Raw genomic sequence first — 180,116 nt, forward strand, 5'->3', positions numbered from 1 at the left:
ACCGTTGAAGCCGAGTTCCGCAAGGTTCAGTTCGTCGGCGAAGGCATCTATCACCCTCACTGGGTTGTCCTGCCCGATGTAGTCGTCGACGCATTCGGGAAGGAGTGCGATCTGTTTGCGGTCATCGCCTTCAACGAATCGCTTCATGAGTCACCCGGTCTCAATGTGTTGATTCAGTTTAGGCGATAAATGCGTTTTCACACGCCCTCGGCCGCTTTATTGATTATTAAAATCGATGTGCTTCACGAAAACGATTTTGCCGCTATCGTTCTTCACAATGTTGTAGCCGTGCAAACCGTCGCCGTTTTTGTCGAACGAATAACCGCCTTCAACGCCCTTATAGCCCTTGATCTCGTGCAGCGCCTTCGCGATATCGTCGGGCTTCGTGCTGTTCGCATTCTTGATGGCGAGCGCCAGCAGCTTCACGGAGTCGTACGCCCACGCGGAATAGAAATCGGGCTCGACCTTATAGGCCGCGCGATACTTTTGCGCATAGGCCTGCGCTTCCGGGCTCGAATCGGGCGAGAAGTCGGCGATCGAATAGGAACCGTACAGAGCGTCGCTGCCGAGCTTCATCGCGGTTGCCGTCGATACGGACGGCGAGCCGATCCACGCCGCTTTCACGCCGAGCTGACGCAACTGCTTGCCGAAGATCGCGACATCGGTCGAATTCGCGATGTACGTCGCGACGATGTCCGCGCCCGAGTTCTTCACGGCCAGCACGATCGGCGTAAAGTCCTGCGAATTGCTCGTGAAGCCTTGCACGATCACGGGTGTGATGCCCGCCGCTTTGAGCGCTTCAGTCAGATTGTTCTTGCCGCCGTTGCCGAACGCATCGGTCGAATACACGACAGCCCATTTCTTCAGCTTCATCGTGTTCACGCCGTAGTCGGCGATCACTTTTGCCGAATAGCCGTCGTTCGGACGTGCGCGGAAAATCCACGGATTGTTCGCGTGCGTGAGGCCGACGTCGGTGCCGCCCACGAGGATCGGCAGGCGCGCGCGCATCACGGTCGGAGAGATCGCCTGAATCTGCGTGCTGCGAACCGTCGCGATCAGCGCAGACAGATTGCCCGCGCTCGTCAGCTTCGACATCGCGAGGACGGAGCCCGGATTCGTGCTCTGATTGTCCTCGTCACGCAGTTCGAGCTGATGGCCGAGCACGCCGCCCGCCTTGTTGATTTCGTCGAGTGCGAGCTTTGCGCCGTTCGCCTGATAGATGCCCGCTTCGGAGCTTGGCCCGGTACTCTCGGTCATCATGCCGAATGTGATGGGAGCCGCGGCCAGCGCGGGCGACGACGCCAGCGCGAGCGCAGCAGTGGAAGCGGTGGTAGCCATGAGGGCCGCAAACCATGATGAATTTTTTTTCATAACGTGTCTCCAGACGTAGAAGGCCCGGCGCCCGATGCAGCGGTCAAGCCGCGCCGGGTTCCAGGTTGCGCAACATTATTCGTTCGGTGCCGATCGCTTATGCGCGACGAGGTTCATCAGACGCTGATCGCGCCATGCTCCGCGCGCGGGGCGCTGCTCAGCCGGCAATTCGGCAAGACGTTCCTGCTCCAGCTTGCCGATCAGCGCATCGGTCCATGCACGCGGCGTCGCCTGTTTTGCAACGTCGTGGTACAGCGGACCGTAACGCGCGCAGTAATCGCGAATGCCGCCCGGCGCATTCAGGTCGATCGTTTCCATCGGCCCCATGAACGACCAGCGCAGGCCCAGACCGTCCTTCACAGCCTTGTCGATATCGCCGCCGCTCACGTAGCCGTCCTCGACGAGACGAAATGCTTCGGCAAGCAGCGCGCCTTGCAGACGGTTCACGATAAAGCCCTGAATCTCGCGATTGACGACGATCGGCACCTGCCCGGCGCGCGCATAGATCGCTCGCGCCCGTTCAATGACGGCCGGGTCGGTCCACGGCGCGGGCACCAGTTCGACTAGCGGCACGACCGACGGCGGATTGATAGGATGACCAACGAAGCAGCGCTGCCGGCATGCGATCTCCTCAGTGAAGGCCGACGCCGGGATGCCCGACGTCGAACTGGCCAGCAGCGTGCCGGGACCGATCAGCTTGTCGAGCTTCGCGTAGATTTCTTTCTTCGCGTCGACTGTCTCGCGAACGTTTTCCTGCACGAAGTCCGCGCCGCTCACGGCGTCTTCCAGTGAATTGGTCGCGCTCACGCGGGACAGCACGACTTCCGGATCTTCGCCGATCAGCCCCACGGCGTGCTGCTTGACGAGGCTGGCCTTTACCGTGGCGCGCGCGTTCGCCACGGCGTTCGCGTCGATGTCGTACAGCGCCACCGTATGCCCGGCGCGGGCGAAAACCGAGGCCCAGGCGCAACCGATGAGTCCCGCGCCGATGATTGCTATTCTTTCCATCCTTGACTCCCTAATGTTCTCTCACCAGAAATGGGCGAACGTATGTTGAAAAACGGCGCGCGGCCACGGTGTTATCCGGTGGTGGCGGGCGCCTTGCCGCCCAGATAGGCGGCACGCACTTCTTCATTGCCGAGCAGGCTTGCGGGCGTGCCTTCCACGATCACTCGCCCCGTCGAGAGCACGTAGCCGCGATCGGCCACCGACAAGGCCATATTCGCGTTCTGTTCGACGAGCAGCACCGTCGTGCCGCGCTCGCGAATCGAGCGGATCGTTGCGAAGAGTTGCTGCACGATGATCGGCGCGAGGCCGAGCGACGGCTCGTCGAGCATCAGCAGCTTCGGCTTCGACATGAGCCCGCGCGCCACGGCCAGCATTTGCTGCTGACCGCCCGAGAGGCTCCATCCCAGCGCATCGGAGAGGCGTCGCAGATCGGGAAAGATCGCGTACATCTCTTCGACATCGGCTTCGAGCACGCGCCGGCTCACGTGGCCGCGCGGCGACGAGCCGATCATGATGTTTTCCCTGACCGTCAGCCCCGGAAAGATCCGCCGCCCTTCGGGAACATGCGCGATCCCCATGCGTACGATCTTCTCCGCCGACATCCGCTCGATCGCTTTGCCGTTGAAGCGGATCTGTCCACGCGTCGGCGCGACGAGCCCTGACACGTTGCGCAGCGCAGTGCTTTTGCCGGCGCCGTTCGCGCCGAGCAGCGCGACGATCTCGCCCTGTTCGACATGCAACGAAATGCCGTGGAGCGCCTGCACGCGGCCGTAGTGACTTTCGATATGACTCAGCTCAAGCATCGGCATGTGCGTTCTCCCCAAGATAGGCGGCGACCACTTCAGGATGAGACATCACGTCGCCGGGATTGCCTTCGGCGATCTTCTTGCCGAAGTTCAGCACGGTGATCGTGTCGGACACCTGTTCGATCAGACTGATGTCGTGCTCGATGAGGAAGATGGTCATGCCGTGACCCTTCAGGCGCTTGAGCAGTTCGCCGAGATTTTTCTTTTCTGTCAGGTTCAGGCCGGCCGCCGGTTCGTCGAGCAGAAGAAAGCTCGGGTGTCCCGCGAGCGCCCGCGCAATTTCGATAAGCCGCTGATGCCCGTAAGGCAGGTTCTTGACGGTCAAATGCATCTGCTCCGCCATGCCGACAAATTTCAGCGCCGACAACGCGCGTTCGTGCAGTGCGGCACGCGTGTTCGCGATCGGGTTGTTGGCGCGCTGCGCGCCGACCATCACGTTCTCGACCACCGACATCGACGCGAACAGGCGAATGTTCTGGAAGGTGCGGCCGATGCCGAGCCCCGCGCGCTGATGCGGCGACATGTCGGTGATGTCGATGCCGTCGAAGGTCATCCCGCCGCTCGTCGGCTTGTAAATGCCGTTCAGTACGTTCAGCGTGGTGGTCTTGCCCGAGCCGTTCGGTCCGATCAACGTATGCACGGTCCCGCGCGCGACTTCCAGTGAAATGCCGTCCACCGCCTTCACCCCGCCGAAGTGCTTGGCGATGTTCTCGACTTTGAGGATCGGCGCGCAATTGTTGAGCGGGACATCGAGCGCGAGCGGCGCAATGCTGTCGACGTCGATCGACGCGCTCTTCGCTGCGCGCCCGAACCGTCCGCGCACGAGACCCCAGATGCCCGCGGGCAGAAATACCATGATCAGAATCACGGCGAGACCGTACACGGCGAGATAGATGTCTTTCAAGAACCGCAGCCACTCGGGCAGCACGATCAGCAGGCCCGTGCCGAACACGCCGCCGAAAGCGGAATCCGCGCCGCCCAGCAACGTCATCGTGAGAAATTCGATCGAGCGCGCGAAGTTGAAGTTATCCGGGCTGATGTAGGCGAAGCCCGCTGCGTAGAAGGCGCCGCCAATGCCCGCGAGCGCGGCGCTCAGCGTGAACGCCGTCACTTTCACGCGCAGCGTATGGACGCCCATCACCTCGGCCGCAAGCTCGTTCTCGCGCACCGCGCGCATCGCGCGGCCGATGCGCGTGTGCGGCAGCCACCAGACGAAGGCGACGGCAGCGTAGAGAAATACGAGGCACAGCACCAGGTACATCCGGTCGTCGGAGAACTGCAAGCCGAAGATGGACGGACGGCCGATGCCCGCGACGCCGTCCGGACCTTGCGTGACGCCCGACCAGTTGACCATCACGAGATCGAAGATCTGCTGGAAGCTGATCGTGATCATCGCGAGGTAGTGGCCACCGAGCCTCAGCGTCGTCAGGCCGAGCACGAAGCCCGCGACCGTCGCGAGGCCGATGCCGAGCAACAGCGTGACCCAGAAGTTCAGGCCGAGCACCACGGTGCCGAGGCCGACCGCATACGCGCCGAGCCCGAAAAAGGACGCTTGCGCGAGGTTGATCTGCCCGGTGTAGCCGAGCACGACGGTCATGCCGAGCACGGCGATCGCGTATGTCGCCGCCTGCATGAAAATGTTCAGCACGTAAGGCGTAAGCGGGACCACGAAGGGCACGAGCGCGACCGCAAGCGCCACGAAGACCAGCACGGCGGCGCCGGAGCTGAAGCGGCTGCCGCGCGCGACGGGAGCCGGCCGGGTGGAGGCGGATACCTGATTCATGCCTTCTCCGAAATCTTTTCGCCGAAGATGCCTTGCGGGCGCATCAGCAGGAAGAGGAATAGCAACAGGAATGCGAACGCATCCTTGTAGGCGACCGAGATGTATTGCGCGCCGAAGCTCTCGACCACGCCGAGCAGCAGCCCGCCGATGATCGCGCCCGTGATGTCGCCGAAGCCGCCGATGATCGCGGCGGCGAACGCCTTGAGCGCGATGATGGAACCCATGCCGATCGACACGAAAAGGATCGGCGACACGAGCGCGCCCGCGAGACCGCCGAGCACCGCGCTATAGAAAAACGTGAAGGCGATCATGCCCGCGACCGGAATGCCGACGAGCCGCGCCATGTCCTTGTCCTGCGACGTGGCCTGCAACTTCTTGCCGAGCATCGTGCGTTCGAACAGCACATATTGGAACGTGACGGCGAGCGCGGTGAAGCCGAGTATCGCCAGATACTGCGTGTCCATGAAGACGCCGCCCACCTCGATGCCCGGTTTGGCAAAGAGACGGTCCATCGCGCGCGGCTGGGGGCCGAAGATGTACTGCGCGGCGTTCTGCATGAAGATCGACGCGCCCAGCGTGCTGATGATCACAGGCAGAAACGAGCGATGGCGCAGCGGGTAGTAGACCCCGAGCGCGAAAATCACGCCGAACACACCCAGCGCGAGGAGCGCGAGCACGAACGCGAGCCAGTAAGGCAGGCCGCTGCTGAGAAAAGCGACCATCGCGAAGCCGCCGACCATCGCGAAGTCGCCTTGCGCGAAATTGACGACGTTCGTCGCTCTGACAATCAGCACGAAACCGAGTGCGACCAGGGCATAGATCGAACCCAGCGCAAGTCCGGCGAACAACACCTGGACGTTATTGACCACGAGGCTCATCGCACGTCTCCTCCTGTCTTGTTGCCGCCTCTTAAGCAACAACATGTTTAAAAGTTGTTCGGAAATGATATTAACCTGTTCTTAAGCTGTCAACAGAAAAAGAATTGCGTACAATGACTGCACGGTTAACGCATTTGAAAGGGGATGACTGATGACCTCCGCGACCCTTGGCGCCGTGGCGGAAACGGACGGCGAGACCACTGGCACGTTTGACGCCGGCACGCTCGGCGAGCGTGTCGCAGAGAAGCTGCTGGCGAAGATTCGCAACGAAGGGCTCGCGCCCGGCACACGTTTGCCGTCGGAGCATGCGATGGCGCAGCACTTCAGCGTGAGCCGCACGGTGATCCGCGAAGCCATTGCGCTTCTGAAGGCCGACGGACTTCTGATCACGCGTAAAGGCAGCGGCGCATTTGTTTGCCAGACGGCGCTTTCACGCGCGGCAACGGGCGACCCCTTGACTGAACAGTCCGTGCAGTCGCTCCTGAACCTGACAGAAGTCCGGCGCGGTCTTGAAGCGGAAATCGCCGCGCTCGCCGCCGTGCGCCGCACACCGGGGCAACTGGCGGCCATCGAGCATGCACTGCGCGCCGTTGAAGATGCGATGCGCAAGGGCGGCGACGGCGTCGAAGAAGACGTGCGTTTTCACCTGTGCATTGCCGAGGCGACGGGGAATCCTTACTGGGTACGATTCGTCGAGATGTTCACGCAGCAGATCCGACTCGCGGTGAAAGTCACACGCGCCAACGAGGCACGCCGGCTGGACTTCATGAGCCAGGTTAGTGAGGAACACGAAGGAATTGTCGCGGCGATCGCGGCGGGCGATCCAGATCGCGCGCGCGTAGCGGCCGGCGATCATATGCTGTGCGTGGCCGAACGCGTCCGTCTTGCGGATCGCGATTTCTGGTCCGGAAGCGGCGGCGAGCTTGCGAGAGATCTGGTGAGCAGTTTCGGTCGCTGATTGCAGCCGCGGGGTCCGTCACAGAAGCAGTCTCCGCGTTCGCTACATCGAACAGCACAGTCAGGAGGCGATTCATGAAGTGTTCCAACACGCTGTGTTTCAACCAGTTTGAAACACCCGCCAATTCGTTGGGCGAGTGCGCCGCCTGTCACCAGAAGCATGTCGATGCCATTCATTGCGGACAGAACGCCTTTGTGAATTCCATGGTTGCGTGGATGACTGAACTGGAGTCCCGCCACGGCAAGACCATCTTCTATTCCGACGAGTTCAAGGTCGCGGATCGTCGTCCATTCACGATGGGCACGGATCAGCTTGAACAATCGTTTGCCTCGGCGCCCTATCAGAAGGTCACCGATCAGACCCGGCGTGACGTGACGGTGCTCAAGGAGCACCTCAACAGGATGCCCGTGTCGGACGGTTACAACGTCACCTCTTTGCCTAAGGAATTGATCACGCTGCTGAGCTGGAACGGCATGGCCGATGGCTTCGTCGGGGCGAGCAAGAATTTCCATCTGATGGCGTCCGCGAGGCCGTGCGATTCCATACGCAATTTCATACGCGGACGGCTGACGGTTTGTGAGTGCGAAGCGGCAGCACTTGTCGTTTTTCTGAACTCGATTTGCGATCTCGTTGGTGATGCCGTATTCAACGTTATTTTCCGGGACTTGAAGATCATCGGGACTGATCCATCGAGACACAATCAACCCTATATCCGGAAAACCTTGAGGCCCGACGAATCGACTATCCAGGCGGGCGATTGGGTCTACTTTGTTCACTCCCAGGACAGTATGCAAAAGTTTCAGGACACCGCGCAGCGAGCAAAAAAGGGAGGCGCCGCCTCCGGTTGGAACCTCGTGTGCATCGAGTCAGGTGGCGGGGGCGGAAACAAATACCTGGGTTTCGGGATGTCAGACGGCGCCCAGGGCGTTCCGCAAGGCAAGACCCTGAGGGCCATCAGAAACTCGATGATTCTGGATTGCGGCGGAGACCCGGCCGACAAACGTTGGGACATCTATCTGCACTTCACGATCCGGCCAAATTACCCAGGCCTCCAACGAATCATGAAGCAGGAATTGAAGGCTTGAACGATCTGTTCAACTTGCCTTGGCGGTTTCGCGAACCGAAACAGTCCCGTCGGGCGAATTTCCGATTGCGGAGCGTTGCGCCGATAGACTATTTTGCTAGAAGCATGAGCCTGGACATTTTTTGTCTCTTCCGCGCTAGGACCGACGATGTGGACTTGCACCACGTTGAGCCGCCCAATTGGGAAAACCCTTCTCTACGCTGCACTGGCGCTGCTTTGTCCCAATGCCGTGCAGGCGCAGGAAACGCAGTGGATGCAGCCGGCCCAGCCGGCAGACGTCTGGCCGGCATCGCAGCGCGTCCGTCTTGTGATGCAGGAGACCGGCGCCCGCATCGAGCGCGTTGATTTCGTTCTCGATCAGGCGTCCCAACCGCGCACTGACGAGGCACAGAAAAAGCGCAAGGCAGAGCAACGCGCTGCTGCAGCGAGGGCAAAGCGCAACGCGAAGGCTGCTTCCGAAGCCGCGAGTCCGGCGTCTGGCTCGTCACGGCAAGCGGCTCGGGCGCCCACGACAGCGTCGGCGGTGCCGGCCGCTGCTCTCCCAGCAACACCCGCTGCGTCCACGCCCGCCGCGGCCAGGGCGGCAACGGCGCCTGCGCCGTCGGCAGACACGCCGCGCAATCCATCGGTGCCGCAGCAGACACAAGCCAACGCCAGTGCGCAGGTGCACGGCCCTATTGCGGGTGCAAATGCGGCTTCACGCGCGGCTTCAGGCGCGGCTCCAGGCGCGGCTTCAAATGCGGCTCCAGGCGATCAGCGCGCGGCAGGCACGGGACGTCCGCCGAGGCTCACGCGGGATCAATTGCTGGCGCTGGTGCCGGGCTCGACGATGTTGCGAACCAACACGTCGGGCGCGCTCAGACAATGGGTCAATAAACCGGACGGCACGCTGACCGTCTATTGGGGTGGCGGAGGTGTCCGCAACGGCGCGCACAGCGCGAGCGGCAACTGGAACGTCACCGACGAAGGCCGTCTATGCCTGCACATAGACTGGGAGAGTGTTCCCGAAAACTGGTGCCGCTTCATCGAGCGGACAGCCAATGGCGACTACCAGCCCATCGCCGATATCGCCGATGCGAACTGGACACCTCCCGCCGACCAGACCTATTGGCGCCCGTTGACCATTCGTCACTAGCGGAACCGGCGACGCGCCGGGCTTCGGGGAGCGAACAACGTTATCGGGCGTCGTCGACGCATGGCGCCGGATCGCTGACCAGACACGGACATTGCGCGAGCGTTTATCCCGCCGGTTTGATGGCGTCGATGGTGAAGCGCGTGGCGCCGAACGCATCGGGGCAGGCGGATGCGTCCGCTGCACAGCGTGGCTTGCCCGCGAACGGCGAATAGCGAGATGTGCGCCGCGCCGCGGCCTCGCGCTGGGCATTCTCCGTGAAGGTGGCGAACACGGCTCCGGGCTTCAGTCCGGCGTCGGAGAAATCGCGCGGCACCGGCGACACGAGTACCAGAAAACGGTTGGGGCCGGGCGGTTCGCCGGCGAGCATCGGCCAACTTGCGCGCGGCAGCGAGAGCGTCTGCCCGGCTGCGATCGTATTGTTGCTGTCCAGTCCGTTCGGAAACAGCATGAGGTACTGGTTGGCCGGATCGACCATGAACACGTAGACGTAGCCGGCGCGGTTGCTGCTCAGCTTGAACTGCAAATGGTCCTTGCCGATGCGGGCCGTCGTGCTGCGCAGCGTTCCGGTGACGTGGATAGCGGAATCGGCCAGCGTCGCAATGCGGTCGAATTCGCCTCCGGGCGTGAAGGCCGCAAGCGTAGCGGGAAGCGGCGTGACGGGTGCCGGGGGCGCCACGGGTGCCACGGATGGCGATGGGTTCTCGGATGGCGCGACCGCAGCCACCTGGCCCGAGCGCGTCGGCGACTCGGCACCCGAAGGCGATGACTTCGACGCAGATGGCGACGCAGATGGCGACGCAGATGGCGACGTAGTCGCGGCCGGCGAAGACGAACGCGTTGCGACCCAGGCGCCACCGCCCGCAAGCGCGACGATGCAAACGGCGGCGCCGGCGATCAACCCCGTTTTGTTGCGCTCCTTGCCCTCAGCCACCGCGGCCACCGCGGCCACCGCGGCCACCGCGGCCACCGCGCGTGGTGGACGGCGCTCCGTGCTGCCACTTCCGCGCGTGGCCTTGTCGCCGGCGCGAGACGGGTTCTGCCAGGTCGTACCCGACGATGAGCCGCGCGGCCGGCCCGCGCCGGCTGCATCGCCGCCGCTCGCGATGTCCGCGGGATCGGACGTCTCCATCGCAATGCCCAGCTCGCTTGCGAGGGCATGCACGCTCTGCGGCCGGTCTTCCGGACGCACGGCGAGCGCGTGGTCGATCGCGCGCAGAAATTGCGCCGAATAGCGGCCAGCCGCCGCATCGGCGAGCGGCACATAGGTGTCGCTCATCATGCGGCCGACCGAAGGCGGCGGCGTCTTGCCGAGGATGGCGAAATACACCACGGCGGCGAGTGCATAGACGTCGGTCCATGGCCCCTGTTTCAGGGCGGCGACTTCGGCGTATTGCTCGATCGGCGCATAGCCTGGCTTCAGGATGACCGTCAGCGCCTGCGTCATGTCGCCGATCACGCGCCGCGCCGCGCCGAAGTCGAGCAGAAGCGGACGGCCGCCGCCCTTCAGCAACATGATGTTGTCCGGCGCGATATCGCGGTGATAGCACTGCGCTGCATGCAGCGCGGCGAGCGCGTCGATCAACGGCGCGAGCAGGCCGAGCAGCCAGGCTTCGTCGGGCGGCGAGGGCATCAGGCGCAAACCGTCGCGCAGCGTCATCCCCTCGTAGTACGGCATCACCATGTAGGCCGTGCCGTTCGCTTCCCAGAACCGGTACACCTTAACGAGCGAATGATGATCGAAACGCGCGAGCAGGCGCGCTTCGTTGATGAAGCTCTTCAGTCCCGCTCGGAAAGTGTCCTCATGACGCTCCGACTTGACCGACACCTCGGCCGTGCCGACCCGAGACGCCAGCGCGGCCGGAATGTACTCCTTGATCGCGACGTTCCGGCCGAGTTGCGTGTCGTAGGCGAGGTACACGATGCCGAAGCCGCCTTCGCCGATCAGGCTCACAATCTCGAACTCGCCGAGCCGCGTGCCGGCGGGCAGTGCGTGTTGTGCGTGCTGTGCGTTGCCGGCGGGCGTGGCTGGCCGCGTGACGACGGTGCGGTCCGGGTCCACAGCATCGGCGCCGCCTTGCTGAACCTCTGGCGCGGGCTGCCGTTTCACGATCACCGTTTTGTCGTCGGGGCTGCTCATCGGCTTCGGCTCCCTGGAGTATTCGATGACGCCGCACCGCGCACGCAAGCGTCACCGCCACGCGTGAGACGCGTGCATCCTTAAGACGATCAGCGGGTCGATTTTTTAAAAGACGGCACGCGAGCGGGTCGATTTCAATCGGCGCGCCCGCCTGGACATTTAAAATCCGCGTGGCCAGATCGTTTACAGCGATGTAGTCGAACTTCGCACGCAGCCTGCAGGCCGTGTGCGCATTCTGTCCGCCAGCCGTTTTCCATTACCGTCTTGCAGGATGTTCGACGTGAACGAGCGCAAAGGTCTGCTGAGCGGGATGAGGCGTATTGCGCGCCACGCGCTGTGCCATTGCGCGGCGTTCAGCCGGCCTATCGGCGCGACGTCGCGGGCGATGGCGTTTATCGCCGGTTCGGTCATGCTGCTTGCGGCCGGCGCGGCACTTGCGGCGCAGGCGTCCGCTCCCGTGGCGAAGCCAGCCGGCGGCGCTGCGCTCGCGCCCGAATCTCCCGCTTTCCGCCAGGCCGCCGAACGCGAACGGGACGCCGAAACACTCAATACGCTGACTGCGGAAGGACGGCTTCTGCTGTCGCGCGATCGCGTCAAACTGCCTGCCTACGACTATTGCAGCATGGCGGTCGCGGCTGCCGAGCGCGGTGACTTCCGCGATAGCGTCAACGCCGCGGCGCGCGCGCTGGTGGTCGCTGGGCAGACCCATAACGCCGACCTCGCGGCATTGTCCAAGCGCGATCTCGCGATCGCCTACAGCTATGCGGGCGATTTCGATAACGCCGTGCGTTATGCACGAGACGCGCTCGCCTCGACGCCCAACGCGCCCGAACAGGTCTACGCGCCCGCCAGCAAGGTGCTGGGCGACGTCGCCTTGCGCCGCGGCAATCCGCGAGAGGCGCTCGCCGCGTACAACGACGCGCTCACCACCGCGTCGCCGCGCTACAAGCCGCTGATTCTGCTTTCGATGACCAACGCCCAGATCGCGGCAAGCGACACCGCCGCCGCGCGCAAGACTTTTGACGCCGCCGGGCCGCCCGCAACCGCGGATTTAGTGCCGGCGTATCGGCGAATCGAGGGTAATCTTCTGCTCGCCGAAGGCAGGCCCGATGACGCGAAACGCGCCTTTCAGGCGCTGCTCGCGCAAAACGGCGCTTCGAGCGACGCGAGCTACGACGCCTTATGGGCCGACGAAGGAATCGGCCGCGCCAATCTCGCGCTCGGCAACCGGCCGGCGGCGCGCGAGGCGTATCTCGCGGCGGTCGGCGAAGCGGAAAAAATCCGCGCGCGCTTTCATAGCGATGAGTTCAAGACAGGCCTCTTCGGCGACACGCAGACGGTGTTTGAACAGGCTATCGCGTTGACGCTCGAAACCGGCGATTACGAAAGCGCCTGGAATCTGTCCGAACGCAGCCGCGCGCGCGCGTTGCTCGACGTGGTGCGCAATCGCGTCGATGCGGGCGTCGACGACCAGCAATTGAACGGGCAGGTGCCGAGTCTCGCCGCGACGCGCAGGGCGCTCAATCCGGACGAGGCGATCGTCGAGTTTCACAGCCTCGACAAATCGCTGGTTGTCTGGGTCGTGCGCCGCGACGGGCTGATCGGACACACGCTGCCGATCTCGCGCGCGGACATGGACGCCGCCGTCACCGACATGCGCAATGCCATCGTGCGCCGAAGCCCCGCCGCGCTGACCGACGGCGACAAGCTCGACGCAATGCTGATCGCGCCGCTCGGCCTGCGCCCGAACGAGCGGCTCATCATCGTGCCGCATGAGGCGCTGCACTATCTGCCGTTTCAGGCGCTTCACGATGGCGACGGCTTTCTGATCGAACGTCATGCCATCGCGCTCGAACCGTCGGCGAGTGTCGCGGTGCAGCTCGCGCAACGGCAGCAGCGGATCGCGAGCAACCTGGTCGCGTTCGGCAACCCCACGATCACGCCCGCGTTCGCCTTGCCCGGCGCCGAAGCCGAAGTGCAGGGCATTGCGCCGCTCTTCGCGCGCAACGAGGTGTTCCTGCACAGCGCGGCGACGCGCGTGAGCTTTCGCGACAACGCGCCCGCTGGCCGCGTGCTGCACGTCGCGACGCACGCCGAGGCGGACACGCTCGACCCATTGCATTCGAGCATTCTGCTTGCGCCGCCGGGGCAGCCCGCCGATGGCCCGGACATGCTGCTCGCGCGCGACATCTACAACCTGAAGCTCAACGACGTCGCGCTCGTGACCTTGTCCGCGTGCGAAACCGGGCTTGGCCGGATCGCGCGCGGCGACGAAATACTCGGCTTCACGCGCGCGTTTTTCTATGCGGGCGCCACCAGCCTGATCGTGTCGATGTGGCCAGTCGCGGACGAATCGAGCGCGCTGACCATGCGCATGTTCTATGCGCAACTGACCGAAGGGCGCGAAGCCATCGACGCAATGCGGACCGCGCAACTGGCCGTGCTGAAAAATCCGCGTTTCTCGCATCCGTTTTTCTGGGCGCCGTTCGATCTGATGGGGGGCTGGCGCGTGACGGTTTCGCGCTGAATCACGATGACCCGAATCCGACTGATGGCCGCCGCCGTGTCATGCAGCAGCGCCCTGGCGTGGGGGCAAACCTTGCCCAACGCGGGCAGCCTGCTCAACGAGACCCAGCCGCGCGAGACGCGTCCCGTTCCGCCCGGCGGCGCAGCCGCGCTGCCGGCCGTGCCGCCGCCCGCGCCGGCCGGCGTGACGGCGTCCGGGCCGGCCTTCGTGCTCAGGAGCATTTCACTCCAGGGCAACGATACGATTCCTGCCGATCAGTTGCTCGCGCCCGTGCGCGATCAGATCGGCAAGACAATCGGTTTCGCGGACATCGAGACGATCGCCGCGCGGATCACGCGAATCTATCGCGAACGCGGCTATGTGCTCGCGCAGGTGGTGATTCCCCCACAGGACGTCAGCGACGGCAATCTCCAGCTGAGCGTGCTCGAAGGGCGCGTCGGGCGCGTCAACCTGAATGTGGCGGCCGGCACGCCGGTGCGCGAGGCGCTGTTGCGCGAGCGCGTGGCCGCGATTCCTGTCGGCGCACCGCTTCAGCAGCACGACCTCGAGCGCACCATGCTGCTGCTGTCGGATTTGCCGGGCATTGTGGTGTCGTCGGCGATCGAGGCCGGCAGCGAGGTCGGCACAGTCGACCTGTCGATCAACGTTGCGCCCGCCGCACGCTGGAGCTTCGCCGCCACGATGGACAACTACGGCACGCCGTCGAGCGGCACCTGGCGGCTCGGCGCGCTGGCGAGGCTGAATTCGCCGTTCATGATCGGCGACAACCTGGACTTGCGCCTGCTCGGCAGCGAGCGGCTCGACACGGCCTACGGACGCGTCGGTTACGAGGCGCCCGTCGATCCGTACGGCACACGGGTCGGCGTTGCGGTGGCGCGGCTGAACTATGCGCTCGGCAAGGAGTTTTCGACGCTCGACGCGCAAGGCGAAGCCACGGTCGTCGATCTGACCGTGACGCATCCGCTCGTGCGCGCGCGCAACGTCAATCTGCTGGGACGCGCCAATCTGGAGTATCGCGACCTGATCGACAACATTGGCCTCGTTTCGCAGCACACCCATAAGTCGATGATCGAAGGCAGTGTCGGTCTCAGTTTCGAGAGCCGCGACGGCCTGCTCGGCGGCGGATTCAATAGTGCCGACGTGGCCTTGCTGGTCGGCTCGCTCGACTTCAAGTCGGAGGCGGACCGAGCGCTCGACGAATCGTCCTCTGGACGCAATACCGCAGGCACGGAAATGCGCGTGACGTTTTTTGCGAACCGGCTCAATGCATTGACCGACAAGGCGAGCGTTTTCCTGGGCCTATCCGGTCAGTACGCCGCGACGACGCTCGATAACTCGTCGCGTTTCCTGCTGGGCGGGCCGCATGCGGTGCGCGCGTATTCGCCTTCCGAGGCCCTCGTCGACGAAGGCTTCGTCGCGACTTTGGAGGGGCGTTATGCGGTGAGCTCGCGGCTGACTCTGCTCGGTTTTTTCGACTTCGGCGCGGGCCGCTATAACGCGAACTCGCGGCCGGGCGAGGGCGCTAACAGCATCACACGCAGTGGCGTGGGCATCGGCGGTTTCTGGGCCGCTGCGGCGGGATTTTCGCTGCAAGGCACGATTGCCTGGCGCACGACCGGACCCGACACGACCAATAACGATCGCGTGCCACGGTTTTATGTGCAGTTGTCAAAGGCGTTTTGAGCTCGGGACACACAATCGGACTTTCTGTCTTCGGTGCGGCGCGGCTGCCGGACAGGAACGGGCAACAGGAACGGGCAACAGGAACGGGCAACAGGAACGGGCAACAGGAACGGGCAACAGGAACAGGCAACAGGAACAGGCAACAGGAACAGGAACGAGGTCGTTGAATCGTGTGTCGAGCCGGGGTATGTCCGGCGCGGAGGTTCGCCATGAAGAAGCCACGCAGTATGCGATCGATGCGTGCCCTGACCACCGCGATCGCGGTGGCGCTGCTGTTCGCCGCGTCGGGCCCGCCATCGCTGTTTGCGAATCCGACCGGCGCGACGGTGGTGTCCGGTACGGTGAGCGTCAACTCGCCGGCTGCGGGGCAAATGAACATCGGGCAGAAGACGCCCAATGCGATCGTCAACTGGAATTCGTTCTCTATCGGCTCGGGCGAAGCCGTCGTGATCTCGCAGCCGACGGCGAGTTCGGCGCTGCTCAACCGTGTGACCGGCAACGACCCGAGCGTCATCGCCGGGAGGTTGCAGGCGAACGGCAAGGTGTTTCTGGTGAATCCCTCAGGCGTGATATTCGCGCAGGGATCGGTGGTCAATGTGGGGTCGATGATCGCCTCGACACTCAATATCGGCGACGCCGATTTTCTTGCTGGCCATTTCCATTTTGTCGGCGCGTCGCCAGGCCCCGTTGTCAACCAGGGCTCGCTCAGCGCGCAGGACGGCGGCACCATCGCGTTGCTCGGCGGCACGGTCACCAACGCCGGCACCGTGGCCGCGCGGCTCGGCACCGTTACGCTCGGCGCGGGCAGCGATATCACCCTCGATTTTGCCGGCGACGGCTTGACTACGCTCAAGATCAATCAGGGCGTGGCGAACGCGCTGCTCGGCAACACCGGCACGCTGTCGGCGGACGGCGGCGCGGTGGTGATGAGCGCGCAATCGGCCGACGCCCTCGCGGGGACGGTGATCAACCAGCAAGGCATCGTCCGTGCACGGAGTCTGAGCGAGCGCAACGGCCACATCCTGCTGGATGGCGGCGCGAGCGGCGTGACCCAGTTGAGCGGCACGCTCGATGCAACCGGCGGCGCGGGCATGACGGGCGGCCGCGTCGATGCCACGGGCTACAACGTCGCGCTCCTCGACGGCGCGCATGTCGATGCGAGCGGCGCGGCGGGCGGCGGCAAGATTCGTTTGGGCGGTGGCGCGGGCGGCGCGGAGCTGGACATTCGCAATGCGAACGCCGTGTGGATGGCGCCGACGGCCGAGCTTCGCGCGGATGCGCTGGCCAACGGCAACGGCGGCAATGTGATCGCGTACAGCAATACGGTCAGCCGCGTCTATGGCACGCTGTCGGCGAGCGGCGGCGCCCAGGGCGGCGATGGCGGAATGATCGAGACCTCCGGACACTATCTGGACACCACTGGAGTGAAGATCGTCGCCTCAGCGCCCAAAGGCAAGGGCGGCTCGTGGCTGCTCGACCCGCAGAACATCGATATTGTCCAGGCCGCGTCGGGCACCTTGGCCACCGAGACACCCGGCAACAGTACGACGCCCACGATGTTCGCGCCCGCGGGCACGGATAGCCAGCTGGTCAGCTCGCTCATCACCACCGAGCTGAACGCCGGAACTTCCGTCACGATTTCGACGGCCGGCTCAGCGGGCGTCGGCACGCAAGCCGGCGACATTGTCATCATGACGCCCATCACCAAGACGGCGACTGCCGCGAACATCCGCACGACACCCACGCTCACGCTCAGCGCGCTGGGGTCGATTACGGATACCGGGCAAAACATCACCTCGTTTTCAGGCCCGCTCAATGTGGTGCTCCAGGCGAATGTGAACGGGTCCACGGTCGGCGCGGGCACGGTCAATCTCACCAACGTGAGTGTGACCACGGTTGGGGGAAGCTTCTCGATCGCCAACAACGGTCCGGTCGTTCTGAATAACAGCAGCATCGCAACGTTGAACGGGGCTGTTTCGATTTCAGGCGCATCGAACCAGGGAACCGCCGCGCTGATTGACGGCTCCTCGATCACGACGACGAGCGGCAACGTCGCCGTCTCGGGAACGTCGAGCAATGCCGGCACCAATAGCGGTGTGTTCCTCGGTCTGGGCGCCACCGGAAAAACCTCGACCATTGCCACGGGAACGGGCAGCGTGTCGCTCACCGGAAGCGCGACGGGCGGCGTCGCGACCGGCGTCACGATAAGCGACGGTTTCATCACCACTCAGGCGGCCACGTCGTCAAACGGCGAAGGCGGCGTAAGCATCGTGGGAGACGCCACGATAGCGGCGAGTACCCTCACCAGCGCGACCGGCGTGGCCATCAGCAATGGGGCGAAGATCACGACGAACAGCAGCCCGGTATCGGTCCTCGGACGTGCTTCGAATCAGGGCAATGTGGGCGTTTCGATGTCAACCGGCGGTTCCATCGCCACCACGAGCGGCGGCATCAGCCTCAACGGCACGGCGGATGGCGCGAGTTCCATTGGCGTGCATCTGGACGCGGCTTCGCTTTCGACCCAGTCGACCACTGCATCGAGCGGGGCTGTGAATATCGTGGCGTCCAGTTCCGGAACGAACGGTGTCGGCTTTTCGCTATCCGGCGGTTCGTCGATCAGCACCAGCGCGGGCGACGTCGGCATATCGGGCACCGCGTTGACCAATGGCCTGTTCGGCATTGAAATGCTGGGTTCGAGAACAGCCACGCCGACGATTGGAACCACCACCGGCAATGTGAACCTCGTCGGCCGCGCGAGCGGTGCGGAGTCGCTCGGTGCCGGCCTTCTGGACGTGCTGATCGCCACGCGGTCTTCGAATGCCGCGAACGGGGCGATCAACATCCAGGGCAGCACGGCCGGCGATTTCGGTCAGGGGGTCGCGCTGTCCGGCGCCGCGCTTCGCACCGATGCCGGCGCGGTGAATATGGGGGGAAGCGCCGCCGGACAATCCGCCCTTGGCGCTGTGCTGCAAAACGATGCCTCCATTGTCACGGGCAATGGCAACGTTGCCGTGAACGGCTCCGTGTCATCTCAATCTAACGGCGGCGCCGGCGTCGATGTCGACCAGTCGTCGATCACGACGGCGGGCGGCAACATTGCCTTGACGGGAACCAGCACAGGAGCGGTGTCGTCCATCGCTTCAGTGGGTGGTGTCCGTTTTGACAACAGCAGCGGCTCGGAGGGACAGCCTTCGAAGATCACCACGAACACGGGTTTGATATCCGTGTTCGGCAGCGCGACGGGGCCGGCCGCATACGGGATTTTGCTGGCCGACGGCTCCTCCATTCAGTCTGTGAACGGCAATCGCATTGAATTGCGTGGCGCGGTGGCGGGCCCCTCGGGAACCGGAAGCACGACGAATCAGTTCTTCGACTATGGGGTGCTGATCGCGAGCGGCAGCGTTCAGGCGCAAGGCTCCGGTAGCGCCGTCTCGATCACGGGATCGACCAATACCGCCGACGCGGGCCTGGGAATCGGCGCCGTGCCGCTGTCGGCAAACGCCAATCCTGGGCCGGGCGCGGTCAACATCACGGCGGGCAATCAGGGTTCCGTGATTTTGCGTGCGTCCAACGACGGCAGCACCAGCAGCCTGGTCAGCCGGTTTTCGGGCACCAACGGAGCTGCGTCCACCATCAACGCGCCCAACGGCACCCTGGCGCTGGCACCTGCTTCGGTCGACGCATCGAACAATTTCGCCGTTACCCCGCTTGACGCGACCACGATCACCTTATTCGGCACGGGCGGCGGCTTCAATATCGATCCAGCGACATTCCAGACGTTCGCGACGGCCTTCCAGACAATCGTTCTAGGGTCCAGCTCGCACAAGGGCCTCATCACGGTGAACGAGCAATGCCCGACTGGCAGCACGGGCTGCACGCCGGTGCGCCCCAGTTTCGTGACCAGCCTGACGCTGGCGAATCCGGGCGCAGGCAGCCAGGGCATCAGGTTGCCGTTTGGTGTGTCGTTGCCCGGCAAGACGTTGACGCTGGCGTCGGCGGGGCCGGTTACCGATCCGGGCGGCATTCAGGCAGCCGGTCTGCTGCTCGCGGGCCCCGGAACCTTTACGCTGACCGATCCGCAAAACCAGGTCGGTGTGCTGTCGATGGTCGGCGCGGGCAATGTGAACTTCCTGAATTCAGGGAGTTTTGTGATTGGCCCGATCGTCAGCCACACTTTTGATTCCGCAAACAGCATAGTGACGACGATCGACGGCACGAACTCCACGCTGACGGGCAGTCTCGTCGCGCAGTCGGCCACGGGCAACATTGGGCTCGGCGGCGGCGCGGCGTCGCCCGGCGGACCGACCGGCGGAGCCAACACGAATCTGAGCGCCGGCGGATCGATCGACCTCGTCATGGAACAGGGCGTCTTCACCAATGAGGGAAGCGGCACGCTGAGCGCGGGCAACGCATGGCGAACGTGGGCGTTGACGTGGAACGGCGAGACGCGCGGCAACGTAGAGCCCAACACCGCGCAACCCAATTTCTATGGATGCAGGTTCGGCGCCGGTTGCAGCTGGAGCGGCACGGTGCCCGCGACAGGCAACCATTTCGTGTATGTGGACCGGCCCACGGTGACAGTCACCGCGGATGGCAAAACGCGGCCGATCGGCGCGCCCAATCCACCCTTGACCTACACCGTAAGCGGCCTGATCAATCAGGACAGCGCCGCCGCCACGCTCAGCGGCAACGTGAGTTCGGCCGCGACACCGGCTTCGCCCGCCGGACGGTATTCAATCAATCCGGATTTTGTGTCGGGCGTGGGTTATGTGGTGAACAACGTGGCGGGCACGCTGACCGTCGAGCAAGTGGCGCCGGTCGCCCAGAGCGGGTTGCAGACGCTTCTCGGCAACGACGAACGAACCTTTGTCTATGAAAACAACCTGCAAGGCACCAACATCTGCATCGGCTCGAATCAACCGCTCTTCACAACGGCGCCATCGGGCGATGCGCAGGATCTGCTCGCGGTCGAATGGAAGCGCGTGCGCTCGCAGCCGAATCTGAACAGTTGCATGGTGTTGAATGGCCAGCATGGTTGCGGAGATTTTTAGGCGCGTGGACCCCGGCACGTTTAGACCTGCGCCGAAACCGGGGTCGGCTTGAACACCGTCGTTTCGGGATCGCCGCGCACCCATACCGCGACCGCCGTGTAATTGTCGTGATTAACCCTGGCTGTTGCCCGCACCTGGGCGGCCAGTGCGTCAAGCCAGGCAGCGGGCGTGTCGGCGGATGCAAGCGCATCGGCAATGAAATCTTCTTCGGCATATTCCCAGAGGCCATCGGTGCAGACCAGAAAGGCATCGCCATCGAGCACCGGGAACGTGCCGTCCAAACCCGCAATGTCCAGTTGATCCCGGGTGCCTAGCGCGGCATACAGCACGTTACGGCGCGGATGATGACGCATCTCCTGCGCGAGGAGCAACTGCGCGTCCACCATCTCCTGAACCATGCTGTGATCGCGAGTCTGCGCGTGAATCCCGCCTTGGCGAAAACAGTACAGCCGCGTGTCGCCGCAGTGCGCCCATGCGGCGGTCCGGCATTCGCGGTCGATCGCCAGCAGGACAGCGGTCGAGCGCATGTCTTTCTCGTGGCCGCTGCTGCGCGACTGTTCTTCGAGGATGTTCTCGTTGGCATGCACGAGTGCGCTGACAAGCCGCTCGCCCGTCGGCGGCAATTCGGCGACGGTCAGATAGCGCAAATCCGCCAGCACCGAGTCGACGACGATGCGCGAGGCCGTATCGCCGCCGCCGTGTCCGCCGGCGCCGTCCGCGACGACGCAATAGTAGAGCCGCTCGCTTGACCAGTCGCCGAACGAATCTTCATTGCGCGAGCGGCCGCCAGGGTCCGTCAGGCTTGCGGTGACAAGTTGCACCGTTGACCTCTCATGTGCTCTCGGGTTGTCGTCGACTTATTCCCGCGCTTGCGACTGTGCGGACAGAATGCCCAGCACGAGCAGGATCGCAATGCGATTGCCGGGTGTGATGTCGATGCCGAGACGATCCACGATCCATTGGCCGATTTCAGTGCGAGCGAAATCGGCCGGTATGGAGTTCTTTTTCAGCGTGACGCCCAGCTTGCGCGCCCGGTAGTGATACGACGCAATGCCATAACGCGCCGCTACCTGCGACAAGCCGCCTTTCTGGTTCGACAGCCAGCCGAGACTGCCGGCGAGCAGCATGCGGTCCGCGTCGTCGAGCGACTCGATGAAGTGCGACGCGGATTCCCGCACCTCGGCTTCGTGCAAACCGTATTGCATCAGGACTGAGCCGATCGGATCGTGATGGAAGGCGGCTTTCCGGTCGATCTCCAGCATCACCTCGTTTTCATCCAGCGACACGTTGCGTTGATGGCTCGCGCTGCGCAGACAGTCGATGAGATAGCGGCGGAAATACGCGCACACGGCTTGACTGCTCGACGGCGCGCTGTGTAGCGGGAAGCGGGTTGTCGTCTGCGCGGACTCCAGACGAAAAACCTTGAGATAGAGGAACTGCGAGATGAGTTCTTCCTTGTCTTCGCCGAGCGCCTGCAATTCCGACGGATGATAGGCCGTCAACGCCCGGTGCACGATGGTATAGATCGACGCCATTTCGTCGTGGCTCAGACATGTGCGCCGTTGCCACAGATCGGGCAAAGCGCCTTCCATGACGTGGTCGACCGTCGCTGCCGTTCTTTGGACATGTTCCACTTGCCACCCCGCAGTGGTGAGCGCCGCTGGTGCGACGCATTGGCGCTCGCGCCACCGGAAAAATGTGCAATACCGGATATGCATCGCCCGGACGTCAGCGGCGTTAGAACCATTGTCAGTTTATTGAGCCGTTTTATTTAATACAAGATAAAACTGGGTCTCGTAAATGCTAATTGGTGAGTGGTGAGCGGAATCGAGTCGTATTTGCAATGAATTTTATATGAGTTGTTACGTGCTTTTTCGGCCCGACGATTTTTTAAAATTGAAGCGCTTGCTTCGTTTACCAAGGTGTCACGAGATTCGATGCAGACCCCGTCAGACAAGGGTGATGCGGCTGTCCGATAGTAGCTAATATCGTCGTACGTATTGAAATTGTCAGACAATAATGGATGTTGGCGTTTTAACTGGTTAAGGAAAAAAGGGTCTGCAAAGCAGGGATTTTTGTTTTAATTGAATGGCTTGGCTTTTACGCTGCGCGGCTTTAATTTTTCAGGCTGCGTGCTATTCTCATATCGGATTGGTCGGTGAGAAAGTCCGAAGGGCGGTATTGCGCAGGATTACGCATGCGCAAGCAATCGAATTAGAGCGGCATGCATTTTGAAAAGCGCTGATTTGTTGCAGTCGAGGTGACCCGTACCGCACGTTCGCGGTACGCGCGGTACGTAGAGACGACTCATCCAGGACCGATCCGAGCCATGGCCACGCTTGCTGCGGGCGTAATGCTTGCCGAAATTTCGACCGACAATCCTTGCGGGGACGACCTCGAGTACGACCCTGACTTCCTTGAACTGGAACAGGTCGTGCGCGGCAAGCCGGATGTGCAGTACGGCGAAACGTTGGTCGCCGCCACGCCGCCAGACTGGAAAATCGCGGAGGCCTTAGCGCTTGCGTTGCTCGCGAAAAGCCGCGACCTGCGCGTCGCCGCGCACCTGTCTCGCGCGCTGCTGAACCGCAAGGGCTTCAGCGGATTCGCGGAGGGGCTCGCGCTCATCGAAGGCCTGCTGGAACAACGTTGGGATCACGTCTATCCGCAACTCGATGCCGACGACGACAACGACCCGACCGCCCGCGTCAATGCCCTGACGGCCCTCGCCGAACAGTCCGGCTTGCTGCTCGACGTTCGCGACACGCCGCTCGCGTCGTCGCGTGCGAGCGGTGTGGTCACGTTGCGCGGTATCGAATATGCAACCGGCGAAATTCCCCTTCCGGATGATGCAGAACCCCAGTCGCTCAGTTCGATCGACGCGGTGATCGCCGATGCGCACGACGACGCGAGCGCAACGCATACGGCGTTGCGCGACGCGCTGCATAGCGCCATGCGCATCGAAACCGTGTTGACCGAGCGCGTCGGCGCGGCCCGTTCAATCGACCTGTCGCCGCTCGTGCGAATGCTGCGGCGCGCGGCCGATTTCCTCGCCGAGCGCATCGGCAATCTCGACGGCGCGGCGGCATCCACGGATGGGCAGGCGGGTGAGGCAAGCGCCGCGCAAAGCAAGGGCGCGAGTGTGGCCGCCACGCCGATCACCGGCGACATATCCGATCGCCAGGACGTGGTGCGCATGATCGACAGGATCTGTGCTTATTACCAGCGCCACGAACCGTCCAGTCCGGTGCCGATGCTGCTGATGCGCGCGCGCCGTCTGGTCGATAAAAGTTTCATGGAGATCCTGCAGGACCTCGCGCCCGAAGGGATGGGCCAGGCGCGGCAGGTCGGCGGTATCGACAACGAGAACGAGTAAGCAGGCGGGGATGAGCTTTTATCGCGTTTAGCAACGCCGGTTACGCGCCACCGACTCGCGGCCCGTGCGGCGTCAACCAGGGGAATGGACGTGGCCAAGGAAAGCAGCCAGAAGTTCATCGCGCGCAATCGGGCGCCGCGCGTGCAGATCGAGTATGACGTCGAGGTCTATGGTTCGGAGAAGAAGGTCAACCTGCCTTTCGTGATGGGCGTGCTGGCCGATCTTTCCGGGCAGCCGGCCGAGCCCGCGCTGCCGGTTGCGGATCGCAAGTTTCTCGAAATCGACGTCGACAATTTCGACGAACGTCTGAAGTCGATGAAGCCGCGCATCGCCGTGCAGGTGCCGAATGTGTTGGGAGGCGGCGGCAATCTGCCCGTGGACATCACCTTCGAGAGCATGGACGACTTCTCGCCGGCGGCCGTCGCCGGCAAGGTGGAGGCGCTCGCCCAACTGCTCAAGGCCCGCGGCCAGTTGCAGAACCTGCTGACCTACATGGACGGCAAGACCGGCGCGGAAGATCTGATCGCAAAACTGCTGAACGACCCGGCGCTGCTGCAGGCGCTGGCATCCGCACCGAAGCCGCAGGAATGAGCGTGAACCAAAGGGGAGTCTGACCATGGCTGAACCTGGCACCGAAGGACAAGCGCAGCGCGACGAAGCGGCGCTTGGAGAAAGCGATTTTGCGGCCCTGTTGAAACAGGAATTCAAACCGAAGAGCGAGAAGGCCCAGGAAGCCGTCGAGACAGCGGTGCGCACGCTTGCACAGCAGGCGCTCGGCAGCACCCGACTAATTCCGGACGACGTGCTGGCGAGCATCGAGTCGATGATCAAGGCGATCGACGAGACACTCACCCAACAGATCAATGTGATCATTCACACGGAAGAGTTCCAGAAAGTCGAGAGCGCATGGCGCGGCTTGCACTATCTGGTGAACAACACCGAGACGGACGAAACGCTGAAGATCCGCGTGATGAACGTATCGAAGGGCGATCTGTACAGGACGCTCAAGAAATACAAAGGCGTCGCCTGGGATCAGAGTCCGTTCTTCAAGAAGCTCTATGAAGAAGAGTATGGCCAGTTCGGCGGCGAACCGTATGGTGCGCTGGTGGCCGATTATTACTTCGACAACAGCGGGCCGGACGTCGATCTGTTGACGCAGATCGCCAAGATCTCCGCCGCGGCGCACGCGCCGTTTATTGCGGCGGCCGATCCGGCGGTGATGCTGATGGAGTCGTGGCAGGAGCTCGCCAATCCGCGCGATCTCACCAAGATCTTTCAGACGCCCGAGCATGCCGCATGGCGGTCGCTGCGCGAGTCCGAGGATTCGCGCTACGTCGGACTCGCGATGCCGCGCTTCCTCGCGCGCGCGCCGTACGGCGCCAAAACGAATCCCGTCGACGAATTCGATTTCGAGGAAGACACGGCCGGCGCGGACAGCAGCAAGTACACGTGGGCCAACGCCGCGTACGCCATGGCGACGAACATCAACCGGTCCTTCAAGCGGTATGGCTGGTGTTCGCGGATTCGCGGCATCGAGTCAGGCGGCGCCGTCGAGGATCTGCCGGTGCATTCGTTTCCGACCGACGACGGCGGCGTGGACATGAAATGCCCGACCGAAATCGCCATCAGCGACCGCCGCGAAGCCGAGCTGGCGAAGAACGGATTCATGCCGCTCGTGCACAAGAAAAACTCCGATTTCGCCGCCTTCATTGGTGCGCAATCGCTGCACAAGCCGGCGGAATACGAAGATCCGGATGCGACCGCGAATGCGAATCTGGCTGCCCGTCTGCCGTATCTGTTCGCCTGCAGCCGCTTTGCGCATTACCTCAAGTGCATCGTGCGCGACAAGGTCGGCAGCTTCAAGGAGAAGGACGACATGCAGCGCTGGCTGCAAAACTGGATTCTCAATTACGTCGACGGCGATCCGGCGCACTCGTCGGAAGAGGTCAAGGCGCGGCGCCCGCTCGCGGCCGCTGAAGTGGTAATCGAAGAAGTCGAGGGCAATCCGGGCTATTACACGTCGAAGTTTTTCCTGCGCCCGCATTACCAGTTGGAAGGCTTGACCGTCTCGTTGCGGCTCGTGTCGAAGCTTCCGTCCGCGAAGGCGGCATGACGGAAATTCCCGCGCATTGGCACATCACACTGAATGGAGAAGAAAATGGCTGTCGATATTTTTATGAAGCTGGGCGACATCAAGGGCGAGTCGATCGACAAGACGCACGCGGATTGCATCGATGTGCTGTCCTGGAGCTGGGGTGCGAGCCAGTCGGGAACCATGCATCTGGGCACGGGCGGCGGCGCGGGCAAGGTGTCGATCCAGGACATGTCATTCACCAAGTTCACCGACAAGGCGACGGCGCCGATCATCGCTGCCTGCTGCCAGGGCACGCACATCGACAAGGCGCTCATGACCGTGCGAAAGGCCGGTGGCGATAATCCGCTGGAGTACTACAAGATCACCATGGAAGAAGTGATCGTCAGTTCCTATTCGACCGGCGGTTCGGGCGGCGATGACCGTTTCACGGAACATGTGACCTTGAACTTCGGAAAGTTCCACGTCGAATATCAGCCGCAGAACGCGAAGGGCGCGAAGGAGGGCGGCGTGATCGAGCACAAGTGGCACATCGCGAAGAACGCCACCAGCTAGCACACGCACCGCGCCGGGGCCATGGCGCGCCGCTCCCGGCATGACGCGGCGATATCGACTGGACTTGACGGGGCGAACCGGCATGACAGCAGAACAGAGTTTGCGCGAAGGCCACCTTGAAGAAAGCCTGCGGCAGTTGCAGCTTCGGGTTCGCGAGCTGGCCAATGCGGATGCCCATCTCGAAGAGGGCGGCAACGCCGTGCCGCGCCATGGTTGAACTGACTTCCCGCGACCGCCTGCAACCTTCGCTGCTCGACCGGCTCACCGATCTGGAGCCGGAAGCGAAACAGGAGCCGCGCGAGCGGCGCGTCCTGACGATGCGCGCGCTGCGCCAGAGTGTGCAGCGCGATCTCGGCTGGCTGCTGAATGCAAACGGTCTCGCGTCTGTGCACGATCTGTCGGGCTATCCGTATGTGGCGACATCGGTGATCAATTTCGGCTTGCCCGACATCGCCGGAAAAACCGCTTCCGGAGTCGATGCGCTGCAACTCGAACGGCTGGTGCGCGACGCGATCTGGGCGTTCGAGCCGCGCATCCTGCGGGACACCGTGCGGGTCAGTTCCATGCAGGTCGAAGAGACGACCGGGCGGCACAATACCGTGTCGTTTCTGGTGGAAGGCGATTTGTGGGCGCAACCCTATCCGGAGCGGCTTTACTTCAGGACCGAACTGGATCTGGAAGCCGGCGAAATCAGAGTGATCGACCAGGGCGGACCGCGCTGACGTCATGAATCCAGACCTGATCAAATACTACAGTCAGGAACTCCAGCATCTGCGGGAAATGGGCGGCGAGTTCGCGCGCGAGTTTCCGAAGATCGCAGGACGGCTCGGGCTGGAAAACCTGGAGTGCGCGGACCCTTATGTCGAACGTCTGCTCGAGGGGTTCAGTTTTCTTGCGGCGCGCGTGCAACTGAAAATCGACGCGGAATTTCCGCGCTTCACCCAACACCTCGCTGAGCTGGTGTATCCGCATTATCTTGCGCCGACGCCGTCGATGGCCGTCGTGCAAATTCAGCCCGATCTCAACAGTTCCAATCTCGCCGAGGGCGTGCGGATTCCACGTGGCAGCGCGCTGCGCAGCGTGCTCGACAAGGACGGCTCGACTCGCTTCGGCTTTCGGAGCGCGCATGAACTGACGCTCTGGCCGCTCGAAATCGCCGAGGCCAGGTTCTTCACGCATGCCGGCTCGCTCGGCGGTGTGGATGGCGCGCTGCCGCCGGGCATGGCGGGCGCAGAGGCGATCAAGGCCGGCCTCAGGCTGCGCTTGCGCGCGACGGGCGGCCTGAAAATCAACCAGTTGAAACTCGACCAGCTAACGCTGCACCTGCGCGGCGCCGAGGGCTTGCCTACGCGCATTCATGAACGTCTGCTCGGTTCGGCGAGCGGCGTCGTCGTCATGCCGGTCAAACGTCCGCTGGCGTGGCATGTGCAATTGCCGGCCACCGCACTGCGGCCGGTGGGTTTTGCCGAACACGAAGCATTGCTGCCCGTCAGCCGGCAGTCGTTCCAGGGCTACCGCTTATTGCAGGAGTATTTCGCCTTTCCGCAGCGCTTCATGTTCGTGGCGATCGACGGCCTTCAGCCGGCGTTCCGGCGATGCGCCGATACGGAAATAGAAGTCGTCGTGTTGCTCAGTCGCGGCGACCCGCTTCTTGAGCAATCGCTCGACGCCGGCAATTTCGCGCTTCACTGCACGCCCGCGATCAATCTGTTCTCCCGGCGCACCGACCGCATTACGTTGTCGGACGAGCAGTTCGAATATCACGTGATCGCCGATCGCACGCGGCCGATGGACTTCGAGATCTATCAAATAGAGAGCGCGACGGGATATAGCGCGGGCGCAGGCGGCGAGCAGCAGTTCGAGCCGTTCTACCACGCGCGCGATCTCGGCTCGACATATCGTGCCGGCGCCTACTACCAGGTGCGTCGCGAAAAGCGTCTGCCGTCGGCGCGTCAGAACGAGCGCGGAACACGGACCGGTTACCTCGGCAGTGAGATGTTCATCGCATTGGTCGACGCCGCAAATGCGCCGTTTCGCGGCGATCTGCGCCAACTCGGCTTGCAGGTGCTGTGCACCAACCGCGATTTGCCGCTGACCATGCCGATCGGCGTCGGTCCCGCCGATTTCACGCTCGATGTCGAAGCGCCCGTCAGGAGCGTGCGCTGCGTGAGCGGTCCAAGCCGGCCATTGCCTTCCTACGCGCAAGGCGAAGTGGCATGGCGGCTGATCAGTCACCTGTCGCTGAACTATGCGTCTTTGCTCGATAGCGACGCACAGCAAGGCGCGCGCGCCATGCGCGATCTGCTCGGCCTCTACGCTCCCGCCGAGGACATCGCGAGCCAGCGTCTGATCGAAGGCGTGCGCTCGATCGACTCGCGTTCGGTGACGCGGCGTCTGCCGTGCACCGGTCCTATCGTGTTTGGCCGCGGTCTGGAGGTCACGCTGACGCTCGACGATGCCGCGTTCGAAGGTGCCGGCGCGTTCCTGCTCGGCGCTGTGCTCGCGCGTTATTTCACGCAATATGTGTCGATCAACTCGTTCACCGAGACGGTCGTGAAGACGCTGTCGCGCGGCGAAATCATGCGCTGGCCAGCGAGGGTCGGTCAATGCCAGACGCTCTGACACTGCTGCGCCGGTTTCAGGACGAAGTCTATCGCTTCGACTTCTTCCAGGCTGTCCGGCTGCTGGAGAATGCATATCCGGACAAGCCGCGCATGGGCGAATCGCTGCAACCGCGCGACGACGCAATCCGCTTTGTGCAGGAACCCGAACTCGTGTTCCATCCGACCACGCTCGGCGCGTTCACGCCCGCCGGCGAACTGCACGCCGCGCGCCTCGCGGTCAAATTCTTCGGTCTGCTCGGGCCGCATGGGCCGCTGCCCACGCATATCACGGAGTACGTGCGCGACCGCGCGCGCAACGCGAACGATCCCACCTTCGCGCGCTTTCTGGATGTGTTCCATCACCGCATGGTGTCGCTGTTCTACCGCGCGTGGGCCGACGCGCAACCGGCTGTCAATCTCGACCGGCCGAAGCACGATCGCTTTTCCGTGTATGTCGGGAGCCTGTTCGGTATCGGCGAAGCCGCGCTGCGCGAGCGCGACGCGGTGCCCGATTTCGCCAAACTGCATTTCGCCGGTTTGCTGGCCGCGCCGACGCGTCCGGCGGTGGGTCTGAAGCTCGTGCTGGCGCGCTTTTTCAATCTGCCGGTCGAGATCGAACAGTGGGTCGGCCACTGGATGGCGCTGCCCGCGGGTTCGCTGTCGCGCCTCGGCGCACCGGACGGCTCGGCGGCGCTCGGCGTCTCGACGCTGCTTGGCGCGCGCGTGTGGGATTGCCAGCACAAGTTCCGCATTGTCATCGGCCCGCTGAGCCGCGCCGACTATGAGCGCTTCCTGCCGGGTGGCGAAAGCCTCAGCCGTCTCGTCGACTGGGTGCGCAATTACGCGCGCGACGGCATGGACTGGGATATCCGGCTGGTGCTCAGGCAGCAGGACGTGCCGAGGCTTGCGCTCGGGCGTGACGCGCGGCTTGGCTACACGACGTGGACGCTGGGCGGCGCGGCGAGCGGCGATCAGCGTCAATTGGTCCTGCACCCGACCGATACCGCCGGTCGCGCGCGGAGCGCCACACCGAGGGACAGGAAAAATGGCTGAGATCAAACGCGCGGCCTTGTTCGGCAAGCTGAACAAGCTCGGATTCCGCGCGATAGAGAGCGCGAACGTCTTTTGCAAGCTGCGTGGCAATCCTTATATCGAGCTGGCGCACTGGTTTCATCAGATCCTGCAATTGCAGGACTCGGACCTGCACCGCATCGTCAGGCATTACGGGCTCGAACCTTCCGCGCTGGCGCGCGATCTCACCGAGGCGCTCGACCGCTTGCCGCGCGGCGCCACGTCGGTGACCGATATTTCCTCGCAGGTGGAAGAAGCGGTTGAGCGAGGCTGGGTATTCGGCTCGCTGCTGTTTGGCGAAGCACAGGTGCGCACGGGCCATCTGGTGGTCGGCCTGCTGAAGACGCCGTCGTTGCGCAACGGCTTGTACGGCATCTCGCGCCAGTTCGAGCGCGTCAAGCTCGATTCGCTCGTCGACGATTTCGACAGTTTGCTTGGCGCGTCGCCCGAAGCGGCCATGAGCGCGAGCGACGGTTTCCGTACGGCCGGCGCGTCGCCGCAAAACGGTGACGCCGGCGGCCCCGTGCCGCCCGCCGCGATGGGCAACCAGGAAGCCCTGCGGCGCTTCACCACCGACCTCACCGAGCAGGCGCGCAACGGCAAGCTCGATCCGATCGTCGGGCGCGACGAGGAAATTCGCCAGGTGGTCGATATCCTGATGCGCCGCCGCCAGAACAATCCGATCCTGACCGGCGAGGCCGGAGTCGGCAAGACCGCGGTTGTCGAGGGCTTCGCGCAGCGCATCGTGGCGGGCGACGTGCCGCCGTCGCTGCGCGACGTGCAGTTGCGCACGCTCGACGTCGGTTTGCTGCAGGCGGGCGCAAGCATGAAGGGCGAATTCGAGAACCGTTTGCGTCAGGTGATCGAGGAGGTGCAGGCCTCGGAGAAGCCGATCATCCTGTTTATCGACGAGGCGCATACGCTCGTGGGAGCGGGCGGCGCGGCCGGCACCGGCGACGCCGCGAATCTGCTGAAACCGGCCCTCGCGCGCGGCGCATTGCGCACGGTGGCCGCCACCACGTGGGCCGAATACAAGAAGCACATCGAGAAAGACCCGGCGCTCACGCGGCGCTTCCAGGTGGTGCAGGTGCCCGAGCCCGACGAGACGAAAGCGATCCTCATGATGCGCGGCGTCACATCGACGATGGAACGCCATCACAAGGTGCAGGTGCTCGACGAGGCGCTCGAAGCCGCCGTGCGGCTCTCGCATCGCTACATACCGGCGCGCCAGTTGCCGGACAAGGCGGTCAGTCTGCTCGACACGGCCTGCGCGCGCGTGGCGGTCAGCCAGCATGCGACGCCCGCTTCCGTCGACGATTCGCGCAAACGCATCATGGCGCTCGAAACGGAACTGGCGATCATCGGCCGCGAAACGGCGGTCGGCGTCAACACGCGGGAACGTCAGGCGGCGGCGTCGGAGAAGCTTGCCGCCGAACAGACGCGCCTCGCCGAGCTGGAGACGCGCTGGCAGGCGGAAAAGGAACTGGTCACGCGCATTCTCGATCTGCGCGCGCAACTGCGAGGCGAAACCGGCAAGGTCGAAGGCGCCCGCGAGGCGGAGGCGGAGGCGGTTGGCGCGAAGGCGGCGCAAAGCGACACGGCCGCGCCCGAGACGCTGCTCGCTGAACTGCGCGACTTGCAGGCGCAGCTTGCCGGGCATCAGGGCGAAGACCCGCTGATCCTGCCGACCGTCGATCAGCAGGCGGTCGCCTCGGTGGTGCAGGACTGGACCGGCATACCCGTGGGCCGGATGGTGCGCAACGAAATCGAAAACGTGCTGAAGCTCGCGGAGAACCTGAACCGCCGCATCATCGGGCAGGCACACGCGACGGAGATGATCGCGCGGCGCATCCAGACCTCGCGCGCCGGCCTCGACAATCCGAACAAGCCGATCGGCGTGTTCATGCTGGCCGGCACCTCGGGTGTCGGCAAAACCGAGACCGCGCTTGCGCTCGCCGAGGTCCTCTATGGCGGCGAGCAGAACGTCATCACGATCAACATGAGCGAGTACCAGGAAGCGCATACCGTGTCGTCGCTCAAGGGCGCGCCGCCCGGCTATGTCGGCTACGGCGAAGGCGGCGTGCTGACCGAGGCGGTGCGCCGCCGCCCGTACAGCGTGGTGCTGCTCGACGAAGTGGAGAAGGCGCATCCAGACGTGCACGAAATATTCTTCCAGGTGTTCGACAAAGGCTGGATGGAAGACGGCGAGGGCCGCGTGATCGACTTCAGGAACACGCTGATCATCCTGACCACCAATGCCGGCACGGACCTGATTACCAACCTGTGCAAGGACCCCGAGCGGATGCCCGAGCCGCAAGGCATCGCGAAGGCGCTGCGCGAGCCGTTGCTGAAGGTGTTTCCGCCTGCGTTGCTGGGTCGCGTGGTGGTCATCCCTTACTACCCGCTGTCCGACGAGATGCTCGGCGCGATCATCCGTCTGCAACTGGGGCGCATCGAGAAACGCATGCGCGCGTCGCACAAGATCCCGTTCACCTATGACGACGACGTCGTGACGCTGATCGGCAGCCGCTGCACCGAACTCGAAAGCGGCGGGCGCATGATCGACGCGATTCTGACCAACACGCTGCTGCCGCGCATCAGCACGGAATTTCTGACGAGGATGATGAATGGAAGCCCGGTGTCGAAAGTGCAGATCGGGGCGCGCGACGGTGAATTTCTCTACACGTTCGATTGATCGTCAGACGGCGCGCGCGCGTTTTTGGTAATTCGCCTGGTGGATGCCTTCTTATGCCGCAACAAGTCAGCATGGGTGCGACGCTGCAATGTTCGTTCGGCGCCACGCCCTCGTCGCTCGTGGTGTTACCCGTCAATCGCGTGATGGGCGAGGGGCCGCCCGCGGCGAATATCATGGACCACATTCCGCTCGTCAACATCATGCCGTTCGGCGTGTGTGCGTCGCTCGCGAATCCCGCGGTGGCGGCCGCAACCAGCGCCGCGCTCGGCGTGCTCACGCCGATGCCGTGCGTGCCCGCGACCATGACGCCGTGGACGCCCGGCGCGCCGACCGTGCTGCTCGGCAATCAGCCTTCGCTCGACAACGTATCGACCTGCCTGTGCAACTGGGGCGGTGTGGTGACGATCGTCAATCCGGCCACCGTCAAGACGATGATTCCCTGACATGACCACGCGCGATCCTAACCGCCACGTCACCGTCAGTTGCGCACCTGCCGGCGAGGATCTGCTGTTCCTGCACATGAGCGGCACCGAGGAACTGGGACGCCTGAGCGAATGGCGCGTCGATCTTCTGAGCACGCGCAACGACCTGCGGGCCGGCGATCTGCTCGGCCATGACATGTCGATTGCGCTCGCGTTGCCTGCGCACGGCGAGCGCCAGTTCAACGGCATCGTGACGGCGTTCCGGATCGTCGCGCCCGGCGATCGCACGCGTAACCGGATGGCGCGCTACGAGGCGGTGGTGCGCCCGCGGCTATGGTTGCTCACGCGCGCATCGCACAGCCGCTTTTTCCACGAGAAGAGCGTGCTGAACATCGTCACGAGCGTGCTGGAGGACTACAACGTCGACATGAGCAACAAGTGCTCGGCGAGCTACCCGTCGTTGCCGCACTGCGCGCAATACCGCGAGACCGATTTCGGTTTCATCAGCCGGCTGATGGAACACGAGGGCATTTACTACTATTTCGAGCACGGCGCGGGCAAGCACACGCTGGTGCTGACCGATTCGAGCGACGTGCACGCGCCAATCCCTCACTATCCGTCCATTTCCTACGATGCATGGCACGAGCCGGGAACCGACAAGGAATGCATCTACGCCTGGAGTTCGGGCGCGGAATTGCAGACGGGCAAATACGAGGTCAACGACTACGACTTCGAAAAGCCTTCGTCGAGCAATCAGCAGGGCCTGCTTTCGCGCGCGACCCGTGCGGAAGTCTACGACCCGCCGGTGTACACGATGCAGGAGCATCTGAGCGGCCACACCCAGTCGGGCGACGGCGACCGCTATGCGAAAGTCGGCGTGGAGATTCGCGAAGCGCGCAACGACAGCATCTCGGGGCGATCGAGCGCGCGCGGCATCTGGCCGGGCGGCCAGTTCAGGCTCGAAGCTCACGCCTGCGATGCGCAAAATCACGACTATCTGGTCGTCAGCGCGGTGTACGAAATCAATTCGGAAGCCTATATGTCGACGATTCGCCAGGACTCGTCGCTGCCTTTCTTCGATTGCGCGTTCACGGCGCTGCGCAAGGAAAACCACTTCCGCGCCGAGCGCGTGACGCCGCAGCCTGTCGTGGCGGGACCGCAGACGGCGGTGGTGGCCGGTCCGGACGGCGACGAAATCCTCACCGACAAATACGGCCGCATCAAGGTGCAGTTTCATTGGGAACAGTTTGCGCCGCCCGCCGATGCCGACGCCCGCATGAAGCGCTGCTGGGTGCGCGTGTCGCAAGGCTGGGCCGGCAACCGCTGGGGCACGTTCTTTGTGCCGCGGATCGGCCAGGAAGTGATCGTCGAGTTTGTCGAGGGCAATCCGGACCGGCCGCTCGTTACCGGCTGCGTCTACAACGCCGCCACGATGCCGCCCTTCGAACTGCCCGCGAACCAGACGCTGTCGACGCTCAGGAGCAATTCGACGAAGGGCGGCGGCGGCTTCAACGAAATGCGCTTTGACGACAACAAAGGCGAGGAGCAATTGTTTTTCCACGCCGAAAAGGATCACGAAACCTGGGTGAAGAACGACATGCTCGCCAACGTCGGCAACGACCGTCATCTGAAAATCACCGGCAATGAGTTCGTGGCGATTGCCGGCACGCGGCACGACGCCGTGACAGGCGATCAGAACGCGAGCGTCGACGGCAATGCGTCGCTCAAGGTCGCGCAGAAGTTGCAGGAAAAAGTCGGGATGGACTATGCGCTCGATGCAGGCATGAACATCCATATCAAGGCCGGCATGAACGTCGTGATCGAGGCGGGCGCGAGTATCACGCTGAAAGCGGGAGGCGCCTTCGTGGTGGTGGGGCCAGTGAGTGTCGCCGTGTCGGGCACGCCGATCCTGCTCAACTCCGGCGGGTCGGCGGAGTCCGGCAGCGGTTCGTCGCCGGGCGCGCCGAGCGCGCCAAAAGATGCCGATGACGGGACCAAAAAGATCAAGTCATGACCTGATGTCAATCTGACTGGTGGTGAGGAGACAAGTGAGCTATCCGATTCTTTCGCTGCGTGTGGTGCAATTCAACGACGAGGCGGTGGCCGAACCGATCGTGGTCGAGTTCGGGCCGGCTGGCGGCACGATTGGCCGAGCGAGTGACTGCAACCTCGTGCTGCCCGATCCGCAGCGCGCCATTTCGCGCGTTCATGCGCGCGTGGAGTTTCGCGGCGGCGACTATCTGTTGTGCGATCTCGGCAGCAATCCCAGCGTGTTGAACCAGCGCGCGCTGGGTGGCACGCGCGAGGCCCGTCTCGCGGATGGCGATCGCCTGCTGGTCGGCGCGTATCTGCTTGAAGTGTCGATCGGCGAGGCGGCGGCGGGGCTGCGCAGCCTGACGGGCGGACACGATCCGCTGAGCGCGGCGCAGGTTCTCGGCGGTCCATTGCCGGCCGATTCCGAGGCGGACGCGCTGCGAATCGGCGCGCTCGATCCGCTCGGCCAGCCAGGCTTCGGGGCGCAGCAGGGAACCTCCACGCAGCCGCGTTTCACGGGCTCGGAGAGCGATCACGTGTCGCCGGAGCTGCGGGCGTTTCCGGTGTCGCAACCGGCACAGGAGCGTGGCCCGATAGCGCCGCTGGCCCAGGGCATTCCGGCGGACTACGATCCGCTCGCCGACGCGCTGGCGCAATGGGAGACGCCCGCGCAACCGGGCAGCGGGCAGTTTTCGGCGACGCCGCATCATGCGGCGCACGAGATGGCGTCGCCCGCGCCGGCGCCTCAGGGCGGCCCGACCGGCTTGCCCGCCGGGTTGCTCGACACTTGCGCGACGAGCCCGGTCGCGACACCTTTCGACGATCTGTTCCCGGCGACCTCAGCGCCGCCGTCCGCGTCTCTGTCCGCGCCAGCGGTTCCGTCCGCGCCGGTGGTGCCCGTGGTCGTGCCGGTCGTGGCGCCGCAGGCCGCCAGTGCACGGCTTGTCACGCCTGCTGCGGCGTCTGCCCAGTCAGATCCCACGCCGCCCGCTCCGATTGCGCCACCTCAGACATTCGCCACCACGGCGGCCGACAGCCACGAGCACGCCGTGCCGCCGGCCACGCCAGGCACGCAGGCACGCCCGTACGCACGCGCTCCGGAAAGCGGCAACAGCGCGACTTTCCACGCGCTGCTCGCAGGGCTCGGACTCGACGCGTCGCGCGCGCCCAATCTGCCTGAGGCCGAATTTGCGCGGCTTGTCGGCGAAATGCTGCGCGAGTCGCTGCGCGGCACGATGGCTGTGCTGCGCGCACGGTCCATCACCAAACGCGAAGCGCGCCTCGACACCACGATGATCGTCGCGCGCGATAACAACCCGCTCAAATTTTTCCCCGACGTCGACAGCGCGCTGGCGCAGATGCTGACTGGCCGCAGCGCCGGCTATCTGCCGCCGGGAGAAGCGCTCGCGCGCGCCTTCAACGATATCGAGGCACACGAACTCGCCGTGATCGCCGGGATGCGCGCGGCGCTCGCGCACGTGCTCGGTCGCTTCGACCCGGCGCTCATCGAGGGCCGCCTGAAAGAGCCCGGCGCGCTGGAGAAGGTGCTGTCGAACCGCAAGGCGAAGCTGTGGGATCTGTTCGTCGAAGTGCAGGGCGCGGTGACGCGCGAAGCCGATGACGACATCCAGAAGCTCTTCGGCAAGGCGTTCAACGACGCGTACGAAGCGCAGATCGAAGCACTGCATGCGGCCCGCGAGCGCCAGGCGGCGGACCCGGCCGATCCTCACTGATCCATTTTTGAATGAGACAACATGTCCTGGAACAGCAAAGTCATCTGGTCGGAGGGGATGTTTCTCCAGCCTCAGCATCTGCAGCAGCACGACCGCTATCTGCAGAGGCAACTGGAGATGCGCGCCGCCGGCTTGCGCGCGTATGGCTGGGGCTTCTCCGCGCTGGAGATCGACGAGCCATTGCTCAAGCTCGGCAAGCTCTCGCTGCTGTCATGCTCCGGCGTGCTGCCGGACGGCACGCCGTTCGACCTTCCCGTCGACGACGATCTGCCCGAGCCGCTGGATATTCCCGAAGGCACGCGCAACATGCTGGTCCAACTGGCGCTGCCGGTGCGCAGGCCGGGCGTGGCCGAGACCGGCAACGAAGCGGGCGAGGACAACTTCGCGCGGCACCGCGTCGCTGACCTGGACGTCAGCGACAGCAACGATCCGAACGCCGTGAGCGCGCTCATGCAAATCGGCAAGCTGCGCGTGCGCCTCGCGCTCGCGCCCGACGTGGCGAACGCGTACACCGCGCTCGGCGTCGCGCGCGTGCTTGAGCGCTTGCCCGACAACCGCGTCGTGCTCGAAAACGACTACAGCCCGCCGTGTCTCGATTATCGGGTGGCGCACCGGCTCGGCGCGTTCGTCGACGATCTGCTGGGCCTGCTGCATCAGCGCGGCGAGGCATTGGCCGCGCGCCTCGCGCAGCCCACCGTGACGGGCGTCGCCGAGGTGGCGCAATTCCTGTTGCTGCAATTGATCAACGGTCACGAGCCGCTGGTCTCCCATCTCTCGACCATGACCGGCTTGCATCCGGAAGACCTGTACCGGATGGCGGTGCAACTGGCCGGCGAACTTGCCACCTTCAGTCAGGCGTCGAAGCGGCCGCCCGCGTATCCCGTGTACCGCCACGAGTGGCTGCGGGAAACCTTCGCGCCCGTGATCGACGATCTGCGCGCGTCGCTCAGCATGGTCATGGACCCGCACGCGGTGCCGATTCCGCTTGAAGAACGCAAGTTCGGCCTGCGCGTGGCGCTCGTGCCGGACAAGAACCTTTTCGCCGACGCCGCCTTCGTGCTCGCGGTGCGCGCCCAGATGCCGGCGGAGCGCATTCTGACCGGCTTCGCGCCGCAGGTGAAGATCGGACCGATCGAGCGCATTCGCGATCTGGTCAATCTGCAATTGCCGGGCATCGGCCTGCGAGCGTTGCCGGTCGCGCCGCAGCAGTTGCCGTTCCATGCCGGCTTTACCTACTTCGAACTCGATCGCGGCAACGATCTGTGGAAGCAGTTTGCGTCGTCCGCCGGCATGGCCCTCTTTGTCGCCGGCGACTTTCCCGGCTTGACGATGGAGTTCTGGGCCATTCGTCGCTGACGCATTGATTGAAGGTGTTCATCGTGACTCCTGACGAACCGCGCGTGCCGGGCGACGATCCCGGCGCCACGATCCTGATTCCGACACCCGGCCGCGCCCGCGCGGCGTTCATGGCGGCCGCGGCATCGCCCGCGCCGATGCTGGCCGCGAGCCGCGGCCTCAACCCGCTGCTGCGGGCTGCGAACCCGTTGATCGAGCTGGCGCTGCCGCTGCGTCAATTGCCGACTCACCCGAATGTCGACGAACTGCGCAACCAGTTGATCCAGATGATGCGCGGCTTCGAAGTGCAAGGCCGCGCCAACGGCATCGACGACGAGAAGCTCGGCGCATCGCGCTACTGCCTGTGCACCTTTATCGACGAGGCGATCGCCAGCACGCCGTGGGGTGCGGGCTTGTGGGGCAGCCGCAGCCTGCTCGTGACGTTTCACAACGAGGCGTCGGGCGGTGAGCGCTTTTTCCTGATCCTGCAACGACTCGCGCAAAATCCGGCTGCGAACATCGACGTACTCGAACTGATCTATGTGATTCTCGGCCTGGGTTTCGAGGGACGTTACCGTCTGATCGACGGCGGCCGCACACAGCTCGACACGATTCGCGAGCGCCTTGAGCACATGATTCGCGCTCAGCGCGGCGGCGCCGAGCGCGACCTCTCGCCGCACTGGCTGCCGGTCAGATTCGAGCGCAAGCCGCTGCTGCGGCTCGTGCCGTTGTGGGTTGCCGCGGCTGTTGCCTGCATGGGGCTGGTGGTCGTCCACCTCGTGCTCAGCTTCAATCTGAACGACACGTCCGATCGCGTTTTCGAGGCCTTGCATGGCATCAGGGTGGCGCCCGCGCCGGCGCTCGCCTCGAAGCTTGCCGCCGCGCCCAGATTAGCGCCGAAGCTCTCGCAGTTTCTCGCGCCGGAAATTGCCCGCGGTCTCGTGCGCGTCGCCGAACTGCCTGACCGGACGATCGTCACGATCAATGGTGACGGTCTGTTCGCCTCGGGCAGCGCCGAACTCGCGCCGGGGTTCGTGCCGCTCGTTCAGCGTATCGGCGATGCGTTGAAGGAAGTGCCAGGCAATATCGTCGTCGCCGGCCATACGGACAACCAGCGGGTTTTCTCCGCGCGCTTCCCGTCGAACTGGCATCTGTCGCAGGCGCGCGCGGAAGCGGTGCGCGACATGCTGGCCGCCCGCGCGGGCAATGCGGGCCGCTTCAGCGCCGAAGGGCGCGGCGACGCCGAGCCGATCGCGCCGAACGACACGAGCGCGAATCGCGCACGCAATCGCCGTGTCGATATCACGGTGCTGGCGCCGGGAGCGGCGTCATGAAAAGCGTGGCAGCCGATGCGTCGCGCCCGGGAGGTCGCTGCTCATGAAGCTCTTCAACTGGCTGAAACGGCCCATTGTGCTGTCTCTGCTCGGCGTGCTGGCGCTCTCGCTGATCGTCTGGGTGGAAGGGCCGCTCGTCGCGTATGCGGGGCACGAGCCGCTCGAAACGGCCGCGAGCCGCTGGACCGTGATCGTCGTTTTGTTGCTGCTGTGGGCGCTGTACTGGAGCGTGCGCTGGCTGACGATGCGTCTGGCCAACGTCAGATTCACGCGCGTGGCGGCCGAAGGGCCGACCGAACCCGCGCCGGGCAAGAAGGAATCCGAGGCCGACGTCGCCGCCTTGAAGGAGCGTTTCGAAGCCGCCATGGCAACGTTGCGCAAGGCGCGCATCAAGGGCCGCTTCGGCAGTCAGTATGTTTATCAGTTGCCGTGGTACATGTTCGTCGGCGCGCCCGGCACCGGCAAGACCACCGCGCTCGTCAATTCCGGGCTCAAGTTCCCGCTCGCCGACCGGCTCGGCAAGCAGTCGGTGGGCGGCGTGGGCGGCACCCGCCATTGCGACTGGTGGTTCACCGACGACGCCGTGCTGCTCGATACCGCCGGCCGCTTCACGACGCAGGACAGCTTTGCCCCGGCCGATCAGGCGGCGTGGGCCGGCTTCCTGCAACTGCTGCGCAAGTACAGGCCGCGCCGGCCGCTCAATGGCGTGATCGTGGCGATCTCGGCGCGCGATCTGCTGCAATTGCCGGAGACGCAGCGCGCGCAGCAGGCGAACGCCGTGCGCGAACGGCTCAAGGAACTGTACGGCCGGCTTGGCATGCGCTTTCCGGTCTACGTGGTCGTCACCATGTGCGATCTGCTGGCGGGCTTCGCTGAATTTTTCGACGATCTTGGCAGGGACGAGCGCGAACAGGTGTGGGGCGTGACTTTTCCATACAGCGAACAAGGCTCGCCCGATGACTTGCTGGCTGCGTTCCCAGCGGAGTTCGACGCATTGGAGAAGCAGTTGCAGGCGAGAGTGCTGAACCGGATGCAACGTGAAACCGACCCGCGCCGGCGTGCGCTCGTCTACGGCTTCCCGCAACAGTTCGCCGGTCTCGAAGGCGCGCTGAAGACGTTTCTGAACGAGAGCTTCAGCACGTCCCGCTTTGACGACTCCGCTTTGCTGCGCGGCGTGTATTTCACCAGCGGCACTCAGGAGGGCCGGCCTATCGATCGCGCGATGAGCGCGGTGGCTGCCGCGCTGGGGCTGCAACGGCAGGTCGTGTTGCCCGATCCGGCCAGCGGGCGCGCTTATTTCATCACGCGGCTGTTACGCGAAGTGATCTTCGAGGAAGCCGGGCTGGCCGGTGTGAACCCGAAGCTGGAGAGACGCCGCGCGTGGTTCCAGCGTGCGGCGCTGCTCGCGATCGGTGTACTGACGGTGCTGGCGCTGGTGCTGTTCTTCATCAGCTATCAACGCAACCGCGCGTATATCGCCGACGTTCAACAGCATGTCGCCGGGTTGCAGAAACTGGCGCAGACCACGCAGCCCGGCGACAACCCGTTGGCGCTGCTGCCGCTGCTCAATGCCGCGCGGGACATCCCCGGCGGCTATGCGGATCGCGAGACAAACGCGCCGTGGCTGTCGCGGCTCGGCCTGAGTCAGGGCGACAAGCTCGGCCAGGAGGCGCAGACCACCTATCGCCGGTTGCTCAGGCAAACCTTGCTGCCGCTCCTCGTGAGCCGGATGGAAGACGAGTTGCGACGCGGCGACGCGAACAGTCCCGAGTTCCAGTACGAAGTCTTGCGCGCCTACCTGATGCTCGGCGATTCGCTGCATTACGATGCCGACGCCGTGCGCCTATGGGCCGACGTCGACTGGCGGCGCGGCCCGTTGCGCGATGCCAGCGACGATCAGCGTAACGATATCAACGGCCATCTCGCGGCGCTGTTCCAGCCGGCGCGCTTCGATGCATCGCTGCCGCTCGACAAAGACCTCATCGCGCAGGCGCGCGCGACGCTCGCCAGAATGCCGCTGACCCAGCGCCTCTTCAACCGCGTCAAACGCAACCTCGAACAGATGGAGCCGCAGGAGTTCAGCGTCGCCAACGCAGCCGGGCGCAACGCCGCGCTGGTGCTCGTGCGCAGGAGCGGAGCGCCGTTGACGCGCGGCGTGCCGGGCGCTTACACGCGCGCCGGCTACCAGAAATTCGGCCAGTTGCGTGATGACGCGGTGAGCGACATCGCGAAAGACGACTGGGTGCTGGGCCGTGAGGAATCCGTACTGACGCCGACCGGCATCGGGGATCTGAAGCTCGGCATCACGCGTCTTTACTATGACGAGTACATCCGTCAGTGGGATGCCTTGCTGAACGATGTCGATGTCGTGCCGTTCGACGGCATTGAAAAAGGCGCGCGCGTCGCGAACCTGCTCGCGGCGCCCGACTCGCCGCTGCGCTCGCTGATGCTGGCCGCGGCACAGGAAACCACGCTCGGCACGACGAAGACCGGCGCTTCGCTGGCCGGGCAGGGTGTGGCCGCATTGAGCGGCAAGCTGGACGCGGCGAAAAAGCGCCTCGAAAGCGTGCTCGGCAGCCAGCCGGACGACGCGCCTGCGGCGGTCGAACTCAATCCTGTCGACGCGCATTTTCAGGCGCTGCATGATCTCGCCGGTAAAGCCGGCGCGCCAGGGCCGGTTCCGCTGGACGTGCAACTCGCCGCGCTGAAAGATGCAGCCAACTACCTTGAAGCAGCGGATGCGGCGCGCCGTCAGGGCTTGCCGCCGCCTCCCGGCGATGCGCTGAACAAACTCAAACTGAGCGCGCAAGGCGCGCCGCCGCCGCTGGCGACGGTGGCCGCCAACGTCGCCGCGGGCGCGGGCGCGCTGATGGTCGGCGGCGAGCGGGCGCGGCTCAATGCGTTGTGGCAGGCGAATGTTGCGCACTTATGCCGACAGGCGCTCGACGGCCGCTATCCGCTGGTGCGTGCCTCCACGCGCGATGCGGCGCCCGACGATTTCGGCCGACTGCTCGGGCCGGGCGGCCTCATCGACGATTTCTTCCAGAAGAACCTGATGATGCTGGTCGACATGTCGGGACCGCAATGGCGCTGGCGCAATGGTGCCGACAGCCTCGGCATTCCCGTCGACGTGCTGACGCAGTTCCAGCGCGCGGCGCAGATCCGCGACGCGTTTTTCCGCGCGGGCGGGCGCGATGTGTCCGTGCGCTTCGAGATCAAACCGCTCGCCATCGATGCGTCGATTACGCAGTTCACGCTGGATATCGACGGACAGCAACTGGTCGTCAAACCCGGCGTGCCCCAGTCGATGATGTTCCAGTGGCCGAGCGGCAAAGGCACCGGACAGGCCCACGTCGAATTTCTACCGCCAGGCGGCGCCTGGGCGGCGCGCGCTGAGGGTCCGTGGGCGCTGCTGCGGTTGATGGATAGCGCGCATTTGCAACCCACCTCGCAGCCCGACCGCTTCCGCCTGAGTTTTCAGTCGGATGGGCGCAACGCCGAGTTCGAGCTGGCCGCCAGCAGCGTGGTGAACCCGTTTCGCCGCGCCGCGCTCGAGCAATTCCGCTGTCCGGATCGGCTATGAACGAGGCGCTTGTGCAAGCGCCGGGATTTTTCGGCAAGGTGCGCACGCATGGGGACTTTGTGACGCGACGTCTGCCAGCCGGATTCGTGAGGCGTTGGGATGACGTGTTGCAAAAAGGCATGCTGTTCGCGCGACAGGCTTTCGGTGCACAGTGGCTTTCGGTTTATCTGAGCGCGCCACTGTGGTGCTTTGCGTTGCGCGCGGGCGTGTGCGGACAGATGGCGTGGGCCGGGGTGCTGATGCCTGGCGTCGACAGGGTCGGGCGATATTTTCCGTTCACGATTGCGTCGCCGATTCCCGATGACGATCTCATGCAATGGCTCAAAGGCGCCGGGGCGTGGTTCGACTGTGCCGCGAGGTTGGCCCTCTCGACGCTCGACGATGACTTTGTACTCGAGCGGTTTGACGAGGCATTGCAGGAACTCGTGGTTGCCCAGACCGTTGTCGAAGCATGGCCTTGGGGCGTCGTGGCGAGTGACCGGTCGGGGACGACCGAGGCATTCGTCGATGTCCTTTGCGCGCACATGACTCCTCGGCGCAGCGCGTGGTGGAGCAACGGCTCCGACACTACGCCGCCGACACTGCGCATCGCGGCCGGGCTGCCGGACGAACAGTGTTTCGCGAGCTTGCTGGACACGGCGGACGCACACTGGGAGTGGACTGCGCTTCTTTATAGCGGGCATGAAGCGACAGGCTGCGGGCCTCGCGATCCAGGGTGAGCGCATCGCGTGAGTGTTCAAAATGCAGCGGCCTCGCTCGTCTTTGAAGAATGAGGAATCGCGCTCGTTTCCTGTTGACGCCCGCCGACGATGCTTGCGGCGAATGGGGCAGGGCTCTGGTTAGTGAATTCTTCGGAGATTGCCGTATGTCAGTCTTTGCCAGTTGTGCTTTGCTTGCGCGGATCACGCGCGGCATCTGTGTCGCGATGCTGCTCGGCATGACCGTGTGCCGCATTGCCTACGCTGAAGATCCTGTCATGAAGGAACGGGACATCAGCGAGAAGTCGGTGACGAAGGCGCTCATGCCGGACCAGACGGGCGACAACATTGTGACGCGAGGCTTTGTGTTGTCGAACAGACCGCCAGGCGCGGCGCCGAAATCTTCGGCTGCCGCGCGAAAGCCTTCGGCACAGATGCTCATTACGTTCACCACCAATTCGTCGACGCTCACCGACAGCGCGCAGGCAGCGCTCGACAAAGTGGCGCGCGCGCTGCAATCGGACCAGCTGGCGGCGTACCGGTTTCGCGTCGAGGGCCACGCCGATCCGCGCGGCGCGGCGGATGCCAACATGAAGCTCTCCGCAGACCGTGCCGCCGCAGTGGTGCAGTACCTGACACAGAAGGACCGCATTGCGCCCGAGCGTTTGTCATCGGTCGGCAAGGGTTCTACCGAACCGCTGAATCAACGCAATCCGACTGCGCCGGAGAATCGTCGCGTGACGATCGTCACGGTGACGGAATAGCGCGGTTGCGGGATACCGCTTGCTGCGTTGGAAAGATCTCTTCCTGTGGATGCGCAGTGGCGGCTTGTTGAAAGGCGGCCGAGGCGGTTTTTGGCGCGAACCGAACGAGGAGGTATAGATGTCTGGTGATGCTGAAGATGATGATCGGGATGTTCGGCCAATCTCTAACCCTACGGCTCTGGATGGAACTGTCGCGAAGTTGGCGGTGCGCCTGACCAATTTCAAAACCGGCCAGGACAGCCTGATCGGCAACCATAAAATATGGCTGGATGCCCATGTGCCTCGCGTCTTAAGGACGTTGGAACACTCATGGATTGACATTTACGGCTATGCATCGCACCGCGGCACCGTGCATCACTATGACAATCACGGGCTTTCATTCAGGCGATGCGAATCGCTGAAGCATCATATAGAACGCTGGTGTGATGCTTCGATAGTAAAAGTCGAACAGGCAAAAGGGGACTCCGAAAGCACGGGTGGCGTGGACAACAACTCAGGATATTGGCGAGCAACAGAAATGTGGATTTTCGGCTCGCAACCCAAGCGGCGAGAAGATCCCGGTCCATGTACCGGTTATATAGAGAAGCCATTTCAGATCAGGCTGACCTCTTATTCTGAACACTCGAAATGGCCTTCTTCGATACCGGGCGGGAACGTCGGCAAAATGAGCCTCGTAGAGGCCGATTTTGAAATCACTGACAGGAACTCCGGCGATACGGCGATGTTTCACTATGAGGGTGCCGGCCTCGGGTTCAAGGGTCTCGGCAATCCAAAGTGCGATGGCCCGCCCACGCATTTCATCCTGAGAGTTCCGTGCTCGCTTAATGTGAATCTGGGTGATTTCGAGGGTGCGATGTTCGCCGGTTTCTCGGGGAGAACTGCCACGCTGATCTTCCGGGACAACAGGAATTTCTTAAAGAACAGCGTGCTCGTTCACCAGGTTGGCAGTAAAACGTGGGGCACAGTGGAGGTTTCCACTGGAACCAATTTGCACTTTCAGACGTTTCTCCCTACTGACGGCAAATTGCAAAAGAAGTAGCGATCCAGGCATCATCGCGCGTACGACTCACGACTGACCCGTCAACATAAAAAAAGCGTCCCGGCTACGATAGCGACCACCCCCCAGCGGGGTGGTCAGTCACGCTCGCACGTCCGTTGTGCCGCCCAGCCGCTTTAGTGAGTCGCCATCTGCACGACCTTCACAATGACAAGCCCTACTGCGACGAGCAGATAGGTGCGCAGCACGCCCATCCACACGCGCGTCGACAAGCTCAGGTGCTGCGGTGCAGGCAGTTGGTCGAGCGGCGCCATGCGCCACGTGTTGCGCAACGCCTTGAGCGCTCGCTTATCGACTGCCGACGCCTCATTGACGGTAGCCGCGCCGCGCGATTGACGGGAGATTTCGAGAGCGGCGTACACGGACACCGCCAGCCCGCAACCCCCTGCGAGAATCGCGACGATCGTCGCGCCGCTGATGTCCGGATACACGGTGGCGGCCGTCAGGATGATGGAGAGAATCACCAGCACGGCGATCACGGCGCCCGTAAATACATTCAGCTTTCTGGAGTTCACCCACGGTCCCAGCACGGCCTTGTCATTGCAAAGCAGCAGCAAAAACACAGTGGCGCTCGGCAACAGCACGCCGGCCAGCGTCTGCACCGCTTCGGTCAGCAGGCCAAGCGGACTGCCGGGCAACAGCACAAGAGCGGCAGCGAGCGCGACGATGCCGAAATAGACGAGATAGAAGCCCTTTGCATCGAGTACGCCACGGTGCAGCGAATGCTTGACCTTGAAGACATCGCCTATCGCGTAGGCCGTCGAAAGTGAAACGGCGGCAGCGCCGATGATCGACGCGTCGAGAAGCGCCACGGCAAAGATCGTTGCCGACGTCTCGCCGACATACTTGTGCAAGCCGGCGATCACGCCGGCTGCATCGGTGAAGGTGCCGGACTCGGGCTTGCCGTGAAATAGCGCAGCGGTGAAGGCCATCATCGCCACGGCGCCGACGATCACGAACGCGATGCCGATCCACAGGTCCGCCTTTTCGTATTTCATGAAGCGCGGCGTGATGCGCTTGTCGATCACGTAGCTTTGCTGGAAGAACAGTTGCCATGGCGCGACCGTCGTGCCGACGATGCCGATCACGAGCAGCATCACGTCGGAGAGCTTCGAATTTTTCGGCCATGTGGGCATGAAAAAGTCGCGCGCGATGACGCCGGCAGGCGGATGAATCGACACGAGCACCGGGACCGGCAACAGGCTCAACAGGCATAGCACGATCGCGAAGCGTTCGAAGCGGCGGAAGTCGCCCGTGCTGACCGCGGCCATCGTCAGCACGGCGGCGATGCAGACGCCGAGCACCTTCGAGACGCCGAGGAAGTCGAGCGCAAACGTGATGCCGATGAACTCGGTGACGATCGTGAGCGCATTGAGCAGGAAGAGGTCGATGACGCTGAAGGCACCCCAGAACTTGCCGAAGCGTTCGAAGATAAGCCGTGCATGGCCGACGCCGGTCACGGCGCCGAGGCGCAGCACCATTTCCTGATTCACGTAGAGAACGGGGATCAGCAGGGCGAGCGTCCAGAGCAGCGACGTGCCGTAGTTCTGGCCGGCTTGCGTATACGTGCCAAAAGCGCCGGCGTCGTTGTCGCCGACCATGACGATGAGACCGGGGCCAAGAATGGCGAGCAGCGTGCGAATACGTGCCATCCAGTTGCTGCGCGAGGCGGTGTCGTCATGGGCGATCGTGCCGAGGGCGCCTTTGATATCGCCGACGTGCGCGTCGTCGAGCACGGCAGTGCGGCGCTGCGTGAGATCTGCGGGTGTGGTGGACATTTTTATTTGTTCCTTGACGAGGATTCGTGAAATCGGCGATCGGGACGTGGCACTGTGCGCTGCCTGCCAATGTTTAAGCAGTGGACAGGCAGCAGGCCACGCCGGACCTTGTCAGCGGGCGAGCTTTTTGAGCGCCGTCCAGGCGGCGGCGAACACGCCGGCCGACGCGCGCGAGCGGGCGCCGAGCGTCAGCATGTCGTTGTAGTGCGCGCGAGCTTCTTCGACGCGTGGCAGTTGTCCAACAAGCAGAGCGAAGTGCATGGTGATTCCTCCAAACTTGAAACGTGACGCCTTTAATCAGGCCCGTTTTCGTTTCACTTCACGCGAGGCGAAATGCCCGGGCGTGCGGGAGGAACGTATCTGGCCAGATGTCAGGCGAATCGAGCGGCGTTCAGCGAGAACGCACGGTGAGTCGAGCGGGGACGAGGCTCTGGGTCTGGCATCGCGAACTCCTCTGACGTTGCGTCCGGCTGGGAACGGCGGACGTGTTTAACCGCACGCTGCCTCCGCACGGCATGGCGTGCACGGAAACAGCGCGAAAAGGCAGCGCCGCGAGCCAACGGCTCGATGCGCCGTGTCGCGTCGACCAATGCGTGACAACGCACGCGTCAACGACGGCGGCCAATTGAAAATGTGCGCGGGGGAAGAACTGCGGAAGCTACTGTGAAAGCTACTGCGGCGCGCACCGTCTGCCTGCTGGCAGGACGGCGGCTAAGGAAGAATCCAGGCGGGCGTCGTGCCGGTCAGGCAGAAAAACATTTCGAAGGTCGACTACTGCAACTGTCCAAGGCTTTTGCCCCTTTCGTGGAAACACGCGAATTCTAGTGACGGCGCCTGAAAAGAGTCAATGAATTTTTTGGACATTTTTCTTTCGAATCCGTTACTTGTCGTGGATCCGAAACGATTGGATACCTCTTACGTTTCGGAGGCATGCCGTGTGTTGCACCTGTGCCACGCTTGCCAGATCGCGTGCGTTCCTTCCTGAATGCACTCGATCTGACAAGGGCGTGTGCGTTCGGCATCGACCTTCAGGCTGCTAAGCACTACATGGCAATTTCTACTTGCGCGTTCACAGACGGCGCGAATAGAATCCGCCCTGTCTTAAAAACAGGAGAGTCCTTCGTGGACGCAAGCTCTAGCAGTCGATCTTGTCCGCCGGCCTGTGCCGGCACTCGGACTGCAATCGCGCGTTAGCGACGCCGGATTTTCCTTCCCGCCGCTGACTCGGATTGCCGGGTCAGCGCGCTTCTTCAGGACCGTCCAGGCGGCCCGTCTGTAGCTCGCTCCCTTTTTTTGCGTAAGAACGCGGACAGCAGCGCTTGACCTCGCTGCCTGCGCGTCGCTTATCGAACGTTGCCCGGCTTGCCCGGGCTTGACGGGAGTCAACTCATGCATATCGAACGCTTTCTGCGCGTCTCGCGCGCTTACCTGCGTGCGTCGCCGGGCGTCGCACATCGCCTCGAACTCGGCCGGCACGGCCAGCTCTCGCAGCACACAAGCATCCGCACAGGCGACGCAGCGCGACGGCCAATTCCGTCGCGCCACGACATCGCGAAAGCAAATCGCGGGCTGCATTGTGGCCCGGCCGAGCGGGGCGCCGTCGCGAGTGCACATTCACCCAACTGCGGTCCCGCAGCCAGCCGGCACGGAACACTCCTTTGTTGCGCATCGCCTATTCATCAGTTCGTTTATCAGAAGAGAAGAAAAATGATTTCCTTTGGCACGCCCACACACAATGGCAGCGACATCGACACGCTGTGCCTCTCCGGTCCGTCCTCGCGCCTCAAACCGGCCCGCGTCGCCGCAGCGCTCGTAATAGCGCTGGCCAGCAATGCGAGCGCGCCCGCGTACGCACAGTCCGGGTCAGCGACCGCTACAACCATCAGTCAGAACGCCGACCCAGCCGCGAACGCCGACGCAACTCCCACACCGACCGACACTCCCGCCGCGCCGGCCGGTTTCTGGGAGCGCTCCAATCTGCTTGACGACATGGGCGGACTGCGCACGCTGCTGGGCGACCACGGTGTCACTTTCAGCGCTCAGGAGACCAGCGAACTCTACGGTAACTTCTCCGGCGGTATCACGAAGGGCGCTTCGTATAACGGCGCCACGCAATTCGGCCTCAGCGTCGACACCGGCAAGGCGTTCGGCCTGAAGGGCGGTACTTTTTTCGTCGATGCCTTGCAGATCCACGGACACGGCATCACGGCAGCACGCCTGAATTCGCTGCAAGCCGTGAGCGGCGTCGAGGCCGAAGCGACGACGCGTTTGTGGGAACTCTGGTACCAGCAGGCGCTCAGCGATAAATTCGACGTCAGGATCGGCCAGCAGAGCCTCGATCAGGAATTCATCATCAGCCAATACGCCAGCACGTTCGCGAACGCGACATTCGGCTGGCCCGTTCTGGCTGCCACTGCCTCGCTTGCGGGCGGGCCGGCCTATCCGCTGTCGTCGCTCGGCGTGCGCGTGCGGTTCAAGCCCACTGATTCGATCACGATTCTCGGCGGAATCTTCGACGGCAACCCGGCTCCGGGCAACGGAGACCCGCAGCAGTTGAACGCCAACGGTACGCAGTTCAACCTGCACAACGGCGCAATGATCATCGGCGAGATCCAGTACGCGATCCATCCGCCATCGTCAGGCGGTTCCGGTGCGACACAGCCGAACGGGCTCCCCGGCACCTATAAGCTGGGCTTCTGGTACAACAACAACCGTTTCGCGGACCAGCACCTCGACACAAATGGCATCTCGCTCGCGAGTCCGGCGTCGAACGGCGTACCGGCTTCGCATCGCGGTAACTTCAGCATTTACGCCGTCGCGGACCAGATGGTGTGGCGCCCGAGTGCCGACAGTCCTCAATCAATAGGTGTGTTCACACGTGTGATGGGCGCGCCGGGCGAGCGCAACCTGCTCGACTTCAATATCAATGCGGGAGTCGTGCTCAAAGCTCCCTTCAAGGGCCGGGATAACGACTCGGCCGGGCTCGCGCTCAGCTACGCGAACGTTAGTTCGAGCGCAAGCGCGCTCGATCGCGACATTGCGGCCTTCCGCACGCCGGGCTATCCCGTGCGGTCGGCGGAGACGGTGATCGAGGCGACGTACCAATACCAGATCGCGCCGTGGTGGCAGTTGCAGGGCGAACTCCAGTACATCTTCCGTCCGGGCGGCGGCATTCCTGATCCGAACAACCATGGTGCGCGCATCGGCAATGAGACCGTGGCCGGATTGCGGACGGTGGTGACGTTCTGATGGCTTGATGCCCCAGGTGTCCGGGCTTGTCGGTGATTTGGCGATTTGGCGATTTGGCGAACAGGCCCGGAGCGTGATCCGCACGATCACCGAGGTGCTGGGTCTCGACCACCTCGGACTTTTCGGCGCGACTCAGGGCCCGATGACGGACGTGTTCGATCTGAATCAGCCGAAGTGGACGTACAAGGCGATCGCGTCGGGATTACTCGCCAGTACGCAGTTTCCGATTCCCGCCGGCGACATCAGGACGGCGGCGCTCAAACCGACCCATGGTGCGCGCTACGGGGCGTCGGTGACGCTCATTCGGGCAAATCCCGCCGGTTGGTGTCCTGCTCGATGCCGCCCGTGTTCAGGTTTTCGATCTTTTCCATGCGCTGGCGCGCCAGTTCGGGGAGCCGGTTCGTCACGCTAATGACCAGCGCTTCGGCGAGTGCTAGCGCGGGCACGTTGGTCTGCAGCATCGCGAAAGGGCGCCCCAGAATTTGCAGCACGATGTCGGCAATCTCGCCGATCGGCGACAGCCATTCGTCGGTGATGAGCAGAATCCGGGCGCCGAGCCGGTGCGCGGCTTTCGCGAACCGAAGGCTGTCTTTCTGATAGCGGCGAAAATCGAAAATGACGAGGACGTCGTCGCGCCCCATGTCCGCCAGCGCGAGCGAGGCGAGGTTCACATTTGCTTCGACATACTGAACATGTGGCCGCGCGTAGGCCAGCGTGAAGGCAAACAGCGACGCGAGCGGCGCCGTGTAGCGCCCACCGCCGCAAAAAACGCGGATGTCCGGCGTGGCCAGCAGCGTCACGGCCTTGTCGAATGCTGCCGCGTCGAGCCCTTCGATGGTGGTCGCGAGCGACTGGGAGAGCTGCCGGAAAATCCCCGCATGGCTCTCGCGCGTGCCGGAACTGGAATGGAACGCATCCATGCGCGCAAGCGGCGAATTCATCGCGGTGTCGATTTCGCCGTATAGCGCCTGCTGGAACGACGAGTAGTTCGGAAAACCTATCCGGACGACAAAGCGGAAAACCGTCGGATCGCTGACTTCCGCCTGTTTGGCGAAGCTCGCGATGGGCCCGAGTCCCAGGCTCGGATAGCGATCCAGCAGGGCCTGCGCGACCTTTTGTTCCGACGGCGTGAAGGTATCCATCTGGGATAGCAGCAACGCCCTGATGCTCGTGCCCATCGGGCTCTCCAACTTTTCTCGTGATGAAACGGCAGACGTTGCGTCGCGCCGGCGATTCCGCGCATGTTAGCCGATTGCCCGGCGACGAATCGACAACCGTCAAAAATCGGAGCAGAACATCGCGCGACGCGAATCGTCCGTGAGTATATGTAACGAAACATACATGCATCTGGAGTAGGTCGCAAGAAAATTGCTGGAAATTGAGTATTTACCCGATATGGCGGCCTAAAAATACGAATGTTAAGATCGCATCCCCGAATAAATGTATTGTTCATTACATCGAGGCTCGGGCGGCGGCATCCTTGTTCATGCGCGACGACGCATTGCGGGCCTCGTTTTTCCAGGAGGATTTTCATGAGGCGGCTCGTTGTACTCACCCTGTTATCGGCCATGCACGTGTGTGCGTTCGCCGCTTCGGAACCCGCTGTCGAAGCGAAGAACGGCATGGTCGTGTCCTCGCAGCATCTCGCATCGGAAATCGGCATCGCGATCCTGAAGAAAGGCGGCAATGCGGTCGACGCGGCCGTGGCCGTCGGCTACGCGCAGGCGGTGACCAATCCGTGCTGCGGCAATATCGGCGGCGGCGGCTTTATGACGGTTCACCTGGCCGACGGCCGCGACCGCTTCATCAATTTCCGCGAGACCGCGCCGGCCGCGGCGTCGGCAAACATGTATCTCGATGCATCGGGCAATGTCCGCCCGAACGAAAGCCTTTACGGCTATCGCGCCGTCGGGGTGCCGGGTACGGTCGCCGGCCTCGATCTCGCGCAGAGCAAGTACGGCAAGCTCACGCGCAAGCAGGTGATGGCGCCGGCGATCCGGCTCGCGCGCGACGGCTTCGTGCTGACGCGCGCCGATACGGACATCCTCGACACGACCATCGAGCGATTCAAGACGGACCCGGACGCGGCGCGCATTTTCCTGCGGCCCGACGGCACGCCGCTGCAACCGGGCGACCGGCTCGTTCAGAAGGATCTCGCGCGCACGCTGGAGCGTATCTCGGAGCAAGGTCCGGATGCGTTCTATCACGGCGAAATTCCGAAAACCGTTGAGGCGGCTGCGAAGCAAGGCGGCGGTCTGATCACGGCTCATGATTTCGCCTCGTACCACGCGCAGGACATGGCGCCGCTGAAATGCACGTATCGCGGCTATGAGTTCGTGTCGGCGCCGCCTCCGAGTTCAGGCGGCGTGACGATGTGCGAGACGCTGAACATTCTGGAAGGGTATGACATGCGCAAGCTCGGCTACCATTCCGCGTCGGCGGTTCACTACATGACGGAAGCGATGCGGCATTCGTACGAAGACCGCAACACGCTGCTCGGCGATCCGAATTTCATCGACAATCCGGTCGCGAAGCTGACCAGCAAGGAATATGCGGAGGAAATCCGCCAGCGCATCGACGGCAACACGGCAACGGCGTCGGTCGACGTGCAGCCTGGTGTCGGCGTGCACGAGAAGCCGGAAACGACGCACTATTCGATCATCGACCGCGACGGCAACGCTGTCTCGACGACCTATACGGTCAATGGACGCTTCGGCGCCGTGGTCATCGTGCCGGGCACGGGCTTCTTCCTGAACGACGAAATGGACGACTTCACCGTGAAGGTCGGCGCGCAGAACATGTTCGGTCTCGTGCAGGGCACGCGGAACTCGATCGCGCCGGGCAAGCGTCCGCTGTCGTCGATGGCGCCGACCATCGTGAAGAAGGACGGCAAGGTGTTCATGGTGCTCGGCTCGCCGGGCGGCTCGCGCATCATCACGATCACGCTGCAGACGGCCCTGAACGTGATCGACTACGGGATGACGCCGCAAGATGCCGTCGACGCGCCGCGTATCCACCATCAATGGCTGCCCGACGAAGTCGATTATGAAACGTACGGTCTCTCGCCGGACACGCTCGAGATCCTTCATAAAATGGGCTACAAGACGGTCGAGCAGACGCCGTGGGGCGCAGCCGAACTGATCCTCGTCGGTTTGCCCGGCACCGAGGCGGCGAGCCGGCAGAGTTCCGGCAACGACTCCTCGGTTTCCGGCAATGTGCGGATCGGTCTGAACTACGGCTACAACGACCCGCGGCGCCCCGCAGGATCGGCGATCGGCTACTGATCGCCTCGGTATCGCCGCGTTCGGCGTTTGCAACCGGGTTCTTTCGATCACCTGTCATCGGTTGCATTCACGCGGCGATACTTTCTGAATCAGGTCGCTGTTCAACCCGCCGGCGTCCGCGCGATCCGGCGGCCTCGGTCGCGCAAGGCGCCCGAGTTCGCTCCTCAAGCGAAGATTTGATGTCGGTCTCGCGCGATGCCGTGAGACACCGGCGCCGCGATTCATGGCGCTCCACAACCATCGCGTTGACTTTTCCTCACAATAGCCAGCCTTAATATCCATTGAGCCGTGTCCAGGTGTCTCCGATAATTTCCTCACGACAACGGTGCACAGCACCTGTCGAATCCGGCCGCCATCGGTGACACGATCCGCAGCCGTGAAGAGCGGGAGCCGCAAACAACCAGGAGACAACGTGGAGCAGACGAACGGAAACGGCACACGCCGCGTGGCGGTCGTGACGGGCGGTGCAATGGGCATCGGGGCGGACAGTGCCGAGCAGCTCGCGAGACGCGGCTATCGCGTCGTGCTGGCCGACATCAACAAGGACGCCGCCGAAGAGACGGCCGCCGCCCTCAGGCGCGAAGACCTGTCCGTATCGGCTGCGCAGATGGATGTGTCCAGTCCCGAATCGATTGCCGCCGCGTTCGAGACGATCGCGCAGACGCACGAACGCTGCGACGTGCTAGTCAACTGCGCAGGGATCGCGACGCTGGTGCCGTTCATCGACTACCCGCTCGACACCTTCCTTAAAACGATGCAGGTCAACGTCACGGGCACGCTGTTGTGCGCGCAACATGCCGCGCGCCTGATGATCAGGAACCGCTGGGGCCGCATCGTCAATATCGCGTCGGTGGCGGGCATGCGCGCGGTCGGCAAGGGGCGCACTGCGTACGGCACGTCGAAAGGCGCGGTGATCGCGCTGACGCGTCAGATGGCCGTCGAACTGTGCGACTACGGCATCACCGCAAACGCGGTTGCGCCCGGCCCAGTCGATACGCCGATGACGAGAGCGCTGCACAGCGAGCAGTTCCGCGAAGAGTATTCGCGCGCAATTCCGATGAAGCGCTATGGCAAGACATCGGAAATCGCCGCCGCCGTGTGTTATCTGGCATCGGAGGAAGCGGCCTACACGAGCGGCGTCGTGCTGCCCGTGGACGGCGGCTTCTTCGCGTGGGGAGCGGGCGCGGTCTGAGCGCGACGACGCGCCGCGCGACACCGTCGTTGCGGGGCGCGCTCCGTCAGCTTGCTGCGCCAAGCATCAGGATGCGTTGCGCCATCCGCACGTTGGCATAGTCGATCATCTTGCCGTCGACCGATACGGCGCCTTTGCCTTCGGTCGCGGCTTGCCGCATCGCTTCGACAACGCGCATGGCGAACGCGAGTTCGTCCGCCGATGGCGCAAACGCGTCGCGCGTCGCGTCGATTTGTGAGGGGTGAATCACTTGCTTGCCGTCGAAACCGAGTGCCGCTGCCTTCTCTGCCCAAGCTCGCGTGAGCGTCGCGTCGCGGTACGCGCCGCATGGGCCGTCGATCGCGAGCAAGCCGAAGGCGCGCGCGGCGACGAGCACGCGCATCATCGGGTAGGCGAACAGGTCGAGCGGCGTTTCGACGTAACGCGCGCCCGGCGAGATCGACGTATGACGATAGCCGTCCGGCGAGCCGCCGATTTCCGCGCTGCGCGCGCCGATCGATCCCGCGAAATCGCCGACGCCGAGATGCAGCGCCGCGATGCGCGGCGCGCTTTGCGCCAGCGACTCGACCATCACGAGGCCGAGCGCCGTCTCGATCAGCAGATCGAGGTCGAGCGGAGCGCGGCGGGCGGCGCCTTCGGCTTCGTCGATCCAGCGCGCGATGTCCGCGATCTCGGCGGGACGTTCCGATTTGGGCACGAGTATCGAGTCGAGCCGCGCGAGCGGCGCGAGCGTGCGCACTTCGTCTTCGATGAAACGGCTTCCATATGCATTCACCCGCACTAACACCGTCTTGTCGCCCCAGTCCAGGTTGCGCAATGCGCTGCACGCGCATTGCAGCGCCGCGTGCTTCTCCTGCTCGGGCACGGCATCTTCGAGATCGAGAAACACGGCATCCGCAACCGAACGCGCGGCGGATTCCACAAGACGGTTTCGGTGCGCCGGCACGGCGAGCACGGTGCGCGTCAGGCGAGTCGTTGCGCGGTTCATGCGGCGCTCCGTTTGCGGGTGGCGAGTTCGGCCAGCACGCGTTCGGTATGTTCGCCGACCGCGGGCACCGCGTTCATCGCGGGCTCGACGCCGGCGATCGTGATGGCCGGCATGAACATGGTTTGCGTGCCCACGGGCGATTGCACTTCGCGCGTGCGCCTGCGTTCGCGAATTTGCGGATGATCGACGAACTCCTCAATGGAGTTCATGCGCGCGTTGGCGATAGCCGCCGCGTCGAGACGGCGCAGCACCTCGTTGCTTTCCCATTGCGCGAAGCGCTCGACGATCAGCGCTTCGAGCGCGTCGCGATTCGCAAGGCGTTGAGGATTGGTGGCGTAGCGCGCGTCGGCGGCGATCGCTTTGTCGCCAAGCACGATCTCACAGAACGATGCCCATTCGCGCTGGTTCTGAATGCCGAAGAAGATGCTGCGTCCATCGCCCGTTCGGAACGGACCGTACGGCGCGATCGTCGCGTGACGCATGCCGTTGCGCTTGAGCGGCGTGCCGCTGCCTGTCGCGTAGTACGCGGGGTAGCTCATCCACTCCGTCATCGAATCGAACAGCGAGACCTCGAACGCCGTGCCGCGGCCGGTGCGTTCGCGATGATAAAGCGCCATCAGCACGCCGTTGAGCGCGTACATGCCCGTGGCGATATCGGCGATGGCGAGGCCGCATTTCGCGGGCTCGGCTTCGCTGCCGTTGATCGCGAGAAAGCCGGATTCGCATTGCACCAGCAGGTCATACGCTTTCTTGCTGCTGTAGGGGCCGCCGCTGCCGTAGCCGGAGATGTCGCACGCAATGAGGCGCGGAAAACGCGCGACGAGCGACTTCGCGTCGAACCCGAGCCTGGCGGCGGCGCCGGGCGCGAGATTCTGCACGAAGACGTCGGCGGTTTCGAGGAGCGCTTCGAGTGCTGCCGCGCCGTCCGCGCTCTTGATGTCGAGCGCGACGCTTTCCTTCGACCGGTTGGTCCAGACGAACTGGCTCGACATGCCGTTCATCACGTTGTCGTAGTCGCGACAGAAATCGCCGCTGCCCGGTCGTTCGATCTTGATGACGCGCGCGCCCCAGTCGGCGAGATGGCGGGAAGCGAGCGGCGCGGCGATGGCCTGTTCGAGCGACACCACGGTGATGCCCGAAAGCGGAAGCGACATGCGTTGTCTCCTCATGATGCGAGTTACGACGACAGCCAGCGTTGCCGTCTCAGGAAAATGCTAGCGCGTGAAACTCGTCAGGAGGAAATACTGTTTGAAACTATGGGGTATAGGCGTGACTAATAGACCGGTCGTGACAGCCTCTCGGTCAGTTCGCCGCGCTCGCGAAAGCGGGCGCCATCTCCGCGACGATCTGCTGGACACAGTCCTGCACGGCGCGCGATGCGGCGGTTTGCGGCACGGCGTTCAGGCGGCACAGCGCGACGGAGCGCTCGAGCGTCGGATTCACGAGGTAGCGCGTGAGCAGATCCTTTTTGCGGCCGACGTTGAGGAAGCCCGAGAGAATCGTCGCCACTTCGCCGCGACGCGCGAGTTCCAGCATGGTCGGCAACGAATCGACATCGGCGACGACGTTCAGGTCCAGCGCGGCGCTCGCGAAGGCGCGCTCGACGAGCAGCCGCAGACCGTGCGACTTGCCGGGCAGCACGAGCGGCACGCCGGACATCAATTCGAGCGGCACGGACTTCGCGCGCGGATTGCCGACCCAGGATGCGCCGTGCACGCAAAGACGCTCGTGAAAAAGCGGAATGGCCGACACGCCGCGCGTTTCCGTTTCGCGAAACAGCACGGCGAAGTCGAGCCGGCCATTCGCGAGCAATTCGTTCAGATACCCGCTCATGCTTTCGAAGATCTGCAGGTGAATGCCGGGCTGAGCGGCCCGCATCCGTTCGATCAGCGGCACGGCGAGCATCGAGGCGACGCTTGTCGGCAGGCCGATGGCAACTTGCCCCGAGAGACTGTGCTCGCCACGTTTGACATCGCCGCGCATCTGGTCGATCTGCTTGATGATGGACATGGCATGACGATACAGCGTGGTGCCCGCATCGGTGGGCGCGACGCCCGAGTAGCTGCGCAAGAGAAGGGGCACGCCGAGATCGTCTTCCATTTCCGCGATCTGCTGGCTGAGCGACGGCTGGGAAACGGACAGTGCGAGCGCGGCCTTCGAGAGACTGCCTGCATCGACGCAAGCAACGAAATAACGCATCTGCCGGATGTCCATTGCATGTGTCTCCTTGCCGGTCGGCGAGCGGGTATAGGTGTCGATTATATGTTCTATTGCCAATTCGTATTTGTTGCCGATGCATCGATCTCCCTATACTTTTTTTGGCCCAGCTCGTCACGCTTGCCGAGCCTGAGAGCCTATCCGCAAAACTGAACAGGAGACACTGCATGCCATTCGAGGCCCAAACTCTTTTCATCGACGGCGCATGGACGGGCGCCCAATCCGCAGCCGTGCTCGAGGTACGCTCGCCCACTGACGGCGAAGCCTTCGCTGCGATTTCGCGCGGCGCCAAGGCCGACGCCGACCGCGCCGTCGATGCGGCGCGCCGCGCGCTGCAAGGCACGTGGGCCACGATGGCAGGCTTCGAGCGCGGCCGCATCATGGCGAAGCTGTCCGCGCTGATTCTCGCGAACGTGGAAGAGCTGGCGCAGGTCGAGGCGCGCGACACGGGCAAGCCGATCACGCAGGCGCGCACCGACATCCGGGCGACCGCGCGTTACTTCGAGTTCTACGCGGGTGCCGCCGACAAGATACTCGGCGACGTGCTGCCGTTTCTCGATGGCTACCAGGTGACGGTGCAGCGCGAGCCGCGCGGCGTTTGCGGACTGATTATTCCGTGGAATTATCCGGCCTCGATGTTCGGCCGCACGGTTGCGCCCGCGCTCGCCGCGGGCAACACGGTCGTGCTCAAGCCGGCGGAAGACGCGAGCATGAGCTGCGCGCGTCTGACTGCGCTCGCGCATGAGGCGGGTTTGCCGGCGGGCGTGCTCAATCTCGTGACCGGCCTCGGCGAAGAGGCGGGCGCGGCACTTTCGCAGCATCCGGACATCGACTTTCTGTCGTTCACGGGCTCGCCCGAAGTCGGCACGCTGATCCAGACAGCCGCCGCGAGAAACCATGTGCCGTGCGTGCTCGAACTCGGCGGCAAGTCGCCGCAAATCGTGTTCGACGATGCCGACTTCGAACGCGCGGCGCAAACCATTATCGGCGTGATTACGCAAAACGCGGGGCAAACCTGCTCGGCGGGCAGCCGCGTGCTGATCCAGCGCTCGGCATACGAGCGCTTTACCGCGATGCTCAAGGACCGCATGTCGGCCGTGCGAGTCGGCGCGCCCGCGGCCGATCTGCAATGCGGGCCGGTGATCAACCGCACGCAGGCGGAGAAAGTGCAGGGCTTTCTCGATCGCGCGCGCGCCGATGGTATCGAAGTGATCGCGCAAGGCGCGCTTCACGACAGCGCGGTGAAGACCGGTTACTTCGTGCTGCCGACGCTATTCGGTCCCGTGCCGACGACGCACGAACTCGCGCAAGACGAAGTGTTCGGACCCGTGCTCGCGGCCATTCCGTTCGACGACGAAGACGAGGCGATCCGTATCGCCAATGGCACGGCCTATGGTCTCGTCGCCGGGTTGTGGACGGAGAACGGCGCGCGTCAGATGCGAGTCGCGAAAAAGCTGCGCGTGGGGCAGGTGTTCATCAACAACTATGGTGCGGGCGGCGGCATCGAATTGCCGTTTGGCGGCGTGAAGCGCAGCGGCCATGGCCGCGAGAAGGGCCTCGAGGCGTTGAAGGAATACACGGTGGCGAAGACCATCGTGCTGCGTCACGACTGAACGCGCGCCAGCGCGCATCGCGACAACAACCGCATGGACATCATCAGGAGACAGTCCGTATGACGGCAGTACCCGACTATTCCCGCGCCGCAGTGCTACGCGAATTCAAGGCGCCTCTCGCGATCGAGGAAGTTCCCGTGCCGCGCGAAACCGAGCCGAACGCCGCGCTCGTCAAGATCGAAATGTGCTCGATCTGCGGCACGGATGTTCATCTGTGGCAAGGCTCGCTGTCGCTGAAGGTGAATCTGCCCGTCATCATCGGGCATGAGATGGTGGGCCGCGTGATTCGCGCGGGCGCGGGCGTGAGCACCGATTCCGTCGGCACGCCGCTGAAGGTCGGCGATCGCGTCGTCTATACGCACACGTCGTGCGGCGGCTGCTACTTCTGCACGACGGCCCGCAAACCGACGCTGTGCACGAACCGTCGCGCGTACATGTACGAGAACGTCGAGGAATCGCCGTATCTGCTCGGCGGCTTCTCGCAGTATGGCTATATCCTGCCGCAGGCGGGGCGTCTGCGCGTGCCGGACTCGGTGCCGAACGAACTGGCGAGCCTGTCGAGTTGTGCGTTGCGCTCGGTGATGAACGCCTTTTCGCAGATCGGCGAGATCGAGCCGACCGACACCGTGCTGATTCAGGGCGCGGGTCCGCTCGGTCTGCTGGCGACGGCGAATGCGCGCGTGCGCGGCGCGAAGAAGATCATCGTGATCGGTTCGCCGGAGCCGCGCCTGAAGATGGCGGAGCGTTTCGGCGCGGACGTGTGCATTCCCGTCGAAGGCACAACGCCTGCCGAGCGGCTCGACACGGTGCTCTCGCATACGGAAGGACGCGGCGCCGACATCGTGATGGAATTCACCGGCGTGCCCGCCGCATTCGCCGAGGGCCTCGCGCTGGCGCGTAAGGGCGGACGCTATCTGGTGGTCGGCCAGCTTGGCGAGGCGGCCACGTCGATGCAGCCTTCCATGATCGTCAAGAAGAACCTGCAGGTGATCGGTTCATTCTCCGGCGATGCGCGCAGCTACTCGCTTGCGTTGCAATTCCTCGACAGGCACCAGCACGCGTTTCCGTTTCACGAAATGATTTCGGGCCGCTACACGCTCGATCAGGTGAACCTCGCGCTCACGCGCATGAAGAATTTCGAAGAGATCAAGCCGGTCATCACGGTCGATTGACGCACGATGCCGGACCAATCCGGCTAAACATAATGGAGACAAACAGATGGCTATGAATCGTCGCAACTTTCTCGTCACTGGCGCAGGAACGGTGGCGGCCGCGGCCGCATCGGGCATGCTCGGCGCGCCGTGGATTCGCCGCGCGCAGGCGGCGGAGTTCACCTACAAGGTCGGCACCGATCTGCCTGCTTCCCATCCGTTGAACGTGCGCATTCAGGAGGCCGCGGATGCGATCAAAAAGGAAACCGACGGACGCATGGAGATCCGCGTGTTTCCGAACAATCAGCTCGGCGGCGATCCGGACATGTTCGCGCAACTTCGCGCGGGGGCGTTGGAGTTCTTCACGCTCTCGGGCGCGAATGCGCTCTCCGCGCTCGTGCCCAAAACGGCCATCTCCGGTGTCGGCTTCGCATTCAAGGATTACGACCAGGTGTTCTCGGCGCTCGACGGCGAACTCGGCGCGCATCTGCGCGGCCTGATCACGAAGGCAGGTCTCGTCGTGCAGGACAAGGTGTGGGACAACGGCTTCCGGCAGATCACGAGCAGCACGAAGCCGATCCTCACGCCCGCCGATCTGCAGGGAATGAAGATTCGCGTTCCGCCGGGCCGTCTGTGGATTTCGCTGTTCCGCGGATTGTCCGCCGCGCCGACTTCGATCAGCTTCAACGAGGTGTATTCGGCGTTGCAGACCAAGGTCGTGGAAGGTCAGGAAAACGCGCTCGCCGTGGTCGATACGGCGAAGCTTTACGAAGTGCAGAAATACTGCTCGATGACGAGCCATATGTGGGACGGCTTCTGGTTCCTCGGCAATCGCGCGGCATGGGAAAAGCTGCCCGCTAACATCCGCGACAGCGTGTCGAAGAACCTCAATGCGTCGGCGCTGCAACAGCGCAAGGACGTGGCGCAACTGAACGCGTCGCTGCAAAAGACGCTGGAAGGCAAGGGCCTCAAGATCAATTCGCCCGATGTGGCGCCGTTCCGCGAAGCCCTGCGCAAGTCGGGCTTCTACGCGGAACAGAAGCAGTTCTTCGGCGAGGAGGAGTGGGCGCTGCTCGAAAAAGTCACCGGGAAGCTAGCATGAGAACGCACATCGCCGAAGACTTCTCGCAGTCGCCGCACGGCGAGGGCGCGGGCACGATCGCGCTGCGCTCGACGCCGTGGCTCGCGCGCATCGACCGCGTGCTCGGGCTGATCGTCGAGGTGCCGGCCGCGTTGCTCGTGCTCGCGGAAATCGTGCTGCTCTTCAGCGGCGTGTGCGCGCGCTACGTGTTTCACATGCCGCTCGTGTGGGGCGACGAACTCGCGTCGATCCTCTTCCTGTGGCTCGCGATGACGGGCGCCGCGACGGCGCTGCATCGCGGCGCGCACATGCGGATGACGGCTATCGTGAACGGCGCGGGCCGCGAGTGGGGCGTGATATGGGATACGGTCTCGCTCGTGTCGAGCCTGCTGTTCCTCGGCCTGATCGCTGCGCCGGCGTATGCCTACATCCAGCAGCAATGGATGATCGTGACGCCCGCGCTCGAGTTCAACGACGGGCTGCGTGTCGCTGCGATCGTCTACGGCGTTGGCTGCATGTTGTTGATGTGCGTGGTGAAGCTGCTCGCGATCGGCTGGAAGCAGGCGTTGATCGGCGGGGCGGTGTCGGCGGCCGTCGTGGCGGGGCTGCACACGGCCGGACCGGTTCTGCAATCGCTCGGCAACCTGAACCTGCTGATCTTCTTTGTCGGCGTGGTCGGGTTCACGGTGCTGAGCGGCATGCCGATCGCGTTCTCATTCGGGCTGGCCGTTTTCTCGTATCTGTCGCTGTCGACGTTGATGCCGCTGGAAATCGTCGTGAGCCGGATGGACGAGGGCATGTCGCAACTGCTGTTGCTCGCCGTGCCGATGTTCATCTTCCTCGGCTTGCTGATCGAGATGACAGGCATGGCGCGCGCGATGATCGGCTTTCTCGCGTCGCTGCTCGGACATGTGCGCGGCGGACTGTCGTACGTGCTGGTCGGCGCGATGTATCTGATCTCGGGCATCTCGGGATCGAAGGCCGCCGACATGGCTGCCGTCGCGCCCATCCTGTTTCCCGAGATGAAAAAGCGCGGCGAGAAACCCGGCGAGCTGGTCGCGCTGCTGTCGGCGACGGGCGCGCAAACCGAGACCGTGCCGCCCAGCATCGTGCTGATCACCATCGGCTCAGTAACGGGCGTGTCGATTTCGGCGCTCTTCACGGGCGGCCTGCTGCCGGGCTTCGTGCTCGCGCTCGCGCTCTGCACGCTCGTGTGGTGGCGTTCGCGCCGCGCTCAGCCGGTCTCGGCGACGCGCGCGCCGCTGTCGCAGATCGCGAAGACGCTGTTCGTCGCCGTGCCGGCGCTCGCGCTGCCCGTCGTGATCCGCTTCGCGGTGGTCGAAGGCATCGCCACGGCCACGGAAGTCTCGACGGTCGGCATTGTCTACGCGCTGCTTGCCGGGCTACTGATCTATCGACAGTTCGACTGGAAGCGCATTGGACCGATGCTGGTCGAAACGGCTGCGCTGTCGGGCGCGATCCTGATCATCATCGGCACCGCGACGGCCATGGCGTGGGCACTCACGCAGTCCGGCTTTTCGCATAGCCTCGCCGCGTTCATGGAACACCTGCCGGGCGGCGCTGCCGGGTTCATGGTGGTGTCGGTGCTGATGTTCGTGCTGCTGGGCAGCGTGCTCGAAGGCATTCCCGCTATCGTGCTGTTCGGGCCGCTGCTGTTTCCGATCGCGCGCGCGGTGGGCATCCACGAAGTGCAGTATGCGATGGTCGTGATCCTGTCGATGGGACTGGGGCTGTTCTCACCACCATTCGGCGTCGGCTATTACGGCGCGTGTGCCGTCAGCAAGATTCATCCCGACGAAGGCATTCGGCCGATCATCGGCTACATGATCGCGCTGTTTGTCGGCATCATCGTGATCGCCGCCGTACCGTGGATTTCGATCGGGTTTCTGAAAGCGCCATGACGTCGCGCGCTTTATGCGGGCGTGATGCGCAATTGATGTGCAATAGAAAAAGGCGGTGACCGAAAGTCACCGCCTTTTTTTCGATGAAACAGCGGGCGCCTATTGCGTGTTGCCGTCGCGCGCGGTCACGAACAGATTCGCATCGCCCATTTGTCCGCCCTTGAGCGCGACCTGCAATCGATTCAGATACGGCTTGTTCGAAATCACGCGACAGAGGGGCGCGCCGGGCGTCAGACGCGCGTCGATTTCGAGTGCGTCGGGAGCGAGCACCTGAGTCACCTGGCTCGACGTATCGCCGCCCGACAGCACGAGGCGCCGCAAGGGCACGGCTTCGAGCACGGACTTCGCGATGGCGCCCAGGCGCTGTCCCAGCAGACGCCCGCCGCGATGCCGCGCTTCGTCGCGGCTCATGCCGCCTGCCGCGAGCGAATCGAGCATGGCGGCGATGCGCGGATCGCGCGGGCCGCGTGCCGTATGCATCACGACGCTGCGCCCGTCACGAAGCGCGGCGACGGTGCGCTCGACAATGCCTGCAAGCGCCTGCGACCCGCTGCGCTCGTCGAGCAACGCGCGTGCATCGATTGCAATATCGACGAAACCGGCCTCGATCGCCGCGTCGATCTGCGCGGCGGAAAGCGGCGACGCGCTGCCCGACAGCGCAAGGATCTGCGAGACGGGTTCGACGCGATCATACGAAGGCCGCGCGCGAGGCAACTGTCCGCTCTCCTGCCACCATTGCGTCAGCGCATATTCGAGCCCGGACGAGCCGAGCGCGAACAGCGGCCGAAAATGCTGCGCCGTGCGTTCGAGCAGACGCCCGACTTGCGTCAGCTGCGCGCCTGTCGCCGTGTCGAGCAGCAGGGCAGCCGGATTCGCCGCGAGCGCGTGTTGCCAGGCGGCGTCGAGGGTGCTGTTGTCCGCGTCGAAGTTCGGCAGGAAAAAGCCTGTCATCGGCAGAGCGGTTTGCCGCGCGAGATGACGCAGCAAATCTCCTTCGTCCATCGGCGTGACGGGATGCGCGCTCATGATCGGGTGACGGTCGATCCGGTAGATGCGGCCGTCGGTGCCGGAGCGCGCGAACAGGTTGCCGAACACGCAAAAGCGCTGCAAGGCCGGCGTGCCCGCGACGATCGGAATCGTGCCTTGCGTCACATGCGCCCGCGCGATTTCCATGACGCGGCCGATGCTGCCGATCGTCGCCGAACTGTCGAACGTCGAGCAGACCTTGTAATGCAGAATGGGCGCGTGCAACTCGCGCATCGCTGTGAAAATCCCGGGCAGCGCTGCGTCCATTTCGGCGGGCGTCATCGCGCGGCTGTCGCCGGCCACGCCAATCGCGTCGAAGCCGCGATCGCCGAGGCTGGCCAGTTGCGCGCGTGTCGGCGGCTTCAGGAAGAGGGCGCAGCGCAAGCCTGCGAAGGCGAGGACTTCCAGCGCGTCGGTGGAACCGGTGAAGTCGTCGCCGTAAAAGGCGAGGCGCAGCGAAGCTTGCGCGCGCAGCGAAACGTCGTCGCTCATCGTCGTGATCAGATCCCGTTGAAGTGGGACAGCGCGGCGCGCAAGGCGGGACGCGTGCGCGCATAGGTGTCGAGATCGACGCCTTCGACGGCTGCTTCCCACGCCTCGCGCATGCTCGCGACGCCCGCCGCGATACCCTGCGGATGGCCGATGATACCGCCGCCCGCCAGATGCATCAGATCGACGGTGCGAAGCGCGGCGAACATGTCGGGCGCCTGCGAGGCCCATTGCCCCGACGAGAACACGGGCATCAGCGGCGTGACGCCCGCGAACGGCGCGAGGCAGGCGCGCGCCGAATCGAGCACCGATGCGTCGGGCTCCCAGAACTTGCTGCGAATGCCGTTCACGTGCAGATGATCGACACCGGCGAGACGCCACAGCTTCTGATAAGCGGTGAACGAGAAGCCGAGCTGCGGGGAGCGCGTGAGCGCGCCCCAGCCATTGCGATGTCCGTGAATGGGCAATTGCGTGTGCTGACGAAGATGCTCCACGCCCGAAAATCCGACCCAGTTCACGCTCACCATGACGCAGTTGCCGCCGGCTTCGAGCACCTGATCGTGACGCCGCAGCATTTCGTCGATAGTCCCCGAAATGTTGATCGCGTACATCGGCATGCGGCCCAGGCGGTCCGCGTGACGGTGCAGCACGGGCATGACGGCGGCAAGCCGCGCATCGAAGCTTGCGTAAGCGGGGTCCGCGAGCAGCTCGTCGTCCTTGATGAAGTCGATGTCGGCGGCGCACAGATCGTCGACGATCTTCGCGGTCTGATCGGGCAGCAGCCCGATGCTCGGCTTGATGATCGTGCCGATCAGCGGGCGTGCATGCACGCCCGCGGCGCGCCGTGTTCCATCGATGCCGAATCGCGGTCCGGGAAAGCGCTGCGCGTGATCGTCGGGCAACTGGATATCGAGCAGGCGCAAGCCGGTAATCTCGCCGAGTTCGAACAGATTGCCCGCGACAGTGGACAGCAACTGCTGCAGATTCGCGCCGACATTGTCCACGGGAAAGGCGATCTCGATCTCGCCGCGATAGTAGATCTCGGCCGCTTCCTTGCGCTCGACGTAAGCGCTACGCAGCGACGCATCGAGCGCGGGCGGCAGCGAGTCGACCTTGACCACGCGAGCCCGCGCGCGTTCCTTGAGCGCGTCGGTTTCGCCGGGCAGCGCGAGGAAGGTGCCACTCGACTGCTCGCCCGCGATGACCTCGGCGGACTTCGCGATGGGAACCGAACTTTCGACGAAATAGCGCGCCGTGAATTCCGCGCGTGAATGAGTAGAGTTGGGCATGTCGTGGCTCGTTGTTGTGCTGTGCGCTAGCGGAGGAAGCGAAAAATGCAGTGAAGGAGCGTCGCGTCTGCGGCAATGCGCAAATGCGGCGCGCGTCGCGCGTGAAGGCCGCGTGCATCGATTCACGGACTATAAGATTGACCGTCTGAAGCTTCAAACGATATGATTTCAGCGAGCGATGCAAAAAACTCACAATAGGATCGCGCCCTCTGCAGTCTCTCTGTCCAGTCTTTGCGGTATCGCGTTGGCGTATGCAGGTCGCTGCGCGAGCACTCTCTTGCGAGGAAATCTGCGCGTGCCCCGTCCTTCCCTCAATGCATTGCGCGCGTTCGAAGCGACTGCGCGTTTGCGCAGCTTCGGAGACGCTGCGCAAGAGCTTTCCGTCACACACGGCGCGATCAGCCGTCACATCCGCTCACTCGAAGACAACCTCGGCGTGCTGCTGCTCCTGCGCAACGCGCATTCGACCGAGCCGACGCCCGAAGGCGCACGCCTTGCCGACGGATTGTCGCGCGCGTTCAATCTGATCCAGACGAGTGTCGAGCAGGTGAGGCCCGGTCCCCTCACGCTATCGTGTTCCGCGTCGATCATGATGTACTGGCTGTTGCCGAGGCTCGGCAGGCTGCATCGCAAGCATCCGGGGCTGGAAGTCGGCTTCAACACGGGCTATGACGAAGTCGATTTCACGCGCGATAACATCAGCGTCGCGATTCGTCTGAGCACGATCAGGGCGCCGAGGGAAATCGAGCCGCACCCGCTGGTCGACGAATGGGTTGGCCCTGTGTGTGCGCCCGAATATATGCGCGCCACGCGCATGACCGGCGTGGGCGACCTGGAGCGCGCGCGGCTTCTGGCGACCAACACGCGCCCGGCGGCGTGGGACGACTGGTATGCGGCGGCGGGGCATGCGGCGGCGCGCCGGCCGCCCGTCGCCGAGTCGTTCGAGCACTTCTATTTGCAGATTCAGGCCGCGAAATGCGGGCTGGGCGTGGCCAACGTGCCGCGGATGCTGGTGCGCGGCGAACTCGATTCGGGCGCGCTCGTCGCGCCATTCGGCTTCGTGCCCGGACCACGCAAGCTCGTGCTGTGGGTCGCGCCGCATCTCGAAGCGCGGCCGCAGGCCAGCGCGCTCGTCGAATGGCTCAAGGACGAGTTCAATCAGGCCGAAGCCAACGCGCTCTCGTCCTGAGCGACGAACGCGCCATCTGAACCGCGCGTTGCGAACTTACATGGCGGTGCCGCCGTCCGCGTTGTACACGTGTCCCGTTACAAACGACGCCTCCGGCGATGCGAGAAAAGCGATCACGGCGGCGATCTCTTCCGGTTGCGCGCCGCGACCCATCGGCGTGGCGGCATAAATCGTGTCGATGAAGCCAGGCGGCTTGGTCTCGAGCTGCCGACGCACGAAATCGGTCAGCGTGAAGGCGGGCGCGACCGCGTTCACACGGATGCCCGATTTCGCAAACTCTTTCGCTAGCGACTTGGTCATCGCGATGATCGCGCCCTTCGACGTGGCGTAGGCCGCCGTGCCGAGCATGCCGCCGCCTTTCTGCCCGGCAATCGAACTGAGGTTGACGATCGCGCCACGCTTGTGCTCGACCATGCGCGCAATCGCGTGTTGACAGCACAGCCAGGTTCCCGTCGTGTTCACTTCGATCACGCGGCGAAATTCTTCGAGCGTGATGTCGAGGAAGGGCTTCGCGCTCTCCAGACCCGCGCTGTTCACGAGGACATCGAGACGACCCCAGCGGCCAATCACGGTTTCCATCATCGCCTTGACACTCGCTTCGTCGGCGACATCGACTTTGACAGCGATCGCGTCCGCGCCGCGTGCGCGGATCTTTTCCGCGGTCGCGGTCGCGGGCTCTTCACGCAGATCGGCTATCACGACGCGATGGCCACGCTCGGCAAGCAGGATCGCGCTCGCTTCGCCGATGCCGCTCGCCGCGCCGGTGACAATCGCCACAGGTGTTTCATTCGTCATTGTTCTCTGCCCCTTATGGCGCGACGACAACTCGCCGCCGCGGATCACGCGCCCGCCACCCGCGAGCGCCGGGAAAAATATAGTGCACGGGCTGGGCGCACATCAAACGATATGTTTTCCTGGGCAGAAGAGAAAAAGTCACAGCAGGAAATTGAACGCCGCCTCCGCATCGACGGGCAGTCGCTTATCTACGGAAGCTGGGATTGATTCCGCTTCGCCTCCAGCAGATCGATCAGCAATTGATCGCGCTGGCGAAGCATTTCCGCGAACTCGTACGGCATCAGCTCTGCTTCGACGCCTTTCGCAATCGACTCGATGTAGTCGTCGTTCTCGGGATAGGTGCCCAGATCTCTGGCCCATTCACGCTGGGCCGGCCCCAGATGCTGCAACACATGCGTAATTCCGCCCGGACCTCCGGACGCGTGAAGATTGAGAAATGGACCGAGCAGCGCCCAGCGCAAGCCAGGACCATAGGCGATGGCCGTGTCGATGGCCTCCACTGACGCGACCCCGCGCTGCACAAGGCTGATGGCTTCCTGCCAGAGCGCCACCTGCAGCCGGTTCGCAATATGGCCCTTGACTTCCTTGTCGATCCGGATGGGCTTCTTGCCTGTCGCTGCGTAGAACGCCATGGTCCGCGCGACGCTTTCGGCCGATGTCAGGCGACCGCCGCCAACCTCCACCAACGGAATGATGTGTGACGGATTAAACGGATGTCCGAGGACGATTCGTTCCGGATGCCGGGCCGCCGCCTGGATCTCGCTGACCGATAGCCCCGACGACGACGACGCGATGATCGCGTCTGCCTTCGCCGCCGCTTCGATATCCGCTATCAACGTGTGCTTGACGTCGAGACGTTCGGGGCCGCTTTCCTGAATGAAGTCGGCCTGACGTACCGCCGTGGCGACATCGGTTGTGAAGGTCAAATTCCGGCGCGAAGCGCCGTTTGCGAGGCCAAGTCTCTCGAGCGCGGGCCACGCGTTGTCGATCCAGTCGCGCAGCCGCGACTCGGCGCCGTCAGCGGGGTCCGTCGCGGTGACCGCGAAACCCTGCGCGAGGAAATGCGTCGCCCAGCCCGCGCCGATCACGCCCGTTCCGACAATCGCAACGTTGACGGCTGACTCGTTCATGCCTGCGCTTCCATGCAGGCCGCGCGAGTTGCTTCGCCCAAGGGCCGCAGTCCGATGATCTCGCGCGCCTCGGCCGGGGTTGCCGGCTCATAGCCCATTTCGCGGACCAGGCGCACGAGCCGCTCGACCAGTTGCACGTTGGTCGCCAGCTCGCCGTGGCGATAGTACAGATTGTCTTCGAGACCGACGCGCACGTGGCCGCCCAGCAGCAGCGAGTTCATCGCGGCGGGCAACTGCGCCGCGCCGATGGCGCTCACGTTGAAGACGGTGTTGCGCGGCAGGTGATCGACCATGGTCTGCAACAGGCGCGGCGTGTAAGGCAACGCTCCCTGGAACGCATTCGCGCCGATGACGATATTGATGAAGTGCGGCGCGTCATCGAGGCCTTCATTGATGGCGCGCTGCACATCCTGAACGATGTCGGCGAGGCCGAACACTTCCCACTCCGGCTTGATGCCGCGCGCCTTCATCATCTCGGCGATCTGACGGATGCGCGAAGGCGGCGTTGCCACAAGGATTTCCTTGCCGCCGAAGCTCGCGATGACCGTCTGCGCGTCGAGCGTGCACATCTCGACGCCGTCGCCCTGCATGCCTTTCAGGCGTTCTTCCCACTGAATTTCCCACAGGCCGTTGTCGAGTTCGCGCACCATGTCGCCATTGATGCCGCCACCCGTGGAATTGTTCAGGATGATGTCGCACTTCGCGCGAATCAGCCGGTTGATGTGGCTATAGATCGCGGGATCGCAGGTGGCCTCGTCGTCGGGACGCCGTGCATGCACCGCGACCACACTCGCGCCGGCGTTAAAGCAGCGGTAGGTGTCGTCGGCAATCTCCTGGGGCTGCGTCGGCAGGCGCGGGTTCATTCGCTTGTTCGCCATGCCGCCGGTCGGGGCGACGGTCACGATGACTTTGGGTGTGCTCATGCTGGTGTTCTCCAGAAATGAAATTCGTCAGGAATACGATCTGATCAGGGAAGCAGGACTCGGCTAGTGGGCGCTCGGGCCATCGCCCGGACCGACGCGGACCGCGCTCTTCGGCAGGCCCAGCAGTATCATCAGGCCACCGAGAATGACGAGTGCGGTCAAGGCGAAAAGACCCATCTGAATGCTGCCGGTCGCGCCCTTGATCCAGCCGATCAGCGTCGGGCTCACGAAGCCGCCGAGGATGCCGAGCGAGCTGATCACCGCGATGCCGGCAGCCGCGGCATCGCGTCCGAGGTAGGTCGGAGGAATCGACCAGAACAGCGAGCCGCCGCCAAAAATGAAGAACGAGGCGACGCAAAGCAGCGCCATCACCGGAACGACATCGGCGCCAAGACAGGACGTCAAGGCGAGGGCGACGGCACCGAGGGCGAGGGTTCCGCCGACATGCCAGCGACGCTCCTTGAAACGGTCCGAGCTGCGGCTAATGACAAGCACGCCCAACGCACCGAAGACATAGGGCACGGCCGTGTACCAGCCGATCGTCGCGATGGGCGCGATACCGAGACCTTTGATCATGGTCGGCAACCAGAACGTCAGCGTGTAGACGGCGCAGGCGCAGCAGAAATACACGAAGGCGAGCACATAGGTTTTGGGATCGGCGAGCGCGGCGGCGAGCCTGCCATGATGTCCGGCCTTGGCGTCGCCCCGATGGTCGGCTTCGAGAGCGGAGCGCATCAATGCTTTCTCGGCGTCGTCAAGCCACGGCGCGCGAGCCGGCTTGTCCGGCAGCAGTCGATACAGCAAAAGCCCCATCAGGACAGTCGGCAGTCCCTCGACGAGAAAAAGCCACTGCCAGCCGTGCATGCCGCCGAAGCCTTCCATGCCGCTCATGATGGTTCCCGACAGCGGACCGCCGAGGACGCCCGTGATCGGCATGCCGAACAGAAACAGGCCCGTCACGCGACCCCGCCGCTGGCTCGGATACCAATACGTCAGATACAGAATGATGCCGGGAAAGAACCCCGCCTCGAACATGCCGAGCAGCAGCCTGATGCCGTAAAACTGCCACGGTGCCGTGACAAAAGCGGTAGCGGCGGACGCGAGGCCCCACAACACCATGATGCGCAGAAAAGTCAGCCGCGCCCCAATTTTCTCCAGCAGCAGATTGCTGGGCACCTCGAACAGCAGATAGGTGACGAAGAAGATGCCCGCGCCGAGTCCATAGACGGCATCGGAGAAAGCGAGGTCGTGCTTCATCTGCAACTGCGCGTATCCGATATTGATCCGGTCAAGAAACGCGAAGACATACGCGAGCAGCACCATCGGCATGATGCGCCAGGTGACCTTGCGAAAGACGGCGTCTTCCGCCATCTGGCCCGACGGGCTTCCGACGGGCGCGGCTGCGATGGGCACCGAGGGGGCGCGATTCAGATTCATTGCGTGTCTCCGGGTCTTGTATGACACGCATTATTTCGGGTGACCGAACTTAGGACTGTCGCTGGCGCGACAGTTGGAATAGGCGTAAACGCGAAGTGCGGCGAGAGCCCGCGTGCATGCTCGCGGGAAAGGCTTGCGACGTTACCGGGCCAGAGCGGTCAGCCCCGCCAGATCCAGAACGACGATGCCGCCGTATTCGGTGCGCACGAGGCCGGCGTTCTTGAAGCGGGTCATCGCCTTGTTGCAGGTTTGACGCGACACCGCGGCAAGGTTGGCAAGCTCTTCCTGCGACAGCGGCAAATGTCCCGCGCCGCTCGGGTTGGACAACGGCTGCACCATGCCGACGAGTGCGCGGGCGACCAGGCTATCGGTGTCGAGCAGTCCGTGCGCGGCGACGTCCGCCATGAACCAGTGCAGACGCTCGTTCACCTGTAGCAGCAGAAATTCGTTGAAGGAGGGCTGATGCTCGCGAAGCCACGCGAAGGTGGCGCGGGGAATCTGCGCGACGCGGCTATCGCGCAGTGCGATGAGATCGGACTCGCGCGGTGCGTTTCGAATCAGCGTGCCTTCGCCAAACCAGCTGCCGACCGACTGCCCGCCCAGCGTGATGGTTTGTCCGTCGCGCGCGGTGACCGACCATTTGATGAGCCCCTCCAGCATCCCGAACCACATCTGCTGCCGCTCGCCATGATGTCCCAGAGACTGGCCGGCTGCGACGGCGCGCTCGGAGGTGTCAGCGCGCACGCGAGACTTCGCGGGTTCGTCGAGCGCGAGGAACCAGGGCGACTGCGCGAGCAGTTCGTCGACCGACAGCGCGATCGTTGCGACTCTTATTTGCCTGACCATCCCGTTCCCCCGAAGACGCTCCCGCCGCGCCGAACATGAACTGTCGCCGCGCGGACAGTCTGGCGACAGCAAAGCCTGCACAATGTCCGCACTGGGATACTGAGCATAAATCCGTGACTAAAGAAATTGTCTATTTTGTCGAAGTTCAATTTGGCGATTGTGACCCGGCCGGAATTGTCTTCTTCCCAAACTTCTCGCGCTGGATGGACGCCGCCTCGCACGATTATTTTATACAGTGCGGCCTGCCGCCATGGCGCGAGATGAACGAGTTGCGCGATTGTGTCGGTCCGCCGCTGCTGGAATTTCATACGCGCTTCGTCAACGCGGCGACCTACGGCGAACGCCTCGCGATCCATACTCGCGTTGAAGAATGGCGCGGCAAGGTTTTCATCATGAGCCATCGGATCATGCGCGGCGAAATCTTGATCTGCGAAGGCCAGGCGACACGCGCATTGTGCATCAAGCAGGCCGACGGACGGCTGAAGGCCGTCCCGGTCCCCGAGTTCATACGCGCAGCCTGCGACTGAGCGGCGTGCGCGGTTTCAATCAGAAACGAGGACTTCATGATTCCATCGAAAGGCAAGCGCGTGCTGGTGACGGCAGGTGCGGGCGGAATAGGGCGCGCCATCGCGGAAGCATTCGTCGCGGACGGTGCGAGCGTTTTTGTCTGCGATATCGACGAGACAGCGCTGTTGCACATGCAGGCGCAATTGCCCGGCATCAGAACCGCGGTGTGCGACATCGCGGATAGCTCGGCGGTTTCGCAAATGGTCGCGGGCGCGGCGTCCGCGCTCGGCGGTCTCGACGTGCTCGTCAACAATGCAGGCATAGCCGGGCCGACCGCGAGTGTTGCCGAGATGGACGCCGACGCGTGGGAAGCCGTGCTGCGCGTGAATCTCACCGGCACCTTCACCGTGACGCAGCGCGCCATTCCCTTGCTGAAACAATCGGGCTCGGGCGTGATCGTCATCATGTCGTCGCTTGCCGGGCGCTTCGGTTATCCGAATCGAAGTCCTTATTCGACCTCCAAATGGGGGCTCATTGGCTTGACCAAGACGCTCTCGCGTGAACTCGGCGAATTCGGCATCCGGGTCAACGCGATCTTGCCCGGCGCCGTCGAAGGTCCACGCATCCAGCAGGTGTTGTCCGCACGCGCGTCGGCCAGCGGCCGCACGGTGGAGCAGGAAAAAGCGGCGGCGCTCGCCAACCAGTCGATCAAGCGCTTCGTCGATCCGGCCGACATCGCCGCGCTCGCCGTCTTTCTCGCATCCGATGCCGGACGGTCCATATCGGGTCAACTGATTCCCATCGACGGCGACTCGCAAAGCGCATCCTGATCCCAGGGTATACGGCAGAGCCGCGAGAAGTTCTTGGATATAGTTGGTGTACGGAGTATATTCGCTGCCACGGTAGTCGAGACTAAATGGAGGACAACATCATGCAATTTCATCTCAACGGTTTTCGCACGGACGATCCAATGATCGAGCCGGCCGCCGAAGGCGCGCCTCGCATCGACATGCCCGCCGCGGTCGATGTTCTCATCGTCGGAAGCGGGCCGGCGGGACTCGTGCTGGCGGCCCAGTTGTCGCAGTTTCCGTCAATCACAACGCGCATCGTCGAGCGTCGCTCGGGGCCGTTGCTGATGGGACAGGCGGACGGCGTTGCTTGCCGGACTGTCGAGATGTTCCATGCATTCGGGCTCAGCGAGCGTCTGCTGCGTGAAGCGTATTGGGTCAATGAGACCGTTTTCTGGAGACCCGGCGCCAACGACCGTGGTGCGATTAAGCGTACCGGACGTGTTCAGGACACCGAATCAGGTATCTCCGAGTTTCCGCATGTCATTGTGAATCAGGCGCGCGTGCAGGAGTACCTTCTCGATGTAATGCGACGGTCCGCACAACGGATTGAACCCGATTACGATTTCGAGGTCGTCAATGTCAAGCGCGATGATGCCGACGCCTATCCGGTGATCGTCACGTTGCGCCGGACGGATGCGGCGCGGCTCGGTGAGGAAGTCACGGTGCGCGCGCGTTACGTGGTGGGTTGCGACGGCGCCCGCAGCCGCGTGCGCACGGCCATTGGTCAGACGCTGAACGGCGACGCCGCGAACCACGCGTGGGGCGTCATGGATGCGCTGGCCGTGACCGATTTCCCGGACATTCGCCTCAAGGCCGCGATCCAGTCCGCGAGCAAGGGCAACCTGCTGATCATTCCACGCGAAGGCGGCTATCTCGTGCGCTTTTACGTCGATCTCGGCGAAGTCACGCCGGAGAATCGCGACACCATCAAGCAGACCACGGTGGAGCGCATTATCCAGACCGCGCAAGGAATCCTTCATCCTTATTCGCTGGACGTCAAAGAGGTCGCGTGGTTCTCGGTGTATGAAGTCGGGCAACGCCTGACCGATCGCTTCGACGATGCCATCGCGGCCGATGGAGCATTGTGTGAACCACGCGTGTTCATCGCGGGCGATGCCTGTCATACGCACAGCGCGAAAGCGGGGCAAGGTATGAACGTCTCGATGCAGGATGGCTTTAATCTCGGCTGGAAGCTCGGGGCAGTGCTGCAAGGACGCAGCGACGCGAAGCTCCTGCGTACGTATTCGGATGAACGGCAGCCTGTCGCGCAGGAACTCATCGACTTCGACAAGGAGTGGTCCGCGATGATGGCCGCGCCGCCGAAAGACCCCGAGCATCCCGAGGCGGGCGGTGTCGATCCCGCCGAACTTCAGGCGTACTTCGTGCGCGCGGGCCGATATACGGCGGGCGTGGCGACGCGCTATCGTGCGGGTGCGCTGACGGGCGAAGCGACGCACCAGTCGCTCGCGAGCGGCTTCACGATCGGAACGCGCTTTCATTCATCGCCCGTCGTTCGCATCGCCGATGCAAAGCCGATGCACCTCGGTCACGTTGCGCGCGCTGACGGCCGCTGGCGCCTGTACGCTTTCTCGGACATGAGCGGCAAGGCACTCGACGCGCTCTGCGAGCATCTCGCCACGTCGCCGGAATCCGTTCTACGCATGGTTACACCGAGCGATACCGATGCGGATAGTGTCATCGATCTGCGCGCCGTGTTGCACAAGCCGCATCGCGAAGTCCGGCTCGACGATCTGCATGCGTCGTTGCTGCCGCGCAAGGGCCGATACGGCCTGGTCGACTATGAGAAGGCATTTACGAGCGACGCGTCGACTGATATCTTCGACGAGCGCGGCATCGACCGCGAACGGGGCGCGCTCGTCGTGGTCCGTCCGGATCAATACGTGGCACATGTACTGCCGCTCGACGCCTTCGCGGAATTGAATGCGTTCTTGCGGCCCATTTTTCTAACCGATTCCATTTTGCAGAACCGCTAGACAGTGCCGCCGAAAATCGACAACCCTGACGCGCTCTCCAAATTTACTGGCAGCCTGGTGCGCCGCGCTCAACAGCGGCATCTGGCTGTCTGGCAAAGCGAGGTTTCCACGGAGATCACGAGCGTCCAGTACGCGGCGCTCGAAATCCTGCGCAGGACGCCGGGCGTCAACCAGCGCCAGCTTGGCGATGAACTCGACGTGGACCGGTCGACCATCGCCGATCTCGTCGCGCGCATGGTCCGCAATGAATTGATCGAACGTTCCGACGATCCCGTCGACAAGCGCAGCTACGTGCTGTTCCTCACATCGGCCGGCAAGAAGCAGCTTGCGACGTTGCGGCCGCGTGTCGAGGAAGTCGAGCGCATTCTTACCGCGAAGCTGACGCCGGCCGAAGCGCGCGAGTTGCGGCGCCTGTTGTCGGCGCTGTTGCCGACTGGCGAGTAGTGCATTCGCGCATGGTTGAATCCTCGAAGCCGGAAGCGCGCGCCGTACCGGCCTGAAGGCGCAACCGATGTCGCGGCCTCACTCCATGGGCGCGAGGCCGACGGTGTGTGGCCGCGCTCGCTGGAGCAGCTCCACGAGCCGCTGAGCAAGCGGTGAGACGTAGCCGCCGGCACGTAGCACGGCGCCCACACTGCGCGCGAGATCCAGCTCGTTTTCGTCGACGTTCAATGGCGAGATCCCGCGCTGCGCGTTGGCCGTCGCATTGCCCGCGATGCAGAGCATGCGCGAGCCGCGCAACAATTCGAGCAGCGCAGGCACAGCAAAGTCCGTTTCCACCCGCAACGCCGGTTCGGCCAGCCCTTGCCGACGAAAGGCGTCATTCACCTGGCGGCGCAGCGGAATGTTCGAGCCCGGCAGCAGCCACTCCTCGTTGGCCAGATCGCGCAGTTTGAGGCGCGACTTATGGTGCAGCGGATGCGATTCGTCGGCCATGACGTGCAGGCGGTCGCGAAATAGCGGCAGCGTGGCGAAATCCTTGCTCATGTCGGGCGGCTCCGGCGCGACCGCCATATCCAGTTCACCCGCCTTCATTAGCGTAAAGAGATCGTTGGCGAGCCGCCGACGCAGGCGCAGACGCGCTGCGGGCCGCTCGTTCATCAACTGACGGCATGCGCGCAGCACGATCGAATCGGGCACTGTCGGCGAATAGCCCACGCGCAAAATGCCTTGCTCGCCGGTCTGGATCGCGCGCAGTTCCTTGAGCGCGTCATCGTATTCGAGCGCGATGCGTCGCGCGCGCTCGACGAACACCGTACCGCCCGGCGTGAGCGCAACGCCGTTCGGGCTGCGGTGAAAAACAGCGAGTCCCACTTCGCTCTCGATGCGCTTGATGGCCTTGGTCAGCGCGGGCTGGCTCATGCCGAGCGCCTCCGCCGCCTTGCCGATGCTGCCGCAGCGATGGACTTCGAGCAGATAGTCCAGATCGCGTGTCTCCATGCCCATTCCCCTTGGTTATGGGTTTATATCCAATGCTTCATTGCGGTGATGACCGATATCTTACACACTGCTTCGACATTCACTGGAGACCTGAATGAGCTTTCCGTATTTTCTGCGGCGCGCAGCGTCTTTTTGGGGCGATGTGCCGGCCGTGATCCATCGCGATCGCCCGCTGACTTACCGGCAACTGGAAGCGCGCTCGAATCAGCTCGCGCACGCGCTCTGCGCGCTCGGCCTGAAACGCGGCGATCGCGTGGCGGTGCAGTCGCGCAATTGCACGGAGCTTGTGGAGATCGAATGTGCGCTGTACAAGGCCGGTCTCGTGAAGGCGGCGCTCAATCCGCGCTTCACGGCCGCGGAGGCGTCCGGCGTGGCGGAAAACTGCACGCCGCGCGTGCTGATCGCTGGCCGGGGCTACACGGGCTACACGCGCGCGACGCCGGGCTTCGGGAGCGTGGAGACGTTCATCGCCCTGGGAGGCGCGAGTGGTGACGTCGAAGGCTACATCGACTACGAGGTCCTGCTCGCCGAGGCATCCACGCAGGCACTCGAAATCGTCAGTCACGCAGACGATCTCGCGGTGCTGCACTTCTCGTCGGGCTCGACGGGCAAGATCAAGGCCGCGATGCAGAGCTACGGCAACCGCATGGCGTCGCTGCGCAAGCTGCTGATGGGCATGGACACGCAGCCGCGGCCCGGCGACCGGCTCGCGCTCGTCGGGCCGATCACGCATGCTTCGGGCATGCTCATGCAGCCATTCCTCTACTGCGGCGCCACGCTCGTTCTGTTCGACACATTCGAGCCTGCGCAATTTCTCGCCGATCTCGAACGTCAGCGTGTCACGCATGTGTTCATGGTGCCCGCCATGATCAACATGCTGCTGAACGAACCCGCGCTCGCGCGCACCGACTTGAGCGCGCTGAAATCGCTCTCGTATGGAGCTGCGCCGATGGCGCCCGCGCGTATCCAGGAGGCCTGGACGCGTTTCGGCCCGATTCTTTCGCAAGGCTATGGCGCGAGCGAGTCGACATCGGGCGTCACGCGTCTCAGCGTGGCGGATCACGCCTACGCCATCGCGCAGCGGCCCGAGCGTCTCGCGTCGTGCGGACGGCCCATCGGCGAGACCGAAGTGTGCGTGATGGGCGAAGACGGCAGGCCGCTCGCGGCGGGGGAGGTCGGTGAGATTGCGGTGCGCGGCGAAGACGTGTTCAAGGGCTACTGGGGCGAGCCGGAACTGAGCGCCGAAGTGCTCGTGAACGGCTGGTTAATGACAGGCGATCTCGCGCGCACCGATGAAGACGGCTACTTCTACCTCGTCGATCGCAAGAAGGACATGATCATTTCGGGCGGCTTCAACGTCTACCCGACCGAGGTCGAGGCGGTGCTTTACCAGCATCCCGATGTGCTCGAAGCGTGCGTGTTCAGCGTGCCCGACGAGCGCTGGGGCGAAGGCGTGAAGGCGGCTGTGGTGCTCAAGCCGCGGCGCACGGCCAACCAGGACGCGCTGGTCGCGCATTGCCGCGGCCTGCTCGCCGACTACAAGCTGCCGCGCTCGATCAGCTTCGTCACCGAACTCCCGCGCAATGCGAGCGGCAAGATCGCCCGCAAGATCGTGCGCGAACAGTACTGGAAAGACTCGGACCGGCGCATAAACTAAGGAATTCAGATGATGTTCGAACACGTAAGCGACCCCGTATTCGACGCCACGCGCGACAGCATCCGCCGCTTCGTGGCAGACGAACTTTTGCCGATGGAGCGCGAACTCGGCCTCGATTCGGAAAGCGTCTGGCCAAAAGACGTGTTGCGGCGCGTGTGGAAGCGCTCCGCGGAACTAGGCTTCTACTCGGCCTGCCTGCCGGTGCAACTGGGCGGAAAGGGCTTTTCGATCCTGCAGCAATGCGCGTTGAAAGCCGACCTCGCGGCAAGCGGCTGCTCGCTCGCCATTCACGTGCTGGGCGATCTGGGTGGTCCGCCGCGCGTGGGCAACATGCTCAAGTACGCGACGCCCGATCAGTTGCAGCGCTATTTCATGCCGGTGATACGCGGGGAGAAGTCCACTTGCTTCGCGCTGACCGAGCCGCATTCGGGATCGGATGCGCAAAGCATGACGACCACGGCCGTGGCGGAGGGCGGCGATTTCATCGTCACCGGTCACAAGCACTACATCAGCGGGGCGCCATTTGCGGACTTCGCGATCGTCATGTGCGTGACCGACGCTGACACTACGCCGCCCGCCATCAGCGCGGTGCTCGTCGATCTCGACTTGCCGGGTGTGACTGTCGAACAGGAATATGTGCCGATGTCGGGCCAGCATATCGACGCGGATATCCGTTTCGATCATGTGCGCGTGCCGCGCGCCAACCTGTTCGGCGGCGCGGGCAATGGATTCAAGCTTGGTATGTCGCGCATCAACGTGAACCGGCTGCTGCATTGTCCGACGATGCTCGGTCTTGCAACCTCGGTCTACGAGGCATCGCTCGACTATGCGCGCAGCCGACGGCAATTCGGCGGACCCATCGCGCGGTTTCAGGCTATTCAGCACATGCTCGCCGACATGGCGGCGGCGCTGTGGGCCTGCGAAAGCATGATCGCGCAAACCGCCGCGCTGGCCGACGCCGGCGGCGATCTGCGCATGAAAGCCGCGGCGTGCAAGGTGTTCGTCTCCGAGCGCTGCTTCGAGATTGCCGACAAGGCCGTGCAGATTCACGGCAACGTGGGCGTCACGCGCCATCATCCCGTTGAGCAGGCGTTTCGCAAGCTGCGTATGTTCCGCATTTTCACGGGGACGAGCGAGATTCAGCGCAACACGATCGCGCGCGCGATTCTCGATCCCGGCGACCCCCGCGCATAGGCCGCGACTAGCACGGCAACTAGCAGAAGCAAAAAAGAAAAGATCGGAGACAAGGATGTCCGCATACGGCAGCGAATCGCGCAACTATCGGCCAGCACGCGCATGGTCGATTGCCATCATGCTCGCGCTGATGATGATGGTGAATTTTCTCGACAAGGTCGTGTTCGGCATGATTTCCGTGCCGATGATGCACGACCTGGGCCTCACGCCCACGCAGTTCGGGCTGATCGGCGGCAGCCTCAACTGGCTCTTCGCCATCGCGGCCGTGGCGGGCGGCATGCTGGCCGATCGCGTCGCCACGCGCGTCATCTTGCTCTCGATGGCGCTGTCATGGTCGCTGCTGCAATTGCCGATGCTCTTCGCCAGTTCGATGGCGGTCGTGCTCATCGCGCGCGTGCTGCTCGGCGCGGGAGAGGGGCCGGCTTCGCCTGTATCGCTGCACGCGCTCTACAAGTGGTTCCCCGATGAGAAGCGCGGTCTGCCTGCGGCCGTGCTCTACCAGGGCAGCGCGCTCGGGCTCTTCGTGGCGGGACTCGCCATTCCGCTCATCACCGCTCGCTGGGGCTGGCGCGCGAACTTCGCGGTGCTGGCCGCGCTCGGCCTCGTATGGTGCGCGTGCTGGCTCCTGCTTGGCGCCGAAGGCCCGCTCGAACGGCCGCGCGCCGAGCGCGACGCGCGGCGCGTGCCATGGCGCACGCTGCTGGCCGATCGCACCATTGTCGGCAACTTCTGCGGGCATTTCGCGGCCAACTGGGTGCTCGCCACGAGCCTCATCTGGATGCCGCACTACCTTCAGGCGGGCCTTGGTTTCAGCGCGGCGAGTTCGGGGCGGCTATTCGCGCTGTTCGTCGCCATTACCACGCCGATGGGTCTTGGGCTCGCATGGTTCTCGCAGCATCTGCTGTGCGCGGGTGTTTCGTCGCGCAAGGCGCGCGGCGTGTTCATTGCGATCACCCTCGTAATCGCGGGCGTGCTGCGCTTTGCGGTGTACCTGCCCGAACTCGGGCCGCTCGCGAAGGTGCTGATGCTCACGTTGAGCAGCGGCCTCACGTTGGCCATGTATTCGGTCGGCCCCGCCATGCTCAGTGAAGTCGCGCCGGAAGGACAGCGCGGCGCGGTGCTCGCGTTGAGCAACGCCATTGGTTCCCTGGCTGGACTGGCCGCGCCGGTGATCACCGGCGTGCTGATCCAGCATGTGCGCGGGGCAGCGGCCACGGCGCTCGGTTTCGAGCAATCGTGCGTGCTGTGCGGCTTCGTGCTGATCGGCTGCGGCATGCTGTGCGCGCGCTGGCTCGATCCGCAGCGCTCGCGTGAAGCGCTGCGCATGCCGCGTCCGCTGCGTGAAGCGCAAGCCGTTTCATCCTGAGCGCGGCTGCCGCCTCGCAACCGCTTTCCCCGCTTTCCCGCGCGGGCTTTCGAGTTCGCGCTTCTCCCGTTCCATCATCTCATGCACAACACGACCCCCTCATTGGCGCTGACGGATCTTCCCGTGCAGCGCGCGACCGACGCGACTCAGAAAGCCCATCACCGCGCGTTGCAGACGCTGCCTACCGACGACCCTCTCGATGTGGAGGAAGCCCAGCGCGGTTTCATCGGAACCATTCCCGATGCCGAGATTCGCGATGCCTATGGCCGGCTCGTCTGGAGCATGGCCGACTATGCGTTCCTCGACGACGCCACCGCGCCGCCCACGGCTCACCCGGCGTTGTGGAGGCAGGCGCGTCTGAATCGTTTGCACGGACTGTTCGAAGTCACGGCGCGCATTTATCAGGTGCGCGGGTTCGATCTTGCGAACATGACGCTGATCGAAGGCGATACCGGGCTCATCGTGATCGACCCGCTCACGTGCCGCGAGACAGCGCAGGCGGCGCTCGAACTCTACTATGCACACCGCCCGAAACGCCCTGTGCTCGCCGTGATCTACAGTCACAGCCATACCGATCACTTCGGCGGTGTGAAGGGCGTGATCGACGAGGCTCGTGTGCGCGCGGGCGAAGTCGCGGTGATCGCGCCAGCGGGCTTCATGGAAGAGGCCGTGGCGGAAAACGTGTTGGCTGGCACGGCCATGGAGCGGCGCTCGCAATTCCAGTTCGGCCAGACGCTGGCACGCAATGCCTGTTGCCAGATCGACGCGGGACTCGGCAAGACCATGCCGGCGGGCACGGTCACGCTGATCGAACCCACACAACTGATTCATCAGGATGCCGAAACACATATTATTGACGGCGTGGAAATCGTGTTTCAGCTCACGCCCGACAGCGAAGCGCCGGCGGAAATGCACTTTTTCTTTCCGCAACTGCGCGCGCTGAACGTGGCGGAGAACGGGACGCGCACGCTGCACAATCTGTGTCCGCTGCGTGGCGCGCAGGTCCGCAACGCAAAGCTGTGGTCGCGCTACCTCAATCAGGCGCTCGAACGCTATGCGGGTGACGCGGATGTCGTATTCGCACAGCACCACTGGCCCACATGGGGCACGGCGCGCCTCACACGTTTTCTCGAACAGCAACGCGACCTCTACAAGTATCTGCATGACCAGACACTGCGGCTCATGAACCGTGGCTGGAACGCCGCCGAAATCGCCGAGCAGATGACGCTGCCCGACACGCTTGCGGGCCAGTGGCATACGCGCGGCTATTACGGCACGGTGTCCCACAACGTCAAGGCGATCTACCAACGCTATCTGAGCTGGTACGACGGCAACCCCGCGCATTTGCACGCGCTGCCCGACGAGTTGTCCGCGCCGCGTTACGTCGAGTACATGGGCGGCGCGCAGGCGATGCTCGAACGCGCGCGGCGCGACTTCGAGCGCGGCGAATATCGCTGGGTCGCGGAGGTGATGAACCGTCTCGTGTTCGCGCAGCCCGCGCTGCGCGAGGCGCGCGAACTGGGCGCGGCGGCGCTGGAGCAGATGGGTTTTCAGGCGGAATCGGCGACGTGGCGCAACGCGTATCTGCTCGGCGCGCGTGAGTTGCGCGAGGGTCCGGGCGCAGGCGCCGGGCATACGCTGCGCAGTCACGATCTCGTGCGTTCGCTGAGCGACGGCGCGTTCTTCGATTACCTCGCTGTGATGATCGACGGCCTTAAGGCGCAGACACTCGACATCCGCATGGCGTGGCATTTCACCGATCGCAATGCGCGCTATGCGCTGTATTTGAAGCATGGCGCGCTCACCTGGTCCGCCACGCCGCATCGCGACGGACACGATCTGGGGATCGCCATGACGCGCGCCACGCTCGACCGCGTCCTGCTGGGCGAGACGCAGTTCGGCGCCGCCGTTGCGCAAGGCGAAATCGTGCTGGACGGCGCCTCGGCCTTGTTCGGCGCGTTTCTCAGGACGCTGGAAAAGCCCGGCGGGCGCTTTAACGTGGTCGAGCCTTGATGTGGCGGGTAAGTGGCCGACGAGGCATCGCATCCGGCATGCAGCCGGATGCGCCGATCAGAGCGAGGCGCCCGTCGCGCGAATACGGCTTTCAACGTCGGTGACGCCGTCGACCTTGCGCGCGGCATCGAGCGCGAGTGGAATCTGCTCGTTGTAGTTCACTGCGCCGGAGAGGGTGACGCGCCCGTCGCGCGCGGTCACGATGATGCGCGCGGAATTGAGGCCGCGAGTGCGCGCCAGTGCGTTTTCGACGCGGTGCGCAAGTTTGCGGTTCGCGGTTCTGGCAGCCCTGGCGTCGCTTGCGTCGCTGGCGGCGAGGCTCGTTCCGGTCGCCGATGAAGCTGGCGTTGCCGCCGGTTGTGCGTTTGCGTAGCCGCCTGGCACGGCGAGCATCGCCACGGCAGCGATACATGAGATGCGGATGGATAGTTTCATGTTGACATGTGAGTGCGAGGTACGAAAAGGCGGCGCAGGGCGGCCTAGAACCGTGTCATGAGCCCAACGGCCACGCCGGTTGTCGAGTTCGCGCCGGAGCGCATGCCCAGCCCGCCGATATTCAATGCGTCGGTTCGATAGGCGCCGGAAAAACCGTTGTAATCGACTTCCGCGTAAAGCTCGGTGCGTTTCGAGAGGTAGTACTCGGCCATGGCATAGGTCGTCACCTTGTGACCGTTGCCGGCCTTTGCGTTCGCGAGATGACGGGCGTTGTCGAAATAGGCCGCCGCGGTGAATTGCAGCGCGGGGGTGGGTACGACGAGAACGCCAATGCTCGGAATACGATCGCGCCGCGTGGGCGCGCCTTGCGTGGCCGCGCTCACGCTGAAGTCGGCATAACTCATGTAAAGGCGTGCGGGACCGAGTTGCAGCGATCCGCCTGCGTGAAAGGTCCGGGCCCATTGCGTCGCGGCCGCATTCCAGGTCTTCTGATACCCGAAGCCGCCCAACGCCGGGCCCCATTGATACATGGCGGTGGCGGAGACGTTCGTGCCCGAGCGCAAATTGCCGGCCGTGCCGCCCGGCGAGTAGCTGCCGCCAAAGCGGAAGCCACCTGCATGTCCGATGTAGCTGATCGTGTTGTTAAAGCGGGTGTCGTTGGTGAAGTAGTTGAAGAAGTAGAGCGCGTTCGGCTCGATTGCGAGCGACTGGGCCTGACCGCCGGTGGGGTCGACGAGCGTGGCGAAGTATTCGCTTGCGCTGACCTGGCGTCCGAAGGTGAGCCGTCCGAAGTTGCCGGTGAGACCGACGAAAGCCGCCTGCGAAAAGAGCACGCCCGCGTTCTTCAATGCGCCGGTTCCGCTGTTAAAGCCGCTTTCCAGCTTGAAGATCGCCGTGAGCCCGTTGCCGAGATCTTCCCTGCCGTAAAGGCCGAAACGATTCACCGCGAGAATGTTGTTGTTGAATCCGAATGCGCTGCCGCCTTTCTGGTTATTGACCCAGCGCACACCGCCGCCTATGTCGCCGTACAGCGTGACGCTGGATTGCGCATGGTAAAGACAGGGTGACAGGCCGCCCACCAGCGCGGCCAGAACGAACTTTTTCATTTGTCTCCTTCATTTGTTTTTATTTAATCAGGTATCCATATTTATTGCCGATGGCGGAAGCGTGTCGTGTCGGGACGATTGCAAGCGCCTTCACGTAGTGTGGAGCAGCAGGGCGCCATCGGCCATCAAGCGTCGGGAATACAAGCATTCCTTGTGGAAATGTCCGTGTAAACGCGAAGCCGCGCTGATTGTAGCCACGGCATGCCAGACAGCTATGGCCTTATGCCTGGCGCTGACTTGACGCTGCCGCCCGCGTCTTTCATTCTCCTGAGATCGCGTGCTGCCTGGCGCGGGCAATAGAGGGATCACATCGGAGACCGCATGCAGATGAATCGCCCTGTTTCTCGTTCGAATGGCGCGCCACGCGCGCTGCTCGCTTTTATATTCGGCGCGGCCTGTGCTTTTGCGCTCCCGTCGCGCGCGGACGCCCCACACGCAGCGGCAGTCGCAGCGAACGGCGGCGCGTCAGTTGGCGCGCAACCGGAGCACACGCTGCGCTGGAAGCTGCGCAATACACGCATGCTGATCCCGAGCGCGAATCTCGAACGGGCGCGCGAACCGCTCGCGCTGCCCGCCGGCCGGCCACTCGATCCGGACACCATCGCCTTTACCGTCGATGGCACGACGCTCACGCTCAGCGACTATCTGCGCCGCACCCGGACGGATGGTTTTATCGTCGTGCGCGATGGGCGGATCGTGCTGGAGCGTTACTTCGATGGCTTCGGTCCGCATCAGACGCACATGTGGGCGTCCATGACGAAATCCGTGACCGGCCTGCTCGCCGCGCAACTGATCGTCGCGGGTAAGCTTGCGCCGCAAGCGCCGCTCTCGACGTATGTGCCTGAACTCGCCGGCACGCCGTTTGGCAACGCGACGCTTCAGCAAAATCTCGATATGGAAGTCCCCGTGCGCTATCCGGCCGCGTTGCCACCGGACCTTGGGCTCTTTGCAGCGGTCGGCTTCGTGCCGCGCGCGAGCGGCGCGCCCGACAGCATTCATGGCTTTCTCAAAGTGGTACTGCCGTCGCCCGACGAGCGCGCAGGTGAGCGCTGGTACTACCAGAATGGCTCGCCTGAAGCGGTTGCATGGGCGATCCGGCATGTGACGGGCCAATCGTGGAGCGCGCTCGCGTCGCGTGAAATCTGGCGCAAGCTCGCCGATGACGACGCGGACATCGTCGTCGATCGAACCGGCACGGAAATGGCCAGTGGCGGTCTCAACACGACGCTGCGCGACGCCGCGCGCTTTGGTGAACTCGTGCGCCTGAGCGCGGCGGGCGATGACGCGCGCTTTCCTTCGAGCGCCACGCGTCTTGCGCTACAGCCGGCCTCGAATGCCGCGGCCTTCGCCAAGGGCAATCTCGCGCCGGGCCGTCCGGGTTACGGCTATCGCGACTACTGGTATCAGTTGAACGATGGCCACGGTAGCTTCGCGGCGAGCGGGCGCTTCGGCCAGGCGATAGTCGTCGATCCGCGCGCGCGTCTCACGGTCGTGAAGTTTTCATCGTCGCCCGATCAGGCCGCGCGCCCGACAAGCGCAACGGGCGCAGCGATCGAGCACGCGCCGCTCGATACGGCCGACGCGTTGCACCGTGCTGTCCTCGCCATCGCGAAAGCGGCGCAACGCGACGTGCGATAGGCGGCTGAACACGCATCCTTGTTGCTGATTGAGAGCAAGGCTGCCAGGAAGGATTTGCAGGCGACGCCATGCGCAAACCGCAGCGACTTTTGCGCGACGCAGTCTCAGGCCGCCCGATACCATGCAATGCCGTCGTCGTCTTCCTTAACGGTAGCTTTCCCGCGATTCACGAGGTAGTTCAGATGCGCGAGGCTTTCGCCGGTTGCCAGTCCGTAGGTCGATGCGTCCTCTGATGTGATGGCTCGGCTGAACAGTGCGCCGAACGTATCGACGGCCCGTCTTGGCTGCTCCCGCAACGTCGCGTGCAGCCGATCGAGCGCGTGTTGCTGGCTCGCCGCGAGCCGCGCAAGCCGCGCGTGCAAGCCGGTGAACGGTTGGTTGTGCGCCGGCAGTACCAGCACATCGTCGGGGACGCGCCGGCTGAGCGCGTCGAGCGAGGCGATCCATTCCGCGAGCGGATCGGCGTCGGGCTCGCCCGGCAGAACGGAGACGTTGGAAGAGATGCGCGGCAGCACCTGGTCGCCCGACACAAACAGCTTGAGCGACGCGCAGTAGAGGCAGGCATGCTCGGGCGTATGGCCCGCGCCGATGATCACTTCCCACTCGTGAGCGCCGATCGCGATGCGCTCGCCGTCGCGGATGCGCCGGTAGCTCGCGGGCAACCGGGAAAGCAGGCGGCCGAAAGTGCCGAAGCGATTTCGATAGCTTTCGAGCGTCGCGTCGTCCCAGCCGGCGCGACGATAAAACGCGATGGCTTCGTCCGGCGGGGCGTGCCCTGTGTCGCCGGCGAGCACGCGGCATTGGAGATATTCGGTGCGTGTCATCCACAGACGGCGGCCGGATCGGCGAGTGAGCCAGCCGGCCATGCCGACGTGATCGGGATGCAGATGCGTGACGATCACACGCGTGATGCCCTTCGCAAGCGGTCCTGCCAGCAGTGTGCGCCACGTCTCGATGGTGTCCTCGTTGCCGAGCCCGGTGTCGATCAGCGTGTGACCGTCGTGCTCCTCGATGGCCCAGACGTTGATGTGTGTCAGCGAATCCGAGGGCAGCGGGAGGCGCATCCAGCGCACGCCCGGTGCAATTTCGCGCGCTTCGCCGCGCTCCGGCGGCGTGCCGCAGGGATAAGCCAGGCCGTCGCCTGCGTCCCGTTGATTGGCGTCAGTCATCGTTGCTCGTCTCCTTTTGTCGAGTCTTTCGGTGTCGCGCATTTTGCGCGATGTCAATTTTTATCCGCGCTTCCTTATCGCTGTCCCCCGTCATTCAGGTAGGCCCATCCGGCTGCGGGGCATGCCGGGCACGCGTGCCGCCATCTTCACTTTGGCCATGCCGTCGATCGGCAGGCGTAACGCGCGGAAAGTGTTCGCCGCGGCTCACTGTCGTCGTCAGCCGCTGCAATGTCGTGCCGCGGTTTCGTGCCCTGTGCTTTCCAGCGGAAGGGAATCTCATCCGCGCGACGAGGGCGTCAATCCGGCTATGCCGCACGGGACGCGTCGCGGCCAGCCGCGCCGGACGGCCGCCCCCTGCAAGAAAGGGAGGGGAGGAACGTCCCGATGCCTCACTAAGATCAGTTCGCACGAAGTCACCCGGAAGCCGGGCATCAACAGCACGCTGTCGTCGCGAGATGGGGCGTGGTCTGATTCTCGATCCTTACCCCGGTTGCGCGGTTCTGTCCATCCAGACGATCGTGACGGGCAGCACGCCGGCGCAGCGCAAATGCCAGCTGCCGCGGCTCGCTAATGGCCCGAAGCGCTTCGCGCCCGTCTACAGCTAACCGGCGTCGCAAAGCATGCCCGAAGCCGCGGCGCGCGAGGCGGTACACGAAGCGGAACACGAAGCAGAACACGAAGCGGTGGACGGAAAAGTGGCCGCGCGCTCAACCGTCAATCAAGCCAGGAGCGAGACAACATGAAGACCTATGAAACCGTGGCTCACCTGCAACCCCTGTTGGGGGAAGTCGTGGGCTCCAGCGACTGGATCGTCATCGATCAGCAGCGCATCAACACATTCGCGGAAGCGACCGGCGATTTTCAATGGATTCACGTGGACCCCGAACGCGCCGCTGCGGGGCCGTTCGGCGCACCCATCGCGCACGGCTTCCTGACCTTGAGCCTGTTGCCGGTCTTCTCGCAGAGTGCTTTCGCCATCCGCCAGATCAAGCTGGGTGTGAACTATGGCCTGAACAAGGTGCGCTTTCTGAAGCCGGTGCCCGTGGACAGCCGTTTGCGCGCCCATTTCAAGCTGCTCAGCTTCGAGTCTCTCGACAACAAGGGCACGCAGATCATCTACGAAATGACGGTGGAAATGGAAGGCGCGGACAAGCCGGTATGCGTCGCGGAGTCGATCCTGCGCGTGTTCGATTAAGAGAAACGATCAAGCGAATCAATCGAGGAAGAGAATGAGCGAAACATCAACGATGCTCCTGAGCGAGCAGGAAGTCATGATCCGCGACGCGGCTCGCAAGGTGGCGCAGGAAGTCGTCGCCTCGACGGCCGCGCAGCGCGACCGCAATTGCGCGTGGCCCTCCAGCGAACTGAGGGCCGCGGGCGAACTCGGCTTTCTCGGCATGCATGTCCCAGCCGAGTACGGCGGTTCGGCCTTGACCTTTCCCGAATACTGTCTCGCCATCGAAGAGTTCGCCGCTGCGGACGCTGGCTTCGCCACCATCCTGCATGTCCACAACGGCCTCGCCGGGTGTGTGGCCCAGGCCGGCACCGAGGCGCAGAAGCGCAGGTATCTGCCGGACATGGCCTCAGGCAAGACCATCGTGGCGGGCCTGCTGACCGAACCGCAAGCGGGCTCCGATACCGCCGCCTTCCGTACCACGGCGCGCCGCGAGGGCGATCACTATGTGCTGAACGGCAGCAAGCAGTTCATCTCGAACGGCAACGAGGCGGGCGTGGGCATTGCCATCGCGGCCGTGACCGAGACGCCGGAAGGCAGGCTGGGGCCGAGCCTGTTCATCGTCGATCCGCGTGCGCCCGGCTACAACGTCACCCGGGTCGAGGAAAAGCTGGGCCAGCGTTCGGCCCATGTCGCCGCTATCCAGCTCGATAATCACCGCGTGCCCGTGGACAATCTGATCGGCGAGGAAGGCTCCGGCTACAAGCGGGTGATGGGCATGTTGTCCGAAGGCCGCATCGGCATCGCCGCCGTTGCCTGTGGCGTCGCCCGTGCCGCGCTGGAAGCCGCCGTGAAATACGCGAAGGAGCGCGAAGCATATGGCGGCCCGCTCATCAAGCTGCAAGGCGTCGCGTTCGACCTCGCCGACATGGCCACGCAGGTCGAGGTGGCTTACCAGTTCATGTTGCACGCGGCACGCCTGCAGGCGGCCGGGGTCCATTGCGCGAAAGAGGCGTCGATGGCCAAGCTGTTCGCCAGCGAGATCGCGGAAAAGGTGTGCTCGGACGCGATTCAGATCCATGGCGGCTATGGCTATCTGACCGACTTCCCGGTGGAACGCTACTATCGTGACGCACGCGTGACCAAGATCTACGAAGGCACCAGTCACATCCAGAAGGTCATTATTTCGCGTAGCCTCGCGGGCCGCTAAACGGCGAAAGGGATGCAATAGTGTCCGGGCAGCCGCGTGAATCGTGACCGATTGCCTCGGATCGCGCGATAGGGGTTCCCCTCGGGGCAGCTATGCTGCCCCCTGACTCTTTTTTGCGAGCGGCCATCTCGCTCCCGGCGTCTTGTGGTCGTGAGCATGACGCATCGGTTCTGAGCTGAATTCGCCGACGCACTCCTCGTCAGTACAGGCCACAAGGTCTTGCGCCGGTCTTGCGCCGCGACACGCAACGACGCAACGACGCAACGACCTCATCCGCATCGACATCGACAGTTGGTCGGTCACGCGAGTAGAGCGGGCTCGTCAGATTGGCAATGCTAAATATTGTAGGGAAGTAAGTGCACTGATCGGCTGGTACGTCCGACGTTTGCGGTCGCGATCGCCGCCATGAGCCGTCGGCGACGGCCCACAAAGGGATAGTCCCAGGGCAGGCGGGCTTTGACGCCAACGCCTTTCCAGGCGGGGCGTCGGCCCAACTTCCATGCGGATTCTAGCGGCGTCGCCGGCCGTTTCCCCTCCCCCCCTCCTCTTTCTATAGGGGAGGGGCGGCGGATCGCGATGCTAACTTGCTCTTGACTGTGCGGTGTCTTCGGGATGCATGACACGTTCTATTCCTCGTCATGGTGCCGCTTGTCATCCCGCGGGCGCGCGTGATCGATTCCGCGCAAGCGGGACGAATACAGGGGAAGGTAAAGGCGTGGCGTTGCTCTTCAAAAGCGCGCCGCCAATAAAGACAAAGGAGACAAGATGTTGCGCAACAACCAGAAGGCCCTGAGGCAGACGAGCCTGCCGCGCCGCACGGTGCTGGCCAGCCTGATCGCAGCCATGCTGCCGCTCCAGGCTTACGCATTCAAGATCGATACCGGTTCGACCGACTGGGACGTCAACTGGGACAACACCATCAGCTACAACCTGGGCATGCGTGCGAAAGGTATCGATCCGATGATCGGCAATAACCCGAACTTCGACGACGGCGACTACAAATTCCGTCACGCGGGCGACATCGTCACGAACCGGGTGTCGATCCTGTCCGAATTCACCGCCGCCTATCAGGGATACGTGGGTTTCCGCCTGTCGGGCTCTGCGTGGAAAGATTTCGCGTATGGCAGCGGCGACGTCACGAATCCGGGTGTCTATGCACCAGGCGTGACGTATCGCTCGTTGGGGTCCTATCCGAACGGAACCTACGGTTCCTTCACGAACCGCTACTACGTTCAGGGCGCGCAGCTGCTCGATGGATTCGCGTTCTACAACACGCAGGTCGCAGGCCGCGCGGTCTACCTGAAGGCCGGCCAGTTCACCGAATATTGGGGCAACTCGCTGCTCTCGCCGACCCAGGGCATTTCATACGCGCAGAGTGCGACGGACGGCATCAAGGCGCTGACCTCGCCGGGCACCACGACGAAGGAGCTCCTGCTGCCGCGTCCGCAGATCAGCATGACGGCGCAGCTCACGCCCCAGGTGGCCGTGTCGGGCCAGTACGAACTGGGCTGGACCTACAACCGGCTTCCAACCGGCGGGACGTACCTCGAAGCGAACGACGCCGCGGCCCAGGGGCCGTCGTATCTTGTCATTCCCACGCCAAGGTCCGCGGTGCTCGTGCCGCAAGGCAGCACGATCAAGCCGCCCCAGGTCGACAACAATTTCGGGTTGAAAGTCAGCTGGACGCCATCGTTCATGGACGGCGCAATGGGCTTCTATTACCGGCGTCTGGATGAAACCGCGCCGTGGGTGCTCACGAACTGGAAGGGCGGCGCGCCGACCGATTATCACCTCTCCTACAACCGTGGCGTCCAGTTGCTCGGCTACAGCCTCGACACGACGCTGGGCAGCGTCAGCTTCGGCTTTGAAGCCTCGTATCGTCACAACACGGCGCTCGCCACGGCGTTGAGCCCGGCCATTGCGAACCAGACCGAAGGCGCGAAGGGCGACGTGCTGAACCTCGTGACGAATGCCGTCGTGCCACTGTCGAAAACACCGCTGTGGCAGACGGGCACGCTGACGGCGGAACTCGGCTACACGCATTTGCTGTCCGTCACGCAAAACGCTCAGCTCTACAACGGCGTGGGCTACGCGGCATGTCCGAGCAACAACAAGTGGAACGGCTGCTCGACCAAAGACTATGTCGGCGCCGGTCTCGTGTTCCAGCCGCAATGGCTGCAGGTGTTTCCCGGTGTCGATCTGAGCATGCCGACCTCCATCACGGGCGGCCTTTGGGGCACCAACCCGATCAATCCGGGCTCGGGGGGAGGGGCACAGGGCTTCTTCCAGTATTCGATCGGCGTGCAGGCGCTCATCCGGCAGAAGGCGACCCTCACGCTCTCGTATATCGGCTACCACGCCCACGTGAACAAGACTGCGGTGACACCGTCCGGGCTGCCGTATGCCAGCACGGGCAATGGCCTGATCGATCTCAACGACCGTCCGTGGGTGTCGCTCGTCTTCCAGTCCTCGTTCTGAGGCACCAACAACGTTCAGGAGAAAAGCAGATGAAAGTTCTACTTCAAATTGCCGCAGCAGGCCTTGTGACGCTGCATGCCGCGGGAGCGGCAGCCGCCGTATCCGCGGACGAGGCGAAACAGCTGGGCACCACGTTGACCCCGTTCGGCGCTGAAAAGGCGGGTAGCCCCGACGGCGCGATTCCCGAGTACACCGGCGGCTTGACCAGGCCACCCGCGGACTACGTGCCGAACAGCGGCAAGTGGCCCGATCCGTACAAAGGCGAGAAAGCGCTCTTCAGCGTGACCCCGGCGAACATGGGGCAATACGCGGAACAACTGACACCGGGCACGCAAGCTCTTCTGAAGCGATTCGCCGACATGCGCCTGGATGTCTATCCGACGCATCGCTCGGTGTCGTACCCGCAATGGGTGCTCGACAACACGCTGAAAAACGCGACGAGCGCACATCTTGTCGGCAAGGTGCAAGGTGATGGTGTGGCGGGCGCGTTTGGCGGCGTTCCGTTTCCAATTCCGAAGAACGGCTATGAGGTCATGTGGAATGCAATGCTGAGTTATCGGCATGCGGAGTTTTCGGTGACCAATATGGGCGGCCAACTCATCGATTCGTCCGGCGGCCGTACGGAGTTGCCGGTTCTGAACATTACCGAATACCGGCCTTACTACGATCCGAAAAACGCCACCGGAAATTTCACGGGCTCTTATATGCGCGCGTGGATTCAGGCAGTCACGCCGCCCACGCTGGCGGGCACGACTGTGCTCGTTGATTATTCGAGCAACTATGCCGACACCGATCAGGTGAGCTGGGCCTACTTTCCTTCGCAACGGCGCACACGCATGGCGCCGGACTACAAATACGACACACCGTCCTCGAACTATGGCGGCGTGCTCTTCTGGGATGAAGCCAACGTCTTCACGGGCAGAATGGACCGCTTCGACTTCAAGCTGATCGGCAAGAAGGAGATGATCGTTCCGGCTAACAACTATCGCCTGTCGCAACTTCCCGTGGACGAAGTATTCGGCCCGAAGCACGTGAAGCCGGATGCCGTGCGCTGGGAGCGCCATCGCGTCTGGGTAGTGGAGGCCACGTTGAAGGCTGATGCGCGCCATGCGTACTCGAAGCGAACTTTCTACATCGACGAGGACAGCTGGACCTTCGTCGAGACGGACGGCTACGGCCACGACGGCAAGCTGTGGCGCGTGGGCATCGACTACCAGTTTCCGCTCTACGACCGCGGCGGCGTCTTCGCGTTGTCTTACGGCTTCTATGACCTCGAGAAAGGCAACTACTTCGTGACCTTTACCAATGGCGCAAACGGCGCGCCTTTGCTTCGCGTGTCCGACCGCCTGAGCCAACCGAACCTGTTCACGCCCGCGGGCATGGCCGGGACGGGATTGCGTTAAAGCGTAATCCGTCACTTCAGCATGAGGCCACGGTCCTCCCGGCCAAGCGCCGGTGCGGGACCGGCCGGCCCATTCGCATTGCCCGGATCGAGGTACAGGATGTTTCATGACAGATACGCCGCGCGAACCGTGCGCGCAGGGCTCATGGTAATCGTGCTTGCAGCGGCAAGCTGGATTACATGCGCGCAGGAGGCGAAAGAGGCGAATGTGGCCTCACATGCGGGTGCCGCGCCCGCCGGGCAGAAAGATCCATTCGTTGATCCCCTCGACGCACCCGCGCTCGTCTACGCCCGTGCCACTGGGCGGCCCGTGATGGACGTGGCGCGCGCCGGCACGCGCATCGTCGCGGTGGGGATGCGTGGACTCATCATCGTCTCCGACGATGAAGGCAAGTCGTGGCGACAGGTCAACGTGCCGGTGCGCAGCGACCTGCTCGCACTCAGTTTTCCGACCGCGCTGGAGGGTTGGGTTGTCGGGCACGACGGCGTAGTGCTGCACACCGCCGACGGTGGTCTGTCATGGCAGCGGCAGTTCGACGGCCGGATGGCCGCGACGACGCTCGCTTCGTACTATAAGGCGCACATTGCTGCCGGCAATACGGCATTGCAGCCTTTTCTCGACCAGTTGACGCTGAACTACCGGCAGGGTCCGTCGCTGCCGCTGCTGAGCGTATGGTTTCGCGACGTTCAACATGGCTACGCAGTCGGGCCGTTCGGCATGGCGATCGCAACGGAGGACGGCGGCAAGACGTGGCGGCCGATACTCGATCGCTTCGATAACCCGCAGTTTCTGCATCTGAATGCGGTCTTCGGGCAAGGCGACGATATCTATGTGGCCGCGGAGAAGGGCACGGTGTTCCGCCTCGATTCCACAAGCGGAAAATTCATTGCAATCAATACAGGCTATGCGGGCAGCTTCTTCGGCATCACCGGTAACGGGGGGGCGCTCTTTGCCTTCGGTCTGCGCGGCACGATTTACCGCAGCGCGGATCGCGGCATGACCTGGCTGCCATTGCCAGGTCCAATGCGCGGCGCGGTGACGGGCGGTGCGCCGCTCGAATCGCGCGGGGAACTCGTATTCGTCACGGCGGCGGGAGAAGCGGTGCTGTACGACGAACATGGCAGCTCATTCCGGCAAATGAAGACGGGGCCATCATCGGTGTTGACAGCCGTTCTTCCGCTGAAAGCCGGCGAGCTTGCGCTCATGTCGCTCGCCGGCCCTGCTATCGCTTCCACCCGCTAACCATGGCTGCATGCGTAAAGAGAGTATCGGTATGAATTCCAATTCGGAGCACGTCAACCCCAATCCGGTCGTGCAGAAAAGGGAGGACTTCGAGTCGAACTCGGGGGGCTGGCTGGAACGGCTGATTTTCAACAACCGGTTGTGGATCGTCGCCGCGTGCGTGATCGTCACTTTTTTCCTGGGCTTCCAGGCGACAAAGTCGAACGTCAGCGCGAGCTATGAACGAATGATGCCGCAATCGAGCGCGTTCATTCGCAATTACCTCGCCAACGTCGATTCGTTGCGTTCGCTGGGCAACTCGGTGCGCGTGGTCGTCGAAACTCGCAACGGCACGATCTACGACCCGCGCTATCTGAAAGCCCTGCGGAACGTGAACGAGCGAATCTATTTGCTGCCGGGCGTCGACCGCGCGTTTGTGAAGTCATTGTGGATGCCCGTCGTTCGTTGGACCGAAGTGACGGAGAGCGGCTTTCAGGGCGGCCCGGTCATGCCCGACGACTATGACGGTTCCGCCGCGAGCATCGACCGGCTGCGCCAGAACGTGGCGCGGGCGGGCATCATGGGTTCGCTCGTTGCCGACGACCTGCATTCCAGCACGATCTTCGTGCCGTTGCTCGATCACTACGCCGATACGGGCAAACCGCTCGACGCACGCGCGCTGCACGATGCGCTCGAACAGATCCGCCACGACTATGCGCGCGACGGTATCGACATTCACGTGATCGGCTTTGCGCAACTGGTCGGCGACCTGATCCACGGGCTCCTTCAGGTGGCGGTCTATTTTGCCGCCGCGGCATTGATCGCGATGGCCGTGATCTACGGCTATACCCGTTGCGTGCGCAGCACCGTGCTCGTGATCAGCTGTTCGCTGGCCGCGGTCGTGTGGCAGCTCGGCATCGTGCATCTGCTGGGTATCGATCTCGATCCGTATTCGATCCTCGTGCCATTCCTGATCTTCGCGATCGGGGTGTCGCACGGCGCGCAAAAGATGAACGGCATCACGCAGGATATCGGGCGCGGCACCCATCGCTACGTCGCCGCGCGCTATACGTTCCGGCGTCTCTTTCTCGCCGGGCTGACCGCGCTGCTCGCGGATGCGGTCGGCTTCGCCGTCCTCATGCTGATCGACATTCCGGTCATCCGCGGGCTCGCGGTTGCGGCGAGTGTGGGCGTCGCGGTGCTGATCTTCACGAACCTGGTTTTTTTGCCCCTGATGCTCTCGTACACCGGCGTGAGCGCGGCCGCCGCGGCCCGCAGCCTGCGCGCGGAAAAGCACCATCTGCTTGGTGCGCTGCTCGTTCCCTTTACTCGGCGAGGACCCGCTTTCGCGGCCGTGTTGCTCGCGGGGGTGTTATGCGCCGCAGGACTGCTGGTCGGGCAACACCTCAAGATCGGCGATCTCGACCCCGGCGCACCGGAGTTGCGCGCGAACTCACGCTACAACCGCGACAACGCGTATGTGACGAGTCACTACAGGCTCTCGACCGATCAGTTCGCGGTGATCGTCACGACGCCCCCTGGCGGCATCGCCGACTACAAGACGCTGATGGAGATGGACAACCTGGAGCAGGTTCTGCGCGGGCTCGACGGCGTGCAGACCACCGCGTCGGTGAGCGGCGTGAGCCGCCGCATCACCGCGGCCAACTTCGAGGGCAACCCGCGCTGGATGACGATCAGCCGCGATCCCGCTATCGCGTTGGGCGCAGTCAACGACGCTTATGTGGCGAACCCGGAGCTTGTTAACGGCGCGCGCTCGGTTGCGCCCGTGGTGGCGTTCCTGGCCGATCACAAGGCGAAGACGCTGGAGCGCATCGTCAAAGCCGTCGAAGCGTTCGGCGCGCAGCACGACACACGGGATCGTCGCTTTCTGCCGGCAGCCGGCAGCGCGGGGATCGAGGCGGCTACGAACATCGCGGTCGAGCAGGCCAATCGAACGATGCTGGTGCTCGTCTATGCCGCCGTGATTGCGCTGTGCTTCCTGACGTTCAGGAACTGGCGCGCGGTGGTCGTCGCGGTCGTGCCGCTCGTGCTCACGTCGATTCTCTGCGAGGCGCTCATGGTGGCGCTGGGCATCGGCGTCAAGGTCGCTACGCTTCCCGTCACGGCGCTGGGCGTGGGCATCGGCGTGGACTATGCGCTGTATCTGCTCAGCGTTCAGCTGACGCTGCAGCGCCAGGGCGCGTCGCTCGAGACGGCCTATCGCGAGGCCGTGGGTTTCACGGGTAAGGTGATCGCACTAATTGGCGTGACGCTGGCGGTGTCGGTGATCACGTGGGCATGGTCGCCTATCAAGTTTCAGGCCGACATGGGCGTGTTGCTGACGTTCATGTTCATCTGGAACATGATTGGTGCGCTCGTGCTGATCCCCGCGCTGTCTCACTTTTTGCTGCAAGGCGGCACGCGAAGGTCGGTCGCCGGCGCGAGGGACGACCTGGCCGACAAATCGCCGTGCCGCGGCTGAAGCGGCAACCGCGCATGGCGACATTGTTGTACGCGTTGCGCGGCATAGGCTTCGGGCGCTGCTCGCGGCATTTTTGCGCGGCAAGTCCCGTCGATGTATCCGCCCGGCGCAAGTCGGGCGAAAAGTGAATGACCCACACTTGAGGAGTGCCGCGCCCCATGCGCCTTGCCGACTATTTCGATGCCGCCGCGTCACGTGATCCCCACCGAACCGCTTTTATCGACGGGGCCGTGCGTGTCGACTTCGCCGACGCCCAACGCTTCGTCCATGCGGTTGCGCATGCCCTCGCCGCCGAACCATCGCTGGGGGCAGGGTCGCATATCGCGATCTACGCGCCGAACGACTACCGCGTCAGCCTGCTTCAGATCGCCATCAACCGGGCCGACATGGCATGGGTGGCGGTGCACACGCGCAATTCGGTGGAAACGAACGTTCAGGTGCTGGCCTACGCCGATGTCCAGCTCGTGTTCTTCCATAGCGCCTACGAGGGGATCGTCCCGCAACTGAAGGCAGGCCTCGCGCCGGCATGCCGATTCATTTGCATCGACGTGTCCTCGGCTCATGGCAGCGCCCTCGAAAACTGGACCGCGCCGTACGGCACGCCATTCGTCGCCGCGCCCGAGTACCCCGATCACACCGTCCTGCTGCAGCCCACTGGCGGCACCACGGGTCCGTCGAAGGCCGCCGTTCACACGAACCGGTCGGTGGAGATGGGGATCGTCTCCACCTTCGTCAACCTCGACATGGACCGCGAAACGCGCGTGCTCGCCGTGGCACCGCTGACCCATGCGGCCAGCTATCTCACGTTCGCAAGCGCTGCCCGCAGTGGCATGACGGTCGTGCTGCCGGCGTTCGACGTGGCGGCTGTTCTCGCCGCGATCGAGCGCGACCGGATCACGCACCTGTTCGTGCCGCCGACCATCATCTATACCCTTATCGGCGATCCGCGCACGGCTGGGGCCGATCTGTCGTCACTTCGCGCGGTCCTGGTTGGCGGCGCGCCCATTGCCCCGGAGAAAATGCGCGAGGCCATCCGGCAACTGGGTCCGGTGATCTACGAGGTGTTCGCGCAAAGCGAGTGCCTCTGCTGCCTCATCAAGAAGCCCGCTGACTATTTGAGGCCCGACGGCTCGCTCGATGAAGACGCGCTACGGTCGGCGGGACGGCCTGGCCCGTTCGCATGGGTGGAGATCATGGACGAGGCCGGCAATCTTGCGGGTCCGGGCGTGAAGGGCGAGATTGTCGTGAAATCGGCCGGCGTGATGAAAGGCTATTACAGGAATCCTGAGCAAACGGCGGAAGTGTCGAGATTCGGCTGGCATCACACCACCGACGTGGGCGTGCGCGACGAGCGAGGCTTCATCACCGTGATCGATCGCACGCGGGACATGATCGTCAGTGGCGGCTTCAACCTGTTTCCGAGCGAGATCGAGGCGGTGATCAACAGCCATCCCGCAGTGCTGGATTGCGCGGTGGTCGGCGTGCCCGACGAAAAATGGGGCGAGGCCGCGAAGGCCGTGGTGCAGCTCAAGACCGGAAGTGCGCTCTCGGCGGAGGAGGTGACGGCCATGTGCAAGACCGCGCTCGGCAGTCTGAAGACGCCCAAGTCGGTCGAATTCTGGCCCGATCTGCCGCGCAGCGCGGTGGGCAAGGTTCTGAAGCGCGACATCCGCGCGCGCTTCTGGGAAGGTCAGTGGCGCGCCGTCTGACAGGCCCGTGACCGGTAACGCGTGGGAGCACATCATGAAGCCGTGCTCCTTGACCCGCGCAACGTCAGCCATGCCGCGACGTGGGCCGACGGGCCCACGAACCCACGAACCCACGAACCCACGAACCCACGAACGCGAGGGTCATGCATCGCTCACCGGCCGCTCGCTCATTGGACAGCCTCGGCCTCTGGAAACTTCCAGCGGCCGTCAAGCACCTGAGCCCGTGGCTGGTACAGGCGGACCATGTAGTTCCAGCCTGGCGTGATGGGCAGGCAGTTCGCCTGCTGTCCGTCACAGCCGCCGAATTGCACGGACACCGCGCCGTCGGCATCCTTCTTCGCCACCACGTTGTTCAATGTATACGCGCCCTGCGCGTTCGGCTCAAAGAAGCCCTTCGCGTTGTAGACGCTGATCGACCAGAAACCGTTCACCGGCACGTTAGCCACGCGCAGGCGATACTCAGTGGCGCCGTCGTTGCGGCGCGGCTTCACGTTGAGATAGATCGCGTCCTTCTCTGGATTTCCGCCCCACGCGATGGCCGTGCCGATCAGGTGGTGAACGGGCGAAACCGTGCCGGGCATGCCGAAGGCATCGTTCAGGTCCGGGAGCGTGTCGCCCAGCGTGGTGAGCGCGTCGCGAATGCGCTTCTGACCGGTCTTGTCCCAGTCCGGCACCGTGAAGCTTCCCGGTCCGGCCTGCTGCAAGGTGATGCCGTCCTGCAGCGCGCGAATCGCCTGGAGGTCCGCGGGGTCGTGGGCATTAACCAGTGTGCGCACACCGATCATCACGTAGCGCGTGCCGATTTGCTTGCGCGTGAACGTGTAAGGGCCCTTTCCATAGGCAACCGTCATTGCGTAGTGATCCTCATTGATCGCCGTCACGGAGCGGAAACGGCCGCCCGCATCCGGCAGCGCAATGGTCACGGGGCCGGCATCCAGGTCGAACACGCCCGTCGAGTAAACCGTGTCACGATTGGCTCGCACGACGGATTGCCGATCGATCGGCATCAGGTCGCGATAGTGGCGCAGCTTGCCAAAACCGCCCTGATTCACAACCGTGGAGAAATACATGTCGGTCTCGGCGCGCGTGAAGTTGTCGACCGTTACCGCAACCGGAGCGGCTGGCGGCTCCGCCGGCGGGGTCTGCGCCAGGGAAGGAAAGGCTGCTCCGGCCGCGGTCAATAGCAGGGCGCGGCGGACGGTGCGAATGCACAGCTTCATGGTTTCTCCTCTCGTTGACGTATCCGAAGTCCGGGCGATACATGCGGTGCCTTCCTGTGCGTGAGGATGGCATGGCCGAGGTGCCGGAGACGGCAAGCCCGGCGCATCTGAGCAGACACCTGAAAGCCCACGTGGACGGAGCAAGGATAGGCATGGCGGGAACCCGCGCGCCCCTCCCGTGAGGAGAGGCGTCCGGGCGCTCGCCCCACGGTCGATGAGACGCGGACGGAGGTTCGGTCGGTCCGGGTGTGCGCCCTCCCAAAGATGGAGGTGAGGGTGGTCCATGTGGGTGTCTATTGTCGGAGCGCCGGGGTGTCACGCGACCGGCAGCGGATTGTGGGCGCCCCGGTCACTTGCGTGCAAGGAATGGGCTGGTTCGGCGCCATTCCCGGACCGGCCATCGGTGGCGTGATATCGCGCGAAAACTTTGGCTCCAGCGCCGTCTTCATCACGATGTCGCTCCTGATTCCGCAGCGCGGCGGCCGCCATGCTGACCGGGCATGCCATGGCGCCGCTGGATGCTGTCGGCGCCTCGCAGTCGGCATCGGCGTGATAGCGGGATCGTTCAACCACAGGAAAGAATCAATGTCTGACTTGCAAGGCAAGGTAGCCATCGTGACAGGCGGTGCAGCAGGAATCGGCCGCGCCACCGCCCGGTTGTTCGCGCAGGCCGGCGCGCGGGTGGTGGTCGCCGACCGTGCGGAGGCGGCGGCCCAAGCGGTGGTCGCCGAGATCGAACAGGCGGGCGGCGAGGCGCTGTTCCAGCGTGTAGACGTGAGCCGGGAGGAAGACTGCGCGGCGATGGTGGAGGCGGCCGTCGCGCGCTTCGGCCGGCTCGACATCGCCTTCAACAATGCGGGCATTCCGGGCCGTGTTGCCAGGACTGAGGACCAGGGGCTGGCGCACTGGCACCGGATCATCGACGTCAACCTGACCGGCGTCTTCCACTGCATGGTGCATGAGTTGCGCGCCATGAAGGCGCACGGCGGGGCGATCGTCAATACAGCGTCCGTCGCCGGCGTGCGCGGTGCGCCCTACAGTTCGGCGTACGCGGCATCGAAGCATGGTGTCATCGGGCTCACGCGGTCGGCCGCGCGGGAGTATGGCAGGTACGGTATTCGCATTAACGCGATCTGCCCAGGGGTCGTGAAGACGGCGATGGCCGACGAACTGGCCGCCGCGTCACTGCCGGGCAGTTCGGATGCGCTGCTTGCGGCGTCCATTCTGCGCCGGCCGGGCGAGCCGGAGGAAGCAGCCGAGCTGGTGCTGTGGCTGTGCTCGGACAAGGCCTCGTTCGTCGCGGGCGCGAACTACATGGTCGATGGCGGCCTGACGGCCTAGGCCGGGTGTAAGGCGCCGCCGCTGGCCTCGCCAGGGGCGCCCGCTAGCAGGCCCTCGCTCTTTCGAGGCGTTGCCGGGACTGCCGAAAGCGGGCGCGCCCGCCATCGCTCAGGCAGCGCGACGCGGCTCACGCGAATGCCTTTCTGCGCCCACTCGCATGCGAGCGACCGGGTCTGCATCGTTGCACCGCTCACTTGCCGGTGAAGCCCGGCTTGCGCTTTTCCAGCATGGCGTTGATCGCCTCCCGGTGGTCTGCCGTCTTGCTCGCCAGCCATTCGTACGACATGCAGGTATCCATCACGGCGTGCGCGAGCTGCTTGAGGCCGATGTTGGCCGACACCTTGGTCCAGCGGATGGCGTTCGTCGCGCCGTTCGCGAGGCGGTCGGCGAACCGGTTGACGCGCTCGTCCAGCTCGGCGGGCGGCACGGCGTGGTTGATCAGGCCGATGCGGGCGGCTTCGGTGGCGGGAATCGGATCGCCGGTGAGCAGGTATTCCTTGGCGCGGGCGTAGCCGATCAGTTGTGGCCAGATGATGGCGCCGCCGTCGCCGGCCACGAGCCCGACGTTCACGTGCGGATCGGCGAACTTCGCGGTGTCGGCGGCGAAGATCACATCGCAGAAGAGCGCGATGCTGCAGCCGAGGCCGATCGCCGGGCCGTTGACCTTGGCGATGATCGGCTTCTCGCAGTCGAGTTGCGCAAAGACGATCTGCTTGCCTTCGCGCGCCGTGACGCGAAACGCCGCTGGGTCGTCGAAGCCGGCCTTGACGGCCTCCAGATCGCCGCCGGCCGAGAAGGCGCGGCCCGCGCCGGTTAGCACGATCACTTCCGATTCCGGGTCGTTGTTCGCATCGGTGAAGACCCGGGCCAGCTCGGCGTGCAGGCCGCCGTTGACGGCGTTCAACTGCTCCGGGCGGTTCAGGATGATTTCGAGGACGCGGCCGCGCCGGGCGAACGTGATGTGCTGGTATGCGCTGAAGTCCATGGTGTCTCCGTTGTGATGTGCGACGGCCGGACAGGTTCACTGAACCGAGCCGGACCTCACTGCACGATAGTCATCGGCAGATTGGAACGTCCCCTCCCTCCCGGACAGGGTGCGGAGCCGTCGGCCCGGCGCCTGCCGGGCGGCGGGGCAAACAGGAAGCGCATCGCGTCCGCAAGGGGAGGTGAGCGCAAATGCGGCGATGCCTATCGTGACGAGCAGGCAAACACGCCGCATAGAATTTATGGAGGAGAAGACGTGAGTGAATCGGTGTCCTTTGAGGTAAAAGGCCAGGTCGGCTGGATCACCCTCATGCGGCCTGAGGCCCGCAACGCCATCAGCATGCACATGGCGCTCGCCATGGCCGCGCAATTGCGTGACTGGCAGCAGAACGATCAGGTGCGCGTGGTCGCCCTGACGGCAACCGGCCCCGCCTTCTGCGCCGGCGCCGACCTGAAGGCAGGGGGCACGCCGGGACCGGGCGAGCCGGATCTGCTGGACACGCTCGTCGCATTCTTCGACACGCTGCGCGCCTTCCCGAAGCCCACCATCGCCGCCGTCAACGGACTCGCGGTGGCCGGCGGCCTGGAGACGGTGCTGGCCTGCGACTTCGTGATCGCCGCGCAGAGCGCGCGCTTTGGCGATGCCCATTCGAACTTCGGCGTGTTCCCGGGCGGCGGCGGCGCGGCCGTGCTGTCGCGCAAGATTCCACTGAACGTGGCCAAGTATCTGCTGTTCACCGGTGAATCGCTGCCGGCCGCCGACATGAAGCAGTACGGCCTCGTCGTCGAGGTCGTGGCGGACAGCGAACTCGTGGGCCGCGTGCAGGCTATCGGCGACAAGCTGGCCACGAAGAGCCCGCTGGTGCTGCGCAAGATGAAGAAGGTCGCCGACGAGGCCGCCGACAAGCCGCTCGCCGACGCATTGCGCCACGAACTACTGGAGCTGCGCAATCACCAGCGTTCGTACGACATCGCCGAGGGCCTGCGCGCCTTCGCCGAGAAACGCACCCCGGAATTCAAAGGCTGCTGATCACCGTACAGGATCGAGAACATCATGGAAAACATCTACATCGTCGGCGTCGGTATGACACCGTTTGGCCGCCACATCGATAAAACCATCAAGCAGCTGACCGCCCTGGCCGTGGAAGATGCGCTGAAGGACTCCGGCTGCGACCGCAAATGGGTGCAAGCCGCCTTCTATGGCAACTGCACGCAGGGCCACTTCGACGGCCAGCACATGATTCGTGGCCAGGTGGCGTTGTTGCCGATCGGTTTCGATAGCATTCCTATCTTCAACATCGAAGGCGCGTGTGCCTCGTCGATGCGCGCAAAGAAGGAAGCGGATGGTTACGTGCTGTATGGAAAGAAGTCGCTGGTGCTCGGTGCCGTAGGTGCGGATGCCTTCATCGTCTCGGCGCGCGTCGAAGGGGAGGCCGACATCGCGCTGCTGCTGGTCGAGGCCGAACGCGAAGGCCTCGCGCGCGAGGCGCTCCCGCTGCATGACGGCACGTGGATCGAAGATCTGACGTTCGATGCCGTGCGCGTACCGGCGGAAAACCGTCTCGAAGGCGGGCTCGCCGCACTGCGCACCGGGCTTGCGCACGGTATCGTCGCGCTTTGCGCCGATCTGGTCGGTGCGATGGAAAAGACGCTCGCGCTGACGGCGGAATACCTGAAGACTCGAAAGCAGTTCGGCGTGCCCATCGGCACCTTTCAGGCCCTGCAACATCGCATGGCCGACATGGCCGCCGAGATGGAGATCGCGCGCTCGATGCTCCATGCGGCACTGGCGGCAATGGAGAACGACGACGAGGCCGCGCGGCAGCACACGCTGTCGGCGGCGAAGTCGCTGGTTTGCCGCGCGGCGAAATACGTCTGCGGGCAGGGCGTCCAGCTTCACGGCGGCATCGGCATGACGGAAGAGTATGCCGTCGGTCACTACTTCAAGCACGCGATCGTCGCCGATCTGCTGCTGGGCAGTATTGATCGGCACGAAGCGGCATGCGCGGCGGCACTGCAGGCGCAAATCGCCCGAGCATAGTCAGTACAGTAAGGATCACCAATTAATCATCAAATTTTGCCTGGAGAAAGATCATGACGATTCGCTTTGACGGCCGAGTGGCCATTGTGACGGGAGCCGGCAACGGCCTGGGACGTACGCACGCGCTGGAACTCGCACGGCGCGGCGCGAAGCTGGTAATCAACGACTTCGGCGGCAGCCGCGACGGCATGGGCGGCTCGTCCGACGCCGCGCTGGCCGTGGTCGAGGAAATCCGCCGGGCTGGCGGCGAGGCCATCGCGAACGGCGCCAACGTCGCCGACTTCGAGCAGGTGACGGCCATGGCGGCGCAGGCCAAGGCAGAATTCGGCCGCATCGACATTCTGATCAACAATGCCGGCATCCTGCGCGACAAGAGCTTCTCGAAAATGGAGATGGCGGACTTTCGCGCGGTGGTGGACGTGCATTTGATGGGTTCGGTGTACTGCACCAAGGCGGTGTGGGAAATCATGCGCGAGCAGAACTACGGCCGCGTGTTGATGACAACCTCGGCGGCGGGCCTGTTCGGCAACTTCGGTCAGGCCAACTACGGCTCGGCGAAAGTCGGGCTGGTGGGCCTGATGAACATGCTGGGCATCGAGGGCAAGAAGAACGACATCCGCGTGAATACGCTCGCGCCGATGGCGGCCACGCGCATGACCGAAGACATTTTCCCGGCGCATCTGCTCGAGGCGACGGGTCCGGAAACGGTCACGCCGGGCGCGCTGTACCTGGTTAGCGAGCACGCGCCGAACCGAGTGGTGCTGGGCGCGAGCGGTGGAGTGTTCTCGACCATGCGCATGGTGGACACGGCGCCGGTGGCGATCGCCGCGTCGGAACTGTCGCCGGAAGCCGTGGAAGCCCATTTTGCGCAGATCAGCGACTGGAGCACGGCGAACTTCCGCGAGGACGCCAACCAGCAGGTGCATGCCTACGTCACGACGATGCAGGCGGTTCGCGGCTGAGGTCAGCGTTTCACTCAACTGTCGAGTACGCGTTCGAGACGCCACCTTCCGAGGTGGCGTGCGCTCTGGAGGTTACGAAATGGCTTGGAATGGAAGCGGTCCGCTGCAAGGACTGCGCGTCCTGGAGATCGCGGGAATGGGGCCGGCACCGATCTGCGGCATGCTGCTAGCGGACCTGGGCGCCGACGTCGTCGTCGTCGACAAAAAACAGATGGGCCGGGAAGACCTCGACCTCGGCAAGCATGCGATCCAGAACCGCGGCAAGCGCTCGATCGCGGTCGATCTCAAGACGGAAGAGGGCGTTGAAACGGTCCTCGGGCTGGTGGAGCACTGCGACGCGCTGATCGAAGGCATGCGCCCGGGCGTGATGGAGAGAATTGGGCTAGGACCGGATGTGTGCCTCGCGCGCAATCCGAAGCTGGTGTATGGCCGCATGACCGGCTGGGGGCAGCAAGGCCCGTTGTCGCAAGCGGCGGGTCACGATCTGAACTACGTTGCGCTGTCGGGCGCCTTGTGGTGGTCGGGGCAGCCGGGCGAAGCGCCGATGTCGCCGCCAAGCCTGGTGGGCGATATCGGCGGCGGCTCGATGTACCTCGCGGTCGGTCTGCTGGCCGGCATCATGAGCGCGCGCGCGACCGGCAAGGGCCAGGTTATCGACGCCGCCATCGTCGATGGCAGCGCTCACATGCTGAACCTGATGCTGAGCCTGAAGTCTTCCGGGCAGTTCGTCAACGAACGCGGACGCAGCCTGCTGGACGGTCCGCACTGGTATCGAACCTACCGCTGCGCCGACGGCAAGTTCCTGTCGGTCGGCGCGGTCGAGCCGCGCTTCAACAAGCTGCTGCTGGAAAAACTGGGCCTCGCGGACGACCCGCTTCATGCCGCAGCCTACGATCCGTCGCGCTGGCTGGACCTGCATGAGCGTTTTGCAGCGCTCTTCGCCACCCGCACTCGCGACGAGTGGTGCGCGTTGCTGGAAGGCACCGATGCCTGCTTCGCGCCGGTACTGAATCCCGACGAGGCGGCGGCTCATCCGCACATGGCCGCGCGCGGGGTGTACAGCACGGTCGATGGTATTCTGCAAGCCAACCCCGCGCCGCGGTTCTCCGGTACGCCGACAGGCACACCCGGTAGCATTCCACAACGTGGCCAACATACAGGGACGGTATTGCAGGACTGGTGCCACCTGTGACCCGCCGCAACTCTACTGGGCAGCAGCCCGCATAAGACGATCTTCGCCCGACTCGCCTCACCGGTGAAAGAAGACGAAAGGAGACATCAATGATCGACAAGAAGTCCAATACCCTCGTCCACAGCTTCCTGCACTGGGAGCAGACCCAGCCCGATGCCGTCTTCCTCACCGAACCGATGCCGGACGGCCGCGTGATCGACTATACCTGGCGGCAAGCGGGAGACGAGGCGCGCCGCGTGGCGGCCTACCTGCAGTCGCTGAAACTGCCGCCGGGCAGTTCCATTGGCATCGTCGGCAAGAACAGCGCGCACTGGCTTTTCGCAGATCTGGCTATCTGGCTCGCGGGCCATGTCTCGGTGCCGCTCTATCCGACCGCCAGCTCCGACACCGCGAGATACGTGTTCGATCACTGCGAGATCCGCGTGATTTTCGCCGGCAAGCTCGACGGCAAGACCGACGCCTGGAACGAGATCCGCGCGGCCGTGCCTGAGGGCGTGCTGACCATCCACATGCCGATGTCGCCGGCTGCGCCGGGCATGCGGACATGGGAGGACGTCGCCGCCGCGCACGAGCCCCTGCGCGACGTGCACCTGCCCGCGTCCGCCGACATGGCGACCATCATCTATACATCTGGCAGCACGGGCCGGCCGAAGGGCGTGATGCACAGCTTCGGCGGCATGTTCGAGTACGCGACCCGCTCGGGCGAATTCTGCGGATTTACCACGCACGACCGCGTGCTTTCCTATCTGCCGCTCGCGCATACCGCCGAACGCTGCTTTATCGAATGCAACGTGCTGCGCCACGGCTTCCACGTCTTCTTCAACGACAGCCTCGCGACATTCGCGCAAGACCTGGTGCGGGCGCGGCCCACGGCGTTCATCTCGATGCCGCGCCTATGGACCAAGTTCTATCAGATTGTTTGCGCCAAGGTGCCGGCCGGGCAACAGGCGCTGATCCACGAACAGTCGCCCGAAGCCGAGACCCTGAAGAAGCGGCTGCTCGGCATGCTCGGCCTCGACGCCGCGCGTATTGCATTCACCGGATCGGCGCCGCTGCCGTGCGAAATCTCCAACTGGTATCGCACGCTGGGGCTCGAATTGCTGGACGTATACGGCATGACGGAAAACCTGTCGTACTCGCACTACAGCCGGCCGGGCCTCGTGCGCCCCGGCTACTCGGGCCAGGCAATGCCGGGCGTGCAATGCCGCCTGGGCGATAACGGCGAGGTAATGGTCAAGGCGAGCACGATGATGATCGGCTACTACAAGGAGCCCGCGCTGACCGCCGATAGCTTTACGGACGACGGCTTTTTCAAGACCGGCGACCGTGGCGAGCTGGACGAGATCGGACGCCTGAAGATCGTCGGTCGCGTCAAGGAAATATTCAAGACGAGCAAGGGCAAGTACGTTGCGCCCGCGCCAATCGAGAACAAGCTCGGTCATCCGAAGGTGGAGGCCGTCTGCGTGACGGGACACGGCTATCCGCAACCGTTTGCACTTCTGATGCTCGGCGCGGAAGCGAGAAACGATATGCGGGATGCCGGCAAGCGCAGTGTCCTTCAAGGCGAACTCCAGGCCATGCTCGACGACGCGAACGCCACGCTGGAGGCCCACGAGAAACTCGCCTTCGTAGTGGCCGTGAACGATGCATGGACCACGGAGAACGGCCTGCTCACGCCTAGCCTAAAGATTCGCCGCAGTTTCGTCGAGGAGCGCTACGAGCACAAGATGCAGCAGTGGTCGGCACTCGGGCAGACAGTCATCGTGGAATAAGGACCAGGCGCTTCGGCGCTCTCCTTGCACGGGAGAGCGCGGCGGCGCCACTTTGCGACTGGCTCGACGTCTGCTATGCATACGACGTCGCCATACTGGCCGGCTTCGTGGCAGTTGCCTGCTGCGCGCCGCGCTCTACTTGAGAAACCCCCGCTGACGCGCGATGGCAATCGCGTCGTAGCGGCTCGACACCGCCAACTTGGCCAGAATGTTTTTGACGTTCCATTTCACCGTGCCAAAGGTGATGTTGAGCGTCAGCGCGATACGCTTGTTGGACATCGCCTGCGCCATCAGGTCCATGATTTCCAGCTCGCGTGGCGTCAGGGTCGCGCGGGGCAGGTCGGCATCGCGCCGGACCGCAGCCACGGGTGCCGGCAGCGAGCGTTCGGGCGCCACTCTGGCGAACAGTTCGGTGAGATAGCGCTCGGGCGCGGGCGGCAGGTCGAGTTCGTCCTTGAAGCGTTCGAGCAGTTCACCGACATGTTCCCACTCGTCGAGGATCGTGCGGACGAGGCCCAGAGTCGCGGCAGTTTGCAGCGCTTGCGTGAGGCAGCGCTCGACGTCCGCGTCCTCGCCCAAAGTGTCGTGCGCGACGGCGCAAAGCAGGGCCGTCGTGACCTGAGTCCGGCCGCGACCGTATCTCTGCGCGAAGGCATTCACGTCGGAGAGGGCTTCGAGGGCATCGGTGGGTTTGCGATCGAACAGCGCCAGCCGCGCGCGTGCCAGCGCGACGATGGCCAGTATTTCGGCGCGGGAACCCGTGGCGTTCCGGTATTGCGCGCCCAGCGCATTCAGTTTTGCCGCTCGCTCGCCGGCTCGCAGTCGATCGCCCGTGGCAAGAAGAATGGTCAGCTGCTCGGCAACCATGCAGGCTTCGGCACGATCCTGTCCATGAAGGTGGAAGTGGTTCGTCTGATCTTCGAGGAAGGTGAGCGCTGCTTGCGGCGATCCGCCCAGAACATGGAGGCGTGCGCGAGAGAGCGAGGCTCGTATCATGACGTCCGGCATCGAGGCCCGCAGGATGCCAAAGCGATTGGCCAGCGCTTCGAGCGCCTCGGCTGGCCGATCCAGCTCGTAGTCCGCGTCGCAGAGCGTGGCCGCGCAGACATTGGCGGGTATCGACATGCGTCCATAGATAGCCACCGAGCGCGCGAAGACGTCGGAGCCAATGCGCTCGGCTTCCCGGGCATTGCCTTCCGTCAGGTACATCTGCGCGCGAAGACTCTCGAAACCCAGCGCCATGTCGTTGTCGCGGTCTTCGGGCCGCACCGGATTGTCGTCGTAGATATTGCGCGCGTCGTCATAGCGGCCGACGGACATGTAGCTGACCGCGAGCCCCGCGAGGCTGAGGTAATGGAGGGAGCGATTGTCGATCGACACCTTGTACAAGGGTTCGAGCAGGTCGATCACGCGCTGCATGTCGTCGCGCTGCATGGCGACGGTCGAGTCCATGATGGTGAGCTTCGACGAAATGGCGGGATTCTTCGCCGCGTCGGTCCGGCGGATCTCCTCCAGCCACCGTTCCGCCTTGTCGGGCCTGCCGGAGTATGAGTACGTCAGGCAGCCCAGCAGGAACAGCTTGGGATGGGCGAACAGCGTTTCTTGCGGCAGCCGTTCGAGCAATTGCAGCATCGGACTGATGTAGGCCATGCTCCAGGTCGCCGGCGTGGCCTTCTCCATCGCGTTGACCGCATATTCGAGGTCGCCGCCGAGGTTGGCGTGGCGCAAGGCCTCGACCAGGAAGTTGTGCTCGGCGAACCATCGGCTCGCACGCCGGTGTATGCCTTCGACCTTGTCATGGCCTTGCCGCGACAGGCGTTGTGCGAGGAACTCGCCGAACAGCGGGTGAAAACGGTACCAGGGCGAGCCGTCGTCCAGGTCGATGCGGAAGATCAGCAGGTTTTCGTCCTCGGCGCGCTTGATCAGTTCGGCGGCGCGCGGGTCTTGTGTGACATGTTCGGCAAGTTCGGCGTTGAAGCGCCGCAGCACCGAAATGTTCTCCATGAACTCGATCAGGTCGGCCGGCAGATAGGCCACCACGTCTTCGACCAGATAAGTATGGAGATCGGCGGATTTCCACAGCAGCGCCCGCAGCTTGGAGCGCTTCGCGGGATGAATGCGCAGCGTGGTGGCGATGGGTTGCAGGCACGCCGGCCAGCCGCCGGTCAGATCGTGAATCAGATGCACTTCGTCGGCATTCAGCGTCGGCGAACTGAGGTTGAGTTCGAAGAAGTGGCGCGTCTCACCGAGGGTTAAAGGCAGCGTCGTGAAGTCGATTTCCAGCAACTGCCCCTGCATGCGCAGACGGCCCAGGTCGAGTTGCGGCGTCGAACGTGAGGAGAGGGCGATGTGCAGGTTGGCGGGACAGTAATCCAGCAGTTTCTGCATCAGCCGGTACGTGGCGGGTGACTCCGCATGGTGATAGTTGTCGATCAGCAAATAGATTTCCTTGCCGACCGCCTCCGCCGCGGTGGTGACGACCGCAACCGTTGCTTCTATGGATTGGCTGCTGCCGTCCGATTCCAGGTCTCCACTGTCGCAGGAGACGCCGAGCCGCTGCAGGGCAGCAAGCAGATAGGAATGGAAACTGGAGAACTGCTTGTCGTCATGGCTCAGCGAGAGCCAGGCCACGTCGATTCCCGCCTTCATCAGTTCCTGGCGCCATTGCGCGAGCAGGACGGTTTTTCCGAAGCCGGCGCTGCCGGTCACGAGGGCGGCGGTGCAATGCTGGGCTTCACGCAGGCGCGCCAGCAATTCGGTGCGCGGAATGTGGCGCGTATTGATACGCGGCGGCGAGAACTTCGTCGCGACGAGAAGATGATCGGAGCGCATCGCGGACGGTTGCATACTGACCCGGAAAACAAGAGGTGAAGGAAATAATCGGTGTCGCGCAAACTGTCGCGGAGAATTGCCGAATCGGTCGTTTGCGCGCGGACGACGTCGATCATACTGAATCTCCTTTCGCTCGACACCCTGCACTGCAGCACGCGGAAAATCCGTCCGAAGAGAGAGGGGACAGTGCGAATTGTTTCGTATGGGTCGGGCGGCGCGAATATTCTTCGAGGACTACTCACGCACATCGAATGGGGGCGGTTGCGGGTCCTTCAGACAAGGAAAACATCCTTTCCCTGACAGCGGGGAGGCGCTGAGGCAGTGGCCCGCTCCCCGTGACGGAGCGACGGGCGAACCCACGTGTGCGGCGCCGGGATGATGTACCCGGAATGTCGCCTGATTTTCACTTGTCCAGGGTTCGGGCCCGTATCGATGAATCAGTGTCCTTGCTGGAACGGCTTAGCTTCGCGCGCGTCGATCCATTCAATCGCCCATTGGCGCGCGACCTGAATCGCCTCGTCCTGGTTATCGAACCAGGCGAGATTGCGCTCGATGTGCATTTCAGGGTCTATCTCATCGTCAATTGACGCGTGGATCAGTCGCGCGTGCGCGAAGAACTGGCCAAGCGAGAAATCCGGGGTTGCGTCAATGACCCAGCCGCGGTATTCGAATTCCATGATCACCTCCAATACCTGGCTAATCGAGTGTCGAACCGACAACGCATGAGTTCGTCAGTCCGAATTCGTTCATCCTCCTGGGTTCGATTTACTGCCGGCGCCGGCGAGCCGGCGGCCCGTTGTCGTCGGGGGGCAATACTGTTATAGATCCGCACCGGTGCTCCCGTACACCGACAATAAAAAATTGTTTCGATGTGCCATGCACCTGCAAGGGGGCATCCGTCAAACACCGGTTGCTGTCGGAAAAAAAGTCGGGAAAAAGTCGGGGAAAAGTCGGGGAAAAGCCGCGAAAAGGCGGAAAAACCGATGGTCCCTTGCGGGTCGGCAACGTGCAGTCGCGCAGGCATGCCGCAGCGCCGCCGCGGCTCGACATCGCCGCGAGCTACGCAACATCGACACCGGCTGGAAGTGTGTCGAAGGCGGGCTTCCCCGAGAGGCCGCGGTGGTCAGTTCGATCGTGATTGAGGCGCCTGTTGGTCAGCCGGCGTCGTCATTTCTCCAGGGCGGCGCAGCATCTTGTCGACTTCGCCCGCGTGCATCTCTTCGGTATAAATCATCTGACGGGCGAACTCCTCGAGGGCCACGGAGCGGTCCTCGACCAGCGCGAGCAGTTCGCGATAAAGCTCCAGCGCGAGATTTTCGGCTTGCAGCGACTCGCGGAGAATTGAAGAGATATCGAAGGTGTGCGAGTCGAGGAGGGGACCGATCGCAAGCGACGGATAGGCGCCGAGGGTCGTGATCCATTCGCCGGCCTGCTGTGCGTGCAACAGCGATTCATCGGCCTGCTCGCGCAACCACGACCTGATCGGAATGCGTCCGAACCCGAAAACCAGAAACGAATAGTGCGTATATCGAACGACGCCGGCCAGCTCGGATTCGAGAATCCGGTTCAGCACCGCAACAACCTCTTCCTTATCTATCTCTGCCATTTGAAATCTCCTTTTACGTCGCCGCGACAGACGCGGTGTGCGATTCGCCGCCCATATCGCGCCAACGGTTTCGACGGATATTGATTAAATGTAGTCCGACAAGGCGATCGCGCAAGCTGTTAGTTCGGGATTTGCACGGGGCGTGCCGCGAGCTTCGCGGCCGTCTGGCACGTTATTGTGTGCAGTGACCCTCCGCTCGCAGCGCATAATGTGGACATGTTGACCCTTGGCAGAAAGAGGGTTGTATGCGCTGCACAAACTGCGGGTCTGAGAACTCCCCCGGCGCGAAATTCTGCGAGGCATGCCAGGCCATGCTGGCGCGAAGCTGTTCGCGTTGCGGACATGAAGCGGGGCCGGCCGCCCGATTCTGCAGCGAGTGCGGCGCGCCGCTTGCCGAGGCGCCGGCAACGCCATCCCCCGCTCGGCCAGCCGTTGGGGAACCGCCCCCAGCGCCCGTCCATTACACGCCGCACCACCTCGCCGAGCGCATTCGCGCCGAACACGCGGCCATGGAAGCGCGCGGCGAAACCGCTGGCGAGCGCAAGACCGTCACGGCGCTGTTCGCGGACATGGCCGGGTCCACGGCCTTAATCCACGATCTCGACCCGGAAGTGGCGCATCGCCTGATCAAGCCCGTCGTCGCGTTGATGATGGAAGCTGTCCATTACTACGAAGGCTACGTGGCCAAGTCGCTCGGCGACGGCATCCTCGCGCTGTTCGGCGCGCCGATCGCTCACGAAGATCATCCACAGCGCGCGCTCTTCGCGGCATTGCGAATGCAGCAGGCGATGCGCCGGCATGGCGACCGCATTCGTCTGGAGGAAGGCGTTTCGTTGCAGATCCGCGTGGGCGTTCACACGGGCGAAGTCGTCGTGCGCTCCATCCGCACCGACGACCTGCACACCGATTACGATCCGCTAGGCAACACGATTCACATCGCGTCGCGCATCGAGGGAATCGCCGCGCCCACGTCGGTTCTGGTCAGCGAGTCGACCCGCAAGCTCGCCGAAGGCTACTTCGAGTTCAAGGCGCTGGGCGCAACTCAACTAAGGGGCATTCCCGAGCCGCTGTGCGTGTACGAGGTGCTCGGTCCCGGCGCGCTACGCACGCGCCTGCAATTGGCGGCGCACCGTGGTCTTGCGCGGTTCGTCGGCCGTGAGACGGAAATGGAGCACCTGAACCGGGCGCTGGAAGCGATCAGGGCAGGGCATGGACGGGTTGTCGGCGTGGTCGGCGAAGCCGGTGTTGGAAAGTCGCGCCTCTTCCATGAGTTCAAGGAGCGTTCGCGACGCGGCGCACTGGTGTTGGAGACGTTCTCGGTTTCGCATGGCAAGGCGTTTGCCAATCTGCCGCTGATCGAACTCCTCAAGAACTATTTTCAGATTACCGCGCAGGACGACGAGCGGCGCTGCCGGGAAAAGGTCATCGGCAAGGCGCTGACCCTCGAGCGCGATTTCGAGGATCTCGTGCCGTACGTGCTCTATCTGCTCGGCATCGGCGAACCGAATCCGGCGCTCCCGGAGATGGACGCACGGATCAGGCGCGACCGCACGTTCGACGCGATCACGCAACTCCTCGCGCGCGAGAGCCGGGATCAGCCGGTCTATCTGCTGTTCGAAGACCTGCAATGGCTGGACCGCGAGACGGAGGCTTTCCTCGCGTACCTGATCGACCAGGTATCGGACACGCAGATTCTGCTTCTCGTGAACTATCGGCCGGAGTATCAGCCCGCATGGGCGCGCGCGGCGCATTGCAGCCAACTGCGGCTCGAACCGCTGGGCCCGGCCGAGGCTCAGGGACTGCTCACGGCGCTGCTCGGCGACGATCCCACGCTGGCGCCGCTCAAGCAGCTCATTCTGGAGAAAACGGAGGGCAATCCTTTCTTCATCGAGGAAGTGGTCCAGACGCTTGTCGAAGAGCAATCGCTGCTCGGCGATGCCGGCCATTATCGCATCGAGCGGACGCCCGCGACGCTGCATATTCCGACCACCGTGCAAGGCGTGCTGGCTGCCCGGATCGACCGGCTTCCCGTCGAGGAAAAGGAGTTGCTGCAGACGCTCGCGGTAATCGGCCCCGAGTTTCCGTTCAGCCTGATCTGGCGCATTTGCGGCGACGGCGCGGCGCAGGACGACGAACTGCGCCGCCTGCTGGCGCACCTGGAAGCCGCGGAGTTCATCTACGAGCGGCCCGCCTTTCCCGAAGTGGACTATTCGTTCAAGCACGCGCTGACCCAGGAAGTGGCCGGGCATTCGCTGCTCATGGAGCGGCGCACCGCGCTGCATGAGCGCACCGCGCAGGCGATCGAAGCGTTGTTCCCCACGCGCATCGCCGATTACTGTAGCGAACTCGCGCATCACTACAGTCTGAGCGGCAATATTCCGAAGGCTGTCGAGTATCTCCATCGCGCGGCCCAGCAGGCGTTGCGTCATGCCGCTCATCCGGATGCGATGCATCACCTCGGCGCGGCGCTCGCGCTGCTCAAGCGCTTGCCCGACACACCCGCGCGCGCGCAATGGGAACTCACGCTGCTCCTTTCGCTGGGGCCGGCCCTGATGGACGTGCGCGGCTACGGCGCGCCGGAAGTGGGCACGACCTATACGCGCGCGCTGGCGTTGTGCGAGCGGACCGGCGAGACGTCGCAACGCTTCGCGGCGCAACTGGGATTGCGGATTCACCACCTCGTGCGCGCGGAATACGCGAGCGCATACCAACTGGGCATGCAGATGCTCGACACGGCGCGGCGCGCCCAGGACCCCGGCCTGCTCATGGAGGCGCATGGCGCACTGGGCTCGTGCTTTTTCCTGCAAGGCGATCTCGACGCCGCCCGCACGCATGCCGAACAGGCCCTTGCGATCTACGATCCCGAGCAGCATCAGGCGCACGTCTTTGCGCACGGCGTGGACCCCGGCATCCGGGCTCTGAACTTCCTCGTTCTGACGTTGTGGTTTCAGGGATATCCCGAGCAGGCGCGCAAGCGCAGTCACGAGGCGCTTGCGCTCGCGCGAAAGCTGGGCGACGGCGCGTCTCTGGCGTTCAGCCTGACGTATGCCGCGCAGTTGCATCAGTTGCGGCGCGAGTTGTCGCTCGCGCGCGAGCATGCCGAAGCGACCATTACCGTCTCGACCGAGCACGGACTGCCGTATTGGCTCGCATGGGGAATGCTGCTGCAGGGCTGGGCGATGAGCGCGCAAGGAAGCATTCAGGAAGGCATCGAGCAGATGCGCCGCGGACTCGACGCCCAGCGGGCCGCCGGTGGCGAAGATCAGCGACCGTATTTCCTGGCGCTGCTCGCCGACAGCTACTGGCGCGCGGGCGACGGAAAGACCGCTTCCGGACTACTCGACGAGGCCATGTCGATCGTCGAGCAATCCGGCGAGCATTGTTACGAGGCCGAGTTGTACCGGCTCAAGGGAAGCATGCTGCCCGCCGGGTCGAACCACGAGCACGCCGTGCCTTCTCGCGATGACGAAGCCGCCGACTGTTTTCACAAGTCGATCGCACGGGCTCGACGGCAGGGCGCCAGATCGCTGGAATTGCGCGCGATGACCGACCTCGCCCGGCTGTGGCAACGACAAGGCAAGGAGGCGCACGCAAGGCAAGCGCTGTCCGCGCTGTACGGCCGCTTCACGGAAGGCTTCGACACGGCCGATCTGCGGGACGCGAAAGCATTGCTGGATGCGCTCGACGCACACGCTGGCTGAATCGAACATTGACGGATGGCGGCGCGCGGCGCTCAGGCGTGCCGCCTGTTGCCTGTTGCCGCTGGGAAGCCAAGGAGACCGAGCATGACAACCACCCACAGAAGACGTCGCGACGATGAAGCGCCCAAACAGGTCGCGCTGGCTTTGCAGGGCGGCGGGATGCACGGCGCGTTCACCTGGGGCGTGCTCGACCGCCTGCTGGAGGACGGCAGGCTGGCGGTCGAAGGTGTCAGCGCAACCAGCGCCGGCGCGATGAACGCCGCCGTGCTCGCATACGGTCTGCTGAAGGGCGGCGAAGACGGCGCGCGCGAGGCGCTGACGGACTTCTGGCAGGCGGTCGCGCAATCGGCCGAGCGCTACAACCCGCTGCGCTGGGTGCCGTGGCTGAAAGGCACGCACAGCTTCGGGCTCGATCATTCGCCGCTCTATGCATTCGCCGACATGGCGCTGCGCATCTTTTCGCCCTACCAGTTCAATCCGCACAATCTCAATCCGCTGCGCGAGGTGCTCGAAAGCCAGGTCGATTTCGCCGCGCTGCGCAAGCACTGTCCGATCCGCCTGTACCTGTGCGCGACCAACGTCGAGACGGGGAAAATCCGCATCTTCACGGGCGAGGATGTGTGCGCCGACGCGGTGCTTGCATCGGCGTGCGTGCCGACGCTGTTCCAGGCGGTCTCGATCGACGGCGAGTATTACTGGGACGGCGGCTATATGGGCAACCCGGCCATTTATCCGCTGATCTACAACTGCACGACGCGCGACGTCGTGATCGTGCACATCAATCCGCTCGTGCGCCGCGGCGTGCCGATCTCGGCGGCGGAGATTCTCAACCGGATCAGCGAGATCAGCTTCAACTCGTCGCTGATGCGCGAGATGCGGGCGATCGCGTTCGTCACCGATCTGATCCAGCAAGGCAAGATCGATCGCGGCGAGATGAAGGAAATGCTGATCCATTCGATCCGCGCCGACGACGCAATGTGCGCGCTGAGCGTCTCCAGCAAGTACAACGCCGATTGGGGTTTTCTGAGCGAGTTGCGCGACAACGGGCGGCGCGAAACGGATGCATGGCTCGCGCATCACTACAGGTCCATAGGACAGCGCTCGAGTATCGATATTCGCAGAGAGTTTCTTTAGGCATCGCGATCGCAAGGACGCGCGCCGCGCGTAAAGGAGCGAGGATGAACCGGACGCAGGCGCGTTTCGTCGCGTTGTGGTCGCGCAGCGGCGGGGCGCATGCCGGAAACGTCTATGCCGAACTGGCGCGATGCTATGCCGAGCCGGCGCGTCGTTACCATACGCTGCGGCATGTGCGCCGCTGTTTGCGCGATCTCGACCTGGCGCGCGGCTCGATTCCCGATCCGGATGCCGTCGAACTGGCGCTGTGGTGCCATGACGTGATCTATGTGCCTGGCGCGCGCGATAACGAGCAGAACAGCGCGGTCTGGTTCCGTTGCCGGGCCGAGGGCCGCATCGCCGGATGCGAACGCATCTGCGCGATGATTCTCGCGACCACGCACACCGGCGTGCCAGCAGGCCTGGATGCCCGTTTTGCGTGCGACATCGACCTCGCCGTGCTGGGCGCGCCGCGTGGCCGGTTTCGTGAAGACGGCGAGCTGCTGAGGGCGGAGCGCCCCGAGCTCGACGACCGCGCGTACGACCGACACGAACGGGCGATTCTGGGCGGGCTGCTCGCGCGCCCGCGCATCTATCAAACAGATTTTTTCCATGCGCGATGCGAGACGCGAGCGCGCAGCAATGTGACGTGGCGGCTTGGTCTGCGGATGCCGGAATAACGGCCACACGCGCTCGCACTCGCACTCGCACTCACACGGATTATCGGCGTGCCGGCCGGCGAGCATGGGCCGTACGCCAGGATTTGTACTCGCTGCAAATTGCTCGGCTGTTCTCTATAAATAAATGAGAACGAACGCTGTGTTTTTCGCATCGGGCGAAGCCGCAAGCGGCGCGCGTGCGAGCGAACCGTTCAAATCGTGATTGTCCATTGCGGGCAAACATGCATGCCGGTGTTACATCGACTCAACGCTATTCCACGCATTCGCAGCGATGCCTGCTTTCAGCTGCGCATGCGCGGACGTTCTGCTTGATAGTCGACAACTGTCATGCGCGACATCATGCCTTCACAGTGTCTGGCATCACGACCGCCATGGAGGCGCGCTGTGCTTCACTCAACTCTCCCGACCTGCCCGGTCCTGCCTCGCACAAGGTTATGCACCGCCGTGACGACGGCGTGTTTCGCCGGCTTTTCATGTCTTTACATGAGCGCGCTGGCGGCGCCTCGTGCCGGGTCTGCCGCCGCCGCCGCCGCCGCAACCGCGCCCGCGACTGTTCCAGCTACTGTGCCCACCTCTGTGCCCGCGCCTGCGTCGGTAAAAGACAAGCGCGTTGCTTCCGACAGCGCGGGCTTGCTGATCGACTTTCCCGCAATCGTCGAGCGTTATGGGCCGGCTGTCGTGAACATCCGCGCGGCGATAGCCGACAAAACGCCGGCGGGCGCGGTGCCTGCGCCGGCCTCGGGACCACGCGCCGAAGCCATCGACGGCAACGATCCCATCTTCGCTTTCTTCAGGCAGACGGTGCCGCAATCGCAAGACGGCCAGGACAGTTCGCCGCGCGCGATGTCCGGCGTCGGCTCGGGGTTTATCGTGAGCCCGAACGGTCTCATTCTGACCACGGCGCACGTCGTCGATCAATCGGATGACCTCACGGTGCGCCTGACCGACCGCCGCGAATTCAAGGCAACAGTCGTGGCCATCGACGCGCAAACCGACGTCGCCGTGATCCAGATCGACGCGACAAAACTGCCGACCGTCAAGCTCGGCGATTCGGCACGTGTGCGCATCGGCGAGCAAGTGCTGACGATCGGTTCGCCGGACAGTTATCAGAACACCGTGACGGCGGGCATCGTCAGCGCGACCTCGCGCACGCTCGCCGACGGCACCGCATTTCCATTCTTCCAGACGGACGTATCGCTGAACCCAGACAACTCGGGAGGCCCGGTGTTCAATCGCGCAGGCGAGGTGGTCGGCATCGACGTGCAGGTGTATGCGGGTGGTGATCGCATGGAGAGCCTGACGTTCGCCATTCCGATTGACATGGCGAACAAGCTGCGCGCGCAATTGAGAAGCCCGCGAGGACAGCAAGACCAGCAAAGCGTGATTGGCAATGCACGCAGCAATCTCGGCGTCCAGACGCAGGACATCGACACGAAGCTGGCGGGCGCATTCGGCTTGCCGCGCGCGGCAGGCGCACTGGTGATTTCCGTCGAGCCGAACAGCCCCGCGGCGGCGAGCAGGCTGAAATCCGGGGACGTGATCGTGCAACTCGCGGGCAAGCCGATCGACCGCGCCGCCGATCTCGCCGAACAGGACGCGGCGCTACAGCCCGGAACGAAAGTCCCGCTGAAGCTGATCCGCAATCATGTGCAACTGACGGTGATGGTGAACCCCGGCGTGTCCGCGCAAAACGCACGGGCGAAGGCGGGCGCTGACACGGGCTCAGGCGGAGGTTCAAGCGCGGGCTCAAGCGCGGGTTCAAGCGCGGGTTCTGATGCAGGCTCAGTTGGCGCGCTCGATCGCCTCGGCCTGACGATGCATCCGCTGACCGATGACGAGCGACACACCACGGGTCTTGCCGAAGGCCTCATGGTCGATGATGTATCGGGGTCGGCAGGCCCTGCCGGCATCAAGCCGGGCGATGTCGTGTTGTCGCTCAACGGCACGCTGGTCGCGTCGCAGGATGAACTGGCGTCGCTCGCGGCGAAGGCAGGCAAGAAGGCGGCGCTCCTGATCCAGCGCGACCACGCGCGCAGCTTCGTCACCGTGGACCTGAAGTAAGACTCAAGCACGGTATCGACGCCGGGCAATGGAAGCCGAATACTTATCCATCCTTTTCACTGATCCAAATCAATGGAGATATATCAGGCTCAACTGCCATGTAATAAAAATTTCTCGAATAAAGGTTATAAGCGGCGAGTCCGGCAAAAGCCGCACTGACATATAAATGCAATATTCAGATATGAACGAGGCCGTGTTTCCGCGCCATGAATTAGTCTGTTAAATCTGTGGAGAAAGTGCACGGTAGTGCTGAAAGTCCTTTTCCATAAAGGCTTTGTGGACTTTCGGCCGACCGCGCAAGCACTCCGCAATGTCCCGGATATGCATACGTAATAAGCAGACAAAACAAAAACATACTTCGCATATTGCAATTAGAAATGGTGCGGTTATGATGACGTCTCTGTCGGTATTTACCGATGGAGGTTTGAAAGGTAAAGGAAATATTTGCCATAATTCGTTGTTTGGCGGTAATTAATACACCCGGCGCGGACACATACACATTAAATAGAGGAGACGAAATGCTGAGTCCTCATGAATTCGCCACGCTAATGCTCATCAAGGACGCGCCGGATCAGATCGAACTGGGCCGCGCCGAGCTGGACACGCTGCTGGAGCGTCAGCTCATCTCACTGGAACGCCTCGCGGCAGGTCATTCACGTCCTCTGGTCACAAGCCAGGGCGCTTCCATTCTCAAGGCCGTCGCGCGTAGGCGCTAGGACATTGCGGCTCTCACCGCTGCGGCACGCGGCGAGCGCGCCGAAGAAAAATCAGGCGAAGCAGCTTTTGTTGGTCTTGAATGTGTAGTGCCCCTGGCTGTAACGATCTCCGAAGTATTTGCGACGCATGCTGCCCAGCAGGCCTCCTTGCGCTTCGGTTCCATCCATCATCGCCATTCGCTTCGCGACATCCGGTCGAAGGCTTCGTGCGGTGAATGAATTCTGAGGAATTTCAACAATGGCTTTAGTGAGTCCCGAGCAATTCGCCGTGTCCCAGAAAGCAGCTCTCGACGCGTTTTTCGGATTGACCGGCAAGGTCTTCGAAGGCGTCGAAAAGCTGGTTGCGCTGAACCTTCAGGTCGTCAGGTCCACGCTGGCGGAGTCGCAGGAAAACCTGGCGAAGTCGCCCGGCACGATGGACCCTCAGGAGTGGTTCGTGCCGCAGGCCGCTTTCACCACGGCTTTCGCCGAGAAATCGCTGTCATACAGCCGTCAGTTGTTCGACATCGCCTCGACCACGCAGGCGGAGGTCGCACAACTCGCGCAGACTCAGTACGAGCGGTATAACGCGCGTGTGCAGGAATTCATCGACGAAGCGGCGAGAAGTGCGCCTGCCGGCTCCGAAGCGGCGATCGCCGCGTGGAAGTCCGCGATCAGCGCCACCACCACGCTGTGCGAATCGTTGCAGAAGACGGGTCAGCAGGCCGTGCAGATGGCCGGGACCAATCTCGAAGCCGTCACGGCCTCGGCGTCGCAAGCCTCCAAACGCGGTGCGGCCGGATCGGCTGCCGTCGCCGCGGGCGCGAAGCAATAAGACGGACGCGGGCAGCGATGCCCGCGCTATCTGCTGCAATGGTTATAGGTAGGATTCCTTTATTTGTTGCCGAAGGCGGCGCGGCGCCAGATCGGGCGCGCCGCCGATGTTTGCGAGGACGATTCGATGGCAAAGCAGATCGCGGTAGTGACGGGTGGCATGGGTGGACTGGGCGAGGCGATCAGCATCAAGTTGCATGACGCCGGTTATGCGGTCGTGGTCACCTGTTCGCCCGGCAACACCGGCGCGAACGAGTGGCTCGCGCGCATGGAAGCCGAGGGACGACAGTTTCGCGCGTATGCGGTCGACGTCGCCGACTACGACTCGTGCGAACACTGCATGGGCCAGATCAAAGCGGAAGTCGGGCCGGTCGACATCCTGATCAATAACGCCGGCATCACGCGCGACGCCAGCTTCAAAAAACTGGACAAGGTCAATTGGGACGCCGTGATCCGGACCAACCTCGATTCGGTGTTCAACATGACGAAGCCGGCATGCGACGGCATGGTCGAGCGCGGCTTTGGCCGCATCATTAACGTGTCGTCGATCATCGGCTGCAAGGGCGGCTTCGGCCAGACCAACTATGCGGCGGCCAAGGCCGGCATGCATGGTTTCACGAAATCGCTGGCACTCGAAGTGGCCAAAAAAGGCGTCACTGTCAACACGATCTCGCCCGGCTACATCGCGACGAAGATGGTGATGGCGGTGCCGGAGGACATCCGCGAGACGAAGATCATTCCGCAGATTCCGGTCGGCCGGCTCGGACGGCCCGACGAAGTGGCCGCGCTCGTGCTCTACCTATGCTCGCGCGAGGCGGGTTTCGTGACCGGCGCGAACATCGCGATCAACGGAGGGCAGCACCTGCAGTGAGCGTGCAGTGAGCCGAGGAGTTTCAGCCATGGAGGTTCCCATGATCGAAGCAGTGGCAATCGTCGCAGGTTCGTTCGTGCTGGTGACGGCAACAGCGTTCGTCGCCGCTCACTATCGCCAGGAGCAAATGCGCAGAAAGATGCTCCGGCGGCTGATCGCGTCGCTATCTTGAGCGGCTGCGCTCGTTGGCCAGCAATCGCGCAAGCGGCTCGGGCAGGCCCTGGTTCGGCTTGACCGGCGGACGAGCGAAACTGCCTTTCGTCGCCTTGCGGGGGCTGAGCCGGATCAGCCCCTCAAGCTGCGTGATCGCGCTCGACACACCATCCACAACCGGCACCGGCAATTCGCCGCGGATCTCGCGAGCGAGCCCCGCGAGCGGAGCGCCGGCGATAATCACGACGTCGGCGCCGTCTTCGTCGACCACCTGGTTGCACAGTGTCTTCAGTCTTGCCGCGTAATCCTGTTGCACGCTGCCGATATCGCGCAACGGTTCATCGAGCGCGCGGATGCTGGCGAGCCGGCTCGCCAGATGACTGCGTTCGACCGTCTCGCGATACCACGCCTTGATTCGCGGCGAGATGGCGATGATCGAGAAGCGCTGCCCGAGCGTCGCGGCGCTCACGAGGGAGGACTCGGTCAGCCCGACCGCCGGCACGTCGAGCAGTTCCTTGATGCCTTGCAGGCCCGGATCGCCGAACGCCGCGACCACGACGCCATCGTAGGTGCCGTGGCGTTCGGCCGCCACGCACGCGCTCGCGTAGCCGCCGACCAGCGCCTCGAAGCGGGTCTCGATGTAGGCCACGCCGAACGGCGCGGTCGCGACCTCGATCTCGGTGCCGGGCGAAGCGCTGCGCTGCGCCTCGGCCTGAATCAGCGTCGACACGCTCTCGGAGATATTGGGGTTGATCACCAGGATTTTCATGCTGCGCTCCGATCTCAAAGGTCGACGTACTGCGGTTTGCCGGCGGCGAGAAAGCGGCCCCGGCCTTGTTCCGGTTCGAGATAGCGGCCGCCCTCGACCAGCAGTTCGCCGCGCGACAGACAATGCTTCGGCCAGCCCTGAAGAATGCGGCCCTCGTACGGCGTGTAATCGACGTTGTGGTGCAGCGCCTGGTTGGCGATCGTGACGTGCGCGAGCGGATCCCACAGCACGATGTCGGCGTCGGCGCCGACGGCGATCGTGCCTTTGCGCGGATAAAGGCCGTACAGCTTCGCGGGATTCAGCGACGTCAGTTCGACGAACTTGTGCAGTGACAGCTTGCCGCGGCTCACGCCATCGAACAGCAGCGCGAGCCGGGTCTCGATGCCGGGAATGCCGTTCGGAATGTGCTCGAACGAAACCTCCTGGCCGCCGGGCTTCTTGCCCTGCGGATCGTCGTAGGAGAAGGGCGCGTGGTCGGACGAGAACACGCTGAATACACCACGCTTGAGCGCGCTCCAGACGGCCTTCTGGCTCGACGAGTCGCGCGGCGGCGGACTGCAAACGCATTGGGCGCCGTGGTATCCGTCCTCATGGCCGAGATCTTCGGCGGTCAGATACAGATATTGCGGGCAGGTCTCGGCATAGATGTTCAGGCCGCGCTGCTGCGCCCATTCGATCTGCTCGATCGCGTCCTGACCCGACACATGAACGATCAGGATCGGCACGTCGACGAGTTCGGAGAAGGCAATCGCACGGTGCGTCGCCTCCCGCTCGACCACCGCGGGGCGAGATACCGCGTGATACTTCGGCGCATGCTTGCCGGCTTCGGTGAGCTTGTCGGTCAGCCACGCGATGCAGTCGGAATTCTCGGCATGCACCATGACGAGTGCCTGATTGCGGCGCGCGACATCCATCACCTCCAGAATTTCGCGGTCGCTGAGCTTGAGATCGTCGTAAGTCATGTAGATCTTGAACGACGTATAGCCGGCCGCGATCAGTTCCGGCAACTCGCGCTCCAGCACCTCGGGCGTCGGATCGGAGACGATCAGGTGGAACGCGTAGTCGGTGACGGCGCGGCCGTCGGCGCGGCGGTGATAGTCGTCCACCGCGGCCTTGAGCGACTGCCCCTTGGCCTGCGCGGCAAACGGGATCACGGTTGTGGTGCCGCCGCACACGGCGGCGCGCGTGCCGCTCAGGAAGTCATCCGCCATCTTCAGCCCATCAGGCATGGGCTGATCGAGATGGCAGTGAGCGTCGATGCCGCCGGGCAACGCCAGCAGGCCGGTGGCGTCGATCTCGCGCCGGCCTTGGTCCAGATCGCGGCCCAGCGCGACGACGATGCCGTCCTTCACGCCAATATCGCAGTTAAAGCGCTCGGACGCGGTGACCACGTCGGCGTTACGGATTACCAGGTCGTACAGGGTTGTCATGGCCGCTCTCTTATACAACGTCGGAAAACAGCCGGCCCCAACCCGCGAGCCGGGTCGTGTCGTAGCCGGCGAGCTTCAGCGACTTCCACACTACGGTCGAGATCGTGTCGTAGAGCGGGATGCCGTGCTGCTGCTCCACTTCCGGGGCCAGATGCGCGGCGCGCAGATTGGTGCAGAACGTGACGATCGCTTCCGGGCGCTGCATGGCGACTTCGCGGATCTGGGCGCGCAGCGTGTCTTCGGTGACTTCGGAAAACTCGAAGTTCACCTTCAGGCCGAGGTGGTTTTCGCACGCGCAGTCGATCCCGCTGTCGCGATAGTTGGCGACGATTTTCTGCTGAACCTCCTTGAGGTAAGGACTGACCAGAGCGAATTTCTTCACGCCGGTCTTTTCCAGAATCTCGTTGAGTGCCAGCACCGACGTGGTGGCGGGAATCCCGGTCGCCTCCTCGATCTCGCGGCACAGACGGCGGTCGGTGTCGAAGCCGAGCCAACCGGACGAGGTGCCATTCCATGCGATCACATCGACGTTGGCGTCGGCCAGCAGCCTCGCGGCCTGAATAATGTGGCTTGTGTCGAACTGGCCGAGCGCCGTCTCGGAGAGCGAGATTTCCGTGACCTTGAAGCGCGAGAAATGGGCACTGACGCCGGGCAACTGCGCCTCCATCGCGCTCGTGATGGGTTCGAGCGCGGTGTTGGACGAAGGAGTCAGCATGCCGAGCAGAAAGCGTTTGCTCATGATGAATTCAGCAATGAGTTGTTAAGGGTGAAAAACGCGGGGAGACGTGCCCGGCTCAGACCGGCAGTTTGCGTTCGTAGTCGATAAGCGTCGAACAGATGAAGAGTCCCACGCCCGCCGCCGCGAAAAACATCAGCGCGAGAAAGTAGGAGCCAGTGGTCTGCACGATCAGGCCGACGATGATCGGCACGAGAATCCCGCCGATATTGCCGCCGAGGTTCATCAGACCGCCGAGAAAGCCGATCTTGTTGCGCGTGCCGAGGATGGACGGCAGGCACCAGTACAGACCGCACCAGCGCAGGAAGAACAGGGTGGAGGCGAGCAGCACCACGACCGCCACTGCATTACCGACATAGGCCACGGAGAAGATCGACACGGTGGCCGCCACGGCGGCGATGCCGAACAGTGTGCGCATCACGCGGTTCGGCGAGCCGCCGGCCGCCTTCCACTTGTCGGCAATCCATCCGCCGACCAGCTCGCCGACGAAACCGCTGAAGAAGATCGCGAAGCTCGCGCCGCCCATCTGCTGGATGTTGAAGCCGTGGACCTTGTTCAGATAGTTCGGCATCCAGGTGAGCAAGCCGTAGAACACCGAGTTGAAACACATCCAGCCGAAGAACATGCCCCACACCGAGCGGTAGCGGAAAAAATCCAGGCTGCGTCCGCTCGCATCAACCGGCTCGCTGCGGTGTTCCTCTTCCAGGGCGGCTTCGAGATACTCCGCTTCTGCGTCGTTGACGGCCGGATGCTCGCGCGGATTGTTACGGATGTAGTACCAGGCAACAAGCCGGCAAGCATGGTGCCGACACCGGCTACCACGAACGAGGTGCGCCACGATCCGAACTCGCTGATCAGACCCGAGATGATCACCGCGCCGAGTGCCGCGCCCAAGGGCGCGCCGCCATCGAGCAGCGTGGCGCCGCGGCCGCGTTCGTGCCGGGTCATCCACATGGCGTTGAGCTTGCCGCCCGCCGGATAGATCGGTGCTTCGGCCAGACCCAGTCCGAGACGGGTGAGAATCAGCGCAGTCGCCGTCGAGCAGGCAGCGGCGATGCCCTGGAAGAAGCCCCAGAACAACGTGGCGCACGCGATCACGATGCGCGGCTTGAAGCGGTCGGCCAGCATGCCCCCTGGAATCTGCATGAACGCGTAGGTCCAGAAGAACGAGCTGAGAATCAGTCCCTGCACGGCCGGGGCAATATGGAATTCCTTTGCGATCAGCGGCATGGCCACGGACAGCGAAGCCCGGTCCACATAGTTGATCGAAATCAGCATCAACATGATCAGAAAGATTTTCCAGCGTACGCCGGTCCTGACCTCGGCCTGCACGGCCGCATTTACGGTTCGCATCGTTGTCTCCTCCGTTCGCCGGATCATGGCTTCGGGTTTCATGTCTGTGACCGGGACCGCTCCCGGCCTCGGTGCGCTGTCTGCGCGAAAGCAGTATATGATGCCTAATTATGAATTACAAGCGCCGTAGAGTGATGATTTTGCAGCGTTTTTATTTTTATGGATCATCGCAAAATTCTGTACGACAATTAAGCAAAGATTGAAGAGGCAACAGGGAAGCAGAGGCACATGGACATGAAGTCAATACCGGCTGAGGCACGCAAGCGCATCAGCCTGCGCGGCACGGGTATGTATGCGGCAATCGCGGAGCGGTTGCGCGAGATGATTCTCGAAGGTGAATTGGCGCCCGGCGAACATATCGACGAGAAAGCGTTGTGCGAACAGTTCGACATTTCCCGAACGCCGCTACGCGAGGCGCTCAAGACGCTGGTGACGGAGGGCCATGTGACTCACCGCCAGCACATGGGCTTTCAGGTCGCGCCGATCGACCAGGACGAGATTGCTTCCATCTTCGAGGTGCTGCATGGGCTCGAGGAAACCGCCGGCCGGCTGGCCGTGCAGCGTATCGACGACAAGCAGATGAAGGTATTGCTGGAGCGCCATCGCACCATGGAGACCTATCACCGCGAGGGCAAGCGCACGGCCTACTACCGAGCGAACCAGAAGGTGCATCAGCAGATCGTCGATGTCGCCGGGAATCCCGTGCTCTCCGATCTGTACGCATCGTTGATGAGCAAGATCCACCGCGCGCGCGGTGCGGCCAATGCCGACGTGCTGCGCTGGGCCGAGTCTCTCGGCGAACACAGCGACATACTGAGCGCGCTCTCCAGACGCGACGGCGCGAGCCTCGCGCGCTTGCTGCGGGAACATTCCGAGCACACGGCCGCGGAAGTGATGAAAGTGCTGAAGGCCGCGAGCGGCGCTTAGCGCGGGCCGGCGAACGTGCGCCGGCTGGTGCGTCGCCCGGAGTGGGACGACGCGCCTCACGCCTCCGACACGCCGACCTCGTCAGCCGCTCAGAATGTTTCCCAATCGACCGCGGTAGCCGGCGCGTCAATGCTTGTTTGCTCGCGTGCTGTCGACATCACCGGCTTGACGGGCGCTTGCAATACCGGCTTTGCGCGGGACAAAGTTCCGGCGGCGGGCGCTACCTTTTTTGTCGGAACCGGCGTCGCGCGTGCTTTCGCCGTTGTCGGTCTTTGGGCCTGCATCGCGGGCGGTGCTCCTGCCACGGAGAACATCGAAACGGCCGCTTTCAGATTGCCGGCCTGTTCCTCAAGCGACTGAGCCGCAGCGGCGGCTTCCTCGACCAACGCGGCGTTTTGCTGCGTGACTTCGTCCATCTGGACGACGGCGCGATTCACCTGCTCGATACCCGTGCTTTGCTCTTCGGACGCCGCCGCAATCTGGTTGACGAGGGTCGAGACGTCCCTGATCGACTGCTTGACTTCGCCCATCGTCGCGCCGACTTCATTGGCACGTTTAGCGCCATCGGCAACCTTGTGCACAGACTCTTCGATCAACTCCTTGATTTCCTTCGCGGCGGACGACGAGCGCTGCGCCAGCGTGCGAACCTCGCCTGCAACCACCGCGAAGCCGCGCCCCTGATCGCCCGCGCGCGCTGCTTCCACCGCCGCGTTCAACGCCAGAATGTTGGTCTGAAACGCGATGCCTTCGATGAGCGTTGTGATTTCCGAGATCTTCGCCGAGCCGTCGCTGATGTCGCCGATCGCCGCCACCATCCCCTGAACGGCATCATGGCCCTTGCCGACGACCTGGCTCGCGCGTTCCGCAAGCTCATTGGCGTGACGCGCGCTGTCGGCGTTATGGCGAACCGTGTGAGTCAGCTCCGTCATGCTGGATGCGGTCTCTTCAAGCGACGCCGCCTGCTCTTCGGTGCGCGCCGACAGGTCGATATGTCCCGCGGCGATTTCGCTGGTGGCCCTTTTGATCGAATCAGCCGACAGCACGATATCGTTGACGGTTTGTGCAAGATCGCCCCGCATCGAACTCAGTGAAAACAGCAAGCTGGATGTGTCGTCGCTCCTGGTTTGCACCGGGGTCAGAAGATCGCCCGTCGCGATGCGGCTGCATACATCCTTCGCATAATCGGGATCGCCGCCAAGGTTGCGCAGAACCTGACGGATGATGAACGCCATGAACGTGGTTAGCAGCGCGCCGATCACGATAACCGCCCCCAGCGAACGGATGAGCGTTGCGCGGAAGGCGTCGTCGATATCGTCCAGGTACGCGCCGGTATAGACGTGCCAGTCCCAGCCGGGAAGCACGTTCGACACGGTCATTTTTCGCTCCGGGACAGTCTGGCCGGGCTTGGGCCACTTGTAGTAGGACACGTGCGTGCCGTCGGTGTCGGACTTCACGATGTTGACGATAATGCGATTTCCGTCAACGTCGGCAAGCTCGCTCACGTTGGTATTTTCGAGCGACGGTTTCGTCGGCAGCAGCAGTTGCACGATATTGGACGAGACGATCGAAACATATCCGCTCGCGCCGTACCTGAAATCTCGCAGGGCAGCAATCGCCGCGCGTTTAGCTTCGTCGTCAGTCAGTTTTCCCGCAGCTGCCGCGTGTTGAAAGTGCTCCGCGATGCTCATTGCGGCCTGGTCCTGCTCCGCAAGCGCTTGCTGACGCGCGCTCAGCATTCCCTGACGTTCCGTCCACGCATTCAAAGCGGCGAGAAGCGTAAGAGCGATCCAGACGAACGCCACGGTCAGCCACAGCTTGCGGCTCATCGAAATTTTTCCCATCATTACCTGTTGATTTCCAAACGGATGTAAGTCGACGGGCAAGGACGGCCCGCCGAGATAGGGAACTTATCGGCCGCGTTGGCGGAATCTGAAGTGCGCGCTTACAACTTTGTTTTTATGCGCTAAAAAGGGACGTTACAGTCCAGCGCGAATCCCCTTCAAGAGTCTTCGCAAGCGTCGAGTCTAGATCAAGGCATCGCAGACGATCACGCTGGGCGTGCAGAAGCGAGTGCAGATCAATCGCTGAAGGAGTGCCATGAGTGATATGAAGCCGATGATCGACATGCGCGATGTCTCGAAGTGGTACGGCGCGGTGCAGGTCCTGGAGAGCTGCACGCTGTCGATTGCGAAGGGCGATGTGGTCGTCGTATGCGGGCCTTCGGGGTCAGGCAAGTCGGCGCTGATCAAGACCATCAATGCGCTTGAACCCATCCAGAAAGGCGATATCCATATCGATGGCACGCACGTCAATTCGCCACGGACGAACCTGCCGAAGTTGCGCGGCCGCGTCGGTATGGTCTTTCAGCATTTCGAACTGTTCCCGCATCTGAGCGTCACCGACAATCTCACGCTCGCTCACTAGCCTTCAGCCGACAAGAGTTCAGCCGACAAGAGCTGCCAGCCTGTACCCACTAGTCAGAAGTCTTTTCGCGCACCGCGTTGTGCAGGTGAAGCTTCATGAAGTCGGCGGCGGCTTCCCGCTGTCCGGACAGGAGCAAGTCGATCAACGTCACGTGCTCCCGGCAGCGGCGCTCCGCCTGATCCCGGTCGACTGCATTGCGGTATTCCATCAGCCTGCGTAACCGGTCCAGCCGACGCAATCCATCGAGAATAAACACGTTGCCGGAGCACGAAGCGATGGTCTCGTGCAAACGGCTGTTCGCGTCGAACAGGGCCGCCGGCGATGCAGTCCTCGCGCCGCCGTTCGCAAGCACGTCCTGTTCGGTGCGGCAACGTAGCAACGCTTCGCGGTCGAGCTGGAAGGTCGGCTCAAGAATCCCGGCCGCTTCGATCAGCAGGCGATACCGGTATCCCTGGCGATAGGTCTCGGAAGAGGTCAGAACCGACTGGAATTGCCAGCCATGTCCGGGCCGGCGTTCGATCCACCCTTCCTGCACCATGCGCCGCAATACCGCGTTGAGTTGAGCGCGTGTCATGCCGTACCGCCGCATCAATTCGTTCTCCGTGACGCGGTCTTCCAGTCTGCCCTCAAGCCGGTCTTCAGCAATGGCCAGATAGGTCTGCTCTGTTTCGCCGGCGATCTCCGCGCCGGTTGCTTCGGCCTCGGGGACGGGCTCGACACCTTCCGCGACTGCATAACCTCCGTCCGGATGCGCTGCGACGACAGCCTGGGCGGCCAGACGCTTCAGCGCCTCGCGCACCGGCGAGCGCGAGACGTTGAACCGCTCGGCGAGCGTGCGCTCCGGCAATCGGGTACCCGGAGCAATACCGGACTGGGTGATGTGCTGATGGATATTCGACGCGAGCACGTCGGGAAGGGCGCGGGCCATAACAATTCGATCGATGGAGCTTGAGGGCGATCGTACCACAATCCCTTCATGGACTTTCATGGCGCTATAAAACCATCATCATCTGATGGCTGTGCGCCATGCAGGCCGGCTGCATCGCCGTTTTATCGGTGATTTGAGACAGACATCTGAGGTCCATCACTGAATAGTCGTTTACCCTTGATGGACTTTTGAAACCACAAAAAGCCATTTACATGGTTTATCGCAAGCATAAAATACCAACTCACCCAGCATTCCCCCGAAGGAGTCTCATGTATCGCAGGAACCTTCTCGGTGCGAGCCTTGCAGCAGTGGGCGGCCTCGCGTTGTCGTGCGCGTCGGGTGCCGTCGCGGGCACGCTCGGCAGTTCGCCGGTTGCCGGTCCACTGGATAGCCCGAGCGCCCCGAACGCCGCGCTGCCCCCCGGAAGCTGCGATTGTCACGTCCACATTTTCGACGCCGAGCGTTATCCCTTCGCGGCCCAGCGCTCGTACACGCCGGGCCGCGCACGGGTATCCGACCTGCTCGAGTTCGAAGGGCGCCTTGGATTCGACCGGGTAGTGGTGGTGCAACCGAGCGTCTATGGCACCGATAACGCCGCCATGCTGGCTGCCCTGCGGGAACTTGGAACGGCTCGGGCGCGAGGCGTCGCCGTCATCGACCCGCGAAACGTCAGTGAATCCGGGCTGCGCGCGATGCACGAGCAGGGCGTTCGCGGCGTGCGTCTCAATCTCGAAGTGAAGGGGCAGCGCGACCACGCGGTGGCCCTCGCGCAACTCGAGCGCGCGGCGCAAAAAGTCGCGCCGCTCGGCTGGTCGATTCAGATTTACGCGGACGTCGATGTCGTCGCCGCGCTCTCGCCCACGATTGCCGCGCTGCCGGTCCACGTCGTGCTCGACCACTTCGCGGGCTTGCGGACCGCCAGACAACCCGAGCAGAAAGAGGCGTTCGAAACGGTGCTTGCGCTCGCGAAGGGCGGCAACGTCTACATCAAACTCTCGGCGCCTTATCGTGCATCGCGTGAGGCGCCCGATTTCAGCGACATCGCCCTGTTCGCCCAGCAACTGATTCAAGCCCGCCCGGATCGCATGCTGTGGGCGTCGGACTGGCCGCACACGGGCAGCGCGAGCCACCGCGACGGCGACCTGACTCGCGTCGAACCTTTTCGCAAGGAAGACGCCGGCCGCGCGCTCAATAACGTGCTCGCGTGGGCCGAAACGTCCGCCATTCGCCAGCAGATTCTGATCGACAACCCCGCCCGACTTTATGGCTTCGCCGCTCAGGTGAGCTGAACCCATCCCAGACTATCGAGGAATTTTTCATGTTTCGCACAGTGAACCCCGCCACCGAAGAGGTCGTGGCAACCTTCAACCCGGATACGCCCGAGCGCGTCGAGCAGGCGCTTGCGAACGCGCAGTCGGCGCAACGCGCTTGGGCCAGGCAGCCGCTGAGCGTTCGCACGGCGGCGCTCGCGCGCATCGGCGAAGTGCTGCAACGTCGCAAGGCCGAACTTGCCGCGCTGATCACGCTGGAAATGGGCAAGCCCATCGCCGAAGCGCAAGCCGAGGTCGAGAAGTGCGCGTGGACCTGCCGCTTCTATGCGCAAAACGCGGGCCAGTATCTCGGGGACGAAACGGTATCGAGCAACGCGACCGAAAGCTATGTTGCCTACGATCCGCTCGGCGTCGTGCTGGCCATCATGCCGTGGAACTACCCGCTGTGGCAGTTCATCCGTTTCGCCGCACCCGCGCTGTGCGCCGGCAACGGCGCGATCCTGAAGCACGCCGGCAATGTGCCGCAATGCGCGCTCAGCATCAACTCCGTCTTTGCCGAAGCCGAAGTGCCCGACGGTCTCGTCGCGTCGTTGCTCATCGAGCCGGCAAACGTTGCGGCGCTGATCGACGATCCGCGCATTGCCGCGATCACGCTGACCGGTTCGACCGCTGTCGGCAAGCTGGTCGCCGCGCAGGCCGGCCGCGCCATGAAGAAGCAGGTGCTCGAACTGGGCGGCTCGGACCCGTTCATCGTGCTGGCGGACGCGGATATCGAAGCCGCGGCGAAGGCCGCCGTCAAGGCGCGGTTTTCGAACACGGGCCAGAGCTGCATTTCATCCAAGCGCTTTATCGTCGATGAAAAAGTCGCGGACCGCTTCGTCGATCTCTTCTGCGAAGGCGTGGCGAAGCTGAAGGTCGGCGACCCGACGCAGCGCGACACGACGATCGGCCCGATGGCGCGCGGCAATCTGCGCGACGAACTGCATCGCCAGGTCGAGCGCACGGTCGAGGCCGGCGCGGTTCTCAAGACGGGCGGCCAACCTGTTGCGGGTGCAGGCTTTTTCTATGCGCCGACCGTGCTGGACCGCGTCGCGCCCGACATGGCGGCCGCCGTGGAGGAAACCTTCGGCCCGGTCGCGGCGGTCCTGCGCGTGGCCAGCACCGAAGAAGCGATCGCACTCGCGAACGCGACCGAATTCGGTCTCGGCGCAGCACTGTGGACGAGCGATCTGCCGCGCGCCAAGGCGCTCGTGCGTGAGGTCGAAGCCGGCGCGGTGTTCGTGAACGGCCTCGTCGCATCGGACGCGCGTCTGCCGTTCGGCGGCATCAAGCAATCGGGTTATGGCCGCGAACTGGGCGCAGCCGGCATCCGCGAATTCACCAACGTCAAGACCGTGTGGATCGGCCCTGTCGCCTGATTCGACGTCAACGTCTGCCGCAACTGGAAACCATCATGACGATCAAGACTCCTTCGGGCGCTGCCCTTCTGAAACCGGACCTGCTTCCCGCCTATGACCGCGGAGGCGGCGCCAGCACCACGCCGCTCGTCGGCAAGTCGACTGGTTCGGACAGCTTCATAACCGGCTACACCTCGTTTGCGCCGCGCGTGAAGATTCCGTTTCACAGCCACAACTGTCAGGAAAGCGTGGTGCTCGTGGAAGGCCATGCGATTCTCGACATCGACGGCCTCGAATATGAACTGAAGCCGCTCGACACGACGTTCATTCCGCCGAACGTGCCGCATCGTTTTCGCAACCTGTCGGACACCGAACCGATGAAGATTCTCTGGATCTACGCGCGCCAGGACGCAACGCGCACGCTCGCCGAAAATGGCGAGACGCGACCCGTGTCGGCTGAACACCAGACCCCTTCGAATTGAACTGAGCAAATCATCATGCGTATCCTCGTTTGTCCCGGCGACGGCATTGGCCCTGAAATCATCGCCGCATCCATCGACGTTCTTGGCAAGGCCGGCCAGCTGTTCGACCTTGGCCTGCACTACGACTACGAAGACATTGGCTTCGCGAGCCTGGAGAAGCACGGCACGACGCTGCGTCCCGAAGTGCTGGAGAAGGCGCCCACTTACGACGGCCTGATTCTCGGCACGGTATCGCACGCCGATTATCCGCCGCCCGACAAGGGCGGCCGCAACGTCTCCGCGGCATTCCGTTGCGACCTCGACCTGTACGCCAACGTGCGTCCGTCGCGCACACGTTCGTTCCTGACTTCGAACATGCGCGAAGGCAAGAGCATGGACCTCGTGATCATGCGCGAGGCCACGGAGGGCTTTTATCCGGACCGCAACATGGCGCTCGGCTGGGGTGAAATGATGCCCTCGAAGGACATGGCGCTTTCGGTGCGCAAGATCACGCGCCATTGCAGCGAGCGCATCGCGCGCCGTGCTTTCGAACTCGCCATGAAGCGCAGGAAGAAAGTGACGGCCATTCACAAGTCGAACAGCTTCCACATGACGGACGGCCTGTTCCTCGAATGCGTACGCAACGTCGCGAAAGATTTCCCGGAAGTCGAACTGAATGATCTTCTCGTCGATGCCTCGACTGCGCACATCGTTCGCAATCCGGAGAAGTTCGACGTGCTCGTGGCGACCAACTTTTATGGCGACATCATCAGCGATCTCGCTGCGGAGCTGTCGGGCAGTCTGGGTCTCGGCGGCTCGGTGATGGCCGGCGACACGCTCTGCTGCGCGCAGGCACAGCATGGCTCCGCTCCCGACATCCAGAATCAGGACAAGGCGAACCCGACCTCGATGATCCTCTCGGTGAGCATGCTCATGCGCTGGATCGGCGAGCATCGCGAGAAGCCGAACTTCGTGGCGGCGGCCGACGCAATCGATGCCGCCGTGGATAGCGTGCTCGCCAATGCGCAGACCCGCACGGCGGACCTCGGAGGCTCGATGGGCTGCAAGGCATTCGGCCTGAAGGTGGCCGAGTCGGTTCGACAGGCGTGAAGGGATCGTTCCAGTTGAGAGCGATCTTCGCTGGAACGGCAAAAAAACAAAGCAGGGGACACTCGATGATGGTCGTGATTCCGATGGCTATTCACGTTCGTTCTCCTGACTACACTCGCGGCGCACGGAATGCCAGGGCGAATCGCCTCACGCAGGGCATGGCCGTGGGTGTCGTGTGTGTCGTGTGTGACGTTCCGGCGTCGCGCCGATAAGTCAGTCCATCAAGAGGCATCATCGAAGGATTCAACATGCATTCCGAATCACTGGAAATGGGCGCGCAAACTGTGCAGTGCCCCGACAAAGCGGCGATCCGGCAACGGGCGCTGCGAAAGAATGCCTGGCGCCTGCTGCCGCTGCTGACGCTCGCCTTCGTCTTCAACTACATCGACCGGACCAGTGTGGGTTTTGCCGCATTGACGATGAACAAGGACATCGGACTCACGCCGGCGCAGTTCGGCTGGGGCGCGGGCATTCTCTTCGCGGGCTATTGCTTTTGCGAGATTCCGAGCAATCTTGCGCTCTACAAGTACGGCGCCCGCCGCTGGCTCGCGCGCATCATGATCACGTGGGGCCTCGCCTCCGCGGCAACCGCGCTCGTGCAGGGCCCGACGAGCTTCTACGCGCTGCGTCTTCTGCTCGGTGTCGCGGAAGCGGGCTTCTTTCCCGGCGTGACTTTCTTCCTCGCCTGCTGGTTTCCGGCGCAGTATCGCGTGCGGGTTCTTGCCATCTTCACACTCGGCGTTCCGCTTTCGTCGATTCTGAGCGGCCCGATGTCCGCGCTGCTCCTTCAGCTCAATGGCGCGGCGGGACTGCATGGCTGGCAATGGATGTTTATCGCCCAAGGGCTTCCCGCGGTCCTGATCGGTTTCGCGGTGTTGGCGCTGCTTCGGGACAAACCCGAAGAGGCCTACTGGCTCACTCACGAAGAACGTTCGGAACTCGTCCAGATGCTCGCGGACGAGCCGCGCCAGGGACCGAAGAAGGCGCTGTTTTCGGCGCTGAAAGACGGGCGCGTGCTGCTTCTCGCCGCGATCCAGTTCGGCTTTGTACTGGGTTCGTATGGCGTCGGCATCTGGTTGCCGCTGATTCTCAAGGCACATGGATACAGCCTCATCCACGTTGGATTGCTCTCGACGATCCCGTACATCGCGTCAGTGGTCGGCATGCTGGTGTGGGCACGAGTGGTCGACCGGCGCGGCCGGCGCGTACTCCACCTCGTGGCGACGTGCGTGACCGGCGGTGTCGGGCTTGCACTGTCCGCCATGTCTCACGGTATCGTGGTTGAACTTGCCGGATTGACGCTCGCGGTGGTGGCCGTAAGCTCGGCGCGGGCCATTTTCTGGACCATTCCGACGCGATTCCTGACGGGCGTCGCAGCCGCCGGCGGTCTGGCGTTCATCAATTCGATCGGCACCTTGGGCGGCTTTGCCGGTCCTTATCTGGTCGGGGTGCTCAAGCAGGCAACCGGTACTTTTTCGGCCGGCATCTGGGCGATGGCGGCCATGCTCCTGCTATCCGCCGTGCTCGCGTCCACCCTTGCGGTTTATATGCGCAAGGACTGACCCGAGGCTTGGACATTGCCGACTCGCGTCGACACGTCAAGCTCATCTCATGCTCGTCAATACGGAGATCACATGGTCTTTGAAATGGCCAACATCGACATTCTGCCCGGACACGCGGCGGATTTCGAAGCGGGGGGGCGTATAGCGCCAGGTTGGATCTCGCATAACCTAAAAGAATGCCTGTAGGAAAATAAAGCTCATTGACGGTGCATTTCGTCGATTCAATACTGATGCCGGCGTATGAGCAACCGAGGCCCGAAGTGCAGGCAACGACAGAACTGAGCGACTGCGGGTCTGTACAACGCTCGACCCGGATCGAAGCGCTAACGTCGGCCGTTCGACATCGTAAAAGCGGGAGAAAAGAAATGCGTATCGGGTTCGTCGGAACCGGCGTCATCACGAAAGCTATTGTGGTCGGCCTCGTGCGCTCCAATCTGCGGTTCGAGCACATAGCGTTGTCGCCACGAAATGCGGCAATTGCAGCGGAACTGGCGGCACTCGATGCGCGGGTCAAGGTATGCACCTCCAATCAGGAAGTACTCGACACTTCAAATGTGATCTGCATTGCTGTTATTCCACAGATTGTCGAAGATGTTTTGCGGGAACTCCGTTTCAACGCGGAGCATCACGTGATCACGTTTGTTCCCGGGACGTCAATTGACAAACTGCATCGGATTGTTTTTCCCGCAGCCAGAGTGGCTCGCGCGATCCCTTTGCCTGCCGTCGCGGATCGCAGAGGAAGCACCGCGATATATCCACCGGACGATATCGCCCGGTCCATTTTTTCCGCGCTCGGAGAGGCGGTCGAAGTCACAAGCGAGTACCAGTTCGACGCGCTGCATGCCGTTACCGCGACCATGGCCACTTTTTATGCCGTATTGGAATCTCAAGCTGCGTGGCTGACGAAACAGGGACTATCGTACGATGCGGCTCGCGCGTTTCTATCGGAATATTGCGTCGGGTTGGCGCATGAAACGACACGGACGTCTCAGTCATTCACCGAGATGATCAATGGCCTGATGACGCCAGGCGGCCTGAATGAACAACTTCATGCCGAGCTTTCCTCTGCCCGTGCCTACGACCACTACGGTAACGCACTTGACCGGATATTCGCTCGCGTCCAAGGAAGCACATAAGCGCTGCGCGTATGCGGTTCGACCTTGAGAGCGAATGGCTAGCGCGATTGGCAACCGCAAGTCCAGCAACTCGCGTCCGTGAGGTCAGCAGCAGCGGATCGGCGCGAGGAAGCGCCGGACGGAGTCGTCTTCTATCACAAGGAGCAGCAAGTGAAGGGATACTGGATTGTTTTAGGCACGGACATCACCGACCCGGACGCGCAGGCAACATACGGAAAGCTTTGGGCTCCTATAGCCGAGCAGTACGGTGCCAGGTTGAGATCGGTGGACCTGGCGGGCGTCCTCGTCGAAGCCAATGCGATCGGGCGAGTGTCGGTCGTCGAGTTTCCGTCTTTGGAACGGGCCAAAGCATGCTATGCGGACCCGTCGTACCAGGAAGCGAAGCAGTATGCGCTAAAGGCTTCCCGGCGAGAGGTCCTTATTTTCGAGGGCGAACTCGCTTAGGAATTTCAGTCGAGTGTTTGGGCTTCATCGCTCATGCGAGCACCTGGCCAGCGCTGGTTGTCTTGAACCGACAACCACGGTTGACCACGGCTCCTCGCATGTTGTGATGGCCAGGGCCCGAGGATCACAACCCAATCGTGCCTGGCATCAGGACATTCCTCATCGCCTCTTCTTCGATCGATCAATCCAGCGGCACGGTGAGACGGTCGATCACCTCGGCCGTCTGCGGGCGCACGCCGCGCCACCATGCAAAGGCTTCGGCGGCCTGCTCGACCAGCATGCCGACGCCATCGGCGACACCTCGCACGCCTGCGTTGCGCGCAAGCCGCAAGAAAGGCGTGAGCCGTTTGCCGTACGCCAGTTCGTAGGCGGTGCCCGTGGGACTGAACACGCCGGGCGGGACGGGCGGCAGTTCGCCTGTCAGGCTTGCCGAGGTCGCATTGACCACGAGGTCGAAGCGGCCCATTGCCGCGAGATCGCCATAGCGGCACGCCCGCAGCGCCGCGACGCGCGAGCCGGCTTGGGCCGCCAGCGCCTCGCCTTTCGACACATCCCGGTTGGCGATGATCAGTTCGGCCGGACCGGCGGCGAGAAACGGCAGCAGCGCGCCACGCGCCGCGCCGCCCGCACCGAGCATCAACACGCGTTTGCCGGCGAGCGGAACGCCGAGATTGACTTCGATGTCACGCAACAAACCGATGCCGTCGAAATTCTCCGCGAGAATCCGGCCGTTCTCGAACTTGAGCGCATTGGCCGCGCCCGCCAGCGCCGCGCGTTCGCTGCGCTCGTCGGCGATGGCGAAGGCCTTCAGCTTGAAGGGCGCGGTGACGTTCATGCCCTTGCCGCCGCCAGCGGCGAACTGGTGCACGACCTTCGCAAAAGCGTCGTCGGGTTCGAGCGGACCTTCGATCGCGACGTAGGACATCGCCTGGTGCGTCCCTTCGGCAAACAGGCCGTGGATCAACGGAGACTTCGTGTGTCCAATCGGATTGCCGATCACTGCGTACTGGTCAGTCATGGTCTCTCACTTCGAGAAAAGAACGCCTTCGGTTTGCATCGCGTCGATCTCGGCGGTCGAGAAACCGAGCGATCGCGCTACTTCCGAGTTGTGTTGCCCGAGGTCGGGCGCGACATCGCGAAGGGTCGTGTCGCAATCGGAAAAGCGAAACGGCAGATTGGCCAGACGCAGCGTCCCGTACCGGGGATGCTGCTGCTCGACCACCATGCCGCGCGCCTGGATCTGCGGATCGTCGAGCACTTCGTCGATGCGCTGCACCTTGGCGCAAGGCACATCGATGCTGTCCAGCAGGCCGAGCACCTGCGCGACGGGCCGCGCGGCGACCCACGGCTGCACGACGGACAAAATCTCCAGGCGATGCGTATTGCGGCCCACGCTGTCGTGAAAGCGCATATCGCCGCCGAATCCGGTAGGGCCGCCATGCGTTTCGATCAGCGCGGCGAGGCGCTTCCATGCGTCGTCCACTTGCGCCGCGATCACGAGGTCGCCGTCCGCAGCGCGAAACACGCCGTAGAGCGTGGAAGTCGGCATATCGTGGCCTGTCTGCTCCGGCAGCACGCCGCGCAGCGTGTAGCACTGCACGGCGTACTCGTGCATCGAGACGAGCGTGTCGTACAGCGCCATGTCGATGTGCTGGCCGCGTCCGCTCTTCACCCGTCCGAGCAGCGCGGCGTTGATCGCCGCCACCGCGTGAATGCCCGTGTACATGTCGCCGAGCGAAATGCGCAAGAGCGGCGGCGGCTCGCCCGGCGTGCCGACCATCTGCATGATGCCGCTCTTCGCTTCCGCGATCAGGCCGAAACCCGCGCGATGCGCATCGGGGCCCGTGTGCCCGTAGGCCGAGATCGAGCAGTAGACAAGGCCCGGATTGCGCGCGGACAACTCGGCGTAGCCCAGCCCGAGCTTGTCCAGCGCGCCGGGGCGGTAGTTCTCGACGAACACATCCGCCGAGTCGCACAGACGCTGCATGAAATCCTTGCCGCGCGCGTCTTTCATGTTGACGCTGACACCGCGCTTGCCCATGTTCAGTTGCAGGAAATAGCCGCTTTGCCGGTCGTCGAGCACCGTCGCGTGCTGGCGCCCCGCGTCGCCGCTGCCCGGACGCTCCACCTTAATGACTTCGGCGCCGAGCGCCGCAAGGCAGCGGCCCACGTAGGGACCGGCGAGGAAGTGGCTATAGTCGATAACGCGAATGCCTTCGAGGGGACGAGCCTGCATCAGAGTGCTCCCGGCCGGCGCGGCACCATCAGGCGATGCTCGCCGCGTTGAACTACCTCGTCATCCTGATTGATCAGTTCCGACGGCAGCACGACGATGCCCCAACCGGGACGGCTGTTGCTGGGCCGCATGGCGCCCACGCGAAACTTCACGTGCAGGACGTCGTTGACCTTGATGGGCAGCAGGAAATCCCACGTCCATCCGAGCGACATGCCGGGCAGGAAGCGATAGTCGCTCTGGGTCTTGAGGCCGTCGGCAACCGAGAGCCCGAACAGTCCATGCGCGACGAGGCAGCCGAAGTGGCTCGCATTGGCATAAGCCTCGTCCAGGTGGACAGGCGTATGGTCGCCCGTGAGATCGGCGTAGGCGAGGATGCGTTCCTTCGTCACGGTGTAGCTCGGGCTCACGCTCTCGTCGCCTTCGCGGGCGTCGTCCCAGTACTTGTCGATGGTGGTCATGCTCACGCCTCCGCGCGCGGGTTGATGTTCAGCGCCTCTTTGACACAGGACGCCGGTCTGGCCTGAATCAGTTCGACCGCGAGCCCGTCGGGCAGGCGCAGCCAGTTGCGCCCTTGCGGCATCTCGCTGACGCCATACGCTTGGGCCGCCGCCAGCGCCGCCTCCATGTCTTCGCACATGACGCCCAGATGCGCGAGGCGTCCTTCAGGGCCTTCGTGCTGCGGCGCATGAATGAACTGCAGGCCGCCGAGCGTCCAGTACTGGCGCGGCGCATCGACCGTGCCGTCGATTTCGCGCATCGTCATGCCGAGCACGTCCTCGAAGAAGCGGATATGCCACTGGATGTCCCGCACCCAGATCGCCACGTGTTCCAGATAAGCCCTGGCGCCGCTCATGCTGTTCTCTCCTTGCGCTGCGCGTCGGCCATGGCGCGTTCGATGCCCTTGATGCATGCCACCAGCGTCGCGTTGACGGGCGTCGGCACGCCGAGCCGTTGTCCCCAGCGCACCACCGAGCCGTTGATGAAATCGACCTCCGTGACCGAGCCTTTTTCGAGGCTTTGCAGCATCGAAGTCCTGAACGCGGGAGAGAGACCTTCGGCCGCGAGCGTCCAGGCTTCTTCGGGATCGGACATCGACAGCTTGACGCCCGCCGCCCGCGCCGCCGCGATCGCTTCGGACACGGCCGCGAGAGCCGTCGCCTTCAGGAGCGGCTCTTCGTAGAGCTGGCCGTAGGTGAGCCGGGTGATGCCCGTGAGCGCGCCCGTGGCGACGTTGATGAGCAACTTGTCCCACATCGTGCCCATGATGTTGTCGCTGACGGTGGTCATCAGGCCGGCTGCGTTGAAGGCGTCGGCGACTGCTTGCACGCGGGGAGTCAGCCGGCCGTCGAGTTCGCCGATGTAGGTTGCCTTGCCGGTGACGCCGGACTGGATGTGCGCCGCGCCGCGCAGCACGCCGCCCACATATGTCTTGCCCGCCAGCACGTGTTCGCGCCCGACGATATCGGCGAGGATGTCCTCGTGCCCGAGTCCGTTCTGCAGCGACAGCACGAGCGTGCCGGGCCCCACGAGGGCGAGGGCGCCGCGCATCGCGGCATCCGTATGAAACGACTTGACCAGCACGACGACGAGGTCGGCCACGCCGACGTCGCTCGCCTGAGTCGCCGCGCGCACCGCGACGCGCCGCGAGCCGTTGGCGTCGTCGACCTGCAGGCCATCGCGACGCATTGTTTCGACATGAACCGGCGAACGGTCCAGCAGCCAGACTTCGTGGCCGCCGTCCGTGAGGGTGGCGCCGACTGCGCAACCGAGTGCGCCGGCGCCGAGAATCGCAATCTTCACAGGGCTTCTCCTTGACGTGTAGCCCTACGATAGGAGTTGCCGCTCATGTGGGCAATACAATGGCTACAATGATGTCATTGCGCCAGACAATAATGCCCTCACGCCATGATGCCGACCGATCTGCCCGATCTGAAACTGCTGCAACTGTTCGACCTGCTTTACGACACGCGCAGCGTCACGCGCGTCGCCGTGCAACTGGAGCAGAGCCAGCCCACCATCAGCATCTGGCTGGGGCGGTTGCGCAAGCATCTGCAGGACCCGCTTTTCATCCGTACGCCGGGCGGCATGGCGCCGACGCCGCAGGCCGACGCGCTAATCGGGCCGTGCCGCGAGATACTCGAATCGCTCAGGCGTTTCGCCGCGTGGGAAATCGCCTTCGATCCCGCGACCGCGCAGCGGCGCTTTCGCATCTGCATGACGGACGCGAGTCACATCACGCTGCTGCCGCGACTCCTCGCGCATGTGCGCGCTCAGGCGCCCGGCATCCGGCTCGAGGCGGCGAGGATTGACGGCAACACGGAACGCGCGCTGGAGTCGGGCGAAGCCGATCTCGCGATCGGCTATGTGCCCTGGCTCGGCGGCGGCATCTACCAGCAGAAGCTTTATCAGCAGGACTGGGTGTGCCTCGTCAACCGGCATCATCCGCGCGTTCGCGCGCGGCTCGGTTTGAAGCAGTACCGCTCGGAGGGACATGTCGCGATCGAGTCGGGCACGGGGGCGCAGTTGCTCGAACAGGCGCTGGCGCGCAAGCGCGTCGAGCGTGACGTCGCGCTTCAGTTGCCCGGTTTCCTGGGGCTCGGGACGATCGTCCAGACTACCGATCTGATCGCCACGCTGCCGCGTCACATCGGCGAAACGCTCGCGCAGACCAATGATCTTGCCGTCCATTCGTGCCCCGTTCCCGTGGATGGCTTTGCCGTCCGGCAACACTGGCATGCGAGGTATCACCACGAGGCCGGGAATCGCTGGCTGCGTGGCGTCGTGGTGCAGTTGTTCGGCGCTTCACGGTGAGACGAACCGTGAAGCGCCGCGATCCTCAGCGCAAGTCGGAGCGGCGCGCGTGGCGCTAATCAGCACGCGCCAGCCGCGCGGGATCGACGATCCGGTCGTACTCGTCTGCCTCGATAACGCCGAGCGACAAGGCCGCGGCGCGCGGCGTGATGCCTTCGCGAAGCGCGAGCGCGGTTATCCGCGCGACGGCGTCATAGCCGAGCACGGGGTTGAGCGCCGTGACCGACAGCAGCGCGTTTTCCACATTCGTTGAAAGTCGCGCCGCGTCCACCTGAAGACCCTTCACGACACGCTCGTCGAAGTTTCGACAGGCGTCGCTCAGCACGCGTATCGACTGGAGGACGTTGTAAATCAGCACGGGTTTGGCGACGTTCAATTCGAAAAGGCCGGAAGCGCCGGCGAGCGTCACCGTCTGATGATTGCCCATCGTCTGGAAGCAGGCCTGCACGAGGACCTCGGCAATGGTCGGGTTGCGTTTGCCGGGCATGATGGAGGAGGTGAGGCCGTCATCGGGGACGATCAGTTCGCCGAGCCCGCAGCGCGGTCCCGAACCGAGCAGGCGAATGTCGTTGGCCATCTTAAGCAGCGATGTCGCAATCGTATTGAGCACGCCTGAGGTATCGACCAGCGCATCGTGCGACGCCATGCCCTCGAGCTTGTGAGGATGCGAGCGAAAGGGCAGGTTGGTGCTGGCGGCGAGTTCCGCGCAGAAGGCGTCAGGAAAGCGCGCCGGCGCATTCAGTCCGGTGCCGGCCGCCGTGCCGCCCTGCGCGAGCAGCATGAGCTGGGGCAATGCGGCGTCGAGGCGCGAAATCGCAGCGGCCATCTGATGGGCATACGCCGCGAAAGTGTGGCCCATTGTAGTCGGCACGGCGTCCATCAGGTGTGTGCGCGCGATTTTCACCACATCGGCGAATGCGCGTGCGCGTTCGTCGAAAGACGCCTGCAACGATACGAGGGCGGGCCGCAAACGCCGGGTCAGTTCAAGCGCGGCGCTCACGTGCATGACGGTCGGAAAGCTGTCGTTCGAGGACTGCGACGCGTTGACGTGATCGTTCGGATGAACCGGCGACTTCGTCCCCAACGGCTGGCCGAGCAGTTCATTGGCGCGGTTGGCGATGACCTCGTTGGCGTTCATGTTGGTCTGCGTCCCCGAGCCGGTCTGCCAGATGCTCAGCGGAAAGTGCTCGTCCCATTGCCCCTCGCTCAGTTCCGTGGCGGCTGCCTCGATCGCATCGGCGAGACGCGCTTCAAGCGCGCCGCACGCGCGGTTGGCGCGCGCGGCCGCCCGTTTTTGCAAACCGAACGCGTGAATCAGCGCAGCGGGAAAGCGCTCTTGCGCCACGCCGAACACGTCCAGCGCGCGCTGCGTTTGCGCACCCCAATAGCGATGCGCGGGAATATCCACGGGTCCGAACGCATCCGATTCAGTTCTCGTATTCATGGTGAGCGTTGCCAGGTTAAGTGTTTCAACGAATGACTCCGCACTCGAAAGCGGAAAGTAGAAAATGGAAAGCGGCTGGATCAAACTGATTCCAGCCGCTTCGGCCATGCGTTCATGCGGTGTGTCCGACAAGCTTCAGTTATCGAAGCGCGGCCGGATGAGGATTCGCCTGCTGGGCGTGTTCGGGCAAAAGCGTGCTGTCCATGGCGCGCTCATCCGCTTCGGCGACATCCGGGTAACGCTCGGGATAGAGATGACGCGTGGCGACTTCCGCGTCGAACGTACCCGACCAACGCGCGACCACCACGGTGGCGAGGCTGTTGCCGATCGTGTTGCACGTGGCGATCGCCATCGACATGAAGCGGTACACGCCGAAAATAACGGCCAGTCCTTCGACGGGAAGAATGCCGGTCGACGTGACCGTCGCTGCGAACACGACAAACGAGCCGCCGGAAACGGTCGCCGCGCCTTTCGAAGTCAGCAGCATGAGCAGCAGAATGCCGATCTGATGTTCGATCGTGATCGGAACGTTGTACGCGTGAGCGATAAACATGACGCCCATCGACATGAAGATCGACGTGCCGTCCAGGTTGAATGCATAACCGGTCGGCAGCACGAGGCCCACGGTCTGCTTCGCGCAGCCGAGGCGTTCGAGCTTGACGAGCAGCCGCGGCAACGCGCTTTCCGACGACGCCGTGCCGAGCACGATCAGGATTTCATCCTTGATGTAGCGCATGAAGCGCCACATGCTGAAGCCCGCGAGCTTCGCGACGATGCCCATCACGACGACGATGAACAGAACAATGACCGCATAAAAACTCAGCACGAGTTGCGCGAGCGCAACCAGCACAGCCGTGCCGTTGCTGCCGACCGCGAACGCCACCGCGCCGAAAGTGCCGAGCGGCGCGAGCTTCATCACCAGGTTGATGAACGAGAACAGCACCTGCGAAATGAGATCGAGCCCTTCGTTGATGCGCGCGCGGCGGCTTTCGGGGATCGCGAGAATGCCGATTCCGACCATGACGGCCAGCACCACGACCTGAAGCAATTCACCCTTCGCAAACGCGCCGATGAAGTTATCCGGCACCAGATGCATGACGAACTGGGTGAAGCTTTGCGGCGCTGCCTTCGCCGCGATGACGGGCACCGCGCCGGACGCGACGGCCGTCATGCCCTTGCCCGTCTGCAACAGGTTGCCCGCGAGCAGGCCGACAGCCAGTGCGAGCGTCGACACGACCTCGAAGTAGACGATCGAGCGCCAGCCGACTCGTCCCGCGCTCTTCACATCGCCGGCGGAAGCAATGCCGTGCACGATGGTGAGAAACACGAGCGGCGCGACGCCTGCCTTGATCAGCGCGAGAAAAATATCGCCGAGAATTTTCAACTGCGCGCCGAACTTCGGAAAGATCAGCCCGACGGCAATACCGAGCACGAGCGAGATCAGAACCTGCATGCCCAGCCTGCGATACCACGCGCGCTTCGCTGGCGGCGCGACGGACTCGCTCTGTGATGATGTGTTGTCGTTCGTCATGGTGTGGCTCCTCCACAGCGTTCGTCAGATCTCGCTCGACAGCGAAATGGCGCGATCGACCATTTGCGGCGCGAGGCCCAGATAGTTGGCGGGATCGGTCATCGCGTCGATCGTGCTGCGATCGAAATGCCGGGTGACTTCGGGCAGTGCCGCCAGCGCTTCGGCCAGTGTGCCGCCGCTTTCGTTCACGGTGCGGCACGCATCGTAGACGATGTCGTGCGCCTGCTGGCGTCCGGTGTGGGGCGCCATCTGCATCATCACGGCTTCGGCGACGATCAGCCCCTTGCTGATGCCGAGATTGTGCTTCATGCGATCGGTGTCGACGATCAGTCCGCCCAGCGCGAACTTCGCCTGATGGAGCGCGCCCGACGCGAGGATGAAGCTTTCCGGAATCGCAATCCATTCCGCGTGCCACGGGCCCGTTGCGCGCTCGAAGTCCTGGATCATCGCGTCGACCATGAGGCCGGCCTGCTGCCGCACGGCTTTCGCGGCCGCCAGCATCAGCTCGCTCGAAATCGGGTTGCGCTTTTGCGGCATCGTGCTGCTCGCGCCGCGTCCCTTGACGAACGGTTCGTACACTTCGCCGAATTCGTTGGACGCCATGATCATGATGTCCGTCGCGATCTTGCCGAGCGAACCGGTGACGAGCGCGAGCAGGTTGACGGCCTCGGCGAAGCCGTCGCGCGCGACGTGCCAGGTGGTCGCGGGCACACCGAGCTGCAGTTCGGCGGCGAGCGCCTTCTGCACGTCGAAACCCTTGTCGCCCAGCGATGCGAGCGTGCCCGCCGCGCCGGCGAATTCGACGACGGCCACGCGCGGGCGCAACTGCGCGAGGCGCTCCTGATGACGGTCGAACATGGCGAGCCAGATCGCCGTCTTGTAGCCGAAGGTGACGGGCAAGGCCTGTTGCAGATGCGTGCGGCCCGCCATCGGCGTGTCGCGATGCTTGATAGACAGATCCACGAGGATGCCGCGCAGTTCGCGGATATCGGCATCGATCGAGTCGAGCGCGTCGCGGACCTGAAGCGCGACGGCTGTATCCATGATGTCCTGCGTCGTCGCGCCCCAGTGCACATAGCGGCCCGCGTCGCCGCACATGCCGACCAGTTGATGCACGAGCGGAAGAATCGGATAGCCGACGATGTCCGTCTCCTCGCGCATGTGGTCGAAGTCGATGCGCTCGATCAGCGACTCGCGCGCGATGACCTCGGCGGCATCGGCCGGAATCACGCCGACGCGCGCTTGCGCTTTCGCGAGCGCGACTTCGACATCGATATAGCGCTGCACCAGCGCATGATCCGAAAACACGGCCCGCATTTTTGCGGTGCCGAAGGCGTCGCGAAACAGGATCGAATCGAAAACGGTGCTGGAAAGCGGGGTGGTGCGGGTAGTCATGGCAGTGCCTTGAACGAAGCAAGCAGGGTTGCGCGGTAATCGGACGGAAAGTGCGTCGAGTGCAATATGTCCGGACATATGAAAGATAATATGTTCGAACATATCGTTCAAGCTATGATTTACCCTGGATGAACCTCACGCCCGCCATCGCCACGTTTTCGTACAGCATGAACAGACCCCATTACGCCGACATCGCTCGCGAACTGACCGAGGGCATCGCCAGCGGCCGCTTTCCGGTTGGCTCCTATCTGCCCACCGAACTGGAATTGCGCGACCACTACAACACGAGCCGTCACACGATTCGTGCCGCGTTGAACGAGCTTCAGCAACTCGGCTTCGTGTCGCGGCGCAAGAACGCCGGAACGCGTGTCGAGTCGGCGCAGCCGAAAAACGATTTCCGTCCTTCGCTGGGTTCAGTCGAGGATCTGGTGCAGTTCGGTTCCGAACATCTGCGGGTCATTCAGTCGGTGAACGAGGTCACTGTTGCCGGCAAGCTCGCCAAGGTTCTCCAGTGCGAGGAGGGCGCGCAGTGGCTGCGCGTGTCGAGCCTGCGTACCGAGCGCGACAGCTCGCGTCCCCCTGTCGGCTGGACGGACGTCTATATCGACCCGGCCTATACGGAGATCGCCGAGGAAGCGAAGAGCGCGCCCGACACGCTGATCAGTTCGCTCATCGAGGCGCGATATGGCCGCTGCGTCGTTGAAATTCAGCAAAACGTCCAGGCCGTGAACGTCACGAAAGAGATGGCTGGACGACTTCAGATGCCTCTCGGTTCGGCGGGGCTCGAGATCGTGCGGCGTTATATCGATTCGACGGGCGTGGCCTTCGAGGTGTCGGTGAGCGTGCATCCCGCCGACCGCTTCGCCGTGTCGATGAGGTTAAAGCGCTCAGGCGTATAACCGCGGCAGGTCTGCGGCACAAAGCAAGGGTTTATCCCTATCCGCATTCGGACGATGTGACCGATATCCAATATGTACGGACATATTGGTCGGGTTACTGCCCTTCGGGGTTCACATCATTCAGCGGACATTTGCACATGTTTTCGAAAGTCTCCATCAGGGCGCGGATCTCGCTCGCCTTCGGCCTGCTCATCGCCCTGATGCTGGTTGTTGCCGCGTTAGGTCAGTGGGGAACGCAGGCGGGGAAGTCGGCGCTTCATAAAACCTATGCCGTGCAACTGTCGTCGGCCGTCGCGCTGGGCGACACCAAGTACAACCTGGCGATCGCGCGTGTTTCGATGGACCGGGCGCTTCTGCATCCTGAATCGCCGGACGTCAAGATGCTTCTGAACAAGACCCGCGCCTATCTGGCGACGTCGACGAAGGCCTACGAACGCTATCTGGCTCTTCCGAAATCCGCTGAACAGCAAAAGCTGGCCGAAGCCGTCTCGCTCACGTTGGACCAGTTGATCAAAGGCGCAATCGAACCCACGATGCAGTCGCTCGAAACGGGCGATGCCGTCACAGCCAACCGGATCACGATGGACGTGATGCCGCCGCTGGCACTCGCGTTCACCAAAGCCACCAATGCGCTCAACGACTACCTGATGACGAGCGGCGCATCGAGCTATGACGACTTTCAGTCGACGCTCAGCACAGTGAGCGACGCATCGATCGGCGCGCTCTGCGCCGCTATTGTCCTGGCGCTGGCCTGCGCGATCGGACTGCATCGCGCGATTGGCCGTCCGTTGACGCGAGCGCTGGCGGTCTGTTCGGCGATGTCCAACGGTGACCTCTCGAACAAGGTGCAAGTCGAGGGCCGTCATGAGATGAGCGCGCTGATGCAAGGTCTTTCGTCGATGCAGGACGGCCTCAAATCGACGGTCGCCACGGTGCTCTCAAGCAGCCAGTCGATGGCGAGCGCCACGAACGAAATCGCGTCGGGGAATTCGGATCTGTCACGGCGCACCGAGGCGCAGGCCGCGGCGCTGGAACAAACGGCGGCAAGCATGGAAGAACTGACAGCGACCGTCGCTCAGAATAACGAGCGCGTCGGGTTCGCCACCGAATATGCCAGCAACGCGTCGGCCATCGCGAAGACGGGCGGCGCCGTGATGGACCGCGCGGTGCAGACCATGGCCGGCATTTCGGATCAGTCGATCAGGATCGCGTCCATTATCGGCACGATCGAAGGGATCGCTTTTCAGACCAACATCCTTGCGCTGAATGCCGCCGTCGAAGCCGCCCGCGCGGGCGAGCAAGGCCGCGGGTTTGCTGTCGTGGCCGCCGAAGTGCGCACGCTTGCGCAGCGCTCCGCCGGCGCGGCAAAGGAAATCAAGGCGCTTATCGACGAAGCCGTGACCGGCGTGAGCGAGGGCTCGGGGCTGATCGACCAGGCCGGCCGAACGATGATGGAGATCGTCAAGTCGATCGAAAAAGTGAGCAACGTCATGCAGGAAGTGGCGGCGGCGTCGAAAGAGCAAAGGGATGGCATCGAACAGGTCAATCGCGCCGTTTCTCAACTGGATGAAACGACCCAGCAAAATGCCGCGCTGGTGGAAGAAACGACTGCGGCAGCGCTGTCGCTTGCGGACCAGGCGCAGACACTCCAGTCGGCTGCGAATCGCTTTCGAACCTGAAAGTGCCGAAGGTGGTTGAGGGCATCGCGAACGCAGGCTCGATTCCGTGCCGCACGCGTTTGCTGCGCGTTCTCATTGGTTGGCTCGATGCCACTCTGCATCGGGCAACCGCAGATCGTCATCAAGCTCGGATCAGAACAAGCCGAAATCGTCGTTGCTGTCGGGAATGACATTGAGCAGGTCGCGCAACGCGCGCCAGCCCGCCAGTTCCATCAGGCTCGTTACGATGGCGAAGAGGCGGCTCGCATTGGGCCGCATTCGCATCGACCGGTCATGCAGAGGGCAGGTCGACATCTCAGTGCTCCTTTTTCAGATGCCATGCGGCACGCTGGCCGCGAGTGCTTGAGCCAACGTGGTCGGCCCGAAGCGCACTTCGCCAGCGCCGGCTTGCACGTCAATGCGGCCCGCGTTGTGCGCGTCGTAGAGGTCCATGATGAGCCGGGCATGCCGTTCGCCGAGCCCGGCGCCTTCGAGCATTGCCGGCCATTGTGCGCGCGGCACGGCCTGCGCCGCGACCGGACGGCGCGCCAATTCGCTGATCGTGCGCGCGACATCGATCGCGCTGATCCGCCTCTCGCTTTCCATGCTCACCACGCGCGGCGAACGGCTCGGCTGGATGCCGCCGGAACCCGCATCGTCGGGATTTCCGTCGAGCAGCAATTCGGCGCACAGCGCGCCGACGTCCTGCGCGGCTATTGTCGGAAAACGCTTCTCCAGCGGATGATGCAGGCTCGGCAACACGCCTTTGGACAACGCGAGCGGCAGCACGCGCGCCCAGTTATGCATGTGCTCGGCCGCGCGCAGAAAGGTCAGTGACGTGTCGAGCGCGTTCAGCCGCGTCTCCAGGTAATGGAAGAGCGTGGTGATGCCGGTGCCGCTCGCGTGCTCGGCGCCGTAGTCGGAAAGCGCGAGCACATGACGCGGCGGCTTCGCGCGTAACGCGTCGGCGCTCACGTCGATCATGTCGCGCATCGCCGCCTCGGGATCGTCGTGCGCGCGCGGCAGCGGACACACTATCTGCACCGCCTGCGCGCCGTCGATTGCGCGCGACACCGCCGCCCGGTCGTGCAGATCGACCACGACGACCTCGCAGCCCATTTCGGCGAGCGGCCCCGCCTGCGACGCACGATGAACCACGGCTCGCACTTCGCGGCCCGCGCGCCTCAACGCGGCTGCGCTCACTTTGCCCACATTGCCGCCTGCTCCAAAAATCACGAACACGTGTCGCTCCTTAGGGATCGTCATGAGCGGATCATAAGGACGTGCGTCACGAAAAACGCGCATACGCAGATGTGAATGAGCAGATTCGGATGATGGTCTGCGTGCCCCGGCAAAACCCGGCACAATGCACGCAGATCGACCGCCATCCGCGAGGCTCATGATGAATGCCGCTTTACCGGTCTCACCCGCGCAGTTTCCAGGCGCGATTCCACCCGTGCACAGCGGCACCCGTATCGCGCTGCGTTCGAGCAAGACGCTCGGCTGGCAGGGCTTCGGCGCGGAACTGGTGAACGTGTCGGCTGGATTGCACCGGATACCGGCGTTCAAGCATCATCGCGTGGGCGTGCATGTGGGCGCGCCGGTCCGGGCGCGCTGTCTTTGCAACGAAAAACCGCACTCGCGCATTCAGGCGCACGGCGACGCGGATGTGATTCCCGCCGGGCTCGACGGCCAATGGAGCGATGAATCCGCTTGCACGATCTTCAGCGTATGGATCGGCGAGGACTTCGCGCGCAGCACGGCCGAGCAGTTGGCGAACAAACCCGGCGACGCGCGAATTCGCCCGCAATTCCAGATGCGCGATCCGCGCTTCCAGCATCTGGCGTGGGCCTTGCGAGCCGAACTGGAGGCAGACGACACATCGGACGCGCTCTACGCCGAGAGTCTGTGCACGGCGATGGTGGTGCGGCTGATCGGCGGCGCGCCCTCGCTCGACGACAACAAACAACGCCGCACGCTCGCGCCGAAAACAGCGGCGCGCGTGACGGATTTCATCGAAGCGCACCTCGATTGCCGTCTCACGTTGACTGAACTCGCTGCGCTTGCCGAACTCAGCGTGCCGCATTTCAAGGTGCTGTTTCGCGCGACGCTCGGCGTGCCCGTGCATCAATACGTGGTGCAGCGTCGCGTGGAACGCGCGCGCACGCTGTTGCTGCAAGGCCGCCTGAGCGCGAGCCAGATCGCGCTCGACGCCGGTTTCGCGCACCAGAGCCACATGGCGCACTGGATCGGGCGGCTTCTCGGCATGACGCCTCGCGAGTTGGCAAGGTCCGGCGCGCGGCCCGAAGCCTAGCCAGGCGCCGCGCCGGTCAACTGAGCGTAGACGTCGTGCGAGAGTTGCAGCAACTGCTTGCGGTCGATCCCGCCCGACACCGCGTAGCCGAAATCGCCGTCGACCCAATAGAACACCTTGACGGGTCCGTCCTGATACAGCTTGAACGCCGTGGTGTTCGCATTCACCTTGCGGCGCGAGATGCACAGCGTCACGCGCTCGCCGTTCGAGCCGCGATACATGAACTGCGCCATCTGGCCGTCCGGGCCGGGCAGCAAGCGTCCGCCAGAGAGGGCGAAGCCGTCTTTCGCGAGCATCGGCGGATGCACGTCGGTGCCGAGGCGATTGGCGAGCCACTGCACGAAATCCTGCTCGTGGTCCGCATTCATGTCGGAGGGCCGGTCCACCGACGGCATATACACCACATGCGCGAGCGCGGCCTGCCGCGCGAATCCTTCGGCACTATCGGCGCTGACCGCTTGCGTGTTCGGCGTCGCCGCGAGCGGCGGCTGCACGTCCTGCCCCATACGCGAGCCGACGCCGATGCCGATGCCCAGCACGAGCGCCGCCGCCATCCCCGCGAACTGCGGCCAGTTCGCGGCAATGCGCGAGCGGCGCGGCGCGCTGGTCTGCAATCGCTTCGGCACGGGTTCGCTCAGCACGCGATCGTAGCGCTCATGGAACAGCGTGTTCAGCGCGAAATAATCGCTGACGCGGGTGGCCAGGTCGGGATTCTGTTCGAGTGCGCGTTCCACCTGCGCACGCCGTTCTTCGGATAGCGTGCCGTCCGCGTAAGCGTGCAGTTCTTCTTCGCTGATCGGCGTCTGTTGCTCGCTCATCGCACCACCTGTAATTTCGCACCGGGTTGCGTGCCCGCCATCAACGCCCGAAGCCGCTCGCGACCCCGCGAGAGCCGCGACATCACCGTGCCGATCGGCACGTTCAGCGCGAGCGCGACATCGGCGTAGCTCATTTCTTCGAGGCCCACTAGCAGCACCACCTGACGCTGCTCGACGGGCAGACGCTGCAACGCGTAGTCGAGATCGCGCATTTCGAGCGAGCGGCCTTGTTGCGGCGGCACGGAAAGTTCGCTTTCGTGAACGCTGTCGTCGTCGACGGTTACGTGAACCGCCCGCGACGATGCCTTGCGCGCCTGATTGGCGAACACGTTGTGCATGATCGTGAAGAGCCACGCGCGCAGGTCGGTGCCGGGCTCGAACATGCCGGTGCGCCCGAGCGCGCGTTCGAGCGTGTCCTGCACGAGATCGTCCGCGAGATCGCGATTGTTGATCAGCGCCCGTGCGTAGCGCCGCAATCGCGGCACATGTTCCATCAACTCGTCACGCACATCCATTCTTCATCCCGGTCATGGGGCCTCTCGTGGATCGTGGACACAGAGCGGCGGCGCTCGATGGGAGCGCCGCACGCGCCTGCAATGCAAACACGCCTGAGCGCATTTTATTCCGCCGTCGCGAGCGGTTTTGTCGGCTGATGCATGGCCTTCTATCGCATGGTCATGACGTCGGCTGCGCGCATCAGGCCGTGCGTGCGCGCATTGCCCGCCACCACAAAGCGCTGCCGCCGCGCGGTCCAGCCCAGAAGGCGCACTTCGCCGATGCGGCGCGCGGACCATTGCGGCTCCGCGCGCGCGAGCAGCGCCAGTGACGACAGCACCACGACGGGCTGGTTGTCGCGATTCAGGTACACGTATTCGCTCGCGCGCTGCAACACGCCGAGCGAAATCACGCGCTGATCCACGAGCCGCAGCCCGATTGCCGCGAGGTTCGGCGCGGACGGGTCCGTGCGGGTTGGCGATGTCGCCGAAAACGGCGCGGCGCCGGCTTGCGCCAACGCCATCATGGCCGCGTTGTCGAGCGCCTGCGCGGTGACCTGCGTGCCCGCGAGCCAACCGCTCCCGGCGATGAGCGCGATGGCCAGCATGGCCAGCACCCTGAGCGCCCGAAACACGTTAAGCGGCTTGCCCATACGCGCTCTCGCTGATGGTGCGCTGCGTCCGCGCGCGCCCTGAATGGTGGCCGAGGAGTCGTCGGCACTCTGGAAGGAGCGCTGAATCTGTTCGTTCAGTTTGCCGTAGAACGCCACGCGGCGCGCTTCCGCCGGATCGCGGACCAGGTAGTCGCGCAGAAACGCGGCCCGCGCCGGCGACAACGTGCCGTCGGCGTAGGCCTGAATGTCGGCTTCGGAAAGCGGCGAATCGGCGGGGTGATCGGCGGAAGAATCGGTCGGGTTCATGATGAAAGGTCCAGCGGCGCGATCCGGCTATGCGGCTAATGACGGCTATGCGGCTAATGAGGCGCGAACACGCGCGGGCGCGGATTTATTCCATCCACTTTACAAGGAATAAAAGCCCGCAAAGCGCGGTTCTCCGTGATGCGAACCCGCACACCACTCACTGGAGTTCATCATGAAGAAGATCGCTTTTGCCGCAGTATCCGTGGTCGTTCTGACTGCATCGTCGAGTGCTTTTGCACAAGGCAAGACGCGCGCCGAGGTCTACCAGGAACTGATCGAAGCGCAACAAAACGGCCTGAATTACGTGACCGATGCTTCGTATCCGGATGTGAACCCCGTCTTCGCGAAGATGGTCGAGCAACACAAACAGGCGCTCGCGGCCGGGGCGGCGAGCCGCGTCGCGAGCGGCAACGCGCCTGCGGGCAACATGCATTGAAGGTGTCAATCGATGCTTCCAATCGACGCTTCCAATCGGCGCTTCCAATCCACACTCCCGATTTCCGGCGCGGCCGCGCAGGCATGCAGCGCGCCGGAAATCGCGCGGAATAGAAGGGCGCCTTGCGTGTTAGCGGATGAACGGACTAATCCAGCAAGGGGTCTTCATGGCAAAAAACACCGTTCCCAATCCGCAAGCGCATTGCGTGCCGTGCCGTCTCGCCGCGATAGGCGCGGTGGTGCTCGTGCTCGCGGGCGGCTTCGCTTACACGGCAGGCTGGCTCACGCCGCGACGGCTGAGCGCGCCGCGCATCATCGATACTTTTGAAAGCGTGGCTCAGGCGCCGCATCCCGGCTATCGCCGCAATCACGCGAAGGGCCTGTGTATCGAGGGCTATTTCGACAGCAATGGGCAAGGCGCGCAGCTTTCCCGCGCGCTCGTGTTCGCGCCAGGCCGCACACCGGTCGAAGGGCGCTTCGCGGTGCCTGGCGGCAATCCGTCCGCGCCGGATACGAGTTCTCCGGTGCGCAGCCTCGCGCTGCTGTTTCAGTTGAAGAACGGCGAGCAGTGGCGCACCGGCATGAATTCGACGCCTGTTTTCGCGGTGCATACGCCCGAGCAGTTCTATCAGCAACTGCTCGCGGCGAAGCCCGACGCCGCGACCGGCAAACCGGACCCCGCGAAAATGAAGGCGTTTTACGCGGCCAATCCGGAGACGAAGCCGTTTCAGTCCTGGGTGAAGGCGAATCCGCCTTCGTCGAGCCTTGCGAATGCCGCGTACTACGGCATCAACGCGTTCCGCTTCACCAACGATGCAGGCGACACCCGCGCCGTGCGCTGGGCGATGGTGCCCGAGTCGCCGTATGCGCCCCTCAGCGACGCGCAAAAGTCCGGGAAGAACTTTCTCGAAGCCGATCTCGACGAGCATCTGCAACACGGCCCGCTGCGCTGGCATCTGATCCTGACCGTCGCGCGACCCGGCGATCCGACCTCCGACGCCACGCTGCAATGGCCCGCCGATCGCGAGCATGTCGATGCAGGCACGCTGGTTGTCGAGCGCGCGGCGTCGCAGGAAAACGGCGCGTGCCGCGACATCAACTTCGATCCGACCATCGTGCCGGCGGCCATCGAACCGTCCGACGATCCGCTGCTCGCCGCGCGCTCGGCCGCGTATGCGCAGTCGTACCAGCGCCGCACGCGCGAGGAAGCCTTGCATCCGGCGCTGCATCAAACGCATGGCAACGAAAACCACGAAAACCACGGAGAGCGCTCATGACGCGGACCCGCACCCACTTCAGTCCGCTCGCGCGGCTTTTGCACTGGACGATGGCGCCGCTCATCGTCGCGATGCTGTTTATCGGCGTGGGCATGGTCGCCACCGTTTCGCGCGCGCACAACACGTTGATCGCGATTCACAAGCCGCTCGGCATCGCGTTGCTGCTGCTCGTGTTGCTGCGCGCGGGCGTGCGCATCCGGCGCGGCAGTCCGCCATTGCCGGGCGACATGCCGGCGCCGCAACGCATCGCGGCGAAGGGCTCGCATGTCGTGCTGTATGCGTTGATGGCCGCCATGCCGCTGATCGGCTGGGCGATGCTATCCGCAGCCGGTTATCCGGTCACGCTTTACGGGCCGCTGCATTTGCCGCCGATCGCGCCGCATGACGTTCGGCTGTTCGCGCTGCTGCGCGCGTTGCATACGTGGCTCGCTTTTGCGTTGTTCGGCACGGTGCTGCTGCATCTCGCGGCCGCGCTTTTTCATGGTTTGATCCGCCGCGACGGCGTGTTTTCGAGCATGGCGCGCGGCGAGCCGCAGGCGCGTGGCTAGCCGCGCATGCGTTCCGAGCGCGGGTCATACGGCGCTTTCAGATGCAGCGTCGCGGGCAGCCATTCGCCGGCAACGTCGATGGCATAAGCGCCGCTCGTCAGATACGCGGTGTCGGCGGCGCCGTCCGGGTTGTTCACGTAGCCCATCGCGACCGGACAGCCGAGCGTGTGGCCGAACGCCGCCGAACTCACGAAGCCGACCGGCTTGCCGTCGCGCAAAATGGCTTCGCCGCCCCACAGCATGCGATCAGTGGCGCCGTCGGCGGTGAGCACGACCATGCGGCGGCGCAGCGGCTCGTCGCGGAGTTTCAGCAGCGCCTCGCGGCCGCGAAACGGAATGTCCCGATCGAGCTTGCACGCGAACGCAAGGCCCGCTTCGAACGGATTCGTATCCGGCGTGAGTTCGCGTCCCCACGCGCGAAAGCCTTTTTCGATGCGCAAGGAATCGATCGCGTAGTAGCCCGCACTCACGAGCCCGAGCGCCTTGCCGGCTTCCTGCAAGAGCTCGTGCACGCCGAGCGCGAATTCGACCGGCACGTACAGTTCCCAGCCAAGCTCGCCGACATACGAGAGGCGCGTGGCGCGCACCGTCGCATAGCCGATATCGACTTCGCGGCTCTGGCCGAACGCGAACGCCTCGTTGCGCCAGTCCGCTTTCGATACGCTTTGCAGCAACGCGCGCGAGCGCGGGCCCATGACCGCGAGCACCGCGTACTGACCCGTCACGTCGACGAGCGTGCAGTGCTGATCGCGCGCAATGGCTTTTTCGATCATGTCGAAGTCGCGCGTGGTTTGCGCGGTGCCGGTGACGAGCAGATATTGATCTGCGGCGAGGCGCGTGAGCGTGAAATCCGACTCGTAATTGCCGCGCTCGTTGAGCATGCCGGTGTAGACGGTGGTGCCGGGCGGCACGTCGACGTCGTTCGCCACGAGGCCTTGCAGCACGCTTTGCGCGTCGCGGCCCTTGACGAGAAATTTGGAGAACGACGTCATGTCGAAGAGCGCCACGCCTTCACGGCACGCGCGATGTTCGGCGCCGCTCCACGGCAGCCAGTTCTGCTGGCCGAACGCGTAATCGATACGCGCGGCATCACGCGCCGGCGCAAAAAAGTTGGCGCGCTCCCACCCCATCTTGCTGCCGAAGCACGCGCCGGCCTCGCGCAGCACGGCGTACAGCGGCGAGCGGCGAAACGGCCGGGCGCTGTCGAGTTCGCGATTGGGCCACGGCATCGCGTAGTGCAAGCCGAGCGTTTCCTTCACGCGGTCGTGCAGCCACGTGTCGTTGCCGTTAAAGCGCGCGAAGCGGCGAATGTCGACCGGCCACAAGTCCATGGTCGGCTCGCCCGCGACGATCCATTCCGCGAGCGCCATGCCCGCGCCGCCGGCGGACGCAATGCCCATCGAGTTGAACCCGGCGCCAATGAAAAAGTGCCGCAATTCAGGCGCTTCGCCGAGCATGAAGTTGTTGTCGGGCGTAAAGGATTCCGGGCCGTTGTAGAACTGCCGGACCTGAGCGGTTTCGAGCGCGGGCACGCGTTGCAGCGCATTTTTCATCAGAATTTCGAACTGATCCCAATCGTCGGGCAGCAACTGGAATTCGAAGTTCTCGGGAATGCCGTTCATGCCCCACGGTTTCGCGTCGGGCTCGAAGCCGCCCATCACGAGGCCGCCCACTTCCTCCTTGAAATAGATGAAGCCATCCGGGTCGCGCATGACCGGCAGATCGGGATGCACGCCCGCAATGCGCTCGGTGACGATGTAGTAGTGCTCGGCTGAATGCAGCGGCACGGTGACGCCGGCGAGGCGCCCCACGGCCTTCGCCCACTGGCCGGCGCAATTCACGACGATTTCTGCGCCGATCGTCCCTTCCTCGCCGTCCTTGTTGCGCCACGCGAGCCCGCCGACTTCGCGCTGACCGTGCGTGTCGCGCGTCTGTATCGCTGTCACGCGCGTGTTTTCGACGATGCGCGCGCCGCGCCTGCGCGCTCCCCGCGCGAGCGCCTGGGTCAGATCGGTGGGATTCGCCTTGCCGTCGCCCGGCAGCCAGACGGCGCCTTGCAGGTCGTCGGTGCGCATGGCCGGCCAGAGTTCGCCGGCTTCGCGCGCGCTGATCACGTCGCAGGCCACGCCGTACGCGCGGGCGACGGCGGCGGTGCGCTTGAGTTGAGTCATGCGCTCGGCGGTGCGCGCGATGGACAGCGAGCCGCACTGCTTCCAGCCGGTCGCGAGGCCGGTGTCGGCTTCGAGTTCGGCATACAGCGCGGTCGAATAGCGGATCAGCCGGGTCATACTTTCCTGCGCCCGCAACTGGCCGACGAGACCCGCCGCGTGCCACGTCGTTCCGCACGAAAGCTGGCCTTGTTCGAGCAGGACGACATCGGTCCAGCCGAGCCTCGTCAGGTGATAGGCGACCGAGCAGCCCATGATGCCGCCGCCGATGATCACAACGCGAGCGTCTTGAGGAATGGATGTGGACATGTGTGGAAATGAGCGAGTTTGATGTGCTGAGATTGCCGCAAAAACGCACAAATTGCAACGTGCAAATGCCGAGCGTGGTGGTTGGACGCGTGTCATGGAGATGCCACGGTTTCCCTTTTATTGCCCTGTGTGGCCGGATTCACGTGGATGAACAACTAACCGTCGATGCTGGTCGAGCGTCGAAAAGAATGTGGTTGTATGTGGGAATGATCGGCTGATTTCCACCCAAACCGGTTGTTTTTGCTAGACTCCTCCAAACTCTCCAGCGCCATCTCCATGTTCTCTACCCAACGCCAGGCCGAAATCCTCAGACTCGCGCGCGAACAGCGCACCTGCACGATCACCGATCTTGCCGCGCGCTTCGAGGTTTCCGACGAAACCATCCGCCGCAACATTAAGCCGCTGATCGCGCAGGGCCTCCTTCTGAAGGTGCACGGCGGCATCATGTTGCCCGAGCGTCTGGACGAACCGCCGTTCCAGCGGCGCATGGCCGCGAGCCTCGCGGGCAAGCGGGCGATCGCCGCGCGGGTCGGCGAACTGGTGCGCGACGGCGACTCGCTGATTCTCGAAGGCGGCACGACCTGCGTGCATATCGCGCGGGCGCTGGCGGCGCACGCGCGGCTCACGGTCGTGACGAACTCGATCGAGGTGGCGCGTCTGCTCGCGCCGCGCAACGGCAACCGCGTGTTCATCGCGGGCGGCGAACTGCGCGCGGACGATTGCGCCGCGGTCGGCGACAGCGTGCTGGCTTTCCTGCGCCAGTTCCACGTGCGCTACGCGTTGGTTTCGGTGACCGCCATCGACATGGAAGGGCGCTTCATGGACACGCTTGCCGCCGACGTCGCGTTTTCGCTGGCGGCGTTTGCCCAGGCCGAGCGTCGCGTGGTCGCGGCGGATCACGCCAAGTTCGGGCACAGCGCGCTGCTGCACGCGTTCGGCGCGGATGCCGTCGATCTGCTCATCACCGACGAAGCGCCCGCACCGACGCTCGCCAGGGTGCTGGCGGCGTCGGGCGTGGAAGTGCTCGCGGGTGCCGAAGCGGCAGCGGCAGCGCCGTCCGGCGGGGAAGACAAGGAACGCCAGGACGGCGCGAGGTAGCCATCGGCGTGTCCGCCACCCCGTCCCGGCGATGAGCGCCGTCCCGCACAGCCGATTGTCTCCAACGCGTAAAATGGCCGGTTATCACTGGCAATCGACGCCTCGCAGAACCGCACCGGCAGGCCGCGCGCCGCGCGCCCGGCGCTTTGAGCGCGCGTCGCTTGCCCTGGCCGGCTTGAAGAGGGATGCATCCTGATGTCGTCAGTTTTCTTTGATCGGGAACGGATTGCAGAATGGCTCGGGGACCACACCGTCGCCAAGGCGCGCGCGGTGGGCCCCGTCAGCCATGTGCAGTGGCACGGCGCCACGCTGACGGGCGACGTCCAGGGCAGCCAGCCGCAGCCCTACAAAACGCGCGTGCGTTTCCGGACGGACGGCGCTTTGCCGTGGGCGCAAAGCGACTGCACGTGTCCGGTCGGCCGCAACTGCAAGCACGTGGCCGCGCTACTGCTCGCCGAGCTGGAGTATCACGACGAGATGGACCACATCGTCCGTGTGGATGACGAGGCACGCGACGACCGCGCCGCCGTGCTCGCCAGATCTGCGCCGTCCGAACGCGGCGATACCGGGCCCGATATCGAGCACGAGCCCGAGCACGGGCCCGAACTCCGTTCGAACGTGCGTCCCGAACTGGTGAGCTGGCTGGAGCGTTTTCGCGCGCGCGCCGAAGCCGCCGATGTCGAAGCCCGCAAGTCCGCCGCGGCGCGCACCGAGACGCTCGTCTACCGGCTGCACTGGTCCGACTTCCACAAGCGGCACGAGGTCATGCTGTATCGCGCGCGCTGCCATCCCGACGGCCGGATCGTCGAAACCGGCGAGACCTGGGGCAATGTCGAAGCGGCGCTGCTCAAGCAGCCGCGCTTCGTTTCAGACGAAGACCTGTCCATTCTGCGCGGCCTGTGGCTGGGCCGTTCGCGCGAAGACTTCGGGCAATTCGTGCTGCGCGGCACGAGCGGCGCGGAGACGCTGCACAAGCTCATCGCGACTGGCCGGCTCTTTTTCGACTTCAAGGCCGCGCCCGGTCACGACGGCCCCGCGCCGCTCGCGCGCGCGGCCGACCGGCCGGGACGCATCGAATGGGAACCGCTTGCCGACCAGCGGCTGCGCCCCGTGCTGCGCACCGAGCCGCGCGCCAGCATGGTGCTGCCGACCGAGCCGGTCTGGTACGTGGACGGCGTGGCGAACGAGGCAGGCATCGTGCGCTCGTCGCTGCCGTTTCAGCAATTGCCCGATTACCTCGCGATGCCGCCTATTTCGCTTGCCGAAGCGCCGCTCGTCGCCTCGGTGCTGCGCGAGGTCGCGCCCGATTTGCCGCTGCCGCCCACGCACGACGCTTCCGCGATCCGCGTGATCGATGTCGAGCCCGTGCCGGTGCTCACGCTGAACAGCCACGCGCTGCCGTCGGCGGGAAGGAGCAAAGGCAAGGGCGAAGCGGTGGAGCTGGCCGGCGTGAGTTTCGACTACGACGGCGTCAGCATCAACGCGGATAGCAGCGTGACGCTGGTGCCGGTGCCGCGCGGCGACGTGATCCATATTCGCCGCCGCTACGAGGTCGAGAAGAAGCGCCTGCTGGAATTGCGCAAGAGCGGCTTGCAGAAAGTACCGACGAGCCGCGTGTTCGCGTCGCGTCTGCTGCCCGACACCATGCTCGGTCTGCCCGATGCCGACGCGTGGTCGGCGTTCGTCACCGACGCCGTGCCGGATCTCGTCGGAAAAGGCTGGCGCGTCACGATGGCGCCTGAGTTCCGTTACAACGTCATCGAGATCGATGCGATCGACGGCACCGCGCATCAGGCGGGCGACGGCTGGTTCGATCTGGAAATGGGCATCCGCATCGGCGAGCGCAATGTGCGGCTCGAACCGCTGCTGGCCGATCTGTTCCGGCGCGACCGGCGCTGGCTCGGCGGCGCGCTCGAAGCGATTGCGGACGACGAGCCGATCGAGCTGAAAACCGAGGAGAACAAGCGTTTGCGGCTGCGTGCGGACCGTCTCAAGCCCGTGGTGCGCGTGCTGGTCGATCTGTTCGACTCGCTCGGCGGCGCGTTGGCCGAGGGCGCGCCGCTGCGCGTGCCTTCCGTCGACGCAGGCCGTCTTCAGGCGCTGAACGATACCGGGCGCTGGCAATTTCGCGGCGACGATTCGATCCGCGAACTGGCGCAGCGTCTGCAAGCGGGTCCGGGTTTGCGCGAGGCGCCCGTGCCTCGCGGCCTGCGCGCGGAATTGCGCGCGTATCAGCAGCAAGGGTTGAACTGGATGCAGTATCTGCGCGAGCAGGGTCTCGCCGGAGTGCTCGCCGACGACATGGGTCTCGGCAAAACCGTGCAGACGCTTGCGCATATTCTGGCCGAGAAAGAAGCGGGGCGGCTCGACCGTCCGGCGCTGATCGTCGTGCCGACCACGCTCGTGCACAACTGGCGCGAGGAAGCGCGGCGTTTCGCGCCCGAACTGACAGTGCTGGTGCTGAACGGCCCGCAGCGCAAGGAGCGCTTCGAGCAGATCGGCGGCCACGAACTCATTCTCACGACGTACGCGTTGTTGTGGCGCGATCAGAAAGTGCTCGCCCAACACGACTACCATCTGCTGATTCTCGACGAGGCGCAGTACGTCAAGAACGCCACCACGAAGGCCGCGCAGGCGATCCGCGGCTTGCGCGCGCGGCATCGGCTGTGTCTGACGGGCACGCCGCTCGAAAATCACCTGGGCGAACTGTGGTCGCAATTCGATTTCCTGCTGCCGGGCTTTCTCGGCAGTCAGAAGGACTTCACGCGCCGCTGGCGCAATCCGATCGAAAAAAACGGCGACGGCGTGCGCCGCTCGCTGCTCGCGCGCCGCATCCGGCCATTCATGCTGCGGCGTCGCAAGGACGAGGTCGCGAAGGAACTGCCGGCCAAGACGACGATTGTGTGTTCCGTCGATCTCGAAGGCGCGCAGCGCGATCTGTATGAAACCGTGCGCGCGGCGATGCAGGAAAAGGTGCGCGCCGCCGTCAGCGCGCAGGGGCTCGCGCGCAGCCACATTATCGTGCTGGATGCGTTGCTGAAGCTGCGCCAGGTCTGTTGCGATCCGCGTCTCGTGCGCGTGCTGAATAGCAGCGGCGAGACCGATGAAGCGGCATCCGGCCAAACCGCGAGGCCCGGGAAAGCCGAAAAAAACGCGCGCGGCATGCGCTCGGCCAAGCTCGATCTGCTGCTGTCGATGCTGCCCGAACTGATCGAAGAAGGGCGCCGCGTGCTGCTGTTCTCGCAGTTCACGGGCATGCTGTCGCTGATCGCCGAGGCGCTCGACGAAGCCGCGATTCCCCATGTGATCCTGACCGGCGACACGACCGACCGCATCACGCCGGTCGAGCGTTTCCAGCACGGCGAAGTGCCGCTCTTTCTCATCAGCCTGAAGGCGGGCGGCGTGGGCCTGAACCTGACGGCCGCGGACACCGTGATTCACTACGACCCGTGGTGGAATCCGGCCGCCGAGAATCAGGCGACCGACCGCGCGCATCGTCTGGGACAGGAGAAGCCGGTGTTCGTCTACAAGCTGATCGCGGCGGGCAGCATCGAGGAAAAAATCGTGGAATTGCAGGAGCAGAAGGCCGGACTCGCCGACAGCATTCTCTCCGAAGACGCCGCCGGCGCCGCCAAGTTTTCCGACGACGACATCGACGCGCTATTCGCGCCGATGCCCGAGATAGAAGGCGGGCGATGAAGCCGCGGTTCGCCTCGGCGCGCATCCGTCGCGATTCGTCGTGACATTGAATATCAGCACATGTGACTTGCCTTTGTTCAAAGGCGTCACAAATCGTCAAGGAATGCAGAGTTTCTCTTGATGCCGTCAACGGTTCTTTCCGGCACTCGTTGAACACGCGACCCACAATCGGTCAGTCAACGTACACGTAAAGGAAATTACCGTCATGAACAAGCAACTTCTCGCCGCCGCCGTCGCCGGTCTGTTCTCGATCGCCGCTTTCGCGCAAGCGTCCGCACCGGTCGCCACTGCGGCGCCCGCCGCCGAAGCGTCGCAAGCCGTTGCCGCTTCGCACGAAGCAAAGCCGGCCGCCAAGCACCATCACGCGAAGAAGCACACGAAAAAGCACAAGCACGCGCACAAGCATGCGGCATCGGCTGCTAGCGCCGACGAAAGCGCCGCACCCGTAGGCGACGAAGCAGCGCCGGCCAAGCCGTAAGTCTCGCGCCGGTTAGTCAACCGGTGAAGAGGCGGGCCGATGCGTGCATGTCAACACGTGTGCAACATCGGCCCACACTTCGCCCTGTATCTGTTCCGCACATAGCGGCGAACCTCTAAGCCGTTTAGTTATCGACGGTGAGGGCGGCGGCGACCGGCATCGCTTCGATTGCAATGCTCGTTGCCCGTCACGCCGCGCGAGGCATCACAAGTGCCGAAACGCCGCTTCGTCGCATCACGAATTCCTGCCTCTCTCCAATGAAAATCTGTATGCCCCGATGCGCCGACACGGCCATTCCGATCCTGCTCGCGTTCTCACTGGCGGCCGCGCTCAGCGGCTGCTCGCTGCCTTCGTGGGGCGCGCCGCTGCAATCGCGCAACGAGTCGCCGACCAGCGATTCGTCGGCCGATCCGATATCGGCGTGGACTAACGGCAGCGGCACCGGCACCGGCAGCGGCACCGGCAGCGTGCTTGCCGCGTCGGGCGAACCGGCGGTCGCCGCAGGGTTCTATCGCGTGAATCGAGGCGATACGCTGACGGCCATCGCGCACGAGTTCGGCCACGATGTTTCGTCACTCCGGCAGTGGAATCATCTGCCCGCGGGCGGCGCGGTACTCGCCGGACAGATGTTGCGTGTCGGGCCTCCCGCGCCGCCCGAGAGCGCGCCGGCGGCAACGGCCACGCATGCGGCCGCGGCGGCGGAAAAGCGCGTGGACACAGCTTCCGCTGCATCCCGCGCAGCTAAAGCAAGGCTCGCGTGGCCTGTTGACGGCGCTTTGAAGGGCGCGTTCGTCGCCGGAAAAACCCGCGGGATCACGATCGCCGCTCGCGCCGGAGAGCAGGTGAAAGCGGCCGCGAACGGCAAGGTCGTGTACGCGGGCGGCGGCATGACGTCGTATGGCCGGCTGATCATCATCAAGCACGACGCGCATCTGCTGACTGCTTACGGCAACAACCAGGCGCTGCTCGTCAAGGAGGGCGCGCTCGTCAAGAAAGGGCAGCCGATTGCTCAGGCGTCGGCGGCCACGGGCGACGCGCTGGTGAACTTCGAGGTGCGCGACGACGGCAAACCCGTCGATCCGCTCAACTACCTTCCCAATCATCGCTAAGCAGGCCATCAAGCGCCGCTGTGAGGCCACGAAGGCCGCCGGCGTTTTCGCGGCATCGCCGCTTCCCACAACCGGACTCGATGCGGCGCGCTGCTGGATGCAACGCGCCGTGCGAGGCGACACTCATGATCCTTCGCTTGATTAAATCCAGCCGCTCTTTTTCAGCTTTATTGTCGATGACGCTGGCCGCCCTGACGCTTGCCGGTTGCGCGCAACCGGTGCTCGCGCCCACCGGGGCGAACGGCAACATGGCCGGTATGCGCACACTGGAAAGCGCCGCACAACGTCCGCCGCGGTCCGACACTCGTATCGACGAAAGCGCCGACATTGCGCGGCCCGAGTCTGCCGGAGAGCGCCAATCGACGGATGACGATTCGCCCATCGTCCCGGCGTGCGCCTGCAACAAGCGCTTTTCGCAGACGGGCGTCGCCTCGTGGTACGGCAACCTGTTCAACGGTCGCCGCACCGCGAGCGGCGAGCGCTACAACATGCACGCGATGACCGCCGCGCATCGCACGTTGCCGCTCGGCGCGTGCGTGCGGGTGACGGCGCTGGGCCGCGCGCGCTCGGTGGTCGTTCGCATCAACGATCGCGGCCCATTCACGCGCGGGCGGATCATCGATCTGTCGTATGCCGCCGCCGAGGCGCTCGGCGTGCGCGCGGCGGGCAGCGCGCCGGTCAGGCTCGAACACATTGCGCCCACGCGCGACGCGGGCGGCGCGCGTCGCTGCGGAGACGCGACAGCGTGAAAATCGCGTGAAAATCCACGTGCGCATTGAACCGTGCAGCCCGTGTCGGGTCGCAGCGCCTGCCGACTGTATCAATGCGGACTGTAACAAATCATCGCTGTCTGTAAATTGCTAACAGTGTGCGCTTTCGTCGTAACTTATTGATCCGGCACGCAATGCCGTGCTGGTGCGCCTTACCGGACGGTTCCCCGTAATAACTACCGCGCGCCTGGTTACAAAGGAAGTTCTTTCGTCTTGAGGAACCATTTCCCAGCGGTTACTTTTTGATTACTCGTGAGGGCAGCCCCTTCGAGCGTGTGATGTTTTTTGTACGGCGTCGTCTCACAGGACGACGCCTTTTTTTATACCCGCGCCCGCCGGTTCGGCGCGCATGGAAACTGGAGACCGGCAGCAGGCCGACGTGTACTACAGTTGTACCTACGACGCCTTCAACGGAGTCTCTTCCATGGATACGCATTCGATTCTGGGCCTGATTCACGCCGAAGAAGCCTTATTGGTGTCCATCGTACGGTCGCTGCCGCCGGACACACGGCGCGCGGTCGCGAACGATTTCCACGAACAGGTCCAACTGGCCGAAACCTCACATCTGAATCCGACAACCGACCGCGAAGCGAACGATGCGTTCAAGGCGCATGTCAGAAGGTTGTCGATCATGCTCGCGTCGCTGTCGTGAAGCAAAGTCGACAAGCGCGAGTCAGGCCTGCGAGCTCGCTGAACGCGCTCGTCGAGTGATCGCCATCGGGCACGAGGAAACGACATGACGCGAAGCACCCCGCGCGAGTTTTCGCTTGCCGCCTTGACCGTGCTGGAGCTGACGCCGCCGGAGATGGTCGAATGCGCGGCAGAGTCGGGCTACGACTACGTCGGCCTGCGCCTGTTGCCCGCAACGAATCAGGAAGTGCGGCACGACATCGTCGGCAATACGCCATTGACGCGTGCGACGCGGGCGCGCTTGCGCGATACCGGCGTCAAGGTGCTCGACATCGAGATCGTGCGGCTGAAACCCGGGACGCATGTCGCCGATTACCTGCCCATGCTCGAAACGGGCGCGGAACTCGGCGCGCGCTATGTGCTCGTGGCGGGCAACGATCCCGACGAAGCACGCATGGCCGAGCGGCTCGCGCAACTCTGCGACCTCGCGAAACCGCTCGGACTTTCGCCCTCGCTCGAACCGATGCCGTGGACCGAAGTGAAGGACATCACGCAGGGCGCCCGCGTCGTCAAGGCCGCGGGCCGCGGCAATACGGGGCTCGTCGTCGATCCGATTCACTTCGACCGCGCCGCTTCGTCAACGGAGGAACTCGCTGCATTGCCGCGCGAATACTTCGGTTACCTGCAGTTTTGCGACGCGCCCGCCGAGCGGCCGGCCGATCTCGACACGCTGCTCTTTCAGGCGCGCTGCGAGCGGATGATGCCGGGCGAGGGCGGCATCGACCTCGCTGGCATTCTGCGCGCGCTTCCCGGCGATTTGCCGCTTAGCATCGAAGTGCCGACGCAGCAGTGGGCGAAAAGCGCGGCCGCCGTCGAACGCGCGCGCAAGCTGCGCGAGGCGAGCCTGACTGTGCTTGCGCGGACCTACGCGGCCCGCTGATGCCAATCGAATCGATTGGCGGGTCAGCTTCACGCCATCCAGCACGGCAAGCGACGCAAGCGAAAGCCCTGCACGGTCGATGCTGACGGCAGCCCGCGGCTCGAACGCTGCGGGCGGGCTGTCGATCATTGCGACTTCGTGTCCGCGCGTCTTCGTAGCACGTCTGACGAAAACGCTCGACGCACTGCCGAGTTCGTCCGCGAGTGCCTTCGTCCCGTAGAATTCGTTATCAACGAAGTATTCGCGCAAGATGCTCGCGTTGATGACGCGCCGGACCTGGCGGCATCGCCAGTCGCGCAACCGCAGATTCACTCGCAGATTTACTCGCAGATTTACTGAGTTGTCGGCCACGGCAACTCGCAACTACTGACACCCCGACATGGAAATCTGGATTCAACCTTGCACCCGCTGCGCCGACCTCTACGGGCAGCCTGCCGTCGAACCTCCCCATCAAGACCTCACGTTCAACGGCGCGGGAGCGGTCAAGGATGAGCGCGTCGAGGAACACTACACCTGCGTCCGATGCCGGGCGGTGTTTGCGCGCATTCTCGCTGGGCCGCCCGAGCGGCAGATGTGGATGCTGCTGAACGCCGGTCAGCACTGACGCACAGGCCGGGCGCCGCTCGCCGATAGCCGGGCGGTTTGGATTCGGCTGGATTTTCAACTATGGTCAATGAGTTCGCGCTCGCGTGTCGGGCGCTGATCCCGGTGCTGCGTCAGAAAAGCGCTGAACGCCGGTTTCGTGCCGGAGGCGCGTGTGAATGCGACAGCCCTTCGGCATACCGACCCTATCGATGACCAGCGAGGTGACATTCATGCCGAAGATGAAGGCTGTACAGGTCGAATCCGCCGGAGGCCCCTTGCAGCTCGTCGAACGGGATATTCCCGAGCCGGGCGAAGGGCAGGTTCGCATCAAGGTTCAGGCGTGCGGAATATGTCACAGCGATTCGCTGACCAAGGAGGGACACTGGCCGGGTCTGCAATTTCCGCGCGTGCCGGGACATGAGATAGCCGGAGTCGTCGATGCGCTCGGGGCCTGCGTGGAAGGTTGGTCGCCCGGGCAGCGTGTCGGCGTCGGTTGGCATGGCGGCCATTGCGGCCGGTGCGCCCGCTGCCGTCAGGGCGACTTCGTCCTTTGCGAAAAAGCGCAGATGCCGGGCATCAGTTATGACGGCGGCTATGCCGAGTTCATCGTGGCCCCGGTCGAGGCGCTCGCCAGTATTCCTGGCGAGCTTGCCGACGCCGATGCCGCGCCCTTGCTGTGCGCGGGCATTACCACGTTCAACGCATTGCGCAATAGCGGCGCTCGGGCGGGGGATGTCGTGGCGATTCTTGGTATCGGCGGCCTCGGGCATCTTGGCGTTCAGTTCGCGAGCAAGATGGGCTTTAACACCGTTGCCATCGCGCGTGGGCAGGACAAGGCCGCGCTCGCGAAAGAACTCGGGGCTCATCACTACATCGACAGCTCCGCGCAAAATGTTCCGGAAGCGCTCGGCAAGCTCGGCGGCGCGCGGGTCATTCTGGCCACGGTCACGAGCGGCAAAGCCATGAGCGCCGCGATCGGCGGCTTGGGGTTGAACGGCAAGATGATCATGGTCGGCGTGTCGGAAGAACCCGTTGAGGTGCCCATTACGCAGTTCATCATGGGACGCCATTCGGTTCAGGGCTGGCCCTCGGGCACTTCCGCCGATTCGCAGGACACGCTGGCGTTCAGCGCGCTCTCCGGCGTCAAGCCGATGATCGAGGTGTTTCCGCTCGAACGCGCGGCCGAAGCGTATGACAGGATGATGAGCGGAGAAGCGCGTTTCCGTGTGGTGCTGAAAATGGCGTGAGGCGACGCGGGTCTGAAAACTGGTTACTTTGACGAAGGCGCTGCGCAAACGCGGTCCTTCGTTTTTTTTGCGTTGCCAATGATTTCGTCTGCGTGTCGCTTCGGTTCTATCCACCGGGCCTGGCAAAAGCGCCGTTCTTTTTCGTCGATCTGAAAAGGCCTTCGCACACGCATCTTTTTAATTATCGATGGTGCGTAATCGTCTTGGATATAGGTAATGCAACGGTCGTCTTTTTGTTATCGATTGACTGATAGCGTTCATCACATCGCCGAATATAGCTAGTGGCTGAATATTTACTTTCCACGTGCTTTCAGACATCAGACGGAGCCAATCGAATGGCGTGCTGAACAGCGTGAATAAGCGTGGCTGGGTGTGGCTGGGTGTGGCTGGGCGTGTCTGTTTGTAAGTAGCGTGGGCTACGCTAGAAGATGCTGACTGCTTCACACGCAATGCGTCAGTGCACGTTCAAATTCCAGGCGCACGGTAAGCGATTTACAGCTTGAGTTGGAGCGTCACATGAGACACGAATATGCGGGCTTCGAGCTAGCCGCCTTCTGGCTCCATGTCATTATCGCCGTGGTTCTGCTGATGTTCCTGATACGAGGGAAGAGTCCCGATCTCAAATCATGGCTGGAGGCCGGCGAAGAATCATTGACAGTCGAATTTTCCACGACTTCAATACTCTCCGAAGTGACGCCGCAGTCGTCCGTGACAGCTTCAACATTGAGCGGTTCGGCAAAGGTTGTCGCGCTGGCGCATCGGCAGGCCCGAGGTAGACCATAAATCGCAGATGAACACGACCGGCCCGGACCGCCCGCGATATAGCGATCGGACGGCTTGTCATGGTTAACCTTCCGTAGACCGCAAATACATCAGTTATCCTTAAGATGACGGGACTATAAAGCATTAGCGCACTGCGCCGGGTGCGTGGGCGGGGAATTCCGCAGACTTTTGATCAACCATAACTCAGATCGGAAAGCCCAGCCTCATGCCGCGTGAGCGGCCGAATCGATGGTTCGGAACAAGAACAGTACATTGATGGAGGTTACGATGCACTATCACGCGATACGTGCGGGATTCCGGCGCACTCTTCTAATCGTTGCAGCTGTCTTGCTGTATCCAGCCGCGACGCTGTGGGCACAAGTCCAGAGCCCGGCTGTCGTGCCGCCGCAGCAGGTCGTGGAGGGAATGACTTACGGTCAATGGTCCGCGGCATGGTGGCAATGGATGTTGGCGTTGCCCTTTGGCAATCAGCTTCCCAATCCCACGTTTTACGCCACCGGACAGTCTTGTGCAGCCGGTCAGAGCGGACCCGTCTGGTTTCTGGCGGAACCCGCCTATGGCACGCCGGACGTCGGAGTCATCGAACAATGCAAAGTGCCGGCCGGCCGTTACCTGATGGTGCCTTTGCTGAGCGCCGAGTGTTCGAGTCTGGAGACGGCGCCGAAGCTGCTTCCCAGTCCGTGCACCGACGACGCAAGTTGCAGGGTCTGCGCTAAGTCGCTCGCGGATTCTGTCCTTCCGCATAGTCTGCATGCCTCCGTCGACGGAATTTCCGTGACCGGCCTGCAAGAAAGGGCCAGCCTTTTTCGCGTTCAGTCGCCGCTGTTCTATTTCAGCGTCCCGCAGCGGAACTGGTTTGCGGACAGCGGCGCGGCGAGTACAGGCACCGGATATTCCGTGAGTGACGGCTATTGGCTGATCATCAGGCCACTGTCGCCGGGACGGCATACGGTTCATGTCGAGGCGGTGGCCATGCCCGGTTTTCTGGAGGACGTGACTTACCAGCTTTCAGTCGAAGGGCCCTGACGAGGGCGTTTTGTTGCGGAGACACCCTGCATGAAGTCAAGGCGCATCTCCCGAGTGCATTTGAAAGCCGGGCGCGGCACGCTACTATTGCAGTCAGCCGCCTTCGCCGACAACAACGACAAGCACTCGTCCGATGAACGTCAATATCGATCCGTCGCAGAAGTCCGATTCAGAGGTCCAGTCCTGGCTCGAAAAGCTCGGCCCCGGTTTGATCACCGGCGCCGCCGACGACGACCCCAGCGGCATCGCCACCTATTCGCAGGCGGGCGCGCAGTTCGGCTTCAACATGCTGTGGACGGTCATCATCACGTATCCGCTGATGGTGGCGATTCAGGTCATCAGCGCGCGGGTCGGCAGGGTCAGCGGTCATGGTCTTGCAACGAATATCCGGCGCCACTATCCGCCGTGGTTGCTGTACAGCGCGGTTCTGCTGCTGCTTGCCGCGAACACGATCAACATCGCCGCCGACCTGACGGCGATGGGCGCCGCAGTCAATCTGATCGTGGGCGGCCCGACACGGGTCTACACCGTCGGGCTCGGCTTGCTGTCCGTTTTTCTGCAAGTGTTCGTGCCGTACCGCAGCTATGTGAAGGTTTTGAAGTGGCTGACACTCGTGCTCTTTGCGTATGTCGCGACGGTATTTGTCGTGCGCATTCCGTGGCACACGGTATTGGCCACGATCGTCTTTCCGCATATATCGTGGACCAACGACTACATCACGACCGTGGTGGCCGTGCTGGGCACGACGATCAGTCCATATCTGTTCTTCTGGCAGGCGTCGCAGGAAGTCGAGGAGATGCGCGCTGAAACCGGCCAGCGGGCGTTGAAATATGCACCTGACCACGGGGCGTCCACTTTGCGGCGCATTCGCCTGGACACCTCGATCGGCATGGGCTTCTCGAACATCGTCGCGTTCTTCATTATCTTGACCACGGCCGCGACCTTGCACTCGCACGGCGTGACCGACATCCAGACTTCCTCACAGGCGGCGCAGGCTTTGAAACCGGTGGCCGGCGAATTCGCGTTCCTGCTCTTCAGCCTCGGGATCGTGGGGACCGGGCTGCTTGCATTGCCGGTGCTCGCGGGCTCGGCCGCGTATGCAATGGCCGGCACCTTCAACTGGAGAAACAGCCTCGCTTTAAAGCCGCAACTTGCAAAGCGCTTTTACGGAATTATCGTAGTCTCGACTTTGATCGGTCTCGTGATCAGCTTCACGCCAATCGACCCCGTGAAGGCACTCTACTGGAGCGCGGTGATCAACGGCGTCGTGTCGGTTCCGATCATGGTGCTCATCATGTTCATGGCGATGAATTCCGAGGTCATGGGCAAGTTCGTTCTTTCCATGCGATTGCGTGTCGCCGGATGGGCGGCGACGTGCGCAATGGCCGCCGCCGCCATCGCCATGTTCTGGTTGATGTTGGCTTCCTGAACCGGAAGCGATGGTCCGAGCGGCGAAAGAGAGCCTACCAAACCGGCATGGCGGCTCCTTATCGATGAGTACATCTTCCGCTTCGGCTCGATTGCAGAGTCAACCCATTCGTTAAGCAAAACAAAAACAATTGATGCGTCATTCCCCGATTCTTTCAGCGGTGACAGTACGTGAAAGAAAATGCAGGATTTGCGCGCTTGCGTCGAATGCGAGAGGCCCCTTTACTACCGCAGCGAAATTCACGGCCTCGCAACACTCTACGTGTCATATTCGTATGCAGACAGATTTGTCCGCTCGCTTGCCCAGCCGCATTGGCAACGCCATCTCCAGAGAACAATACATGCAAGCTCTTCTGCACTTTAACGCCGCGAGCTTTATCGACTCGATCATCAGTCTCGTCACGGGCTTTGTGCTGGGTTCTGTTATCGGCTATGAACGTCAATACCGTCAGCGCACAGCCGGATTGCGCACGAACACGTTAGTGGCGGTGGGCGCCGCGGCCTTCGTCGACATGGCGCATCAACTCAACGGCGCGCCGGGCGCGACCCAGGTAGCGGCCTATGTCGTGTCGGGCGTCGGCTTCCTCGGGGCGGGCACGATCATGAAGGAAGGTCTGAACGTGCGCGGGCTGAATACCGCGGCCACGTTATGGGGTTCGGCCGCCGTGGGCGCATGCGCGGGCGCGGGTCTGATTGCGGAGGCGGCGCTTGTCGCACTCTTCGTGCTGGCGTCGAATACATTGCTGAGGCCTGTGGTCAATTCGATCAACCGCAAACCGATTTCAGACCTGACAAGCGAAGTGACCTATCAACTGCGTGTGATCGTTGCAGGCGAGCAGCAGAAGCAGGCACGCGCAATGTTGGAGTCGCTGCTCGAACGCGCTAACTACCCGCTGGGCGATCTCGACGTCGAGCCGTTCGGCGACGAGGACGTGGAAATCGTGGCAACGTTGCTCTCTATCTCCGCCGACTCCGACGAGCTCGATCGCATTGTCCGGGATCTTGCCGCCATGCCGTACATTCGCCAGGCGTTCTGGAATCCGAGTACGACGGAATGACGAAACGGGCGCGATGCCCGTTGCCGGGCATCGGCGACCGTGGTCCGCAACATTTCATCCGATATGCGCAAGCACGATCAGCGTAAGCGTGACGACAATCGCTCCGCCGATGCGCGTGGCGATCTGCGCGAACGGCATCAGTTGCATGCGATTCGCCGCCGTGAGAATCGCCACGTCACCGGTGCCGCCCTGGCCGCTATGGCATGCATTTACGATCGCGGTGTCGATCGGGTACATCTTGAGCCGGCGGCCAACCAGAAAACCCGTGCCCATTAGGGTGGCCACCGTCGCGACGATCGTCACGATATTGGCGAACGTGAATGCGGCAATCAGCTTGTCCCACGGCGTCATGGCGACGCCGATCGCGAACAGCAGCGGGTACGTCACCGCGGTCGAAAAGAACTTGTAGACGACGAACGCGCCGTCCTGCAACTGCGGCGAGACCGCGCGCGCCAGCTTGACCAGCACGGCGAGAAACAGCATGGCGACAGGAGCGGGCACGCCGAAGAGATTGCGACACATCAGGCCGAGCAGGTACAGCGTGATCGCGGTAATACCGGCCGCCGCGATATGCGTGACATCGACATGGCCGCGGATCTCGTCTTCGACGGGGTCCATCTCGTCCGTTTCGCCGACTTGCAGGCGTCCCTCGCCGGTGAGATGCGGGAACCGCTTGCCGAGCATATCGAGCGCGCCGGCGAGAACAATCGCGGTGAGACTGCCGAGCATCACCGGCGGCAACACCTGCGCAAACAACTCGCCCTGCGGCAAATGCATGATCTCCGAATAGCCGACCGACAGCGGAATCGCACCTTCGCCGACGCCGCCTGCCATGATCGGCACGACGATGTAAAGCAGTGTATGACGCACGCCGAGTCCAAACGCGGCGCCGACCGCGATACCGACCATGCATGCGGCGATCGACCCGAGTGCGAGTGGCACGAAGATCTTGAGAAAGCCCTTGATCAGGAGCCGCCGGTCCATGCTGAGAATACTGCCCACGATGATCGACGCAATGAACAGATAAAGAAAGTTGGTGGACTTCGTAAACTCGATCGTGAGCCCGAGAATGGGCTTCGGCAACACGTGATAGTAAGTGAGCGCGGAAGGCACGAAGGTCGCGAAGATCGCGGCCGCGCCGATATTGCGCAGAATCGGCAGACGCTTGCCGATCTCGGCGCAAGTGAAGCCGAAGAACGCGAGCACCGCGATCGCCATTGAAATTTCGCCAGGCACTTTGCCGGTTACCGCAAAGCCGGTGATCAGCGCGAGCAGAACGAAATACACCGGCAACGGGATGATGCCGATTCTGTACTCCATCAGCTTCCACCAGCCTTCGGGCCAGAATCGCGTTGGCTGGTTCGACACCTGCGCGGGTGTTGGCGGCATTTGGTCGGGAGTATTTGGGGTCGTGGACACAGCGTGCCTCCTGGATTTGGCGGGCCGTCGGTGATTACCGGCCTCGCGATTCAATACGGTTTCTGCGGTAGCGTCCGCTAACTGACTGCGTGTGCGGCACAGCTAAACACATGCGCTTCACTATTTCTGTTATCGATGCGGATAACTAAGTAACGGAAGATATGTCCTGTCCGTGCTTCTGATGCGCCAGAGTGAAGACATCGACGCTCAGGTCGTTGTCGCTCGCGAATCGCATCACGAAGTCAAATGCGTCGGGGCAGAGATGCCGCAATTCGTACGCGATGCGCAGGCATTTGACGTCCTGCATCACGACCGGCATCGCGAGCCGTGCACCGACGCCGCGCTTGTCAGGACAGCGTTCGCTGACGAACAGCGCAATCACGCCGCTCAAGCGCTCGGCCCAGTCGCCTGGCCGGAAGACCTTGCGCTGCGACGTCACGCCGCGAATCAGAAAATGTTCAACGCCATCACTAGTCATGGTGCGGAAATCGCGGCTTGCGGGTCATTAAAGGTCGGCGTCGAAAGCACGATGGGTTTGGCCCGATCGATGGTGGAATTCTAGAAGAGTAGAACCTTCTGGACGCTTTCAATAGCCACAACTGATGATGCGGGTTTTCCATGATGCAATGCGGTAATCGCTACATTCATTGACTATGCGACGTGCATGCCGCTTATCGAACGGCAAACGATCAGTCAGGAATCCTGATGCAGAACTTTGGCCATCCAGGCGCTCTATCAGTCGGTCAATAGAAAGCGGCTCTTGCAGATTGCAATGCCTTTGTGCTTGCACGGAGAGTCAGTGCGCTCTCATGGAAATCCCCTAAGCAAAATGCGTTTCCGTGAAAGCGGCAGGAAGGATTGGACCTTTCATAATCGCGCCATCGATGCAAACAGGCAGCACTTCGCTGCCGACAATAATGGAGACTATCGATGCGACCGAAGTCCAGTGTGTTCCGTCATATAGCTATTGCTTCCAGCCTGTTGTTCAGCCTTGCCTCGCAGCACGCTGCAGCCGCGGATAGCGGCAAGATCACGATCATGGTGGGCGGCATCACCAAGCTGATCTATCTGCCGGCCCGCCTGACAGAACAGCTTGGCTACTTCAAGGACGAAGGACTGGACGTCGAATTGCTTTCCCAGCCCGCGGGCGTCGACGCCGAAAACGAATTGCTGGCGGGCGCGGTCCAGGCCGTTGTGGGCTTCTACGACCACACGATCGATCTGCAAACCAAGGGCAAGGACGTCAAGGCGATCGTCGTGTTCGGCCAGGTGCCGGGCGAGGTCGAAATGGTGTCGACCAAAGCAGCCGCTACGCTTAAATCCATGGGCGACGTCAAAGGCAAAACGCTCGGCGTGACGGGCCTCGGTTCGTCAACCAGTTTTCTGACGCAATACCTCGCCAGCCAACATGGCATCCAGTCGACGGAATACACGATGTTGCCGGTCGGCGCGGATGCGAGCTTTATCGCGGCGATCAAACAAGGCCGCATCGACGCGGGCATGACCACGGAGCCCACGGCGTCTGCGTTGCAGAAGTCCGGCGAAGCGAAAGTGCTGGTGGATATGCGCTCGGTCGAGGGCACGAAGGCGGCGCTGGGCGGCACCTATCCGGCGTCGAGTCTTTATGTGCAGGCCGCGTGGGCTGATTCGCACAAGGCCGAGGCGACCAAACTCGCGCATGCATTCGTTCGCACGATGCAGTTCATCCACACGCATAGCGCGGAAGAGATCGCCGCGAAGATGCCCGACGATTATCAGAAAGACAAGCCGCTTTACGTGAGCGCGCTGAAGGCTTCGCTGCCCATGTACACAGCGGACGGCAAGATGCCGGCAGATGGCCCGGCCACTGTGCTCAAGGTGTTGTCTGCGTTCAATCCGTCGGTGAAAGGCAAGCATATCGAACTCGGCAAGACCTATACGAACGAGTTTGTCAGCGGCAAATAAGTTGTGAGTGCGCGCATATCGCGTCACACAACACAGTACTCAATTTGAGGAGACGATCTTGAAACATAAGTATCTTTCGCTGGCGGTCGCGGCGGCTGCGTTCGGAGCAAGCGGTGCCTACGCGCAATCGAGCGTGCAGCTTTACGGCCTGATGGACCTGAGCGTCCCGACTTATCGCACGCATGCGGATGCGAACGGCAATCACGTCATTGGCATGGGCAAC

144 protein-coding genes and 5 pseudogenes are annotated in these 180,116 nt (G+C 63.5%); 95 read left to right on the forward strand and 54 right to left on the reverse strand.

Going from position 1 to position 180,116, the window contains the following annotated elements; genetic code table 11:
• The 6 genes and pseudogenes from VOM14_RS23115 to VOM14_RS23140 form a co-directional block, all read right to left on the reverse strand.
• Window positions 1-147, reverse strand: a pseudogene (locus VOM14_RS23115) (IS5/IS1182 family transposase); the annotation flags it as partial.
• A gap of 69 nt (window positions 148-216) precedes the next feature.
• Window positions 217-1,338 carry an ABC transporter substrate-binding protein gene (locus VOM14_RS23120; RefSeq protein ID WP_327631081.1) on the reverse strand — a complete coding sequence of 374 codons (1,122 nt, stop codon included), beginning with the start codon at window positions 1,336-1,338 and terminating at the stop codon, window positions 217-219.
• Between the two features lie 108 nt (window positions 1,339-1,446).
• Complete coding sequence (locus VOM14_RS23125) at window positions 1,447-2,379, reverse strand: 3-hydroxyacyl-CoA dehydrogenase (RefSeq protein WP_327631082.1); 933 nt, start codon at window positions 2,377-2,379, stop codon at window positions 1,447-1,449.
• A gap of 71 nt (window positions 2,380-2,450) precedes the next feature.
• Window positions 2,451-3,182, reverse strand: coding sequence for an ABC transporter ATP-binding protein (locus VOM14_RS23130; RefSeq protein WP_327631217.1), 732 nt, complete (start codon window positions 3,180-3,182; stop codon window positions 2,451-2,453).
• Window positions 3,175-4,968: a branched-chain amino acid ABC transporter ATP-binding protein/permease gene (locus tag VOM14_RS23135; protein ID WP_327631083.1), complete on the reverse strand. Its 1,794-nt coding sequence runs from the start codon at window positions 4,966-4,968 to the stop codon at window positions 3,175-3,177. Before VOM14_RS23135 ends, VOM14_RS23130 begins: the two co-directional genes overlap by 8 nt.
• Entirely contained in the window at window positions 4,965-5,846 is an 882-nt protein-coding gene (locus VOM14_RS23140; RefSeq protein ID WP_327631084.1) for a branched-chain amino acid ABC transporter permease, read from the reverse strand. Before VOM14_RS23140 ends, VOM14_RS23135 begins: the two co-directional genes overlap by 4 nt.
• A 151-nt stretch (window positions 5,847-5,997) precedes the next feature.
• On the opposite strand from VOM14_RS23140, the gene VOM14_RS23145 reads away from it, so the two are divergent.
• The 3 genes from VOM14_RS23145 to VOM14_RS23155 all read left to right on the forward strand — a co-directional run bounded on the left by VOM14_RS23145 (window position 5,998) and on the right by VOM14_RS23155 (window position 9,023).
• Complete coding sequence (locus tag VOM14_RS23145) at window positions 5,998-6,804, forward strand: FadR/GntR family transcriptional regulator (protein WP_327631085.1); 807 nt, start codon at window positions 5,998-6,000, stop codon at window positions 6,802-6,804.
• Between the two features lie 74 nt (window positions 6,805-6,878).
• The gene (locus VOM14_RS23150; protein ID WP_327631086.1) at window positions 6,879-7,889 is read left to right on the forward strand and encodes a hypothetical protein; all 1,011 of its coding nucleotides are present in this window, start codon (window positions 6,879-6,881) and stop codon (window positions 7,887-7,889) included.
• Window positions 7,890-8,036: 147 nt separating this feature from the next.
• Window positions 8,037-9,023: a hypothetical protein gene (locus tag VOM14_RS23155; protein ID WP_327631087.1), complete on the forward strand. Its 987-nt coding sequence runs from the start codon at window positions 8,037-8,039 to the stop codon at window positions 9,021-9,023.
• Between the two features lie 103 nt (window positions 9,024-9,126).
• On the opposite strand, the gene VOM14_RS23160 is transcribed toward VOM14_RS23155, so the two are convergent.
• Entirely contained in the window at window positions 9,127-11,160 is a 2,034-nt protein-coding gene (locus VOM14_RS23160) for a serine/threonine-protein kinase (RefSeq protein WP_327631088.1), read from the reverse strand.
• 280 nt (window positions 11,161-11,440) lie between these two features.
• On the opposite strand from VOM14_RS23160, the gene VOM14_RS23165 reads away from it, so the two are divergent.
• The 3 genes from VOM14_RS23165 to VOM14_RS23175 all read left to right on the forward strand — a co-directional run bounded on the left by VOM14_RS23165 (window position 11,441) and on the right by VOM14_RS23175 (window position 20,421).
• Window positions 11,441-13,687, forward strand: a complete 2,247-nt coding sequence (locus VOM14_RS23165) for a CHAT domain-containing protein (protein ID WP_327631089.1) — start codon at window positions 11,441-11,443, stop codon at window positions 13,685-13,687.
• Between the two features lie 6 nt (window positions 13,688-13,693).
• Window positions 13,694-15,370, forward strand: coding sequence for a ShlB/FhaC/HecB family hemolysin secretion/activation protein (locus tag VOM14_RS23170; RefSeq protein ID WP_327631090.1), 1,677 nt, complete (start codon window positions 13,694-13,696; stop codon window positions 15,368-15,370).
• A 209-nt stretch (window positions 15,371-15,579) separates the two neighbouring features.
• A complete protein-coding gene (locus tag VOM14_RS23175; protein WP_327631091.1) occupies window positions 15,580-20,421 on the forward strand; it encodes a beta strand repeat-containing protein in 4,842 nt (1,613 codons plus the stop codon).
• A gap of 20 nt (window positions 20,422-20,441) precedes the next feature.
• Here the strand turns inward: VOM14_RS23175 and VOM14_RS23180 are convergent, their stop codons facing one another.
• Window positions 20,442-21,242: a PP2C family protein-serine/threonine phosphatase gene (locus tag VOM14_RS23180; protein WP_327631092.1), complete on the reverse strand. Its 801-nt coding sequence runs from the start codon at window positions 21,240-21,242 to the stop codon at window positions 20,442-20,444.
• 36 nt (window positions 21,243-21,278) lie between these two features.
• Entirely contained in the window at window positions 21,279-22,013 is a 735-nt protein-coding gene (locus VOM14_RS23185; RefSeq protein ID WP_327631093.1) for a hypothetical protein, read from the reverse strand.
• Window positions 22,014-22,750: 737 nt separating this feature from the next.
• Here VOM14_RS23185 and tssA point away from each other — a divergent pair.
• From tssA to VOM14_RS23275, 18 genes are all read left to right on the forward strand, one after another.
• The gene (tssA, locus tag VOM14_RS23190; RefSeq protein ID WP_327631094.1) at window positions 22,751-23,794 is read left to right on the forward strand and encodes a type VI secretion system protein TssA; all 1,044 of its coding nucleotides are present in this window, start codon (window positions 22,751-22,753) and stop codon (window positions 23,792-23,794) included.
• A gap of 84 nt (window positions 23,795-23,878) precedes the next feature.
• Window positions 23,879-24,385: a type VI secretion system contractile sheath small subunit gene (gene tssB / locus VOM14_RS23195; protein ID WP_327631095.1), complete on the forward strand. Its 507-nt coding sequence runs from the start codon at window positions 23,879-23,881 to the stop codon at window positions 24,383-24,385.
• 25 nt (window positions 24,386-24,410) lie between these two features.
• Window positions 24,411-25,907, forward strand: coding sequence for a type VI secretion system contractile sheath large subunit (gene tssC, locus VOM14_RS23200; protein ID WP_327631096.1), 1,497 nt, complete (start codon window positions 24,411-24,413; stop codon window positions 25,905-25,907).
• 45 nt (window positions 25,908-25,952) lie between these two features.
• On the forward strand, window positions 25,953-26,441 hold the full coding sequence (locus VOM14_RS23205) for an Hcp family type VI secretion system effector (protein WP_327631097.1): 489 nt from the start codon (window positions 25,953-25,955) through the stop codon (window positions 26,439-26,441).
• Between the two features lie 82 nt (window positions 26,442-26,523).
• Window positions 26,524-26,658 carry a hypothetical protein gene (locus tag VOM14_RS23210; RefSeq protein WP_327631098.1) on the forward strand — a complete coding sequence of 45 codons (135 nt, stop codon included), beginning with the start codon at window positions 26,524-26,526 and terminating at the stop codon, window positions 26,656-26,658.
• Window positions 26,651-27,163 (forward strand): type VI secretion system baseplate subunit TssE, encoded by a 513-nt coding sequence (tssE, locus tag VOM14_RS23215; RefSeq protein WP_327631099.1) that lies wholly within the window; start codon window positions 26,651-26,653, stop codon window positions 27,161-27,163. Before VOM14_RS23210 ends, tssE begins: the two co-directional genes overlap by 8 nt.
• A 4-nt stretch (window positions 27,164-27,167) precedes the next feature.
• Window positions 27,168-29,063 (forward strand): type VI secretion system baseplate subunit TssF, encoded by a 1,896-nt coding sequence (gene tssF / locus VOM14_RS23220; RefSeq protein ID WP_327631100.1) that lies wholly within the window; start codon window positions 27,168-27,170, stop codon window positions 29,061-29,063.
• Entirely contained in the window at window positions 29,048-30,097 is a 1,050-nt protein-coding gene (tssG, locus tag VOM14_RS23225) for a type VI secretion system baseplate subunit TssG (RefSeq protein WP_327631101.1), read from the forward strand. The genes tssF and tssG overlap by 16 nt, the downstream gene beginning before the upstream one ends.
• Window positions 30,090-32,810: a type VI secretion system ATPase TssH gene (gene tssH / locus VOM14_RS23230; protein WP_327631102.1), complete on the forward strand. Its 2,721-nt coding sequence runs from the start codon at window positions 30,090-30,092 to the stop codon at window positions 32,808-32,810. Before tssG ends, tssH begins: the two co-directional genes overlap by 8 nt.
• 53 nt (window positions 32,811-32,863) lie before the next feature.
• A complete protein-coding gene (locus tag VOM14_RS23235; protein WP_327631103.1) occupies window positions 32,864-33,253 on the forward strand; it encodes a DUF4280 domain-containing protein in 390 nt (129 codons plus the stop codon).
• A gap of 1 nt (window position 33,254) precedes the next feature.
• On the forward strand, window positions 33,255-35,246 hold the full coding sequence (locus VOM14_RS23240; protein ID WP_327631104.1) for a type VI secretion system Vgr family protein: 1,992 nt from the start codon (window positions 33,255-33,257) through the stop codon (window positions 35,244-35,246).
• Between the two features lie 34 nt (window positions 35,247-35,280).
• On the forward strand, window positions 35,281-36,999 hold the full coding sequence (gene tagH, locus VOM14_RS23245) for a type VI secretion system-associated FHA domain protein TagH (protein WP_327631105.1): 1,719 nt from the start codon (window positions 35,281-35,283) through the stop codon (window positions 36,997-36,999).
• A 21-nt stretch (window positions 37,000-37,020) separates the two neighbouring features.
• On the forward strand, window positions 37,021-38,355 hold the full coding sequence (gene tssK, locus VOM14_RS23250) for a type VI secretion system baseplate subunit TssK (protein WP_327631106.1): 1,335 nt from the start codon (window positions 37,021-37,023) through the stop codon (window positions 38,353-38,355).
• Window positions 38,356-38,378: 23 nt separating this feature from the next.
• Complete coding sequence (gene tssL / locus VOM14_RS23255; protein WP_327631107.1) at window positions 38,379-39,668, forward strand: type VI secretion system protein TssL, long form; 1,290 nt, start codon at window positions 38,379-38,381, stop codon at window positions 39,666-39,668.
• A gap of 43 nt (window positions 39,669-39,711) precedes the next feature.
• Complete coding sequence (gene tssM / locus VOM14_RS23260) at window positions 39,712-43,251, forward strand: type VI secretion system membrane subunit TssM (RefSeq protein ID WP_327631108.1); 3,540 nt, start codon at window positions 39,712-39,714, stop codon at window positions 43,249-43,251.
• Window positions 43,248-43,970, forward strand: a complete 723-nt coding sequence (tagF, locus tag VOM14_RS23265; protein WP_327631109.1) for a type VI secretion system-associated protein TagF — start codon at window positions 43,248-43,250, stop codon at window positions 43,968-43,970. The genes tssM and tagF overlap by 4 nt, the downstream gene beginning before the upstream one ends.
• Window positions 43,971-44,116: 146 nt before the next feature.
• Window positions 44,117-44,713: an OmpA family protein gene (locus tag VOM14_RS23270; RefSeq protein WP_327631110.1), complete on the forward strand. Its 597-nt coding sequence runs from the start codon at window positions 44,117-44,119 to the stop codon at window positions 44,711-44,713.
• Window positions 44,714-44,831: 118 nt separating this feature from the next.
• Window positions 44,832-45,752 (forward strand): hypothetical protein, encoded by a 921-nt coding sequence (locus VOM14_RS23275; RefSeq protein ID WP_327631111.1) that lies wholly within the window; start codon window positions 44,832-44,834, stop codon window positions 45,750-45,752.
• A 134-nt stretch (window positions 45,753-45,886) separates the two neighbouring features.
• Here the strand turns inward: VOM14_RS23275 and VOM14_RS23280 are convergent, their stop codons facing one another.
• Window positions 45,887-47,548 (reverse strand): NRAMP family divalent metal transporter, encoded by a 1,662-nt coding sequence (locus VOM14_RS23280; RefSeq protein WP_327631112.1) that lies wholly within the window; start codon window positions 47,546-47,548, stop codon window positions 45,887-45,889.
• Between the two features lie 111 nt (window positions 47,549-47,659).
• Window positions 47,660-47,809, reverse strand: coding sequence for a hypothetical protein (locus tag VOM14_RS23285; RefSeq protein WP_327631113.1), 150 nt, complete (start codon window positions 47,807-47,809; stop codon window positions 47,660-47,662).
• 1,446 nt (window positions 47,810-49,255) lie between these two features.
• Between VOM14_RS23285 and VOM14_RS23290 the strand changes: the two genes are divergently transcribed.
• Both VOM14_RS23290 and VOM14_RS23295 read left to right on the forward strand, forming a co-directional pair.
• Window positions 49,256-50,797 (forward strand): carbohydrate porin, encoded by a 1,542-nt coding sequence (locus VOM14_RS23290; RefSeq protein ID WP_327631114.1) that lies wholly within the window; start codon window positions 49,256-49,258, stop codon window positions 50,795-50,797.
• A 70-nt stretch (window positions 50,798-50,867) separates the two neighbouring features.
• Window positions 50,868-51,095, forward strand: a pseudogene (locus VOM14_RS23295) (hypothetical protein); the annotation flags it as partial.
• Between the two features lies 1 nt (window position 51,096).
• Here the strand turns inward: VOM14_RS23295 and VOM14_RS23300 are convergent.
• A complete protein-coding gene (locus VOM14_RS23300; RefSeq protein WP_327631115.1) occupies window positions 51,097-51,975 on the reverse strand; it encodes a MurR/RpiR family transcriptional regulator in 879 nt (292 codons plus the stop codon).
• A 354-nt stretch (window positions 51,976-52,329) separates the two neighbouring features.
• Here VOM14_RS23300 and ggt point away from each other — a divergent pair, with 354 nt between their 5' ends.
• On the forward strand, window positions 52,330-54,081 hold the full coding sequence (ggt, locus tag VOM14_RS23305; protein ID WP_327631116.1) for a gamma-glutamyltransferase: 1,752 nt from the start codon (window positions 52,330-52,332) through the stop codon (window positions 54,079-54,081).
• Window positions 54,082-54,493: 412 nt separating this feature from the next.
• Window positions 54,494-55,273, forward strand: coding sequence for an SDR family NAD(P)-dependent oxidoreductase (locus VOM14_RS23310; RefSeq protein WP_327631117.1), 780 nt, complete (start codon window positions 54,494-54,496; stop codon window positions 55,271-55,273).
• 46 nt (window positions 55,274-55,319) lie between these two features.
• On the opposite strand, the gene VOM14_RS23315 is transcribed toward VOM14_RS23310, so the two are convergent.
• The 3 genes from VOM14_RS23315 to VOM14_RS23325 form a co-directional block, all read right to left on the reverse strand.
• Window positions 55,320-56,261, reverse strand: coding sequence for an HpcH/HpaI aldolase/citrate lyase family protein (locus tag VOM14_RS23315; protein WP_327631118.1), 942 nt, complete (start codon window positions 56,259-56,261; stop codon window positions 55,320-55,322).
• Entirely contained in the window at window positions 56,258-57,415 is a 1,158-nt protein-coding gene (locus VOM14_RS23320; RefSeq protein WP_327631119.1) for a CaiB/BaiF CoA transferase family protein, read from the reverse strand. The genes VOM14_RS23315 and VOM14_RS23320 overlap by 4 nt, the downstream gene beginning before the upstream one ends.
• Window positions 57,416-57,563: 148 nt before the next feature.
• Entirely contained in the window at window positions 57,564-58,475 is a 912-nt protein-coding gene (locus VOM14_RS23325) for a LysR substrate-binding domain-containing protein (protein ID WP_327631120.1), read from the reverse strand.
• Between the two features lie 170 nt (window positions 58,476-58,645).
• Here VOM14_RS23325 and VOM14_RS23330 point away from each other — a divergent pair, with 170 nt between their 5' ends.
• The 4 genes from VOM14_RS23330 to VOM14_RS23345 are packed head-to-tail and all read left to right on the forward strand — an operon-like array spanning window position 58,646 to window position 64,245.
• The gene (locus VOM14_RS23330) at window positions 58,646-60,091 is read left to right on the forward strand and encodes an aldehyde dehydrogenase family protein (RefSeq protein WP_327631121.1); all 1,446 of its coding nucleotides are present in this window, start codon (window positions 58,646-58,648) and stop codon (window positions 60,089-60,091) included.
• Window positions 60,092-60,150: 59 nt separating this feature from the next.
• Window positions 60,151-61,263 carry a zinc-binding dehydrogenase gene (locus VOM14_RS23335; protein WP_327631122.1) on the forward strand — a complete coding sequence of 371 codons (1,113 nt, stop codon included), beginning with the start codon at window positions 60,151-60,153 and terminating at the stop codon, window positions 61,261-61,263.
• Between the two features lie 46 nt (window positions 61,264-61,309).
• A complete protein-coding gene (locus VOM14_RS23340) occupies window positions 61,310-62,344 on the forward strand; it encodes a TRAP transporter substrate-binding protein (protein WP_327631123.1) in 1,035 nt (344 codons plus the stop codon).
• On the forward strand, window positions 62,341-64,245 hold the full coding sequence (locus tag VOM14_RS23345; protein ID WP_327631124.1) for a TRAP transporter large permease: 1,905 nt from the start codon (window positions 62,341-62,343) through the stop codon (window positions 64,243-64,245). Before VOM14_RS23340 ends, VOM14_RS23345 begins: the two co-directional genes overlap by 4 nt.
• A gap of 99 nt (window positions 64,246-64,344) precedes the next feature.
• On the opposite strand, the gene VOM14_RS23350 is transcribed toward VOM14_RS23345, so the two are convergent.
• Together VOM14_RS23350 and VOM14_RS23355 are read right to left on the reverse strand one after the other, a co-directional pair.
• Window positions 64,345-65,763: a four-carbon acid sugar kinase family protein gene (locus tag VOM14_RS23350; RefSeq protein ID WP_327631125.1), complete on the reverse strand. Its 1,419-nt coding sequence runs from the start codon at window positions 65,761-65,763 to the stop codon at window positions 64,345-64,347.
• Window positions 65,764-65,771: 8 nt separating this feature from the next.
• A complete protein-coding gene (locus VOM14_RS23355) occupies window positions 65,772-67,049 on the reverse strand; it encodes a ribulose-bisphosphate carboxylase large subunit family protein (protein WP_327631126.1) in 1,278 nt (425 codons plus the stop codon).
• 295 nt (window positions 67,050-67,344) lie between these two features.
• On the opposite strand from VOM14_RS23355, the gene VOM14_RS23360 reads away from it, so the two are divergent.
• Window positions 67,345-68,238 (forward strand): LysR substrate-binding domain-containing protein, encoded by an 894-nt coding sequence (locus tag VOM14_RS23360; RefSeq protein ID WP_327631127.1) that lies wholly within the window; start codon window positions 67,345-67,347, stop codon window positions 68,236-68,238.
• Between the two features lie 36 nt (window positions 68,239-68,274).
• On the opposite strand, the gene VOM14_RS23365 is transcribed toward VOM14_RS23360, so the two are convergent.
• The 5 genes from VOM14_RS23365 to VOM14_RS23385 form a co-directional block, all read right to left on the reverse strand.
• Window positions 68,275-69,033, reverse strand: coding sequence for an SDR family NAD(P)-dependent oxidoreductase (locus tag VOM14_RS23365; protein ID WP_327631128.1), 759 nt, complete (start codon window positions 69,031-69,033; stop codon window positions 68,275-68,277).
• A gap of 188 nt (window positions 69,034-69,221) precedes the next feature.
• Entirely contained in the window at window positions 69,222-70,163 is a 942-nt protein-coding gene (locus VOM14_RS23370; RefSeq protein ID WP_327631129.1) for a 3-hydroxyacyl-CoA dehydrogenase NAD-binding domain-containing protein, read from the reverse strand.
• The gene (locus tag VOM14_RS23375) at window positions 70,160-71,086 is read right to left on the reverse strand and encodes a 3-keto-5-aminohexanoate cleavage protein (RefSeq protein WP_327631130.1); all 927 of its coding nucleotides are present in this window, start codon (window positions 71,084-71,086) and stop codon (window positions 70,160-70,162) included. Before VOM14_RS23375 ends, VOM14_RS23370 begins: the two co-directional genes overlap by 4 nt.
• Window positions 71,087-71,149: 63 nt before the next feature.
• Window positions 71,150-72,523, reverse strand: coding sequence for an MFS transporter (locus VOM14_RS23380; RefSeq protein ID WP_327631131.1), 1,374 nt, complete (start codon window positions 72,521-72,523; stop codon window positions 71,150-71,152).
• Between the two features lie 141 nt (window positions 72,524-72,664).
• The gene (locus VOM14_RS23385; RefSeq protein ID WP_327631132.1) at window positions 72,665-73,369 is read right to left on the reverse strand and encodes a Crp/Fnr family transcriptional regulator; all 705 of its coding nucleotides are present in this window, start codon (window positions 73,367-73,369) and stop codon (window positions 72,665-72,667) included.
• Between the two features lie 113 nt (window positions 73,370-73,482).
• On the opposite strand from VOM14_RS23385, the gene VOM14_RS23390 reads away from it, so the two are divergent.
• The 4 genes from VOM14_RS23390 to VOM14_RS23405 all read left to right on the forward strand — a co-directional run bounded on the left by VOM14_RS23390 (window position 73,483) and on the right by VOM14_RS23405 (window position 77,165).
• Window positions 73,483-73,896, forward strand: coding sequence for an acyl-CoA thioesterase (locus tag VOM14_RS23390; protein ID WP_327631218.1), 414 nt, complete (start codon window positions 73,483-73,485; stop codon window positions 73,894-73,896).
• A gap of 36 nt (window positions 73,897-73,932) precedes the next feature.
• The gene (locus VOM14_RS23395) at window positions 73,933-74,706 is read left to right on the forward strand and encodes an SDR family oxidoreductase (protein ID WP_327631133.1); all 774 of its coding nucleotides are present in this window, start codon (window positions 73,933-73,935) and stop codon (window positions 74,704-74,706) included.
• A gap of 101 nt (window positions 74,707-74,807) precedes the next feature.
• Window positions 74,808-76,721: an FAD-binding monooxygenase gene (locus tag VOM14_RS23400; RefSeq protein WP_327631134.1), complete on the forward strand. Its 1,914-nt coding sequence runs from the start codon at window positions 74,808-74,810 to the stop codon at window positions 76,719-76,721.
• A gap of 3 nt (window positions 76,722-76,724) precedes the next feature.
• Window positions 76,725-77,165 (forward strand): MarR family winged helix-turn-helix transcriptional regulator, encoded by a 441-nt coding sequence (locus VOM14_RS23405; protein WP_327631135.1) that lies wholly within the window; start codon window positions 76,725-76,727, stop codon window positions 77,163-77,165.
• 78 nt (window positions 77,166-77,243) lie between these two features.
• Here VOM14_RS23405 and VOM14_RS23410 read toward each other — a convergent pair whose 3' ends face one another.
• Window positions 77,244-78,161 carry a LysR family transcriptional regulator gene (locus tag VOM14_RS23410; protein WP_327631136.1) on the reverse strand — a complete coding sequence of 306 codons (918 nt, stop codon included), beginning with the start codon at window positions 78,159-78,161 and terminating at the stop codon, window positions 77,244-77,246.
• 94 nt (window positions 78,162-78,255) lie between these two features.
• On the opposite strand from VOM14_RS23410, the gene VOM14_RS23415 reads away from it, so the two are divergent.
• The 4 genes from VOM14_RS23415 to VOM14_RS23430 all read left to right on the forward strand — a co-directional run bounded on the left by VOM14_RS23415 (window position 78,256) and on the right by VOM14_RS23430 (window position 84,391).
• Entirely contained in the window at window positions 78,256-79,818 is a 1,563-nt protein-coding gene (locus VOM14_RS23415; RefSeq protein WP_327631137.1) for an AMP-binding protein, read from the forward strand.
• 12 nt (window positions 79,819-79,830) lie between these two features.
• Complete coding sequence (locus VOM14_RS23420) at window positions 79,831-81,012, forward strand: acyl-CoA dehydrogenase family protein (protein ID WP_327631219.1); 1,182 nt, start codon at window positions 79,831-79,833, stop codon at window positions 81,010-81,012.
• 55 nt (window positions 81,013-81,067) lie between these two features.
• Window positions 81,068-82,378, forward strand: a complete 1,311-nt coding sequence (locus VOM14_RS23425; RefSeq protein ID WP_327631138.1) for an MFS transporter — start codon at window positions 81,068-81,070, stop codon at window positions 82,376-82,378.
• 81 nt (window positions 82,379-82,459) lie between these two features.
• Entirely contained in the window at window positions 82,460-84,391 is a 1,932-nt protein-coding gene (locus VOM14_RS23430) for an alkyl/aryl-sulfatase (protein WP_327631139.1), read from the forward strand.
• Window positions 84,392-84,448: 57 nt separating this feature from the next.
• On the opposite strand, the gene VOM14_RS23435 is transcribed toward VOM14_RS23430, so the two are convergent.
• Window positions 84,449-84,826, reverse strand: a complete 378-nt coding sequence (locus tag VOM14_RS23435) for a BON domain-containing protein (RefSeq protein WP_327631140.1) — start codon at window positions 84,824-84,826, stop codon at window positions 84,449-84,451.
• A gap of 44 nt (window positions 84,827-84,870) precedes the next feature.
• The gene (locus tag VOM14_RS23440) at window positions 84,871-85,932 is read right to left on the reverse strand and encodes a porin (RefSeq protein WP_327631141.1); all 1,062 of its coding nucleotides are present in this window, start codon (window positions 85,930-85,932) and stop codon (window positions 84,871-84,873) included.
• A gap of 321 nt (window positions 85,933-86,253) precedes the next feature.
• Between VOM14_RS23440 and VOM14_RS23445 the strand changes: the two genes are divergently transcribed.
• Window positions 86,254-87,570, forward strand: a complete 1,317-nt coding sequence (locus VOM14_RS23445) for a serine hydrolase domain-containing protein (RefSeq protein WP_442955577.1) — start codon at window positions 86,254-86,256, stop codon at window positions 87,568-87,570.
• A gap of 104 nt (window positions 87,571-87,674) precedes the next feature.
• On the opposite strand, the gene VOM14_RS23450 is transcribed toward VOM14_RS23445, so the two are convergent.
• Window positions 87,675-88,739 (reverse strand): MBL fold metallo-hydrolase, encoded by a 1,065-nt coding sequence (locus VOM14_RS23450; protein ID WP_327631142.1) that lies wholly within the window; start codon window positions 88,737-88,739, stop codon window positions 87,675-87,677.
• Window positions 88,740-89,194: 455 nt separating this feature from the next.
• Here VOM14_RS23450 and VOM14_RS23455 point away from each other — a divergent pair, with 455 nt between their 5' ends.
• The 8 genes from VOM14_RS23455 to VOM14_RS23490 all read left to right on the forward strand — a co-directional run bounded on the left by VOM14_RS23455 (window position 89,195) and on the right by VOM14_RS23490 (window position 100,416).
• Window positions 89,195-89,344 carry a hypothetical protein gene (locus VOM14_RS23455; protein ID WP_327631143.1) on the forward strand — a complete coding sequence of 50 codons (150 nt, stop codon included), beginning with the start codon at window positions 89,195-89,197 and terminating at the stop codon, window positions 89,342-89,344.
• Between the two features lie 134 nt (window positions 89,345-89,478).
• Window positions 89,479-89,934, forward strand: a complete 456-nt coding sequence (locus VOM14_RS23460; RefSeq protein ID WP_327631144.1) for a MaoC family dehydratase — start codon at window positions 89,479-89,481, stop codon at window positions 89,932-89,934.
• A gap of 52 nt (window positions 89,935-89,986) precedes the next feature.
• Window positions 89,987-91,123 (forward strand): acyl-CoA dehydrogenase family protein, encoded by a 1,137-nt coding sequence (locus tag VOM14_RS23465; RefSeq protein WP_327631221.1) that lies wholly within the window; start codon window positions 89,987-89,989, stop codon window positions 91,121-91,123.
• 765 nt (window positions 91,124-91,888) lie between these two features.
• Window positions 91,889-93,601, forward strand: coding sequence for a DUF1302 domain-containing protein (locus VOM14_RS23470; protein WP_327631145.1), 1,713 nt, complete (start codon window positions 91,889-91,891; stop codon window positions 93,599-93,601).
• Between the two features lie 29 nt (window positions 93,602-93,630).
• On the forward strand, window positions 93,631-95,004 hold the full coding sequence (locus VOM14_RS23475) for a DUF1329 domain-containing protein (protein WP_327631146.1): 1,374 nt from the start codon (window positions 93,631-93,633) through the stop codon (window positions 95,002-95,004).
• 144 nt (window positions 95,005-95,148) lie between these two features.
• Entirely contained in the window at window positions 95,149-96,246 is a 1,098-nt protein-coding gene (locus tag VOM14_RS23480) for a WD40/YVTN/BNR-like repeat-containing protein (RefSeq protein WP_327631147.1), read from the forward strand.
• A gap of 31 nt (window positions 96,247-96,277) precedes the next feature.
• Window positions 96,278-98,707: an efflux RND transporter permease subunit gene (locus VOM14_RS23485; protein ID WP_327631148.1), complete on the forward strand. Its 2,430-nt coding sequence runs from the start codon at window positions 96,278-96,280 to the stop codon at window positions 98,705-98,707.
• 158 nt (window positions 98,708-98,865) lie between these two features.
• Window positions 98,866-100,416 (forward strand): class I adenylate-forming enzyme family protein, encoded by a 1,551-nt coding sequence (locus tag VOM14_RS23490; protein ID WP_327631149.1) that lies wholly within the window; start codon window positions 98,866-98,868, stop codon window positions 100,414-100,416.
• A 167-nt stretch (window positions 100,417-100,583) separates the two neighbouring features.
• Here the strand turns inward: VOM14_RS23490 and VOM14_RS23495 are convergent, their stop codons facing one another.
• A complete protein-coding gene (locus tag VOM14_RS23495) occupies window positions 100,584-101,636 on the reverse strand; it encodes a DUF1254 domain-containing protein (RefSeq protein ID WP_327631150.1) in 1,053 nt (350 codons plus the stop codon).
• 585 nt (window positions 101,637-102,221) lie between these two features.
• Between VOM14_RS23495 and VOM14_RS23500 the strand changes: the two genes are divergently transcribed.
• Window positions 102,222-102,977, forward strand: a complete 756-nt coding sequence (locus VOM14_RS23500; protein ID WP_327631151.1) for an SDR family NAD(P)-dependent oxidoreductase — start codon at window positions 102,222-102,224, stop codon at window positions 102,975-102,977.
• Window positions 102,978-103,167: 190 nt separating this feature from the next.
• Here the strand turns inward: VOM14_RS23500 and VOM14_RS23505 are convergent, their stop codons facing one another.
• Window positions 103,168-103,962, reverse strand: a complete 795-nt coding sequence (locus VOM14_RS23505; protein WP_327631152.1) for an enoyl-CoA hydratase/isomerase family protein — start codon at window positions 103,960-103,962, stop codon at window positions 103,168-103,170.
• 255 nt (window positions 103,963-104,217) lie between these two features.
• Here VOM14_RS23505 and VOM14_RS23510 point away from each other — a divergent pair, with 255 nt between their 5' ends.
• From VOM14_RS23510 to VOM14_RS23530, 5 genes are all read left to right on the forward strand, one after another.
• The gene (locus VOM14_RS23510; RefSeq protein ID WP_327631153.1) at window positions 104,218-104,991 is read left to right on the forward strand and encodes an enoyl-CoA hydratase/isomerase family protein; all 774 of its coding nucleotides are present in this window, start codon (window positions 104,218-104,220) and stop codon (window positions 104,989-104,991) included.
• Window positions 104,992-105,015: 24 nt separating this feature from the next.
• Window positions 105,016-106,002 (forward strand): acyl-CoA dehydrogenase family protein, encoded by a 987-nt coding sequence (locus VOM14_RS23515; RefSeq protein WP_327631154.1) that lies wholly within the window; start codon window positions 105,016-105,018, stop codon window positions 106,000-106,002.
• A gap of 53 nt (window positions 106,003-106,055) precedes the next feature.
• Window positions 106,056-106,964 (forward strand): SDR family NAD(P)-dependent oxidoreductase, encoded by a 909-nt coding sequence (locus tag VOM14_RS23520; RefSeq protein ID WP_327631155.1) that lies wholly within the window; start codon window positions 106,056-106,058, stop codon window positions 106,962-106,964.
• Window positions 106,965-107,043: 79 nt separating this feature from the next.
• Entirely contained in the window at window positions 107,044-108,156 is a 1,113-nt protein-coding gene (locus tag VOM14_RS23525) for a CaiB/BaiF CoA transferase family protein (protein ID WP_327631156.1), read from the forward strand.
• 89 nt (window positions 108,157-108,245) lie between these two features.
• Window positions 108,246-109,928, forward strand: a complete 1,683-nt coding sequence (locus tag VOM14_RS23530; protein ID WP_327631157.1) for an AMP-binding protein — start codon at window positions 108,246-108,248, stop codon at window positions 109,926-109,928.
• Window positions 109,929-110,063: 135 nt separating this feature from the next.
• On the opposite strand, the gene VOM14_RS23535 is transcribed toward VOM14_RS23530, so the two are convergent.
• From VOM14_RS23535 to VOM14_RS23545, 3 genes are all read right to left on the reverse strand, one after another.
• Window positions 110,064-112,760, reverse strand: coding sequence for a LuxR C-terminal-related transcriptional regulator (locus tag VOM14_RS23535; RefSeq protein WP_327631158.1), 2,697 nt, complete (start codon window positions 112,758-112,760; stop codon window positions 110,064-110,066).
• A gap of 437 nt (window positions 112,761-113,197) precedes the next feature.
• Window positions 113,198-113,437, reverse strand: coding sequence for a hypothetical protein (locus tag VOM14_RS23540; RefSeq protein WP_327631159.1), 240 nt, complete (start codon window positions 113,435-113,437; stop codon window positions 113,198-113,200).
• A gap of 446 nt (window positions 113,438-113,883) precedes the next feature.
• Window positions 113,884-114,366: a ferritin-like domain-containing protein gene (locus VOM14_RS23545; protein ID WP_327631160.1), complete on the reverse strand. Its 483-nt coding sequence runs from the start codon at window positions 114,364-114,366 to the stop codon at window positions 113,884-113,886.
• A gap of 245 nt (window positions 114,367-114,611) precedes the next feature.
• Between VOM14_RS23545 and VOM14_RS23550 the strand changes: the two genes are divergently transcribed.
• The 5 genes from VOM14_RS23550 (at window position 114,612) to VOM14_RS23570 (ending at window position 122,637) form a co-directional block, all read left to right on the forward strand.
• Entirely contained in the window at window positions 114,612-118,067 is a 3,456-nt protein-coding gene (locus VOM14_RS23550; RefSeq protein WP_327631161.1) for an adenylate/guanylate cyclase domain-containing protein, read from the forward strand.
• 84 nt (window positions 118,068-118,151) lie between these two features.
• Window positions 118,152-119,201 (forward strand): patatin-like phospholipase family protein, encoded by a 1,050-nt coding sequence (locus VOM14_RS23555; RefSeq protein WP_327631162.1) that lies wholly within the window; start codon window positions 118,152-118,154, stop codon window positions 119,199-119,201.
• Between the two features lie 44 nt (window positions 119,202-119,245).
• The gene (locus VOM14_RS23560; RefSeq protein ID WP_327631163.1) at window positions 119,246-119,860 is read left to right on the forward strand and encodes an HD domain-containing protein; all 615 of its coding nucleotides are present in this window, start codon (window positions 119,246-119,248) and stop codon (window positions 119,858-119,860) included.
• A gap of 483 nt (window positions 119,861-120,343) precedes the next feature.
• Window positions 120,344-121,921 (forward strand): trypsin-like peptidase domain-containing protein, encoded by a 1,578-nt coding sequence (locus VOM14_RS23565; RefSeq protein WP_327631164.1) that lies wholly within the window; start codon window positions 120,344-120,346, stop codon window positions 121,919-121,921.
• Between the two features lie 518 nt (window positions 121,922-122,439).
• Complete coding sequence (locus VOM14_RS23570) at window positions 122,440-122,637, forward strand: hypothetical protein (protein WP_327631165.1); 198 nt, start codon at window positions 122,440-122,442, stop codon at window positions 122,635-122,637.
• Between the two features lie 51 nt (window positions 122,638-122,688).
• Here VOM14_RS23570 and VOM14_RS23575 read toward each other — a convergent pair whose 3' ends face one another.
• Window positions 122,689-122,814 (reverse strand): hypothetical protein, encoded by a 126-nt coding sequence (locus VOM14_RS23575; RefSeq protein ID WP_327631166.1) that lies wholly within the window; start codon window positions 122,812-122,814, stop codon window positions 122,689-122,691.
• A 61-nt stretch (window positions 122,815-122,875) separates the two neighbouring features.
• On the opposite strand from VOM14_RS23575, the gene phaP reads away from it, so the two are divergent.
• The 3 genes from phaP to VOM14_RS23590 all read left to right on the forward strand — a co-directional run bounded on the left by phaP (window position 122,876) and on the right by VOM14_RS23590 (window position 124,493).
• Window positions 122,876-123,451 carry a TIGR01841 family phasin gene (gene phaP, locus VOM14_RS23580; protein WP_327631167.1) on the forward strand — a complete coding sequence of 192 codons (576 nt, stop codon included), beginning with the start codon at window positions 122,876-122,878 and terminating at the stop codon, window positions 123,449-123,451.
• A 126-nt stretch (window positions 123,452-123,577) separates the two neighbouring features.
• Window positions 123,578-124,321 carry an acetoacetyl-CoA reductase gene (gene phbB, locus VOM14_RS23585; RefSeq protein ID WP_327631168.1) on the forward strand — a complete coding sequence of 248 codons (744 nt, stop codon included), beginning with the start codon at window positions 123,578-123,580 and terminating at the stop codon, window positions 124,319-124,321.
• A 40-nt stretch (window positions 124,322-124,361) separates the two neighbouring features.
• On the forward strand, window positions 124,362-124,493 hold the full coding sequence (locus tag VOM14_RS23590) for a hypothetical protein (RefSeq protein WP_327631169.1): 132 nt from the start codon (window positions 124,362-124,364) through the stop codon (window positions 124,491-124,493).
• On the opposite strand, the gene VOM14_RS23595 is transcribed toward VOM14_RS23590, so the two are convergent.
• From VOM14_RS23595 to VOM14_RS23610, 4 genes and pseudogenes are all read right to left on the reverse strand, one after another.
• Window positions 124,485-125,243 carry an aspartate/glutamate racemase family protein gene (locus VOM14_RS23595; RefSeq protein ID WP_327631170.1) on the reverse strand — a complete coding sequence of 253 codons (759 nt, stop codon included), beginning with the start codon at window positions 125,241-125,243 and terminating at the stop codon, window positions 124,485-124,487. The genes VOM14_RS23590 and VOM14_RS23595 overlap by 9 nt on opposite strands.
• A 14-nt stretch (window positions 125,244-125,257) precedes the next feature.
• Complete coding sequence (gene hydA / locus VOM14_RS23600) at window positions 125,258-126,673, reverse strand: dihydropyrimidinase (protein WP_327631171.1); 1,416 nt, start codon at window positions 126,671-126,673, stop codon at window positions 125,258-125,260.
• Between the two features lie 10 nt (window positions 126,674-126,683).
• Window positions 126,684-127,412 (reverse strand): maleate cis-trans isomerase family protein, encoded by a 729-nt coding sequence (locus VOM14_RS23605; protein ID WP_327631172.1) that lies wholly within the window; start codon window positions 127,410-127,412, stop codon window positions 126,684-126,686.
• Window positions 127,413-127,467: 55 nt separating this feature from the next.
• A pseudogene (locus tag VOM14_RS23610) lies at window positions 127,468-128,804 on the reverse strand (MFS transporter).
• A gap of 186 nt (window positions 128,805-128,990) precedes the next feature.
• On the opposite strand from VOM14_RS23610, the gene VOM14_RS23615 reads away from it, so the two are divergent.
• Window positions 128,991-129,689 carry a GntR family transcriptional regulator gene (locus VOM14_RS23615; RefSeq protein WP_327631173.1) on the forward strand — a complete coding sequence of 233 codons (699 nt, stop codon included), beginning with the start codon at window positions 128,991-128,993 and terminating at the stop codon, window positions 129,687-129,689.
• 89 nt (window positions 129,690-129,778) lie between these two features.
• On the opposite strand, the gene VOM14_RS23620 is transcribed toward VOM14_RS23615, so the two are convergent.
• Window positions 129,779-131,515 (reverse strand): methyl-accepting chemotaxis protein, encoded by a 1,737-nt coding sequence (locus VOM14_RS23620; protein ID WP_327631174.1) that lies wholly within the window; start codon window positions 131,513-131,515, stop codon window positions 129,779-129,781.
• Window positions 131,516-131,804: 289 nt separating this feature from the next.
• Here VOM14_RS23620 and VOM14_RS23625 point away from each other — a divergent pair.
• Window positions 131,805-132,107: pseudogene (locus VOM14_RS23625) on the forward strand (ATP-binding cassette domain-containing protein); the annotation flags it as partial.
• A gap of 55 nt (window positions 132,108-132,162) precedes the next feature.
• Here the strand turns inward: VOM14_RS23625 and VOM14_RS23630 are convergent.
• A complete protein-coding gene (locus VOM14_RS23630) occupies window positions 132,163-133,041 on the reverse strand; it encodes a GntR family transcriptional regulator (RefSeq protein WP_327631175.1) in 879 nt (292 codons plus the stop codon).
• Window positions 133,042-133,310: 269 nt separating this feature from the next.
• Between VOM14_RS23630 and VOM14_RS23635 the strand changes: the two genes are divergently transcribed.
• From VOM14_RS23635 to VOM14_RS23665, 7 genes are all read left to right on the forward strand, one after another.
• On the forward strand, window positions 133,311-134,330 hold the full coding sequence (locus tag VOM14_RS23635; protein ID WP_327631176.1) for an amidohydrolase family protein: 1,020 nt from the start codon (window positions 133,311-133,313) through the stop codon (window positions 134,328-134,330).
• Between the two features lie 29 nt (window positions 134,331-134,359).
• The gene (locus VOM14_RS23640) at window positions 134,360-135,730 is read left to right on the forward strand and encodes an NAD-dependent succinate-semialdehyde dehydrogenase (RefSeq protein ID WP_327631177.1); all 1,371 of its coding nucleotides are present in this window, start codon (window positions 134,360-134,362) and stop codon (window positions 135,728-135,730) included.
• A gap of 35 nt (window positions 135,731-135,765) precedes the next feature.
• Window positions 135,766-136,191 carry a cupin domain-containing protein gene (locus tag VOM14_RS23645; protein WP_327631178.1) on the forward strand — a complete coding sequence of 142 codons (426 nt, stop codon included), beginning with the start codon at window positions 135,766-135,768 and terminating at the stop codon, window positions 136,189-136,191.
• Between the two features lie 15 nt (window positions 136,192-136,206).
• Window positions 136,207-137,280: an isocitrate/isopropylmalate dehydrogenase family protein gene (locus VOM14_RS23650; protein ID WP_327631179.1), complete on the forward strand. Its 1,074-nt coding sequence runs from the start codon at window positions 136,207-136,209 to the stop codon at window positions 137,278-137,280.
• Window positions 137,281-137,528: 248 nt separating this feature from the next.
• Window positions 137,529-138,842, forward strand: a complete 1,314-nt coding sequence (locus VOM14_RS23655) for an MFS transporter (protein ID WP_327631180.1) — start codon at window positions 137,529-137,531, stop codon at window positions 138,840-138,842.
• A 365-nt stretch (window positions 138,843-139,207) separates the two neighbouring features.
• Window positions 139,208-139,978 (forward strand): pyrroline-5-carboxylate reductase, encoded by a 771-nt coding sequence (locus tag VOM14_RS23660; RefSeq protein WP_327631181.1) that lies wholly within the window; start codon window positions 139,208-139,210, stop codon window positions 139,976-139,978.
• Between the two features lie 78 nt (window positions 139,979-140,056).
• The gene (locus VOM14_RS23665) at window positions 140,057-140,422 is read left to right on the forward strand and encodes a DUF1330 domain-containing protein (RefSeq protein ID WP_327631182.1); all 366 of its coding nucleotides are present in this window, start codon (window positions 140,057-140,059) and stop codon (window positions 140,420-140,422) included.
• Window positions 140,423-140,603: 181 nt separating this feature from the next.
• On the opposite strand, the gene aroE is transcribed toward VOM14_RS23665, so the two are convergent.
• The 5 genes from aroE to VOM14_RS23690 are packed head-to-tail and all read right to left on the reverse strand — an operon-like array spanning window position 140,604 to window position 144,458.
• Complete coding sequence (gene aroE / locus VOM14_RS23670; RefSeq protein WP_327631183.1) at window positions 140,604-141,440, reverse strand: shikimate dehydrogenase; 837 nt, start codon at window positions 141,438-141,440, stop codon at window positions 140,604-140,606.
• 6 nt (window positions 141,441-141,446) lie between these two features.
• The gene (locus VOM14_RS23675; RefSeq protein WP_327631184.1) at window positions 141,447-142,658 is read right to left on the reverse strand and encodes a CaiB/BaiF CoA transferase family protein; all 1,212 of its coding nucleotides are present in this window, start codon (window positions 142,656-142,658) and stop codon (window positions 141,447-141,449) included.
• Window positions 142,658-143,116 carry a MaoC family dehydratase gene (locus VOM14_RS23680; RefSeq protein ID WP_327631185.1) on the reverse strand — a complete coding sequence of 153 codons (459 nt, stop codon included), beginning with the start codon at window positions 143,114-143,116 and terminating at the stop codon, window positions 142,658-142,660. The genes VOM14_RS23675 and VOM14_RS23680 overlap by 1 nt, the downstream gene beginning before the upstream one ends.
• A gap of 2 nt (window positions 143,117-143,118) precedes the next feature.
• A complete protein-coding gene (locus VOM14_RS23685) occupies window positions 143,119-143,511 on the reverse strand; it encodes a VOC family protein (protein ID WP_327631186.1) in 393 nt (130 codons plus the stop codon).
• The gene (locus VOM14_RS23690; protein ID WP_327631187.1) at window positions 143,508-144,458 is read right to left on the reverse strand and encodes a ketopantoate reductase family protein; all 951 of its coding nucleotides are present in this window, start codon (window positions 144,456-144,458) and stop codon (window positions 143,508-143,510) included. Before VOM14_RS23690 ends, VOM14_RS23685 begins: the two co-directional genes overlap by 4 nt.
• A gap of 105 nt (window positions 144,459-144,563) precedes the next feature.
• Between VOM14_RS23690 and VOM14_RS23695 the strand changes: the two genes are divergently transcribed.
• The gene (locus VOM14_RS23695; protein ID WP_327631188.1) at window positions 144,564-145,469 is read left to right on the forward strand and encodes a LysR family transcriptional regulator; all 906 of its coding nucleotides are present in this window, start codon (window positions 144,564-144,566) and stop codon (window positions 145,467-145,469) included.
• 55 nt (window positions 145,470-145,524) lie between these two features.
• Here the strand turns inward: VOM14_RS23695 and VOM14_RS23700 are convergent, their stop codons facing one another.
• The 3 genes from VOM14_RS23700 to VOM14_RS23710 form a co-directional block, all read right to left on the reverse strand.
• A complete protein-coding gene (locus VOM14_RS23700; RefSeq protein WP_327631189.1) occupies window positions 145,525-146,913 on the reverse strand; it encodes a class II fumarate hydratase in 1,389 nt (462 codons plus the stop codon).
• 139 nt (window positions 146,914-147,052) lie between these two features.
• Window positions 147,053-148,444 carry a cation:dicarboxylate symporter family transporter gene (locus tag VOM14_RS23705; protein ID WP_327631190.1) on the reverse strand — a complete coding sequence of 464 codons (1,392 nt, stop codon included), beginning with the start codon at window positions 148,442-148,444 and terminating at the stop codon, window positions 147,053-147,055.
• Window positions 148,445-148,468: 24 nt separating this feature from the next.
• The gene (locus VOM14_RS23710; RefSeq protein WP_327631191.1) at window positions 148,469-149,839 is read right to left on the reverse strand and encodes a class-II fumarase/aspartase family protein; all 1,371 of its coding nucleotides are present in this window, start codon (window positions 149,837-149,839) and stop codon (window positions 148,469-148,471) included.
• 167 nt (window positions 149,840-150,006) lie between these two features.
• Between VOM14_RS23710 and VOM14_RS23715 the strand changes: the two genes are divergently transcribed.
• Together VOM14_RS23715 and VOM14_RS23720 are read left to right on the forward strand one after the other, a co-directional pair.
• On the forward strand, window positions 150,007-150,738 hold the full coding sequence (locus tag VOM14_RS23715; protein ID WP_327631192.1) for a GntR family transcriptional regulator: 732 nt from the start codon (window positions 150,007-150,009) through the stop codon (window positions 150,736-150,738).
• A gap of 137 nt (window positions 150,739-150,875) precedes the next feature.
• Window positions 150,876-152,417 carry a methyl-accepting chemotaxis protein gene (locus VOM14_RS23720; protein ID WP_327631193.1) on the forward strand — a complete coding sequence of 514 codons (1,542 nt, stop codon included), beginning with the start codon at window positions 150,876-150,878 and terminating at the stop codon, window positions 152,415-152,417.
• A gap of 132 nt (window positions 152,418-152,549) precedes the next feature.
• Here VOM14_RS23720 and VOM14_RS23725 read toward each other — a convergent pair whose 3' ends face one another.
• On the reverse strand, window positions 152,550-152,711 hold the full coding sequence (locus VOM14_RS23725) for a hypothetical protein (protein ID WP_327631194.1): 162 nt from the start codon (window positions 152,709-152,711) through the stop codon (window positions 152,550-152,552).
• 15 nt (window positions 152,712-152,726) lie between these two features.
• Window positions 152,727-153,638, reverse strand: coding sequence for an NAD(P)H-binding protein (locus tag VOM14_RS23730; RefSeq protein ID WP_327631222.1), 912 nt, complete (start codon window positions 153,636-153,638; stop codon window positions 152,727-152,729).
• A 160-nt stretch (window positions 153,639-153,798) separates the two neighbouring features.
• Between VOM14_RS23730 and VOM14_RS23735 the strand changes: the two genes are divergently transcribed.
• Window positions 153,799-154,710: an AraC family transcriptional regulator gene (locus VOM14_RS23735; RefSeq protein WP_327631223.1), complete on the forward strand. Its 912-nt coding sequence runs from the start codon at window positions 153,799-153,801 to the stop codon at window positions 154,708-154,710.
• Here VOM14_RS23735 and VOM14_RS23740 read toward each other — a convergent pair.
• From VOM14_RS23740 to VOM14_RS23750, 3 genes are all read right to left on the reverse strand, one after another.
• On the reverse strand, window positions 154,707-155,528 hold the full coding sequence (locus tag VOM14_RS23740; RefSeq protein WP_327631195.1) for an anti-sigma factor family protein: 822 nt from the start codon (window positions 155,526-155,528) through the stop codon (window positions 154,707-154,709). The two genes, VOM14_RS23735 and VOM14_RS23740, sit on opposite strands and share 4 nt — an antisense overlap.
• Window positions 155,525-156,043: a sigma-70 family RNA polymerase sigma factor gene (locus VOM14_RS23745; RefSeq protein WP_327631196.1), complete on the reverse strand. Its 519-nt coding sequence runs from the start codon at window positions 156,041-156,043 to the stop codon at window positions 155,525-155,527. Before VOM14_RS23745 ends, VOM14_RS23740 begins: the two co-directional genes overlap by 4 nt.
• 149 nt (window positions 156,044-156,192) lie before the next feature.
• Window positions 156,193-156,942: an anti-sigma factor family protein gene (locus tag VOM14_RS23750; protein ID WP_327631197.1), complete on the reverse strand. Its 750-nt coding sequence runs from the start codon at window positions 156,940-156,942 to the stop codon at window positions 156,193-156,195.
• A gap of 172 nt (window positions 156,943-157,114) precedes the next feature.
• On the opposite strand from VOM14_RS23750, the gene VOM14_RS23755 reads away from it, so the two are divergent.
• From VOM14_RS23755 to VOM14_RS23765, 3 genes are all read left to right on the forward strand, one after another.
• The gene (locus VOM14_RS23755; protein ID WP_327631198.1) at window positions 157,115-157,378 is read left to right on the forward strand and encodes a DUF4148 domain-containing protein; all 264 of its coding nucleotides are present in this window, start codon (window positions 157,115-157,117) and stop codon (window positions 157,376-157,378) included.
• Between the two features lie 166 nt (window positions 157,379-157,544).
• Complete coding sequence (locus VOM14_RS23760; protein ID WP_327631199.1) at window positions 157,545-158,654, forward strand: catalase family peroxidase; 1,110 nt, start codon at window positions 157,545-157,547, stop codon at window positions 158,652-158,654.
• Window positions 158,651-159,202 (forward strand): cytochrome b, encoded by a 552-nt coding sequence (locus VOM14_RS23765; RefSeq protein ID WP_327631200.1) that lies wholly within the window; start codon window positions 158,651-158,653, stop codon window positions 159,200-159,202. The genes VOM14_RS23760 and VOM14_RS23765 overlap by 4 nt, the downstream gene beginning before the upstream one ends.
• Here the strand turns inward: VOM14_RS23765 and VOM14_RS23770 are convergent.
• Window positions 159,199-161,679, reverse strand: a complete 2,481-nt coding sequence (locus VOM14_RS23770; RefSeq protein WP_327631201.1) for a GcvT family protein — start codon at window positions 161,677-161,679, stop codon at window positions 159,199-159,201. The two genes, VOM14_RS23765 and VOM14_RS23770, sit on opposite strands and share 4 nt — an antisense overlap.
• A 276-nt stretch (window positions 161,680-161,955) precedes the next feature.
• On the opposite strand from VOM14_RS23770, the gene VOM14_RS23775 reads away from it, so the two are divergent.
• From VOM14_RS23775 to VOM14_RS23835, 13 genes are all read left to right on the forward strand, one after another.
• Window positions 161,956-162,777 carry a DeoR/GlpR family DNA-binding transcription regulator gene (locus VOM14_RS23775; RefSeq protein WP_327631202.1) on the forward strand — a complete coding sequence of 274 codons (822 nt, stop codon included), beginning with the start codon at window positions 161,956-161,958 and terminating at the stop codon, window positions 162,775-162,777.
• A gap of 195 nt (window positions 162,778-162,972) precedes the next feature.
• A complete protein-coding gene (locus VOM14_RS23780; protein WP_327631203.1) occupies window positions 162,973-166,476 on the forward strand; it encodes a DEAD/DEAH box helicase in 3,504 nt (1,167 codons plus the stop codon).
• Between the two features lie 205 nt (window positions 166,477-166,681).
• A complete protein-coding gene (locus tag VOM14_RS23785; protein WP_327631204.1) occupies window positions 166,682-166,954 on the forward strand; it encodes a hypothetical protein in 273 nt (90 codons plus the stop codon).
• A gap of 269 nt (window positions 166,955-167,223) precedes the next feature.
• On the forward strand, window positions 167,224-168,063 hold the full coding sequence (locus VOM14_RS23790; protein WP_327631205.1) for a peptidoglycan DD-metalloendopeptidase family protein: 840 nt from the start codon (window positions 167,224-167,226) through the stop codon (window positions 168,061-168,063).
• 125 nt (window positions 168,064-168,188) lie between these two features.
• Window positions 168,189-168,812, forward strand: coding sequence for a septal ring lytic transglycosylase RlpA family protein (locus tag VOM14_RS23795; protein ID WP_327631206.1), 624 nt, complete (start codon window positions 168,189-168,191; stop codon window positions 168,810-168,812).
• A 445-nt stretch (window positions 168,813-169,257) separates the two neighbouring features.
• On the forward strand, window positions 169,258-169,485 hold the full coding sequence (locus tag VOM14_RS23800; protein WP_327631207.1) for a hypothetical protein: 228 nt from the start codon (window positions 169,258-169,260) through the stop codon (window positions 169,483-169,485).
• Window positions 169,486-169,569: 84 nt separating this feature from the next.
• A complete protein-coding gene (locus VOM14_RS23805; RefSeq protein WP_327631208.1) occupies window positions 169,570-170,403 on the forward strand; it encodes a sugar phosphate isomerase/epimerase family protein in 834 nt (277 codons plus the stop codon).
• A gap of 379 nt (window positions 170,404-170,782) precedes the next feature.
• A complete protein-coding gene (locus VOM14_RS23810) occupies window positions 170,783-171,007 on the forward strand; it encodes a hypothetical protein (RefSeq protein ID WP_327631209.1) in 225 nt (74 codons plus the stop codon).
• Window positions 171,008-171,218: 211 nt separating this feature from the next.
• Window positions 171,219-172,235 carry an alcohol dehydrogenase gene (locus VOM14_RS23815; protein ID WP_327631210.1) on the forward strand — a complete coding sequence of 339 codons (1,017 nt, stop codon included), beginning with the start codon at window positions 171,219-171,221 and terminating at the stop codon, window positions 172,233-172,235.
• Window positions 172,236-172,751: 516 nt separating this feature from the next.
• Window positions 172,752-173,018, forward strand: a complete 267-nt coding sequence (locus VOM14_RS23820; RefSeq protein WP_327631211.1) for a hypothetical protein — start codon at window positions 172,752-172,754, stop codon at window positions 173,016-173,018.
• A 267-nt stretch (window positions 173,019-173,285) separates the two neighbouring features.
• Window positions 173,286-174,044, forward strand: a complete 759-nt coding sequence (locus VOM14_RS23825) for a hypothetical protein (protein WP_327631212.1) — start codon at window positions 173,286-173,288, stop codon at window positions 174,042-174,044.
• Window positions 174,045-174,177: 133 nt separating this feature from the next.
• A complete protein-coding gene (locus VOM14_RS23830) occupies window positions 174,178-175,473 on the forward strand; it encodes an Nramp family divalent metal transporter (RefSeq protein ID WP_327631213.1) in 1,296 nt (431 codons plus the stop codon).
• 340 nt (window positions 175,474-175,813) lie between these two features.
• Window positions 175,814-176,530, forward strand: a complete 717-nt coding sequence (locus VOM14_RS23835) for an MgtC/SapB family protein (RefSeq protein WP_327631214.1) — start codon at window positions 175,814-175,816, stop codon at window positions 176,528-176,530.
• Between the two features lie 54 nt (window positions 176,531-176,584).
• On the opposite strand, the gene VOM14_RS23840 is transcribed toward VOM14_RS23835, so the two are convergent.
• Both VOM14_RS23840 and VOM14_RS23845 read right to left on the reverse strand, forming a co-directional pair.
• Window positions 176,585-177,919, reverse strand: a complete 1,335-nt coding sequence (locus tag VOM14_RS23840) for a 2-hydroxycarboxylate transporter family protein (RefSeq protein WP_327631224.1) — start codon at window positions 177,917-177,919, stop codon at window positions 176,585-176,587.
• A gap of 175 nt (window positions 177,920-178,094) precedes the next feature.
• Window positions 178,095-178,427 (reverse strand): DUF3579 domain-containing protein, encoded by a 333-nt coding sequence (locus VOM14_RS23845; protein ID WP_327631215.1) that lies wholly within the window; start codon window positions 178,425-178,427, stop codon window positions 178,095-178,097.
• A gap of 452 nt (window positions 178,428-178,879) precedes the next feature.
• On the opposite strand from VOM14_RS23845, the gene VOM14_RS23850 reads away from it, so the two are divergent.
• Together VOM14_RS23850 and VOM14_RS23855 are read left to right on the forward strand one after the other, a co-directional pair.
• Window positions 178,880-179,893: an ABC transporter substrate-binding protein gene (locus VOM14_RS23850; protein ID WP_327631216.1), complete on the forward strand. Its 1,014-nt coding sequence runs from the start codon at window positions 178,880-178,882 to the stop codon at window positions 179,891-179,893.
• A gap of 58 nt (window positions 179,894-179,951) precedes the next feature.
• Window positions 179,952-180,116 (forward strand): annotated as a pseudogene (locus tag VOM14_RS23855) (porin); the annotation flags it as partial.

It is taken from the genome of Paraburkholderia sp. MPAMCS5, from assembly GCF_036016995.1.
Lineage (GTDB): Bacteria > Pseudomonadota > Gammaproteobacteria > Burkholderiales > Burkholderiaceae > Paraburkholderia.

Coding starts and splice junctions, on each gene's coding strand:
- VOM14_RS23120 (WP_327631081.1), bottom strand. CDS start 1,338: ATGGCTACCACCGCTTCCACTGCTGCGCTCGCGCTGGCGTCGTCGCCC.
- VOM14_RS23125 (WP_327631082.1), bottom strand. CDS start 2,379: ATGGAAAGAATAGCAATCATCGGCGCGGGACTCATCGGTTGCGCCTGG.
- VOM14_RS23130 (WP_327631217.1), bottom strand. CDS start 3,182: ATGCTTGAGCTGAGTCATATCGAAAGTCACTACGGCCGCGTGCAGGCG.
- VOM14_RS23135 (WP_327631083.1), bottom strand. CDS start 4,968: ATGAATCAGGTATCCGCCTCCACCCGGCCGGCTCCCGTCGCGCGCGGC.
- VOM14_RS23140 (WP_327631084.1), bottom strand. CDS start 5,846: ATGAGCCTCGTGGTCAATAACGTCCAGGTGTTGTTCGCCGGACTTGCG.
- VOM14_RS23145 (WP_327631085.1), top strand. CDS start 5,998: ATGACCTCCGCGACCCTTGGCGCCGTGGCGGAAACGGACGGCGAGACC.
- VOM14_RS23150 (WP_327631086.1), top strand. CDS start 6,879: ATGAAGTGTTCCAACACGCTGTGTTTCAACCAGTTTGAAACACCCGCC.
- VOM14_RS23155 (WP_327631087.1), top strand. CDS start 8,037: ATGTGGACTTGCACCACGTTGAGCCGCCCAATTGGGAAAACCCTTCTC.
- VOM14_RS23160 (WP_327631088.1), bottom strand. CDS start 11,160: ATGAGCAGCCCCGACGACAAAACGGTGATCGTGAAACGGCAGCCCGCG.
- VOM14_RS23170 (WP_327631090.1), top strand. CDS start 13,694: ATGACCCGAATCCGACTGATGGCCGCCGCCGTGTCATGCAGCAGCGCC.
- VOM14_RS23175 (WP_327631091.1), top strand. CDS start 15,580: ATGAAGAAGCCACGCAGTATGCGATCGATGCGTGCCCTGACCACCGCG.
- VOM14_RS23185 (WP_327631093.1), bottom strand. CDS start 22,013: ATGGAAGGCGCTTTGCCCGATCTGTGGCAACGGCGCACATGTCTGAGC.
- tssA (WP_327631094.1), top strand. CDS start 22,751: ATGGCCACGCTTGCTGCGGGCGTAATGCTTGCCGAAATTTCGACCGAC.
- tssB (WP_327631095.1), top strand. CDS start 23,879: ATGGACGTGGCCAAGGAAAGCAGCCAGAAGTTCATCGCGCGCAATCGG.
- tssC (WP_327631096.1), top strand. CDS start 24,411: ATGGCTGAACCTGGCACCGAAGGACAAGCGCAGCGCGACGAAGCGGCG.
- VOM14_RS23205 (WP_327631097.1), top strand. CDS start 25,953: ATGGCTGTCGATATTTTTATGAAGCTGGGCGACATCAAGGGCGAGTCG.
- VOM14_RS23210 (WP_327631098.1), top strand. CDS start 26,524: ATGACAGCAGAACAGAGTTTGCGCGAAGGCCACCTTGAAGAAAGCCTG.
- tssE (WP_327631099.1), top strand. CDS start 26,651: ATGGTTGAACTGACTTCCCGCGACCGCCTGCAACCTTCGCTGCTCGAC.
- tssF (WP_327631100.1), top strand. CDS start 27,168: ATGAATCCAGACCTGATCAAATACTACAGTCAGGAACTCCAGCATCTG.
- tssG (WP_327631101.1), top strand. CDS start 29,048: ATGCCAGACGCTCTGACACTGCTGCGCCGGTTTCAGGACGAAGTCTAT.
- tssH (WP_327631102.1), top strand. CDS start 30,090: ATGGCTGAGATCAAACGCGCGGCCTTGTTCGGCAAGCTGAACAAGCTC.
- VOM14_RS23235 (WP_327631103.1), top strand. CDS start 32,864: ATGCCGCAACAAGTCAGCATGGGTGCGACGCTGCAATGTTCGTTCGGC.
- VOM14_RS23240 (WP_327631104.1), top strand. CDS start 33,255: ATGACCACGCGCGATCCTAACCGCCACGTCACCGTCAGTTGCGCACCT.
- tssK (WP_327631106.1), top strand. CDS start 37,021: ATGTCCTGGAACAGCAAAGTCATCTGGTCGGAGGGGATGTTTCTCCAG.
- tssM (WP_327631108.1), top strand. CDS start 39,712: ATGAAGCTCTTCAACTGGCTGAAACGGCCCATTGTGCTGTCTCTGCTC.
- tagF (WP_327631109.1), top strand. CDS start 43,248: ATGAACGAGGCGCTTGTGCAAGCGCCGGGATTTTTCGGCAAGGTGCGC.
- VOM14_RS23270 (WP_327631110.1), top strand. CDS start 44,117: ATGTCAGTCTTTGCCAGTTGTGCTTTGCTTGCGCGGATCACGCGCGGC.
- VOM14_RS23275 (WP_327631111.1), top strand. CDS start 44,832: ATGTCTGGTGATGCTGAAGATGATGATCGGGATGTTCGGCCAATCTCT.
- VOM14_RS23280 (WP_327631112.1), bottom strand. CDS start 47,548: ATGTCCACCACACCCGCAGATCTCACGCAGCGCCGCACTGCCGTGCTC.
- VOM14_RS23285 (WP_327631113.1), bottom strand. CDS start 47,809: ATGCACTTCGCTCTGCTTGTTGGACAACTGCCACGCGTCGAAGAAGCT.
- VOM14_RS23290 (WP_327631114.1), top strand. CDS start 49,256: ATGATTTCCTTTGGCACGCCCACACACAATGGCAGCGACATCGACACG.
- VOM14_RS23300 (WP_327631115.1), bottom strand. CDS start 51,975: ATGGGCACGAGCATCAGGGCGTTGCTGCTATCCCAGATGGATACCTTC.
- ggt (WP_327631116.1), top strand. CDS start 52,330: ATGAGGCGGCTCGTTGTACTCACCCTGTTATCGGCCATGCACGTGTGT.
- VOM14_RS23315 (WP_327631118.1), bottom strand. CDS start 56,261: ATGAACCGCGCAACGACTCGCCTGACGCGCACCGTGCTCGCCGTGCCG.
- VOM14_RS23320 (WP_327631119.1), bottom strand. CDS start 57,415: ATGTCGCTTCCGCTTTCGGGCATCACCGTGGTGTCGCTCGAACAGGCC.
- VOM14_RS23325 (WP_327631120.1), bottom strand. CDS start 58,475: ATGGACATCCGGCAGATGCGTTATTTCGTTGCTTGCGTCGATGCAGGC.
- VOM14_RS23330 (WP_327631121.1), top strand. CDS start 58,646: ATGCCATTCGAGGCCCAAACTCTTTTCATCGACGGCGCATGGACGGGC.
- VOM14_RS23335 (WP_327631122.1), top strand. CDS start 60,151: ATGACGGCAGTACCCGACTATTCCCGCGCCGCAGTGCTACGCGAATTC.
- VOM14_RS23340 (WP_327631123.1), top strand. CDS start 61,310: ATGGCTATGAATCGTCGCAACTTTCTCGTCACTGGCGCAGGAACGGTG.
- VOM14_RS23345 (WP_327631124.1), top strand. CDS start 62,341: ATGAGAACGCACATCGCCGAAGACTTCTCGCAGTCGCCGCACGGCGAG.
- VOM14_RS23350 (WP_327631125.1), bottom strand. CDS start 65,763: ATGAGCGACGACGTTTCGCTGCGCGCGCAAGCTTCGCTGCGCCTCGCC.
- VOM14_RS23355 (WP_327631126.1), bottom strand. CDS start 67,049: ATGCCCAACTCTACTCATTCACGCGCGGAATTCACGGCGCGCTATTTC.
- VOM14_RS23365 (WP_327631128.1), bottom strand. CDS start 69,033: ATGACGAATGAAACACCTGTGGCGATTGTCACCGGCGCGGCGAGCGGC.
- VOM14_RS23370 (WP_327631129.1), bottom strand. CDS start 70,163: ATGAACGAGTCAGCCGTCAACGTTGCGATTGTCGGAACGGGCGTGATC.
- VOM14_RS23375 (WP_327631130.1), bottom strand. CDS start 71,086: ATGAGCACACCCAAAGTCATCGTGACCGTCGCCCCGACCGGCGGCATG.
- VOM14_RS23380 (WP_327631131.1), bottom strand. CDS start 72,523: ATGAATCTGAATCGCGCCCCCTCGGTGCCCATCGCAGCCGCGCCCGTC.
- VOM14_RS23385 (WP_327631132.1), bottom strand. CDS start 73,369: ATGGTCAGGCAAATAAGAGTCGCAACGATCGCGCTGTCGGTCGACGAA.
- VOM14_RS23395 (WP_327631133.1), top strand. CDS start 73,933: ATGATTCCATCGAAAGGCAAGCGCGTGCTGGTGACGGCAGGTGCGGGC.
- VOM14_RS23400 (WP_327631134.1), top strand. CDS start 74,808: ATGCAATTTCATCTCAACGGTTTTCGCACGGACGATCCAATGATCGAG.
- VOM14_RS23410 (WP_327631136.1), bottom strand. CDS start 78,161: ATGGAGACACGCGATCTGGACTATCTGCTCGAAGTCCATCGCTGCGGC.
- VOM14_RS23415 (WP_327631137.1), top strand. CDS start 78,256: ATGAGCTTTCCGTATTTTCTGCGGCGCGCAGCGTCTTTTTGGGGCGAT.
- VOM14_RS23420 (WP_327631219.1), top strand. CDS start 79,831: ATGTTCGAACACGTAAGCGACCCCGTATTCGACGCCACGCGCGACAGC.
- VOM14_RS23425 (WP_327631138.1), top strand. CDS start 81,068: ATGTCCGCATACGGCAGCGAATCGCGCAACTATCGGCCAGCACGCGCA.
- VOM14_RS23430 (WP_327631139.1), top strand. CDS start 82,460: ATGCACAACACGACCCCCTCATTGGCGCTGACGGATCTTCCCGTGCAG.
- VOM14_RS23435 (WP_327631140.1), bottom strand. CDS start 84,826: ATGAAACTATCCATCCGCATCTCATGTATCGCTGCCGTGGCGATGCTC.
- VOM14_RS23440 (WP_327631141.1), bottom strand. CDS start 85,932: ATGAAAAAGTTCGTTCTGGCCGCGCTGGTGGGCGGCCTGTCACCCTGT.
- VOM14_RS23445 (WP_442955577.1), top strand. CDS start 86,254: ATGCAGATGAATCGCCCTGTTTCTCGTTCGAATGGCGCGCCACGCGCG.
- VOM14_RS23450 (WP_327631142.1), bottom strand. CDS start 88,739: ATGACTGACGCCAATCAACGGGACGCAGGCGACGGCCTGGCTTATCCC.
- VOM14_RS23455 (WP_327631143.1), top strand. CDS start 89,195: ATGGGGCGTGGTCTGATTCTCGATCCTTACCCCGGTTGCGCGGTTCTG.
- VOM14_RS23460 (WP_327631144.1), top strand. CDS start 89,479: ATGAAGACCTATGAAACCGTGGCTCACCTGCAACCCCTGTTGGGGGAA.
- VOM14_RS23465 (WP_327631221.1), top strand. CDS start 89,987: ATGCTCCTGAGCGAGCAGGAAGTCATGATCCGCGACGCGGCTCGCAAG.
- VOM14_RS23470 (WP_327631145.1), top strand. CDS start 91,889: ATGTTGCGCAACAACCAGAAGGCCCTGAGGCAGACGAGCCTGCCGCGC.
- VOM14_RS23475 (WP_327631146.1), top strand. CDS start 93,631: ATGAAAGTTCTACTTCAAATTGCCGCAGCAGGCCTTGTGACGCTGCAT.
- VOM14_RS23480 (WP_327631147.1), top strand. CDS start 95,149: ATGGTAATCGTGCTTGCAGCGGCAAGCTGGATTACATGCGCGCAGGAG.
- VOM14_RS23485 (WP_327631148.1), top strand. CDS start 96,278: ATGAATTCCAATTCGGAGCACGTCAACCCCAATCCGGTCGTGCAGAAA.
- VOM14_RS23490 (WP_327631149.1), top strand. CDS start 98,866: ATGCGCCTTGCCGACTATTTCGATGCCGCCGCGTCACGTGATCCCCAC.
- VOM14_RS23495 (WP_327631150.1), bottom strand. CDS start 101,636: ATGAAGCTGTGCATTCGCACCGTCCGCCGCGCCCTGCTATTGACCGCG.
- VOM14_RS23500 (WP_327631151.1), top strand. CDS start 102,222: ATGTCTGACTTGCAAGGCAAGGTAGCCATCGTGACAGGCGGTGCAGCA.
- VOM14_RS23505 (WP_327631152.1), bottom strand. CDS start 103,962: ATGGACTTCAGCGCATACCAGCACATCACGTTCGCCCGGCGCGGCCGC.
- VOM14_RS23515 (WP_327631154.1), top strand. CDS start 105,016: ATGGAAAACATCTACATCGTCGGCGTCGGTATGACACCGTTTGGCCGC.
- VOM14_RS23520 (WP_327631155.1), top strand. CDS start 106,056: ATGACGATTCGCTTTGACGGCCGAGTGGCCATTGTGACGGGAGCCGGC.
- VOM14_RS23525 (WP_327631156.1), top strand. CDS start 107,044: ATGGCTTGGAATGGAAGCGGTCCGCTGCAAGGACTGCGCGTCCTGGAG.
- VOM14_RS23530 (WP_327631157.1), top strand. CDS start 108,246: ATGATCGACAAGAAGTCCAATACCCTCGTCCACAGCTTCCTGCACTGG.
- VOM14_RS23535 (WP_327631158.1), bottom strand. CDS start 112,760: ATGCGCTCCGATCATCTTCTCGTCGCGACGAAGTTCTCGCCGCCGCGT.
- VOM14_RS23540 (WP_327631159.1), bottom strand. CDS start 113,437: ATGGAATTCGAATACCGCGGCTGGGTCATTGACGCAACCCCGGATTTC.
- VOM14_RS23545 (WP_327631160.1), bottom strand. CDS start 114,366: ATGGCAGAGATAGATAAGGAAGAGGTTGTTGCGGTGCTGAACCGGATT.
- VOM14_RS23550 (WP_327631161.1), top strand. CDS start 114,612: ATGCGCTGCACAAACTGCGGGTCTGAGAACTCCCCCGGCGCGAAATTC.
- VOM14_RS23555 (WP_327631162.1), top strand. CDS start 118,152: ATGACAACCACCCACAGAAGACGTCGCGACGATGAAGCGCCCAAACAG.
- VOM14_RS23560 (WP_327631163.1), top strand. CDS start 119,246: ATGAACCGGACGCAGGCGCGTTTCGTCGCGTTGTGGTCGCGCAGCGGC.
- VOM14_RS23565 (WP_327631164.1), top strand. CDS start 120,344: ATGAGCGCGCTGGCGGCGCCTCGTGCCGGGTCTGCCGCCGCCGCCGCC.
- VOM14_RS23570 (WP_327631165.1), top strand. CDS start 122,440: ATGCTGAGTCCTCATGAATTCGCCACGCTAATGCTCATCAAGGACGCG.
- VOM14_RS23575 (WP_327631166.1), bottom strand. CDS start 122,814: ATGGCGATGATGGATGGAACCGAAGCGCAAGGAGGCCTGCTGGGCAGC.
- phaP (WP_327631167.1), top strand. CDS start 122,876: ATGGCTTTAGTGAGTCCCGAGCAATTCGCCGTGTCCCAGAAAGCAGCT.
- phbB (WP_327631168.1), top strand. CDS start 123,578: ATGGCAAAGCAGATCGCGGTAGTGACGGGTGGCATGGGTGGACTGGGC.
- VOM14_RS23590 (WP_327631169.1), top strand. CDS start 124,362: ATGATCGAAGCAGTGGCAATCGTCGCAGGTTCGTTCGTGCTGGTGACG.
- VOM14_RS23595 (WP_327631170.1), bottom strand. CDS start 125,243: ATGAAAATCCTGGTGATCAACCCCAATATCTCCGAGAGCGTGTCGACG.
- hydA (WP_327631171.1), bottom strand. CDS start 126,673: ATGACAACCCTGTACGACCTGGTAATCCGTAACGCCGACGTGGTCACC.
- VOM14_RS23605 (WP_327631172.1), bottom strand. CDS start 127,412: ATGAGCAAACGCTTTCTGCTCGGCATGCTGACTCCTTCGTCCAACACC.
- VOM14_RS23615 (WP_327631173.1), top strand. CDS start 128,991: ATGGACATGAAGTCAATACCGGCTGAGGCACGCAAGCGCATCAGCCTG.
- VOM14_RS23620 (WP_327631174.1), bottom strand. CDS start 131,515: ATGAGCCGCAAGCTGTGGCTGACCGTGGCGTTCGTCTGGATCGCTCTT.
- VOM14_RS23630 (WP_327631175.1), bottom strand. CDS start 133,041: ATGGCCCGCGCCCTTCCCGACGTGCTCGCGTCGAATATCCATCAGCAC.
- VOM14_RS23635 (WP_327631176.1), top strand. CDS start 133,311: ATGTATCGCAGGAACCTTCTCGGTGCGAGCCTTGCAGCAGTGGGCGGC.
- VOM14_RS23640 (WP_327631177.1), top strand. CDS start 134,360: ATGTTTCGCACAGTGAACCCCGCCACCGAAGAGGTCGTGGCAACCTTC.
- VOM14_RS23645 (WP_327631178.1), top strand. CDS start 135,766: ATGACGATCAAGACTCCTTCGGGCGCTGCCCTTCTGAAACCGGACCTG.
- VOM14_RS23650 (WP_327631179.1), top strand. CDS start 136,207: ATGCGTATCCTCGTTTGTCCCGGCGACGGCATTGGCCCTGAAATCATC.
- VOM14_RS23655 (WP_327631180.1), top strand. CDS start 137,529: ATGCATTCCGAATCACTGGAAATGGGCGCGCAAACTGTGCAGTGCCCC.
- VOM14_RS23660 (WP_327631181.1), top strand. CDS start 139,208: ATGCGTATCGGGTTCGTCGGAACCGGCGTCATCACGAAAGCTATTGTG.
- aroE (WP_327631183.1), bottom strand. CDS start 141,440: ATGACTGACCAGTACGCAGTGATCGGCAATCCGATTGGACACACGAAG.
- VOM14_RS23675 (WP_327631184.1), bottom strand. CDS start 142,658: ATGCAGGCTCGTCCCCTCGAAGGCATTCGCGTTATCGACTATAGCCAC.
- VOM14_RS23680 (WP_327631185.1), bottom strand. CDS start 143,116: ATGACCACCATCGACAAGTACTGGGACGACGCCCGCGAAGGCGACGAG.
- VOM14_RS23685 (WP_327631186.1), bottom strand. CDS start 143,511: ATGAGCGGCGCCAGGGCTTATCTGGAACACGTGGCGATCTGGGTGCGG.
- VOM14_RS23695 (WP_327631188.1), top strand. CDS start 144,564: ATGATGCCGACCGATCTGCCCGATCTGAAACTGCTGCAACTGTTCGAC.
- VOM14_RS23700 (WP_327631189.1), bottom strand. CDS start 146,913: ATGAATACGAGAACTGAATCGGATGCGTTCGGACCCGTGGATATTCCC.
- VOM14_RS23705 (WP_327631190.1), bottom strand. CDS start 148,444: ATGACGAACGACAACACATCATCACAGAGCGAGTCCGTCGCGCCGCCA.
- VOM14_RS23710 (WP_327631191.1), bottom strand. CDS start 149,839: ATGACTACCCGCACCACCCCGCTTTCCAGCACCGTTTTCGATTCGATC.
- VOM14_RS23715 (WP_327631192.1), top strand. CDS start 150,007: ATGAACAGACCCCATTACGCCGACATCGCTCGCGAACTGACCGAGGGC.
- VOM14_RS23720 (WP_327631193.1), top strand. CDS start 150,876: ATGTTTTCGAAAGTCTCCATCAGGGCGCGGATCTCGCTCGCCTTCGGC.
- VOM14_RS23725 (WP_327631194.1), bottom strand. CDS start 152,711: ATGTCGACCTGCCCTCTGCATGACCGGTCGATGCGAATGCGGCCCAAT.
- VOM14_RS23735 (WP_327631223.1), top strand. CDS start 153,799: ATGAATGCCGCTTTACCGGTCTCACCCGCGCAGTTTCCAGGCGCGATT.
- VOM14_RS23740 (WP_327631195.1), bottom strand. CDS start 155,528: ATGAGCGAGCAACAGACGCCGATCAGCGAAGAAGAACTGCACGCTTAC.
- VOM14_RS23745 (WP_327631196.1), bottom strand. CDS start 156,043: ATGGATGTGCGTGACGAGTTGATGGAACATGTGCCGCGATTGCGGCGC.
- VOM14_RS23750 (WP_327631197.1), bottom strand. CDS start 156,942: ATGAACCCGACCGATTCTTCCGCCGATCACCCCGCCGATTCGCCGCTT.
- VOM14_RS23755 (WP_327631198.1), top strand. CDS start 157,115: ATGAAGAAGATCGCTTTTGCCGCAGTATCCGTGGTCGTTCTGACTGCA.
- VOM14_RS23760 (WP_327631199.1), top strand. CDS start 157,545: ATGGCAAAAAACACCGTTCCCAATCCGCAAGCGCATTGCGTGCCGTGC.
- VOM14_RS23765 (WP_327631200.1), top strand. CDS start 158,651: ATGACGCGGACCCGCACCCACTTCAGTCCGCTCGCGCGGCTTTTGCAC.
- VOM14_RS23770 (WP_327631201.1), bottom strand. CDS start 161,679: ATGTCCACATCCATTCCTCAAGACGCTCGCGTTGTGATCATCGGCGGC.
- VOM14_RS23775 (WP_327631202.1), top strand. CDS start 161,956: ATGTTCTCTACCCAACGCCAGGCCGAAATCCTCAGACTCGCGCGCGAA.
- VOM14_RS23780 (WP_327631203.1), top strand. CDS start 162,973: ATGTCGTCAGTTTTCTTTGATCGGGAACGGATTGCAGAATGGCTCGGG.
- VOM14_RS23785 (WP_327631204.1), top strand. CDS start 166,682: ATGAACAAGCAACTTCTCGCCGCCGCCGTCGCCGGTCTGTTCTCGATC.
- VOM14_RS23790 (WP_327631205.1), top strand. CDS start 167,224: ATGCCCCGATGCGCCGACACGGCCATTCCGATCCTGCTCGCGTTCTCA.
- VOM14_RS23795 (WP_327631206.1), top strand. CDS start 168,189: ATGATCCTTCGCTTGATTAAATCCAGCCGCTCTTTTTCAGCTTTATTG.
- VOM14_RS23800 (WP_327631207.1), top strand. CDS start 169,258: ATGGATACGCATTCGATTCTGGGCCTGATTCACGCCGAAGAAGCCTTA.
- VOM14_RS23805 (WP_327631208.1), top strand. CDS start 169,570: ATGACGCGAAGCACCCCGCGCGAGTTTTCGCTTGCCGCCTTGACCGTG.
- VOM14_RS23810 (WP_327631209.1), top strand. CDS start 170,783: ATGGAAATCTGGATTCAACCTTGCACCCGCTGCGCCGACCTCTACGGG.
- VOM14_RS23815 (WP_327631210.1), top strand. CDS start 171,219: ATGCCGAAGATGAAGGCTGTACAGGTCGAATCCGCCGGAGGCCCCTTG.
- VOM14_RS23820 (WP_327631211.1), top strand. CDS start 172,752: ATGAGACACGAATATGCGGGCTTCGAGCTAGCCGCCTTCTGGCTCCAT.
- VOM14_RS23825 (WP_327631212.1), top strand. CDS start 173,286: ATGCACTATCACGCGATACGTGCGGGATTCCGGCGCACTCTTCTAATC.
- VOM14_RS23830 (WP_327631213.1), top strand. CDS start 174,178: ATGAACGTCAATATCGATCCGTCGCAGAAGTCCGATTCAGAGGTCCAG.
- VOM14_RS23835 (WP_327631214.1), top strand. CDS start 175,814: ATGCAAGCTCTTCTGCACTTTAACGCCGCGAGCTTTATCGACTCGATC.
- VOM14_RS23840 (WP_327631224.1), bottom strand. CDS start 177,919: ATGCCGCCAACACCCGCGCAGGTGTCGAACCAGCCAACGCGATTCTGG.
- VOM14_RS23845 (WP_327631215.1), bottom strand. CDS start 178,427: ATGACTAGTGATGGCGTTGAACATTTTCTGATTCGCGGCGTGACGTCG.
- VOM14_RS23850 (WP_327631216.1), top strand. CDS start 178,880: ATGCGACCGAAGTCCAGTGTGTTCCGTCATATAGCTATTGCTTCCAGC.